General features: G+C 73.7%; 215 protein-coding genes, 8 pseudogenes and 1 riboswitch (2 of these 224 running past the window's edge). Of the genes and pseudogenes, 95 read left to right on the top strand and 128 right to left on the bottom strand.

The features are described from left to right. From efp to aroB, 3 genes are all read right to left on the bottom strand, one after another. A protein-coding gene (gene efp, locus FHX32_RS31980; protein ID WP_111245702.1) for an elongation factor P crosses the window boundary here: on the bottom strand, nt 1-494 show its 5' portion. It extends 64 nt beyond the left edge of the window; the window shows 494 of its 558 coding nt (coding positions 1-494); its start codon is at nt 492-494; the stop codon falls past the left edge of the window. A 188-nt stretch (nt 495-682) separates the two neighbouring features. Continuing rightward, complete coding sequence (gene aroQ, locus FHX32_RS31975; RefSeq protein WP_167191563.1) at nt 683-1,114, bottom strand: type II 3-dehydroquinate dehydratase; 432 nt, start codon at nt 1,112-1,114, stop codon at nt 683-685. After that, entirely contained in the window at nt 1,111-2,187 is a 1,077-nt protein-coding gene (gene aroB / locus FHX32_RS31970) for a 3-dehydroquinate synthase (protein WP_167191561.1), read from the bottom strand. Before aroB ends, aroQ begins: the two co-directional genes overlap by 4 nt. 131 nt (nt 2,188-2,318) lie before the next feature. Between aroB and FHX32_RS31965 the strand changes: the two genes are divergently transcribed. Together FHX32_RS31965 and FHX32_RS31960 are read left to right on the top strand one after the other, a co-directional pair. Continuing rightward, nucleotides 2,319-2,843, top strand: a complete 525-nt coding sequence (locus FHX32_RS31965) for a DUF2243 domain-containing protein (RefSeq protein WP_167191559.1) — start codon at nt 2,319-2,321, stop codon at nt 2,841-2,843. Continuing rightward, nucleotides 2,840-3,646 (top strand): cytochrome c oxidase assembly protein, encoded by an 807-nt coding sequence (locus tag FHX32_RS31960; protein WP_167191556.1) that lies wholly within the window; start codon nt 2,840-2,842, stop codon nt 3,644-3,646. Before FHX32_RS31965 ends, FHX32_RS31960 begins: the two co-directional genes overlap by 4 nt. Here FHX32_RS31960 and FHX32_RS31955 read toward each other — a convergent pair. Then, nucleotides 3,635-4,600 (bottom strand): helix-turn-helix transcriptional regulator, encoded by a 966-nt coding sequence (locus tag FHX32_RS31955; RefSeq protein WP_167191554.1) that lies wholly within the window; start codon nt 4,598-4,600, stop codon nt 3,635-3,637. The two genes, FHX32_RS31960 and FHX32_RS31955, sit on opposite strands and share 12 nt — an antisense overlap. Nucleotides 4,601-4,680: 80 nt before the next feature. Here FHX32_RS31955 and FHX32_RS31950 point away from each other — a divergent pair, with 80 nt between their 5' ends. Then, the gene (locus FHX32_RS31950) at nt 4,681-5,409 is read left to right on the top strand and encodes an alpha/beta fold hydrolase (protein ID WP_167191552.1); all 729 of its coding nucleotides are present in this window, start codon (nt 4,681-4,683) and stop codon (nt 5,407-5,409) included. Nucleotides 5,410-5,448: 39 nt separating this feature from the next. On the opposite strand, the gene FHX32_RS31945 is transcribed toward FHX32_RS31950, so the two are convergent. Together FHX32_RS31945 and aroC are read right to left on the bottom strand one after the other, a co-directional pair. Next, nucleotides 5,449-5,964 (bottom strand): shikimate kinase, encoded by a 516-nt coding sequence (locus tag FHX32_RS31945; protein WP_167191550.1) that lies wholly within the window; start codon nt 5,962-5,964, stop codon nt 5,449-5,451. Nucleotides 5,965-6,019: 55 nt separating this feature from the next. After that, the gene (gene aroC / locus FHX32_RS31940) at nt 6,020-7,198 is read right to left on the bottom strand and encodes a chorismate synthase (RefSeq protein ID WP_167191548.1); all 1,179 of its coding nucleotides are present in this window, start codon (nt 7,196-7,198) and stop codon (nt 6,020-6,022) included. Nucleotides 7,199-7,387: 189 nt separating this feature from the next. On the opposite strand from aroC, the gene FHX32_RS31935 reads away from it, so the two are divergent. Continuing rightward, a complete protein-coding gene (locus FHX32_RS31935) occupies nt 7,388-8,605 on the top strand; it encodes a cation:proton antiporter domain-containing protein (RefSeq protein WP_167191546.1) in 1,218 nt (405 codons plus the stop codon). 48 nt (nt 8,606-8,653) lie between these two features. On the opposite strand, the gene FHX32_RS31930 is transcribed toward FHX32_RS31935, so the two are convergent. The 11 genes from FHX32_RS31930 to FHX32_RS31880 form a co-directional block, all read right to left on the bottom strand. After that, nucleotides 8,654-9,574 carry a glycosyltransferase family 2 protein gene (locus FHX32_RS31930; RefSeq protein ID WP_167191544.1) on the bottom strand — a complete coding sequence of 307 codons (921 nt, stop codon included), beginning with the start codon at nt 9,572-9,574 and terminating at the stop codon, nt 8,654-8,656. Next, nucleotides 9,571-10,134, bottom strand: coding sequence for a glycosyltransferase (locus tag FHX32_RS31925; RefSeq protein WP_167192203.1), 564 nt, complete (start codon nt 10,132-10,134; stop codon nt 9,571-9,573). The genes FHX32_RS31930 and FHX32_RS31925 overlap by 4 nt, the downstream gene beginning before the upstream one ends. Before the next feature lie 122 nt (nt 10,135-10,256). Then, on the bottom strand, nt 10,257-10,739 hold the full coding sequence (locus FHX32_RS31920; protein ID WP_167191542.1) for a glycosyltransferase family protein: 483 nt from the start codon (nt 10,737-10,739) through the stop codon (nt 10,257-10,259). A gap of 205 nt (nt 10,740-10,944) precedes the next feature. Beyond that, a complete protein-coding gene (locus FHX32_RS31915; RefSeq protein WP_167191540.1) occupies nt 10,945-12,207 on the bottom strand; it encodes a hypothetical protein in 1,263 nt (420 codons plus the stop codon). Beyond that, on the bottom strand, nt 12,204-13,106 hold the full coding sequence (locus FHX32_RS31910; protein ID WP_167192201.1) for a sulfotransferase domain-containing protein: 903 nt from the start codon (nt 13,104-13,106) through the stop codon (nt 12,204-12,206). Before FHX32_RS31910 ends, FHX32_RS31915 begins: the two co-directional genes overlap by 4 nt. Nucleotides 13,107-13,114: 8 nt before the next feature. After that, nucleotides 13,115-14,698, bottom strand: coding sequence for a lipopolysaccharide biosynthesis protein (locus tag FHX32_RS31905; protein WP_167191538.1), 1,584 nt, complete (start codon nt 14,696-14,698; stop codon nt 13,115-13,117). After that, nucleotides 14,695-16,056: an O-antigen ligase family protein gene (locus FHX32_RS31900; RefSeq protein WP_167191536.1), complete on the bottom strand. Its 1,362-nt coding sequence runs from the start codon at nt 16,054-16,056 to the stop codon at nt 14,695-14,697. Before FHX32_RS31900 ends, FHX32_RS31905 begins: the two co-directional genes overlap by 4 nt. 2 nt (nt 16,057-16,058) lie before the next feature. Further along, on the bottom strand, nt 16,059-17,651 hold the full coding sequence (locus FHX32_RS31895; protein ID WP_167191534.1) for a CpsD/CapB family tyrosine-protein kinase: 1,593 nt from the start codon (nt 17,649-17,651) through the stop codon (nt 16,059-16,061). Beyond that, nucleotides 17,644-18,195, bottom strand: a complete 552-nt coding sequence (locus FHX32_RS31890; protein WP_167191532.1) for an acyltransferase — start codon at nt 18,193-18,195, stop codon at nt 17,644-17,646. Before FHX32_RS31890 ends, FHX32_RS31895 begins: the two co-directional genes overlap by 8 nt. 90 nt (nt 18,196-18,285) lie before the next feature. Further along, entirely contained in the window at nt 18,286-20,217 is a 1,932-nt protein-coding gene (locus FHX32_RS31885) for a hypothetical protein (protein WP_167192199.1), read from the bottom strand. A 222-nt stretch (nt 20,218-20,439) separates the two neighbouring features. After that, entirely contained in the window at nt 20,440-21,186 is a 747-nt protein-coding gene (locus FHX32_RS31880; RefSeq protein WP_486481441.1) for a glycoside hydrolase family 26 protein, read from the bottom strand. A 13-nt stretch (nt 21,187-21,199) separates the two neighbouring features. After that, nucleotides 21,200-21,276: riboswitch (ZMP/ZTP riboswitch) on the top strand. A gap of 24 nt (nt 21,277-21,300) precedes the next feature. Between FHX32_RS31880 and FHX32_RS31875 the strand changes: the two genes are divergently transcribed. Next, nucleotides 21,301-22,170, top strand: a complete 870-nt coding sequence (locus tag FHX32_RS31875) for a metallophosphoesterase (RefSeq protein WP_208419629.1) — start codon at nt 21,301-21,303, stop codon at nt 22,168-22,170. Between the two features lie 592 nt (nt 22,171-22,762). On the opposite strand, the gene FHX32_RS31870 is transcribed toward FHX32_RS31875, so the two are convergent. From FHX32_RS31870 to FHX32_RS31830, 9 genes are all read right to left on the bottom strand, one after another. Beyond that, nucleotides 22,763-23,593: a shikimate dehydrogenase gene (locus FHX32_RS31870; protein ID WP_208419628.1), complete on the bottom strand. Its 831-nt coding sequence runs from the start codon at nt 23,591-23,593 to the stop codon at nt 22,763-22,765. Beyond that, the gene (gene mltG, locus FHX32_RS31865; protein ID WP_167191530.1) at nt 23,593-24,789 is read right to left on the bottom strand and encodes an endolytic transglycosylase MltG; all 1,197 of its coding nucleotides are present in this window, start codon (nt 24,787-24,789) and stop codon (nt 23,593-23,595) included. Before mltG ends, FHX32_RS31870 begins: the two co-directional genes overlap by 1 nt. Then, entirely contained in the window at nt 24,789-25,247 is a 459-nt protein-coding gene (gene ruvX / locus FHX32_RS31860) for a Holliday junction resolvase RuvX (RefSeq protein WP_167191528.1), read from the bottom strand. Before ruvX ends, mltG begins: the two co-directional genes overlap by 1 nt. A gap of 76 nt (nt 25,248-25,323) precedes the next feature. Beyond that, a complete protein-coding gene (gene alaS / locus FHX32_RS31855; RefSeq protein ID WP_167191526.1) occupies nt 25,324-28,002 on the bottom strand; it encodes an alanine--tRNA ligase in 2,679 nt (892 codons plus the stop codon). Then, the gene (locus FHX32_RS31850; RefSeq protein WP_167191524.1) at nt 27,999-28,304 is read right to left on the bottom strand and encodes a hypothetical protein; all 306 of its coding nucleotides are present in this window, start codon (nt 28,302-28,304) and stop codon (nt 27,999-28,001) included. Before FHX32_RS31850 ends, alaS begins: the two co-directional genes overlap by 4 nt. Nucleotides 28,305-28,331: 27 nt before the next feature. Next, the gene (locus FHX32_RS31845; RefSeq protein WP_088994830.1) at nt 28,332-28,793 is read right to left on the bottom strand and encodes a DUF948 domain-containing protein; all 462 of its coding nucleotides are present in this window, start codon (nt 28,791-28,793) and stop codon (nt 28,332-28,334) included. 151 nt (nt 28,794-28,944) lie between these two features. After that, complete coding sequence (locus FHX32_RS31840; protein ID WP_167192193.1) at nt 28,945-29,631, bottom strand: hypothetical protein; 687 nt, start codon at nt 29,629-29,631, stop codon at nt 28,945-28,947. A 2,456-nt stretch (nt 29,632-32,087) separates the two neighbouring features. Beyond that, complete coding sequence (locus tag FHX32_RS31835; RefSeq protein ID WP_167191522.1) at nt 32,088-33,638, bottom strand: replication-associated recombination protein A; 1,551 nt, start codon at nt 33,636-33,638, stop codon at nt 32,088-32,090. 74 nt (nt 33,639-33,712) lie between these two features. Next, the gene (locus FHX32_RS31830; protein ID WP_167191520.1) at nt 33,713-33,925 is read right to left on the bottom strand and encodes a hypothetical protein; all 213 of its coding nucleotides are present in this window, start codon (nt 33,923-33,925) and stop codon (nt 33,713-33,715) included. 143 nt (nt 33,926-34,068) lie between these two features. On the opposite strand from FHX32_RS31830, the gene FHX32_RS31825 reads away from it, so the two are divergent. Then, nucleotides 34,069-34,809, top strand: a complete 741-nt coding sequence (locus FHX32_RS31825) for a GNAT family N-acetyltransferase (RefSeq protein WP_167191518.1) — start codon at nt 34,069-34,071, stop codon at nt 34,807-34,809. A gap of 69 nt (nt 34,810-34,878) precedes the next feature. Here FHX32_RS31825 and FHX32_RS31820 read toward each other — a convergent pair whose 3' ends face one another. From FHX32_RS31820 to FHX32_RS31800, 5 genes are all read right to left on the bottom strand, one after another. Then, nucleotides 34,879-36,228 (bottom strand): MFS transporter, encoded by a 1,350-nt coding sequence (locus FHX32_RS31820; protein WP_167191516.1) that lies wholly within the window; start codon nt 36,226-36,228, stop codon nt 34,879-34,881. A gap of 76 nt (nt 36,229-36,304) precedes the next feature. After that, on the bottom strand, nt 36,305-36,892 hold the full coding sequence (locus tag FHX32_RS31815; protein ID WP_167191514.1) for a winged helix-turn-helix domain-containing protein: 588 nt from the start codon (nt 36,890-36,892) through the stop codon (nt 36,305-36,307). 88 nt (nt 36,893-36,980) lie between these two features. Beyond that, nucleotides 36,981-37,793: a sugar nucleotide-binding protein gene (locus FHX32_RS31810; RefSeq protein WP_167191512.1), complete on the bottom strand. Its 813-nt coding sequence runs from the start codon at nt 37,791-37,793 to the stop codon at nt 36,981-36,983. Nucleotides 37,794-37,901: 108 nt separating this feature from the next. Further along, nucleotides 37,902-39,725: an aspartate--tRNA ligase gene (aspS, locus tag FHX32_RS31805; RefSeq protein ID WP_167191510.1), complete on the bottom strand. Its 1,824-nt coding sequence runs from the start codon at nt 39,723-39,725 to the stop codon at nt 37,902-37,904. Between the two features lie 158 nt (nt 39,726-39,883). Further along, complete coding sequence (locus FHX32_RS31800) at nt 39,884-40,933, bottom strand: alpha-lytic protease prodomain-containing protein (protein WP_167191508.1); 1,050 nt, start codon at nt 40,931-40,933, stop codon at nt 39,884-39,886. A 250-nt stretch (nt 40,934-41,183) separates the two neighbouring features. Here FHX32_RS31800 and FHX32_RS31795 point away from each other — a divergent pair, with 250 nt between their 5' ends. Beyond that, nucleotides 41,184-42,023, top strand: coding sequence for an SGNH/GDSL hydrolase family protein (locus tag FHX32_RS31795; protein WP_167191506.1), 840 nt, complete (start codon nt 41,184-41,186; stop codon nt 42,021-42,023). Between the two features lie 110 nt (nt 42,024-42,133). Here FHX32_RS31795 and FHX32_RS31790 read toward each other — a convergent pair whose 3' ends face one another. Then, a complete protein-coding gene (locus tag FHX32_RS31790) occupies nt 42,134-42,610 on the bottom strand; it encodes a winged helix-turn-helix transcriptional regulator (protein WP_167191504.1) in 477 nt (158 codons plus the stop codon). Nucleotides 42,611-42,666: 56 nt separating this feature from the next. Between FHX32_RS31790 and FHX32_RS31785 the strand changes: the two genes are divergently transcribed. Beyond that, nucleotides 42,667-43,179: a PaaI family thioesterase gene (locus FHX32_RS31785; RefSeq protein ID WP_167191502.1), complete on the top strand. Its 513-nt coding sequence runs from the start codon at nt 42,667-42,669 to the stop codon at nt 43,177-43,179. A gap of 223 nt (nt 43,180-43,402) precedes the next feature. Here the strand turns inward: FHX32_RS31785 and FHX32_RS31780 are convergent, their stop codons facing one another. From FHX32_RS31780 to FHX32_RS31770, 3 genes are all read right to left on the bottom strand, one after another. Then, nucleotides 43,403-44,338, bottom strand: coding sequence for an acyl-ACP desaturase (locus tag FHX32_RS31780; RefSeq protein ID WP_167191500.1), 936 nt, complete (start codon nt 44,336-44,338; stop codon nt 43,403-43,405). Between the two features lie 90 nt (nt 44,339-44,428). Beyond that, on the bottom strand, nt 44,429-45,751 hold the full coding sequence (gene hisS, locus FHX32_RS31775) for a histidine--tRNA ligase (RefSeq protein WP_167191498.1): 1,323 nt from the start codon (nt 45,749-45,751) through the stop codon (nt 44,429-44,431). 146 nt (nt 45,752-45,897) lie between these two features. Beyond that, on the bottom strand, nt 45,898-46,617 hold the full coding sequence (locus tag FHX32_RS31770) for an MBL fold metallo-hydrolase (RefSeq protein ID WP_167191496.1): 720 nt from the start codon (nt 46,615-46,617) through the stop codon (nt 45,898-45,900). A gap of 258 nt (nt 46,618-46,875) precedes the next feature. Between FHX32_RS31770 and FHX32_RS31765 the strand changes: the two genes are divergently transcribed. After that, entirely contained in the window at nt 46,876-47,772 is an 897-nt protein-coding gene (locus tag FHX32_RS31765) for a peptidylprolyl isomerase (protein ID WP_167191494.1), read from the top strand. Between the two features lie 60 nt (nt 47,773-47,832). Beyond that, the gene (locus FHX32_RS31760; RefSeq protein ID WP_167191492.1) at nt 47,833-48,669 is read left to right on the top strand and encodes a peptidylprolyl isomerase; all 837 of its coding nucleotides are present in this window, start codon (nt 47,833-47,835) and stop codon (nt 48,667-48,669) included. 167 nt (nt 48,670-48,836) lie between these two features. Here the strand turns inward: FHX32_RS31760 and FHX32_RS31755 are convergent, their stop codons facing one another. From FHX32_RS31755 to FHX32_RS31710, 12 genes and pseudogenes are all read right to left on the bottom strand, one after another. Continuing rightward, nucleotides 48,837-51,320, bottom strand: a complete 2,484-nt coding sequence (locus FHX32_RS31755) for a RelA/SpoT family protein (protein ID WP_486481472.1) — start codon at nt 51,318-51,320, stop codon at nt 48,837-48,839. Nucleotides 51,321-51,515: 195 nt separating this feature from the next. Beyond that, nucleotides 51,516-52,082 carry an adenine phosphoribosyltransferase gene (locus tag FHX32_RS31750; RefSeq protein ID WP_167191487.1) on the bottom strand — a complete coding sequence of 189 codons (567 nt, stop codon included), beginning with the start codon at nt 52,080-52,082 and terminating at the stop codon, nt 51,516-51,518. Between the two features lie 96 nt (nt 52,083-52,178). Then, complete coding sequence (gene secF, locus FHX32_RS31745; protein ID WP_167191485.1) at nt 52,179-53,369, bottom strand: protein translocase subunit SecF; 1,191 nt, start codon at nt 53,367-53,369, stop codon at nt 52,179-52,181. Nucleotide 53,370: 1 nt separating this feature from the next. Further along, a complete protein-coding gene (gene secD / locus FHX32_RS31740) occupies nt 53,371-55,266 on the bottom strand; it encodes a protein translocase subunit SecD (RefSeq protein WP_486481440.1) in 1,896 nt (631 codons plus the stop codon). A gap of 255 nt (nt 55,267-55,521) precedes the next feature. Beyond that, entirely contained in the window at nt 55,522-55,881 is a 360-nt protein-coding gene (yajC, locus tag FHX32_RS31735) for a preprotein translocase subunit YajC (protein ID WP_167191483.1), read from the bottom strand. A 120-nt stretch (nt 55,882-56,001) separates the two neighbouring features. Continuing rightward, nucleotides 56,002-56,952 carry a Holliday junction branch migration DNA helicase RuvB gene (gene ruvB, locus FHX32_RS35560; RefSeq protein WP_486481471.1) on the bottom strand — a complete coding sequence of 317 codons (951 nt, stop codon included), beginning with the start codon at nt 56,950-56,952 and terminating at the stop codon, nt 56,002-56,004. Between the two features lie 105 nt (nt 56,953-57,057). After that, a pseudogene (locus FHX32_RS35555) lies at nt 57,058-57,756 on the bottom strand (LAGLIDADG family homing endonuclease); the annotation flags it as partial. Then, nucleotides 57,736-58,080: pseudogene (locus FHX32_RS35550) on the bottom strand (Holliday junction branch migration DNA helicase RuvB); the annotation flags it as partial. The pseudogenes FHX32_RS35555 and FHX32_RS35550, both read right to left, overlap by 21 nt. After that, the gene (gene ruvA / locus FHX32_RS31725; protein WP_167191479.1) at nt 58,077-58,679 is read right to left on the bottom strand and encodes a Holliday junction branch migration protein RuvA; all 603 of its coding nucleotides are present in this window, start codon (nt 58,677-58,679) and stop codon (nt 58,077-58,079) included. The gene ruvA and the pseudogene FHX32_RS35550, both read right to left, overlap by 4 nt. 17 nt (nt 58,680-58,696) lie before the next feature. Then, nucleotides 58,697-59,368, bottom strand: a complete 672-nt coding sequence (locus FHX32_RS31720; protein WP_167191477.1) for a hypothetical protein — start codon at nt 59,366-59,368, stop codon at nt 58,697-58,699. A gap of 60 nt (nt 59,369-59,428) precedes the next feature. Then, on the bottom strand, nt 59,429-59,959 hold the full coding sequence (ruvC, locus tag FHX32_RS31715; RefSeq protein ID WP_109898415.1) for a crossover junction endodeoxyribonuclease RuvC: 531 nt from the start codon (nt 59,957-59,959) through the stop codon (nt 59,429-59,431). Nucleotides 59,960-60,123: 164 nt separating this feature from the next. Then, nucleotides 60,124-60,408 carry a DUF1905 domain-containing protein gene (locus FHX32_RS31710; RefSeq protein ID WP_167191475.1) on the bottom strand — a complete coding sequence of 95 codons (285 nt, stop codon included), beginning with the start codon at nt 60,406-60,408 and terminating at the stop codon, nt 60,124-60,126. A gap of 214 nt (nt 60,409-60,622) precedes the next feature. Between FHX32_RS31710 and FHX32_RS31705 the strand changes: the two genes are divergently transcribed. Both FHX32_RS31705 and FHX32_RS31700 read left to right on the top strand, forming a co-directional pair. Then, the gene (locus FHX32_RS31705) at nt 60,623-61,405 is read left to right on the top strand and encodes a 3-hydroxybutyrate dehydrogenase (protein ID WP_167191473.1); all 783 of its coding nucleotides are present in this window, start codon (nt 60,623-60,625) and stop codon (nt 61,403-61,405) included. Further along, on the top strand, nt 61,405-63,339 hold the full coding sequence (locus FHX32_RS31700) for a helix-turn-helix domain-containing protein (RefSeq protein WP_486481439.1): 1,935 nt from the start codon (nt 61,405-61,407) through the stop codon (nt 63,337-63,339). The genes FHX32_RS31705 and FHX32_RS31700 overlap by 1 nt, the downstream gene beginning before the upstream one ends. Before the next feature lie 15 nt (nt 63,340-63,354). On the opposite strand, the gene FHX32_RS31695 is transcribed toward FHX32_RS31700, so the two are convergent. Both FHX32_RS31695 and FHX32_RS31690 read right to left on the bottom strand, forming a co-directional pair. Continuing rightward, nucleotides 63,355-63,963 (bottom strand): TetR/AcrR family transcriptional regulator, encoded by a 609-nt coding sequence (locus tag FHX32_RS31695; protein WP_167191470.1) that lies wholly within the window; start codon nt 63,961-63,963, stop codon nt 63,355-63,357. 11 nt (nt 63,964-63,974) lie between these two features. Beyond that, nucleotides 63,975-65,540 (bottom strand): MFS transporter, encoded by a 1,566-nt coding sequence (locus FHX32_RS31690; protein ID WP_167191468.1) that lies wholly within the window; start codon nt 65,538-65,540, stop codon nt 63,975-63,977. 586 nt (nt 65,541-66,126) lie between these two features. Here FHX32_RS31690 and FHX32_RS31685 point away from each other — a divergent pair. After that, nucleotides 66,127-66,717, top strand: a complete 591-nt coding sequence (locus FHX32_RS31685; protein WP_167191466.1) for a hypothetical protein — start codon at nt 66,127-66,129, stop codon at nt 66,715-66,717. 73 nt (nt 66,718-66,790) lie between these two features. Here the strand turns inward: FHX32_RS31685 and FHX32_RS31680 are convergent, their stop codons facing one another. The 9 genes from FHX32_RS31680 to FHX32_RS31640 all read right to left on the bottom strand — a co-directional run bounded on the left by FHX32_RS31680 (nt 66,791) and on the right by FHX32_RS31640 (nt 78,813). After that, on the bottom strand, nt 66,791-67,807 hold the full coding sequence (locus tag FHX32_RS31680) for a branched-chain amino acid ABC transporter permease (protein ID WP_167191464.1): 1,017 nt from the start codon (nt 67,805-67,807) through the stop codon (nt 66,791-66,793). Further along, a complete protein-coding gene (locus tag FHX32_RS31675; protein ID WP_088994862.1) occupies nt 67,804-68,685 on the bottom strand; it encodes a branched-chain amino acid ABC transporter permease in 882 nt (293 codons plus the stop codon). Before FHX32_RS31675 ends, FHX32_RS31680 begins: the two co-directional genes overlap by 4 nt. A gap of 7 nt (nt 68,686-68,692) precedes the next feature. Next, nucleotides 68,693-69,946 (bottom strand): ABC transporter substrate-binding protein, encoded by a 1,254-nt coding sequence (locus tag FHX32_RS31670; RefSeq protein WP_167191462.1) that lies wholly within the window; start codon nt 69,944-69,946, stop codon nt 68,693-68,695. Between the two features lie 45 nt (nt 69,947-69,991). Further along, complete coding sequence (locus tag FHX32_RS31665) at nt 69,992-70,684, bottom strand: branched-chain amino acid ABC transporter ATP-binding protein (RefSeq protein ID WP_167191460.1); 693 nt, start codon at nt 70,682-70,684, stop codon at nt 69,992-69,994. Continuing rightward, nucleotides 70,671-71,432, bottom strand: a complete 762-nt coding sequence (locus FHX32_RS31660) for an ABC transporter ATP-binding protein (RefSeq protein WP_167191458.1) — start codon at nt 71,430-71,432, stop codon at nt 70,671-70,673. Before FHX32_RS31660 ends, FHX32_RS31665 begins: the two co-directional genes overlap by 14 nt. 260 nt (nt 71,433-71,692) lie before the next feature. After that, the gene (locus tag FHX32_RS31655; protein ID WP_167191456.1) at nt 71,693-72,730 is read right to left on the bottom strand and encodes an aminotransferase class V-fold PLP-dependent enzyme; all 1,038 of its coding nucleotides are present in this window, start codon (nt 72,728-72,730) and stop codon (nt 71,693-71,695) included. 153 nt (nt 72,731-72,883) lie between these two features. After that, nucleotides 72,884-73,627 (bottom strand): DUF2268 domain-containing putative Zn-dependent protease, encoded by a 744-nt coding sequence (locus tag FHX32_RS31650; RefSeq protein WP_486481438.1) that lies wholly within the window; start codon nt 73,625-73,627, stop codon nt 72,884-72,886. A 173-nt stretch (nt 73,628-73,800) separates the two neighbouring features. Further along, nucleotides 73,801-77,334 carry a DNA polymerase III subunit alpha gene (dnaE, locus tag FHX32_RS31645; protein WP_167191454.1) on the bottom strand — a complete coding sequence of 1,178 codons (3,534 nt, stop codon included), beginning with the start codon at nt 77,332-77,334 and terminating at the stop codon, nt 73,801-73,803. A gap of 294 nt (nt 77,335-77,628) precedes the next feature. Then, nucleotides 77,629-78,813: a S1 family serine peptidase gene (locus tag FHX32_RS31640; RefSeq protein WP_167191453.1), complete on the bottom strand. Its 1,185-nt coding sequence runs from the start codon at nt 78,811-78,813 to the stop codon at nt 77,629-77,631. Between the two features lie 399 nt (nt 78,814-79,212). On the opposite strand from FHX32_RS31640, the gene FHX32_RS31635 reads away from it, so the two are divergent. Together FHX32_RS31635 and FHX32_RS31630 are read left to right on the top strand one after the other, a co-directional pair. After that, nucleotides 79,213-79,554, top strand: coding sequence for a PadR family transcriptional regulator (locus FHX32_RS31635; RefSeq protein WP_109903540.1), 342 nt, complete (start codon nt 79,213-79,215; stop codon nt 79,552-79,554). Further along, nucleotides 79,551-80,501, top strand: a complete 951-nt coding sequence (locus FHX32_RS31630) for an HAAS signaling domain-containing protein (protein ID WP_167191451.1) — start codon at nt 79,551-79,553, stop codon at nt 80,499-80,501. The genes FHX32_RS31635 and FHX32_RS31630 overlap by 4 nt, the downstream gene beginning before the upstream one ends. Nucleotides 80,502-80,571: 70 nt before the next feature. Here FHX32_RS31630 and FHX32_RS31625 read toward each other — a convergent pair whose 3' ends face one another. After that, the gene (locus FHX32_RS31625) at nt 80,572-81,501 is read right to left on the bottom strand and encodes an RNA polymerase sigma-70 factor (protein ID WP_167191449.1); all 930 of its coding nucleotides are present in this window, start codon (nt 81,499-81,501) and stop codon (nt 80,572-80,574) included. A 200-nt stretch (nt 81,502-81,701) separates the two neighbouring features. Between FHX32_RS31625 and FHX32_RS31620 the strand changes: the two genes are divergently transcribed. Then, complete coding sequence (locus FHX32_RS31620; RefSeq protein WP_167191447.1) at nt 81,702-82,457, top strand: SDR family oxidoreductase; 756 nt, start codon at nt 81,702-81,704, stop codon at nt 82,455-82,457. 89 nt (nt 82,458-82,546) lie between these two features. Next, nucleotides 82,547-82,933: a DoxX family protein gene (locus FHX32_RS31615; RefSeq protein WP_167191445.1), complete on the top strand. Its 387-nt coding sequence runs from the start codon at nt 82,547-82,549 to the stop codon at nt 82,931-82,933. Nucleotides 82,934-82,987: 54 nt separating this feature from the next. Here the strand turns inward: FHX32_RS31615 and FHX32_RS31610 are convergent, their stop codons facing one another. Further along, entirely contained in the window at nt 82,988-83,185 is a 198-nt protein-coding gene (locus FHX32_RS31610) for a DUF397 domain-containing protein (RefSeq protein ID WP_167191443.1), read from the bottom strand. A 19-nt stretch (nt 83,186-83,204) separates the two neighbouring features. Beyond that, nucleotides 83,205-83,333: pseudogene (locus FHX32_RS35545) on the bottom strand (XRE family transcriptional regulator); the annotation flags it as partial. Between FHX32_RS35545 and FHX32_RS31605 the strand changes: the two are divergent. The 6 genes from FHX32_RS31605 to FHX32_RS31580 all read left to right on the top strand — a co-directional run bounded on the left by FHX32_RS31605 (nt 83,305) and on the right by FHX32_RS31580 (nt 87,705). Next, the gene (locus FHX32_RS31605; protein ID WP_167191441.1) at nt 83,305-83,472 is read left to right on the top strand and encodes a hypothetical protein; all 168 of its coding nucleotides are present in this window, start codon (nt 83,305-83,307) and stop codon (nt 83,470-83,472) included. The pseudogene FHX32_RS35545 and the gene FHX32_RS31605 sit on opposite strands and share 29 nt — an antisense overlap. Continuing rightward, nucleotides 83,473-83,658 (top strand): hypothetical protein, encoded by a 186-nt coding sequence (locus tag FHX32_RS31600; protein WP_167191439.1) that lies wholly within the window; start codon nt 83,473-83,475, stop codon nt 83,656-83,658. Nucleotides 83,659-83,693: 35 nt separating this feature from the next. After that, nucleotides 83,694-84,977 carry a sensor histidine kinase gene (locus tag FHX32_RS31595; RefSeq protein WP_167191437.1) on the top strand — a complete coding sequence of 428 codons (1,284 nt, stop codon included), beginning with the start codon at nt 83,694-83,696 and terminating at the stop codon, nt 84,975-84,977. Continuing rightward, nucleotides 84,974-85,672, top strand: coding sequence for a response regulator transcription factor (locus tag FHX32_RS31590; protein ID WP_167191435.1), 699 nt, complete (start codon nt 84,974-84,976; stop codon nt 85,670-85,672). The genes FHX32_RS31595 and FHX32_RS31590 overlap by 4 nt, the downstream gene beginning before the upstream one ends. An 81-nt stretch (nt 85,673-85,753) precedes the next feature. After that, on the top strand, nt 85,754-86,647 hold the full coding sequence (locus tag FHX32_RS31585; protein ID WP_167191433.1) for an ATP-binding cassette domain-containing protein: 894 nt from the start codon (nt 85,754-85,756) through the stop codon (nt 86,645-86,647). Beyond that, on the top strand, nt 86,644-87,705 hold the full coding sequence (locus tag FHX32_RS31580) for an ABC transporter permease (RefSeq protein ID WP_167191431.1): 1,062 nt from the start codon (nt 86,644-86,646) through the stop codon (nt 87,703-87,705). Before FHX32_RS31585 ends, FHX32_RS31580 begins: the two co-directional genes overlap by 4 nt. A gap of 13 nt (nt 87,706-87,718) precedes the next feature. On the opposite strand, the gene FHX32_RS31575 is transcribed toward FHX32_RS31580, so the two are convergent. Then, nucleotides 87,719-88,375 carry a ribonuclease FAU-1 family protein gene (locus FHX32_RS31575; protein ID WP_167191429.1) on the bottom strand — a complete coding sequence of 219 codons (657 nt, stop codon included), beginning with the start codon at nt 88,373-88,375 and terminating at the stop codon, nt 87,719-87,721. A gap of 232 nt (nt 88,376-88,607) precedes the next feature. On the opposite strand from FHX32_RS31575, the gene FHX32_RS31570 reads away from it, so the two are divergent. Genes FHX32_RS31570 through FHX32_RS31555 form a run of 4 tightly spaced genes read left to right on the top strand, consistent with a single transcriptional unit; the run spans nt 88,608 to nt 90,415 of the window. Further along, nucleotides 88,608-88,940, top strand: coding sequence for a WXG100 family type VII secretion target (locus tag FHX32_RS31570; protein WP_109903524.1), 333 nt, complete (start codon nt 88,608-88,610; stop codon nt 88,938-88,940). Between the two features lie 4 nt (nt 88,941-88,944). After that, nucleotides 88,945-89,439, top strand: a complete 495-nt coding sequence (locus FHX32_RS31565; RefSeq protein WP_167191427.1) for a WXG100-like domain-containing protein — start codon at nt 88,945-88,947, stop codon at nt 89,437-89,439. Further along, nucleotides 89,432-89,923: a hypothetical protein gene (locus FHX32_RS31560; protein ID WP_167191425.1), complete on the top strand. Its 492-nt coding sequence runs from the start codon at nt 89,432-89,434 to the stop codon at nt 89,921-89,923. The genes FHX32_RS31565 and FHX32_RS31560 overlap by 8 nt, the downstream gene beginning before the upstream one ends. A 9-nt stretch (nt 89,924-89,932) precedes the next feature. After that, nucleotides 89,933-90,415 (top strand): hypothetical protein, encoded by a 483-nt coding sequence (locus FHX32_RS31555; protein WP_167191423.1) that lies wholly within the window; start codon nt 89,933-89,935, stop codon nt 90,413-90,415. 164 nt (nt 90,416-90,579) lie between these two features. On the opposite strand, the gene FHX32_RS31550 is transcribed toward FHX32_RS31555, so the two are convergent. Then, a complete protein-coding gene (locus FHX32_RS31550) occupies nt 90,580-91,329 on the bottom strand; it encodes a YebC/PmpR family DNA-binding transcriptional regulator (RefSeq protein WP_109903520.1) in 750 nt (249 codons plus the stop codon). 319 nt (nt 91,330-91,648) lie between these two features. Further along, nucleotides 91,649-92,308, bottom strand: coding sequence for an NADPH-dependent FMN reductase (locus FHX32_RS31545; protein WP_167191421.1), 660 nt, complete (start codon nt 92,306-92,308; stop codon nt 91,649-91,651). 104 nt (nt 92,309-92,412) lie between these two features. Here FHX32_RS31545 and FHX32_RS31540 point away from each other — a divergent pair, with 104 nt between their 5' ends. Further along, entirely contained in the window at nt 92,413-93,264 is an 852-nt protein-coding gene (locus FHX32_RS31540) for a helix-turn-helix transcriptional regulator (RefSeq protein WP_486481437.1), read from the top strand. 104 nt (nt 93,265-93,368) lie between these two features. Here FHX32_RS31540 and pdxT read toward each other — a convergent pair whose 3' ends face one another. The 6 genes from pdxT to pgsA form a co-directional block, all read right to left on the bottom strand. Further along, nucleotides 93,369-93,974, bottom strand: a complete 606-nt coding sequence (pdxT, locus tag FHX32_RS31535; RefSeq protein WP_167191417.1) for a pyridoxal 5'-phosphate synthase glutaminase subunit PdxT — start codon at nt 93,972-93,974, stop codon at nt 93,369-93,371. A 2-nt stretch (nt 93,975-93,976) separates the two neighbouring features. Then, nucleotides 93,977-94,891: a pyridoxal 5'-phosphate synthase lyase subunit PdxS gene (gene pdxS / locus FHX32_RS31530; RefSeq protein ID WP_109903512.1), complete on the bottom strand. Its 915-nt coding sequence runs from the start codon at nt 94,889-94,891 to the stop codon at nt 93,977-93,979. A 169-nt stretch (nt 94,892-95,060) separates the two neighbouring features. Continuing rightward, nucleotides 95,061-95,564 (bottom strand): hypothetical protein, encoded by a 504-nt coding sequence (locus FHX32_RS31525; RefSeq protein ID WP_167191415.1) that lies wholly within the window; start codon nt 95,562-95,564, stop codon nt 95,061-95,063. Nucleotides 95,565-95,646: 82 nt separating this feature from the next. After that, entirely contained in the window at nt 95,647-96,807 is a 1,161-nt protein-coding gene (locus FHX32_RS31520) for a glycosyltransferase family 4 protein (RefSeq protein ID WP_167191412.1), read from the bottom strand. Nucleotides 96,808-97,055: 248 nt separating this feature from the next. Next, complete coding sequence (locus FHX32_RS31515; RefSeq protein WP_167191410.1) at nt 97,056-97,988, bottom strand: phosphatidylinositol mannoside acyltransferase; 933 nt, start codon at nt 97,986-97,988, stop codon at nt 97,056-97,058. After that, nucleotides 97,985-98,617 (bottom strand): phosphatidylinositol phosphate synthase, encoded by a 633-nt coding sequence (pgsA, locus tag FHX32_RS31510; protein WP_167191408.1) that lies wholly within the window; start codon nt 98,615-98,617, stop codon nt 97,985-97,987. Before pgsA ends, FHX32_RS31515 begins: the two co-directional genes overlap by 4 nt. Before the next feature lie 241 nt (nt 98,618-98,858). Here pgsA and FHX32_RS31505 point away from each other — a divergent pair, with 241 nt between their 5' ends. Then, nucleotides 98,859-101,021, top strand: a complete 2,163-nt coding sequence (locus tag FHX32_RS31505; protein ID WP_167191406.1) for an elongation factor G-like protein EF-G2 — start codon at nt 98,859-98,861, stop codon at nt 101,019-101,021. 217 nt (nt 101,022-101,238) lie between these two features. Here the strand turns inward: FHX32_RS31505 and FHX32_RS31500 are convergent, their stop codons facing one another. Both FHX32_RS31500 and FHX32_RS31495 read right to left on the bottom strand, forming a co-directional pair. Beyond that, nucleotides 101,239-102,297 carry an aldo/keto reductase gene (locus FHX32_RS31500; RefSeq protein WP_167191404.1) on the bottom strand — a complete coding sequence of 353 codons (1,059 nt, stop codon included), beginning with the start codon at nt 102,295-102,297 and terminating at the stop codon, nt 101,239-101,241. A gap of 49 nt (nt 102,298-102,346) precedes the next feature. Next, complete coding sequence (locus tag FHX32_RS31495) at nt 102,347-102,859, bottom strand: HIT family protein (protein WP_208419709.1); 513 nt, start codon at nt 102,857-102,859, stop codon at nt 102,347-102,349. Between the two features lie 173 nt (nt 102,860-103,032). Here FHX32_RS31495 and FHX32_RS31490 point away from each other — a divergent pair, with 173 nt between their 5' ends. After that, on the top strand, nt 103,033-103,767 hold the full coding sequence (locus FHX32_RS31490) for a D-Ala-D-Ala carboxypeptidase family metallohydrolase (protein WP_167191401.1): 735 nt from the start codon (nt 103,033-103,035) through the stop codon (nt 103,765-103,767). 58 nt (nt 103,768-103,825) lie between these two features. On the opposite strand, the gene thrS is transcribed toward FHX32_RS31490, so the two are convergent. Beyond that, the gene (thrS, locus tag FHX32_RS31485) at nt 103,826-105,835 is read right to left on the bottom strand and encodes a threonine--tRNA ligase (RefSeq protein ID WP_167191399.1); all 2,010 of its coding nucleotides are present in this window, start codon (nt 105,833-105,835) and stop codon (nt 103,826-103,828) included. Between the two features lie 218 nt (nt 105,836-106,053). On the opposite strand from thrS, the pseudogene FHX32_RS35540 reads away from it, so the two are divergent. After that, nucleotides 106,054-106,536, top strand: a pseudogene (locus FHX32_RS35540) (DUF1775 domain-containing protein); the annotation flags it as partial. 545 nt (nt 106,537-107,081) lie between these two features. Here FHX32_RS35540 and FHX32_RS31475 read toward each other — a convergent pair. Beyond that, nucleotides 107,082-108,002, bottom strand: a complete 921-nt coding sequence (locus FHX32_RS31475) for an ADP-ribosylglycohydrolase family protein (protein ID WP_167191397.1) — start codon at nt 108,000-108,002, stop codon at nt 107,082-107,084. Nucleotides 108,003-108,075: 73 nt separating this feature from the next. Between FHX32_RS31475 and FHX32_RS31470 the strand changes: the two genes are divergently transcribed. Together FHX32_RS31470 and FHX32_RS31465 are read left to right on the top strand one after the other, a co-directional pair. Beyond that, complete coding sequence (locus FHX32_RS31470) at nt 108,076-108,765, top strand: response regulator transcription factor (protein ID WP_088994906.1); 690 nt, start codon at nt 108,076-108,078, stop codon at nt 108,763-108,765. Between the two features lie 29 nt (nt 108,766-108,794). Next, nucleotides 108,795-110,192, top strand: coding sequence for a sensor histidine kinase (locus FHX32_RS31465; protein ID WP_208419624.1), 1,398 nt, complete (start codon nt 108,795-108,797; stop codon nt 110,190-110,192). A 509-nt stretch (nt 110,193-110,701) separates the two neighbouring features. On the opposite strand, the gene FHX32_RS31460 is transcribed toward FHX32_RS31465, so the two are convergent. Further along, the gene (locus FHX32_RS31460) at nt 110,702-111,727 is read right to left on the bottom strand and encodes an adenosine deaminase (RefSeq protein WP_167191395.1); all 1,026 of its coding nucleotides are present in this window, start codon (nt 111,725-111,727) and stop codon (nt 110,702-110,704) included. Beyond that, on the bottom strand, nt 111,724-112,518 hold the full coding sequence (locus FHX32_RS31455) for a trans-aconitate 2-methyltransferase (protein WP_167191393.1): 795 nt from the start codon (nt 112,516-112,518) through the stop codon (nt 111,724-111,726). Before FHX32_RS31455 ends, FHX32_RS31460 begins: the two co-directional genes overlap by 4 nt. An 84-nt stretch (nt 112,519-112,602) precedes the next feature. On the opposite strand from FHX32_RS31455, the gene FHX32_RS31450 reads away from it, so the two are divergent. Both FHX32_RS31450 and FHX32_RS31445 read left to right on the top strand, forming a co-directional pair. Beyond that, nucleotides 112,603-113,586, top strand: coding sequence for an aldo/keto reductase (locus tag FHX32_RS31450; protein WP_167191391.1), 984 nt, complete (start codon nt 112,603-112,605; stop codon nt 113,584-113,586). Nucleotides 113,587-113,632: 46 nt separating this feature from the next. After that, nucleotides 113,633-113,827 carry a hypothetical protein gene (locus FHX32_RS31445; RefSeq protein WP_167191389.1) on the top strand — a complete coding sequence of 65 codons (195 nt, stop codon included), beginning with the start codon at nt 113,633-113,635 and terminating at the stop codon, nt 113,825-113,827. Between the two features lie 193 nt (nt 113,828-114,020). Here the strand turns inward: FHX32_RS31445 and FHX32_RS31440 are convergent, their stop codons facing one another. The 7 genes from FHX32_RS31440 to FHX32_RS31410 all read right to left on the bottom strand — a co-directional run bounded on the left by FHX32_RS31440 (nt 114,021) and on the right by FHX32_RS31410 (nt 118,394). Beyond that, nucleotides 114,021-114,224 (bottom strand): cold-shock protein, encoded by a 204-nt coding sequence (locus FHX32_RS31440; RefSeq protein WP_007075740.1) that lies wholly within the window; start codon nt 114,222-114,224, stop codon nt 114,021-114,023. A 285-nt stretch (nt 114,225-114,509) separates the two neighbouring features. Further along, nucleotides 114,510-114,770: a DUF4235 domain-containing protein gene (locus tag FHX32_RS31435; RefSeq protein ID WP_486481470.1), complete on the bottom strand. Its 261-nt coding sequence runs from the start codon at nt 114,768-114,770 to the stop codon at nt 114,510-114,512. An 8-nt stretch (nt 114,771-114,778) separates the two neighbouring features. Then, nucleotides 114,779-115,123, bottom strand: coding sequence for a DUF3618 domain-containing protein (locus FHX32_RS31430; RefSeq protein ID WP_167191385.1), 345 nt, complete (start codon nt 115,121-115,123; stop codon nt 114,779-114,781). Next, nucleotides 115,120-115,554, bottom strand: a complete 435-nt coding sequence (locus FHX32_RS31425; RefSeq protein WP_167191383.1) for a phage holin family protein — start codon at nt 115,552-115,554, stop codon at nt 115,120-115,122. Before FHX32_RS31425 ends, FHX32_RS31430 begins: the two co-directional genes overlap by 4 nt. Nucleotides 115,555-115,869: 315 nt before the next feature. Next, nucleotides 115,870-117,066: a mechanosensitive ion channel domain-containing protein gene (locus FHX32_RS31420; RefSeq protein WP_167191381.1), complete on the bottom strand. Its 1,197-nt coding sequence runs from the start codon at nt 117,064-117,066 to the stop codon at nt 115,870-115,872. A gap of 79 nt (nt 117,067-117,145) precedes the next feature. Further along, on the bottom strand, nt 117,146-117,964 hold the full coding sequence (locus tag FHX32_RS31415) for a DUF1206 domain-containing protein (RefSeq protein ID WP_167191379.1): 819 nt from the start codon (nt 117,962-117,964) through the stop codon (nt 117,146-117,148). Between the two features lie 61 nt (nt 117,965-118,025). Then, a complete protein-coding gene (locus tag FHX32_RS31410) occupies nt 118,026-118,394 on the bottom strand; it encodes a hypothetical protein (RefSeq protein ID WP_167191377.1) in 369 nt (122 codons plus the stop codon). A gap of 120 nt (nt 118,395-118,514) precedes the next feature. Between FHX32_RS31410 and FHX32_RS31405 the strand changes: the two genes are divergently transcribed. Together FHX32_RS31405 and FHX32_RS31400 are read left to right on the top strand one after the other, a co-directional pair. After that, nucleotides 118,515-119,741: a cysteine desulfurase-like protein gene (locus FHX32_RS31405; protein WP_167191375.1), complete on the top strand. Its 1,227-nt coding sequence runs from the start codon at nt 118,515-118,517 to the stop codon at nt 119,739-119,741. Further along, nucleotides 119,738-120,025, top strand: a complete 288-nt coding sequence (locus FHX32_RS31400) for a GNAT family N-acetyltransferase (protein WP_167191373.1) — start codon at nt 119,738-119,740, stop codon at nt 120,023-120,025. The genes FHX32_RS31405 and FHX32_RS31400 overlap by 4 nt, the downstream gene beginning before the upstream one ends. A gap of 168 nt (nt 120,026-120,193) precedes the next feature. Here the strand turns inward: FHX32_RS31400 and FHX32_RS31395 are convergent, their stop codons facing one another. Next, nucleotides 120,194-121,690, bottom strand: a complete 1,497-nt coding sequence (locus FHX32_RS31395; protein WP_167191371.1) for a glycoside hydrolase family 3 N-terminal domain-containing protein — start codon at nt 121,688-121,690, stop codon at nt 120,194-120,196. 137 nt (nt 121,691-121,827) lie between these two features. On the opposite strand from FHX32_RS31395, the gene FHX32_RS35535 reads away from it, so the two are divergent. The 4 genes and pseudogenes from FHX32_RS35535 to FHX32_RS31380 all read left to right on the top strand — a co-directional run. Next, nucleotides 121,828-121,950 carry a hypothetical protein gene (locus FHX32_RS35535; protein ID WP_255562330.1) on the top strand — a complete coding sequence of 41 codons (123 nt, stop codon included), beginning with the start codon at nt 121,828-121,830 and terminating at the stop codon, nt 121,948-121,950. Between the two features lie 101 nt (nt 121,951-122,051). Next, complete coding sequence (locus FHX32_RS31390) at nt 122,052-123,002, top strand: TIGR03557 family F420-dependent LLM class oxidoreductase (protein ID WP_167191369.1); 951 nt, start codon at nt 122,052-122,054, stop codon at nt 123,000-123,002. Nucleotides 123,003-123,101: 99 nt separating this feature from the next. After that, nucleotides 123,102-123,475 (top strand): annotated as a pseudogene (locus FHX32_RS31385) (DEAD/DEAH box helicase); the annotation flags it as partial. A 13-nt stretch (nt 123,476-123,488) separates the two neighbouring features. After that, a pseudogene (locus FHX32_RS31380) lies at nt 123,489-123,611 on the top strand (hypothetical protein); the annotation flags it as partial. Nucleotides 123,612-123,627: 16 nt separating this feature from the next. On the opposite strand, the gene FHX32_RS31375 reads toward FHX32_RS31380, so the two are convergent. Beyond that, nucleotides 123,628-124,989 carry an IS4 family transposase gene (locus FHX32_RS31375; protein WP_486480860.1) on the bottom strand — a complete coding sequence of 454 codons (1,362 nt, stop codon included), beginning with the start codon at nt 124,987-124,989 and terminating at the stop codon, nt 123,628-123,630. A 232-nt stretch (nt 124,990-125,221) separates the two neighbouring features. Between FHX32_RS31375 and FHX32_RS31370 the strand changes: the two genes are divergently transcribed. Further along, nucleotides 125,222-125,725 carry a hypothetical protein gene (locus tag FHX32_RS31370; RefSeq protein ID WP_167191367.1) on the top strand — a complete coding sequence of 168 codons (504 nt, stop codon included), beginning with the start codon at nt 125,222-125,224 and terminating at the stop codon, nt 125,723-125,725. Nucleotides 125,726-125,785: 60 nt separating this feature from the next. Here FHX32_RS31370 and FHX32_RS31365 read toward each other — a convergent pair whose 3' ends face one another. Both FHX32_RS31365 and FHX32_RS31360 read right to left on the bottom strand, forming a co-directional pair. After that, nucleotides 125,786-126,550 carry an ABC transporter permease gene (locus FHX32_RS31365; RefSeq protein WP_208419622.1) on the bottom strand — a complete coding sequence of 255 codons (765 nt, stop codon included), beginning with the start codon at nt 126,548-126,550 and terminating at the stop codon, nt 125,786-125,788. Then, nucleotides 126,543-127,505, bottom strand: coding sequence for an ATP-binding cassette domain-containing protein (locus tag FHX32_RS31360; RefSeq protein ID WP_167191365.1), 963 nt, complete (start codon nt 127,503-127,505; stop codon nt 126,543-126,545). Before FHX32_RS31360 ends, FHX32_RS31365 begins: the two co-directional genes overlap by 8 nt. A gap of 97 nt (nt 127,506-127,602) precedes the next feature. Here FHX32_RS31360 and FHX32_RS31355 point away from each other — a divergent pair, with 97 nt between their 5' ends. The 3 genes from FHX32_RS31355 (at nt 127,603) to FHX32_RS31345 (ending at nt 130,578) form a co-directional block, all read left to right on the top strand. Further along, nucleotides 127,603-128,355, top strand: coding sequence for a TetR/AcrR family transcriptional regulator C-terminal domain-containing protein (locus tag FHX32_RS31355; RefSeq protein ID WP_167191363.1), 753 nt, complete (start codon nt 127,603-127,605; stop codon nt 128,353-128,355). A gap of 96 nt (nt 128,356-128,451) precedes the next feature. Beyond that, complete coding sequence (locus tag FHX32_RS31350; protein ID WP_167191361.1) at nt 128,452-129,453, top strand: AraC-like ligand-binding domain-containing protein; 1,002 nt, start codon at nt 128,452-128,454, stop codon at nt 129,451-129,453. Nucleotides 129,454-129,543: 90 nt separating this feature from the next. Continuing rightward, on the top strand, nt 129,544-130,578 hold the full coding sequence (locus tag FHX32_RS31345; RefSeq protein WP_167191359.1) for an AraC-like ligand-binding domain-containing protein: 1,035 nt from the start codon (nt 129,544-129,546) through the stop codon (nt 130,576-130,578). A 171-nt stretch (nt 130,579-130,749) separates the two neighbouring features. On the opposite strand, the gene FHX32_RS31340 is transcribed toward FHX32_RS31345, so the two are convergent. The 8 genes from FHX32_RS31340 to FHX32_RS31305 are packed head-to-tail and all read right to left on the bottom strand — an operon-like array spanning nt 130,750 to nt 139,648. Then, nucleotides 130,750-131,733 carry a DNA topoisomerase IB gene (locus tag FHX32_RS31340; protein ID WP_167191357.1) on the bottom strand — a complete coding sequence of 328 codons (984 nt, stop codon included), beginning with the start codon at nt 131,731-131,733 and terminating at the stop codon, nt 130,750-130,752. Next, nucleotides 131,717-132,670 (bottom strand): glycosyltransferase family 9 protein, encoded by a 954-nt coding sequence (locus tag FHX32_RS31335; protein WP_167191355.1) that lies wholly within the window; start codon nt 132,668-132,670, stop codon nt 131,717-131,719. The genes FHX32_RS31340 and FHX32_RS31335 overlap by 17 nt, the downstream gene beginning before the upstream one ends. Then, complete coding sequence (locus FHX32_RS31330; RefSeq protein ID WP_167191353.1) at nt 132,667-133,368, bottom strand: SDR family oxidoreductase; 702 nt, start codon at nt 133,366-133,368, stop codon at nt 132,667-132,669. The genes FHX32_RS31335 and FHX32_RS31330 overlap by 4 nt, the downstream gene beginning before the upstream one ends. Continuing rightward, nucleotides 133,365-134,963 carry a PfkB family carbohydrate kinase gene (locus tag FHX32_RS31325; protein WP_486481436.1) on the bottom strand — a complete coding sequence of 533 codons (1,599 nt, stop codon included), beginning with the start codon at nt 134,961-134,963 and terminating at the stop codon, nt 133,365-133,367. Before FHX32_RS31325 ends, FHX32_RS31330 begins: the two co-directional genes overlap by 4 nt. 11 nt (nt 134,964-134,974) lie before the next feature. Continuing rightward, nucleotides 134,975-135,658 (bottom strand): D-sedoheptulose-7-phosphate isomerase, encoded by a 684-nt coding sequence (locus FHX32_RS31320; RefSeq protein WP_486481435.1) that lies wholly within the window; start codon nt 135,656-135,658, stop codon nt 134,975-134,977. After that, nucleotides 135,658-136,875 (bottom strand): glycosyltransferase, encoded by a 1,218-nt coding sequence (locus FHX32_RS31315; RefSeq protein ID WP_167191351.1) that lies wholly within the window; start codon nt 136,873-136,875, stop codon nt 135,658-135,660. The genes FHX32_RS31320 and FHX32_RS31315 overlap by 1 nt, the downstream gene beginning before the upstream one ends. After that, nucleotides 136,860-137,837: a glycosyltransferase gene (locus tag FHX32_RS31310; RefSeq protein WP_167191349.1), complete on the bottom strand. Its 978-nt coding sequence runs from the start codon at nt 137,835-137,837 to the stop codon at nt 136,860-136,862. The genes FHX32_RS31315 and FHX32_RS31310 overlap by 16 nt, the downstream gene beginning before the upstream one ends. Then, nucleotides 137,834-139,648: an HAD-IIIA family hydrolase gene (locus FHX32_RS31305; RefSeq protein WP_167192178.1), complete on the bottom strand. Its 1,815-nt coding sequence runs from the start codon at nt 139,646-139,648 to the stop codon at nt 137,834-137,836. Before FHX32_RS31305 ends, FHX32_RS31310 begins: the two co-directional genes overlap by 4 nt. 153 nt (nt 139,649-139,801) lie before the next feature. Between FHX32_RS31305 and FHX32_RS31300 the strand changes: the two genes are divergently transcribed. The 3 genes from FHX32_RS31300 (at nt 139,802) to FHX32_RS31290 (ending at nt 142,128) form a co-directional block, all read left to right on the top strand. After that, a complete protein-coding gene (locus tag FHX32_RS31300; protein ID WP_342447661.1) occupies nt 139,802-140,230 on the top strand; it encodes an SRPBCC family protein in 429 nt (142 codons plus the stop codon). Beyond that, nucleotides 140,227-141,228, top strand: a complete 1,002-nt coding sequence (locus FHX32_RS31295) for an SDR family oxidoreductase (RefSeq protein ID WP_167191347.1) — start codon at nt 140,227-140,229, stop codon at nt 141,226-141,228. Before FHX32_RS31300 ends, FHX32_RS31295 begins: the two co-directional genes overlap by 4 nt. Before the next feature lie 132 nt (nt 141,229-141,360). Continuing rightward, complete coding sequence (locus tag FHX32_RS31290; protein WP_109905601.1) at nt 141,361-142,128, top strand: polyprenol monophosphomannose synthase; 768 nt, start codon at nt 141,361-141,363, stop codon at nt 142,126-142,128. Nucleotides 142,129-142,173: 45 nt separating this feature from the next. Here FHX32_RS31290 and FHX32_RS31285 read toward each other — a convergent pair whose 3' ends face one another. After that, entirely contained in the window at nt 142,174-143,778 is a 1,605-nt protein-coding gene (locus tag FHX32_RS31285) for a phytoene desaturase family protein (protein ID WP_109905603.1), read from the bottom strand. 72 nt (nt 143,779-143,850) lie between these two features. On the opposite strand from FHX32_RS31285, the gene FHX32_RS31280 reads away from it, so the two are divergent. Further along, complete coding sequence (locus FHX32_RS31280) at nt 143,851-145,284, top strand: aldehyde dehydrogenase family protein (protein WP_167191345.1); 1,434 nt, start codon at nt 143,851-143,853, stop codon at nt 145,282-145,284. Between the two features lie 57 nt (nt 145,285-145,341). Here the strand turns inward: FHX32_RS31280 and FHX32_RS31275 are convergent, their stop codons facing one another. Next, the gene (locus tag FHX32_RS31275) at nt 145,342-145,761 is read right to left on the bottom strand and encodes a ChaB family protein (RefSeq protein WP_167191344.1); all 420 of its coding nucleotides are present in this window, start codon (nt 145,759-145,761) and stop codon (nt 145,342-145,344) included. A 173-nt stretch (nt 145,762-145,934) separates the two neighbouring features. Between FHX32_RS31275 and FHX32_RS31270 the strand changes: the two genes are divergently transcribed. The 4 genes from FHX32_RS31270 (at nt 145,935) to FHX32_RS31255 (ending at nt 148,304) form a co-directional block, all read left to right on the top strand. Then, a complete protein-coding gene (locus tag FHX32_RS31270; RefSeq protein ID WP_167191342.1) occupies nt 145,935-146,915 on the top strand; it encodes a YihY/virulence factor BrkB family protein in 981 nt (326 codons plus the stop codon). 46 nt (nt 146,916-146,961) lie between these two features. Beyond that, on the top strand, nt 146,962-147,378 hold the full coding sequence (locus FHX32_RS31265; protein WP_167191340.1) for a DUF2795 domain-containing protein: 417 nt from the start codon (nt 146,962-146,964) through the stop codon (nt 147,376-147,378). Nucleotides 147,379-147,430: 52 nt separating this feature from the next. Further along, nucleotides 147,431-147,892 (top strand): SRPBCC family protein, encoded by a 462-nt coding sequence (locus tag FHX32_RS31260; RefSeq protein ID WP_167191338.1) that lies wholly within the window; start codon nt 147,431-147,433, stop codon nt 147,890-147,892. 151 nt (nt 147,893-148,043) lie between these two features. Continuing rightward, nucleotides 148,044-148,304: a hypothetical protein gene (locus FHX32_RS31255; protein WP_167191336.1), complete on the top strand. Its 261-nt coding sequence runs from the start codon at nt 148,044-148,046 to the stop codon at nt 148,302-148,304. A 103-nt stretch (nt 148,305-148,407) separates the two neighbouring features. Here the strand turns inward: FHX32_RS31255 and FHX32_RS31250 are convergent, their stop codons facing one another. Then, nucleotides 148,408-149,655 carry an MFS transporter gene (locus tag FHX32_RS31250; protein ID WP_167191334.1) on the bottom strand — a complete coding sequence of 416 codons (1,248 nt, stop codon included), beginning with the start codon at nt 149,653-149,655 and terminating at the stop codon, nt 148,408-148,410. A gap of 152 nt (nt 149,656-149,807) precedes the next feature. On the opposite strand from FHX32_RS31250, the gene FHX32_RS31245 reads away from it, so the two are divergent. Further along, nucleotides 149,808-150,020, top strand: a complete 213-nt coding sequence (locus FHX32_RS31245; RefSeq protein ID WP_167191332.1) for a hypothetical protein — start codon at nt 149,808-149,810, stop codon at nt 150,018-150,020. Here FHX32_RS31245 and FHX32_RS31240 read toward each other — a convergent pair. Next, a complete protein-coding gene (locus tag FHX32_RS31240; RefSeq protein WP_167191330.1) occupies nt 150,017-150,466 on the bottom strand; it encodes a hypothetical protein in 450 nt (149 codons plus the stop codon). The genes FHX32_RS31245 and FHX32_RS31240 overlap by 4 nt on opposite strands. Nucleotides 150,467-150,629: 163 nt before the next feature. Between FHX32_RS31240 and FHX32_RS31235 the strand changes: the two genes are divergently transcribed. Next, nucleotides 150,630-151,007, top strand: a complete 378-nt coding sequence (locus FHX32_RS31235) for a DUF6401 family natural product biosynthesis protein (protein ID WP_167191328.1) — start codon at nt 150,630-150,632, stop codon at nt 151,005-151,007. Between the two features lie 62 nt (nt 151,008-151,069). Here the strand turns inward: FHX32_RS31235 and FHX32_RS31230 are convergent, their stop codons facing one another. Next, nucleotides 151,070-151,912, bottom strand: a complete 843-nt coding sequence (locus tag FHX32_RS31230) for a mechanosensitive ion channel family protein (RefSeq protein WP_167191326.1) — start codon at nt 151,910-151,912, stop codon at nt 151,070-151,072. Nucleotides 151,913-152,101: 189 nt separating this feature from the next. On the opposite strand from FHX32_RS31230, the gene FHX32_RS31225 reads away from it, so the two are divergent. The 4 genes from FHX32_RS31225 to FHX32_RS34700 all read left to right on the top strand — a co-directional run bounded on the left by FHX32_RS31225 (nt 152,102) and on the right by FHX32_RS34700 (nt 156,405). Beyond that, the gene (locus FHX32_RS31225; RefSeq protein WP_167191324.1) at nt 152,102-154,231 is read left to right on the top strand and encodes a SpoIIE family protein phosphatase; all 2,130 of its coding nucleotides are present in this window, start codon (nt 152,102-152,104) and stop codon (nt 154,229-154,231) included. Between the two features lie 44 nt (nt 154,232-154,275). Continuing rightward, a complete protein-coding gene (locus tag FHX32_RS31220) occupies nt 154,276-154,953 on the top strand; it encodes an HAD family hydrolase (RefSeq protein ID WP_167191321.1) in 678 nt (225 codons plus the stop codon). A 106-nt stretch (nt 154,954-155,059) separates the two neighbouring features. Beyond that, nucleotides 155,060-156,343: a cation:proton antiporter gene (locus tag FHX32_RS31215; protein ID WP_486481434.1), complete on the top strand. Its 1,284-nt coding sequence runs from the start codon at nt 155,060-155,062 to the stop codon at nt 156,341-156,343. Beyond that, a complete protein-coding gene (locus tag FHX32_RS34700) occupies nt 156,328-156,405 on the top strand; it encodes a DUF3072 domain-containing protein (protein ID WP_486481469.1) in 78 nt (25 codons plus the stop codon). The genes FHX32_RS31215 and FHX32_RS34700 overlap by 16 nt, the downstream gene beginning before the upstream one ends. Before the next feature lie 4 nt (nt 156,406-156,409). On the opposite strand, the gene FHX32_RS31205 is transcribed toward FHX32_RS34700, so the two are convergent. Beyond that, a complete protein-coding gene (locus FHX32_RS31205) occupies nt 156,410-156,910 on the bottom strand; it encodes a metallophosphoesterase family protein (protein ID WP_167191317.1) in 501 nt (166 codons plus the stop codon). 143 nt (nt 156,911-157,053) lie between these two features. Here FHX32_RS31205 and FHX32_RS31200 point away from each other — a divergent pair, with 143 nt between their 5' ends. From FHX32_RS31200 to FHX32_RS31185, 4 genes and pseudogenes are all read left to right on the top strand, one after another. Further along, nucleotides 157,054-158,430 carry a glycoside hydrolase family 6 protein gene (locus FHX32_RS31200; RefSeq protein ID WP_167191315.1) on the top strand — a complete coding sequence of 459 codons (1,377 nt, stop codon included), beginning with the start codon at nt 157,054-157,056 and terminating at the stop codon, nt 158,428-158,430. Between the two features lie 326 nt (nt 158,431-158,756). Continuing rightward, entirely contained in the window at nt 158,757-159,335 is a 579-nt protein-coding gene (locus tag FHX32_RS31195) for a general stress protein (RefSeq protein ID WP_167191313.1), read from the top strand. A gap of 244 nt (nt 159,336-159,579) precedes the next feature. Continuing rightward, nucleotides 159,580-160,056: pseudogene (locus FHX32_RS31190) on the top strand (MarR family winged helix-turn-helix transcriptional regulator); the annotation flags it as partial. A gap of 22 nt (nt 160,057-160,078) precedes the next feature. Then, nucleotides 160,079-161,065 carry a pirin family protein gene (locus FHX32_RS31185; protein ID WP_167191311.1) on the top strand — a complete coding sequence of 329 codons (987 nt, stop codon included), beginning with the start codon at nt 160,079-160,081 and terminating at the stop codon, nt 161,063-161,065. Nucleotides 161,066-161,126: 61 nt separating this feature from the next. On the opposite strand, the gene FHX32_RS35530 is transcribed toward FHX32_RS31185, so the two are convergent. Beyond that, nucleotides 161,127-161,255: a hypothetical protein gene (locus tag FHX32_RS35530; RefSeq protein ID WP_486481433.1), complete on the bottom strand. Its 129-nt coding sequence runs from the start codon at nt 161,253-161,255 to the stop codon at nt 161,127-161,129. Nucleotides 161,256-161,392: 137 nt separating this feature from the next. On the opposite strand from FHX32_RS35530, the gene FHX32_RS31180 reads away from it, so the two are divergent. Then, on the top strand, nt 161,393-161,989 hold the full coding sequence (locus FHX32_RS31180) for a phospholipase D-like domain-containing protein (RefSeq protein WP_167191309.1): 597 nt from the start codon (nt 161,393-161,395) through the stop codon (nt 161,987-161,989). Here FHX32_RS31180 and FHX32_RS31175 read toward each other — a convergent pair. Beyond that, nucleotides 161,938-162,744 carry an acetoacetate decarboxylase family protein gene (locus FHX32_RS31175; RefSeq protein WP_167191306.1) on the bottom strand — a complete coding sequence of 269 codons (807 nt, stop codon included), beginning with the start codon at nt 162,742-162,744 and terminating at the stop codon, nt 161,938-161,940. The two genes, FHX32_RS31180 and FHX32_RS31175, sit on opposite strands and share 52 nt — an antisense overlap. 377 nt (nt 162,745-163,121) lie before the next feature. Here FHX32_RS31175 and FHX32_RS31170 point away from each other — a divergent pair, with 377 nt between their 5' ends. Next, entirely contained in the window at nt 163,122-163,943 is an 822-nt protein-coding gene (locus tag FHX32_RS31170) for a SigB/SigF/SigG family RNA polymerase sigma factor (RefSeq protein ID WP_167191304.1), read from the top strand. A 194-nt stretch (nt 163,944-164,137) separates the two neighbouring features. Here the strand turns inward: FHX32_RS31170 and FHX32_RS31165 are convergent, their stop codons facing one another. The 3 genes from FHX32_RS31165 to FHX32_RS31155 are packed head-to-tail and all read right to left on the bottom strand — an operon-like array spanning nt 164,138 to nt 166,933. Continuing rightward, entirely contained in the window at nt 164,138-164,734 is a 597-nt protein-coding gene (locus tag FHX32_RS31165; RefSeq protein ID WP_486481432.1) for a GNAT family N-acetyltransferase, read from the bottom strand. Continuing rightward, nucleotides 164,731-166,272, bottom strand: a complete 1,542-nt coding sequence (locus tag FHX32_RS31160) for an APC family permease (RefSeq protein ID WP_167191302.1) — start codon at nt 166,270-166,272, stop codon at nt 164,731-164,733. The genes FHX32_RS31165 and FHX32_RS31160 overlap by 4 nt, the downstream gene beginning before the upstream one ends. A 34-nt stretch (nt 166,273-166,306) precedes the next feature. Further along, complete coding sequence (locus FHX32_RS31155; protein WP_167191300.1) at nt 166,307-166,933, bottom strand: GOLPH3/VPS74 family protein; 627 nt, start codon at nt 166,931-166,933, stop codon at nt 166,307-166,309. Between the two features lie 141 nt (nt 166,934-167,074). Here FHX32_RS31155 and FHX32_RS31150 point away from each other — a divergent pair, with 141 nt between their 5' ends. The 3 genes from FHX32_RS31150 to hrpB are packed head-to-tail and all read left to right on the top strand — an operon-like array spanning nt 167,075 to nt 170,760. Beyond that, nucleotides 167,075-167,917, top strand: a complete 843-nt coding sequence (locus FHX32_RS31150; protein WP_167191298.1) for a Scr1 family TA system antitoxin-like transcriptional regulator — start codon at nt 167,075-167,077, stop codon at nt 167,915-167,917. Nucleotides 167,918-167,960: 43 nt separating this feature from the next. After that, the gene (locus FHX32_RS31145; RefSeq protein ID WP_167191296.1) at nt 167,961-168,161 is read left to right on the top strand and encodes a DUF397 domain-containing protein; all 201 of its coding nucleotides are present in this window, start codon (nt 167,961-167,963) and stop codon (nt 168,159-168,161) included. A 28-nt stretch (nt 168,162-168,189) separates the two neighbouring features. Further along, on the top strand, nt 168,190-170,760 hold the full coding sequence (hrpB, locus tag FHX32_RS31140; protein WP_167192174.1) for an ATP-dependent helicase HrpB: 2,571 nt from the start codon (nt 168,190-168,192) through the stop codon (nt 170,758-170,760). A 31-nt stretch (nt 170,761-170,791) separates the two neighbouring features. On the opposite strand, the gene FHX32_RS31135 is transcribed toward hrpB, so the two are convergent. Beyond that, on the bottom strand, nt 170,792-171,517 hold the full coding sequence (locus FHX32_RS31135; RefSeq protein WP_167191294.1) for a protein phosphatase 2C domain-containing protein: 726 nt from the start codon (nt 171,515-171,517) through the stop codon (nt 170,792-170,794). A 220-nt stretch (nt 171,518-171,737) separates the two neighbouring features. Between FHX32_RS31135 and FHX32_RS31130 the strand changes: the two genes are divergently transcribed. Together FHX32_RS31130 and FHX32_RS31125 are read left to right on the top strand one after the other, a co-directional pair. Further along, nucleotides 171,738-174,350, top strand: a complete 2,613-nt coding sequence (locus FHX32_RS31130; RefSeq protein WP_167191292.1) for a glycoside hydrolase family 9 protein — start codon at nt 171,738-171,740, stop codon at nt 174,348-174,350. A gap of 171 nt (nt 174,351-174,521) precedes the next feature. After that, on the top strand, nt 174,522-175,055 hold the full coding sequence (locus FHX32_RS31125) for a GNAT family N-acetyltransferase (RefSeq protein ID WP_167191290.1): 534 nt from the start codon (nt 174,522-174,524) through the stop codon (nt 175,053-175,055). 12 nt (nt 175,056-175,067) lie between these two features. Here the strand turns inward: FHX32_RS31125 and FHX32_RS31120 are convergent, their stop codons facing one another. From FHX32_RS31120 to FHX32_RS31100, 5 genes and pseudogenes are all read right to left on the bottom strand, one after another. Then, nucleotides 175,068-175,325, bottom strand: coding sequence for a UBP-type zinc finger domain-containing protein (locus FHX32_RS31120; protein WP_167191288.1), 258 nt, complete (start codon nt 175,323-175,325; stop codon nt 175,068-175,070). Next, the gene (locus FHX32_RS31115; RefSeq protein WP_167191286.1) at nt 175,325-176,896 is read right to left on the bottom strand and encodes a Na+/H+ antiporter; all 1,572 of its coding nucleotides are present in this window, start codon (nt 176,894-176,896) and stop codon (nt 175,325-175,327) included. The genes FHX32_RS31120 and FHX32_RS31115 overlap by 1 nt, the downstream gene beginning before the upstream one ends. Nucleotides 176,897-176,957: 61 nt before the next feature. Then, a pseudogene (locus FHX32_RS31110) lies at nt 176,958-177,152 on the bottom strand (LLM class F420-dependent oxidoreductase); the annotation flags it as partial. Nucleotides 177,153-177,261: 109 nt separating this feature from the next. After that, nucleotides 177,262-178,674, bottom strand: a complete 1,413-nt coding sequence (locus FHX32_RS31105) for an NADP-dependent succinic semialdehyde dehydrogenase (RefSeq protein WP_167191284.1) — start codon at nt 178,672-178,674, stop codon at nt 177,262-177,264. 12 nt (nt 178,675-178,686) lie between these two features. Continuing rightward, entirely contained in the window at nt 178,687-178,950 is a 264-nt protein-coding gene (locus FHX32_RS31100) for a DUF6343 family protein (protein WP_167191282.1), read from the bottom strand. A 215-nt stretch (nt 178,951-179,165) separates the two neighbouring features. On the opposite strand from FHX32_RS31100, the gene FHX32_RS31095 reads away from it, so the two are divergent. Both FHX32_RS31095 and FHX32_RS31090 read left to right on the top strand, forming a co-directional pair. Beyond that, the gene (locus FHX32_RS31095) at nt 179,166-179,774 is read left to right on the top strand and encodes an antibiotic biosynthesis monooxygenase family protein (RefSeq protein ID WP_167191280.1); all 609 of its coding nucleotides are present in this window, start codon (nt 179,166-179,168) and stop codon (nt 179,772-179,774) included. Between the two features lie 149 nt (nt 179,775-179,923). Further along, on the top strand, nt 179,924-180,763 hold the full coding sequence (locus FHX32_RS31090; protein ID WP_167191279.1) for a GDSL-type esterase/lipase family protein: 840 nt from the start codon (nt 179,924-179,926) through the stop codon (nt 180,761-180,763). A gap of 111 nt (nt 180,764-180,874) precedes the next feature. Here FHX32_RS31090 and FHX32_RS31085 read toward each other — a convergent pair whose 3' ends face one another. The 3 genes from FHX32_RS31085 to FHX32_RS31075 form a co-directional block, all read right to left on the bottom strand. Continuing rightward, nucleotides 180,875-181,618, bottom strand: coding sequence for an EcsC family protein (locus tag FHX32_RS31085; RefSeq protein ID WP_167191277.1), 744 nt, complete (start codon nt 181,616-181,618; stop codon nt 180,875-180,877). Nucleotides 181,619-181,658: 40 nt separating this feature from the next. Beyond that, nucleotides 181,659-181,802, bottom strand: coding sequence for a hypothetical protein (locus FHX32_RS31080; RefSeq protein ID WP_167191275.1), 144 nt, complete (start codon nt 181,800-181,802; stop codon nt 181,659-181,661). A 104-nt stretch (nt 181,803-181,906) separates the two neighbouring features. Continuing rightward, the gene (locus tag FHX32_RS31075; RefSeq protein WP_167191273.1) at nt 181,907-182,749 is read right to left on the bottom strand and encodes a peptidase M23; all 843 of its coding nucleotides are present in this window, start codon (nt 182,747-182,749) and stop codon (nt 181,907-181,909) included. A 420-nt stretch (nt 182,750-183,169) separates the two neighbouring features. On the opposite strand from FHX32_RS31075, the gene FHX32_RS31070 reads away from it, so the two are divergent. Then, complete coding sequence (locus FHX32_RS31070; protein WP_167191271.1) at nt 183,170-184,090, top strand: PAC2 family protein; 921 nt, start codon at nt 183,170-183,172, stop codon at nt 184,088-184,090. Nucleotides 184,091-184,158: 68 nt separating this feature from the next. Further along, the gene (locus FHX32_RS31065; RefSeq protein WP_167191269.1) at nt 184,159-184,956 is read left to right on the top strand and encodes an exodeoxyribonuclease III; all 798 of its coding nucleotides are present in this window, start codon (nt 184,159-184,161) and stop codon (nt 184,954-184,956) included. Between the two features lie 159 nt (nt 184,957-185,115). On the opposite strand, the gene FHX32_RS35525 is transcribed toward FHX32_RS31065, so the two are convergent. The 3 genes from FHX32_RS35525 to FHX32_RS31055 all read right to left on the bottom strand — a co-directional run bounded on the left by FHX32_RS35525 (nt 185,116) and on the right by FHX32_RS31055 (nt 186,811). Beyond that, nucleotides 185,116-185,331, bottom strand: coding sequence for a zinc finger domain-containing protein (locus tag FHX32_RS35525; RefSeq protein WP_486481468.1), 216 nt, complete (start codon nt 185,329-185,331; stop codon nt 185,116-185,118). Between the two features lie 261 nt (nt 185,332-185,592). Continuing rightward, nucleotides 185,593-186,258, bottom strand: coding sequence for a class F sortase (locus FHX32_RS31060; protein WP_167191267.1), 666 nt, complete (start codon nt 186,256-186,258; stop codon nt 185,593-185,595). Nucleotides 186,259-186,268: 10 nt separating this feature from the next. Further along, the gene (locus FHX32_RS31055) at nt 186,269-186,811 is read right to left on the bottom strand and encodes a hypothetical protein (RefSeq protein WP_167192172.1); all 543 of its coding nucleotides are present in this window, start codon (nt 186,809-186,811) and stop codon (nt 186,269-186,271) included. Between the two features lie 134 nt (nt 186,812-186,945). Here FHX32_RS31055 and trmB point away from each other — a divergent pair, with 134 nt between their 5' ends. The 4 genes from trmB to FHX32_RS31035 all read left to right on the top strand — a co-directional run bounded on the left by trmB (nt 186,946) and on the right by FHX32_RS31035 (nt 192,042). Next, complete coding sequence (trmB, locus tag FHX32_RS31050; protein WP_167191265.1) at nt 186,946-187,659, top strand: tRNA (guanosine(46)-N7)-methyltransferase TrmB; 714 nt, start codon at nt 186,946-186,948, stop codon at nt 187,657-187,659. Nucleotides 187,660-187,784: 125 nt separating this feature from the next. Beyond that, complete coding sequence (locus FHX32_RS31045) at nt 187,785-190,289, top strand: DEAD/DEAH box helicase (RefSeq protein WP_167191262.1); 2,505 nt, start codon at nt 187,785-187,787, stop codon at nt 190,287-190,289. 120 nt (nt 190,290-190,409) lie between these two features. Further along, entirely contained in the window at nt 190,410-191,054 is a 645-nt protein-coding gene (locus FHX32_RS31040) for a hypothetical protein (RefSeq protein ID WP_167191260.1), read from the top strand. Nucleotides 191,055-191,223: 169 nt separating this feature from the next. Beyond that, nucleotides 191,224-192,042 (top strand): PDDEXK family nuclease, encoded by an 819-nt coding sequence (locus FHX32_RS31035; protein ID WP_167191258.1) that lies wholly within the window; start codon nt 191,224-191,226, stop codon nt 192,040-192,042. 142 nt (nt 192,043-192,184) lie between these two features. On the opposite strand, the gene FHX32_RS31030 is transcribed toward FHX32_RS31035, so the two are convergent. The 4 genes from FHX32_RS31030 to FHX32_RS31015 all read right to left on the bottom strand — a co-directional run bounded on the left by FHX32_RS31030 (nt 192,185) and on the right by FHX32_RS31015 (nt 196,306). Continuing rightward, nucleotides 192,185-193,129 carry an iron-siderophore ABC transporter substrate-binding protein gene (locus FHX32_RS31030; RefSeq protein ID WP_167191256.1) on the bottom strand — a complete coding sequence of 315 codons (945 nt, stop codon included), beginning with the start codon at nt 193,127-193,129 and terminating at the stop codon, nt 192,185-192,187. Beyond that, nucleotides 193,129-194,106, bottom strand: coding sequence for an ATP-binding cassette domain-containing protein (locus tag FHX32_RS31025; RefSeq protein WP_167191254.1), 978 nt, complete (start codon nt 194,104-194,106; stop codon nt 193,129-193,131). Before FHX32_RS31025 ends, FHX32_RS31030 begins: the two co-directional genes overlap by 1 nt. A 62-nt stretch (nt 194,107-194,168) precedes the next feature. Continuing rightward, nucleotides 194,169-195,263 (bottom strand): FecCD family ABC transporter permease, encoded by a 1,095-nt coding sequence (locus FHX32_RS31020; protein WP_486481431.1) that lies wholly within the window; start codon nt 195,261-195,263, stop codon nt 194,169-194,171. After that, nucleotides 195,260-196,306 (bottom strand): iron ABC transporter permease, encoded by a 1,047-nt coding sequence (locus FHX32_RS31015; protein ID WP_167191252.1) that lies wholly within the window; start codon nt 196,304-196,306, stop codon nt 195,260-195,262. The genes FHX32_RS31020 and FHX32_RS31015 overlap by 4 nt, the downstream gene beginning before the upstream one ends. A 149-nt stretch (nt 196,307-196,455) precedes the next feature. On the opposite strand from FHX32_RS31015, the gene FHX32_RS31010 reads away from it, so the two are divergent. Beyond that, on the top strand, nt 196,456-196,815 hold the full coding sequence (locus FHX32_RS31010) for a YciI family protein (RefSeq protein WP_167191249.1): 360 nt from the start codon (nt 196,456-196,458) through the stop codon (nt 196,813-196,815). Nucleotides 196,816-196,926: 111 nt separating this feature from the next. On the opposite strand, the gene FHX32_RS31005 is transcribed toward FHX32_RS31010, so the two are convergent. Then, nucleotides 196,927-197,367, bottom strand: a complete 441-nt coding sequence (locus FHX32_RS31005; protein ID WP_167191247.1) for a cytidine/deoxycytidylate deaminase family protein — start codon at nt 197,365-197,367, stop codon at nt 196,927-196,929. A 277-nt stretch (nt 197,368-197,644) separates the two neighbouring features. On the opposite strand from FHX32_RS31005, the gene hrpA reads away from it, so the two are divergent. Beyond that, nucleotides 197,645-201,703, top strand: a complete 4,059-nt coding sequence (gene hrpA, locus FHX32_RS31000) for an ATP-dependent RNA helicase HrpA (RefSeq protein WP_167191245.1) — start codon at nt 197,645-197,647, stop codon at nt 201,701-201,703. A gap of 13 nt (nt 201,704-201,716) precedes the next feature. Here the strand turns inward: hrpA and FHX32_RS30995 are convergent, their stop codons facing one another. After that, nucleotides 201,717-202,643: a LysR family transcriptional regulator gene (locus FHX32_RS30995; protein ID WP_167191243.1), complete on the bottom strand. Its 927-nt coding sequence runs from the start codon at nt 202,641-202,643 to the stop codon at nt 201,717-201,719. A 35-nt stretch (nt 202,644-202,678) separates the two neighbouring features. On the opposite strand from FHX32_RS30995, the gene FHX32_RS30990 reads away from it, so the two are divergent. The 7 genes from FHX32_RS30990 (at nt 202,679) to FHX32_RS30960 (ending at nt 210,759) form a co-directional block, all read left to right on the top strand. Next, a complete protein-coding gene (locus FHX32_RS30990) occupies nt 202,679-203,410 on the top strand; it encodes a succinate dehydrogenase cytochrome b subunit (protein ID WP_167191241.1) in 732 nt (243 codons plus the stop codon). A gap of 1 nt (nt 203,411) precedes the next feature. Next, on the top strand, nt 203,412-205,349 hold the full coding sequence (locus FHX32_RS30985) for a fumarate reductase/succinate dehydrogenase flavoprotein subunit (RefSeq protein WP_167191239.1): 1,938 nt from the start codon (nt 203,412-203,414) through the stop codon (nt 205,347-205,349). Then, a complete protein-coding gene (locus FHX32_RS30980) occupies nt 205,346-206,107 on the top strand; it encodes a succinate dehydrogenase/fumarate reductase iron-sulfur subunit (RefSeq protein WP_167191237.1) in 762 nt (253 codons plus the stop codon). The genes FHX32_RS30985 and FHX32_RS30980 overlap by 4 nt, the downstream gene beginning before the upstream one ends. A gap of 182 nt (nt 206,108-206,289) precedes the next feature. After that, a complete protein-coding gene (locus tag FHX32_RS30975) occupies nt 206,290-207,474 on the top strand; it encodes a zinc-dependent alcohol dehydrogenase (RefSeq protein ID WP_167191235.1) in 1,185 nt (394 codons plus the stop codon). After that, a complete protein-coding gene (locus FHX32_RS30970; RefSeq protein ID WP_167191233.1) occupies nt 207,471-208,415 on the top strand; it encodes an SDR family NAD(P)-dependent oxidoreductase in 945 nt (314 codons plus the stop codon). The genes FHX32_RS30975 and FHX32_RS30970 overlap by 4 nt, the downstream gene beginning before the upstream one ends. Before the next feature lie 75 nt (nt 208,416-208,490). After that, nucleotides 208,491-209,519, top strand: coding sequence for a serine hydrolase (locus tag FHX32_RS30965; RefSeq protein WP_208419618.1), 1,029 nt, complete (start codon nt 208,491-208,493; stop codon nt 209,517-209,519). A 94-nt stretch (nt 209,520-209,613) separates the two neighbouring features. Next, the gene (locus tag FHX32_RS30960; RefSeq protein ID WP_167191231.1) at nt 209,614-210,759 is read left to right on the top strand and encodes an MBL fold metallo-hydrolase; all 1,146 of its coding nucleotides are present in this window, start codon (nt 209,614-209,616) and stop codon (nt 210,757-210,759) included. 76 nt (nt 210,760-210,835) lie between these two features. On the opposite strand, the gene FHX32_RS30955 is transcribed toward FHX32_RS30960, so the two are convergent. After that, the gene (locus FHX32_RS30955; RefSeq protein WP_167191229.1) at nt 210,836-212,347 is read right to left on the bottom strand and encodes a dGTP triphosphohydrolase; all 1,512 of its coding nucleotides are present in this window, start codon (nt 212,345-212,347) and stop codon (nt 210,836-210,838) included. Between the two features lie 60 nt (nt 212,348-212,407). On the opposite strand from FHX32_RS30955, the gene FHX32_RS30950 reads away from it, so the two are divergent. Next, nucleotides 212,408-213,514, top strand: a complete 1,107-nt coding sequence (locus FHX32_RS30950) for an IS630 family transposase (protein WP_109903726.1) — start codon at nt 212,408-212,410, stop codon at nt 213,512-213,514. A gap of 64 nt (nt 213,515-213,578) precedes the next feature. Beyond that, entirely contained in the window at nt 213,579-214,472 is an 894-nt protein-coding gene (locus FHX32_RS30945; protein WP_167191227.1) for an IS982 family transposase, read from the top strand. 80 nt (nt 214,473-214,552) lie between these two features. Here FHX32_RS30945 and FHX32_RS30940 read toward each other — a convergent pair whose 3' ends face one another. Continuing rightward, on the bottom strand, nt 214,553-215,779 hold the full coding sequence (locus tag FHX32_RS30940; RefSeq protein ID WP_208419617.1) for an acyltransferase family protein: 1,227 nt from the start codon (nt 215,777-215,779) through the stop codon (nt 214,553-214,555). 89 nt (nt 215,780-215,868) lie between these two features. Here FHX32_RS30940 and FHX32_RS30935 point away from each other — a divergent pair, with 89 nt between their 5' ends. Then, on the top strand, nt 215,869-218,328 hold the full coding sequence (locus tag FHX32_RS30935) for a Tex family protein (RefSeq protein ID WP_167191223.1): 2,460 nt from the start codon (nt 215,869-215,871) through the stop codon (nt 218,326-218,328). A gap of 290 nt (nt 218,329-218,618) precedes the next feature. Then, complete coding sequence (locus FHX32_RS30930; protein WP_167191221.1) at nt 218,619-219,053, top strand: hypothetical protein; 435 nt, start codon at nt 218,619-218,621, stop codon at nt 219,051-219,053. 6 nt (nt 219,054-219,059) lie between these two features. Here the strand turns inward: FHX32_RS30930 and FHX32_RS30925 are convergent, their stop codons facing one another. Continuing rightward, nucleotides 219,060-219,500 carry a DUF389 domain-containing protein gene (locus FHX32_RS30925; RefSeq protein ID WP_486481430.1) on the bottom strand — a complete coding sequence of 147 codons (441 nt, stop codon included), beginning with the start codon at nt 219,498-219,500 and terminating at the stop codon, nt 219,060-219,062. A gap of 215 nt (nt 219,501-219,715) precedes the next feature. On the opposite strand from FHX32_RS30925, the gene FHX32_RS30920 reads away from it, so the two are divergent. The 4 genes from FHX32_RS30920 (at nt 219,716) to FHX32_RS30905 (ending at nt 224,223) form a co-directional block, all read left to right on the top strand. Further along, complete coding sequence (locus FHX32_RS30920; RefSeq protein WP_486481429.1) at nt 219,716-220,396, top strand: sugar transferase; 681 nt, start codon at nt 219,716-219,718, stop codon at nt 220,394-220,396. Nucleotides 220,397-220,418: 22 nt separating this feature from the next. Continuing rightward, nucleotides 220,419-221,567 carry an aminotransferase class I/II-fold pyridoxal phosphate-dependent enzyme gene (locus tag FHX32_RS30915; protein ID WP_167191219.1) on the top strand — a complete coding sequence of 383 codons (1,149 nt, stop codon included), beginning with the start codon at nt 220,419-220,421 and terminating at the stop codon, nt 221,565-221,567. Next, nucleotides 221,564-222,205, top strand: a complete 642-nt coding sequence (locus tag FHX32_RS30910; protein ID WP_167191217.1) for an acetyltransferase — start codon at nt 221,564-221,566, stop codon at nt 222,203-222,205. Before FHX32_RS30915 ends, FHX32_RS30910 begins: the two co-directional genes overlap by 4 nt. 155 nt (nt 222,206-222,360) lie before the next feature. Continuing rightward, on the top strand, nt 222,361-224,223 hold the full coding sequence (locus FHX32_RS30905) for a nucleoside-diphosphate sugar epimerase/dehydratase (RefSeq protein ID WP_167191215.1): 1,863 nt from the start codon (nt 222,361-222,363) through the stop codon (nt 224,221-224,223). Between the two features lie 291 nt (nt 224,224-224,514). Here FHX32_RS30905 and wecB read toward each other — a convergent pair whose 3' ends face one another. After that, nucleotides 224,515-225,300 carry the 3' portion of a non-hydrolyzing UDP-N-acetylglucosamine 2-epimerase gene (gene wecB / locus FHX32_RS30900; RefSeq protein ID WP_167191213.1) on the bottom strand. Its footprint extends 339 nt past the window's final position, so only the last 786 of its 1,125 coding nucleotides appear in the window; the start codon falls outside the window, past its right edge; the stop codon is at nt 224,515-224,517.

Here is a 225,300-nt window from a genome sequence, read left to right as displayed (position 1 = left end):
AAGAGCGGCACCTGCACGGTCGCGCCGGTCTCGACGGTGGCCGGCTTGTTGCCGCCGGTGGAGCGGTCGCCCTGCAGGCCCGGCTCGGTGTAGGTGACCTCGAGCACGACGCTGGTGGGCAGCTCGATGTAGAGCGGGACGCTCTCGTGGGTGGCCACCGTCGCCTCGGCCTCGGGCAGCAGGTAGTTGGCCGCCTCGCCGACGGTGCCGCCGGGCACGGTGATCTGGTCGAAGGTCTCCAGATCCATGAAGACGTAGTCCTCGCCGTCGGCGTAGAGGTACTGCATGGTGCGCTTGTCGACGGTCGCGGTCTCGACCTTGGTGCCCGCGTTGAAGGTCTTGTCGACGACCTTGCCGGAGAGCACGTTCTTCAGCGTGGTACGCACGAACGCACCACCCTTACCGGGCTTGACGTGCTGGAACTCGACGACGGACCAGAGTTCCCCATCGAGGTTGAGTACCAGGCCGTTCTTCAGGTCGTTGGTGGTGGCCATTTCCTGCCTTGATCATCAATTGGCGGACAGACCTGGAAAGTCTACTAGCTGCGGCGACCACCGTCGCCGGCTGCCGCCCGCCGCCGGCCCGCAGCCCCGCCCGCCGCTGCCCGGCAGCGCCGCATGGCCAATCTCACCGACGGTGTCCGCCCACAACCCGCACCGACCCGCCGGGGCAGCCCGCTCCGTCAGCCGGGGCGGGCGGCCAGGTGGTGCAGGGCCAGGCGGTAGCCGTCGACGCCCAGGCCGCAGATCACCCCGGTGGCCACCGCGGAGACCACCGAGTGGTGCCGGAACTCCTCCCGGGCGTGGATGTTGGAGATGTGCACCTCGATCAGCGGCCCGCGCAGCATCGAGCAGGCGTCCCGGATTGCGTACGAGTAGTGCGACCAGGCGGCCGGGTTGAGCACCACGGCGGCCCCCTCGGTGGCGGCGGCGTGCAGCCAGCCGAGCAGCTCGTGCTCGGCGTCGGTCTGCCGGACCGCCACGTCCAGGCCCAGGTCCCGGCCGGTCGCCTCGCAGAGCGCCACCAGGTCGGCGTAGCTGGTGGCCCCGTAGACCTCCGGCTCCCGGGTGCCGAGCCGCCCCAGGTTCGCCCCGTTCAGCACGTACACCTTCATCGGGCGACCTCGCGGTAGGCGGAGTGCAGCAGCTCGTCGTCGGGGCCCTCGAGGATTGCCGGGCGGGCCAGCCCGTCCAGCACCACGAAGCGCAGCTTGTCGCCCCGGGCCTTCTTGTCCACCCGCATCGCGGCCAGCAGCTCCGGCCAGGCGTCGGCCCGGTAGCCGGTGGGCAGGCCGAGCGCCGCCACGGCGGTGCGGTGCCGCCGGGCAGTGGCCTCGTCGAGCCGGCCGGCGAGCCGGGCCAGCTCGCCGGCGTAGACCAGGCCGACGGCGACCGCGTGCCCGTGCCGCCAGCGATAGCCCTCCACCTTCTCGATCGCGTGGGCCAGGGTGTGGCCGTAGTTGAGCACCTCGCGCACCCCGGACTCGCGCAGGTCGCCGGAGACCACGTCGGCCTTGACCCGGACCGCCCGCTCGATCAGCTCGCGGGCCACCGGGCCGGTCGGGTCGACGGCTGCCGCCGGGTCCCGCTCCACCAGCTCCAAGATCACCGGGTCGGCGATGAACCCGCACTTGACCACCTCGGCCATCCCGGCGGCCAACTCGGCCGGCGGCAGGCTGTCCAGGGTGGCCAGGTCGCAGATCACCCCGGCCGGCGGGTGGAAGGCGCCGACCAGGTTCTTGCCGGCCGCGGTGTTGATCCCGGTCTTGCCACCCACCGCGGCGTCGACCATGCCGAGCAGCGAGGTGGCCACCGGCACCCAGCGCACCCCGCGCAGCCAGCAGGCCGCGACGAAGCCGGCGAGGTCGGTGACGGCGCCGCCGCCGATCCCGACCACCGCGTCGTCCCGGGTGAACCCGGCCTCGCCCAGCCGATCCCAGCAGGCGGCGGCCACGTCGATCCGCTTGGCCGCCTCGGCGTCCGGCACCTCGATCGGCAACGGCCGCACGCCGGCGGCGCGCAGCCGCTCGCCGAGCGCGTCGGCCAGGGCCTTGAGCGGGGGCGCGTGCAGCAGCGCCACCCGGGTCGCGCCGGGCAGCAGCCGCGGCGGCGGATCGAGCAGGTCGCGTCCCACCAGCACGTCGTACGGGCGCTCGCCGCCGACCGGGATCCGGGTCACCTCGTCCATCGCCGGCAGCCTAGTCGAGCGACCCGGCGGTCGGGCCGGGCTGTCCACCAGGTGGCCGCTGAGCCGTCGCGCGTTTAGTCCGGTTCGCGGCGGGCAACGAGTGCCCAGACCGAACCGCGCGGAGGTGTCCGATGGCGAGAACCACCCTGGACGGCGCCGACATCCGGCTGCCCGCCACCGTCCTCGGGGTCGGGCTGGGCGGTTTCGTCGACGGCATCCTGCTGCACCAGGTGCTGCAGTGGCACCACCTGCTCAGCAGCACCGACACGGACAACATCGGCATCCCCGACTACCCGGTGGACACCGTCCCGGGCCTGGAGATGAACACCCTCTGGGACGGCATCTTCCACGTGGTCACCTGGCTGGCCGTGCTCGCCGGGCTCGCCATGCTCTACTCCCGGGTCACCCGCTCCCGGGGTCGGCTGTGGCGCTCGCCGGTGCTCTGGGGCTGGGCACTGGTCGGCTGGGGCCTGTTCAACCTGGTCGAGGGGATAGTCGACCACCACCTGCTCGGCATCCACCACGTGCGCGGCGGCCCGCACCAGACCTGGTGGGACGTCGGTTTCCTGGCGCTCGGGGTGGTGCTGATCGTGCTCGGCTGGCTGGTGCAGCGGCGGGGCACGGTGGTGGACCTCTGCGCCGACGACCGGCGATGAGCCCGGAGCACGCCGGTCCCGGGCTCGCCATCGGGCCGCTGCTGCTCGTACCGCCGCTGCTCTTCTGGAGCTACCTGGCGGCGGCGCTGCGCGAGCGGGCCGCCGACCGCGCCGGGTGGAGCCACTGGCGGACGGCGAGCTTCGGTGCGGGCACGGCGGCGGCCGCCGTCGCGCTGGCGCTGCCCGGCCACGGCCTCGCCGCGCACATGTGGCAGCACCTGCTGCTGGGCATGCTCGCGCCGCTCGGGCTGGCGCTCGGCGCGCCGGCCACCCTGGCGCTGCGGGTCGCCGACCGGCGCGCCGGCCGCGCGGTCGTCCGCCTGCTGCACCGCCCGGCGGTGGGCGTGCTCACCCATCCGGTGACCGGCCTGCTGCTGACCGTGGGCGGGCTCCACCTGCTGTACCTGACGCCGCTGTACCGCGCGACCCTCGCCGACCCGGTCCTGCACCACCTGGTGCTGCTGCACTTCCTGCTCAGCGGCTACCTCTTCACCTGGTCGATCGCCGGCCCCGATCCGGGCCCGCACCGCCCGCGGGTGCCGGTCCGGCTGGTGGTGCTGGGCGTGGCGGTGGCCGGGCACGCCACCCTCGCCCAGCTCCTCTACGCCGGCCTGCTGGTCGACGTCACCGCCCCGGCGACCGAGCTGCGCGCCGCCGCGACGGTCATGTACTACGGCGGTGACCTGGCCGAGCTGCTGCTCGCGCTGGCGCTGCTGGTCACCTGGCGACCGGAGCCGCGGCGCGCGAGGCAGCCCGCTGAGCCGGCGCCCGGCAGCGCACCCCTGCCGGCCTCAGCCGGCTGACCGCCCGGCCCAGTCGGCCAGCCGGCGGGCGTGCTCGGTCACCGCGTCCCGCAGCTCGTCCGGCCGCCGCACCGTGAACGGCCAGCCCAGCCCGGCGAGCAGCTGGGCCATCCCGTCCAGCCGCTCCGCCCGGGTACGCAGCAGCACCCCGTCGGCGGTGGGGGTCAGCTCGCCCACGCTGGGCGGAATCCGGCGTCGGGCGGTGTCCGGATCGGTCTCCAGCAGCACCTCGACGTCGTGCGCGTACGGCACGCCGGCCAGCGAGCGGGTCACCTGGGCCACCGGGTCGAACCCGGCCGGCGCCTCGAAGGTCTCCGCCTCGGCCACCACCTCGCCGATCCGGTCCAGCCGGAAGGTGCGCACCTCCGCGCGGAGGTGGTCGTGGCCGGTGACGTACCAGCGGCCGGCGTGGAAGACCAGCCCGTACGGGTCCAGCCGGCGGCGCGACGCGGCACCCGCGAAGGAGCGGTAGGCCAGCCGCACCCGGCGCCGCTGCCGGGCCGCCGCGGCCAGGGTGAGCAGCGTCCCGGTGGCCGGGCGGACGGCCGGCTCGGCGCGGCGCAGGGTGAAGCCGAGGTGCTCCTGCACGGCCGCGAGCCGGTCGGCGAGCGCCGGTGGCAGCACCCGGCGGATCTTGGCAAGCGCGGTGGCGGTGGCCGGTTCCTCGGTGCCCAGTCCGAGCCGTTCGGCGGCGACCAGGCCGAGCAGCACGGCCACCGCCTCGTCGTCGGTGAGCATCAGCGGCGGGAGCTTGTAGCCCGGGCGCAACCGGTAGCCGCCGTACCGGCCCCGGTCGGCGGTCACCGGGATGCCGAGGTCGGCCAGGGTGGTGGCGTACCGGCGCACGGTCCGCTCGTCGACGCCGAGCCGGGCGGCCAGCTCGGCGCCGGTCAGCCGGTGGTGGCTCTGCAACAGTTCCAGCAGCCCGAGCACCCGGCCGGCCGGATGTGACACGAGACACTCCTTCAAACCGGGCGGAAGTCGTCCGGATTCGATCGTACGGTATCCGGGACCGACGAGAGAGGAAGATCCAGATGGCGACGTTCGTGCTGGTGCCGGGGTTCTGGTTGGGCGGCTGGGCCTGGCGGGAGGTGGCCGCGACGCTGCGCGGCCAGGGCCACGAGGTCCACCCGGTGACGCTGACCGGGGTGGCGGAACGGGCCCACCTGGCCGGGCCGGAGGTGGGCCTGGAGACGCACACCACCGACATCGTCCGGCTGATCCAGGTGGAGGACCTGCGCGACGTGCTGCTGGTCGGGCACTCCGGCGGCGGCCTGCCGGTGACCCAGGCCGCGGACCGGATCCCGGACCGGATCGCCCGGGTGGTCTACGTGGAGAGCGGGCCGATGCCCGACGGCACGTCCCAGTTCGACTTCAACCCGCCGGAGGAACAGGAACGGCTGCGCGCTCAGGTCGGCGACGGACACCTGCTGCCGCCGCCCGCCTGGGACCCGGCCGCCGACCCGGAGAACCTCGCCGGCCTGGACGACGCGGCGCTCGCGCTGCTGCGGACCCGGACCACCCCGCACCCGCTGCGGGCCGCCACCGACAAGGTCCGGCGCTCCGGCGGGCGGGCGGTGCCGACCGCGCTGGTCGCCAGCACGTTTCCGCTGCCGATGGTGGAGGAGATGATCGCGCAGGGGCACCCGTTCTTCGCCGGGCTGGCCGGTGGCCAGTTGCACGCCCTGCCCACCGGGCACTGGCCGATGCTCAGCGAACCGAAGGGCCTCGCCACGGTGCTGGACACGATCACTCGCGGCTGAGCCACGCTGTCGCCGGCCCGTCCGCCGGGCCGGCGACGCTCAGCGCTTGAGCAACGCGACGATCTCGGCGGCAATCTCCTCCGGGCTCCGCCCGTCGGTGACCACCGTCTCGGTGGCCACCTCGGCGTAGAGCGGGCGGCGCTGCTCCATCAGGTGCTTGAGGGTGGCCCGCGGGTTGAGCGCCAGCAACGGCCGGCCGGCGCCGAGCCCGACCCGCTTCACCGCGTCCGGCAGCTCGACCGAGAGGTGCACCACCGGGTGCCCGACCAGCGCGGCGCGGTTCTCCTCGGCGAGGACCGCGCCGCCGCCGAGGGCGAGCACCCCGGAGCAGGAGGCCAGCGCCGCCGCCACCGCCGCCCGTTCGAGGGTACGGAAGTGCGCCTCCCCCTCGTCGACGAAGATCTCCGAGATCGGCTTGCCGGCGAGCCGCTCGATGTCCGCGTCGGTGTCCCGGAACTCGACCCCGAGGGCGTCGGCGAGCGCCCGGCCGACAGTGGTCTTGCCGGAGCCCGGCGCCCCGACCAGCACGCAGACCGGCCGCGTCGTCGCGCTCACCGGAGCTCCCCTTCGTTCGCGACTGCGGGGCTCCGCTCCGCTGCATTCCTCGCGCTCACCGGATCACCAGGGAGTCGAGGTAGCCGGCCAGGTTGCGACGCATCTCGGCGACCGAGTCGCCGCCGAACTTCTCGACCGCCGCCTCGGCCAGCACCAGGGCGACCATCGCCTCGGCGACCACCGCGGCCGCGGGCACCGCGCAGACGTCCGAGCGCTGGTTGATGGCGGTGGCCGGCTCCCCCGTGGTGACGTCCACGGTGGACAGCGCCCGGTTCAGCGACGAGATCGGCTTCATCGCCGCCTTCACCCGCAGCGGCTCGCCGGTGGTGATGCCGCCCTCCAGCCCGCCGGCCCGGTCGGTGACCCGCCGCACGCCGGTGGCGGTGGGGATGATCTCGTCGTGCGCCGCCGAGCCGCGGGAGCGGGCCTGCTGCCAGCCGTCGCCGATCTCGACCCCCTTGATGGCCTGGATGGACATCAGCGCGGCGGCCAGCCGGGCGTCCAGCTTGCGGTCCCACTGCACGTGGCTGCCCAGCCCCGGCGGCACCCCGTACGCCAGCACCTCGACCACGCCCCCGAGCGTGTCGGCGGCCTTCTTCGCGGCGTCGACCTCGGCGACCATCCGGGCGCTGGCCTCCGGGTCGAGACAGCGCAGCGGGTCCGCGTCGATCCGGGCGGCGTCCTCGGGGCGGGGGCGCAGCCCCGGCTTCGCGGCGACCGGGCCCAGCTCGACCACGTGCGAGACGATCTCCACGCCGAGCGCCTGCCGGACCAGCGCCTTGGCGACGGTGCCGACGGCGACCCGGGCGGCGGTCTCCCGGGCGCTGGCCCGCTCCAGGATCGGCCGGGCGTCGGTGTGGCCGTACTTCTGCATGCCGGCCAGGTCGGCGTGGCCCGGCCGGGGCCGGGTCAGCGGCGCGTTGCGGGCCTGCCCGGCCAACTCCTCCGGGTCGACCGGATCGGCGGCCATCACCGTCTGCCACTTGGGCCACTCGGAGTTGCCCACCCGGACGGCCACCGGACTGCCCAGGGTGACCCCGTGCCGGAGCCCGCCGACGATCTCGACCTCGTCCTGCTCGAACGACATCCGGGCGCCCCGACCGTAGCCGAGCCGGCGCCGGGCCAGCTCGCCGGCGATCTCGCCGGTGGTCACCTCGACCCCCGCGGGCACGCCCTCGAGCAGCGCGACGAGGGCGGGACCGTGCGATTCACCTGCAGTCAACCAGCGCAACACAGCGCTCAGTCTGTCACGCCCGGTGGCCGCGCCGGTGCGGTGCCCACCGCGTCCCGCCCTGCGGACGGCCGCCGATCGGACCGCCCACCGGCGGGTGCCACATCTTGCGCCGAACCCGTACGATCATGGCGGCGCGCCGGGAAGTCTGGTCGGCAGATCCTTCGTCGACCCCATTTTCGGGAGATTTCGGTGCTGCTCTTCGCGTTCGCGGCGGTCCTGCTGCTCGCCGTCCTGCTCTCCAGCCTGGCGCACCGGAGCATCCTCTCCACCGCAGTGCTGTTCCTGGTCGCCGGTTTCGTGCTGGGCCCGGAGACCACCGGGGTGCTGGACATCACCGCCGACTCCCCGATCGTGTCGACGCTGGCCGAGCTGGCGCTGTTCACCGTGCTCTTCACCGACGGCATGCGGGTCGGCTGGGCCGACCTGCGGTCGGCCTGGCGGCTGCCCGGCCGGGCGCTGGGCTGGGGGCTGCCGCTCACCCTGCTGATCACCGCGCTGCTGGCCCATTACGTCGCGGGCCTGGACTGGCCGGAGGCCCTGCTGCTCGGGGCGATCCTCGCCCCCACCGACCCGGTCTTCGCCGCGGCGCTGGTCGGCAACGAGCGGGTGCCCGGCCGGCTGCGGCACCTGCTCAACGTCGAGTCCGGCATCAACGACGGCCTGGCGCTGCCCTTCGTCATCCTGTTCCTGGCCGTGGCGGCCGGCTCCGACGACCTGCACCTGGACGAGCTGGGCCTGGAGCTGCTGCTCGGCGTGGTGATCGGGGTGGCGGTGCCGTGGCTGGCGCTGCGGCTGGAACGGCTGCGGTTCTTCTCCGCCTCCACCCAGTACGAGCCGCTGAACGGGGTGGCGATCGGTCTGCTGGTGCTGGCGCTGGGCCAGGTCACCCACGCCAACCTGTTCCTCGCCGCGTTCGCCGCCGGCATCACGGTGGCCACCTTCGGCGCGCGGCAGCGGGAGAGCTTCGAGCACTTCGGCGAGCTGGTCGCGGAGCTGTTCAAGCTGGTCGCCCTGCTGGTCTTCGGCGCGCTGATCTCGTTCGAGTTCCTCGGCGAGATCGCCTGGTCGGGTTGGATCTTCGCAGTGCTCGCCATCGTGCTGGCCCGGCCGCTGGCGCTGGCCGTGTCGTTCCTCGGCGCGCACCTGAGCCGCACCGAGCAGTTCGCCGCGATGTGGTTCGGCCCGAAGGGCTTCGCCTCGGTGGTCTACGGCCTGCTGGTGCTGGAGGCCGGCATCCCGGCCGGGGACGAGGTCTTCCACCTGGTGGCGCTGACCATCGTGCTGTCCATCCTGGCGCACTCCTCGACCGACCTGGTGATCGCCCGGATCTTCGACCCGGCCACCACGCCGGCCTGGTACGAGCGGCTGCGCCAGGCTTCGGCGCAGCGGCGGGACCGGCAACGCTGAGCACGACCGGCCGGCGGCGCGGTGTCTGGGCGCCGTGGCCGAGGCGGCTCAGATCCCCCGGCCGCTTCGGTGCAGGGTGCGCAGCACCGCGTCGGCCCGCAGCACCCGCCCGGCCACGGCCAGGGCGAGATAGGCGCGTGGCTCGCGCGGGTTGCGGCGCAGGGTCCGGCGGGCCCAGCGCACCGCCGCGCCCCGGTCACCGGAGGCGGCCCGGGCGAAGGCGATCTGCCCGGCGAGCCGGGCCTCCCCGGCCGGCTGGGTGCCGAACTCGGGGTAGCGGGCCAGCAGCCACTGCAACGCCTCGGCGATGGTGTCCCAGCGCTGCGCGAAGTAGGACCGCCGGTGCCAGCGCACCAGCACGTACGGCGTGCGCACGTTGACCAGCGGGGCGCTGCGGGCGGCCCGGAGCAGGAACTCGTAGTCCTCCGCGTAGCTGCCCGGGATCTCCTCGTCGACCAGCCCGAACCCGTCGCGCAGCGCGGCCGCCCGGATCAGGAACGTCGACGGGTGCAGCTCGGTCATCCGGTCCCGGAGCAGGTCGGCCAGGGTGATCGAGTCACGGGGCAGCGACCGGTCGACGGTCCGCCCGTCGTAGCTGACCCGGATGCCGCAGCAGGCCAGCTCCGCGCCCGGCACCGCGGCCAGCGCCCCGACCTGGGCCCGCAGCTTGCCGGGCAGCCACTCGTCGTCGTCGTCGCAGAACGCGATCAGCTCCCCCACGGCGGCCAGCGTGCCCGTGTTGCGGGCGCCGGCCAGCCCCGGGGTGCGGCTGTTGCGGAGCACCCGGACCGGGCGGCCGGGGCGGCCCAGGTCGACCAGCGTGGGGTCTGCCTCGGACTGGTCGTGGACCACCACCACCTCGACCGGGCCGGGATGGTCCTGGTCGAGCACCGCCCGGACGGCGGCGCGCAGCAGCTCCGGACGGTCCCGGGTGGGCACCACCACGCTCACGCTCGGCGGCCCGGTCATCGCCGCGTTCCCGTGCGCCCCGGTCGCCACCACGCCCGGCGCCGCCGCCGCGCGGACGCGGCCACCAGGTCCTCCACGATCTGCCCCACCCGCCGTACCGCGGCCCGCTGGGCGTCGGCCGCGGCGTCGGCCGGGACGGTGAACCGGTCCGGATCGGCCAGGCCGCGGCCGAGCGCGCCGCGCAGCGCCTCCCGGGACTCGCAGAGCGCCACCATGCCGGCGGCGCCGAGCCGCCGGCAGAACAGCTGCTGGTGGTCGTCGACGTGCTCACCGTGGGTCGGGTCGCGGGGCACCACGATCGGCAGGTGGCCGTGCCGGCGGGCCTCCAGGATGGTCGCCGGGCCGCCGTGGCAGACCACCAGGTCGGATCCGGCCATCGCGGCCTGCAACGCGTCGTGGCCGAGGAAGGGCACCGCGTCGGGCCGGGCCGGCGCCCGGGTGTGTCCGTGCTGGACGGTGAGGTCGACCCGGTCGGCGACCTCGGCGTGCCACTCGCAGAGCCAGTCGACCAGCCGGTCGAACGGGTGCCGGTCGGTGCCGACGGCGACCAGCAGGTGGATCCGGGCGACCTCGGCCGGGTCGCGGGGGCGGGGCACCTGGTTCGCCGGCTCGACCCGGTCCGCCGGCCGCGCCGGCCGGCCCGGGGCCAACCGGCGCGCCGGCGCCGCGTCGGCGGCCCCGCTCACAGCAGCGTCCCCACGACGGTCGCCTCCGGGTACTGCCGGCGCTGCTCCTCCCACTGCACGAGCATCGCGGACAGGAACGGGCGGCAGAGCCGGGCGGTCAGCGTCGGGGTGTCGATCCGGTCGTACACCTCGATGTAGACGGTCGGGATGCGACGCAGCCAGGCCAGCACGACGAACGGCACGGCGACACCCGCGCCGGTGGTCACCACCGCGGCGACCCGCCGGCGGCGCAGCACCCGCCGGGCCAGGACCGCGTTGCGCAGCAGGTTGCGCACGTTGCGGGTGGTGGGGTGGTACGCCGGCACGAGTTCCTCACCGGCGAGCAGGGACACCGCCTCGGGCGTGTCGAAGGTGACCCAGCAACGCCGCCAGCGCTCGTACCAGGGGCGCAGGGCCAGCAGTTGGGCCAGGTGCCCGCCGCTGGACCCGACCAGCAACAGGACCGGAGGGGCCCCGCCGTCCTCGATGTTCTGCTCCACGCGAGTCCCCAGAAGTTCGCTTGGATGTACGGCCGGCGCCAGCCGACGCGATGACAGGCCCCCGGCCGGTGTACGGGACGGCTGGCTCCCGCTGGTGGCGGAGCAGGTACGCCGCCCGACCGTCACCCCCAGCGATGGTAACGGCCTGCGGCCTTCTCGTCACTGTCCGCCATTGTCTGATCGACGGTCGTCGGACACGTTCCGTTTAGCCGCTGAGTCGTCGCTCAACGGCGTCCAGCAGCGCCGGATGGAGAGTGCGGTTCCAGCCCGCCCCGGCGTCGGCCAGCCGCCAGGCGCGCAGCCACAGCTCCACCAGGTAGGCGTCGGCGACCAGCCGGCGGGCGGCCGGGTCGAGCCCGAGCGCGGCGCCGTACCGGGCCAGCCGGGCGTCCACCGCCCGCGCGGCCACCGCGACCGGTTCGCCGCGCAGCACCACGGCCCGCTGGAACGCGTCGTGTGCCAGGTCGAAGCCGAGCGGCACGTCCGGCCCGCTGTGCTCCCAGTCCCAGGCGACCAGCCGGCCGTCGTGCCGGCCCAGGTTCCACGGCACCCAGTCGCCGTGCCAGTGCCCGAACTCGACCGGGGTGTCGGCGTACCGGCGGGCCAGCGCGGCGACTGCGGCGACCGCCCGGGCACCGGCCGGATCGGCCGCGGCGGCGCGCCGGGCCGTGCCGGCCAGCCGGGCCAGGAAACCCGAACCGGCCAGTGGCCGGGGCGGCACCGGCGGGCGACCCCGGCGGGCCACCGCGAGCAGCGCCGGGATGGCCGGCGGCGCGCCGACCGGCAGCCCGCGTACCGCCGGGGGAAGCGGCTCCACCAGCGCGACCGCCTGCCCGGCCCACGACGTCTCGGCCAACAGCCGGGGCGCCGCCGGATGCCCGGGCACGCCGGCCAGCGCGGGCAACTCGCGCAGCGCGGCCGCCTCGGCGGTGACCAGCGCCCGGGTGGCGCCGTTCCAGCCGATCTTGGCGTAGCCGCGGGGCCGACCGTCGGCGGCGAAGAGTTGCAGGGTGGGCTTGTGGTTCGGGTCCGGCGGGCGCACCCCGCACGCCGCGTAGCCGGGCCCCCCGCCCAGCGCGGCGGCGAGCCACTGCGCCAGCAGCACATCGGCCGCGGCCAGCTCGGCGGGCAGCGACACGGTGAGGGTGGGAAACGGCATCCGGTCCACCGCGCCGACCCGGGCCAGCCCGCCGAGCACCGCCCGCGCCGCACGCACCCTCAGCGGGCGCAGCGCGTTGTACGCCAGCAGCGCGGTGGCCGTGACCCGGGGCGCGCCGAGCGGCAGCAGGAACCGGGCCCGGCGCACCGACGGGACGACCGCGTACCGGGCCACGGCGCGGTGCCCCGGTGGTGGCGGGCGGTCCACGGTCAGCCCGATCCGCTCGTCGCCGAACACCGCGCGGGTGACCCAACCGAGCCCGTCCGGCCGGGAGCGGGGGTCGGTCGGGGCGCCGGCCGGCGCGCTCACGCCGCCCGATCCGGCCAGTCGAGGTCCAACCCGAGCCGCTGTCGCAGCGCCGCGTTGTGGGGGCGGTAGTACTCGGTCAGCTCCGCCCGCAGCGCCGGCTCCAGCGGCGCCGACCGGCGGTCGTTGTAGACCTTGAAGTCGGCCAGGTCGTGCGGGGGCAGGCCGAGGAAGTCCAGGGCGCGGCGGTAGGTCGCGCGGGGGTCGGCGTAGAGCCGCTCGCTGGGCAGGAAGAGGATCCGCGACCGGTCGAAGCGGGTGAGCCACGGCTCCAGGTGTTCCAGGTACCGGCCGCGGGCGCGGTAGCTGTACCAGTCGTACGCCTGGCTGGCATACTCCGGCTCGGCGGTCAGCCGCTCCCGCTCCCCCGCCGTGCGCTCCGGCTCGGCGGCCAGCGCGGCGGCGAAGTCCAGCGGCTCGACGCCCTGCCCGCGGCGCTCCTTCCAGTGCGAGTACGCCCGCTCCACCGGGTCGCGGAGCAGCACGATCAGCCGCACCTCGGGCATCAGCGTGGCGACCCGCCGCGCGGCCAGCGGGTGGAACATGTACAGCGGGGCCGCCTCGCCGACCCGGACCGGCCCGCCGTGCCGGCGCTCCAGCGCCTCCCGCTGCCGCACCGTCGGGAAGTGCGACCGGTACCAGGCCTGGCCGCGCGCCCAGTTCTCCTCGAAGTAGTGCGCGCTCTTGGTGTTCCAGGCCGGGAAGAGCCGGGGCACCAGCGGATGCTGGAGGAGGTAGTTCCACAGCGAGGTGGTGCCGCCCCGCTTCGTGCCGATGATGAGGAAGTCCGGCAACGGCCGCCGGTCGCTGGTGCGCACCCCGTAGTCGACGAGGGTCTCCCGTACCCGGTTGGTCACCTGGGTCGGCACGATCTGCTTCACCCGGTCCCGGATGGACGACACGACGCCTGTCACCTGCCTCTCGTGGATGCCGGGGCGGGCCCGGCGGCCCGGGCCGCTCCCTGCCGCCCCCGGATCTGCCTGATGGTCACCCGGATGCCGGGTCGCACCCGGGGCAACGTCGACGAACCGGCGGCGCCGGCCGCCAGCAGCCCGACCGCCGCCACCAGCCCGGCAATGCCGCGCCCGGCGGCCAGCACCCCGGCGGCCGCGGCGACGCCCACGCCGGCGGCGGTGACCGCGGCGGCCCGCAGCATCGCCGCGTCCAGCAGCGGCTCGCCGACCACCGCCCGGGCGCAGCCGTACGCGGTGAGGTTCTCGGTGGCGATGCCGGCCGCCCAGGCCAGCGCGGCGCCGGTGGCGCCGTGACCGGGGATCAGCCACAGCCCGAGCGAGACGGTGACCAGCAGCCCGGCCAGCGTGGCGAGCAGGTGCAGCCCGCTGCGCCCGCCCATCAGCAGCAGGCTCTGCACGTTGCCGACCCCGGTGTTCACCAGCATCGCCAGGGCGAGCACGGTCATCGCCGCCGCGCCGGCCCGGAACTCCGCGCCGAACAGGCCGAGGAACGCCACCCCGAAGACCGCCAGCAGCAGGTAGACCGGCCAGGACAGCACCAACCCCCAGGTGGTCAACTGCCGGTGCACGGCGGCCGCCGCGGTCCGCTCCCCCCGGCCGAGCAGCCGGGACAGCTGCGGGGACACCGCCACCCGCAGCCCCTGCATGGCCAACTGTCCGGCCAGGACGTACCGGCCGACCGCGCCGAACACACCGGCGTCGGCCGGGCCGGCCAGCACCGAGGTGAGCAGCACCCCCACCCACATGCTGCCGGCGTCGATCGCGGCGGAGGCGGCGCGGGGCAACGCGAACCGCCAGAACACCCGCCAGTCGCCCGGGTCGGGCCGCAGCCGCGCGCCGCGCCCCACCCCGAGCGGACCGGCGACCAGCGCCAGGCAGACCAGCAGGGCCGCGGCGGCCGGCAGCAGCCAGCCGGACATGCCGGCGAGCAGGCCGGCGCCGGTCAGCGCCGCCGCGCCGACCAGCGCCGGGCGGGCCATCGGGAGCAGGAGGAACTGCACCCCGACGTACGCCCGGACGGGGCGTACGCAGCGCAGCGTGGCGAGCAGCAAGGTCATCGCCGCGACCACCGGCACGGCGGCGAAGGTGACCGCGAGCAGCGGCCCGGCGGCGGCGCCGGGGCCCAGCAGCCGGGGCGCCAGCGGACCCGACGCGAGCACCCCGGCCACCGCGACGGCGGTCGCCGCCAGCAGCGGCGGGACCAGGGCCACCGGGAGCAGCCGGGCCGCGTCACCCCCGGCGCCGGCGCGCCGCCGAGGCAGCGCCCACATCAGCCCGGTCTCCGCGCCGAGGGTGCAGACCGACGCCGCGACGGTGACCACGCCGATCGCGGCGAAGAAGGCTCCGGAGCCCGTGGTGCCGTAGCCGCGGGTGATCACCACGGCCAGGACGAAGCCGAACAGCCCGCTGGTGGCCGCGCCGGCCAGCCCGGCGGCCCCGCTGCGCGCGCTGCGCCGGGTCTCCGCCGTACGGTCGGCGCCGGCTGGCGGCGCCGGGCCGGGGCGGGTGGTGGCGGTCATCCCGGCACCGCCGTCGCGCGCCGGCCCGGCCACGCCCGGCGGACGGTACCGGCCGACCGTTCCCGCTCGGCGAGCGCCAGGGCGAACGAGATGGCAAAGAAGGCGACGGCGAGGTTCTGGTTGGCCATGCCGTAGAACGGGATCTGCACCAGGCAGACCACGGGCACCACGGCCAGCCACTGGCCGGCCGCCGAGGTGGCCCGGGCGCAGGTCACCGCGACGACCACGAACCAGGCCAGGAAGCACAGCAGCGCCGGGACGCCGTGGCTGAACAGCACCAGCCACAGTTGGCCCTGACTGCCCACCGGGGCGGCGGCGGTGACCGTGTCGGCGTTGACCGGCGCGCCGTAACCGAGCCACGGCGAGTCCTGGATCCGCCGGATCACCTCGGCGTAGAGCGCGAGCCGGTCGGTGTTCGTGTCGCTGGCCGCGACCCGCTTGTCGATCAGGTCGGCGATCGGGATGACCAGGGTGGCGAGCGCGCCGATCACCACCACCCCGGCGAGCGAGGCGACCACCCGCGGGTTGCCGCGCAGGCTGGCCCGCACGCCGAGCACCGCGAGCCCCACCCCGAGGCTGAGGAACATCGCCCGGTTGAGGGTGAGGAACGCCGGCGCCAGCGACACCGGCAGCGAGGCGACCAGCACCCACCGCAGCACGCCCCGGCGCCGCAGCATGGTGAAGGCCACCACGCAGGGCAACGTCATCGCGTACGCGCTGCCGTAGTTGTTGGTGTACGCGAACGGCGCCGCCGGCCGGTAGATCGGGTCCAGCGACCGGGCGCTGTACTCGGCCGTGGTCAGGTGGACCATGTCCTGGATGAACGGGTTGCCGGCGATCCCGGCGGGCAGCAGCACCTCGGTCGGGGTGGTCAGCGCGAACCGCGGCGCGAGCACGCTCAACCAGCCCAGCGCCACCAGCCCGAGCCAGAACGCGCAGAGCGGCACCAGCACGGCCGCCTGGTCGGGGCGCTCCCGCGCCACGGCGTACACGTAGCCGCCGACCACCAGCGCGGTGAGGTAGAAGGCCAGCCGCAGGCCGAAGGTGAGCAGCGCGGAGCCGGACGGCAACTGGGTCGCGCTCACCACGACGAATCCCAGGAAGAGCAGCCAGAGCCCGGTGGCCGGCGGCAGCGGGACCCGGCCCCGGGTCAGCAGCAGCGCGAACAGCAGCGCACCGAGCAGCGGCCAGCCCAGGTAGAAGGCGCCGGCCAGCCACCAGAGCGGCACCAGGCCGAACATCGCCGCCAGCGGCCAGCGGGGCAGCCGGGGCGGCGGCGGGACGGGCGGCGGCGCCGGTGCCGCGTCCGGGCCGTCGCCGGCCGGTTCGGTGGTCGCCGGGGCGCGGGTGAGCGGCACGCTCAGCCCCGGCCGTTGCGGGTCAGCACGAACCCCAGCGGGGTGACCCCGGCGGCGCGCAGCCGTTCCGCGAGCCGGCGCAGGTCGCTCTGGCGGGTGCGGTCCCGCTCGACCACCACCACGGCGGTGCCCTGCCGGGCCACCGCGACCCCCCGCTCGTCGGACTCGGCGGGTGGCGCGTTGTACAGCACCAGCCCGTGGCCGGCGCACTGCCGCCAGGTGCCGAACCGCACGCTGCCGGCGCCCACCGGCACCGCGTCGGCGTCCGGGGCCCGGCCGTTGCCGGTGCTGGCCGCCAACCGGGGCAGGGTCAGCGTGGCGTCGGTCTCGGTGGACGGGCGCGCGCCGGCCGGGTGTGGCGACGGCCGCCGCGCCGGGGCCGGCGGGTTGTCTCCGCCGCTCGCCGAGCCGCCGGGGCGGGGCCGGGGTACCACCGGGCGGGTCGGGTCGACGCCGACCGGCAGCCGTCCCCGGTCGGCCAGCACGGCGCCGCGCAACCGCTCGGCGCGGCCGTGATCGTCCGCCACGAAGACCTCCCGCCCCCCGGCGGCCAGTGCCACCGCCAGGCCGGCGGTGAGCGCAGTGGCGTCCTCCCGGGGTGTCAGCAGCGCGACCCGGGCGGGCTGGCGCACCCGCTCGGCGACGGCCATCGCCACGTACCGCACGTCAGCGTCGACCGCCCGCCCGGCGCGCGGGTGGCGGCGCCGGACGGTGCCGAGCAGCGGCAGTCCGGTGGCGTCCCGCACCTCGGCCACCGACCGGACCCGGCGGTCCGCCGACTCCCGGACGTACGTCAGCACCACCCCGGCGAGCAGGCCGCCGAGCAGCCCGGCGAGCAGGTGGAGGGGCCCGTGCCCGGTCGCCGAGACCAGCGTCCGGTCGGCGGTCCGGGTGACCCAGCCGGGGTTGACGTCCACCGCCGCGATCTCGGTACGCGCCGAGTTGAGCTGGGTGAGCTGGTTGTTGATCCCGGCCAGTTCGGCCACCGCGGCGTCGACCGCGCCGTCCCGGGCGCCGCCGATCCGCTTCTGCAGGGCGCTCTGCTGGGCGGCGACCCGGGCGATGCTGTCGTCGTACGAGCGCAGCATCTCCGCGCGCTGCTTCTCGTACATGGCGCGACGCACGTCGAGGTAGGTCCGGGCGGCGAGGTTGGCGCTCTCCACCGCCTGCCGGGGATCGGACGCGCGGTAGCCGAAGCGCAGGATCTGCCCGCCGGTGGGCACCTCCACCTCCAGCGCGTCGCGCACCTCGCGCGGGTCCCGGCCGCCGGCGTCGGCCAGCCGCTGAACCACCTCGGTGCCGGTGGCGATGCCGCTCTCCACGTTCATGTTGACCGCCCGGTCGGCGGCGGCACCGCTGGGGGTGAAGGCGTCGGTGACAACCGGCCGGACCGCCACCACCGCGTTGGCGGTCACCGCGGCCGGGACCAGGAGCAGGTACCCCGCGGTGGCCAGCAGGCCGACCGCGGCCACCACGGCCACCAGCCGGAACCGGTGCAGCGGCACGCGGAGCAGGTCGGTCAGGGTGACCGCGCGGGCGGGCGGCGGGCCGCCCGCGGCGTCGCCGGACCAGGGACCGCCGGAAGCGTCAGCCATCGAACTTCTTCACCATCTGTTGGGGGTTGCCGACCACCACCATCCGCGGCGGCACGTCCGCACGGACCACCGTCGCCGCGCCCACCACGCTGTCCCGGCCGATCCGTACGCCCTTGAGCACCAGCGCGCGCGAGCCGATCCAGACGTTCTCCTCGACCACGATCGGGGCGCGGGTGGCCGGGGTCGGCGGGTCGTGCCGCAGCTCCGGGGACAGGTTGTGGAAGTCGCTGTCCAGCAGTTCGCAGTTCGACAGCAGGCACCGGTCGCCGATGGTGACCGAACTCCAGGCGCCGATCCAGGTCGCGTTGAGCAGGCAGTCGACGCCGACCCGGACCTCGCCGGGGCCGGCGAACCGGACCAGTTTGTTCAGCCGGGTGCGGTCGCCGATGCTGACCCGCACCCCCCGGCGCAGCCGGATCCGGCCGCGGATCTCCACGCCCCGCCCGAGGGTCAGCCCCGGATAGCGCAGCCGGTACCAGCCGCGCTTGACCCCGAAGACCGTCCGCACCAGGAGCCCCCGGCGGATGCCGCTCGCGCCGACCACCGGCCCTCCTCCCCTCGCCGGGACCGGTCACAGTGGATCCACCGGCCCGACGCGCACAATCTACCGATTTTCCGTCACGAACCGTAGCCACTACTGCACGGAGAAGAACATCGACGGGGTCGACCAGGTCGGCCCCGGCGACGGCGTGGCGATCACGGTCGCCGCCGTACCGTCGACCACCGGCGCGGCCGCCGGGTCGAACGGGACGCCGCGCAGCGTCCCGTCGGTGGCGCCGTAGACGATCCGGCCGCCGACCCAGGCCATCCCCCGCACCGCCGACCAGGTCACCCCGGTGGTGGGCAGGTTGAACTCGGTGGCGCCCAGGTAGTTGCCGTCGATCTCGAAGTACCGGTAGTAGAGCGCGTCGGCGCCGGCCCGGGTGTAGTAGAGCCGGCCGTCGAGGAAGAACGCTCCGGTCATCGCCGCCGGGGTGAACCAGTCGTTGTAGCCGGACGCCTCCCACGGCACGCCGATGGCGCCACCGGTGAACATCGAGACGTCGATGCGGCTGCCGGTGGGGGTTCCGGCCACCGCGTGCGACCAGTAGATCCGGTCGGCCACCCGCCAGGTCGCGCCGGCGGCGGTGTAGTTCGGTTGGCGCACCGTGGCCGGGGCGCCGACCGAGGTGCCGTCGAACGGCACCCGGGCCAGCACGCCGGCGCCGGTGCCGAGGTAGAGGTTGCCGGTGGTCGCGGTCGGCGGGTTCTTCGGCGTGACGGCGCGCCCGCCGGCGAGCGGGAACATGCCCAGCCGGCCGTGGTACTCCTCGCCCATCGCGTCCGAGTTCTGCCCGAAGTAGAGCCCGTCGCTGCCCCGCCAGAGCACCGGGACCGCCGAGCCCCAGGTGCTGGTGCCGGGGGGCATCGACGCGCCGCCGCTGCGCCGCGGGTTCCAGTTCAGCGGCAGGCCGGTGGCCGGGCTGACCGCGGCGACGCCCAGCCGGTCGATCGCGCCGTCGCCGGCCCGGTCGCTGGCGTTCGGGTTGTTCAGCCAGCGGAAGTGCCCGCCCAGGTAGATCACGCCGTCCGCCACCTCCACCGAGGTGATGGTGTCGTTGCCGGTGAAGTCGACCCAGGTGGCCAGCTGGCCGCCGCCCCGGGCGGCGGTCTCGAAGCGGACCAGCGCGTCACAGTACGCGGCCGGCCAGCCGGCGCCGCCGTTCGTGCCGACCACGAACCAGCCGCCGTCGGCGCCGAACCGGACGTCCTGCACGTAGTGCACGAACGTGGCCGGCGCCGCGCACGGCGGTGCGAACTTGTCGGTGCTCCAGTCCAGCACGCTCGGGGTGCCGGCGAGGCCCACCAGGGCCAGTTGGTTGCGGGGCAGGCCGTCGACCAGGGTGAAGTTGCCGCCGACGGCGAGGGTCCCACCGTCCGGGGTGACGTCGATGGTCCACACGTACGACGCGGTGCCGTGCCGGCCGACGGTGGCGTCGACGGTGAAGGTCGGGTCGATCGCGCCGGTGGTGGCGTCGAGCCGGCCGAGCCCGGCGTGCGCGGTGCCGTTGAGCCAGTTGAACGCGCCCGCGACGTAGAGCCAGTTGCCGCGCAGCGCGAGGTCGCGCACCGTGCCGCCGTCGGAGCGCCCCTCCCAGCCGCCCACGATCGCCCCGGTGCTCGGGTTGAGCGCCACCAGGTTGCGGCGGCTCACGCCGTTGACCGTCTTGAAGGCGCCGCCGACGACCAGCGTGCCGCCCGGCCCGGCGACCAGCGCGTTGACCGCGCCGTCGAGCATGGGCAGGAAGCTGGTCGAGATCGCCCCGGTGCTCCGGTCGTACGCGAAGAGGTAGCGCTGGGTGGTCCACGCCGCGCCGGCGGTCCGCCGGATCTGGGTGAAGCTGCCGCCGACGTAGACCATCGAGCCGACCTGCGCGAAGGCGCGGGTCTCGCCGTCGCGGGCGTGGGGGGTGAGGTCGGCGGGATTGGTCGAGACCAGGGTCGCCGGCGCGGGCGCCGGCACCACGGTGGCGGACGCGGCGGCAGGCGCGGCCAGCACGGCGGCGACGACGGCCAGCGCGACCATCCCGGCCCGGGCGCGGACACCGACGGAACGCCGGCGGAGCGGGAGTGTGGGCACGCGACGCCTCCAAGGTGGATGACAACCCACGTAGCGTGACCCCACGAACACAGTGGGCGATATCCGCCGATTGGTTGGCCATCGTGTCGCCAAGGTGACGCAGCACGAGCGCGGCCGGAATGCGGAGAACCTCAGTGCCACCTTACGTCATCACCTCGACACCCAGGGTCAGCGAGCGCCTCCGGTCGCCTGCCGCAGGTAGGCGTCCTGCCCGGCCCGGGCGAACCCGGCCAGCGCCGCGGCGTCGTGGTTCATCGTCATGTCACAACTGCTCGACCGGGTCGTCATCCCCGCCGAGTTGAAGTAGACCGCCGCCTTGATCTTCGGGTGCGCCTTGAGCGCCGCCGGGAACTCCTCGAACCAGCGCCGCTTGGCCGCCGGGTCGGCGGTGTCGAAGTTGGTGCCGAACTCGGCGAGCATCCGCGGCTTGCCGGCGCCGATGCCGTGCTCGTCCAGCCAGCGGTAGAAGCTTCCGACCGTGGTGCTCGGGCTCTTCCACACCGTGCTGCCGTTGCAGACGTGGAAGTTGTACGGGTCGTAGGCCACCCAGTCGACGTAGCGGTCGCCTGGGTAGAGGCCGGCGTAGCGGTGACGGTGGCCGGACCAGCCCATCATCGTCCACACCCAGAACGCGTTGTCCGCGCCGGCCGCCGCGAACCGGTCGTGCACGTGCCGCCAGGCCCGGACGAAGTCCGCGTCGCTCCCCTTGGCCGGTTCGTCCTCCGGCTCGTGGTCGAAGCCGAGGAAGACCGGCACCCCGGTGGCCCGGATCCGGCCGGCGATCGCGTCGATCGTCGCGTCGTGCCGGCCACTGTAGACATCCCGCCAGGTCAGCACGGCGCCGGCGGAGAAGATCCGGGACTCCCAGGCGAGGAGGAGCAGCCGATCCAGGCAATGCGATTGTCGCGCGATCATCGTCGGGCGTAGGTTGTGCACACACGACTGGCGCGGGTGGGCGACCACCGGGGAGTGAAGGTCGGGGCGTCGACCGCCTGGGTGCCCTTGTCGATGAGACGAGGAGACGCGCCCGTGACCGTCCACCACCGGATCCTGCACCTGTCCGACACCCACCTGAACAGCCCTGACGTCGATGCCTCCGCAGCGCTGGCGCGCATCCTGTACGACGCGCGCTTCGTGCCGGAAGTGGATCTGGTCGTCGTGAGCGGCGACATCGCCGACGACGGCTCCGCCGAAGGCTGCGCGGGCGTGCGCGAGCAGGTGGGCCGGTTCTGCGCGGAGCGGGGCATCCCGCATGTCTACTGCACGGGCAACCACGACACCCGTGAGGCGTTCGCGGCCACTCTTGGCTCCGGGCACCTGGCCGCCGACGGCACCGACGTCGGCGCGACCATGGCGGGCGCGTCCGGCGAACGTGCCGCCCTCAGCAGCGTTGCTGGGCTGCGTGTGATCACACTGGACAGTCTCGTGCCCGGCCAGGTGCACGGGCATGTCGACCCGGCCCAGCTGGCCTGGCTGCGTGACGTGCTGGCCGAACCCGCTGCGGCGGGCACGGTGCTCGTGCTGCACCACCCGCCGATCGCCGTGCCCACCTCCCCGATCATGGACACCGTGGGCCTGCGAAACGCCGATGATCTGGCCGATGCGGTACAGGGCACCGACGTCCAGGCGATCCTGTGCGGTCACTTCCATTTGCAGATGTCTGGCCTGCTGCGGGGCATACCGGTGTGGGTGACGCCCGGCGTGGTCACCCGCATCGACTTCACCGCGCCGCCGCGGTGGGAGCGCGCGGTACTGGGCGCCGGAGCCACCGTGGTGGATTTCGGCGGCCCGACGTCCCCGCTCTTCCACGTGCTGCACGCCCGCGACCCGCGGGCCGGGGAGCAGGTGTATCTCGTCGACCCGGTGTCGGGCGAGGACGTCGTGGGCGAGGAGCCATGATGGGCGGGCCAGCTGGGCTCGCCGAGCCGGTGCAACCACCCGCAGGCGCCGGTCCAGCAGGTTGCGCCGGGCAGCAACAGCTCCGGCACAGCCAACTCGGCGTCGCTCGGATCTCGGCGAGCCATACCCGCTCAACGAAGCGGGACCCAAGATCCGCGAGACAGAATCTAGTTCCGCCAGGACGGCGTGGCCGCACCGGTCAGCCTGCGGCTCATCACTCTAAGCGCGACTTACCCGACAGCTAAGGGATGACCGCATATCGCAACAGCACCCTCAGTCCGTTGCCGAACGTCATTGACCCAACACAGAGGGATCAGTTAGGTCGATCGGCGCCAGCCTATGATCATCGAACGGGGCGGGGCTCGTACGCGGTCTGGAACTCCCGGAACGACGATGGCGCTCTCCTGCACTACACCAACGGGTCGCCCTACTGCCTACCCCCGGATCGCGGGAATGCCCACATCCGCGGCGAGGTGGTCGACAAGATTCGCATCATGAACTCCCCCAGCTGCGCGTACTGATCGGGCAAGACGGGCGGCGGCACGGTGGGAATCGCCACCGGGACGTCTTCGATGTCCTCGGTGGCGACCATCTATCCGGCACCCGCCGATGTTGCTGCTGCGAGCGCGGCGGCCATCGCGTCGCGGGGCGCCGGGACGCCGGTGAACTGCTCGAACTGGCCGATCGCCTGGGCCAGCAGCAGGTCGAGCCCGGAGACGATCCGGCAGCCGGCCGCGCCCGCCGCGGCGGCCAGCGGCGTCGGCCACGGGTCGTAGAGCGCGTCGAAGAGCACGGTGCCGGCCCGCCAGGCCACCGCGCCGGCGAGCGGGTCGGCAGCCCCCTTCGGCACGGTCGAGACCACCACGTCGGCGCGGCAGCGGTCGGCGGCGTCGGCCCAGGCCGCGCCGGTCAGCGGGACGCCCACCGCCTGGGCCACCGGGCGCAACTCCTCGACCGCCGCCGCCCGGCGGGCCACCACGGTCACCTCGCGGGCAGCCAGGCGGGCCGCCGCGGCGAGCGCCGCGCGGGCGGTGCCACCCGCGCCGAGCACCGTCACCGTGGCGCCCGCGCGCACACCGGCTCCGGCGAGCACCTCCACCATGCCGCCGACGTCGGTGTTGTCCGCGTACCACGAGCCGTCCGGGCGGCGGACCAGCGTGTTGGCCGCGCCCACGGCGGCGGCGACCGGCGAGGCGGCCACGGCCACCGCGAGCGCCGCCTCCTTGCCCGGCATGGTCACCGACAACCCGGCCCACTCCGGGCCCAGGCCGGCGACCAGGTCCGGCAGCTCCGCGGCGGCGCACTCGATCCGGTCGTACGACCACCCGGTCAGCCCGGCCGCCGCGTAGCCGGCGTTGTGGATCACCGGGGAGAGCGAGTGCGCGATCGGCTTGCCGAGCACCGCCGCCCGTCGCTGCGCCATCAGATGATCCCGGCCTCCCGGGCCTTGGCCATGTTGCGCTCGTGCTCCGCGTACGTCTCGGCGAAGGCGGAGTGGCCCTTGTCGTCGATCGCCACGAAGAAGAGCCACTTGCCCGCCGGCGGGTCCATCGCACCCTCCAGGGCCTGCTTGCCCGGGTTGTTGATCGGCGTCGGCACCAGACCCTTGAGCTTGCGGTTGTACGGGTTTTTCGGGTTGTCCAGGTCGGCGGCGGTCATCTCCTTGGACGTCTTGGTCTCCTGGCCGGTCAGCTCCAGGTAATAGTTGACCGTGACGTCCATCTCCAGGCAGTTGCAGTCGAACTCGCCGAACACCCGGTTGTAGGCCACCCTGGCAACCTTGCCCAGGTCGTCCTTGTTACCCGCCTCCGCCTGGGCCAGCGACGCGACGATCAGCGCCTCGTACGGGCTGATCCCGCCGCGCTCCTTCTGCACCCGGTCGGCGAACTCCATCTGCCCGGTGACGGTGAGGAAGTTCTCCACCATCAGCTTGAGGATGCTCTCCGCGGTGGCCTTCGGCGGGATCTCGTAGGTGTCCGGGAAGAGGAAGCCCTCGACCGACGGCTTGACCTTCTTGCCGTCGGTGCGCTTGAACCACCAGTCCGGCACGCCGAGCGCGATCGGGTCCTTCGCCGCCGTCTCGAACTCCTTCACCGGGATCTTGGTCTTCTCGGAGAGCAGCTTGTAGACGTTCTTGGCGGTGCGGCCCTCGGGAATGGTGAGCCCGTTGACGATCCGGTTCTTCAGGTCGAGCATGGCGGCGACCGCACTCTCCCCACTCATCTGCTTACGCAGCTTGTACAGCCCCGGCTGGATGTTCTTGCTGCGCGAGTTGTCCGCCGCCGCCTCGATGAACGCCTTGGGGCTCTTCACCACGCCGGCGGCGTGCAGCGCGTCGGCCATGTCGGCGATCAGCGCGCCCTGCTTGATCTCGACCGTCACCTCACCGGTGCCGGTGCCGTCGTAGTCGGGCGTGACGAAGTAGTTCTGGATCCGGTCGAAGCCGTAGACGGCGCCACCGCCGATGCCGCCGAGCAGCACCAGGGCGAGCAGCAGGGCCAGGACGGTCTTGCCCCGGCCGCCGGACCGCTTGTTCCGCTTCTTGACGAAACCGCGCCGGTGCCGGCCCTTCTCCCCCCGCTCCTGGTCGTCGAACCCGAGGTCCAGATCCTCAATCATTACGTCCGCCTCCGCTGCGCATCCAGCCAGCTCTGCAGAATCTCCACCGCGGCGGCCTGGTCGACCACCGCCCGTTGCCGTTTCCCCCGGACGCCACGCTCGGCAAGCCTACGAGATGCCACGACCGTGGACATCCTCTCGTCGGTGAGCGCTACCGGAACAGGCGCTATTACATCGGCCAAGCGGTCAGCGTACGCCTTCGCGTGGACGGCGGCCGGACCGTGCTTGCCGGCGAGGTTGACCGGAAGGCCGACCACCACCTCCACCGCCTCGTGCTCGCTGACCAGCGCGGCGAGCTCGGCGATGTCGCTCGGCACCGCGTCGGGCGCCGCGGTGAGGTCGCGGGCGAGGGTGACCAGCGGGGTGGCCAGCACGCCGTGCGGGTCGGAGCGGGCGACCCCGACCCGCACCTGCCCGACGTCCACACCGAGCCGGACACCACGCGACACGTCAGTCACCGACGGTCACCGTCCCCGGAAAGCGAACCAGGGCGGACCGGCACGGTCCGCCCTGGTCGGGCCTGCTCGCCCATCTTCACGCCTCGGCGATCGCCTTCTCGACCGTGAGCAGCAGGTTCGACGCCTCCGCCGCCGGCAGGCCACCACCCTGGGCGAGGTCGGGACTGCCCCCGCCGCGCCCGGACAGGGCCGCCTTGACCAGGTCGGCGGCGCCGATCCCCCGGCTCCGCGCGGCCGGGTTGACCGCCACCACCAGGGAGGCCTTGCCACCCGCGCGAGCGGCCACCGCGACCACCGCCGGCCGGGCCGGGTCGATCTTGCCGCGGATCTCCTGGGCCAGGGTCCGCACATCGTTGCCGGCCGCGCCCTCCGGCGCCTCGGTGCCGACGAACGCGATCCCGCGCACGTCCTTGGCCTGCGCGGCGAGCGCCGCCGCACCGCCGAGCACCAGCTGGGCGCGGAGCTTCTCCAGCTCCTTCTCGGCGTCGCGCAGCTGGGTGACGGTCTGCTCGACCCGGTCGGCGACCTGGTCGCTGGGCACCCGGTACAGCTCGGCGAGCCGGGCGACCAGCAGGTGCTCGCGGGCCAGGAAGTTGAACGCGTCCATGCCGACCAACGCCTCGACCCGGCGCACCCCGGAGCCGATCGACGACTCGGAGAGGATCTTCACCAGGCCGAGCTGGCCGGAGCGGGCCACGTGGGTGCCGCCGCACAGCTCGCGGGCGTAGTCGCCGACCTCGACGACCCGCACCTCCTCGCCGTACTTCTCGCCGAACAGCGCCATCGCCCCGATCCGGCGCGCCTCCTCCAGCGAGGTGATGAAGGCGTGCACCTCCAGGTCGGCCAGGAGCACCTCGTTGACCTGCTGCTCGACGTCGCGCAGCACGCTCGGCGCCACCCCGGTCGGGGTGTTGAAGTCGAACCGCAGCCGACCGGGCGCGTTCAGCGAACCGGCCTGGGTGGCGGACTCGCCGAGGAAGTTGCGCATGGTCTGGTGCACCAGGTGGGTGGCGGTGTGCGAGCGGGAGATGGCCCGCCGCCGGCTGGTGTCGATCTCGGCGAAGCCGGTCTGGCCGGGCCGCACCTCGCCCCGGACCACCCGGGCCCGGTGCACGATCAGCCCGGGCACCGGCTGCTGCACGTCGAGGACCTCGACCTGGCCGTCGCCCACCGTGATCATGCCGTGGTCGGGCTGCTGCCCACCGCCCTCGGCGTAGAACGGGGTGGCGTCGAGCACCAGCTCGATGGTGTCGCCCTCGACCGCCGCGCTGACCGGCCCGGCCGCGCCGAGCACCGCCCGGACGGTGGACTCCCGGGACACCTCGCTGTAGCCGGTGAACCGCACCGGACCGCCGGCGTCGAGCACCCCGCGGTACGCCGACACGTCGGCGTGCCCGGTCTTGCGCGCCTGCGCGTCGGCCTTCGCCCGGGCCCGCTGGTCGGCCATCAGCCGACGGAAGCCCTCGGCGTCGACCTGGAGCCCCTGCTCGGCCGCGATCTCCAGGGTCAGGTCGATCGGGAAGCCGTACGTGTCGTGCAGCTGGAACGCCTTCTCGCCGGAGAGGCTCTTCCCGCCCGCGGTCCGGGTCTCCGCGATCGCGGTGTCCAGGATCGTGGTGCCCGCGCGCAGGGTGGACAGGAACGCCTCCTCCTCCGCGTACGCGTAGTCGGCGATCCGGTCGAACTCGGTGGCCAGCTCGGGGTAGGACGGGGACATGCAGTCCCGGGCCACCGGCAGCAGCTCGGGCAGCGCCCGGTCCTGCCAGCCCAGCAGCCGCACCGCGCGGATCGCCCGGCGCATGATCCGGCGCAGCACGTAGCCACGCCCCTCGTTGCTCGGGGTCACCCCGTCGCCGATCAGCATCAGCGCGGTGCGCACGTGGTCGGCGACCACCCGCAGCCGCACGTCGTCCGGGTGCGACTCGCTGGCCACGTGGCCGGAGTGCGCGCCGTACCGCTTCCCGGTCAGCTCGGCGGCCTTGTCCAGGATCGGCCGGACCTCGTCGATCTCGTAGAGGTTGTCGACCCCCTGCAGGATCGACGCCATCCGCTCCAGGCCCATGCCGGTGTCGATGTTCTTCGCCGGCAGTTCGCCGAGGATCGGGTAGTCCTCCTTGCCGGTGCCCGGGCCCCGCTCGTACTGCATGAAGACGAGGTTCCAGAACTCCATGTAGCGGTCCTCGTCGACCGCCGGGCCACCCTCACGGCCGTACTCCGGGCCGCGGTCGTAGAACAGCTCCGAGCACGGGCCGCACGGGCCCGGGATACCCATCGACCAGAAGTTGTCCGCCTTGCCGCGGCGTACGATCCGCTCGGCCGGCACGCCGACCGAGCGCCAGATGTCGTACGCCTCGTCGTCGTCGAGGTAGACCGTCGGCCAGATCCGCTCCGGGTCGAGGCCGAAGCCGCCCTGCTCCTGCGACTTCGTGACCAGGTCCCAGGCGAACGGGATCGCCCCGTCCTTGAAGTAGTCACCGAAGGAGAAGTTGCCGTTCATCTGGAAGAACGTGCCGTGCCGGCTGGTCTTGCCGACCTCGTCGATGTCCGGGGTGCGGATGCACTTCTGGACGCTCACCGCCCGTCGGTAGGACGGGGTCTGCTGGCCCAGGAAATAGGGGACGAACTGCACCATGCCGGCGTTGACGAACAGCAGGTTCGGGTCGCTGATGGCGGGCAGCGGAGCGGACGGCACCACGGTGTGACCGTTCGCCTCGAAGTGGGCGAGGTACCGCCGCTTGATCTCCGCCGTCTTCATCGCTGGTGTTCCTCCGGAAAGATCTCTCGGTCGCCGATGCGCGGGTCCTCCCGCAGGTCGGCGAACTGGTCGTCGAAGGCCTCGCCGTGGGCGAACGCCTCGTGGATCTCCTGCTCGCGTTCGGCCATCCCGGTCCGGACGTCCTCCACGAAGCTACGCAGCGAATCGACCAGCCCGCCAGCCGATTGCGACAACGAGCCGGCGATCCCGGCCGGCGTGTACGCCTGGGCGGTGCGGGTCGCCTTGCGGACCACCACCACGCCGACGGCCAGGCCGATGCCCAGCCAGAACAACCGCCTCATGCTCTCAACCTCCTGGTCACCGCGCGGTCAGCGGTTACCGCGCTTGGCGGCCCGGCGCTGCTGCTTGATGGTGTCGCGCACCTCGCGCTCGGTCTCGGCGTGCCGGCGGGCGGCCGCGGCCTTGCGGACGCCGTAGCCGAAGGCCGCCACCTTGACCAACGGGTTGGCGGCGGCGGCGGAGACGACGGCGGCCAGGTTCGCCACGTTGGCGGTGATGTTCTGGGCGTGGCTGGTCATGGTGTCGACCTTGGCCAGTTGCAGGTTCACCCCGTCCAGCGAGGTCTGCACCTGCTCCAGCGCGGTGTTCACGTTCTTCACCGTGGCGTTGACGTCACCGAGCAGCGGCGCGGTGCGGTCGTTGAGGTCGTTGATCATCCGGGTGGTGGCGTCCACGGTGTGCCGCAGCCGCAGGATGGGCAGCGTCAGGATCAACACCAGCATCGCGAACGCGATCGCCGCGATCAGCGCCGCGACCTCTCCAAAGTCCACGCCTGTCCTCCTCAACCAGGGGGTTCCGCGGACCGGACGTCCGCGAACCGCACGACCCTTACCCATGCCGGCGCTCGGCGACCCAGGACGGGCCGGCGGGAGCTGGCGGGCCCGCCAGCCCCAGACCCTACCGTCCGTGATGGAAACCGGCTCAGGACGGTGAGGGTGTCACTTCGCCCAGCGGGTCCTCGGTGAGGGTCGGGAACGGATCCTCACCGGTGAGCGACGGGTCGGTGCTCGGCTGTGGTCGGGTCCGTTCGTCGTCGATCGCGTTGCGGACCTTCACCGACACCAACGATCCGGTGCACCCCTCTGCTGCGGCCGACGGGCTCGGCGACGGCACCACGGCCGGCTCGCCGTCGACCGGCGGCGGCGTGCAGGCCGGCTCGCGCACCCACAGGTCCAGGGTCAGCTCGTCCCGGCGCCAGCAGGTGTAGCTGCCCTTCGCCGGCTCCTCGGGGCAGCGGGCCACCTTCCACTGGCGCCAGCCGTCGGCGGCCAGCGCCGCTTCGTAGGCCCGGGCGGTGTCCTCCGGCGACCCCTCCGAGGTGACCGTGCGTTCGCGCAGCCGGCAGTCCAGCAGGCACCAGCGGCTGCCGCTGACGTCGTCGACCGTCTTCACCGCCGCCCAGCTCGGCACGTCCAACTGGTCGAGGGTGTCGAACACCGGGTCGCGGCTGAGCGTACGGATGCCGAAGAAGAGCGGGACGGCGCCGAGCAGCACCACGCTGACCAGGGCGAGCACGGCCATCCGGAGCCGGCGCCGCTCGCGCATCTGCCGGCGCAGTTCGGACCGGGCGCCGCGCAGCCCGCCGGCGGCCGGAGCGTCCTGCACCATCGGATCCGGGTCGGCGGCGCGGCGCAGCGGCGCCCCGCTGACCGGCTCGGGCTCCGGCCGGTGGGCGGGCGGCTCCGGCGGCGGCACAACCGCGGCGGCGCGGGCCACCGCCGGTTCGGGCGGCACCGGCGGGACACCGGAGGGCTCCGGCCGACCGGGCTCCCGGTGCGGCGGCACGGCCCGGCCGAGCGACCGGTCCTCCGGGCCGGGTCGGGGCCCCGGGCCGGTCGTGCCGGGCGGAACGGGCCGCGGCACGTCCGGGGATTCCGGCCGCCCCCGGCCGTCCCCGCCGGCCGGGCGGCCCGGGGCAGCGCCCGGACGGGCCACGCTGGGCGGCGTTACGCCGGCCCGGGCCACGCCGGGCTGCGGGCCGGACGGACGCGCCACCCCCGGCGGGGTGGGGCCGGGCTGCGGGCCGGGGCCGGACGGACGCGCCACCCCCGGCGCAGTGGGGCCGGGCTGCGGGCCGGGGCCGGACGGACGCGCCACCCCCGGCGCAGTAGGGCCGGGCTGAGGGCCGGGGCCGGACGGACGCGCCACCCCGGGCGCAGTGGGGCCGGGCTGAGGGCCGGGGCCGGACGGACGAGCGACGCCGGGCGGGGTGGCGCCCCGGCGGATGCCGCCGGGCGGGGTGGCCTCGGGGCGGCCCTGCTCGGGGCGCGCCCGGCCGCTCGGCGCCCGACCGGGTTCGTCGGGCGCGCCGTGCCGACCGCCGGCCGGCGCCGTGGGTGGCGTGGCGGCGGAGTGGGCGCCGGGCGGCAGGTCCGGGGCGGCGGCGTGACCGGCCCGCCGGCCGCCCGCGGGCGGTGGCCCGGCGGCGGCACCGGCCGCCCGGTCCCGGCGGGCCGGGTCGACGGTACGGCGTCCGCCGGCCGGCGGCCCGGAGGTCGGGTTCGCCGGGCGGTCGATGGTCGGCAGCGCCGGGTCGGTGTGATGGGCGCGGCCGGCCTGCCGGAGCCAGTCGGCCGGCCGTTCCGGGCGGCCGCCGCGGGCGGCGGGGCCGCCCGACGAGCCCGGACCACGCTGCGGGTGCGGTTCCACCTCCGGCGAGCTGGCGCTGCCCGCGGCCGGATCCTCCGGGGCGGACCGCCGGCCGCGGGCCGCGGGGCCGTCGGCCGTCCGCGGACCGGCCACCGGCGGCTCGGGCGCCGCGCGCCGCCCGCGCACCGGCGGACCGGCCTCCGTCAGCGCGTCCACGGCCGCGCGGCGATCGGCGGCCGGCGAGCCGGGCAGGGGCCGCCGGCCGCGCGAGCCGGCCTGGCTGGGAGGCGGCGTCGGCTCGGCACCGGGTACCGGCGGGGCGTTGCCGGTCAGCGGCACCGGTGGGGGGTTGCCCGTCGGCGGCACCGACGCGGTGCCTCCGGTGCGGGGTGCCGGCGGCTCGTCGGCGGCCCGGCGGCGACCGCCACCGGGCGCCGGGCGGGGGGCGGCACCGCGACCGCGGACGGGCGCCGGGTCGACGTCCGGGCCACCGGCGGCCGGGCCGTCCGGTGGCCGGCCGATCGGATCGGCGGGCAGGCCGGGCTCGGCCGGGCCGCGCCGGGACCGCCCGGCCCGCGGCTCGCGCTCGGCCGGACCGGGGCGCGGGCCGCCGGCCGCGGGCGACGGGCCGCCGCCGGGCACCGGCACTCCGGCGCGGCCGGCGGGCGCGCCGCCCGGACGGCCGGGTTCCGTCGGCTCCCCCACCTGCGGTGGCCCGGCCAGCCCGCCGCGACGCGGCGCGGCCACGCCGGGGTCCGGCGCACCCGGGGCGGGCCGGCGACCGACGTCCGGGCCACCGGCGGCCGGCGGACGGGCCGGATCGACCGGGACCTGGCCCCGACCGGCCGGCTGGCGCGGCGGCCCGACCGGCGCGCCGGAGACCGGCCCGGTCGGTCCACCGGAGACCGGCCCGGTCGGTCCACCGGAGACCGGCCCGGTCGGTCCACCGGAGACGGGTCGGGGGCGCCGCTCGGCGCCGGGTAGCGGCCAGCCGGCGGCCGGCAGTGGGCCCTGCCGGCCGGGCGGAACGGCGGCGCCGGGCGGAACGGCGGCGCCGGGCACCGCCGGGTTGCCGGGGTGCGGCCGGTCGGCGGGCCGACCCGCCGGCCGGGGCGGCTCGGCCGCGCCGGGCCAGGGACCGTCGACCGGACGGGAACGGGGCGGCTCCGCCTCACCGCGACGGTGCGGCGGCGTCGCGGGAGGACCGCCGACCGGACCGCGCGGGGCGTCCGGACCGGGTGGCACCGGGGCGCCGGGGCGCGCGGGCAGGGCCGGCTCCGGCGCTCCGCCGCCGGGACCCAGCTCGGTGCGCTGCTGCTTGGCCGTACGCAGGTCGTCGATCCAGCCGAACTCCTCGCCGCTGATCGGCTCCTCCGGCTCGGCCTCCGCCTTGCCCCGGCCCCAGCGGCGGCCCTTGGCGCGGGAATCGCGCCGCTCGTCCGGGCCGTCCTCCGGTCGCTCCGAACCACGCGATCTCACTGCTGACCCTCCCCGGCGGCGTTGCTGCCGCCAACCTGTGCCGCGCCGGCGCCCGGGCCCGTCGACCGACGGCCGTTGCCCGACGCGTCCCCCCCGACCGGCGCCACCGGTCGCGTGCTCTGCTCGGTCGCCGCGCCCTCCGGCCGGGCCTCCGCCGGGGCCGCCGGTGCCGGCAGGCCCCGGACGATCCGCCGCAGCAGGGGCAGCCGGGTGGCCACCGCCCGCTCGGCGCCGTGCTGGCTGGGCTGGTAGTAGTCGGTGCCGACGAGGTCGTCCGGCACGTACTGCTGGGTGACCACGCCGCGCTGGTCGTCGTGCGGGTAGCGGTAGCCGGTGCCGTGACCGAGCCCCTTGGCGCCGGCGTAGTGGGCGTCGCGCAGCCCGCGCGGCACCGGCCCGCCCCGACCGGCCCGCACGTCGGCGATCGCCGCCCCGATCGCGGTGGTGGCCGAGTTCGACTTCGGCGCGGTGGCCAGGTGGATCACCGCCTGGGCGAGGTTGAGCTGCGCCTCGGGCAGGCCGACGTACTCCACGGCGTGCGCCGCGGCGGTGGCCACGCCCAACGCGCCCGGGTCGGCCATGCCCACGTCCTCGCTGGCGAAGATGACCAGGCGACGGGCGATGAACCGGGCGTCCTCCCCGGCCACCAGCATCCGGGCCAGCCAGTGCAGCGCCGCGTCCACGTCCGAGCCGCGCATGCTCTTGATGAACGCACTGGTCACGTCGTAGTGGGCGTCGCCGGCCCGGTCGTAGCGGACCGCCGCCACGTCGACCGCCTGCTCGGCGGTCGCCAGGTCGATCCGGCCGGTGCCGAGCGCGGTGGCGGAGGCGGCGGCCGCCTCCAGCGCGGTGAGCGCCTTGCGGACGTCGCCGCCGGCGAGCCGGACCAGGTGGTCCTCGGCCTCGGCCGCCAGGGTCAGCGCCCCGGCCAGACCGCGCTGGTCGGCGACCGCGCGGCGCAGCAGACCACGCACCGCCGCGTCGTCCAGCGGCTGGAGGGTGAGCAGCACGCACCGGGACAGCAGCGGCGAGATGACCGAGAAGTACGGGTTCTCGGTGGTCGCGGCGAGCAGCGTGACGGTGCGGTCCTCGACCGCGGCGAGCAGCGAGTCCTGCTGGGTCTTGCTGAACCGGTGCACCTCGTCGATGAAGAGCACGGTCTGCGGCCCGCCCGACCGGCGCTGGCGGCGGGCCGTGTCGATCACCGCCCGGACGTCCTTGACGCCGGCGGAGAGCGCCGACATGGCGACGAACCGGCGGTCGGTGGCCCGGGCCACCAGGTGCGCGATCGTGGTCTTGCCACTGCCCGGCGGGCCCCACAGGATGACCGACATCGGCGCGCCGCCGGAGACCAGCTGCCGCAGCGGGGCCCCCGGGGCGAGCAGGTGGTCCTGCCCGACCAGCTCGTCCAGGCTCGCCGGACGCATCCGGACGGGCAGGGGCGAATCCGCCGCCACCGCGGTGAAGCCGTCCACACCGGCGGAACCCGCGGGGGCGCTGGGCGCTCCGGCGGGTTCACCGAGGGAGAAGAGGGCGTCGGACTCCATCACGAGAACAGTACCGGGCCGGATCCGCGACGCCGGAATCGCGCCGCGGGCCCGGCCCGGGTGATCGCTTCCGGTCAGCCCCGCCCCGGGCGCCGACCGCGGTACCAGCGGCCCCGGCCGCCGCCGCCCGGGCCGCTGCCCACCCCCGCCAGGTAGAGCGAGAGCAGCAGCAAACCGATGAGCACGAGGGTGTTCCAGTTGAACAGGTCCGGCGCGCCGAAGTTGGTGTTCAGCAGGTCCAGCAGCAGGGCGAAGCCGAAAACGATGGCCGCGAGAATGGCGAGCATGTCGTTCCTCCGGTAGGGGGTCCCAGTAGGTCGCGCGGGATGTACCCAATCGGTCCGCGCGCCAATCTCCACCGTGGACCGGCCTGGTCACCGGTGCGCCGGACCCGCCGCGGCGACCGCCGCCGGGGCTCTACGCTGACCACATGATCATCGCCGACCAGGTCCTGGAGGGGCGGGACGCCATCCTGGCGGCCGCCGGTCACCACCCGTACGCCCGGCACGCGCTCTGGCACGGCGGGCGGCCGCGCGGCTGGCAGCGCGACGGCGCCCTGATCTGGCTGCTCCCCGTCGAAAACGGGCCCGCCGGCGGCGCGCTCGGCGCCGCCGCGGCGGCGGTCGAGGTGGCCGCCGGGCTGGCCGCCGCCGGGGCGCTCGCACCGGGCCAGTGGCTGCACCTGCCCCGGCTCGCCCCCGCGGCGCTGGCCGGGCGGCTCTCCGTCGACCGGCACGACGAGTGGGACTTCCACTGGACCGCCACCCCGCCACCACCCCAGCCGGGCGAGGAGCGGGTGGTCCGGCTCACCGAGGCCGACCACCCGGCGCTCGCCGAACTGATCGACCGCGCCTTCCCCACCACCACCTCGCGCCCCGGCGACCCCCGGGTGGTCGACTGGTACGGCATCCGTGACGGCGACCGGCTGATCGCCTGCGGGGCGGACCGCAGCCGGGGCGACATCGGCTTCCTCGCCGGCCTGACCGTCGCGCCCGACCGGCGCGGCCGGGGCCTGGGCGCGGCGCTCACCGCCGGGATGACCCGGGCCCTGTTCGCCGGCCACGACACCGTGGCCCTCGGCGTCTACACGGCCAACGTCGGCGCCGTCCGCCTCTACCGTCGCCTCGGCTTCACCAGCACGCTCCCCCGCAGCTCGGTCCGCCTCACCTGATCCGCCCGGCTCGCCCCCGCAGGCCGCCGCCGGCGGGCTCATCGTTCGCCGGTCGAGCGGGTCGACCGGTCAGCCGGGGTGGGCCGGGGTGGACGCTGCTGTGGCCGCGGCCTCCGGTCGCCGGTCGGTCGGGGTGTCGTCCGCGCCGGGCTCCCCGCCCCGGTCGGAGACGTCCGGGGTGGCGACGGTGCGGCCGGCGCGCCAGGCGGGCAGGTAGAGCGGGGCGGCGACGGCCAGCACCACCGCGCCGACCAGCATGGCCGCGGTGACGCTCACCATGTCGGCCAGCGCGGTGAGCACGATCGCGCCGACCGCGAAACCGGGCTGACCCATCATCGAGTTCAGCGAGATCACGCTGGTCCGGTAGGGACCGTCGACCTGCCGGTGCAGCAGCCCCATGTGCAGCGGGTTGGACGCCCCGTGCACGGTGTAGCAGGCCAAGTAGGCGACCAGCACCCCGACCGGGCCGGCGAAGAGCCCCATCCCGACCACCGTGGCGCCCTGGACGATGCGCAGCAGTGCGGCGCTCGGAGCGGCGCCCAGCCAGCGCAGCAGCAGCGGGGTGACCGCGGCGCCGGCCGCGCCGGCCAGCCAGGCCGCCGAGTTGGCCGGCCCGAGCAGCGCCGCCGCCCGGTCCGGGTCGCCGACCACCTCGGCGAGGCGCACCGGCAGCAGCGACTCGAAGGTGACCATCCCGAAGCCCCAGAACAGCTCGACGGCCACCAGCGCGAGCAGTACCCGGGAGCGGCGCAGCAGGCCGACCGCCTGGCCCACCATCCGCGGCGCCTCGACGACCGACGCCCGCAGTGCCCCGGCGCCCTTGGCCGGGTGGACCTCCCGCAGCAGCACCAACAGGGCGATCAGGGCCACCGCCTGGAGCGCGATCGCGGCCAGCACCGGCACGGTGAGCGCGCTGACCGGCCCGAGCGGGCCGAGCGCGACCAGGCCGCCGCCGAGCAGCGCGCCGGCGCTGACGGCCACGCCGATGACAGTGCCGGCGTAGCCGAGGCCCGGCTCGTACGTCGCCTCCGGATCGGCGGCCAGCGTGGCGTCGACGTACCAGGACTCCAGCGGGCCGCTGTCCAGCGCCCGGAAGACCCCCTGCAACGCCCAGACCAGGAAGAAGAGCGCGAACGAGTCGGCCACCGCGAAGAGCGCGAGGGCGCCGAGGTTGATCAGCCAGGCGGTGACCAGGACCGGGCGGCGGCCGAGCGCGTCGGCGAGCCCGCCGGTGGGCAGCTCCAGGGCCAGCACGACCAGCCCCTGCGCGACCGACACCAGGCCGATCTGGGACAGCGTCAGGCCGCGCTCCTGCATCAGCAGGATCATCACCGGGATCATCAGGCCGGTGGGCAGCCAGCGCAGCCCGTGCAGCAGCAGGAAGCGGCGCCGGACCTGGCGTACGGACAGGGCGCTCACGCCGCCGCTCCGCTTTGCTCCGCGCCGCCGTGCGGCACCTTCGCACTGAGCCTGATGGTTCGCTCGCTGCGCTCGCTCATCGCATCTCCTCGATCATCGGATACGCGGCCATGAAGACCTGAACCTGTTCGGCATCGGGGGCGTCGGCGTCGCTCTCCTCGCGGTGGCGCTCCAGCAGCTCCCACACCTCGGTCTTGAGCTGCTCCAGCCGGGCCGGCGACATCCTCATGAAGATGTCGCCCATGCCGAGGGCGTCCCGCCAGGCGGGTGACCACTCGTGCTGGCTGGCGAACCAGCGCTCGGCGTGCTCCACCAGGTGCCGCACCTGGTCGCCCTGGATCCACTCGATGGCGGCCCGGGCGTCCGGGTCGTCGTCGAAGTCGGTGGGTTCCCAGTTGGTGACGTCGTGCGCGGCCCGCCACCAGCGCTGCCGCCCGCTGGCCAGGTCGGGGGCCTCGACGACGAGGCCGACCTGGGCGAGCTGGCGCAGGTGGTAGCTGGTCGCGCCGGTGTTGGTGTGCAGCAGTTCGGCGAGGGTGGTGGCGGTGGCGGGCCCCTTCACCCGCAGCGCGCCGACCAGCCGCATCCGCAGCGGGTGCGCCAGCACGCGCACCTGCTGATGGTTCAGCCGGACGGCGCGGGGCTCGGCTCTCTCGTCGCTCATGCATGCACAATATCTGTGCACACTTTCTATGCACAAGAGTTGTGCATAGAAAGTGTGCATGGGTGAACGGGGATCGCGGCGGGTCAGGTCAGCTTGCGAGGAGTTCCCGGACGCCGCGCACCCGGGCGCGCAGCAGTCCGGCGGCACGGGACGAGTCGAGGCGTACGTCGGTCGGGCGGAGCACGCCCGCGGCGGCGCCGGTGGTGGTCTTCATGCCGGCCGGGTCGATGCCGGCCCGCGCGGCGACCAGCAGGCCCAGCTCCGCGCGGCTGACCGCGTCCGGGCCGGCCACGTTGAGCGGGCCGGCGTAGTCGGTGCCGACCAGTTCCAGCACGGCGGCGGCCAGATCGGTGACGTCGATCGGGCAGCGGAGTTCGTCGGTGAACAGGCTCGCCCGGCCGGCGAGGGCGTCATGGCAGAGCTGGATCTGCTTGCTCCCCTCGCCCAGGATCAGCGAGGTACGCACCAGCGCCGCGCCCGGGTCGAGGACGCGGACCGCGGTCTCGGCCGCCGCCTTGGCCGCCCCGTACGGGAACACCGGGCTGGGCGGCTCGTCGTCGCCGTACGGCTCGGGGCGGCCGGCGTGCAGCGCGTCGCTGGAGATGTGCACCAGCCGGGCGTCCGCCTCGGCCGCGGCGTACCCGACGTTCGCCGCGCCGTCCGCGGTGACCGCCCAGTCGCCGTACCGGTAGGGGGTGCTCACGACCGCGTCCGGGCGCACCTCGGCGACCAGCGCACGGACCGCGGCCCGGTCGGTCACGTCCAGCCGCCGCGCCGCCACCCCCGGCACCCCGATCGCCCCCGAGTGGTACGTCCCCGTCACCGACCACCCGGCCCCCACGGCCCGCCGACAAACCTCCCCACCCAGAAACCCACTACCCCCCACCACGAGCAGCCTCATCCCCCGCCCTCCCCCACGAAACGATCAAGAGGTTCGCGTCATGTCGACTTGCCGATCATGACGCAAACCCCTTGATCACGGGGGCCGGCCGGGTCGGGGCCGGGTGGGTCAGGTGGGGTCGGCTACCGGGGCGGCGGGGCCGGCGGTGCCGGTGTGCGGGGCGACCTGCGGCTTGGGCTTGGCGTCGATGCCGGCCTCGGTGCGCTGCTGCGCGGTGATCGGGGTGGGCGCGCCGGTCAGCGGGTCGAAGCCGCCGCGGGTCTTCGGGAACGCGATCACCTCGCGGATCGAGTCCGCGCCGGCGAGCAGCATGCAGACCCGGTCCCAGCCGAAGGCGATGCCGCCGTGCGGCGGCGGGCCGTACTTGAACGCCTCCAGCAGGAAGCCGAACTTGTCCTGCGCCTCCTCGGGCGTGATGCCGAGCAGGTCGAAGACCCGCCGCTGCACGTCGCCCCGGTGGATACGGATCGAGCCGCCGCCGATCTCGTTGCCGTTGCAGACGATGTCGTACGCGTACGCCAGCGCCCGGTCCGGCGCCTCCTCGAACCGGTCCACCCACTCGGCGTTCGGCGAGGTGAACGGGTGGTGCACGGCCGTCCAGCCGCCCGCCGCGCCGTTCTCCTGGTCGGAGGCCGGCTCGAACATCGGCGCGTCGACCACCCAGCAGAACGCCCAAGCGCTCTCGTCGACCAGCCCGGCCCGCTTGGCGATCTCGATCCGGGCCGCGCCGAGCAGTTCCTGCGCCTCCCGGATGTTGGCGCTGGCGGCGAAGAAGATGGCGTCGCCCGGCTTGGCGCCGACCGCGTCGGCCAGCCCGGCCAGGTGCGCCTCGGAGAGGTTCTTGGCCACCGGGCCACGGGCCTCGCCGGTCTCCGCGTCGAGCACCACGTACGCCAGGCCGCGCGCGCCGCGCGCCTTGGCCCAGTCCTGCCAGCCGTCCAGCTCCTTGCGGCTCTGGCCGGCCCCACCGGGCATCACCACCGCGCCGACGTAGCCGCCCGCGTCGATCGCACCGGCGAACACCCGGAACTCGGTGCCGCGCAGGTAGTCGGTCAGCTCGGTCAGCTCGACGCCATAGCGCAGGTCCGGCTTGTCCGAGCCGTACCGGGCCATCGCGTCGTGCCAGGTGATCCGCGGGATCGGCCGGGAGATCTCGTGCCCGGCCAGGTCCTTCCAGAGCGCGGCGACGATCGCCTCGCCGAGGTCGATCACGTCGTCCTCGGTGACGAAGGACATCTCGATGTCGAGCTGGGTGAACTCCGGCTGCCGGTCGGCGCGGAAGTCCTCGTCCCGGTAGCAGCGGGCGATCTGGTAGTACCGCTCCATGCCGCCGACCATCAGCAGCTGCTTGAACAGCTGCGGCGACTGCGGCAGCGCGTACCAGCTGCCGGGCTGCAGGCGCACCGGCACCAGGAAGTCGCGGGCGCCCTCGGGCGTCGAGCGGGTCAGCGTCGGGGTCTCGATCTCCAGGAAGTCCCGCTCGTGCAGCACCGCGCGGGCCAGCTGGTTGGCCCGCGAGCGCAGCCGCATGGCCTTCGCCGGCCCGCTGCGGCGCAGGTCCAGGTAGCGGTAGCGGAGCCGGACGTCGTCGCCGGCCTCGACCTGGTCGTCCACCGGCAGCGGCAGCGGCGCCGCCTCGGAGAGCACCTCCAGCTCGGCGGCGGTCACCTCGACCTCGCCGGTGGGCAGGTCGGGGTTCTCGTTGCCCTCCGGGCGGCGGGTCACCTCACCGGTCACCCGGACGCAGAACTCGTTGCGCAGCGCGTGCGCGTCCTCCTCGCGGAACACCACCTGGACCACGCCGGAGCCGTCGCGCAGGTCGACGAAGATCACGCCGCCGTGGTCGCGCCGGCGGGCCACCCACCCGGCGAGCGTCACCGTGGTGCCGGCGTCCGTCGCGCGCAGGCTGCCGGCGTCATGGGTACGGATCACGACTTGCGTCTCCTCATCTGCGGTACACGTCTGCTCCCCGCATTCTGTCAGGGTCCACCGGCGCCGGCTGGCACCGGGCGCTCCTACCCCGCGTTACCCGGCCCGGACACGCGGGCGGGCCGCCGGATCGTTCCGGCGGCCCGCTGGCGTGCGTCCGGTCAGTAGATGCTGACGCCGTAGCGGCTCAGCGCCTCGGTGACCGGCTGGAAGTAGGTGGTGCCGCCGGTGGTGCAGTTGCCGCTGCCGCCGGAGGTCAGGCCCAGCGCGGTGCTGCCGGCGAAGAGCGGGCCGCCGCTGTCGCCCGGCTGGGCGCAGACGGTGGTGCGGATCAGGCCGTAGACGCTGCCCTCGGCGTAGTTGACCGTGGCGTTGAGGGCGGTCACCGAGCCGCTGCGCAGGCCGGTGGTGCTACCGGAGCGCTGCACGGACTGGCCGACGTAGGCGTTGCCGGCACCGGTGATGTCCCGGTAGCTGCCGTTGTAGAGGTAGACGTTGCCCGGCTTCGAGATGCTGCTGCTGTACCGGACGATGCCGTAGTCGTTGCCCGGGAAGCTGGTACCGGCGCGCGGACCGAGGTAGGTGGTCTGCGACGAGTTGGCGTACCAGCTCGACGAGATGTTGGTGCAGTGCCCGGCGGTCAGGAAGTAGTAGGTGCTGCCGCTGCGCACGTTGAAGCCGAGCGAGCAGCGCCCGCCGCCGCCGGCGTAGATGGCGTGGCCGCCGGAGATCCGGGTGCTCAGCACGCCGGGCTCGGCCTCGATCCGGACCGCGCCGTTGGCCCGCGCGGCGGCCGCCTTGACCCGCTCCAGCTTGGCGCCGGTGACCGTGCTGTCGACGGAGACCACCACCTGGTTGGTCGCCGGGTCGGTCCACCAGGCGGTGCCCGGGATCTTGGCGCTGCTCTCCAGCTCGCTGGTGGCCCGGGCCAGCTCGGCCGCGCCGCGGGTGACCAGCTTCGGGGTGGCGCCGGCCGCCCGGACCTGACGGGCCGCGGCCGCGTCGGTCACGGTGACGACCATTCTGCCGGTGGCGTCGGCGTACGTGCCGGCGGACCGCTCGCCGAGTCGCTCAGCCAGGCCGGCCGCGGCGTCGGGGGTGGCAGCCGCGGGTGCCGCCTGGGCGGGTGCGCCGAGCAGTGAGCCGGCGACCAGGGCTCCGGCCGCGGCCACGGTGGCGGCGCGGCGGAGAAGTGACCTCGTGGGTCGCATGGAACAACCTCCCGGGTGGGGGTGACGGGGCCGCGCCGGGGGTGACGGGCCCGAGGGCGATGCCGGCCGATCGGGGGCAACCGGCCGGACTGAGTGAAGTATTCACATGTTTAAGATCCTCGGCAAGACCCCGTTTGCCCGTATTGACCCGACACCCCGATGTAACACCGGCGCAACATTGTGGACAGAGAGCGTCATCTATACGATCTGGCCACCGCGCAGTTTCGGCACCCGTGATCCGGAGGCCACCATGTCCCTCGCCCGCCGCGCGCTGGCCGCCCTCGCCAGCGCCACCGCCACCGTCACCCTGCTCGCCGCCGCCCCCTCCCCCGCCCAGGCCGACCCCGGCCCGCCGCCGAGCTCGATGGCGAGCCTCGGCGACTCCATCACCCGCGGCTTCAACGCCTGCGGCTGGTACGTCGACTGCACCTCGCGCTCGTTCAGCACCGGCGACTACGCCACCGTCAACAGCCACTACCTGCGGATCCGCGCCGTCAACCCGGCGATCGGCGGCCGCAACCACAACGACGCCCGGTCCGGGGCGAAGTCGGCCGACATGTACGGGCAGGCCGGCACCGCGGTCAGCCAGGGCGTCGGCTACGTCACCATGCTGATCGGCGCGAACGACGCCTGCACCAGCTCGGAGTCGACCATGACCCCGGTGAGCACGTTCCGGGCGAACATCGACTCCGCACTGAACCGGCTCAAGGCCGGCCTGCCCACGGCCCGGGTGCTGGTGATCAGCATCCCCGACATCCACCGGCTCTGGTCCGTCGGCCGGACCAGCGGCAGCGCCCGCACCGCCTGGTCGCTCTTCGGCATCTGCCAGTCCATGTTGGCCAACCCGACCTCCACCGCGCAGGCCGACGTCGACCGGCGGGCCCGGGTCCGGCAGCGGGTGGTCGACTACAACACCCAGCTGGCCCAGGCCTGCGCCGCGTACGGCACCAACTGCCTGTTCGACGGCAACGCGGTGTTCGGCTACCCGTTCACCCTCAGCCAGCTCTCCGGCTGGGACTACTTCCACCCGAACACCAGCGGCCAGCAGGTGCTGGCGAGCGTGTCGTACGCCGCCGGCTTCCGCTGGTAGCGACGCCCCCGGCGCGCGGGCGGCCACCCCGTCCGCGCGCCCCCGTCCGTCTCACCGGCCGCCGGGCTCCGCTGGCCGCGCCCGGCGTACCGGAGCCGCTGCCGGACCGCTCAGTCGACCCGGCGGCGCGCCCCCGGGCCCGGCCGGGGCACCACGTCGCGCGCCGCGGTCACCGGGTGTCCCCGCTCGCAGCGCAGCTCGACGCGCACCTCGCCGCCGCAGTCTCGGTGCCCGACGCTCAACGGCGAGCCGTCCGGGTCGGCCAGGTAGCGGTCCCCCCAGCCGAGCACGGCGACCAGCACCGGCCAGAGGTCGAGCCCCTTGTCGGTCAACCGGTACTCGTGCCGTTCCCGGCTGCCCGGCTCCCGGTACGGCTGCCTGCGCAGCACCCCCTGCTCGACCAGGGCGGCCAGCCGGTTGGTGAGCACCTGGCGGGGGATCCCGGTGCGGATCCGCATGTCGTCGAAGCGGCGCACGCCGTTGAAGACCTCGCGGAGCACCACCAGGGTCCACTTCTCGCCGAGGACCGCCATCGCCCGGGCGATGGTGCAGTTCTCCACCGACCAGTCCAGCGCGGGGGGTCTCATGCCCTCCAGGCTAGGTCTGATTGACAGACTCAGCAACGGACTGCCAGGCTGAGTCCATGACGCAGACGCAGGCGCGCAGCCGTACCTTCTCCTGGTCCGACCCGGGCCTCAACGCCGCGCTCGTCGGCCGGCGCAGCGGGCTGGAGCTGCTCCGCGCGATGATCGCCGGCGAGCTGGCCGCGCCGCCGGTGATGCACCTGATCGACATGGCCCGGATGGAGGCCGACGAGGGCCGGGTCGCGGTCGAGCTGGTGCCGCAGGAGTTCCACTACAACCCGCTCGGCACCGTGCACGGCGGGGTCATCTCCACCCTGCTGGACACCGCGGCGGCCTGCGCCGTGCACACCACGCTGCCGGCCGGCGTCGGCTACACCTCGCTCGACCTGAACGTGAAGTTCCTACGTCCGGTCACCGTGGACTCCGGCGTCCTGCGCTGCGAGGGCACCGTCCTGCAGCGCGGCCGCCGCACCGCGCTGGCGGAGGCGAAGCTCGTCGACGCCCAGGCCCGCCTGGTCGCCCACGCCACCTCCACCTGCCTCCTCCTCCCCCTCACCTCCCCCACACCCTGACCCGCCCCACCCCCCACGCGATCTTGCAGTTTCCGCCCCTGATACGCGTGGAATGCGGCTTTGGCCGGGGCACCAAGTGCAAGACCGCCGGGAAGGCCGCTGCGGGCGCGGTCGGTGCGAGATCGCCGGAGAGCCGCTCCGGGCGCGGTCGTCGTCGTGAGAGCCAGCGACGATCGCGCCCGGAGCACCGGGAAGCGGGAGCGCCGGGGGTGACGCGAGTCGGTCAGCCGGCGGCGGCCAGTCGGGCCCGGCGGGCGTCCCGCTTGTCCTCGAACCGGGCGGCGGCGCGCTCCAGGTCGTCGAGCTGGCGGGCGAGCTGGTCGCGGGCGGCCTCGCCGTCGGCGTCCAGGCCGGTGACGTTCCAGACGTCCCACTGCCGCAGCACCGGCACCAGCACCTCGTCCCGGTGCTGGCGCAGGTCGTAGATGCCGGCGAGCGCGATCGCCACCGACTTGCGGGCGAAGCCCTCGATCCCGTTGCCGGGCATCTGGAAGTCGGCCACCACGTCCGCCACCGCCCGCATCGCCTGGCTGGGCGCCAGCTCGAAGGCGGCGGCCAGCAGGTTGCGGTAGAAGACCATGTGCAGGTTCTCGTCCGCGGCGACCCGGGTCAGCAGCGCCTCGCACACCGGGTCGCCGGTGGCCCGGCCGGTGTTGCGGTGCGAGATCCGGGTGGCCAGCTCCTGGAACGACACGTACGCCAGCGAGTGCAGCACCTCGTCGTCGTGCGCGTTGACGTAACCCGCCGACATGTGCGCCATCCGGGCCCGCTCCAGGGCGACCGGGTCGACCGCCCGGGTCACCGTCAGGTAGTCCCGGATCGCCGTGCCGTGCCGCCCCTCCTCCGCCGTCCACCGATGCACCCAGGTGCCCCAGGCGCCGTCCCGGCCGAACAGGGTGGCGATCTCGTGGTGGTACGAGGGCAGGTTGTCCTCGGTGAGCAGGTTGACCACCAGCGCGGTCCGGGCCACCTCGGGAATGGCCGAGTCGGCATCCGACCACGGCTGACCGTCCAGCGGGCCGTCGAAGGTGCGTCCCTCGCTCCACGGCACGTACTCGTGCGGGAACCACTCCTTCGCCAGCGAGAGGTGCCGGTCGAGGTTGTGTTCGACCACCGGCTCCAGCTCGATGAGAAGCGCGGTCTGGCTCAGTGCGGTCACAAGGTTCTCCCTACGGTGGCGTAACTTACGCCACCGTAGGTCCGATCGTCGGTCCGCGCCAGTCCCGTCCCAGCCGGGCGCCGGAGCGGCTCAGCCCACCAGCGGCTTCAGGTCCACCTCCGGGGGCATCCACACGCCGGCCGCCGCGGGCACCTGCGCACCCGAGCGGATGTCCTTCACCTCGTCCTGCGCGGCCCCGGGGAACCAGACGTACGGGATGCCGCGCCGCTCGGCGTAGCGGATCTGCTTGCCGAACTTCGCCGCGCTCGGCGACACCTCGGTGGGCACCCCCCGGGACCGCAGCGCCTCGGCCACCCGGTTGCTCACCCCGCGCTGCTCCTCGCTGGTCACCGCCACCAGCACGCAGGTCGGCACGTCCCGCGAGACGGTCAGCGCCCCGGCGCCGAAGAGCAGGCCGAGCAGCCGGGTCACCCCGATCGAGATGCCCACCCCGGGGAACCGGACGGTGCCGGCGCTGGCCAGGTTGTCGTACCGGCCGCCGGAGCAGATCGAGCCGAACCGCTCGTAGCCGACCAACTGCGTCTCGTAGACCGTGCCGGTGTAGTAGTCCAGACCGCGCGCGATCCGCAGGTCGGCCACGCAGAGCCCGGGGGCGTGCTCGGCGGCGGTCTCCACCACCCGGACGAGCTCTTCGATCCCCTCGTCGAGCAGCGGGTCGGTCACCCCGAGGGCGCGCACCGCGTCGGCGAAGGAGGCGTCCGACGCGGAGATCTCGGCCAGCGCCAGGGCGGCCTTCGCCTGCGCCTCGCTCGCCCCGGCGGTCTCGGCCAGCAGTTCGGCGACCTTCGCCGGGCCGATCTTGTCGAGCTTGTCGACCGCGCGCAGCGCCGCCTCCGGGTCGGCGATCCCCACCCCCCGGTAGAAGCCTTCGCAGATCTTGCGGTTGTTGACCTGGATACGCACCGGCGGGATCGGCAGCGAGCGCAGCGCGTCGCCGACCACCAGCGGCATCTCCGCCTCGTGGTGCGGCGCGAGGGTGTCCCGGTCGACGATGTCGATGTCGGCCTGGACGAACTCGCGGTAGCGCCCCTCCTGCGGCCGCTCCCCCCGCCACACCTTCTGGATCTGGTAACGCCGGAACGGGAACTGCAGCTTGCCGGCGTTCTCCAGCACGTACCGGGCGAACGGCACGGTCAGGTCGAAGTGCAGGCCGAGCGAGTCGTCGCCGGCCGGGCCCTCGGCGTCGGCCTGCAACCGGCGGATCACGTAGACCTCCTTGGAGGTCTCCCCCTTGCGCAGCAACTGCTCCAGCGGCTCCACCGCGCGGGTCTCCAGCGGGGCGAAGCCGTACAGCTCGAAGGTGCCGCGGATCCGGTCCAGCACGTACTGCTCGATCATCCGCTGCGGCGGCGTCCACTCGGGGAAGCCGGAGATGGGCGTGGGCTTACTCATCGCCGATCTCCGCTGCGCTCCGATCGGCGACGAGGCTCGCCGCGCTGTACCAGATTGTTCGCTCGCTTCGCTCACTCATGCGTACTCCTTGGCGATCCGCGCGGCGCGCGGTGAGGTCGTGGGCCCGCGCGCGGCGCGGGCGGGGGTCACCAGCCTCGGCTGGGAGCGGCCGGTCGCGCGCCGTCGGCGCCCGCCACCTCGATGAGGTACGGGTTGGTCGCGCGCTCGCGGCCGATGGTGGTCGCGGGGCCGTGGCCGGGCAGGACGACGGTGTCGTCGGCCAGCGGGAGGATCTTGCTCCGCAGGCTGGCGAGCATCGTCGGCAGGTCGCCACCCGGCAGGTCGGTGCGGCCGATGGAGCCGGCGAACAGCACGTCCCCGGAGAGGCAGACCTCCTCCGCCTCCCACGGCGAGCCGGCGCCGGGCAACCGGAACAGCACCGACCCGCCGGTATGGCCCGGTGCGTGGTCGACGGTGATCTTCAGCCCGGCGAGGTCGAGGGTGAGCCCGTCGGTCAGCTCGGCGACGTCCTCCGGCTCGGCGTAGGGCAGCCGCCCGCCGAACAGCGCGGTGAGGTCGGCGGAGAGCCCCTTGGCCGGGTCGGCCAGCATCTCCCGGTCGTCCGGGTGCACGTACGCGGTGATGCCGCGGGCACCGCACACCGGCGCGACCGAGAAGGTGTGGTCCAGGTGGCCGTGGGTGAGCAGCACGGCGGCCGGGTGCAGGCGGTGCTCGGCGAGCAGCGCGTCGAGCCGGTCGAGCACCCCGATCCCGGGGTCGACCACCACGCACTGTTCCCCGGGCGCGGCGGCGACCACGTAGCAGTTGGTGCCGAAGGCGTCCGCGGGAAAGCCGGCCACCAGCACGGGCGATCCCCTTCCGTCGAGCTGTGCGTCCCTGCGAGCAGCCTAACCGGCGGCGCGACCGGGTTCGGCGCATCCGTCCCGCCCGCCCCGTCCGGCACAGTGACGGGCTCCGATAAACGCAGCCCGGACCTCGTACACCACATTCCCAGCCGGTAGCCGTACACTCTGGCGGGCGTGTGGCGCGGCGCACGTGCCGCCCGACCGGACGCGGGCCGTCCGTCCGCCGGTGACGACCAGGGTAGAGGAAGGGGAGCGCGGGTGGCTTCCAGCAGGGACCGGCAGCGCAAACTGGCGCGGGCCAAGCTCGACCGGCAGTTGGCCCGCCGGGCCGCCCGGGCCCGGCGCCGCCGGCAGATCCAGGCCGGCGTCGGCGCCGCCGTCGTCCTGCTGCTGATCGTGGCCGGCTCGGCCTGGGCGCTGGGCGCCTTCGACGACGACGGGAAGCAGAACACCGCCGCCGAGGAGATCTGCCTCTGGACCCCGCAGGACGCCACGGCCAACACCAACCTCAAGGACGTGGGCACCCCGGCGACCACCGGCCTGCCCACCGACGGCGTCCGGGCGATGACGATCACCACCAACCAGGGCGCGCCGGTCACGGTCGAGCTCGACCTGGCCACCGCGCCGTGCGGCGCGGCCAGCATGGCGCACCTGGCCAGCCGGTCGTTCTACGACAACACCAAGTGCCACGAGATCACCGCCGAGGGCGCGCTGCGCTGCGGTGACCCCAGCGGCACCGGTCTGGGCGGGCCGACCTACTCCTTCTACAACGAGAACGTGCCCACCCCCGCGTCCGCGTCCCCGTCGGCCAGCCCCGCGCCGGACCAGCCCCCGGCGTACGCGAAGGGCACGGTGGCGATGATCGCCAACCCGCCGGGCGCCAACGGCAGCCAGTTCCTGATCTTCTTCAAGGACTACCAGACCACCGACCCGAAGTTCCCGATCATCGGCCGGGTCACCGGTGGGATCGACGTGGTGGAGAAGATCGGTGCCCTGGAGACCGTGGACAATGGGAGCGGAGCCAAGGTCAAGCCGAAGACCGACGTGGTGATCCAGAGCCTCACCGTGGGCGAGCCGGTGGCGCAGCCCACGGCGGCGCCGGCACCCACGTCCTCGGCGACCGGCGCTCCGTCGGCCAGCCCGAGCGCCGGCTGACCCGGCCCCATCCACTCAGCGGCACCGGCCGCCCCCGACATAGTCCAGGAGGATCCAGGCGTGACGTCCACCAGAGAGCGGCAGCGCGCGGCGGCCCGCGCCCGGCTCGAGAAGGAGATGGCCGAGCGCGCGGCGAAGGCCCGCAGGCGCCGGCAGACGCAGGCGATCGTGGGGGCCGCGGCGGCTCTGCTGCTCGTGGTCGCCGGGACGGTCTGGCTCGCCGCCAGCCTGGGTGACGACGACAAGACCGACACCGCGGCGCCGGAGGCCGGCTTCGTCCAGTGCGCCTTCACGGAGGTCCCCGCCGACCAGCGGACCAAGCAGATCAAGGACGTCGGGCTGCCGGGGGCGCAGCAGTCGAACACCGGCGTGCAGACCATGACGATCGACACCAACCTGGGCCCGATCACCGCCAAGGTCGACCGGGCCGCGGTGCCCTGCACGGCGGGCAGCTTCACCCACCTGGCCGAGAAGAACTTCTTCGACAACAGCAAGTGCCACCGGCTGGTGACCGAGGGCATCAAGGTGCTCCAGTGCGGTGACCCGAGCGCGACCGGCAAGGGCTGGCGGGAGACCGACGGCACCGGTGGCCCGAGCTACCGGCTCGCCGAGGAGAACCTGCCGACCGACAAGCGGCCGCCGTACCCGGAGGGCGTCATCGCCATGGCCAACTCCGGCCAGCCGGGCAGCACGGGCAGCCAGTTCTTCATCGTCTACGGCGACTCGCCGCTGGATCCGAACTACACCGTGCTCGGCACCATCACCGGTGGCATGGACATCGTCAAGCAGGTCGCGGCGGCCGGCGACGACAAGGCGTTCGCCCAGCAGGCCGGCGGTGGTCACCCGAAGAAGGAGATCACCATTAACAAGCTCACCATGAGCGCCCCCCAGGGCTGACCCGCCCACCCCGCACGACGAAGCGCCCGCCGGCCCCGCCGGCGGGCGCTCGTGCTCAGGGGCGGACGGGCGCCGGGATGATCGACTCGATGTGCGGTATGTCGGCGTATCCGACAGCCGCTGGCAGCCCGTTTCGCCGCACACCGCGCCGCACGGGGGTGAGTGCGTCAGGCGCCGGAGGTGACGCGGTAGGCGTCGAAGACGCCGTCGACCTTGCGGACCGCGGCCAGCAGGTGCCCGAGGTGCTTCGGGTCGGCCATCTCGAAGCTGAACCGGCTCACCGCCACCCGGTCCCGGGTGGTGGTGACGGTGGCGGAGAGGATGTTGACCCGCTCGTCGGAGAGCACCCGGGTGACGTCGGCGAGCAGCTTGTGCCGGTCCAGCGCCTCGACCTGGATGGCCACCAGGAACGTCGACGCGCTGGTGAGCTTCCAGCTCACCTCGACGACCCGCTCGCCCTGGGCCCGCAGGTCCTCGGCGTTGGCGCAGTCGTCGCGGTGCACGCTCACCCCGCCGGAGCGGGTGACGAACCCGAAGACCGCGTCCGGCGGGACCGGGGTGCAGCAGCGGGCCAGCTTGATCCACACGTCGCTGACGCCGCGTACCACGACTCCCGGGTCGCTGCTGCTCTGCCGGCTGCGCGGCGGCCGGGTGGCGACGGCGGTCTCGGCGATGTCCTCCGCCGCACCCTCCTCGCCGCCGTACGTGGCCATCAGCTTCTGCACCACCGACTGGGCGGAGACCTGGCTGTCGCCGACCGCGGCGTAGAGCGAGGCGACGTCGGGCAGGTGCAGGTCCCGGGCGATCGCCATCAGCGCGTCCGGGGTGAGCATCCGCTGCAACGGCATGCCCTGCTTGCGCATCGCCTTGACGATCGCGTCCTTGCCGGCCTCGATCGCCTCCTCGCGCCGCTCCTTGTTGAAGTACTGGCGGATCTTCGTACGGGCCCGCGGGCTCTTGACGAAGCCGAGCCAGTCCTGCGTCGGGCCCGCGGTGTCGGACTTCGAGGTGAAGATCTCGATCACGTCGCCGTTGGACAGCGTCGACTCCAGCGGCACCAGCTTGCCGTTGACCCGCGCCCCGATGCACTTGTGCCCCACCTCGGTGTGCACCGCGTACGCGAAGTCCACCGGCGTCGAGCCCGTCGGCAGCGGGATGACGTCACCCTTCGGGGTGAAGACGTACACCTCCTGGCTGGACAGGTCGAACCGGAGCGCGTCGAGGAACTCGCTCGGGTCGGCCGCCTCCCGCTGCCAGTCCAGCAGCTGGCGCAGCCAGGTCATCTCGTCGATGTGTGCCGGCGGGCCGACGACCTGGGTGCCCTTGTGCTCCTTGTACTTCCAGTGGGCGGCGATGCCGAACTCGGCGGTGCGGTGCATCGCGTAGGTGCGGATCTGCATCTCCACCGGCTTGCCGGTGGGCCCGATGACCGTCGTGTGCAACGACTGGTACATGTTGAACTTGGGCATCGCGATGTAGTCCTTGAACCGGCCCGGCACCGGCTGCCAGTTGGCGTGGATCACGCCCAGCGCCGCGTAGCAGTCCCGCACCGTGTCGACCAGGATGCGCACCCCGACCAGGTCGTAGATGTCGTTGAAGTCGCGACCCCGCACGATCATCTTCTGGTAGATCGAGTAGAGGTGCTTCGGCCGGCCGGTGGTCTCCGCCTTGATCTTCGCGGCCTTCAGGTCGGTCTGCACCTTCTGGGTGACCTGGCGCAGCAGCGCCTCGCGCTGCGGCTGGTGCTCCCCGATGAGGCGGTTGATCTCCTCGTACCGCTTCGGGAAGAGCGTGCCGAAGGCGAGATCCTCCAGCTCCCACTTGATGGTGTTCATACCCAGCCGGTGCGCCAGCGGGGCCAGGATCTCCAGCGTCTCCTTGGCCTTCTGCTCCTGCTTCGGGCGGGGCAGGAAGGTCAGGGTGCGCATGTTGTGCAGCCGGTCGGCCAGCTTGATCACCAGCACCCGCGGGTCCTTGGCCATCGCCACGACCATCTTGCGGATCGTCTCGGCCTTGGCCGCGTCGCCCAGCTTGACCTTGTCGAGCTTGGTGACGCCGTCGACCAGCAGCGCGACCTCGCCGCCGAAGTCGGCGCGCATCTGGTCGAGGGTGTACTCGGTGTCCTCGATGGTGTCGTGCAGCAGCGCGGCGACCAGCGTGGTGGTGTCCATCCCGAGGTTGGCCAGGATGGTCGCCACCGCGAGGGGATGGGTGATGTACGGGTCGCCCGACTTACGGTACTGCCCGGAGTGCCACCGGGCCGCCGTGTCGAAGGCGCGCTGGAGCAGCCGCGCGTCGGCCTTCGGGTGGTTCTCCCGATGGGTGGAGATCAGCGGCTCCAGCACCTCGCTGACCTGCGAGGTCTGCCAGGGCGCGTTGAACCGGGCCAGCCGGGCCCGCACCCGGCGGCCGGTGGGCGCGTTGGAGAGCGCGAACCCGGTGCTCGGCGCGGTCTCACCGGCGTCGCTCCGGAAGGGGACCACGACCGCGTCCGCCCCCGGCCGCGCGCCCTCCGTCCGGGCCGCGCTCGCGCGTACGCCCTCGGCCGGGCCGGAGCCGTTGCCAGAGCCCGTCACCCGGGCCGAAGCGTCACCGTTCCGGCCGGTCACCGAGCCGTCCGCGTCGCCTGTCGGGTGCACCGTGCCCTCCACCGGAGGGACGACATCGTGGGACACCGGCCTCCTCACCGCTCGCCGGAAGTACACCGACCGTGCGCCGGCCGGCCTGGTCTCGCGCCACCCGGACGGGTCACCGCCCGGTCAGCAAAGGGCAATGCTACCCGCACGCACGGTACCCCGCCGCTCCGCCGGACGGACCGCACCGGATCCGTCCGACGGCCGAGCAGCTCAAACGGTCAGCAGGGCATGGACCGGACGCGGGGCCAGCCGCTCCCGGCCGCCGAGGAAGCCCAACTCCAGCAGCACGGTGAAGCCGGCCACCGTGCCGCCGGCTCGCTCCACCAGCTCCAGGGTGGCCTGGGCGGTGCCGCCGGTGGCGAGTACGTCGTCGACCACCAGCACCCGGTGCCCAGCGGTGAAGGCGTCCTGGTGCACCTCCAGCGTGGCCTCGCCGTACTCCAGCTCGTACGACGCCGAGTGCACGGCACGGGGCAGCTTGCCGGCCTTGCGGACCGGCACCACGCCCACCCCCGTCGCGTACGCGATGGCGGCGGCGAGCACGAAGCCGCGCGCCTCCATGCCGACCACCGCGTCGAACGATTCCGGCCCGTGGTACGCGATGATCCGATCCACCACCTCGCGGAACGCCGCACCGTCGGCGAACAGCGGCATCAGGTCCTTGAACACGACACCGGGCTTGGGGAAATCGGGCACGTCGAGCACCCGGCTGGCCACCAGTTGCGCGGCGTCCAGCCCGCTGTCTCCGCGTAGCCCGGTGCTGTGGGTCTCCGTCACGGCAGTTCTGTGTCCCTTCCACGACGACGGCGTCCTTCGTGCTGCTCGCACAGCATGAAGGACGCCGTCGGGTCGTCTGCTACCGGGTGTCCCCGCTCAGCGCCGCTTTCCACCCGGCCGGTTGCCGCCGCCACCGGACGGCCGCCCGCCCCGGGCGGTGCCACCGGAGCGCTTGCCGGCCGGTCGGGCGCCCACCTTGGGCGCGGCGCCGGCCAGCGCGGCCGCCTCCGGGTCGACCGCCGCGGGGGCCTCCGCGCCCGTCCGCGGCGCGCCCTTCGGGGTGATCTCGCCCCGCTCGATGGCGCCCCGGCGGGCCAGGACGCGCTTGGTGTGCGCCTGGATCCGGGGGTCGTAGTTCTTCAGCAGCACCAGCAGCGGGGTGGCCAGCAGGATCGAGGTCAGGAAGGCCACCGCCATACCGACGAAGAGCACCAGGCCGAGGTCCTTCAGGGTGCCTGCGCCGAGCAGGCCGGCACCGATGAAGAGCAGACCACCGACCGGCAGCAGGGCGACCACCGAGGTGTTCAGCGACCGCATCAGGCTCTGGTTGATGGCCAGGTTGGCCGCCTCGCCGTACGTCTGGTTGTTGCTGGCGGTGATGCCCCGGGTGTTCTCCTGGACCTTGTCGAAGACCACCACCACGTCGTAGAGCGCGAAGCCCAGGATGGTGAGGAAGCCGATGATCGTCGACGGGGTGACCTCGAAGCCGACCAGCGAGTAGATGCCCGCGGTGAGGACCAGGTTCATCACCAGCGAGGCGACCGCGGAGACCGCCATCCGCCACTCGAAGCGCAGGATCAGGTAGACCATCACCAGCGCGACGAAGATGACCAGACCGAGCAACGCCCGCTCGGTGACCTGGCTGCCCCACGCCTCACTGACCTGGTTGCCGCTGATCTGCGTGGGGTCGATGCCGAACGCGCGGGCGATCTCGGCCTTGACGTCGTTGGCCTGCTCGGCGCTGAGCTGCGTGGTGCGCATCTCGTAGAAGTCGCCACCGGTGCCGCCGACCTTCTGCGCGGTGACCACCTCGGCGCCGTCGCCCGCCTCGGCGAGCGCCGCGTCGACCTGCTCCTCGGCCCGCTCCAGCGTGCCCACGCTGGCCGGGACCTGGAACGAGTTGCCGCCGGCGAACTCGATGCCGAGGCTGAAGCCGCGCAGCGAGACGCTGAGCACCGCGATCAGGATCAGCGCGCCGGCGACGGTGAACCACAGCTTCCGCCGGCCGATGATGTTCAGACCGGCCTCGCCCCGGTAGAGGCGACTCGCCAGACCACTTCCAGCCATCTCAGGCCTCCTTGGCACGCGGGTTGCGGGGCGTGGCCTGCTGGGTCCGGGCCGGCAGTGCCCGGCCCAGTCCGCTGACCCGCGGGGACAGGAACGCCTTTGTCCGGGCGAACATCGTCATGATCGGGTGGCGGAAGAGGAAGACCACGACCAGGTCCAGCACGGTGGCCAGACCCAGGGCGAACGCGAAGCCCTTCACCGTGCCGACCGAGACGATGTAGAGCACCACGGCCGACATCAGAGTGATGGCGTTCGCCGAGATGATCGTCCGCCGGGCCCGGATCCAGGCGCGCGGCACGGCGCTACGCGGGCTGCGCCCCTCCCGGATCTCGTCCTTGAGCCGCTCGAAGTAGATGACGAACGAGTCCGCCGCCACACCGAGCGAGACGATCATGCCGGCGATGCCGGCGAGGGTGAGGGTGAAGCCGATCTGCCGGCCGAGCACCACCAGCGCGCCGAAGACCAGCAGCGCCGAGAGGATCAGGCTCAGGAAGATCACCGAGCCGAGCAGGCGGTAGTAGAAGAACGAGTAGATGATGACCAGCGCCATGCCGATGCCCGCCGCGAGCAGGCCGGCCCGCAGGTGGCTGGCGCCCAGGGTGGCGGTGACGTTCTGCTGCTCCTGCGCCTCGAAGGTCACCGGCAGCGCGCCGTAGCGCAGCTGGCCGGCCAGCTCGCTGGCGTCCTTCTGGTTGAAGCTGCCGGTGATCTGCGAGTTGCCGGTCAGCACGCCCTGGATCTCCGGCGAGGAGACGATCTCGTTGTCCAGCACCACGGCGACCCGGCACTTGCCGTCCGGGCCCAGCGCGGTCGCGTCGCAGGCGCTGCCCTCGTTGGTGAACGACTCGCGGGTGAGGTTCGTCCACTTCTCCTGGCCGTCGCCGGTGAAGTCGAGGCTGACCACCCAGGCGTTGGTCTGGTCGAGCACCGCGTTGGCGTCGCTGACGTCGGTGCCGAGCACCTTCGCCACGTCGAGCAGGTACTTCGCGGCGCCGTCCTCACAGGCCACGACCTGCTGGTTCGGGTCCGAGATCGACGCCGGCGGCCGGTCGTCGAGCTGGGCGCAGCTGATCTGCGGCACGTTGAACTGCATGGTCGCCGGCAGCACCGCGACCTCGCGCGGGGTGAGCGAGGCGAACGGCTTGAGCTTCTCGGCCAGCGTCGGGTCGGCGCTCAGGTCGGCCGGGCCCTGCAGCCCGCTGGCGGCGGCCCAGGCGGCGGCGCCGACCTTCTGCTCGACCGCCTTGCGCTGCTCCTCGACGCTCTGCGGCACCGGGGCGGCGCTGGCGCTCGGCGACGGCGCGGCGGCGCTCGGCGAGGCCGAGGCGGACGGGGTGGCGCTCGGCGCCGGGGCGGAGCCACCCTGGCCACCGCTCGGCGAGCTGGTCGCGGCCGGCGCGCTGGCCGACGGGGTCGGCGCGGCGCTGCCGGACGGCGCCGGGCTGGCGCTGCCCGACGGCGTCGGGGTGGCCGCCGGCGCGGCGACCGCGCCGCTGCCGTCGGCAGCCTTCAGCAGCTTGCGGAAGCGCAGCTCGGCCGCGCTGCCGACCTCGGTCAGGTCCCGGTTCTCACCGGGCAGGGAGATCACGATGTTGCGGTTGCCCTCGGTGACCACCTCAGCCTCGGCCACGCCGAAGGCGTTGACCCGGCTCTCGATGATCTGGCGGGCCTCCTCCAGGTTCTCCGCCGTCGGGGCCCGGCCGTCGACGGTGTTGGTCGCCTCCAGCGTCAGCCGGGTGCCGCCGACCAGGTCCAGGCCGAGCCGGGGCTCGAGCCGGTCCTTCAAGCCGCCGCTGGCGCCGCCCGAGAAGAACACCAGTAGGTAGAGGACGACGAAGATGAGCCCGAGCACGGCCAACTGCCGTCCGGGGCGCATCTGTCCCTGAGGTGGTGCCACGGCTGTCCTGTCTCCCTGTAACGGTCGCGCCGCCGGGCTGCGGCGGCGGGGTCGGGCCGGGGTTTCCGGCCGACGGGCCTGAGGGGTCGGCACCGGGCCGGCACGCCGCCGCGGCGGCCGACAGGGTCGACCGGTCGCGGGTCCGTGCCGACGCCCGGAGTCGACCCGACTATCCAGTTTTCACGTCACGTCCGCCGCCTCACCCGGCGTGGCGCACCGGCGCGCGGCGGCCCCACCCCGGGCGGGGTGGACGGATCACTCCTTGACGGCGTCCGCGTCCTCGACGGCCTCCTCGGCCGGGCGCTCCGCCTGGGTGACCACCCGGGCGATCGCCGGGCGGGCGTACCGGGTCTGCACACCGGGTGCGACCTCCAGCAGGACGGTGTCGTCGTCCACGCCGGTGACCGTGCCGTAGAGCCCGCCGATGGTGACCACCTCGTCGCCCGGGGCGAGGGCACGCTGCATCGCCTCCGCCTCGCGGCGGCGCTTCTGCTGAGGGCGGATCATCATGAAGTACATGACGCCGAAGAGCAGGACGATCATCAGGATCGGCGTGAGACCGCCGGCACCTCCGCCGCCCTGTGCTGCATAAAGCACGGTTACAGACCTTCCCATTGGCCTCCGGCCGGCACGAGGGGCGCCGGAGCGGAGGCGGATTCTCACGTCCTGTACAGACCGCGGCGAGTCTAATCCCTGCACCTGGGAACGCCGAATGCGGCACAGATCACGTTCGCATCACGGCTGATCGGGCTGCACGGAGAACAGATCGGGCGCGGGAGGAACATCGGTGCCAAATGTACCATTCGGCGGGGTACGCCCCAGATGCCGCCAGGCAGCCTCGGTGGCCACCCGTCCGCGGGGCGTACGGGCCAGCAGGCCGGCCCGCACCAGGAACGGCTCGCAGACCTCCTCGACCGTGTCCGGCTGCTCCCCCACCGCCACGGCCAGGGTGGAAAGGCCGACCGGGCCGCCCCGGAACGAGTCGACCAGCGCGGTCAGCACCGCCCGGTCCAGCCGGTCCAGGCCGAGCGCGTCGACGTCGTACACGGTCAGCGCCGCCTGGGCGGTCTCCAGGGTGACCACGCCGTCGGCCCGCACCTCGGCGAAGTCGCGGACCCGGCGCAGCAGCCGGTTGGCGATCCGGGGGGTGCCCCGGGACCGGCCGGCGATCTCGGCGGCGCCGTCGTCGGTGATCGGCACGCCGAGGATCCGCGCCGAGCGGTGCAGCAGCGTCTCCAGCTCGGCCGGGGAGTAGAAGCCCAGGTGGGCGACGAAGCCGAAGCGGTCCCGCATCGGACCGGTCAGCAGGCCGGACCGGGTGGTCGCGCCGACCAGGGTGAACGGCTCGACGTCCAGCGGGATGGCGGTGGCGCCCGGACCCTTGCCGACCACCACGTCGACCCGGAAGTCCTCCATCGCGCTGTAGAGCAGCTCCTCGGCCGGCTTGGCGATCCGGTGGATCTCGTCGATGAAGAGCACGTCACCCTCGGCGAGGCTGGTCAGGATCGCCGCCAGGTCGCCGGAACGCTCGATCGCCGGGCCGCTGGTCACCCGGATGCCCGCGCCCAGCTCGGCGGCGACGATGTTGGCGAGCGTGGTGTTGTGGACGACGAAGTCGTTGACCGTGAAGGTGTGGTCCCCGTCGACCGTCAGACACCGGCACTCGTGCAGACCGGCGGGCTCCACAGCGGTCACCCGGTCGGCCGCCAACCGCTCCTCGAAGCGGTCACGGCGGGGACTCCATTCGGCGAGTCGCGCGCCGCGCTCGCCGATGACCGTCACTCGCTCGACGAACCGGGCCACATCGTCTTGACTCGTGATGCTCAACCGCCAGGACTCGTGCGGCCCGCCCTGGTAGCGGCCGCGCTTGAGCTTGAGCCGGGACTGGACGCCCAGCCGGAGCAGCAGGTGCTGAACGTCCTGGAGCAGCCCGCGGGACACGCTGTAGTACTCGACGACCACGTCGTAGCGGTCGCGCCCACGCCGGCTCACCGTGCCGTCGCAGGCGAAATACGCGGCGAGGAAGGCCCCGACCTGCCAGCGGTCGCCACGGTAGACGAATTGCGGTACGCGCTTCTGCCAGGCATTCTTGTCGATCAGTTCGTGCTCGGTCAGCCATGGCCGGAGTCCGGACACGCGAACCAGCTCACTACGGGCACTGTTCGGCCTGCTGGTGTGCGGGTGGCCGAGGCGGTCGCACACCGCCCGGAAGTCCGCCAGGACCGCCTCGTCGCCGCTGGTGAAGGTCACCTGGTTGGTCGTGCAACCGTCCCCGATGAGGTACCCCGCCAGCCGGAACTCATCGGCATCCTCGGTCCCGTCGGAGATCAACTCCGGACACAGGACGTTCGCGATGGAGTCGCGGTCCGTGAGGTCACCCGCCTTGACCCAACCGTCCGGCGTCCAGAAGGGGTGGTCCGGTGCGGCAACGACCTCCCGTCCGCTGGCCGTCCGGATCCGGACCGAATCCAGTTCGCCCTGCTCATGCACTGCGGTCACCGTTGCACCCTCGCCCGTACGGGTGATGACCCGGTCTCCCGTGACGATGTCGCCCAGCCGACGACGGGTACCGTCCTCAAGCAGTACCAGGGCGTCGACTGAGACCGGTTTACCAAGGCCAGGCGGCCCCGACAGCAGGATGTGGTCCGGCGGGCTGCCCCGACGCATCGCCCCCTTGAGCAGCAGGTCGAGCTGGTCGCGCACCCGGTGCTGGGCGATGAACTCGGCCAGCCGCTTCGGCCGGACGCTGGCCTCCGCGTCCCGTTCCGCGTCGTTGACGTACGCCGAGACCAGGCCGCCGTCGGGACCGGTCATCGGGTCCGCCCCAGCAGCCGGATGGCCTGCTTGAGCAGGACCGGCACGGGCGGGGTGTCCCCGTCCACGGTCTCCGCCACCGCGGCCACCGCCTGGTCGGCCTGGGCGGCCGTCCAGCCGAGCCCGACCAGCGCCTGGCGGACCTGCTCGGGCCAGGCCCCACCGGTGACCCCGGCCGCGCCGTCGGCGCCCACCGGCACCGGACCGATCCGGTCACGCAGCTCCAGCACCAGGCGCTCGGCGCCCTTCTTGCCGATGCCGGGCACCCGAGTCAGCGCGGCCGTGTCGGCGTTGGCGATGGCCTTGCGGACCGCGTCCGGGGTGTGCACGGCGAGCACCGCCTGGGCCAGCCGGGGGCCGACCCCGCTGGCCGTCTGCAACAGCTCGAACAGCTGCTTGGCGTCGTCGTCGGCGAAGCCGTAGAGGGTGAGCGAATCCTCCCGCACGACCAGGCTGGTGGCCAGCCGGGCCGGCTGGCCGACCCGCAGCTCGGCGATCGTGGCCGGGGCACAGTGCACCGCCAGCCCGACCCCGCCGACCTCGATCACCGCCTGATCCGGACCGGTCGCGGTCACTACGCCGCGCACGCTGGCGATCATCTCGCTCCTGCTTCCTACTAGTGGCTCGTTGCTGAGCGGTTCGGATGTTTCGCTCTCCGCCCGAGATTGGTCGGGCTGGCGTCCTGGACCGGCAGTCTGGTCCGGTGGCGATCGGTCCTGTCCTGCAGGATCTGCTTCACCCTGTGGTGCGGGGTGTGCAGGGCGATGTCGGGGTCGCCCGCGGCCAACAGCTTGCCGAGGCGGACGCCGTGCTGCTCGCCGTCGGAGTCGGTCAGGGCTTCGGTGTAACCCTTGTCGACACCGATCATCCCGTCGCCGCACGGCCGCCGCGACGACCGCAGCATCGAGGCGTCGATCTGGTAGTGCACCTCGACCCGCCCGCCGCGCACGATCAACCGCAAGGTGCCCGTCGGAGCGACCGTCGTCGACAGCGGAATCCTGACCATCCTTCGGCGTTCCAGACCAGGGACCGCCAGCCACAGCCGGCCGCCCCCATCAGCGACCGGGTGGTGCTGGTCGGCGCGCACCACGATCTGATCATGGGTGCGGTTCTTGCCCCGCCTCCAGTGCTTGCGCATCTGCCGAGCCAGGAACGGATCGCCCGCCCACCGGTCGCTCTTCAACGCGGTGAGCATCCGCTTGCGCCCGGCCGGATCGTCTGTGCGCCGCACGATCGCCCGCCGCACATCAACGTTGGCGGCCACCATGTTCGCCGTCATGTCAGCCATGGCGTCGCGGACAGTCTCCTTCCATGCATTCGCCAGCACACCGAACCGCTGATGCGTGCACTACCTGGCCCTCCCGCCTCGTCGTACCCGGTCGGCCGCGGCGGCCAGCTTGGAACGCGTGCCGCCGCGCCACACGTGGCAGATGGCCAGGGCGAGGGCGTCGGCGGCGTCGGCCGGCCGGGGCGGCTCGGGCAGCCGCAGCAGCCGGGTGACCATGGCGGTCATCTGCGCCTTGTCCGCCTGACCGGAACCGGTCACCGCGGCCTTCACCTCGCTCGGGGTGTACGTCTGCACCGGTAGCCCGGCGCGCGCTCCGGCCAGCACGGCGATCCCGCTGGCCTGGGCGGTGCCCATCACGGTGCGGACGTTGTGCTGGCTGAACACCCGCTCCACGGCGACGCTGTCCGGCCGGTGCTCGGCGACCAGGTCGGTCAGCGAGCGGTCCAGGTGCAGCAGGCGCACCGGCAGCTCGTCGGCCGGGTCGGTGTAGACGACGTAGTAGGCGACCAGGGTGCACTGGCGCCCCGGCAGCCCTTCGACCACGCCGACCCCGCACCGGGTCAGCCCCGGGTCGACGCCGAGCACCCGCACGCCGCCTCCTCCCCCAGCCGTCAGCAGTACGTGTGTTCGACACACTACTGGGGCCGCCGAAGGGCCGCCGGTCGGGACACGCCGAACCGGGCCGGAACCGCACACCATCGCCCTGGCGCGGGGACGGGGGCGCACCCGCCGGGCCGGCCGGTGGCGCCGCCGCCTCACTGCCGTGCCGGGTCGACCTCGATGGCGACGGTCACCACGTCGCCGTCGTCCTTGCCGGCGCGGATCCGGGCCGGCACCGCCAGCAGCCAGCCGGCCCTCCGGTCCCGCCAGACGCTGGTCGACCAGGTGCGGCCGTCCACGGTGGCGGTCACCGGCACCCGGCCGAACGGCCCGGCCGCATCCGGTGCGTGCTCCTCGGGCACCGTTGCGAACACCCACCCACCCGCGCCGGACCACCGGACCAGGGTCGCCTCGAAGGTCGGCGTCACCGTCACCCGCATCCCCATCTCCGTCCCCGAACGGCCGACCGTCAGGTGCCGCCGGCCGGACTGGCTCCACCGTCTGCGACTGTGCCACCGCCCCCCGACATTCCGCCCGCCTCCGCGGCCCAGCGATCCCGAGGCGGGGAGGCGGTGCGACCCACACAACCTGACCGCCGAGTATGTGCCGCCACCCCATGTGCGCCCGGCCACACAGCTCGTAACTTCTTGCGCCATGACGGCAGAACCCGTGGCGGTCCCCCACGTCGTGAACGTCGACCTCGCCGGTCGCAATGCCCTGGTGACCGGGGGCGGCAGTGGCATCGGACGGGCCTGCGCCCTGCGCCTGGCGGCGGCCGGCGCGGCGGTGCTGGTGGTGGACCGCAACGTCGAGGCGGCCAAGGCGGTGGCGGCCGAGGCCGGCGGCCGGGCCGAGGGCATCGACCTGGCCGACGTCGAGGCGGTGGACCGGCTCGACGCGGACGTGGACATCGTGGTGAACAACGCCGGGTTGCAGTACGTCGCCCCGGTGTCGGAATTCCCCCGGGACCGGTTCGCGTACCTGCACCGGGTGATGGTGGAGGCGCCGTTCCTGCTCATCCGCCGGGCGCTGCCGCACATGTACGCGCAGGGCTGGGGGCGGATCATCAACATCTCCTCGGTGCACGGGCTGCGCGCCTCGCCGTACAAGGCGGCGTACGTGTCGGCCAAGCACGCGCTTGAGGGCCTGTCGAAGGTGGTCGCGCTGGAGGGCGCGGCGCACGGCGTGACCGCCAACTGCGTCAACCCGGCGTACGTGCGCACTCCGCTGGTGGAGAGCCAGATCGCCGACCAGGCGGCCCGCCACGGCATCCCCGAGTCGGAGGTGGTCGAGAAGATCATGCTGGCCCGGGCAGCGATCAAGCGCCTGATCGAACCCGAGGAGGTGGCGGAGCTGATGGCGTACCTCTGCTCCCCGCCGGCGGCGTTCATCACCGGCGCGTCGATCGCGCTCGACGGGGGCTGGACGGCGAGCTAGTGGCGGGCCGCACAATGTCAGTCATGCCGTCGCCGGTGGAGTACCTGGAACTGCTCGCGCGGGAAGCGGCCGCGGTGGAGTTCGAGGGGCCGCTGGTCGCCGCCCGCGCCGCCGGCCTCTCCGCCGACCGGCTGGCCGAGCTGGAGCAGGCCAAGACGGTGGCGCTGCGGGTCCGTGCGCTGCTGGAGCGCCGGCGCCGCCGGGAGACCGAGCTGTCCGGGCTGTACGACACGGTCAGCGACCTGGCCGGGCTGCGCGACCTGGACGACGTGCTGCGGGCGATCGTGCACCGGGCGCGCAACCTGCTCGGAGCCGACGTCGCCTACATGACGCTCGACGACGAGGAGCGCGGCGACACCTACATGCGGGTGACCGACGGTTCGGTGTCGGCCCGGTTCCAGCGGCTGCGGCTACCGATGGGCGCCGGGCTCGGTGGTCTGGTGGCCCAGTCCGGTGCCCCGTACGTGACCGCCAACTATCCCGAGGACGACCGGTTCCACCACACCGGGGAGATCGACGCCGGGGTGGGCGAGGAGGGCCTGGTGGCCATCCTCGGGGTGCCGCTGCGGCTCGGCTCGACCTCGATCGGCGTGCTCTACGCCGCGAACCGCTCGGCCCGCCCGTTCGCCCGGGAGGAGGTCGCGCTGCTGGTCTCGCTGGCTGCCCACGCGGCGGTGGCGATCGACACCGCGCGGCTGCTCGCCGAGACCCGGTCGGCGCTGGAGGAGCTGTCGGCGGCCAACACCACCATCCGGGCGCACAGCAGCTCGGTGGAGCGGGCCGCCGCCGCGCATGACCGGATGACCGCGCTGGTGCTGCGCGGTGGCGGGGTGGAGGACGTCGCGGCGGCGGTGACCGAGGTGCTCGGCGGGGCGCTGCTGGCGCTGGACGCCGAGGGCCGGCTGCTGGCCCGGGTGGGCGAGATAGAGGAGCCGGACCGGGCGGACATGGTGGAGGCGATCGCCGCCTCGCGTACCGAGGGACGCAGCGTGCGCCGCGGTTCGCTCTGGTACGCCGCGGTGGTGGCCGGCGCGGAGAACCTGGGCGCGCTGGTGCTCCGCCCCGACGACGACCTGGTCGACGCCGACCAGCGGATCCTGGAGCGGGCCGCGCTGGTGACCGCGCTGCTGCTGCTGTTCCGGCGCACGGTTGCCGAGGCGGAGGGGCGGGTCCGCGGCGAGCTGCTGGACGACCTGATCGCCCGGCCGTCGCGGGACACCGACGCGCTGCGCAGCCGGGCTCGCCGGCTCGGGGTGGACCTGGACGCGCCGCACGTGCTGGTGGCGGTGGGCGACGACGCGATCGCGGCGACCGGTTCGGCCCGGCAGCGGGTGCTCTCCTGGGCCACCACGTACGCCTCGACCCGGGGCGGGCTGGCCGCGGCGCGGGACGGGCGGGTGGTGCTGATGCTGCCCGGCGCGGACGCCGGCGGCAGCGCCCGGGCGGTGGCCCGGGACCTGTCCCGGGTAACCGGCCGGCCGGTGACCGCCGGGGCGAGTGGTCCGTCCACCGGGCCGGCGTCGGTGGCCACCACCGTCCGGGAGGCGGACCGCTGCCTCACCGCGCTCGGCGCGCTGGGCCGGGCCGGGCAGGGCGCGAGCACCGCCGAGCTGGGCTTCGTCGGGCTGCTGCTCGGCGCGGTCGGCGGCGAGGGTGACCAGGACGTCACCCGGTTCCTGGAGACGACCGTCGGCCCGGTGGTCGACTACGACGCGCGGCGGGGCACCGCGCTGGTGAAGACGCTGGAGGCGTACTTCGGGGTGGGCGGCAGCCTGGCCCGGGCGGCCGAGCTGCTGCACGTGCACGTCAACACGGTCACCCAGCGGCTGGAGCGGGTCGGGCAGCTGCTCGGGGCGGACTGGCAGAAACCCGAGCGCGCCCTGGAGGTGCAGCTCGCGCTGCGCCTGCACCGCCTGCGTACGCCCACCGGCTGACCCCGGCCCGGGTGGTCAGCGGGCCCGGATGCCCTCCAGCACGCCGTCGACGACCCGCTCCGGCAGGCCGGCGTCGTCGAGGTCGGGGCTCCAGCGCAGCACCCGCTGGATCAGCATCGGGCCGGTGAGCATCGCCATGGTGACCTCGATGTCGAGGTCGGCGCGCAGCTCGCCGGTGCGGATCCCCCGGCGCAGCACCTCGCGCATCAGCGCCCGGCGCGGCTCGATGATGCTCTGGTAGAGCTGGTATTCGTCCGGGCTGCGGTTCACCCGCGGCACCAGGCAGGGCATGATCCGCGCCGCCCGCGGGTCGATGTGGTGCCCGACCGCGCTCACCAGCACCACCAGGTCGTCGCGGACCGACCGGCCGGCCGGCGCCGGCGGGTTGCCCTTGAGCCGGCGCAGCGCGTCGGTCAGCAGCGCGTCCTTGCCGGGCCAGCGGCGGTAGATGGTGGCCTTGCCGACGCCGGCCCGGGCCGCGATCGCCTCGATCGAGATCGTCTCCACCGAGTTTCCCTCGGCGAGCAGGTCCAGGGTCGCCTCGATGATCGCCTCGTCCGCGCGGACGCTCCGCGGTCGCCCGGGCGACCGCGGAGCATCGGCGGCGGAAGTCATGTCGGACATTGTCGCCGACCCTAGGCGGTCCCGGCCAACTCGGGTTCGCCGGCCGGCGCCGGCGCGGCCGGGGCCGCCGAGCGGCCGGGCATCCAGCGGGCCACTACCAGCAGGCCGGCGGCGGCCGCCACCGCGGCGAGCACCGCGGCCCAGTGCATCGCGGTCACGAAGGCGTCGTTGGCCACCGCGATCAGGTGCGGCGCCGCCGGGCCGAGCTGGCCCGCCGCGGCGTACGCCCCGGAGATCGACTCGCCGGCCGCCTGCTGCGCCCCGGCCGGCAGGTCCCGCAGGGCCGGCTCGACGTCGCCGCGGTAGACCGCGGAGAGCACCGAACCGAGCACCGCGACGCCGAGTGCGCCGGCCACCTGCCGGATGGTGTTGCTGACCGCCGAGCCGACCCCGGCCTTCTCCCGAGGCAGCGCCGACATGATCGACTCGGTGGCCGGCGGCATGATGTTGGCCATCCCGACGCCCTGGAGGAAGAAGAAGAACAGCACCACCCAGATCGGTGTGGTGGCGTCGATGAACGCGAACGCGCCGAGCGCCACCGCGGTGAGCGTCAGGCCGACCGCGGCGACCGCCTTGCCGCCGTACCGGTGCACCATCGCCGCGCTGCGCGGGGCGAAGAAGAGCTGGGCCGCGGCGAACGGCAGGAAGAGCAGGCCGGTCTCCAGCGGGCTGTAGCCGCGGACCAGTTGCAGGTAGAACGAGCTGAAGAACATCACGCCCATCGCGGCGAAGAAGACCAGCCCGACCAGGGCCACCGGCGCGGCGAAGCGCGGCACCCGGAACAGCCGGACGTCCAGCGACGGGTGGTCGCTGCGCCGCTCGTGCGCGACGAACCAGGCCAGCACCGCCAGACCGCCGACGATCGAGGCCCAGACCACCGGCCGGCCGAAGCCGTGCTCACCGCCGTCGATGATGCCGTACGACAGGGCGACCAGGCCGACCACGGAGAGCAGCACGCCGAGCACGTCCACCCGGCCCGGCTTCGGGTCCCGCGACTCGGGCACCAGCAGCCCGACCAGGACCACGCCGAGCGCCACCACCGGCACGTTGATCAGGAAGACCGAGCCCCACCAGTAGTGCTCCAGCAGCGCGCCGCCGAGCACCGGGCCGATCGCCACGGCCAGGCCGACCGCCCCGGCCCAGACGCCGATCGCCCGCCCGCGCTCCCGCGGGTCGAAGACGTTGGAGATGATCGAGAGCGTCACCGGCATGATCGCCGCGCCGCCCACGCCCATCAGCGCGCGGGCCGCGATCAGTTGGGCCGGGCTCTGGGCGTACGCGGACAGCAGCGACGACAGGCCGAACAACGCCAGCCCGACGAGGAGGAAGCGTTTGCGGCCCACCCGGTCGCCGAGCACCCCGAAGGTGAAGAGCAGGCCGGCGAAGACCAGCGTGTAGGAGTTGATCGCCCACTCCAGCTCGCCCTGGCTGGCGCCGAGGCCGTGCACCGGGTCGGCGAGGGTGCGGAGCGCGACGTTGAGGATCGTGTTGTCCAGGACGACGACGAGGAGGCTGATCACCAGCACCCCGAGGATCGCCCACCTCCTCGGGTGTCCGGTGTTCTCGTTCGGTGGCATCGGTGGTGTTCTCCCCCCGGTTCACCCGTGCCGAAATACGATACGGGACAGACTCGTAACTGGGGTCAGCGTAGGCGCTGCATTAACGATACGGAACCGATCCGTATTCAATGTGTCGGCCGTCACGTCTGGCGCGTCAGGCGTCCCCCGACCCGCGCGCTCACCTTGCGCGCGGTCGCCCGTCGGCCTGGTGGTTCGGTGCGAGGTCCGGGGTGATCGCCCGGTTCGGGGTGTGACCGGGTGCATCCGTGGCGCGGAATCGCGGCCGGGCGCGGGGCGTTACACCATGCGGACGATCGAGCAGGGGCACGGCCCCCGGTGCGAGGCGCGGCCACGGAATGGCGGCGGCCCGCCGGTCGTTACATCCCCGGACGATCGCAGGGGTCCCCGCCGGCCACGCCGGATGCGGGTCCCGGCCCGGAATGATGCCGGGCCGGCGGTCGTTACACATGGTCCCGGCGCCGCGAGGCATCCCCCGCCCACGGCAAGCGCCGGTCCTTTCCCCCGGTTCTGTGAGCGCCTGATGGTGCTTGCGCCCGGCCGATCCCCCTCGGTGCGGGCGTCAACCCCCGAATGGAGCTTCCTGATGAACACGATCATGCGTAAGAGCGTTCTCGGTATCGCTGGTCTCGCCGTCGCCGGTGGCCTCGCCGCGGGCCCGCTGAACCGCGCCGACACCACCCCCGCGACGACCGGCCCGGCCGCGGTCGCCATGGTCGAGGCGGGCAAGCCGGACATGGGCAAGCTGATCCCGCACGGCGTGCAGGGTGAGCAGTCGCGCATCGACCTCAACGACGAGCAGGTCGCGAATGTGAAGGCGATCATCGCGGCGACGAAGAAGTCCGACATGGACGAGCGCGCCGCCGTGGTGGCCATCGCCACCAGCCTGCAGGAGTCGAAGCTGGAGAACTTGGGTCACCTGGGCGAGCGCAACGACCACGACTCGCAGGGCCTGTTCCAGCAGCGTCCGAGCTCGGGTTGGGGCACCGTTGAGCAGATCACCGACCCCGAGTACTCGACCACGGCGTTCCTGAAGGGTCTCAAGCAGGTCGACGGGTGGCAGGACATGCCGCTGACCGAGGCCGCGCAGACCGTGCAAGTGTCGGCCTACCCGTTCCACTACGCGCAGTGGGAGCAGCAGGCCGCCGACCTGGTCGCCGAGCACTGGAACAGCTGACAACCGCACAGCAGAACCTGACCGCTGGCCGGCACCCGGAACGGGTGCCGGCCAGCGGCGTGTCCGCGGCCGGTCAGCGCCGGCGGGACGCCCACCAGCGGTTGGCCAGGGCGGCGACGCTGCCCCAGAGGCCGCGCCGGAACAGCAGCACGACGAGGACGAAGATGCCGCCGGTGACCAGGCCGATCGCCTCGAACCCGGAGAACGACAGCCAGTCCTCCAGGCGCACCACGACGGCCGCGCCCAGCACCCCACCCCAGAGCGTGCCGATCCCGCCGAGCACCACCACGATGACCGCCTTGCCGGAGGTGGTCCAGTGCAGCACCTCCAGCGAGACGAACCGGTGCCCCACCGCGAACAGCCCACCGCCGAGCCCGGCGATGAAGCCGGAGAGCACGAACGCGGTCAGCTTGTAGCGGTGCACCGGGTAGCCGAGCGCGCGGGCCCGGGCCGGGTTGTCGCGGATGCCGACCAGCACCCGGCCGAACGGCGAGTGCACGATCCGCCAGGCGGCGAGCAGGCCGAGCAGCACGATCGGCAGGATGGCGTAGTAGAAGTAGTAGTCGTCGCTCAGGTCGAGCCCGAACAGCTCGCGGGGCACGCCCTGCAGGCCGTTCTCGCCCTGGGTCACCGACCGCCACTCGTTGGCCACGTAGTAGACCATCTGCGCGAAGGCCAGCGTGACCATGGCGAAGTAGATGCCGGTCCGCTTCACCGCCAGGTAGCCGATCGGCACCGCGAGCAGCGCAGCGGTGAGGGCGCCGGCGAGCACCGCGGCCGGGAACGGCAGCCCGACGTGGATCGCCACCAGGCCGGTGACGTACGCGGAGGTGCCCCAGAACGCGGCGTGCCCGAAGGACATCAGCCCGGTGAAGCCGAGCAGCAGGTCCACCGCGACCGCGAACAGCGCCCAGCAGAGGATGTCCACCGCCACCGCCGGGTAGAGCCCGTTGGGCAGCCAGAACGCCACCAGCAGCCCGACGGCGAGCAGCGCGTACCGGAGCCAGCGGGGCGCGCGGGCGACGGTGAGCAGCCCGGACGGCGCGGCCGGGCGGGCCGCGTCGGCCGGGGTGTCCACGGTGCTCGTCATGCCGGTGCCTCCTCACGGCCGAACAGCCCGGCCGGGCGCCAGAGCAGTACGACGGCCATCACGATGAAGACGATCGTCTGCGACACGATCGGGAACTGCGACAGGTACGCCTCGCCCCACGCCTGCACCAGCCCGATGCCGAAGCCCGCGGCGACCGAGCCGAAGATCGAGCCCAGCCCGCCGATCACCACCACGGCGAAGACCACGATGATCAGGTCGGCGCCCATCAGCGGGTTCACCGCCCGCATCGGCGCGGCGAGCACGCCGGCCAGCCCGGCCAGGCCGATGCCGAAGCCGAAGACCGGGGTGACCCAGCGCCCGACGTTGATGCCGAACGCCCGGGTCAGCTCGGGCCGCTCGGTCGACGCCCGGACCACCATGCCGATCCGGGTGCGGGTGAGCACCCACCAGACGCCGACGCAGACGGCCACCGCGAAGCCGAGGATGAACACCCGGTAGGTGGGGAAGTCGAAGATCCCGAAGTCCACCGAGCCGCTCAGCGCCGACGGGGTGGCGTACGGGCTGGACTGCACCCCGTACCGCAGTTTGACCAGGTCCTGCAGGATCAGCGTCAACCCGAAGGTGAGCAGGAAGTTGTAGAGCGGGTCGAGCCGGGTGAGCCGGTGGATGAACGCCCGCTCCAGCGCCATGCCGAGCAGGCCGAGGCCCACCGGCATGATCACCAACGCCGCCCAGAACGGTACGCCCGCCTCGCTGAGCAGCACGTACGCGCCGAAGGCGCCGAGCATGTAGAACGCCCCGTGGGCGAAGTTGACCACTCGCAGCATGCCGAAGATGACCGCGAGCCCGAGGGCGAGCAGGGCGTAGAACGCCCCGCTCACCAACCCGTTGAACGTGTTCTGCAGGAAGCCGGTCATCGGCCCGTCACATCTTGCACGCCGACGACGGGGCGGCGAAGGCCTCGGCGGCGGGGATGGTCTTGAGTACCTTGACGTAGTCCCACGGCTCGGTGACCTCGGACTGCGGCTTCACCTGGGCCAGGTACGCGTCGTGGATGACCCGGTGGTCCTCGGCGCGGATCTTGCCGTTGCGCAGGAAGACGTCGTTGACCTCCTTGCCCTCCAGCCCCTTCACCACGGTGTCGGCGTCGTCGGTGCCGGCGGCCTGCACGGCCTCCAGGTACTGCATGGCGGCGGAGTAGTTGGCCGCGTGCGCGAAGGACGGCCGGGTGCCGGTCTCCTTCTGGAACCGGTCGGCGAACTCGCGGTTCTGCTGGTCGAAGTTCCAGTACCAGGCGTCGGTGTAGGTGGTGCCGGCGAGCGCGGCCGGGGTGAGCGAGTGGATGTCGGTGATGAACATCAGGCCGACCGCCAGGCCGACGCCCTTGTCCCGCAGCTTGAACTCGTTGTACTGCTTGACCACGTTGACCAGCTCCGCGCCGGCCTGCATGGTGCCGAGCACCTCGGGCTTCGGGTTCAGCGTCGGCGCCTTGAGCAGGAAGGTGGAGAAGTCGCCGCTGGTGTTCGGGAACGGCGCGCCGTCCTTGCCGACGACCTTCCCGCCGGCCGCGGTGATGGCCGCCGAGAAGCTCTTCTCCATGTCCTGGCCGAAGGCGTAGTTCGGGTAGAGGATGTACCAGTTCTTGCCCACCTGCTCGGTGGTGGTCTTGCCGGTGCCGTTGGCCAGCATGTACGTGTCGTACGCGTAGTGGAACGTGTACTTGTTGCAGCTCTTGCCGGTCAGGTCGGTGGTGGCCGCGCCGATGTTGAAGTAGAGCTTCTTCTTCGCCTTGGCCACGTCGGCCACCCGCAGCGCCGCCGAGGAGGTGGGCACATCGAGGATGATGTCCGCACCCTGGCGGTCGTACATCTCCTGGGCCTTGCTGTTGGCCACGTCCGGCTTGTTCTGGTGGTCGGCGGTCTCGACGATGATGTCCTTCGCGATCGCCTTGTCCCCGTGCTTGGCCTTGAAGTCGGCCACCGCCATCTCCACGGCGGTCACCGAGTTCTTGCCGGACAGCTCCGAATACGCGCCGGACTGGTCGTTGAGCACGCCCAGCACGATCTTGCCCCCGGTCAGCTTCTCGTCGCCGCCCGACTGGGGACCACCGCCGCCGCAGCCGGCGACCAGCATCACCGCCGCCGCCGAAGCGGCGGCCACACCCACCGTCCTACGCATGCCCGATCCTTTCGTCCGCGCCGGGCGCGGTGTCCGTTGTCGACATCAGATGCCGAGGTACGACAGCAGCTCACGCTCCCGCGACCGCACCTCGGAGTTGTCCATCGCCTCCGCGACGCGTCCCTCGGCCAGCAGGTAGTGCCGGTCGGCGACGCCGGTGGCGAAGTGCAGGTTCTGTTCCACCAGCAGCACGGTCACGCCGTGCCGCTTGGCCTCTCGCAGGAGGTCGCCGACCTGCTGCACGAGCAGCGGCGAGAGCCCCTCGGTCGGTTCGTCGCAGAGCAGCAGCCGGGCGCCCATCCGCAGCACCCGGGCCAGCGCGAGCATCTGCTGCTCGCCGCCGGAGAGCATGGTGGCGGCCGAGTCCCGCCGCTCGTAGAGCGCCGGGAACGCCTCGTACACCCGCTCCAGCGACCACGGGTCCGGGCCCACGGTCGGCGGCAGGGTGAGGTTCTCGGTCACGGTCAGCGTGGCGTAGCTGCCCCGGTCGTCGGGGACCCAGCCGAGCCCGAGCCGGGCCCGCCGGTGCGCCGGCAGCCGGCCGACGTCCTGGCCGTCCAGCTCCACCGTGCCGCGCTGGCCGGCGTGCAGCCCCATCACGCAGCGCAGCAGGGTGGACTTGCCGGCGCCGTTGCGGCCCACCAGGGTGACCACCTCGCCAGCCTTGACCTCCAGGCTGACCTCCCGCAACACCTGCGCCTCGCCGTACCAGGCGGACAGGTTCTCAATGCGCAGCATCAGCGGCTCCCAGGTAGGCGGTGATCACACGCTCGTCGGCGCGGACCTCTTCGTACGGGCCCTCGACGAGGACCTTGCCGGCCTGCAGGACGGTCACGGTGTCGGCGAGCCGCCCGACCACGCTCATGTTGTGCTCGACCATCACCACGGTCCGGCCCTGCCGGACCTGGGCGATCAGGTCCACGGTGCGGTCGACGTCCTCCAGGCCCATGCCCGCGGTCGGCTCGTCCAGCAGCAGCACCTTCGGGTCCAGGGCGAGCGCGATGGCCAGCTCCAGGGCCCGCTTGCGGCCGTACGCGAGCGCCTCGGCGGGCGCCTCGGCCAGCTCCGCCAGCCCCACCATGGCGAGCAGTTCGGTGGCCCGGTCGGTGTACCGCCGCATCAGCGCGGACGAGCGCCAGAACCGCCAGCCGAGCCCGCTCGGGCTCTGCAACGCCAGCTCGACGTGCTCCCGGGAGCTGAGCTGCGGGAAGAGGCTGGTGATCTGGAAGGAGCGGGCCACGCCGAGCCGGGCCACCCGCTCCGGCGGCAGCCCGGTCACGTCCCGCCCGGCCAGCTCGATCCGCCCGCCGCTCGGCTTGAGGAAGCCGGTGAGCAGGTTGAACAGGGTCGTCTTCCCGGCGCCGTTCGGGCCGACCAGCGCGTGCACGCTGTCCGGCGCCACGTCCAGGTCGACGCCGTCGACCGCCCGGAAGCCCCGGAAGTCGCGGGTCAGCCCGCGAGCTGAAAGGAGCGCTTGCCCGGCCATCGCCCATCCTCCGCAGGTCTGGCGCGACGGGCCCGGTCGGTGACCGTTGTCACATGGCCGTCGCGTTCAGGAAACCTACGGCGGGGTGTGCGAATCGAGCCATGTGGGTGACCCACATATTCCTCGGCCTGGGACCAGGTGTACCCACCATCCCCAACCGCCGCGGCCCGGCCTCGGGCCATCGAGAGCAATCAGTAGTTCGGTCGGTGACGCTGCGGCATGTGGCGCACCCACGGTGAGCGCCGCGGGAGCGTTCCCGGTCAGCCGGTCAGGGCGTCCAGCGCCAGGTCGACTTCGTCGTCGGTGGAGTAGAGGTGGAACGAGGCGCGCACCCGGCCGGCCCGTACGGCGGCCCGCACCCCGGCCCGCTCGAGCCGCTCCCGCGCGCCGGGCACCTCGACGGTGACGATTGCGCTGTCCTCCGGCGGGCGGCCGAGCCCGGCGAGGAACCGGTTGGCCAGCGCCACGTTGTGCGCGTGCACGGCCGGCACGCCGATCTCGGCGAGCAGGTCGAGGGCGGGTGCGGTGCCGACCCAGCTGAACCAGGCCGGGGAGATGTCGAACCGCCGGGCGTCGGCGGCCAGCCGCAGCGGCGGCCCGTAGTAGGAGGCGTGCGGGTCCTCGCCCGCGTACCAGCCGGCGGCGTCCGGGCGCAGCCGGTCGCGCAGGTCGGGGGCCAGGTAGGCGAAGGCGGTGCCGCGCGGCGCCATCAGCCACTTGTACGCGCCGACCACAACCACGTCGGCGCGGGCCGCGTCGAACGGCAGCCAGCCGCACGCCTGGGTGGCGTCCACCGCCACCAGCGCGCCATGCGCCCGGGCCGCGGTCACGATCTCGTCGTACGGGGCCACCGCGCCGTCGGCGGACTGCACCAGGCTGAACGCGACCAGGTCGGTGCCGGCGTCGATCGCGTCGACCAGCCTGCCCAGCGGCACCGTGCGCACCCGCACCCCCCGTTCGGCCTGCACCAGCCAGGGGAACAGGTTGGAGGTGAACTCCACCTCGGGCGCCACCACGGTCGCGCCCGGCGGCAGCGCGGCCGCGACCGGGGCCAGCAGCTGCGACACCACGCTGCCGATCGCGACGTCCGCGACCGGCACCCCGACCAGGTTGGCGAAGGCGGCCCGGGACCGCTCGGTCGCCGCGCCCCACCCCTCCCACGAGGTACGCCCCACCCGCCAGTCGGCCAGCGCCTCCTGCACCGCCGTCCAGGCCGGCTCGGGCGGCAGCCCGTAGCTGGCGGTGTTCAGCCATCCCGGCTGCGGCTGCCACAACTGCTGCGCCTGCTCGATCTCCACCCGGTCGACGCTATCCACCGCCGCTGGCCGGCGGCACTGCCAATTGCGCGCTCGCGGCCCACGTCGACCCGCCGGCGTGGCCGCCACCAGGAGCGCTCACCCGACGGCCCGCCGTGCCGGCGCCGTACCCCGGCGGGCCGGGGTGGGCGTCGATCAGGCGGCGGCGCGGAGGGCGCGCAGGCTCCGGCGTACCTCGTCGACCACCCGGTCCAGCGGCCAGCGGGCGAGGTCGGCCAGCGGATGCTCGCCGCGCAGCCGGCGGACCACCGCCAGCCCGACCAGGTAACCGCAGCGCTTCGGCAGGTCGCCGGCGAGCGGCGAGTCGCGCATCAGGAAGTACGGCGCGTGGTGCTCGGGGTCGGTGGCGTCCAGGTCGGCGCCGATCCGGTCGAGGATCTCCGGCCACCGGCGATGGCAGGTGTCCAGCCACGTCCGGTAGCCGGGGCGGCCGAACCAGAGGTACTCCTCGTCGCTGCGGCCGGGCGCGGTCTCGGCCGAGACCTGGGTGGCCAGCCCCTCGGTGAACAGCGCGTTCGCCACCCCGTGCGGCGGCCAGTCGCGGATCGCGGCGAGCCGGTCGTGCAGCACGTGCGCCGCCTCGTGCAGCACCAGCAGCCGGTCGTCGCCCGGCGGGCCGAGCTGCTCGACGGCGAGGAAGAGGGCGAACCGGCCGTCGAGCCGGTCCGCCCAGCCGTTGGCCCGGTGCAGCCCGACCAGCACCACGCAGTCGAGCGGGTCGCCGTCGGCCGACCAGTCCACCGCCTGCGCGACGGCCCGGATGCCGGCGGGCAGCAGCCCGATCCCCGCCGACCCCACGCGCAGGCCCGCCGGTGCCGGCCTGACGCCGCAGTCGCCCGACGCCGCACCCTCCCGGACCCGCCCCTCGCCCGCTCCCACCCGACGCCTGCCCGGATCCTGTCGAGCTGCCCCACCAACGGGGCGGCGACCGCGGACCGGCCAAGGTCGCGCTCGAACCAGGAAGTAGTGGCCTCCCCGCAACGGAGGCCACTACTTGCTGGATGTAGCGCGATCTTGGGTGGCGGACCGGGTGGGCGCGTCCGCGGGCCGGGTCAGCTCACGTTGGCGGGGCCGAGGACGCTCTTCAGGTCGGCCATCAGCGCGGTGGTGGCCGCCACCCGGAACGGGCCGAGCCGCAGCGTGGTGGTCCGGCTGCCGTTGAGCAGCTTGACGTGCACCTCGGCGTCGCCCGGGTGCAGCACCAGGGTCTCCTTGAGCCGCTCGACCAGCGGCGGGGTGCACCGGGTCACCGGGATGGTGAGGGTGACCGGCTTGTTGGCCGCGCTGCTGCTGACGTCCGGCATGGACATGTCCATCGCCATGATCCGCGGGGTGTCGTCGCGGCGGTCGACCCGCCCCTTCACCACCACGATGGCGTCCTCGGCGATGTACTGCCCGATCACCTCGTACGTGTTGGGGAAGAAGAGCGTCTCCACCCCGCCGGCCAGGTCCTCCAGGGTGGCCGAGGCCCAGGCCCGGCCCTGCTTGGTGACCCGCCGCTGCACGCCGGAGAGGATGCCGGCGAGGGTGACCACCGCGCCGTCCGGGACGGTGCCCTCCTCGGACAGCGCGGCGATGGTGCAGTCGGCGGCCGCGCCGAGCACGTGCTCCAGGCCGAACAGCGGGTGATCGGAGACGTAGAGGCCGAGCATCTCGCGTTCGAAGGCGAGCTTGTCGCGCTTGTCCCACTCCCCGTCGCCGATGGTCGGCATGACAGTGGTGCTGCCACCGGTGTCCGCCTCGCCGAATCCGGTGCCGAAGAGGTCGTACTGGCCGACGGCCTCCTTGCGCTTGACGTCGGCGTACGCGTCGATGGCGTCCGCGTGCACCGCGAGCAGGCCCTTGCGCGGGTGCCCGAGCGAGTCGAACGCCCCGGCCTTGATCAGCGATTCGATGGTCTTCTTGTTGCAGACCACCGCGTCCACCTTGGACAGGAAGTCGTAGAAGTCGGTGTAGGCGCCCTTCTCGTCCCGGCACCGCATGATCGCGGCGACCACGTTCGCGCCGACGTTGCGGATGGCGGCCAGGCCGAACCGGATGTCCTTGCCGACCGGGGTGAACGGCCCGGCCGAGGTGTTGACGTCGGGCGGCAGCACCTGGATGCCCATCCGCCGGCACTCCGACAGGTAGAGCGCCATCTTGTCCTTGTCGTCACCGACGGAGGTGAGCAGCGCCGCCATGTACTCGGCCGGGTAGTTGGCCTTGAGGTAGCCGGTCCAGTACGACACCAGCCCGTAGCCGGCGGTGTGCGCCTTGTTGAAGGCGTAGTCGGCGAACGGGACCAGGATGTCCCAGAGGGTCTGGATGGCCTCGTCGGAGTAGCCGTTGTTCCGCATGCCGTCGCGGAACGGGATGAACTCCTTGTCGAGGACCTCCTTCTTCTTCTTGCCCATCGCCCGGCGCAGCAGGTCGGCCTGGCCGAGGCTGTAGCCGGCGAGTTTCTGCGCGGCGCGCTGCACCTGCTCCTGGTAGACGATCAGGCCGTAGGTGGGGCCGAGGATCTCCTCCAGCGGTTCGGCCAGCTCCGGGTGGATCGGGGTGATCTCCTGGAGGCCGTTCTTGCGCAGCGCGTAGTTGGTGTGCGAGTTGGCGCCCATCGGGCCGGGCCGGTAGAGCGCCAGCACCGCCGAGATGTCCTCGAAGTTGTCCGGCTTCATCAGCCGCAGCAGCGAGCGCATCGGCCCGCCGTCGAGCTGGAAGACGCCGAGCGTGTCGCCACGCGCCAGCAGCTCGTACGTCGGCTTGTCGTCAAGCGGCAGCTTCAGCAGGTCGACGGCGGTGCCGTGGTTGGAGGCGATGTTCTTCAGCGCGTCGTCGATGATGGTGAGGTTGCGCAGGCCGAGGAAGTCCATCTTCAACAGCCCGAGCGACTCGCACGTCGGGTAGTCGAACTGGGTGATGATCGCCCCGTCGGCGTCCCGGCGCATCAGCGGGATGTGCTCGATGATCGGCTCGGCGGACATGATGACGCCGGCGGCGTGCACACCGGTCTGCCGGATCAGGCCCTCGATGCCGCGCGCGGTGTCGATCACCTTGCGCACGTCCGGGTCGGACTCGTAGAGGCCGCGGATCTCGCCGGCCTCCGCGTAGCGCGGGTGCTTCGGGTCGAAGATGCCGGACAGCGGGATGTCCTTGCCCATCACCGCCGGCGGCATCGCCTTGGTGATCCGGTCACCCACCGCGTACGGGTAGCCGAGCACCCGGGCCGAGTCCTTGATCGCGGCCTTCGCCTTGATCGTGCCGAAGGTGGCGATCTGGGCGACCTTGTCCTCGCCCCACTTCTCGGTGACGTACCGGATGACCTCGCCGCGCCGGCGCTCGTCGAAGTCGATGTCGACATCCGGCATGGAGACCCGCTCGGGGTTCAGGAACCGCTCGAAGATCAGGCCGTGCGGCAGCGGGTCCAGGTCGGTGATGCCCAGTGCGTAAGCCACCAGCGAGCCGGCCGCCGAGCCACGGCCCGGGCCCACCGCGATGCCCTGGCTCTTCGCCCACTGGATGAAGTCGGCGACCACGAGGAAGTACGACGGGAAGCCCATCTGGATGATGACGCCCAGCTCGTACTCGGCCTGCTTGACGTGGGTCTCCGGGACGCCGTCGGGGAACCGGCGGGCCAACCCGGCGAAGGTCTCCTTGCGGAACCAGGACTCCTCGGTTTCGCCGTCGGGCACCGGGAAGCGCGGCATCAGGTTGCGGAACTCGAACATCCCGGTCGGGTCGACCCGCTCGGCCACCAGCAGCGTGTTGCGGCAGCCCTCCAGCCAGACGTCGGAGCCGTCCACGCCGCGCATCTCGTCGGCGGACTTGATGTAGTAGCCGCTGCCGCCGAACTTGAACCGGTTCGGGTCGGCGATGTTGCTGCCGGTCTGCACGCAGAGCAGCACATCGTGCGACTCGGCCTGCGCCTCGTGGGTGTAGTGCGAGTCGTTGGTGACCACCGGTGGGATGCCGAGCTTGCGGCCGATCTCCAGCAACCCGTCGCGGACCCGCTTCTCGATGTCCAGGCCGTGGTCCATCAGCTCCAGGAAGTAGTTCTCCCTACCGAAGATCTCCTGGTACTTCGCCGCCGCCTCCAGCGCCTGCGCGTCCTGGCCCAGCCGCAGCCGGGTCTGCACCTCACCCGAGGGGCAGCCGGTGGTCGCCATCAGCCCGTCGGCGTACTCGGCGATCAGCTCGGCGTCCATCCGCGGCCACTTGACGAAGAAGCCCTCGGTGTATGCCCGGGAGGTCAGCGCAAACAGGTTGTGCAGGCCGGTCTTGTTCCGCGCCCAGATGGTCTTGTGCGTGTAACCGCCGCTGCCGGAGACGTCGTCGCTCTTCTGCTCCGGGCGGCCCCACCTGACCCGCTGCTTGTGGAAGCGCGACTCCGGCGCGACGTACGCCTCGATGCCCAGGATCGGGGTGACCCCGGCCGCCATCGCCTGCTTGTAGAAGTCGTGCGCGCCGTGCATGTTGCCGTGGTCGGTCATCGCGACCGCCGGCATCCCCTGCCGGCTGACCTCGGCGAACAGATCCTTGAGTCGGGCGGCGCCGTCGAGCATCGAGTACTCCGTGTGCACGTGCAGATGCGCGAACGAATCGCCCATGCGGAGCGCCCCCCGGGGTCGGATCATGGGATGGTCGAGGTCGGTCCGCTTACCCTATCCCCGCCGCGCCGGGGGTCTCCAGCAGCGCCGCACGGCACGCCGGCCCGGGTGGTGTGGATCTCTTCCGGCCCCGCCGGGCAGTCGGCTTCCGGCCGGGCGTCGGCTACTTCCAGGTCGGGCCGGCCTCGTACGTCGAGCGCAAATTCCGGCAGGGCACCGCCTGCTGAGCCAGGTCAGGGAACCCCGGCGGGGGCGGTGGCCGGTCGGCCACCGCCCCCGCCGGAAGGACCTGGGTCACAGCAGAGTGGCGTTCCAGTACGACAGCACGGGACCGATCATCTGGAAGCGGACCCAGGAGGAGCATGTCCGGGTACCGCCCTGGTTGTTGCGGGGGCAGACGAACTGCGGGCTCGCCGCGCCCACGATGGTGCCCGCGTAGGCCCACCGGGGGCTGACGATGTGCACCGGGCCGCCGCTGTCGCCGTGCCCGGCGGCCGCCACCCCGTCCCTGCCGGCGGTGGCCGTGCCGCAGGTCAGCCGGCCGGTGATGTCGGTGCAGTAGTTCGTCTTGATGACGGTCAGTCCGCCACACACCTCGCCGCTGTAGGCGCCGTTGAAGCAGACGCCCGAGCCCTCCGCCGACGTCCAGGGCGTGGCCGACATCGCCTGGAGGGTGGTGTCGGTGCGGAACATCGTCGCCGACCCCGTGCCGGTGACGATCGCCGTGTCCGTGCCCCGGTCGCGGGTGTCGATCCAGTTCTTCCGGCCGACGTACTCGGAGCCGTTGTAGAGGTAGGCGCCGTTGGCGAAGCAGTGCGCCGCGGTGAGGAAGTAGTTGACGCCGTTGCGCCGGATGCCCGGGCCGATGGTGCACGACGAGTAGCCGTCGTTCAGCTCGGCGCCCGCGCTCCAGGGTGAGAAGTCGTCCCAGCGGGAGAGGAAGAGGGCGTCCTTCTCCGGCGCCGGAACCTCCTCGATCTCGACGTCCGCACCGAACCTGTCCCGCAGGGTCCGCACCGTGGCCTCGGACGGATCGACCACCCCGAGGCGCAGCGTGTTGGTGGACTCGTGCGGTCCCCACTCGACCAGCCGGATGCCGGCCTGCCGCAGCGCCGCCACGTGGTCGCTCACCTTGTCCCGCCGGTCCACCAGCTCCCGGTAGGTGTACCGAGCGCCCTCGTGCACGACCACGTCGCCGGAGATCGACCGGACGGCGGCCGCACTTGCCGCCGTCGCGGCCCGCCCCTGGTAGGAGACGTGCACCCGGCCGTCCGGGTCCACCCAGTGGCCCGCGTACCGGCTGTCCTCGTGCGCCACCCGCCACGCGTCCTGGGCCAGCGCGGTGGCCTTCATCAACCGGTCCTCACTCGACGCCGGCGCGGCGCGACCCGGTGCGCCGCTGGCCGCTCCCGGCGCGACGCCGGCGGCGGCGACCAGGGCGAGCACCAGGAGCGCCCCGGGCAGTGTCCTTCTTCGCATCTACAGTTCCTCTCCACGGAAGCACGACCGCATGAGGACACCCGGGAGCGACGGGCGACCTGATCTGGTCGAGCCGTCGGAGGGCAGCGTTCCGCGCAGAGCGCTGGGTCACGAACTGACGGAACGCGGCGTGGAGCAGCCGGCTCCGCAGGGGCGGAGATCGGCTGGCCGGAAGTCGAGTCGTCAGTCGGAAGAGCTGGGTGCGCGCGATCGACAAGACATGGTCCCCCGTGATGATCCCCCGCCAAGAAATCGACGTGCGCCGAACTCTACGGACCCCGGAGAGCGATGTAAAGACCACGCAGCGAAACGCTCGCCCGGCCCGCCGGACATCATCGTGCCCAGACGTAACGATATGGAAGTGGACAACAGTGTGTGCCACACAGTATCGTGTGATGCATGGTGAGCGATGAGATCCTCCGGACCCACCTCCAGGAGCTGCGCCGGGGCACGGTCGTGGTGGCGAGCCTCGTCGCCCTGCGCCACCCCGACTACGGCTACGCGCTGCTGCAACGCCTCACAGACCACGGCTTCCCGGTCGACGCCAACACGCTCTACCCGCTGCTGCGGCGGCTGGAGGAGCAGGGGCTGCTGACCAGCGAGTGGAACACCGAGGAGAGCCGGCCGCGCAAGTTCTACCGGACCAGCGAGGAGGGCGAGTCGGTGCTGGGCCGACTCCTCGCCGACCTGGCCGCCGTACAGACCTCCCTGACCGGGCTGATCGAAGGAGCCGACCGATGACCACCCTGACCGACCGCTACCTCGCCGCGACCCTGCGCTCGGTGCCGGTCGCGCGCCGCGAGGAGATCGCCACCGAGCTGCGCGGCTCGATCGAGGACATGATCGACGGCCGCACGGCCGGCGGGCAGGACGTCTCCACGGCCGAGCGGGAGGTGCTCACCGAGCTGGGCGACCCGGCGCAGCTGGCCGCCCGCTACTCCGACCGCCGGTTGCAGCTCATCGGCCCGACCTACTACCTGGCCTGGGAGCGGCTGCTGAAGCTGCTGCTCAGCTTCGTGCCGGCCACGGTCGGCATCATCGTCGGGCTGCTGGCCGCAACCGACGGCGACAACCCCGGCGGCGCGATCGGCGAGGGCGTCGCCACCGCCCTCTCGGTGGCGCTGCACATCGCGTTCTGGGTCACCCTGGCCTTCGCCGTGCTGGAGCGCACCAGGACTCCGCTGGACCTGCCCGGGTGGAGCGTCGACCAGCTCCCGGAGGGCCCGGTCGACCGGCAGATCACCCTGACCGACACCGCCGCCTCGATCGGCTTCCTGGCGCTGTTCATCGCCTACCTTCCGGTGCAGCAGTTCCGGTCGTTCGTGCCCGCCGACGGTGACGAGAACCTGCCGATCCTCGACCCGGCGCTGTGGAGCTTCTGGCTGCCGTTCCTGATCGCGGTGCTGGTCGCCACCGTCGGGCTGGAGATCGCCAAGTACCGGGCCGGCCGGTGGACCTGGCCGCTGGTCGCGGTCAACGCGGTGCTCAACCTGGCGTTCGCGGCGCCGGTGATCTGGCTGATGTCGAGCGACCGGCTGCTCAACCCCGACTTCGTGAACCGCTTCGAGTGGCTCGGCGAGGGCGACAACCTGCACACCATCGCCACCGTGGTGGTCGCCGGCACGGCGCTGATCGCGCTCTGGGACACCGTCGACAGCGCGATCAAGGCGTACCGCGCCCGGCGCTGACCCATCCGAACGTCGCGGCCCGGCACCCACGGGGGGGGTGCCGGGCCGCGGCCGTCGGCGGCGCACGGCCTCAGCGGCTCACCGCGGTCTCCCGCCCGATCCGGGACAGCTTCTCCGGGTTCCGTACGGCGTAGAGCCCGCTGACCAGGCCGTCGTCGATGCGCACCGCGATGACGGTGTCGAGCTCGCCGTCGAGCCGGAGGATCAGCGCCGGATGGCCGTTGACCTGGGCCGGCTCCAGCGACGCCACGGCGGCGAACCGGTCCAGCCCGGCGGCGAGCAGCCGGGCCACCTTGTCGGCCCCGACGATGGGCCGCAGAACGGCCTGCTTGACCCCGCCGCCGTCAGCCAGCAGGACGACATCCGGCGCGAGGACGTCGAACAGCTGACGCAGGTCGCCGGTCTCGACCGCGCGCCGGAACGCCTCCAGCGCGTCCCGGGTCTGGGCGGCGGAGGCGACCCCGCGCGGCCGGCGGGCCGCGACGTGCGCCCTCGCCCGGTGGGCGATCTGGCGGACCGCGACCCGGCTCTTGTCGACCGCCGCCGCGATCTCGTCGTAGTCCAGGTCGAACACCTCGCGCAGCACGAACACCGCCCGCTCGGTCGGCGTGAGCGTCTCCAACACCAGCAGCATCGCCATCGAGACGCTGTCGGCCAACTCGACGTCCTCGGCCACGTCCGGTGTGGTCAGCAGCGGCTCGGGCAACCACGAACCGACGTAGGACTCCTTGCGGCGGCGCAGCGTCCGCAGCCGGGTCAGCGCCTGCCGGGTGGTGATCCGCACCAGGTACGCACGCCGGTCCCGCACCGTGTCGAGATCGACGCCCACCCACCGCAACCAGGTCTCCTGGAGGACGTCCTCGGCGTCGGCGGCCGAGCCGAGCATCTCGTAGGCGACGGTGAACAGCAGGTTGCGGTGGGCGAGGAACGCATCGGTGGCGGAGTCCACGCGGTCGCCGCCGCCGTGCGGCTCGGCGGTGTCCAGTGGTCGCTCGCTCATGGCCGGCTCCTGCCCTCGCTGTCGGTCGTGCCACCCACACGACACCGGTCCCCGCCCCCCTGTGACATCCGCGCTCGGTGGCGCGGGCCACATCGCCACCCTGTCACGGGGACGGGGGCGCCGGCATCTCCATGTGCGTCCGGACGCGGCGCGGACGATCCGCGCCGCACCCAACCCGCACGAGCAGGAGCTTGGAGCACATGACAGACCAGAGGATCGCGTTGGTCACCGGGGCGAACAAGGGGATCGGCCGGGCGACCGCCGAGCAGCTCGCCGCGCTGGGCATGACGGTGCTGATCGGCGCCCGGGACCCGCGGCGCGGCGAGGAAGCCGCCATGGCGGTGCGCGCGACCGGCGGCGACGCCCACCCGGTGACCCTGGATGTCACCGACGCGGGCACCGTCCGGGCGGCCGCGCGGTGGGTCGAGGAACGCTTCGGCCGCCTCGACGTACTGGTCAACAACGCGGGCGTCACCGGCTCCGGGCAGGTCTCGCCCGAGAACGCCCACGACCAGGTGCCCAGCGCGGTCGACCTGGACATGGTCCGGTCGGTGTTCGAGACCAACGTCTTCGGCGTGATCGCGGTGACCAACGCCGTGCTCCCGCTGCTGCGCCGGTCGCCGGCGCCGCGGATCGTCAACGTCAGCAGCCACGCCGCGTCGCTGACCCTCACCAGCGACCCGGACGGCCCGCTGGCCGGCCTGCTGCCGTCGGCGGCGTACTCGCCGTCCAAGACCGCGCTGAGCGCGCTGACCGTGCAGTACGCCAACGAGCTGCGCAAGGACGGCATCCTGGTCAACGCCGTCGCCCCCGGCTTCTGCGCCACGGACAGCAACAACCACACCGGCTTCCTCACCCCCGCGCAGGGGGCGGCGGTGGTGGTGCGCCTGGCCACCCTCGGCGCGGACGGACCGACCGCCGGGTTCTTCGGCGCGGACGGCCCGTTGCCCTGGTAGCGCTCCGGTTTGCGCGGGGCGGCCAGTTGACCCCGCTCAGCCGCACACCTGACCACCGGGAATCACCGACAACCCTGCAAGGAGACTTGATGAACCTCGCGCTGTGGATCGTTACCGGCCTGCTCGCCGCCATCCTCCTCGGCAGCACCTCCAAGATGTTCGTGCCCAGGGAGAAGTTGGCGGCCAAGGGGGGCCGCGCCGCGGAATGGCTCCTGGACTTCAGCCCCGGTGCCCTCCGGGTCATCGGAACCCTCGAGATCCTGGCCGCGGCGGGCCTGATCCTGCCCGCCGTACTCGACATCGCGCCGGTGCTGGTGCCGGTGACCGCCACCTGTGTGGCGTTGCTGTTCGCCGGCGCGGCGACCATGCGCCTCCGCCGGGGCGAGACCGTGACGATCCTGCCCGACCTGGTCTATCTCGCCCTGGCCGTCTTCGTGGCCTGGGGCCGCTTCGGCCCCGAGTCCTTCACCGGCTGACCCGCGCCGGGCCGCCCCTGCCCGGGGCGGCCCGGCGCCACAGCGTGACGGGGGTTACCGGGCGCCGCGCGGGCGCAGCGCCCCGCTGGTGGCCGCGGCCAGGAAACCCGTCCAGGCCGTCGGGCCGAACGCCAGCACCGGCCCGCCACGATCCTTGCTGTCGCGTACGCCGACCACGCCGGCCAGGTTCGTCGCCACCTCGACACAGGTCCGCCACGAGTTTCCGGGACGCCCGGCGCGGCAGCGCCTCACCCCGCAGGCTCTCCCACCTGCGGTGAAGGCTATCAACGTCGGCTGAGTGGTCGCTCACGTGCGCACGCAGCGGGGTGTCCACGTGCGCCACCTCGGCACCCTCGGGTGTCCGGGCCAGGATGAAGGCACCCGCCAACCCGGCGTGCATGCCCGCGTCGGCACGGACCAGCGCGAGCAGCCGCTCGAAGAAGCCGCCGGACTCCGGCGCCGCGTCGACCCGGCCGACGAAGTCCTGCGACGAAGTGCGGTGGCCGATCTCCAGCATGCCGACCACCGACGACGAGTAGTTGATCCCTGGGCCCCAGCCGCCGGATCCGGCCGAGCTGTTCGCCCGGTTCGTCGGCTGGACCCGGCCGGTCGGGGCGGCGGCCGAGCGCGGGCGGCTGGACGGGCTGCTCGACCGGGTCACCTCCGGGCCCGCCGGCGGCGTCCGCCGCCCGGCGCGGGCCGGGGCGTCCCGGCCGGGTACCTGACCGGCGCCGGCCCGCGGGGTGAGATCCTCAGCAGGGTGACCACCGAGACGGGCGAGGACTGGCGGCGACCCGGGCCCACCCCGGAGCAGCGCCGGTTCGACGTCTACGCCGGGCTGGCCGCCACGGTGCTGGCCCTGTTCAGCCTCACCCTGGCCCGCAGCACCGGGGCGTTCCTGCTCGGCCCGCCGCCGTCCGGCCCGGAACAGGTCTTCTGGACCGTCGCGGTGACCCTGCCGCTGGTCTGGCGGCGGCGCTTCCCCGCCACCGTCACGCTGGTGATCTCGGCGGCGTTCATCGCCGCCCAGGCGCGCGCCGCCCCGGAGACCCAGCTGTCCGGGTGGGCGCTGTTCGCCGCCATCTACACCCTCGGCGCGTGGGGGCGCGACCGCCGGCTGTCCAAGCGGCTGCGGATGGGCGTCATCGCCACCATGTTCGTCTGGCTCGGGGTGTACTACGCGACCACCATCGGCAGCATCCCGCCGGACGCCTTTGCCCGCGCGGTCGGGCCGGTGCCTCCGGTGCTCGCCGCGATCGTCAGCGGCGTGCTGGTCAACGGGCTGTACTTCGGGTTCGCGTACTTCTTCGGGGAGACCGCGTGGCTGGCCGCCCGCCGCCAGCAGGAGCTGGCCGAGCGGGCCGAGCAGCTGCGCCGGTCGCAGGCCGAGGTCCGCGAGCACGCGGTGGTCGGCGAGCGGGTCCGCATCGCCCGGGAGCTGCACGACGTGGTGGCCCACCACGTGTCGGTGATGGGGGTGCAGGCGTCCGCCGCCCGGCGGGTGCTCGACAAGGACCCGGTCAAGGCCCGCACGGCGTTGGGCGCGATCGAGGAGACCGCCCGCACGGCGGTCGACGAGCTGCGCCGGATGCTCGGCGTGCTGCGCGCCAGCGACGCCGCGGACGGCCCCGGGCCCGCCGGCCCGGCCGGCATCGACCAGGTCGCGGCCGTGGCGGAACGGGCCCGCGAGGCCGGGCTGCGGGCCACCCTGGGGGTGTACGGGGAACCGGTGCCGCTGCCCGAGTCGGTGTCCCAGGCCGCCTACCGGGTGGCCCAGGAGGCCGTCACGAACACGCTCAAGCACGCCACCGGCGCGACCGTGCTGGACGTACGGATCCGCTACCTGGCACACGAGGTGGAGGTCGACGTGACCGACGACGGACGGGCCACCCGCCCGGCGAACGCCGACGGGCTGGGCCTGATCGGCATGCGCGAACGGGTCGCCACGCACGGCGGCGGGCTGGAGGTCGGCCCCCGCGCCGGTGGCGGCTGGCGGGTCCGGGCGCGCTTCCCGCTGCCGGTGCCGGCGGAGCGTCCGGCATGAGCGAGGCGGCCACGGAGCGGCCGATCCGGGTGCTGCTCGCCGACGACCAGCACCTGGTCCGTACCGGCTTCCGGGTCATCCTCGAGGTGGAGGACGACATCGAGGTGGTCGGCGAGGCCGCGGACGGCGAGCGTGCGGTGGGCATGACCCGGGCGCTGCGCCCGGACGTGGTGCTGATGGACGTGGAGATGCCGGGCGTCGACGGGCTCGCGGCCACCCGGCGGATCACCGCCGAGCAGGAGGGGCCGGGCGGGTCGGCGGTGCTGATCCTCACCACCTTCGACCGCGACGACTACCTGTTCGCCGCGCTGCGCGCCGGGGCCAGCGGCTTCCTGCTGAAGAACGGCACGCCGGAGGCGCTGGTCGAGGCGATCCGGGTGCTGGCCCGCGGCGACGGGCTGCTCGCCCCGGAGCTGACCCGGCGGGTGATCGCCACCTTCGCCCGGCCGGGCGAGGCGGCCGGGGCGGCGGCCCCCGGCGAGGCGGCGCTGGACGAGCTCACCCCCCGCGAACGGGAGGTGCTGGTGCTGGTCGCCCGGGGCGCCAGCAACGCCGAGATCGCCGCCGAGCTGCACCTGGGCGAGGCGACGGTGAAGACCCACGTCAGCCGGGTGCTGGCCAAGCTCGGGCTGCGCGACCGGGTGCAGGCGGTGGTGTTCGCGTACGAGCACGGGGTGGTGCGGCCCGGCGGATGACCGCCTCCGCCCTGCGGCGGACCCGGCCGCTCCACCGGTGGACGGACGGCAGCCGGCCGCCGGCGACCTAACGTGACCATCGTGATGAACGTGCTCCGTCTGGACGGCGTCGACCGCAGTTTCGGCGACCGTCAGGTGCTCAGGAACGTGTCCTTCGAGGTGGCCGCCGGCCGGATGACCGGCTTCGTCGGCGGCAACGGCGCCGGCAAGACCACCTCCATGCGGATCATCCTCGGCGTGCTCGCCCCGGACGCCGGCCAGGTCACCTGGCAGGGGGTGCCGCTGACCCGGCAGGTGCGCCGGCGCTTCGGCTACATGCCGGAGGAACGCGGCCTCTATCCGAAGATGAGCGTCCGCGAGCAGGTGGCGTACCTGGGCCGGCTGCACGGGATGACCGCGGCGGCGGCCCGGCGCAACACCGACGCCCTGCTGGAGCGGGTCGGGCTCGCCGAACGCGGCGACGACCTGCTGGAGACGCTGTCGCTGGGCAACCAGCAGCGCGCCCAGATCGCCGCCGCGCTGGTGCACGACCCCGAGGTGCTGGTGCTCGACGAGCCGTTCTCCGGCCTCGACCCGCTGGCCGTGGACACCGTCGTGGCGGTGCTGCGGGAGCGGGCCGCCGCGGGCGTGCCGGTGCTGTTCTCCAGCCACCAGCTCGACGTCGTCGAGCGGCTCTGCGACGACCTGGTGATCATCGCGGACGGGATGATCCGCGCGGCCGGCAGCCGGGAGCAGTTGCGCCGGACGTACACCTCGCCCCGGTTCGAACTGGTGGTGGCGACCGACGCCGGCTGGCTGCGGGACGAGCCCGGGGTGACCCTGGTCGACCTGGACGGCGCCCGCGCCGTGTTCGACCTCGCCCCCGGCGCCGACGAGCAGCCGGTGCTGCACGCGGCGCTCGCCCGCGGCCCGGTCCGGACGTTCCGCCTGGTCGCCCCCTCCCTCACCGAGATCTTCCGAGAGGTCGCCCAGTGAACACCAGGCAGGCCACCCACCTGGTCGCCGCCCGCGAGATCCGGGTCAAGCTGCGCGACCGAACGTTCCTGTTCAGCACGCTGTTCTTCCTGCTCATCGCCGCGGCGGCGACGATCCTGCCGCCGCTGCTCTCCGGCGGCCCGTCGAGCGTGGCGGTGACCGAGGCGGCGGCCGGGCCGCTGCGCGCGACCGGGCTGGAGGTGCGCACGGTCGCCGACGACCGGGCCGCCGAGCAGGCCGTCCGCGACGGCGACGTGGACGCTGCGGTGGTGGCCGGGCCGGCGGTGCTGGCCATGGACGACGCGCCCGACGACGTGGTGACGGCGTTGAGCACCCGGCCCGACGTGCGGCTGCTCGACCCGGACGCGGTGGACCCGGTGGTGGCGTTCCTGGTGCCGTTCGCCTTCGCGTTCGTCTTCTTCATCACCTCGCAGACCTTCGGCGTGCAGATCTCGCAGAGTGTGGTGGAGGAGAAGCAGACCCGGGTGGTGGAGATCCTGGTGGCCGCCGTGCCGGTGCGGGCGCTGCTGGCCGGCAAGCTGGTCGCCGGCACGGTGCTGGCGCTCGGCCAGATCGCGCTGATCGCCCTGGTCACCGTGGTCGGGATGCGGTTCGCCGACGGCGGCGGGCTGCTCACCCTGCTCGGGCCGGCGATCGGCTGGTTCGTACCGTTCTTCCTGCTCGGCTTCGTGCTGATAGCGGCCATGTGGGCGGCGGCCGGCGCCCTGGTCAACCGCCAGGAGGACATCGCCGGCGTGTCCATGCCGGTGCAGCTCGCGGTGATGCTGCCGTTCTTCGCGGTGATCTTCCTGAACGACAACGCGACCGCCATGCGGGTGCTGTCCTACCTGCCGTTCTCCTCCCCCACGGCGATGCCGCTGCGGCTGTTCACCGGCGACGCGGCCGGCTGGGAGCCGCTGGTGTCGCTGGCCCTGCTGCTGGTCGCGGCCGCCGCGTTCCTGGTCGCCGGGGCGCGGGTGTACGAGGGCTCGCTGCTGCGTACCAACGGCCGCACCTCGATCCGCGCCGCCTGGCGCTCCCGGGAGACCCTCGGCTGAACCGGCCGGCGGGTCAGCCGGCGACGGTGTCCCAGCCGGCGGGCAGCCGGGGCACCGGCCACGCCGGGTCGGGCTTCCAGGACGCCCAGTTCTCGTCCCACCAGCGCTCCCCCGCGTCGAGCAGGGCGGCGATCCGGTCACCCTCCGCCCGGATGGCGTCGCCCATCCCCGGGTAGCGCCCCTCCGCCAGGCGCTGGGCGAACATCTCCACGTCCTTCCAGACGTACCGTTCCGCGTCCGCGGCCCACCACAGGTCCAGCTCGTGGTCCAGGGTGTCCACCCCGATCGGGGTACGCCGGACCGGGTCCTGCAGGTTGAAGTACCAGCCGGCGAAGGCGCGGTCCGGGCCGGTCCAGAAGACGTCCAGCGAGTGCGCCTCGCCGGGGCGGTGCAGCATCAGCTTGCCGTGCCCGCTCCAGGCCCGGTGGCCGGCGGCCTCCCACGGGTGCCGGCCGGCCGGGAAGACGCCGCGCCGCGGGAAGCCGAACTCGGCGCCCGGCGGCAGGTAGAGCGCGAGCAGATCGGGCGAGTCCTCGACGCAGATGGTCGGACAGCCGAACCACACCTCGCCGAGCAGAATCTCCCGCCGGATCACCACGTCACCCGGCGCGAACCGGTGCCCGCCGACCGTCTGACCAGCGCCGTCCCCCGCGCCACCGCCCAACTCCATCCGCCCAGCCTAGTCACGGCCGGCGGCCCTCGGGCGAGCTGCCGGGCAGCGTGCGAGCTCCGCGGCGGCCGGCGGGAGGCGCCGCTCGGCGCGTCGGGCGCCGGACCACCGACCTGGACGTGGGCAAGGCGTGGGTCGCGGATCGGACAGAAGTCGCGCACGGGGCGTCCCACAGTGGACGCGGACGGTTAGCATCGGCTCCGCAAGCCCGCCCACGAGTACGGAGGCGAGCATGTCCATGTCCGGCTTCCAGGTGGATCCCGAGGCGCTGCGGGCCAGCGCGGAATCGCTCGACCGGTCGGTCGACCGGATGGCCGAGGTCCTGGAGCAGTTCGAGAGCACCGTGCAGGGGCTCGGCGAGCCGTGGGGCGGCGACGACCTCGGCACCCTGATCGGCGAGCTGTACCTCGGCATCCACGATCTGGCCATGAGCTGCTTCGAGGGCAACGGCGAGGTGCTCGGGCAGTTCGCCGCCGGCCTGCACACCATGGCCGACGCGTTCGAGGAGGCCGATCAGCAGGTCGAGGCCGGTCTGCGCAAGATCGGCCAGGCGTTGGGCGGGTGACGCGATGGGGCTGCAACTTCCCGGTGAACTCGTCTCGCTGTTGGGCATGCTCGGCTACAGCTGGCCGGAGGCCGACGAGGAGAAGCTCTTCGAGCTGGGCCAGCACTGGCTGAGCCTGGCAGCGACGGTGCAGACGGTCGGCGCCGAGGCGCAGCGGGCCGGCGAGTCGGTCTGGGCCGCCAACACCGGTCAGGCGGTGGCGGCGTTCCAGCGGCGGTGGGGCGGCCAGGAGGCGCCGATGGCGAACCTCACCGACGGCGTCAGCGCCGCGCAGGGCGTCGCGGTGGGGCTGTTCCTCACCGCTGGGGTCGTGCTCGTTCTGAAGATCAACGTGATGGTGCAGCTCGTCCTGCTGGCGATCCAGATCGCGCAGGCGATCGCCACCGCCGCACCGACCTTCGGCGCCTCGCTGGCCGAGATCCCGATCTTCAAGATGATCACGTCGTTGGTCATCGACCAGCTGCTCAACCTCGCCATCGACGCGGTGCTCAATGGGTAAGGGAAAGCTGCGTCGACTCCGGCGACAGGGGCGCGGCGGCTTCGCCCGGGGCATCTTCGGGCCGGTCGGCGACCTGCTCCGCCCGGGCCAGGACCTGAAGAACCTCGGCCTGCCGCGGGACCGGCTGCGCCATCCCAACGCCACCCCGTTCCCGGTCCGGTCGCTGCGCGGCATCTCGATCCGGTCGCTGCGCGCGCAGCGCCCGCGCAACTGGACCGAGACGCCGACCCGCAACAACGAGGGCTTCATCTGGAAGGACGAGAACGGCGTCGAACGGCTGCGCTTCATGCGGCCCACCGGCGACAACCCCAGCGCCAGCCAGTGGAGCCGCCAGGCGAACGGCTACCTCCGCTGGCAGTCCGCCCAGTCCGGCAACAGCCCGGCCGATAACCTCTTCCTCGACCACGACGGCAACATCGTCGACAAGAACGATCCGCTGTTCGCCGAGAAGACGCACATCGTGTACGAAGGCCCGTACCCGTAAGGAGACATCGTGGAACCGATGCGCGACCCGCGCGGGGCGCTCAGCCAGATCATGGAGGCCCTCGTCTTCTCCTACGGGTACGACCCGCAGCGCGCCACCTTCACCCTGGTCACCGAGTACCCGCTGAAGTCGCCCGGGAGCATCCGCGAGTTCGCGGCGTTCGTCTTCGAACAGGTCGAGTTCGAACGCCTGGCCGGCGACCACCCGCCGTACCAGCACTTCCAGGAGACGTACCACGGCATCGGCCCGGGCGGCATGGTCGTGCAGGACATCCAGCAGCGCGACGTCGGGCCCGACCGGCACCGGGTGGAGCTGTGGTTCGGTGACAACTTCGGCGGCGTGGCGGTCAGCTACGCCGGGCTGCGCGGCTGGACCCGGGGCTCGACGGCGGAGCAGGTCGGCCCCCGGCAGTGGGTCTACCGCGACGCGCGCACCAACGAGAAGTTCGACCTCGACTTCCCGTTCCCGAGCCTGGTCGGCCCGCCCGCCTGACCGCGTTCCGGGTCACCGCCCCGGCCTGACGGCCAGGTGATCGGTCAGCCGGTGCGACGGGCCGTCCCGCCCCGGCCATCTCCACGCCCGACAGGAAAGGCGCGAACGGGATCGCAGGGATCCCGTTCGCGCCTTTCCGTCGGGCCGGTGTCAGGGCAGTGGACTCAGCCGACCGCGGCCATGATCTCGTCGCTGACGTCGAAGTTCGCATAGACGTTCTGCACGTCGTCGCAGTCCTCCAGCACGTCGATCAGCTTGAAGATCTTCCGGGCGCCCTCCTCGTCCAGCGGGACGTTGACGCTCGGGATCAGCGACGACTCGGCCGACTCGTACTCGATGCCGGCGTCCTGTAGGGCGGTGCGCACCGCGATCAGGTCACCCGGCTCGGAGACCACCTCGAACGCCTCGCCCAGGTCGTTGACCTCCTCGGCGCCGGCGTCCAGCACGGCCATCATCACGTCGTCCTCGGTGGTGCCGGCCTTCGGCACGATCACCACGCCCTTACGGGAGAACATGTACGACACCGAGCCGGCGTCGGCGAAGGAGCCGCCGTTGCGGGTCAGCGCGGTACGCACCTCGGTCGCGGCGCGGTTGCGGTTGTCGGTCAGGCACTCGATGAGCAGCGCGACGCCGTTCGGGCCGTACCCCTCGTACATGATCGTCTGGTAGTCGGCGCCGCCGGCCTCCAGGCCGGAGCCACGCTTGACCGCACGATCGATGTTGTCGTTCGGTACCGAGTTCTTCTTCGCCTTCTGGATGGCGTCGTAGAGCGTCGGGTTACCGGCCGGGTCGCCGCCGCCGGTCCGCGCGGCCACCTCGACGTTCTTGATCAGCTTGGCGAACATCTTGCCGCGCTTGGCGTCGATGACCGCCTTCTTGTGCTTGGTCGTCGCCCACTTTGAGTGGCCGGACATCTGTTACCTCCGTTGCTACCCGCCGTCTGCATCGACCGCACCGCACGCGCCCCGCCCCCGCCGGCGCACGCCGAGGTGCCGGTGATCTTTCTGCTGGGAGCCGCGGCGAGCTGATGGCCCTGCCGAATCTCGGCAATCCTACCGGCGGCCGGCGGGTCACTGTCACGCGCCGCACGACCCCGGCCCGTCCGATGCCGCCCGAACAGGGACAACGCGGACGGGCCGGCCGGTCATTCCCCGAAGCCGTACGACCCGACCACGGTGACGTCCGACAGGTGCTCGGGACGGACCCGGTGGCGGATCAGGATCGGCTCCACGCTCAGCCCACCAGCTCCGGGCTGCCCTCGACGGCCGGCGTGCCAACGCCGGCCCGCAGGGCGTCGGACCAGGTCACGATCTCGGTCAGCATGGTCGACAACGACTCCTCCCGCCCCTCGCCCGGGGCGAGCCTGCCGGGCGCGGTGGGATCGCCGGGATCCGACCCGGAGAAGTCGAAATCGGTGAAGACCGAGAGCGAGACCTGGGTGGGTACCACCGCCGCGCGCACCTCGGCCATGATCAGCCGCAGGTGGTCGGCCGCCCGGTTGCCGCCCTGCACGCCGTAGCTGAGCAGCCCGACCACCTTGTCGTTCCACTCGGCGTACAGGTAGTCGACGGCGTTCTTCAGCCCGGCGGGGATCGAATGGTTGTACTCCGGGGTGACGAAGACGAACGCGTCGCAGGCAGCCACGACCGCGCTCCACCGGCGGGTGTGCGGCTGTCGGTAGTCGCCGAACATCGCCGGCACGGGCTCGTCGAGCAGCGGCAGCGCCTGCTCCGCCAAGTCGATCACCTCGATCTCGGCGACGCCGGCGCGTACCGCCGGGTGGCGGGACGCCACCTGTCCGGCCCATTGGGCGACCGCGCCGCCGCGCCGGCCGGGGCGGGTGCTTCCCACGATCAGACCGATCCGGGTCGGTCGTGCTGTTTGGGTACTCATGCCGACGATCGTCGGTCCGACCACCGATGGTGGGGAGGCCGGCGCGAGGGTGGCCCTGCCCGGGCCACCCAACGGGCGTGGTGCGGTGCCAGACTGTGCGGGTGATGGACGGAGAGCTGGGCGCGTTCCTGCGCAGCCGGCGAGAGGCTGTCCAGCCGGCCGACGTGGGTCTCGCCCCGGGTCCGCGCCGCCGCACGCCCGGTCTGCGTCGGGCGGAGCTGGCGACGCTGGCCCAGGTGAGCGTCGAGTACCTGACCCGGCTGGAGCAGGGCCGCGACACCCGCCCGTCGCCGGAGATCCTCGCCGCGCTCGCCGACGCCCTGCTGCTCGACGACGCCGATCGGGACCACCTGCAGCAGCTCGCGACGGTCAGCCACAGCCGGCAACTGTGCCCGGGCGAGCGACCGTCGGCCGCCCGCACCGTCCGCCCGACGGTCCGGGCCGTGCTCGACGGGCTCCGCGACACCCCGGCGTACGTGCTGAACCAGCTCAGCGATGTATTGGCCTGGAACGACGCCTTCGACCGGCTGGCCCGCCCCCTGGGCCTGCTCGACGGGAACCGGCCGAACCTGCTGTGGTTCACGCTCGCCGACGAACGCGCCCGCGACCACTTCCCGAAGTGGGCGGAGCTGGCCGACCAGCAGGTGGCCGAGCTGCACCGGTTGCGCCGGGGCGACCCGGCCACCGACGCCTTCGCCGAGCGGCTGGCCCGCACCGTCGGCGCACCGTTCACCGAGCGGTGGGAGCGGCGTCCGGTGGCCGCCCCACGGACCGGCGTCCGGGAGCTGCGGCACCCGCAGGTCGGCCCGCTGCGGCTGGCCTACGAGATCCTGGAGCTCGCTGACGCCGCCCCCCAGCGGATCGTCGTCCAACTCCCGGCCGACGCCGCCTCCGCCGCCAACCTGGACCGGCTCCTCGGCCGCCGGCCCGGACAACTACGCTCCGTCGCCGGCTGACCGGCGCGGCCCCAAGCGAACGGCACCGGGCGCGAACGGTGCGGTGTACCGGCACTGGCGGGTCCCCGGTGCGGGAGACACCGCCCGGCCGGCCGCGAAGCCGCTCAGGAGGCGGCCCGGACGATGTCCACGAAGTAGCGGTGCAGCCGCAGGTCTCCGGTGAGTTCGGGGTGGAACGAGGTGGCCAGCAGATTGCCCTGCCGCACCGCCACGATCCGGCCGGTGGCCGGGCCCTCGGTCACCGTGCCGAGCACCTCGACGCCGTCACCGACCCGCTCCACCCACGGCGCCCGGATGAACACCGCGTGGAACGGCCCGCCCTCGACGCCGTCGACCGCCACCGGGGCCTCGAACGAGTCCACCTGTCGGCCGAACGCGTTGCGCCGCACGATCATCGCGATGCCGTCGAAGCCGCGCTGGTCGGGGCGGCCGTCGAGCACCTCCTGCGCCAGCATGATCATGCCGGCGCAGGAGCCGTAGACCGGCATCCCGCCGGCGATCCGCTTGTCGATCGGCTCGCGCATCTCGAAGATGTCGGCCAGCTTGCTGATCGTGGTGGACTCCCCGCCGGGGATGACCAGCCCGTGCACCGCGTCCAGTTCCTCGGGCCGGCGGACCGGGCGGGCGTCCGCGCCCGCCCCGGTCAGCGCCGCGACGTGCTCGCGCACGTCGCCCTGGAGGGCGAGCACACCGATGGTGGGCCCGCTCATGGTCACCAGCCCCGCTCGGCCAGCCGGTGCGGCTGCGGGATCTCGTCGACGTTGATGCCGACCATCGCCTCGCCGAGGCCGCGGGAGACCTTGGCCAGCACGTCCGGGTCGTCGTGGAAGGTGGTGGCCTTCACGATCGCGGCGGCGCGCTGGGCCGGGTTGCCGGACTTGAAGATGCCCGAGCCGACGAAGACGCCCTCGGCGCCGAGCTGCATCATCATGGCGGCGTCGGCCGGCGTGGCGATCCCACCGGCGGTGAACAGCACCACTGGCAGCTTGCCGGTCTGGGCCACCTCCTTGACCAGCTCGTACGGGGCCTGGAGCTCCTTGGCCGCGACGTACAGTTCGTCCTCCGGCAGCGACTGCAGCCGACGGATCTCCTTGCGGATCTTCCGCATGTGGGTGGTGGCGTTGGAGACGTCACCGGTGCCGGCCTCGCCCTTGGAGCGGATCATGGCCGCGCCCTCGGTGATCCGGCGCAGCGCCTCGCCCAGGTTGGTCGCGCCGCAGACGAACGGGACGGTGAACGCCCACTTGTCGATGTGGTTCTCGTAGTCGGCCGGGGTCAGCACCTCGGACTCGTCGATGTAGTCGACGCCGAGCGACTGGAGGATCCGGGCCTCCACGAAGTGGCCGATCCGGGCCTTGGCCATCACCGGGATCGAGACGGCGTTGATGATGCCGTCGATCATGTCCGGGTCGCTCATCCGGGACACCCCGCCCTGGGCGCGGATGTCGGCGGGCACCCGCTCGAGCGCCATCACCGCGACGGCGCCGGCGTCCTCGGCGATCCGGGCCTGCTCGGCGTTGACCACGTCCATGATCACGCCACCCTTGAGCATCTCGGCCATGCCGCGCTTGACGCGGGCGGTGCCGACGACGGGGGCGCTGGTGTGCTGAGAAGTGGAATCGGGCACGGGTTATCGCTCCTCAGGAGTGCTCGGGAGGGTGGCAGCGGAGATGCTACGCCCGGCGCAACGCCACTCCGACAGCCAATCAGACCCACGGTGGCCTGCGATGTGGCCGCCATCACCCGCCGGCGGCAGCGCCGCGCCCCGGCCCCGATGTCTGCCGGGTGGTCGCGGCTCAGCTGGCCGGGACGTCCGCCGGGAGGGTGAGGGTGGGGTCGTCGATGTCGAAGTAGCGCGGCCAGGGGTGCCGGCGCCCCATCCGCAACAACCGCACCAACGGTCGCCGGCGGGCGGCTCGCGCGTCCCGGACCAGGTCGGTGTGCACCTGCCGGGCCAGGGCCAGCCGGCGGCTGGCGGCGATCACCGCCTCGCAGTCCGGGTCGGCCGGGTCGAGCTGCACCGCACGCAGTTGCCGGGTGAGGTCGTTCTCGGCGGCCTCCCGCTCGTCCGGGTGGGCGTCCAGGGCGATCCGCGCCGCCGCGTACAGCTCGACGCCGTACCGCCGCTCGGCCAGCACCGCGGCAGCCGCGGCCCGGCGCAGCAGGTGGGCGTCGAGCGCGCGGGCCGCCAGCTCCGCGCGGGCCTGCAGCCGCTCGACCCGGCCGGCGGTCCAGATCAGGTACGCCGCGACCAGCGCGACGACCAGGGTCGTGCCCACCACCCACCACATGCCCGGCATCGTAGTGCTGCTCCGTTTCGGTCTCCTCCGGCCGTCGCCGGCTCCGATGCTCCGGTCACCCAAGCACCACGCGCCACCCGGGTCAGCCCAGCCCCACCCATTCCGTGTCGATGACCCGCCCGTCGGTGGCCTCGATCGCCGCTGCGTATACCTCCAGAACCCGGCGGGCAACCACGGGCCAGTCGAAATTCGCCACCACCTGGTCGCCGCAGGCGGTCAGCTCCGCCCGCTGCCGCGGGTCGTCGAGCAGCTCGGTTAGCGCGGCGCGCAGCGCCGCCGCGTCCCCGGTCGGGAAGAGCCGCCCCGCCCGACCGCCGTCGAGCACCCGGCGGAACGCGTCGAGGTCGCTGGCCACCACTGTGGTCCCGGCCGCCAGCGCCTCGGTGAGGATCATGCCGAACGACTCGCCGCCGGTGTTCGGCGCCACGTAGAGGTGCACGCTGCGCAGCATCCGCGCCTTGTCCGCCTCGGGGACCAGCCCGAGGAAGGTCACCCGGTCGCGCAGCCCGGCCGGGAACCGGTCGTACAGGTCGTCCGGGTCGCCCGGCCCGGCGACCAGCAGCCGCAGCCCGGGACGCTGGGCGGCCAGCTCGACGAAGGCGTCCCGGAGCACCGGGAAACCCTTGCGCGCCTCGGTGAACCGGCCCAGGAAGCCGATCGAGCCGCCCTCGCCCGGCGCGCACTCCCCCGGCCACCCGGGCAGCGGCTCGGCGTCGGTGAACTTCGCGACGGCCACCCCGTTCGGGATCTCCACCGCCCCGCCGTCCATGTGCTCGACCTGCACCTTGCGGGCCAGCGCGCTGACCGCGATCCGGGCGGTGATCCGCTCCAGCACGATCTGAAGCACGCCCTGCGCGGCGGCCAGCGCCCGGGACCGGGTCATCGCGGTGTGGAAGGTGGCCACCACCGGCCCGCGGGCGGAGAGCACGGCGAGCAGCGAGAGGCTGAGCGTGAGCGGCTCGTGCACGTGCAGCACGTCGAAGTCGCCGCGGGTGATCCAGCGCCGCACCCGGGCCGTGGAGACCGGCCCGAACGCGATCCGGGCCACCGAGCCGTTGTACGGCAGCGGCACCGCCCGCCCGGCCGGCACCACGTACGGCGGCAGCGGGGACTCCTCGTCGGCCGGGGCGAGCACGCTCACCTGGTGGCCGAGCCCGATCAGCGCCTCGGCCAGGTCCATGACGTGGTTCTGCACCCCACCGGGCACGTCGAACGAGTACGGACACACGATGCCGATCCGCACCTCAACGCCCTTTGTTCGCGACTGCCCGGATCCGCTCCGCCGTACTCCTCGCGCTCACGGTGCCACCTCAGTTCGCGACTGCGGGGCTCGCAGACCCGGCTCACTCCTCGCGCTCACCGCTGCCACCTCAGTTCGCGACTGCGGGCTCGCAAACCCGGCTCACTCCTCGCGCTCACGGTGCCACCTCAGTTCGCGACTGCGGGGCTCGCAGACCCGGCTCACTCCTCGCGCTCACCGCTGCCTCTCCCTCAGAGCTGTCCGGTGGCCGGCGAGGGCAGGGCCGCGCCGTCGACTGGGCCACGCTGGTCCAGCCACATCCGTTGCAACATGTGCCAGTCTTCCGGATGCCGGGCGATACCCGCCGCCAGACTGTCGGCGATCCGCTGGGTCAGCGACCGCACGCGCTCGTCGAGCGGGCCCTCCTCGGGGCCGGGTACCGGCAGCGGACCCGCCAGCGACGCCCGTGCGGCGTCCGGTTCGTACCACATCGAGGCGACGTAGAGAGGCGCCCCGGTGCGCAGCGCGAGCAGCGCCGGCCCGGCCGGCATCCGGGTGCGGCCGCCGAAGAAGTCGACCTCCACACCCCGGGCGGAGAGGTCCCGGTCGGCCAGCAGCGGCACCACCGCGCCGGCGCGCAGCCGGTCCACCAGCACGTCGAACGCCGGCCGGTCACCGCCGTGGGTGGGCAGGATCTCCATGCCGAGACTGCGGCGGAAGGCGAGGAACCGCTGGTAGACGCCCTCCGGCTTGAGCCGCTCGGCGACCGTGGTGATCGGCCAGCCGGTGGCCGCGACCCAGGCCCCGGCGGCGTCCCAGTTGCCGGCGTGCGGCAGCGCCACCACCGCGCCCCGACCGGCGGCCACGTCGGCGGCGAGCAGTTCCTCGCCGTCGAGCCGGAACCCGGCCAGGATCTCCCGGCGGCTCAGCGAGGGCAGCCGGAAGGCCTCCATCCAGTACCGGGCGTACGACCGCAGCCCCGCCCGGACCAGCTCGTCCAGCTCGGGCTCCGGCAGGCCCGGGCCGACCACCCGGCGCAGGTTCGCCCGCAGCCGGTCCGTACCGCCGCCACCCCGGCGGTGGGCGCGGTCCGCGCCCGCCCGGAACGCCGCGGCCACGACGGGCCGCGGCAGCGCGCGGATCACCCGCCAGCCGGCGACGTAGCCGAGCTCGGTGAGATTCACCGATTTCCGTCCGAGGTGTGGATGCGCTGCGCCTGCCGGTACACGTGCAGCATCCGCTGCCCCACCGTGAAGATCGACACGGCGGCGAGCAGCCAGAGCGCGATCTCCAGTGCCCGGTCGACGCCGAGGCCGGTGAGCAGCCCGCCGACACCGACGATGAGCAGCCGCTCGGTGCGCTCGGCGATGCCCACGTTGCAGGTCATCCCGAGGCCCTCGGCGCGCGCCTTGACGTACGAGACCAGCGCGCCGGCGGCCAGGCAGAGCAGCGCGGCGGCGACCCCGGAGTACTGGTGCTCGGTGGCCAGCCAGTACGCCACGGCGCCGAAGACCGCGCTGTCGGCGATCCGGTCCATGCTCGAGTCGAGGAACGCGCCGAACCTGGTGGAGCCCCCGCTCATCCGGGCCATCGTCCCGTCGAGCAGGTCGGTGAGCGCGAAGACGGTGACGATCAGGGCCCCGGCGACCAGATGACCACGGGCACCGAAACCGAGTGCGCCGACGAGCACCCCGAGGGTGCCCGCCACGGTGACCGCGTTGGGAGTAACGCCCGCTCGGAGCAGGCCGCGTGCGACCGGCTCGACGACACGGGCCATCCCCGCGCGGGCCGACACTTGGAAGATCTTCGCCATGGCGGTCCCACGATAACGGTCCGACCAGCACCGGCTCTACAGCCGGTCAGGCGAGCCGCCCTTGTGCCGGCCGGGCATCCGGTGTGAGATCGGATCGGGAGGTGAGCCAACTCACCCGCCCGCCCGTCACGTACCCGGAATCCAGCAGACAGCGGAGGATATCGCCGCGGGACCCGCCCCGGGCCGCTTCCCCGTCGCGCGCGGCGGTCGCCACCACCACCGGCTGAGGGAGGTGCGCCCCATGGCGCAGAAGAATCAGGAGAAGGGGATCACCGGCGGCGCGCCGGTGGTGACCGAACCCGACAGGGTCCGCAACGTGGTGCTCGTCGGGCACTCCGGAGCGGGCAAGACGACCCTGGTCGAGGCGCTGCTCGCGGCGAGCGGCACGATCACCCGGGCCGGCACGGTCACCGACGGCACCACGGTCTGCGACCACGACCCGGCGGCCGTACGCCAGCAGCGTTCGGTGAGCCTGGCCTGCGCGCCGCTGCTGCACGACGGCATCAAGGTCAACCTGCTGGACACCCCCGGCTACGCCGACTTCGTCGGTGAGCTGCGCGCCGGCCTGCGGGCCGCGGACGCCGCGCTCTTCGTGGTCTCCGCCGTGGACGGGATGGACGCCGCCACCGCCGCCCTGTGGGAGGAGTGCGCCGCGGTCGACATGCCCCGGGCGGTCGCCGTGTCCCGGCTCGACCACCCCCGGGCCGACTTCGACGAGGCGGTGGCGCTCTGCCAGCGGGTGTTCGGCGACAACGTGCTCCCGCTCTACCTGCCGATGCTCGGCGACGACGGCGTCTCCACCGTCGGCCTGCTGGGCCTGATCACCCGCCGGGTCTTCGACTACACCGCCGGCCACCCGCCGGTGGTCCGCGACCCGGACCCGGAGCACCTGCCGGCCATCGCCGAGTCCCGCAACGAGCTGATCGAGGGGATCATCGCCGAGAGCGAGGACGAGTCCCTGATGGACCGCTACCTCGGCGGCGAGGAGATCGGCACCGAGATCCTCATCGAAGACCTGGAGAAGGCGGTCACTCGCGGCCACTTCTACCCGGTGGTACCGGTCTGCGCGGAGACGGGGGTCGGGCTGGACGCGCTGCTGGAGGTGCTCACCGCCGGCTTCCCGTCGCCGCTGGAGCACGAGCTGCCGGCGGTCAGCGGGGTGGACGGCTCGCCCCGCCCGCCGCTGACCTGCGACCCGGACGGCCCGCTGGTGGCCGAGGTGGTCAAGACCACCATCGACCGGCACGTCGGCCGGGTCTCCCTGGTCCGGGTCTTCTCCGGCACGCTGCGTCCGGAGCAGACGGTGCACGTCTCCGGTCACGGCCTGGCCGAGCGCGGCCACCCCGACCACGACGCCGACGAGCGGGTCGGGCACATCTACACCCCGCTGGGCGCGAGCCTGCGCGAGGTGGCCAGCTGCGTTGCCGGCGACATCTGCGCGATCACCAAGTCGGGCAGCGCGGAGACCGGCGACACGATCTCGGCCAAGGACGAGCCGCTGCTGATCGCCCCCTGGGAGATGCCCGAACCGCTGCTGCCGGTGGCGATCGTGGCCAAGAGCCGGGCCGACGAGGACGCGCTGGCCCGCAACCTGGCCCGGCTGGTCGCCGGCGACCCGACGATGCGGCTGGACCGCAACCCGGAGACCCACCAGCTGGTGCTCTGGTGCATGGGCGAGGCGCACGCCGACGTGGTGCTGGAGCGGCTGCGCGCCGGCGGGGTCGAGCTGGACACCGAACCGGTCCGGGTGTCGCTGCGGGAGACGCTGACCGCCCCGGCCAAGGGGCACGGCCGGCACGTGAAGCAGTCCGGCGGGCACGGCCAGTACGCCGTCTGCGACATCGAGGTGGAGCCGCTGCCGCGCGGCGCCGGCTTCGAGTTCGTCGACCGGGTGGTCGGCGGGGCGGTGCCGCACAACTACATCCCCTCGGTGGAGAAGGGCGTACGGGCCCAGATGGAACGCGGCCTGGTGGCCGGTCACCCGGTGGTCGACCTGCGGGTGACGCTCTTCGACGGCAAGGCGCACAGCGTCGACTCGTCCGACGCGGCCTTCCAGACCGCCGGCGCGCTGGCCCTCAAGGACGCGGCCGAGAAGGCCCAGCCGGCACTGCTGGAGCCGGTCGACGAGGTGGTCATCCGGGTGCCCGACTCGGCGGTCGGCTCGGTGATGGGCGACCTGTCCGGCCGGCGCGGCCGGGTGCTCGGCACCGAACCGGACCCGGACGGCGAGGGGCGCACCCTGGTGCGCGCCGAGGTGCCCGCCACCGAGCTGCTCCGGTACGCCGTCGAGCTGCGCTCGATGACCTCGGGCACCGGCACCTTCCGCCGCCAGTTCGCCCGCTACGAGCCGATGCCCACCCACCTGGCCGACCAGATCCGCAAGGAACACGCCACCCGCGCCTGACCCCCTCCCCAGCCCCACCCCTGCCGGCCCATCCCAGCCCGCGCCTGCCCGAGGCCGCACTTTCCCCGAAAGTGCGGCCTCGCGCCCAACCGAGGGCCCTCTTTCCCTGAAAGTGTGGCCCCGCGCCCGGCCGAGGGCCCTCCTTCAGGGAAAGCTTGGGCGCCGCACACGGCGGCCGCCCTCGCCCCGGCGCTGAGGTACCCGGGGCGGGGGTGGGTTACGGGTGGGTGGCGGGGAGGGTGGGGCTGGGCCAGTAGGGGCGGTCGGCGGAGCGCAACGCCGCCGCCCGCAGGGCCGCCAGTTGGCGCTCCACCTCGGCGAACTGGTCGGGCGGCAGCGGCCCCCAGCCCAGTGCGCCGGCGTTCTCCTCGACCTGGGCGACGGTACGGCAGCCGGGGATCGGCACGCTGCGGCCGCTACGCGTCCAGATCCAGCCCAACGCGCCCTGGGCCAGGGTGCGCCCGTCGCCGGTCAGCGCCGCCCGCACCGCGGCGACCCGGCGCAGCCACTCCGGCGCCGGCCGGCCGCCGCGGAACCACTCCAGCCAGCCCGGCGCGACGCCCCGCACGTCGTCGCGGGGCAGCGTGGAGCCGGCGTTGTACTTGCCGGTGAGCAGCCCCATCCCGAGCGGCCCCCGGACGACGCTGGCCAGGTCGTACTTGTCGCAGACGGCGAGCAGCTCGGGGGCGTCGCGGAGCACCGAGAGGGCGTGCTGCACGGCGGTGGCGCGCGGGGCGCCGTGGCCGAACGCGGCGGCCCGGTCGGGGCGGTCGGTGCTCCAGCCGTACGCCCGGATCAGGCCGTCGGCGACCAGGTCCTCCAGGGTGCCGACCAGCGCCTCGGCCCGGGGCACCGGCAGGTCGGCCAGGTGCAGCTGGTAGAGGTCGATCCGGTCGGTGTCCAGCCGGCGCAGCGAGTCGTGCACCGCCAGCCGCAGGTACGCCGGGGAGGCGTCCTCGCCGGTCGCCTGCCGGGTCGCCTCGTCGAAGGTGTAGCCCCACTTGGTGGCGATCACCGCCTCGTCCCGCCGGCCGGCGAGCGCACGGCCGAGGACCCGCTCGCCGTGGCCCGCCCCGTACGTGTCGGCGGTGTCGAAGAGGGTGACGCCGAGGTCGAGCGCGCGCCGTACGGCGCGTACCGACTCCTCGTCGTCGACCGCGCCCCAGCCCAGCGGCTGACTGCCCTCGGCCCACGGGCCGCCGATCGCCCAGCACCCCATGCCGAGGGCACTGACCTCGATGCCGCTGCGACCCAACGTCCGCGTGCTGACTGCCATCGGCAGATCGTGCCACCCGGCGGGCCCGGACGGGTGGCGCGCGGCCGGTTCAGGACGGCCAGGCGCGGGCCAGCAGGTCCCGGGTGTCGCCGAGCAGTTGGGGCAGCACCTTGGTGCGGCCGATCACCGGCATGAAGTTGGCGTCGCCGCCCCAGCGCGGCACCACGTGCTGGTGCAGGTGCGCGGCGATCCCGGCGCCGGCCACGCCGCCCTGGTTCATGCCGAGGTTGAACCCGTGCGCGTTGCTGACCTTGCGGATCACCCGCATCGCGGTCTGCGTGCAGGTCGCCAGCTCGCCGGTCTCCGCCGCGTCCAGGTCGGTGTAGTCGGCGACGTGCCGGTAGGGGCAGACCAGCAGGTGGCCCGGGTTGTACGGGTAGAGGTTGAGCACCACGAAGACGTGCTCGCCGCGCGCCACCACCAGGCTCTCCTCCGGCGGCCGCCCCGGCGCCAGGCAGAACGGGCAGCCGGTGGGCTTCTCGTAGCCGCCCTCGGGCCGGTCCTCGCCCGAGATGTAGGTCATCCGGTGCGGCGTCCAGAGCCGCTCCAGGCCGTCGGCCATGCCGCTGTCCGTGTGCCGTTCCGCCCCTGTCACAAGCCGATCCTACGGACCCGGCCCGGCCGGCGGCGACGCCCGCCGGCGGGATGTCCGTTCCTGCAAGTTGTTGACGGATCGAAGCGCACATCTGAAAATTCTATGCATCCAGATACTTCTATTTACCGATGGAGGGCTCCATGATCCGACGGCTCGGCAGGTTCTTCGCGGCGCTCGCGCTGGCCGCCGCCACCACGGTGGTCGGCGTCACCCTCACCCCCGGGGCGGCACACGCCGACGGCTGCTACACCTGGGGACGCACCCTGTCCCAGGGGATGTCCGGCGAGGACGTCCGGCAACTCCAGATCCGCGTCTCCGGCTACCCCGGCTACGGCGCGGTGCTCGGCCTGGACGGCGCGTACGGCCCGGCCACCGCGGCGGCGGTGACCCGCTTCCAGCAGGCGTACGGCCTGAGCGCGGACGGCATCGCCGGCCCGCAGACCTTCAACAAGATCTACTCGTTGCAGGATGACGACTGCACCCCGGTCAACTTCAGCTACGCGGAATGGAACCGGTGCAACAGCACCTGGTCCGGCGGAGCGGTCTCGGCCAGCACCGCCAAGTTCAACGCGCGGGTGTCGATGTGGAAGCTCCAGGCCATGCGGCGCGCCCTCGGCAACGTGCCGATCTACATCAGCAGCGGCTTCCGCAGCTACGCCTGCAACAGCGCGGTCGGCGGAGCCTCCAACAGCCGGCACCTCTACGGCGACGGGGTCGACCTGACCGGGTCGCCCTCGTTCTGCCGGCTCGCGCAGCAGGCCCGCTACCACGGCTTCAGCAACATCCTCGGCCCCGGTTACCCGGGTCACAACGACCACACCCACCTGGGCAACAGCCCGAGCCGGTCCTGGTCTGCGCCGACCTGCGGCATCTGACGGCTGGTGATCCGGCGGCGAAGCCCCCCGCGCTGCGGGGGGCTTCGGTTCACCAGGGTCAGGCGGCCGACGGCCCGATGTTGCTCCGCGTGGTGACCACGTCCAGCACGTGGGCGACCGCCTCGGCGATCGGCACCCCGTTGCGCTGCGAGCCGTCCCGGTAGCGGAACGAGACGGTGCCGGCCGCCACGTCGTCGTCGCCGGCGATCACCATGAACGGGATCTTCTGCTGCTGGGCGGTGCGGATCTTCTTCTGCATCCGGTCGTCACCGGTGTCGACCTCGGCCCGGATCCCCTCGGCACGCAGCGCCGCGACGAACCCGTGCAGGTAGTCGGCGTGCTCGTCGCGGATCGGGATGCCGACCACCTGCACCGGGGACAGCCAGGCCGGGAAGGCGCCGGCGTAGTGCTCGGTGAGCACCCCGACGAACCGCTCGATCGAGCCGAACTTGGCGCAGTGGATCATCACCGGCTGCTGCCGGGTGCCGTCGGCCGCCTGGTACTCCAGCCCGAAGCCCTTGGGCTGGTTGAAGTCGTACTGGATGGTCGACATCTGCCAGGTGCGGCCGATCGCGTCCTTGGCCTGCACCGAGATCTTCGGGCCGTAGAAGGCCGCGCCGCCCGGATCGGGGACGAGCTCCAGCCCGGTCTCCCTCGCGCACTGCTCCAGCACCGCGGTGGCGGTCGCCCAGTCCTCCTCCGAGCCGACGAACTTGTCCGGCCGGGACTCGTCCCGGGTCGACAGCTCCAGGTAGAAGTCGGTGATGCCGAAGTCGCGGAGCAGGCCGAGCACGAACGCCAGCAGGTGCTTGACCTCGGCCGGCGCCTGCTCCTTCGTGCAGTACGAGTGCGAGTCGTCCTGGGTGAAGCCGCGCACCCGGGTGAGCCCGTGGATGACGCCCGACTTCTCGTACCGGTAGACCGACCCGAACTCGAACAGCCGCATCGGCAGCTCACGGTAGGACCGCCCGCGCGACCTGTAGATCAGGTTGTGCATCGGGCAGTTCATCGCCTTGAGGTAGTAGTCGCTGCCCTCCATCTGCATGGGAGGGAACATGGTGTCCTTGTAGTAGGGCAGGTGGCCCGAGGTGTGGAAGAGACCTTCCTTCGAGATGTGCGGGGTCCCGACGTACTGGAAGCCCTCCTCGATGTGCCGGGCCCGGACGTAGTCCTCCATCTCCCGCTTGAGCACACCGCCCTTGGGGTGGAAGACCGCCAGCCCGGAGCCGATCTCGTCGGGGAAGCTGAACAGGTCGAGGTCCGCACCGAGCTTGCGGTGGTCGCGCCGGGCGGCCTCCTCCAGCAGCTTCAGGTACGCCTTGAGCTCGTCCCGGGTCGGCCAGGCGGTGCCGTACACTCGCTGCAGCTGGGGGTTCTTCTCCGACCCCCGCCAGTACGCGGCCGCCGAGCGCATCAGCTTGAACGCCCCGATCAGCCGGGTGTTCGGCAGGTGCGGGCCGCGGCACAGGTCCGACCAGCAGACCTTCTCCTCGTTCGCGGCCAGGTTGTCGTAGATGGTCAGCTCGCCGCCGCCGACCTCCATCACCTCGGAGGAGTCCAGGCCCTCGCCCTTGACGTCGATCAGCTCCAGCTTGAACGGCTCGGCGGCCAGCTCGGCCTTCGCCTCGTCCAGGCTGCGGAAGCGCCGCCGGCGGAACCGCTGGCCGGACTTGATGATCTCCTGCATCCGCTTCTCGAGCCGGGTCAGGTCGTCCGGCTGGAACGGCTTGTCGACCGCGAAGTCGTAGTAGAAGCCGTTCTCGATCGGCGGGCCGATGCCGAGCTTGGCCTCCGGGAAGATGTCCTGCACGGCCTGGGCGAGCACGTGCGCGGTGGAGTGGCGCAGCACGTTCAGCCCGTCCGGGGAGTCCAGGCTGACCGGCTCGACCTCGGTGTCGACGGCCGGCATCCAGTCCAGGTCGTGCAGCACGCCCTGCGGGTCGCGGACCACGACGATCGCCTTCGGGCCGGCGGCGGGCAGCCCGGCCGCGGCCACCGCGTCGGCCGCCGTGGTCCCGGCGGCGACGACGACGGGGTCGGCCACGGCGGGGGTACGGGGTGCGGACACGGTGACTCCTCCAGCAGACGGAACGGATGTACGCCGACACGCGGCTCCTGCCGATGCTATCGGTCGTGCTCGCCGGCACGGTCGGCGACGCCCACCGCCCGGCGGTCGACGGTCCACGGCCGGCACCGGACGGTTGAACCATTTCGGCGCGCGATCCGAACTACCGGGTGTGGCCGGAAACCGGTGCCGGCCGCGCGGAGACGGATGGGGACCCGAAGATGGCGATGACACGCGGCCTGGGCCGCCGGGCCGGGGCGGTGGCCGCCCTGGCCGCGGCCGCCGTGCTGGCCTGGCCCGCCACGGCGGACGCGGCGGATGTGACCACCAACCCGACGCAGGCCCGGCAGGGCGACGCGGTGAAGCTGGAGTTCGTGGTGCCCGAGGAACGGCCCGGCACCCGGACCGACCGGATCGAGGTCCGGCTGCCGGCCGACGCGCCGATCGCCGAGGTGTACCCGATGTCGGTCGACGGCTGGGCGCCCCGGATCACCACCCGCCGGCTGGACCAGCCGGTGACCGGCCTGCACGGCGTCCGGCTCGACACGGTCACCAGCGCGGTGACCTGGACCCGGATGCCCGGATCGGGCGCCGCCCCGGCCCGGCTCACCCTCTCCATGGGTCCCCTGCCGCAGGTCGACCGGTTCACCTTCCAGGTGATCCAGACGTACGCCGACGGCACGGTGGTGCGCTGGGCCGATCCGGCCGGTGCGCACCGGGCGCCGGTGCTGGTCCTGTCCCCCGCGCCCCCCGGAGCGGTCGCCGGGCACGGCGGGCACGGCGCCCCGCCGGTGGCCGGCGCGGACACCGGGGGCGCGGCGCGCGGGCCGGCCGCAGGTGAGGCGGCAGCCGGGGCGGACGACGGCCGAAACGCCGACGCGCTGCTCGCCGCCGGGCTGCTCGCCGGGCTGGGCGGCGGGGCGGCGATCGGTTGGCTGGCGAGCCGCTGGCGCCGCCGGGAGCCGGCCGCCCCGATCGACCGATCCGTCCTCGACGTGGAGCCGCCCGCGGCGGCCGACAGCCGGGCGGTGGCGCCGCTGGGCGCCGACCCGACCACCGAGATCCCGGCCACCGACAGCCCGGCCCCGGCCCACGGCAGTCCGCCGGCCGGCGACGACGGTCCGGCATCCCGACCGGAGGAGCTGCCGCAGGACCGGACGGGAGCGGGATCGCGGCCACCGGCCCGGCGGGGCGGCACCGACCCGGCGGAGCGGCACCGGCCCGGCGGGGCGGCGCTGGTGGGGCCGGGTCAGTCCAGCCAGTCCGGCAGCGGCTCGCGGGCGGCCAGCCACTCCGACGGCACGCCGCCCGGGGTGCCCACGCCGGTGTGCGCGGCCACCACCGCGCCGGCGATCGCCGCCGTGGTGTCGACGTCGCCGCCCGCCTCGACGCAGGCGCGGATCGCCGCCGGATAGTCGTCCAGGTGCACCGCGGCCACCCAGAGAGTGAAGGCGACGGTGTCCTGGGCGGTCACCCGGGAGCCGTTGCCGAGCGCGTCGACCACCGCCGGCAGCGGCCGGCCGAGCAGGTCCACCGCGCGCCGTACCCCCCGGTGCACCTCACTGGCGGGATCGAGCAGCGCGGCCACCGCGGCGAGCAACCGGTCCGGTGCCGGGCGGTACCCGTCCAACCGGGCGCGGGTGGCCAGCGCGGCGGCCACCGCCACCGCGACCGCCCCGGCGATCCCCTCCGGGTGGGCGTGGGTCACCTCCGCCGACGCCCGGGCCTGCGCCGCCGCCCGGGTCGTCGAGTCGGCGAACCACGCGCCCAGCGGGCCGACCCGCATCGCCGCGCCGTTGCCGCACGAGCCCTGCCCGTCGAAGGCGGACGCGGCGGCCACCGGCCACGGCGTGCCGGTGCGGATCAGCCGCAGGATCGTCACCGCGCCCGGCCCGTACCCCCGATAGGGCTCGCAGCGCTCGGCGAAGGCCGCGGCGAGCGCGTCCCGGTCGATCCGGCCGGCGTCGGCCAGGGCGGCCACCACCGAGCAGGCCATCTCGGTGTCGTCGGTCCACTCCCAGGGCGGCGGGGGCAGCTTCCCGGCGGCCAAGTCGGCCGGGTGCCGGCCGGGGACGAAGAACTGCGAGCCGAGCGCGTCGCCGACCGAAAGACCGGCGAGGCTGTCCCGGGCGAGGGCCAGGCGGGTGTCGGAGAAGAGGGTGAAGGACATCGTTGTACCAGCTTGCCGGGTTGGCAGGAGCGCCGCAACGCGATCAACTTGCCACGGGAAGTACCGTCTTGGGGTGGCCACCGTGCTCCTGGTCGAAGATGATCACGTCGTACGCGGCGCGATGCTGCGGTCCCTCGCCGACCGGGGGCACGCCGTGCACGCCGTCGGCACGGCCTTGGACGCGCTGCGCCGGGTCGCCGCCGAGACACCCGATCTCGTCGTGCTCGACCTCGGCCTGCCCGACCTGGACGGCTCGGACGCGCTGCGGATGCTGCGCGGCATCACCGACGTGCCGATCATCATCGCCACCGCCCGGGACGACGAGCAGTCGGTGGTACGCCTGCTGCGTGCCGGGGCCGACGACTACATGGTCAAGCCGTTCACCGGCGCGCACCTGGACGCCCGGATCACCACCGTGCTGCGCCGGGCGGGCCGGGCCAGCCGGAGCGTCCAGCCGGCCGTGCACGTCGTCGGTGGGCTCCGGGTGGACGTCGGCGAGCGCAGCGCGCACCTCGACGGTGAGCCCCTGGCGCTGACCCGCAAGGAATTCGACCTGTTGGCGTATCTCGCCGCACGTCCGGGCCGGGTAGTGTCCCGCCGGGAGCTCTTGGAGGAGGTATGGCGGCAGCCATCGGTCGGCGAGGATCAGACCATCGACGTTCACCTGTACTGGCTGCGCCGCAAGATGGGCGAGTCCGCGGCGAAGCCGCGCTACCTGCGCACCGTGCGGGGGGTCGGCTTCCGGCTGGTGGCGCCGGACTGAGGATCACGCTGGCCCTGCTCACGGCCGGCATGTGCGCCCTGGCCGCGCTCGCCTTCCTGATCCCCCTCGGCGCGGTCCTCGGCGACCATACCCAGGACGAGGCGGTCGCGGACGCCGCCCGGCGGGGTGCGCTGGTGACCGGGGCGCTCGCGGTCAGCACCGACCCGGCGGTGGTGCTGCGGGCCGTCGAGGCCAGTGGCGACGACCCGGCGACCCGGCCGGTGGTGCATGGGCTGGGCCTGGACGAGTCGGCCGCCCGGGCCCGCCCGGCCGATCTGGACCGGGCCCGGTCGGAGCGCCGCTCGCTGATCGTCGACGTGGCCGGCGGCGTGGTTCGGCTCGACCCGGTGGTGCTCGGCGACCGGACGGCCGTGGTCGAGGTGTTCGTGCCGGAGCCGGGCGGCGGCCTCGGCGGGCGCTGGCTGCTGCTGCTCGGGGTGGCCGCCGCGCTGACCGGCGCGGCGGTGCTGGTGGTGGACCGGGTCGCCGCGCGGGCCGTCGAGTCGGCCCAGGGCCTGGCCCGGGCGGCGCTAGCGGTGGGCGACGGCGACCTCGCCGTACGCGTCGAGCCGAGCGGGCCGCGCGAGCTGGCCGAGGCCGGTCACGCCTTCAACCGGATGGCCGACCGGCTGGTGGTCTCCCGCACCGACGAGCGGGAGCTGGTGGCGGACCTGTCGCACCGGCTGCGCACCCCGCTGACCGTGCTCCGTCTGGACGCCGAGGCGCTGGAGTCCGACGACACCAGCGTGGGCACGTTCAGCGAGGCGGAACTGGACCGCCGGCGCACCATCCGCCGGATCCGGCAGGCGATCGTCACCCTCGAGGGCGAGATCGACGTACTGATCAAGACCACCCGCAAGGCGGTCACCCACGAGACCGGGCCAGCCATGTGCGACGTCAGCGAGGTGGTCCGGGACCGGATGGTGTTCTGGGCGGCGCTCGCCGGCGACCAGAACCGCCCGCACCGGGTGATCGGCGCCCAGCTGCGCATCCCCGCGCCGGTGCCGCGGGCCGAGCTGGCCGCCGCGCTGGACGCGGTGATCGGCAACGTGTTCCGGTACACCCCCCAGGGCACCGCGTTCGAGGTGGCCGTCTCCCGGCGGGACGGCTACGTGGCGATCCGGATCGACGACGCCGGGCCCGGGATCGCCAACCCCGACCGGGCGTTGCGCCGGGGCGCCAGCGACCAAGGCTCGACCGGCCTCGGGCTGGACATCGCCAAGCGGGTGGCGTTGCAGGCCAACGGTTCGGTGAGCATCGACCGGGCGCGGCTGGGCGGAGCCAGCGTGGTGATGCTGCTCGTGGACCCGGAGGCGGCGCCGCGCCAGGTCAACCGGTTCGGGCTGGTCGGCCGGATGGCCCGGGAGGCACGGGAGCAGAAGAGCACCGGCCGCCGCTGGCCCCGCCAGCGCCCCTCCGTCGGCTGAACGTCCCGGTCCGCGGCACGAACGCGGTCGCCGAACGCGCCTGCGTCACGACCGGGCCGTGCCGGGCACCGGGCCGGGCGACGCCGGTGAAGAGTCGCCGGCCGGGGCGCTGTCGGCTGGGCGGCGGCCGATGGGAGCGGCCGGCTGTGGGCCGGCGCAAGTCTTCCTTAGGCCTCGGTTAACGACGCCGCCGCACCGGCTCGGGACTGCCACGATTCAGGTACGAACCCATCAGTTCCACCGGATGTTGCCCCGTGCACCCACCGCCGGTGGAGCCGTGCGCGCGGCGGGAGAAACGGTCCCCCCACACCTGCTCCCGCCGCGCGCCCACCTCTTCCCCGCCGTCCCACCCGGCCGTTCCGCGCCATCCGGTGAAGGTCACGCTCGAACGTGGATGTAGTGGCCTCCCGGCGGCGGAAGGCCACTACATCGCGGTTCTAGCGCGATCTTGGACCGACGGGCGGCTCGGACGCCGTCGCCGCAGGTGGCGGCGGGTGCGGCCGGGCCGGTCAGCTGCGGTGGGTGGCCAGGTAGGCGTCGATCTCGGCGGTGATCCGCTGCTTTCCGGCCGGGTCGAGGAACGAGGCGGTCACCGCGTTACGGGCCAGCGCGGCCAGCCCCTCCGGGCCGACGTCCAGCAGCCGGGCCGCGACCGCGTACTCGTCGTTGAGGGTGGTGCCGAACATCGGCGGGTCGTCGGAGTTGATGGTGACCAGCAGCCCGGCCTCGACCAGCTGCCGCAGCGGGTGCTCGTCGAGGTTGGCCACCGCCCGGGTGCGGACGTTGGAGGTCGGGCAGACCTCCAGGGCGATCTGCCGCTCGGCCAGGTGGATGAGCAGCTCCGGGTCCTGCGCGGCGGAGATGCCGTGCCCGATCCGCTCGGCGCCGAGGTCGCGCAGCGCGTCCCAGACGGTCTGCGGGCCGGTGGTCTCACCGGCGTGCGGCACGGACCGCAGCCCGGCGGCCCGGGCCTGGTCGAAGTACGGCTTGAACTGCGGCCGGGGCACGCCGATCTCCGGGCCGCCCAGGCCGAAGCTGATCAACCCGTCCGGCTTCTCCGCGAGGCTGATCCGCAGGGTCTCCTCGGCCGCCGGCAGACCGGCCTCGCCGGGGATGTCGAAGCACCAGCGCAGCTCGATACCGAAGTCCGCGGCGGCCCGCTTGCGGGCGTCCTCGATCGCCTCGCAGAACGCCGGCGCCGGGATCCCCCGATGCACGTGCGAGTAGGGCGTGACGGTCAGCTCGGCGTAGCGGACCTGCTGGCGGGCCAGTTCCCGGGCCACCTCGTGGGTGAGTAGCCAGACGTCGTCCTGGTCCCGGATCAGGTCCACGACGGTGAGGTAGACCTCGATGAAGTGGGCGAAGTCGCGGAACGCGAAGTAGTCGGCCAGCGCCGCCGGGTCGGCCGGCACCGGGCTGCGCCCCTCGTGGCGGGCGGCCAGCTCGGCGACGATCCGGGGCGAGGCGGAGCCGACGTGGTGTACGTGCAGCTCCACCTTGGGCAGTCCGGCGATGAACGTGGGCAGGTCGGTCACAGGTTCTCCTCGGCACGGGCGCCGGTACGGGCCACGACGAAGACGCGGCGGAACGGGAAGTACACCTGACCCTGCCGCACCGGGTACGCCTGCGCGAGCCGTACCCCCAGCTCGGCCCGGAAGTCCGCCCACCCGGCGGCGTCCAGGGCGGCCCGGACGGGCCGCAGCGCGGTCCCCTCCATCCAGGCCAGCACGGGGTGGTCCGCGTCGGCGCGGGCCGGCAGCAGGTGCACGTAGGTAGTCTCCCAGGCGTCCACCGCGCAGCCGGCACCGGTCAGCAGCCGGGCGTAGTCGACCGGGTCGTCCACGGGTGCCTCGCGCAGCAGCGGGGCCAGCTCGGCGCGCCAGGCCGGGCGGCCGGCGACCTCGCGCAGCGCCCGGTGCGAGGGGGCGGCGAAGTTCCCCGGTACCTGCACCGCGAGCCAGGCCGCGGCGGGCAGCTCCCGGGCCCAGCGGGTGAGCAGTTCCCGGTGCTCGGGCACCCACTGGAGCACCGCGTTGGCGACCACCACGTCCACGTCCGGGTCGGGGTGCCAGTCCCGGACGTCGGCGACGGCGAAGCCGACCGGGGTGGCCAGCGCGGTGGCCCGTTCGATCATCTCGGGCGACGAGTCCAGCCCGACCACCCGGCTGGCCGGCCAGCGGGCGGCCAGGGTGGCGGTCAGCTGGCCGGGCCCGCAGCCGAGGTCGACCACCGCGCGCGGCCGGTCGCCCGCCACCCGGGCCAGCAGGTCGTGGAACGGCCGGGAGCGCTCGTCGCCGTAGCGCAGGTACGTCGTCGGATCCCACATGCCAGCCTCCCAAACCGTACGTCCGTCTTGTTGACCGTACGGCCGGTTGGGCGGGCCGGCAAGGGCCTCACTAGGCTCTCCGGCATGGAGCAGCGCACCTTCCACCGGCTCGGCCGGGACGTCGGCGTGATCGGCCTCGGCGCCTGGCAACTCGGCGCGGACTGGGGCACGGTCAGCGAGGACGACGCGATGGGCGTGCTCACCGCCGCCGTCGAGGCCGGCGTGACCTTCCTGGACACCGCCGACGTCTACGGCGACGGGCGCAGCGAGCAGCTGATCGGCCGGTTCCTGCGCGACCGCCCGGACGCCGGGCTGACCGTCGCCACCAAGATGGGCCGCCGGGTGCCGCAGACACCCGAGGCGTACACCCTGGCGAACTTCCGCGCGTGGACCGACCGGTCCCGGGCCAACCTCGGTACGGACACCCTCGACCTGGTCCAGCTGCACTGCCCGCCGACCGCCGTCTTCGCCGACGACCGGGTCTTCGACGCGCTGGACACCCTGGTCGCCGAGAAGCGGATCGCCGGCTACGGGGTCAGCGTGGAGACCTGCGACCAGGCACTCACCGCGATCGCCCGGCCCGGCGTGGCGAGCGTGCAGATCATCCTCAACGCGCTGCGGCGCAAGCCGCTGGAGCGGGTGCTGCCGGCCGCCGCGGCCGCCGGGGTGGGCATCATCGCCCGGGTACCGCTGGCCAGCGGGCTGCTCTCCGGCCGCTACGACGAGCACACCACCTTCGCCCCCGACGACCACCGCAGCTACAACCGGCACGGCGAGGCGTTCGACGTCGGCGAGACGTTCTCCGGGGTCGACTTCGAACTGGGGCTGGCGGCCGTACGCCGGCTGGTGCCGCTGGTCGGCGCGGACCGCACGATGGCGCAGTTCGCGCTGCGCTGGGTGGTCGACCAGCCCGGGGTCACCGTGGTCATCCCCGGCGCCCGGGACGCCGGGCAGGCCGGGCGCAACGCCGCGGTGGCGGGCCTGGCGCCGCTGTCGGCGGCCGAGCAGGCGGCCGTGCGTGAGGTCTACGACGAGCTGATCCGGCCACGGGTGCACGACCGGTGGTGAGCACGGCGGGCACCGACGGGATGCGCGTCCAGGCAGGGGTACGGCGGTGAGGGGCTGGTTCCGGCTCACCCTCGGCCTGCTCGCCGTGGTGGTCGGCGCGGTCTGGACCGTGCAGGGCCTGGGGTACGTCGACGAAAGCGTCATGACCGACCGGCGGGTCTGGGCGGTGGCCGGCCCGGTGCTCGTCCTGGTTGGACTGGTCGTGCTCTGGTTCGGCCTGCGCGCCCGCCGCCGGCGCTGACCCGGCACGCGCCCCGCCAGCCACCGGGCAACCCGCCCGACCGCAGCGAAACCGCCCCGGCCACCGCGCCAACCGAGCGATCGCGGGCTGTGGCCGGAGACGCGGAAAGCCCCGCATCCCTGGGGATACGGGGCTTCGCGTCGATCCGAGGGGCCGGATCACCCACTGGCCGACGGGGGCCGGCCGGCGCTGCTCAGATCGGGCGGACCTGCTCAGCCTGCGGGCCCTTCTGGCCCTGGGCGATCTCGAACTCCACCCGCTGGTTCTCCTCCAGCGTGCGGTAGCCGCTGGTCTGGATGGCCGAGAAGTGGACGAACACGTCAGCACCCCCGCCGTCGACGGTGATGAAGCCGAAGCCCTTGTCAGCGTTGAACCACTTCACGGTTCCCTGCGCCATGTGTATCTCCTTCTAAAACTGGCGGCCGAGCACGCCGTGCGGCCGGTTGGCCGTTTTCGAGCAGCGGCGCCTGAGGCGGCCCCCACGAAGGAGACTTCTCTCAACCCACGCCATCTCTCAACAGCGTGGAACAGCAAACCACGTACGCAAAAACTCTGCACAGCCTACCCGACGAAATTCTCCGACATGTGACCTGACGGATGCCGGAGATCCGCTGGGTGGGCGCTTACCGCCATGCGAAAGGCCCCCTTACCGACCGGCTCGGGGGCCCCACGCGAACTCGTCTCAGTCCGGCCAGTGACCGGTGAGCCGGCGTACGCCCACCGCGCCGCCACGGTCCACTGCGGCCCGGACGAGCGCGAAGATGGCGCCCTGCAACGCCGCCGCGGCCAGCACCTCGCCCCAGCCACGGTCCTCGTCGCTGGCGCTGGGCGCCTCGCCGTCGCCCGCGGTCAGCTTCCAGACCTGCCGGAAGATGGCGCCGGCGACGGTACCGGCGGCGAGGCCCAGCAGGACCCCGACCGGCTTGTACGCGGCCCTGTTGATACTCCTGCTCACCTGCGCCTCCCGCGAATGATCAACAATACGATCGCGGCGGCCACCGCGCCGGCCGCCAGCGCGGCGAGCGGCGCCGGGTTGCGCCGTACCGTCTGGCTCCGCTCCTGCGCCTGCATCCGGGCGACCTGCGCCTTCTGGGCGGCCTGCCCGCGCACCCGGGCCATGGTCTGTGCCGCCTGTTCCCGCATCCGCTCCTTCGCCTGGTCGGCCGAGGACCGCAGGCGGGCCTTGACGTCGGCCTTCGCGGCCAGCGCCTCCATCGTCTCGCCCAGCTCGACCCGGGTCCGCCGGATCTCCTCGCGGAGCGCCTCGGTGTCCGGGCCCCTGCCGTTGCCGGTCATCCCCGTCCCCTGTCCTTCACCGCGGCGGTGACCGTGTCCACGTCCGCCCGGACGCTGCGCACAGTGGCCGCGGGCACCGGCGGGACCGCACGGCTGACCTGCTTCTTGCCGATCAGGGCGAGGACACCGGCCACCACGAACAGCGCCACCGCCACGATCAGGGCGGCGAGCCAGGCGGGCATGGCCAGGTCCAGCAGCAGGATCGCGGTGGCGACCAGGGCACCGAGACCGTAGAGCGCCAGTGCCCCGCCACCGCCGAAGAGGCCGATGCCGATGCCGGCGTGCTTGCCCTTCTGGGCCAGCTCCGCCCGGGCCAGCGCCAGCTCGTCGCGGACCAGCCGGGAGATCTGCTCCGTGGCCCGCTGCACCAGCTCGGCGGTGGACGGCTCGCTCCCGTTGCGGGATGTGCGGGCGTTCGCCACGTCAGCCATGCTGTCCTCCTTTCATCATCACCGCGCTGTATGCCCGGAGTCGCCGCCCGTCAATCCTGGGTGCGACCGCCGGAGGGCCCGGACGCCGCGTCCCGCGTACCGGCCCGTGCCGGCGCGGGATCAGCGGCGTCGCGCAGCGTCCCCACCTATCGCCCGGTCAAACTTCCCGAGCCGGCGGGACGGACGCGCTCCGCGCAGGCGGCACCATCCATGCCCACCCCTCCCAACGCCCCCCACCCCGTCAGGTCACGACGGGCCGCACGACCGAGCCCCCGGCCGCAGCGGCCGGGGCTCGTGGGGAGGGATCGGTGGCGGTCAGCGGCGGACGTCGGCCGGTTCCTCCGGGCCGACGAACGCCTCGCTGCGCGCGTCGCCGTCGTCGCTGCCGCCGAACACGCGGGCGTCGTCGGGCGGGTCACCCTCCACCCGGCGGCGGACCGGCCGGCGCGGCTGCGCCCACTGCCACGGCAGGCTGCCGCCCGCGTCGCCGACCTCGGCGCGCAACCGGGGCAGGGCGGTCGGGCGCTGGTCCCGCACCCAGGCCACCAGGTGCTCGCGCACCAGGCAGCGCAGGTCCCACAGGCTGCCCGCGTCGGCGGCGCTGACCAGCGCGCGGACGGTGATCGTGCCGCCGGTGGCGTCGGTCACCTGGAGGACGCAGACCCGGCCGTCCCACAGGTCGCTGCTCTCCACAAGCCGGCGCAGCTCCTCCCGCATCGCCTGCACGGGGATCGCCCAGTCCACGTCGAACTCGGCGGTGCCCAGCACCGCCGCCTCGGTGCGGGTCCAGTTCTGGAACGGGGTGCTGGTGAAGTACGAGGTGGGCAGGATGAGCCGCCGGTCGTCCCAGATCTGGACCACCACGTAGGTCAGCGTCAGCTCCTCGACCCGGCCCCACTCCCCCTCGACGACGACGACGTCGTCGAGGCGTACCGCGTCGCTGACGGCGAGCTGGAGGCCGGCGAAGACGTTGCCCAGCAGGCTCTGCGCGGCCAGCGCGGCGACCACACCGGCGACACCGGCCGAGGTCAGCACGCCGGCGCCGATGCCGCGCACGCTGGGGAAGGTCATCAGCATCACGCCGACGGTCAGGATGACGATCACCGCGATGGTCAGCCGGCGCAGCATCACCACCTGGGTCCGCACCCGGCGGGCGTGCCGGTTGTCCGGCACGTCCACCCGGAACCGGGCGAGCGCGGTGTCCTCGAACACCACCAGCAGCGCGGCCACCAGCCAGGCCGCGCTGGCGATGACCGCGAGCACCAGCAGGTGCAGCAGCGCCTGCCGCCAGTCGGTGCCGATCGCGTACCCGGTGCTGAACCGGACGGCGAACTGGACCGCGAGCACCGTGGCGGCCACCTGGAACGGGCGGTGCGCGTGCTCGGTGAGCTCGGTCATCAGCAGCGAGCGCCGGCCGAGCCGGCGGATCACCCGGTGCACCACCTCGACCAGGGTGAGCGCAATCGCCGCCGCGACGAGCGCGGCGACGACGGTACCGAGGTAACTCTGCACAGGTACTAATCCCTCCAACCGGGCGGTGGCGCTACGGGCAAAGGCCCAATGGTGCCCGGCTGACCCGAAATCGACCAGTTCAGACCTTCCGGTAGCGGGACTGGAGGAAGCAGAAGATGCCGAAGGCGGCGATGCCGAGGGCGACCAGGGTGAGCAGCAGCTGGCCGTAGGACTGCTCACGCAGCGTACGCAGCGCGGCGTCCAGGCCGCGGGCCTTCTCCGGGTCGTAGTTCACCGCGGCCACGATCACCAGCAGGCCCGCGATGCCGTACGCGATGCCCTTGGCGACGTAGCCGGCGATGCCGAGCCGGCGGGCCAACTGCCGGGTGCGGGGCCGCATCTCGCCGACCTTGAGGTGCTTCTCGAAGCGCTTGACGAGCCCGTAGATCACCAGACCGACGCCGATCGCGGCGAGAACCAGCCCGGCCAGGCCGACCAGCCAGCGGCCGCCGCTGGACTCCATCGCCCGTCCGGTGAGCGCCTCCTGCTGGTCGGCGCTGTTGGAGCCGGCGTCGGAGCACACCTTGTAGGCGGTCCAGGCGAAGTAGAGGTAGACGAGGGTCCGGCCGAGCGACGCCAGCCGCTCCCAGACCCGTTCCTCGCCCCGCTCGGCGCGGTGCCCGACGGCCGCCTCCAGCGCCTGCCAGATGGCCATCGCGAGCAGGCCGACGGCGATCGCGCCGACCAGGAACGTGCCCAGCGGCTGGGCGGCGAGGGTACGCAGCGCACCGGACTGGTCGCCGTCGTCGGCGGAGTTGCCGAACGCGATCTGCAGCGCCAACCAGGCGAACAGCAGGTGCACGATCCCGTAGCCGATGAAACCGACCCGGGCCAGTAGTTCGAGCCACCGGTTGTTCGCCGTGGCGGCGGTGGCTTCCGCGTTCCAGGTGAGTGACATGGCGCCACAATCTCCGAACGCGAAGATTTCCAAACGTCGGGCCACCGCCGCCCGCGGCGGGTCAGCCGCCGGAACCCTGCGTAACGCGGATCTTGACCTCCTGGTCGGTGACGCTGTCCAGGGTGACCGACAAGCCGGCCACCTCGGCGGCCTGCTGGCCGGTGAGCAGGGTGACCTGCTCACCGGCGACCTCGATGGTCACCTGGTCGTCCTGGGCGCCGACCAGCTTGGCCTCCACCCCGAGGATGCTGGCACTCGCGTCGACGCCGCGGTCGAACGTGACAGTGCAGGAGCCGGCGATGCTGCAGTCGGTGGAGGCGCCCTCGGAACTGCAGCCGGCGAGCACGGCGACGCCGAGCGCCAGGCCGGCCAGCAGGCCGGCGGCCCGGCGGGTGGGGGTCAGCGGGAAGTCAACGCGTCGGTTCGTCACCCGGCCAAGGGTACGAGACACCGGCGACCCCGGCCGCGCGTGGTGATCAAGGCGCCCGCCCACCCGGCCACGCTCCTGCCGGCGTGGCCGCTGCTCGCGGGTCGGGTTAGGGTCCCGGGCATGCCGTTCGACATCGCCCGGACCCGGGCCGCCTACCCCGCCCTGGCCGAGGGCTTCGTCCACCTCGACGGGGCCGGAGGCACCCAGACCGCCGGCCCGGTGATCGACGCGGTGAGCGCGGCGATGCGGACGGCGACCGGCAACCGCAGCGCCGCGTTCACCCCCGGCCGGCGGTCGCTGGAGCAGGTGGCGGCGGCCCGTGCCGCGGTGGCCGACCTGCTCGGCGCGGAACCCGACGGGGTGGTGCTCGGCCCGAGCGCGACCGCGCTCACCTACACCCTGGCCCGTACGCTCGGCGCCGGCTGGCGTCCGGGCGACGAGGTGGTGGTCTCCCGGCTCGACCACGACGCGAACGTGCGCCCGTGGGTGCAGGCCGCCGAGGCGGCGGGCGCCACCGTGCGCTGGGCGGAGTTCGACCGGGACACCGGCGACCTGCCCGCCGGCCAGTACGCCGACCTGGTCGGCGAGCGGACCCGGCTGGTCGCGGTGACCGCCGGCAGCAACGCCGCCGGCACCGTCCCGGACGTGGCCGCGATCGCCAAGACCGCGCACGCGGTGGGCGCCCTGGTCTGCGTCGACGGGGTGCACGCGGTGCCGCACGGCCCCACCGACCTCGCCTCGCTGGGCGCCGACTTCCTGGTCACCAGCGCCTACAAATGGTCCGGGCCGCACCTGGCGGCGATGGCCGCCGACCCGGCCCGCTGGGAGCGGCTGCACCCGGCGAAGCTGCTGCCCTCCTCGGACGCCGTGCCGGACCGCTTCGAGTTCGGCACCCCCAGCTTCCCGCTGCTGGCCGGGGTCGCCGCCGCGGTGGACCACCTGGCCGGGCTGGACCCGACCGCCACCGGCACCCGCCGGGAGCGGCTGCGGGCCAGCCTCGCCGCCGCGCAGGCCTACGAGGAGTCGCTGCTGGACCGGTTGCTGGCCGGCCTGGCCGCGCTGCCCGGGGTGCGGGTACTCGCCGCGCCGGCCCGCCGCTGCCCGACGGTCTCGTTCCGCGTCGACGGGCTCTCCCCCGCGCAGACCCAGGCCGCCCTCGGCCAGGCGGGCTGCTGCCTCTCCGCCGGCGACTACTACGCCTACGAGTACTTCGAGGCGCTCGGGCTGCGCGACAGCGGCGGAGCGGTGCGGGCCAGCATCTACCACTACAACACCGCCGACGAGGTGGACCGGTTGCTCACGGAACTGGGCCGGCTGGCCGACGCCGGGGGCAGAATGGCCGGGTGAGCACCCTGGTCGAGGACAATCCCGCCAAGCACCGCTTCGAGATCCTGGTCGACGACGCGTTGGCCGGGTTCACCGCCTACCTACCGCGCGGCGAGGTGCTGGTCTTCACCCACACCGAGGTGGAACCGAGGTTCCAGGACATGGGCGTGGGCGCGGCGCTGATCCGGGCCACCCTGGACCAGGTGCGCGAGCGCGGCGGCCGGGTGGTGCCCCGGTGCCCGTTCGTGGCCGCCTTCATCGACCGCCACCCCGAGTACGCCGACCTGGTCACCGAGGTCCCCTGACCGGCTCTGCTCCGCCCCGGCGGCGCGACGGGGCGGGTCGTCACCTCCCGACAGCGTGATACCTCAGCGTCATCGTGATGACTCTGAGGTATCACGTGCGTTCCCGGTACGGCCCCGCCACCCCGGCACATCGACCCGGTCGGCGCGGCCATCCGGCCCGGCGGCTGGTCAGCGGCCGGCGAGCAGGTCGGCGGCGGCGCGGGCGCCGGCCCGGGTGGCGCCGTGCGTGGCGACGTGCACCGCCCCGGTGACCAGCGCGGGCACCCCCAGCTCCACCACCACCGCGTCCGGCCGGGCGGCCAGCGCCCGGTCCACCGCGGCCCGCATCCAGCCGTGCCGGTGCAGGTCGCGCACCACGAGCACGACCGGCCGGTCGCCGGCGGCGGCGGTCGGGTCGGCGGGCACCGCCGCCTCGGCGTAGCGGACCGTGGTGGTGCCGGGCAGCAGATCGGCCAGCGGGGCGCCGATGCCCCACGGGGTCTCCGCACCGATGGCGATGTTTCGGGGCGGTTCGAACTCCACCACGTACGCGGCTGCGGCCAGCGGCAGCGCGCCGCGACCGGCGGGGGCGGTGGTGACCCGCAGCGCCCGGCGGGCGGCGGCCAGCCCGACGGCCGAGCCGTCGACGCCGGTGGCGGGTCGGGGCGGTCGGTCGGCACGCGCGGCCACGGTCCAGGCGGCGAGCTGACCGACCCGCTTGGCCGCCTCGGCGAGGCGCTCCTCGGGCAGCTCACCGGAGACCACCGCGGCGACGATGGCGTCCCGCAGGTCCCGGGCGGCGGCCTCGTCGGCCCGCTCACCGCCGATGCAGATCGCGTCGGCGCCGGCGGCGAGCGCGCGTACCGCCGCGCCAGCGAAGCCGTACCGGTCGGCGACCGCGCGCATCTCGACCGCGTCGGTGACCACCACGCCGCTGAAGCCCAGCTCGTCGCGGAGCAGGCCGCTCAGGATCCGGTCGCTGAGGGTGGCCGGCAGCTCCGGGTCCAGCGCGGGGACCAGCAGGTGACCGGTCATCACCGCCTGCACCCCGGCGGCGACCGCGGCCCGGAACGGGGCCAGCTCCACGGCGTCCAGCCGGGCCCGGTCGCCGGCGATCAGGGGCAGGTCGTGGTGCGAGTCGACCCGCGTGTCGCCGTGCCCGGGGAAGTGCTTGGCGCAGGCGGCCACCCCGCCGGACTGCAGGCCGCGCACCCAGGCGGCGGTGTGCCGGGCGACCAGCGCCGGATCGGCGCCGAACGACCGGACGCCGATCACCGGGTTCGCCGGGTTGGAGTTGACGTCGGCGTCCGGGGCGTAGTCCAGGGTGATCCCGAGCCCGGCGAGCTCGCCGCCCAGGTCGCGGGCGACCTCCTCGGTCAGCGCCGGGTCGTCGACCGCGCCCAGGGCGTGGTTGCCCGGGCGGGAGCTGCCGAGCCCGGACTCGATCCGGGTGACGTCGCCGGCCTCCTCGTCGATCGCGACGATGACGTCCGGCCGCTCGGCGCGCAGCGTGGCGGTGAGCGCGGCGACCTGCGCCGGGTCGACCACGTTGCGGGCGAAGAGGACCACCGAGCCGAGGCCCTCGCCGAGCCAGCGGCAGATCCAGGGGGGCGGGGCGGTGCCGACGAATCCGGGCTGCAGGACGGCGGACGCCAGTGCCGCCAGGTTGCCCGTTCGCTCGATCATGCAGCCCCCCGTACCCCCGTCCGCACCGCCCGTGGCGGCCCCGCCACCCGGCGGTGCTGCCATGGTCACATCGGTGGATCAAATAGTCAATAAACCTTACAGTTGCCCCCGCGGCGGGAGCTGGGGAGAGTGCGGGGATGGATCCCGCACTGCTGGCCGACGCGACGAGCCCGGCCGACGTCCCCGGCGTACGCCTGCTCGGCGTGGTGGTGGGCGGCCTGCTGCTGCTGGCCGCGATCCGGGCCATGTTCCGGCGCTGACCGCCGGGGCGGTGCCGCCGGGTGTGGCCGGCGACCGCCGGGGTACCGGTTCCCTCGTTGACCAGGTGCGTGGCGCGACCGCGACGCGGCGGAGGGAAACCATGAAGATCGGATACTTCCTGTCCTGTGAGGAGTTCACGCCGGCCGAGCTGCTGGAGCAGGCGCGCGGCGCCGAGCGGGCCGGCTTCGAGGCACTGTGGATCTCCGACCACTACCACCCGTGGGTGGACGCGCAGGGGCAGAGCCCCTTCGTCTGGTCGATGATCGGCGCGCTCAGCCAGGTCTGCCGACTGCCGGTGACCACCGCGGTCACCTGCCCGACCGTGCGGATCCACCCGGCGGTGCTCGCCCAGGCGGCGGCGACCAGCGCGGTGCTGCACTCCGGCCGGTTCGTGCTCGGCGTGGGCTCCGGCGAGGCGCTCAACGAGCACATCCTCGGCGACGCCTGGCCGCAGGCCGACGTGCGGCTGGAGATGCTGGAGGAGGCGGTCGCGGTGATCCGCGAGCTGTGGCGGGGCGGCTTCGTCAACCACCACGGCCGGCACTACACGGTCGAGCACGCCCGGATCTACACGCTGCCGGGCAGCCCGCCGAAGGTCTACGTCTCCGGCTTCGGCCCGAAGGCGGTCGACCTGGCGGCCCGGATCGGCGACGGCTACGTCAGCACCATCCCCGACGCCGAGCTGGTCCGCCGGTTCCGCGACGGCGGCGGGGGCGACAAGCCGTGCCAGGCCGGCTTCAAGGCCGCGTACGCGGACAGCGAGGAGGAGGGCATGGGCATCGCGTACGAGCGGTGGCCGAACTCCGGGGTGCCCGGCGAGCTGTCCCAGGTGCTCCCCTCGCCGCGGCACTTCGAGCAGGCCGCCCAGCTGGTCAAGCCGGAGATGATGAAGGAGTCCTTCGTCTGCGGCAACAGTGCCGAGGCGCACCTGGAGATGATCGACCAGTACGCCACGGCCGGCTTCGACGAGGTCTACGTGGCCAACACCGGCCCGAACTCGGCCGGCCTGTTCGACCTCTACCAGCGCGAGGTGCTCCCCCGGCTGCGCTGACCCGCGGCCACCCCGGTCCCGGGTCCCGGCGACGGGCCCGGGACCGGGCGCGACCGGGCGCCGGGACCGCCCGCGACCGGGCGCCGGGACCGCAGGTCGCCGGGGGTGGTGATCTCCCCGCTGCTCGCCCTGCAACAGGACCAGATCGCGGCGCTCAACGAACGCCAGCGGCCGGAGCTGCGTGCGGTACGGACCAGCTCGGACGAGTCGTCCGCCCAGCAGGCGGAGGCGATCGCCGGGATCCGCGCCGGCCGGGCGGAGTTCCTCTTCATCACCCCGGAACAGCTCGCCAACCCGGACCGGATGGCCGAGGTCCGGTCGCTGCGCCCCGGACTGGTGGCGATCGACGAGGCGCACTGCATCTCCGCCTGGGGCCACGACTTCCGCCCGACTACCTGGCGCTCGGCCACCTCGTCAAGGGCATCGGCCGGCCGCCGGTGGTCGCGCTGACCGCCACCGCCTCCCCGCCGGTACCGCCACCCGGAGTGGGGGCCCGGGCTGGTGCTCAGCTACGACGACGACCGGATGACGGTTCTCTTCGACGAGGTGGGGTACAAGACCCTGTCCGTCAGCGTGGTGTCCGAACAGGGCCTGTTGACACTGGACTAGCCTCAATGCCGGGTAGTTAAGGGTCTGGGCTGGTCGTCAAGGCAGGTCCGGCGAGGATGTTGAGGCTGAGGGTGGCTTGGTAGGTGCGTCGGTCGATGTTCGGGCCGCGGGCGTTGTATTTGGAGATCGCTCGTTTGACGGTGCGGGCGTTGACGCGTAGCCGCCGCTCAGGCAGCAGGTTGTCCAGGACGAGACGGCCGATCTTGCCGACCAGGTCGATGACGGTGCCGGCGATGACGCCGGCGGCGTGGACGACCTGATCACGGGCGGCGTTGAGGGCGATGGTGAAGCTGGCCCGGTCGGGGTCGGTGCCGGTCTGGCCGTTGGTGGCGTCGGTCATCGCGGTGCGCAAGATCTGGTAGGTGACCAGCAGAGCGTGGATTTCCTGGTCGACGCCGGCCGGGGTCCGGGCCCGTAACACCCGGCCGCCGAGGATGCTGGACTTGATCTCCAAGTAGGCGGTCTCGATCTCCCACCGCTCGTGATACAGCCGCAGCATCGCGGTGGCCGGGTAGGCGTCCGGGTCCAGCAGCGTGGTGATCAGGCGGTAGATGCCGGTGACCGTGCCAGTCTTGGTGGCGATGCTGATCTCGGCGTCGATGACCCGGACCGGCTGGCCACCGAACACCGATCGGTAGGAGCCGTCCCGCCAGCGGTGCAGGACCGGCATCTTCGGGCCGCCGCGGCCGGTCTTGGCCCGCACCAGCAGGTGCGCCTGGCGGCCGGTCACGAGCTTGAGTAGGTGCCCGGCGGCGAAGTTACGGTCGGCCAGCAGCAGCACCCCGGCGGGCAGCCGGGCGAGCAGATCCTTGGCGTAGGTGCTCTCCCCGGCGGTGATCGGCCCGAACACCGCGTCCATCACCGACCGGGTACCGCACGCCATGACCGTGACCAGCCGCAGCATCGGATAGCTGGACCCGCCCGTGCGGCCCCCGCGCTGCTTGCTGAACCGGGCCAGGTTCGCCGCGCTGTCCGCGACGCTCAGCGTGGTGCCGTCGATCGCGCAGACCAGCAGGCCGCGCCAGCGTACCGGCCCGGCCAGACTGGCCGCCGGCCCGCGCAGCAGATCGAACAACGCCCGCAACGGCGCCGGACCGACCCGGCGGCGGGCCTTGGTCAACGCGGCCTCGCTCGGGTCCGCGACCGGCAGCCCATCGAGACCGGCGACCAGCCGCTGCCACACCTGCCGATACCCCAACTCGGTGAACAAACAGCCCGCCAACAGCAGATACACCACCACCCGCGAAGGCAGATCCCGCACCCGCCGCTGGGTACAGCGGACCTGCGCGAGAACCGCATCGATCATCTCGAACGGCACCTGCTGGGTCAGCTCACCCAAATGACCCGGCGCGAACGGACCTGCCCCGACCCGGACCACACGCGTAATGACAGACTGAACAGACAGCGGGACTCCCGGCGGTAAGGCATGTCTTGGCGGACGTACCTCTCTACCGGAGTCCCGCTGCCGGTACCTGCACCAACACGCCCTCTTGACCAGCCACCGCCGCGCTTAACTACCCGGCATTGGGACTAGCCTGGGCCGGGCGCCGTCGCCGGGGCCGGGCCCACGGACGTGAACGACGAGCAGGACAGGCGGAAGGGGCGTTGCCGTGATCGAGCAGCCGGCGTACACCGGGTTCGGTTTCTCCGACGAGGAGTGGGGGCTGCTGGTCGGCCTGCCGCAGTCGGTGCTGACCGCGGCGAGCGCCGCCGAGTCGGACGGCACCCGGCGCACCCGGGCCGAGAACGCGGCCGGGCTGGAGACCGTGTCGGCCGGCCGCGAGTCGGCCAGCCCGCTGGTCGCGGCGGTGGCCGGCGAGATCGTCACCCGGGTCGGCGACCCGGAGGCCGGCGAGGAACTGCCGGTCATCGAGCCGGCGAACCCGCAGGCGATGATCGACGACGTGCTGGCCCGGGCGAAGGAGGCCGCCGCGCTGCTGGCCCAGCGGGTGGACGAGGGGCAGGCCGGGGCGTACAAGCACTGGCTGGTGGAGATCGCCGACCAGGTGGTGGGCGCGGCGTCCACCGGCGGCATCCTGGGCCTCGGCGGGGACGTGGTCAGCCCCTCCGAGCGGCGGTTCCGGGACCGGCTCTCGCAGGTCCTCAACGACTGACCGGACACGGACGCAGGCGGCGCCGGACCAGGGTCCGGCGCCGCCGTCGTGTGTGCCGGCTCAGCCGACCCGCCGCCGGAACAGCACCGCGGCGAGCGCCATCGCCACCAGCAGGATGCCGAGGCACCAGGCCACCGCCCGGGCCGGCGCGGAGCCGGCCGGGGTGTCCAGCAGCAACGCCCGCAGCGTCTCGATGACCGGGGTGACCGGCTGGTGGTCGGCGAACCCGCGCAGCCAGCCCGGCATGGTCTCCACGGGGACGAACGCGCTGCTCGGGTAGGGCAGGAACATCACCAGGAAGGTGAACCCGCTGGCGGCCTCGGGCGTGCGGGCCAGCAACCCGAACGCCGCCGACAGCCAGGAGACGGCGAGCAGGAACAGCACCAGCACGCCGAGGGCGGCCAGCCAGTGCAGCGGGTCGCGGGTCGGCCGGAAGCCGATGGCGACCGCCACCGCGAGCACCAGCACGGTGGAGACCAGGTTGCGCGCCACGCTGGCCACCACGTGGCCGGCGAGGATCGCGGTGGCGCTGACGTCCATGGTGCGGAACCGCTCCACCACCCCGTTGGTGAGGTCGGTTGTCACGCTCACCGCCGTGCCGGCCGCGCCGAAGCCCGCACAGAGCAGCAGCACGCCGGGGACCACGTAGGTGACGTACGCACTGCCGGTGTCGATCGCGCCGCCGAAGAGGTAGACGAAGAGCACCATCAGGATCACCGGCAGCAGCAGCGACGTGAGCAGCGCGTCGACGTTGCGGCGGGACAGCCGTACGCAGCGGCCGATCATCACGGTGGCGCCGGCCCGGCGCGCGGTCAGCTCAGACATGGGCGACCTCCCGGTCGGCGTTCACCGGTCGCCCGGTGAGGGTGAGGAAGACATCGTCGAGGGTGGCGCTGCGCACGGTGAACGCGGCCACCGCCCGCCGGTCCGGGTCCACCTCGTCGAGCAGGTCGCGGATGCCCGGCGCGCCGCCGTCGGTGGCCACCTCGAGTTCCCGCCGGGCCGGGTCCCGATGGGTCACCCGGTCGCCGAGTCCCCGGTCGACCGCGGCGAAGCCGGCCGCGTCTCGCATGGTCAGGTGCAGGCGCTGCGCGCCGTACCGTCGCTTCAGCTCGGCGGCGGTGCCCTCGGCGGCGAGCCGGCCGCCGTGCAGCACCGCGACCCGGTCGGCGAGCCGGTCGGCCTCCTCCAGGTACTGGGTGGTGAGCAGCACGCTCACGCCGGTCGCGGCCAGTTCGCCGACCACGTCCCAGAGCGCCTGCCGGCTGCGCGGGTCCAGGCCGGTGGTCGGCTCGTCGAGGAAGATCACCGAGGGTTCGCCGACCAGGCTGGCGGCCAGGTCGAGCCGGCGGCGCATCCCGCCGGAGTAGGTGACCACCCGGCGCCCGGCCGCGTCGACCAGGTCGAACCGCTCCAGCAGTTCGTCCGCCCGCCGGCGGGCCCCCGCCCGGCTCAGCCCGGCGAGCCGGGCCATCATCTCCAGGTTCTCCCGGCCGGTCTGGCCGTCGTCGACCGCCGCGTGCTGGCCGGCGAGGCTGATCACCCGCCGTACCCGTCGCTGGTCGCGGACCACGTCGTGCCCGTCCACCCGGGCGGTGCCGCCGTCCGGCGCGGTCAGCGTGGCCAGGATCCGCACCGTCGTGGTCTTGCCCGCCCCGTTCGGGCCGAGCAGCGCGTGGACGGTACCCCGGGCGACCCGCATGGTCAGCCGGTCGAGTACGGCGACGCCGCCGTACGACTTGCACAGGTCGACGGTCTCCACCGCCGGAGGCGCTGTCATGTCTCACCCTCCGTGTTCTGCGTATAGCATACGCTTTACTGCGTAAACCATACGCAGAAGCTAGGATGGCGGTCAAGCCCCGGACCGAGAGGTGAGGATGAGCGACTCCGACGTCGACCTGCCCGAGAGCATCGAGCTCGCCTGGGGCCTACGCGAACGCCCCGGCAAGGGGCCGAAGCGGAGCCTCACCCTGGAGCAGGTGCTCGCCGCCGGCATCCGGGTCGCCGAGGCAGACGGTCTCGCCGCGGTGTCGATGAGCCGGGTGGCGAGCGAACTGGGCGTGGCCACCATGTCGCTCTACCGCTACGTGCCGGCCAAGCACGACCTGCTCGAACTGATGGCGGACGCCGCGTACGGGCCGCCGCCGGAAACCCGCCGGCCGGACGAGGGTTGGCGGCCGGCGCTGGCCCGGTGGGCCGCGGGCAACATCGAGGCCATCCACCGCCACCCGTGGATCCGGCACGTGCCGGTCGGCGGCCCGCCGATGGGCCCGAACGGAGTGCGCTGGCTGGAACACGGGCTGGCCGCGCTGCGCGGCACCGGCCTGCGCGGCGACGAGCGGGTCTCCACCGTCATGCTGGTCAGCGGGTACGCCCGCAACTGGGCGAGCCTCACCGCCGACATCACCGAGGCGGCGGCCCGAGCCGGGCAGAGCGCCGAGGAGCTGGGCGTGCGCTACTGGCAGCAGTTGGAGCGGCTCACCCGGGGCGGCTCCTACCCGGAGATCCGGCAACTGCTCACCGAGGAGATCGTCGAGAACAGCGAGGAGTTCGACGCCGAGTGGCGGTTCGGCCTCGACCGGCTGCTCGACGGCATCGAGGCCCTCGTCCGGGCCCGGTCCGCCGCCTGAGCCCCGGCTCCGCCCGGCGCGCCCGACCCGGCCGCCCGCCTGGCCCGTCTCGACGGGTTGGACGAGAATGTCCCGGGACCGGGCGAGGAGATCCAGATGGCGGCACTTCAGGTCGAGTTGGTGGACACCACAGTGGTGTCACCGGCCGACCGCTTCCCGCTGTTCGTCGAGATCGCCGGCCGGGCGTCCGCGCCGGTCGCCCTCACCAGCGACCACGCCGACGACTTCCGCGGCCGGGCCCGCACGGTCGCCCTGGGCGGCGTCGCGCTCACCCGGTTCCGGTACCAGTCGCTGGTCGGCCGGCGGACCCCGCGGCTCATCCGCCAGGCGGACCCGGAGGTCTTCCAGGTCGCCCTGACCATGAGTGGGCGGTCGTCGATCAGCGCCAACCGGCACGGGACCGCGATACCGGTGGGCGACTTCACCCTGATCGACTGGGGCCGCCCACACACGCTGGAGCACGCCGGAGCGGCCGGCGGAACCGACCCGGCCGCCGCGGTCACCGCCGTCGTCCCGCGTACGCTGCTGCCGCTCGACCCGGACCGGGTGGCCCACCTCACCGCGGCCCGGATGTCCGGCTCGGACGGTCCCGGCCTGCTCCTGGCCCGGCACCTGCACCACGTCACCGGGCATCCCGAGCAGTTCCGGCCGACCGACGCGCCGTACCTGGCCGAGGTCACCGTGAGCCTGGTCGCCGCCCTGCTGGCCCGCCACCTCGACGTCGAGGACCGGCTGCCGGTGGACGTCCGCCAGCGGGCGCTGCTGAGCCAGGTCCGCGACTTCATCGAGCGGCACCTGGACGACCCGGCGCTGAGCCCGCAACTGGTCGCCGACGCCCACCACGTCTCGCTCCGTACGCTGCACCGGCTCTTCCAGGCCGAGGACGAGACGGTGGCCGGCCTGATCCGGGCCCGCCGGCTGCACCGGTGCCGGCGCGAGCTGGCCGATCCGCTGCAGCGGCGGCAGCCGGTGCACCTCATCGCCCGGCGCTGGGGGTTCACCGACAAGGCACACTTCAGCCGGATCTTCCGGGCCGAGTACGGGCTGAGCCCGCGGGCTTACCGGGAGTCGCACCGAGGTGGGCCGCCGCCGAGCTGACCCGCGGACGGCACGGATGGTCAACCGGAGCGGGCCGGGTGCGGGCGGCCCCGGCGTGGACAATGGGGTGCCGCACGACAGGAGGAGCGGATGCTGCACCAGAGCACCGTCGACACCACACACGTGGCGCCGGCCGACCGGTTCGGCATGTGGCTCGACCTGGTCGCGCGCTCCACCGCGCCGCTGCGGATCCGCACCGAGCACACGCACGACTTCCCGGCCCGGGCCGAGTTCATCGACCTGGGGCCGATCCAGCTGGCCACCTACCGGTACCCCTCGCTGGACGCCACCCGCACCCGCAAGCTGGTCCGCCAGTCGGACCCGGAGTGCTACCTGCTGGCGCTGACCGTGGACGGCGAGAGCGCGGCCAGCCAGGCCGGCCGGCGCAGCGCCCTGCGGCCGGGCGAGTTCACCTTCTACGACGGCTCCCGCCCGCACGACGTCAGTCACCAGGGCGCGGACCACGGGCGGCGGTTGGCGAACTCGCTCGTGGCGATCATCCCGCACAACGCGCTGCCGCTGCCCCCGCAGCGGCTGAGCCCGCTGCTCGGCGGCCGGATGTCCGGCACCGACGGGGTCGGCGCGCTGCTGGCCCAGTACCTGCTCCAGGTGACCACCCATCCCGAGCAGTACCACGCCAGCGACACCGCCCGGCTCGGCACCATCGGGCTCGACCTGGCGTCCACCATGCTCGGCCGGCACCTGGTGGCCGAGGACGCCGTGCCGGCCGAGGTGCGCCGCCGGGCCCTGCTCACCCAGATCCAGGCGTACGTCCAGCGACACCTCGGCGACGCGACGCTGAACCCCCAGCTGATCGCGGACGCCCACCACATCTCTTTGCGGACGCTGCACCGGCTCTTCGAGGCCGAGGAGTCCACGGTCGCCGGATACGTGCGCGACCTGCGGCTGGCCCGCTGCCGCCACGACCTGCTCGACCCGGCCCTGCGCCAGCAGCCGATCCAGGCCATCGCGGCACGCTGGGGATTCCGCGACAAGGCTCACTTCAGCCGGGTGTTCCGGGCCGCCCACGGGATGGCGCCGCAGACCTGGCGCAGCGCGCGGGCCGAGCCGGCACGGATCATCAACAGCTCGGCGTCCGCGGTCAACTCGGACCCGGCAGACTGAGCCGCGACGCGGTCGATCCGCCGGCGCTGCCGCCCGGCGCGGTCGCCCGCGAACGGGGGCCGTGGCGAGGCGCCCGCCGTCCGTGGCGGCGGGCGGTCGCCCGGTGTCCGTCCGAAAGGACCTCCTGACCCCGGCTCCGCCACGCCTCCCCAGGGCCGTCGGCGGAGCCGGTCAGGCCTCCTCCAACAGCTCCAGCACCACCCGCTCGGCCTCCTCGCGCGGCGCGTCGCGCTCCACCCGAACCAGGACGCCGTCGTGGTAGAGGTCGACCACCCGCGGGTCGACGTACGAGGTGCGGGCCACCGTCGGGGTGTTGCCGAGCAACTCGGCGACCTCCCGCATCACCGCGGCGACCGCCCGCTTGCGGGCGGTGGCGGAACGCTGCGCCCCGGCCGTGCCGAGCTGGGTCGCCGCCAGCACGGTGGCGTGCCAGGTACGGAAGTCCTTCGCGGTCATCTCCCCGCCGCTGGCGTCGCGCAGGTAGTCGTTCACCTCGTCGCTGCGCACGTCCCGCCAGTCCCGGCCGTCCCAGTAGCCGAAGAGCCGGTCCGCCCGGCGCCGCCGGCGACGCAGGTTGGTCAGCACCCGGCACAGCTCCGGGTCCTCGATCCGGCGGACCTGCTCGATGCCACCCTTGGCCGGGAACTCGAAGACCACGCAGCCGCCCCGGGACCGGGCGTGCTCCGGGCGTAGGGTGGCCACCCCGAAGGTGGGGTCGTCGCCGGCCGCGTACTGGTCGCTGCCGACCCGGAACATGCCCATGTCCAGCAGCCGGGTGACCGTGGCCAGCACCCGGTCCCGGCACAGGCCCCGGCAGCTCAGGTCCGCCGTCACCCGCTTGCGCAGCACCGGCAGCCGGCGGGCCACCTCCAGCACGTGGTCGAACTTCGCCTCGTCCCGCTTCCGCCGCCAGAACGGGTGGTAGAGGTACTGCTTGCGCCCGGCCGCGTCGATGCCGGTCGCCTGGATGTGCCCGTTGGGGTACGGCGAGATCCAGACGTCCTGCCAGGCCGGCGGGATGACCAGCTCACCCAGCCGAGCCAGCTCGTCGGGGTCACGGACCGGCTCACCGGCCGGGTCGACGAAGAGCCAGCCCTGGCCGCGCCGGCGACGCCCGTACCCCGGCCTGCCCGGATCACTACGCCGCAAGCGCACCGGAGACCCGCACCGCCCGTTCCGCCTCGTCCACGGCGGCCAGCACCTCATCGACGCCGACGGCCGCCAACCTCGGGTGGCTTCCTACCCCGTCCCACGCCGGGTCATCCCTGCTCGCGGCCCAGATCACCCGGTGCCAGGGCCGGTCCGGCGGTGGCCCCCACCGGGCCGGGGGCACCGGACCGAAGAGCACCACCGACGCGGTGCGGTAGCCGGTGGCGAGGTGCGCCACGCCGGTGTCGCCGCTGACCACCAGCCGGGCGTACGCGACCAGGGCGGCCAGGTCGCCGAGGTCGGTCGCGCCGGCGAGCACCGCGTCGTCGGGCAGCCCGGCGAGCCGCGCGACCCGCTCGGCGACGCGCCGCTCGTCGGCGCTGCCGGTCACCACCACCCGGTGCCCGCGCTGGGTCAGCTCGCGGCCCAGCGCGGCGAATCGCTCGGGTGGCCACCGCTTCGCCACGATCTTGGAGCCCGGGTGCAGGACGGTGGCCCCGGTCGGGATCCCGTCCGGGGTGGGGTGGCGCAGTTGCAGGTCGGTGCGGTCGGTGGGGATGTCGTACCAGGTCAGCAGGCGGCACCAGCGGTCGATTTCGTGGTCGTGCTCGTGCCACAGCGGGCCGTCGTGGTGTCCGGCGTGGGGGTTGGCGTGGGCGAGCAGCCGGCGCGGTCGGGTGGCGAGCAGGAGTCGGTGCGACTGGGGTCCGCGGCCGTGCAGGTTGACGGCGAGGTCGGGGGGTGGGCCGGTCCAGGTGAGGGGGCCGAGGTCGGGGGCGTGGACGAGGTGGTCGACGCCGCCGATGAGGTCGACCAGCGGCGTGAGCCAGCGGGGGGCGATGAGGGTCAGTTCCTGGTCGGGGTGGTGAGTACGGAGGGCGCGGAGGGCGGGTACGGCGGTGGCGAGGTCGCCGACGCCGAGGGCACGGAGGATGAGGATCACGGGTAGCTGGTTTCCTGGTCGGCGCAGACGGTCATTTCGCGGATGGCGCAGCCGGCGGGTTGGGAGAGGGCGAACATGATGGCGTTGGCGGTGTCGGCGGGGTCGTTGAGGTGGGCGTCGGGGCCGGGTTGGTAAGTGGGGTCGCGGTCGTCGAAGAAGGCGGTGCGCATGCCGCCGGGGATGAGCAGGGTGACGCCGATGGTGCCGGCGAGTTCGGCGGCGAGGGCGCGGGTGAAGCCGACGACGCCGAATTTGGCGGCGCAGTAGGCGGTGGCGTCGCTGACGGCCTTGACGCCGAGGGTGGAGGCGACGGTGACGATGGTGCCGCGGGAGGCCTCCAGGAAGGGCAGCGCGGCGCGGATCACCGCGGCGGTGGCGAGCAGGTCGACGGTGACGATCCGCTCCCAGGTCTCGCCGGGCAGGTCGGCGAGTTTGCCGGGCACGTCCACGCCGGCGGCGGTGACCACCGCGTCCAGGCCACCGGAGCGTTCGGCCAACTGCCGGGTGGCGGCCTCGGCGGCCCGGGTGTCGGCCAGGTCGCACTCCACCCACGGCACCCCGTCCGCCGGCGCCCGCCGGTCCAGCACCAGCGGCCGGCCACCGGCCCGCGCCACCGCGGTGACCACCGCCGCGCCCAGCCCGCTCGACCCGCCCGTGATCAGGACGGTCGACCCGGCACCGGGCGGCCCGCCGCTCACCGGATCCCGTCCGACGGGGTCGGCCGGCGGGTGGACACCCCGGCCGGCGGCACGGTGTCGGCGAGCCGCCGGTCCGGGTCGCCCGGTGGCGTACCGGCCGCTCCCGGCGGCGGAACGGCCTCCGGCCCGTGCTCGGCGGCCGGATGCCCGGCCGAGGCGGCGCAGCAGGCGTCGCCGGACCGGCCGCCGGTGGACCGGGCGGCGGCGATCATCGCCGTGGTGGAGCGGCCGTCCAGGTACGGGACCACGACGGTGTGCCCGCCCCAACGGCGCAGGATCTCCGCCTCCGGCAGCGCGGAGGTGTCCCCGGCTCCGGTGGCGTAGTCCCCGCCCTTGACCCAGATGTCCGGGCGCAGCCAGGACAGCGCCGCGTGCGGGGTCGCCTCGTCGAAGATCATCACCGCGTCGACGCAGCTCAGTGCCGCCAGCAGCCGGGCGCGGTCGCCCTGCGGGATGACCGGTCGGTCCGGCCCCTTCAGGCCGCGCACGCTGGCGTCGGAGTTGAGGCAGACCACCAGGCAGTCGCCGAGCTGGCGGGCGGCCTGCAACGTGGCCACGTGACCGGCGTGCAGCAGGTCGAAACAGCCGCCGGTGGCCACCACGGTGCCGCCCGCCGCGCGGACCCGGGCCACCACGGTCGCTGCCGAGGCCACCCCGACCCCGTCCCCCGCGCTGATCACCGACACCGGCGCCGGGCCGGCCGGCGGCGGCAGGGCGGTCGCCACTCCCCCGTTCGCCACGTACGCCGACGCCTCGCCGACCGCCTCCTGCACCGCCTCGGAGACCAGCGCGCCCCGGGCCAGCGCCAGGCTCGCGGTGGCCGCGAACCGGTCCCCGGCCCCACAGGTGTCCCCCTCGGCGGCGGCCGGCGACGGCACCACCAGCGGCGTCGACCCGGCGTGGCAGAGCAGCGCTCCGTCCCCGCCCAGGGTCACCGCCACCGCGCCGGCCCGCCAGCGCCGCCGCAGCCCCTGCGCGCCCCGGGACGCGGTGGCCAGCCGGGACGCCCCCGGCGAAATCGGCACCAATTCCCGCACCTCCGCCTCGTTCGGCGTGGCCAGGTGCACCCCGGGCACCGCGGCCGGGCCCCGCGGGTGCGGGTCCCACACCACCGGCGCGCGGGTGCCGGCCAGCGCCGCGCGCAGTGCCGGCTGCCGGGTCACCCCCCGGCCGTAGTCGCTGACCAGGACGGCGGAGGCGGTGGCGAGCACCCGGAGCACCTCCTCCGACGGCTCGCCCGGCTCACCGGGCTGGCCGCCCCGGTCGTGGCGCAGCAGCACCCGGCCGCGGGCCCGCAGCCGGATCTTCTCGGGGGTGGCGCCGGCCAGCCGCAGCGGGTACACCTGCACGCCGGCGGCGGTGAGCAGCGAACTCAACCGGGCGCCACCGGCGTCGTCGGCCAACGCGGTGACCAGCACCACCTCCGCGCCCTGGGCGGCGGCGAAGACCGCGGCCAGGCCGGCGCCACCGGGTCGGTCGACGTACCCGGTCTCGTCCAGCACCGGCACCGGAGAGTCCGGACAGAGCCGGTTCACCACCCCCTCGACGTCCCGGTCGAGCAGGGTGTCACCGACCACCACCACGGGTCCCGCCACGCTTGCCCTCCTCACGCCTCGACCTGTCCGCCGTCGAGCACCACCTCGACCCCGGTCCTCACCGGCCGCCCCGAGCGGGTGTGCCCGGTGGGCGCCCGGCGCCGGCTCGCCGGCGCGGCGAGCACCGCCGGCAGCGCCTGCTCGACGTATTCGCAGAGCAGATGGGTGGAGACGAGGTGGAGTTCCTGGACGACCTGGCTGTCGGGTGAGGGGATGGCGAGGACGTCGTCGCAGGTGTCGGCGAGGGGGTTGGGGGTGGGGCCGGTGAAGGCCCAGCAGCGGAGGCCGGTGTCGTGGGCGGCGTGGGCGGCGGTGAGGAGGTTGGTGCTGGTGCCGCTGGTGGACATGAGCAGGAGGATGTCGTCGGGTCGGCCGTGGGCGCGGACCTGGCGGGCGAAGATTTCGTCGTAGCCGTAGTCGTTGCCGATGGCGGTGAGGGCGCTGGTTTCGGCGTGCAGGGCGATGGCGGACAGGGGTTGGCGGTCGTCGTGGAGTTTGCCGACGAGTTCGGCGGTGAGGTGTTGGGCTTCGGCGGCGCTGCCGCCGTTGCCGGCCACCAGCAGCCGGCCACCCTCCACCAGCCGGCGGGCCAGCGTCTCACCCCACCTGGCCAGCAACTGTTCGCACTGCCGGTACGGCAGCAGCGCCGCGGCCAGGTTCGCCAGGTGGGCGTCGAGCAGGGTGCCCGCCGTCATCAGGCCACCACCCCGGTGGGCCGCCGCACCGCGGCCACCTCGGCGTAGACCTCGGCGAGCCGTTCCGCGGTCGCCGCCCAGGAGTAGCGCCGCCGGGCCCGTTCCAGCGCCGCGGTGGCGTACGCGAACCGGCGGATCCGGTCGTCGAGCAGGCGTTGCAGCGCGGTGCCGAGCGCCCGCGGGTCCCGGGCCGGCACCAGGTCCCCGGTGACCCCGTCGACCACGGTGTCCTTGATGCCGCCCACGGCGGTGCCCACCACCGGCACCCCGCAGGCCATCGCCTCCAGCGGGGTGAGTCCGAACGGCTCGTACCAGGGAGCGGCCACCAGCACGTCGGCCGACCGGTACCAGCGGCCCATCTCCTCCCGAGGCACCGCGCCGACCAGGCGGACCCGGTCGGCCACCCCGCAGGTGCCGGCGAGCGCCCGCAGCCGACGGGCGTACGGGTCGGTCTCCAGCAGGCCGGCCGGCGGGCCGCCCACCACCACGCACTCGGCGTCCGGCACCAGCGCCATCGCCCGGATCACGGTCTGGAAGCCCTTGCGCTCCACCAGCCGGCCGACCGTGAGGATCCGGGGCCGGCCCGGCTCACGGTCGGCGACCGGGCCGAGCGGGGCGAAGGTGCCCAGGTTGACCCCCGACGGAATGACCGTCATCCGGGACCGCGGCACCCCCATCCGGACCAGTTCGCCGACCTCGTCCTGGCACTGGGCGACGACCCGGTCGACGGAGCGGCCCAACTCCCGCTCGTACGCCACCCGCCGGGCCGGGCTGGTGTCCTGCACGCCCTGGTAGCGCCGCTTCACCGTGCCGAGCGCGTGGTAGGTCTGCACCACCGGCACGCCGGTCTGGTGGCTGGCGGCCAGCGCGGCGAGGCCGCTCATCCAGAAGTGCGCGTGGACCACCTCGGGCGCCCAGTCGTCCCCCCGCCAGCGCTGCACCAGCCAGCGGCTGAAGTCCTTCATGTGCGGCAGCAGCGCGTCCTTGGCCACCGGTTCGGCCGGCCCGGCCGGCACGTGCACCACGTCGTAGCCGTCCGGGCTGCGTACCGTCACTGGCAGGTCGACCGCGTCGCGGCGGGTGTAGACCCGCACGTCGTGCCCGGCGGCGGCGAGCGCCGCGGAGAGTTCGGCGACGTGCGTGTTCTGGCCACCGGCGTCCTCGCCGCCGAGGATGGCGAGCGGGCTGGCGTGCTCCGAGATCATCGCGATGCGCATACTTCCTCCTCCAGCAGCCGGTCCCAGTCGGCGAGGAAACGGTCGAGGCCGTAGCGGTCCCGCGCGGCCAGCCGGGCCTCGGCGCCGGCCCGGCGCGCCTCCGCCGGTTCCGCCATGAACCGGCGGGCGGCGTCCAGCAGGACGTCGACCCGGGTGGACAGCGCACCGGCGGCCGGTGGCACGGCCATCGCCGCCTCGGTGGTGGCCAGCGCGACGACCGGCATGCCGATCGCCATCGCCTCGATCAGGCTCAGCCCTAGCGAGGTCCACCGGCACAGGTGCAGGTACGCGCGCCGCCGGGCCAGCTCGGTGTGCATCCGGGCCTGCGGCACGTCGTCGTGGACGGTGACCCGGTCGGGCGGCAGGCCCAGCCTCTCGGGCAGCCCGGCGACCCCCATGCCGAAGACGTCCAGCGGCGCGATCTCGGCGAACCGGGGCAGCAGGTCGGTGCCGGTGACCCGCCAGCGGCGCACCGGTTCGTTGATCACCACGGCGAGCCGGTCCAACTCGCCGGTGTACTCCACCGTCGGGGGCACGATGCCGTGGTCCACCACGGTGGTCCGGGTCGTGCCGGTGTCCCAGAACAGCTCGTTGAACCCGGTCACGTGGGCGATGAGCAGGTCGTCGCGGTCGGCCATCGGGTGCCGACTGTTGGGCACCTGGCCGTCCTTGGGGGTGTTGTGTTCGACGTAGATGGCGGGCAGGTCGCGGCCGGGTCGGCGGCCGAGCCATTCGGTGGCCAGGTCGAGTTCCTCGGGGCGTTGCAGGATGACCAGATCGACGTCGGTGGTGGCGAGGTGGTCGGGGGTTACCTCGACGGCGGTGTCGGGCCAGGGGTAGGTGCGGGCGCGGCCGAGGCCGTAGGGGCCGCGGTCGGGGGTGACCGGGACCAGGTAGTGGTGCTTGCCGTGCACGAAGGAGGTGGTCCAGGAGCCGTGCACGTGCCAGAGCAGGACGTTCATCGGCCGCTCCCGCCGGCGGCGCCGACCGGGGCCGTGCCGGCCCGCGCGGGTGGCGGCCGACCGTCCGTTCCGGCCCGCGCGTCCGGCCGCCACGCCGGGCGTACGCCGAGCAGCCGCAGCGCGTCGAGGACCTGCTCCGGCCGGACCCCGCTGAGGCAGGGGTGCCCGGGGACGGGGCAGCGGGCGGCGCGGGTGTCCCGGCAGGCGGCGGTGGCGTCGCCGAGCCGGACCGTGGGCACCCGCCAGGGCCCCCACTGTCCGAACGGGACGGTCGGCGCGAAGAGGCTGACCACCGGCGTGCCGAACGCGGCCGCCAGGTGTGCCGGCCCGGTGTTGCCCACCACCAGAGCCCCGGCACGGGCCACGACGGCGGCGAGTTCGGCCAGCTCCGTCCGCCCGCCGAGGTCGACAGCGCCGGCGGCGGCGACCCGGGCGGTCAGGTCGGTCTCGTCCGGGCCGCCGGTGACCACCACCCGGTGACCCGCGGCGACCAGCGTCCGGGCGATCCGCTCGGCCAGTTCCGGCGGGCAGCCCCGGGCCTGCGCGGCCGAGCCGGGGTGCAGCAGCACGTAGCCCGGCTCGCCGAGCCCCGGCGGGGGTGGTGGCAGCGCGTCCGGGCGGAGGCGGAGGGTGGGTTCGTCGTCGGGGGCGAGGGCGTAGCCGGCGGCGGCGGCGAGGGACAGCGCGCGTTCCGGTTCCGGTACCCCGACCGGGACCCGGTGCCGCACGTCGAGCAGGCTGCCCGGGTAGTCGTCGCTGATCGCGGCGATACGCGGCACGCCGGCCAGGCGCAGCAGCAGCGCCAGCGGCAGGGGGGACTGGTGGAAACTGGTGAAGATCACCGCCTCGTCCGCGCCGACCGCCGCCAGCCGGCCGATCAGGGTGTGCATGGCGGCGGGGTCGACCGGGTCGGGATTGGCCTCGATCCACGGCAGCGGATGCTCGACGATCTCGTCCACCCCGGGCAGCAACTGGGCCGCCCCCCGGCCGCGGGGCCCGCACAACAGCACCACCCGGTCCGCGCCGGCCGCGACCGCCCGGATCCCCGGCCCGGTGACCAGCACATCCCCGGCGGAGTCCGACCGCACCACCAGCACCGTCCGCGACCGCGCCGACCGACCCGCCCCACCCACATCGACCGCAGGCGCCGACGACTCCCGGTAGCTGGCCGGATCCACCGCCGCCTGCCGGGACAGGATCAACTCCACCGCCGCCGGCAGATCCACCGCCACCTGCGGCGCCGCCGCGACCTCCTCCGGCCGGGTCACCGGCGTCGGCACCAACACCCCCGACGCCCCCGCCGCCAACGCCGCCGCCACATCCCGCCCGATGTCCCCGACCATCACACACCGCGCCGGCGTCGTCCCCAACTCCCGCGCCGCCGCCCACACCAGACCCGGCAACGGCTTACGACACCCACACCCGTCACCGTCATCATGCGGACACACCAACCACGCGTCGAACGACCCCAACAGCTGCTCAACCCGCGCGTGCACCGCCCCCAACTCAGCCTCGGAGAACAACCCCCGCGCCAACCCCGACTGATTCGTCACCACCGCCAACCGCAACCCCGCCGCCCGCAACCGGTCCAACGCCACCCGCGCCCCCGCCACCGGCCGCACCTTCCCCGGATCACCGTTGAACGGCACGTCTTCCACCAACGTGCCGTCCCGATCCAGCAACACCGCGTCGAACAGGACGGGTCCGGACCGGTCAGCACCGGCGTATACCCCGGCTGACCTGCGCTGATCCGCCTCCACCTGGTCCTGTCGCACGGCGGGCGGGTTCCCTGCGCCCCGGGGAGTAAACATCATCTTCGACGCGGTGCCGCACCGCGTACGCCCCGGGCGCCCGCACATCCGCCCGCGCTGGCCTTACCCGTCGCCCCGGAGAAGCTAACCCGGCCCGATCGTTAGCGGAGCCGGTGACGCGGGTATGGGAGCGCAGTGGCGATTGTGGAGAAAGTGATCGACGCACCACCGGAGCAGGTGTGGGCGGTGCTGGCCGACGGCTGGACGTACAGCGACTGGGTGGTCGGGACGGTGCACGTCCGCAACGTCGACGACGACTGGCCGCGGGTGGGCAGCGAACTGCACCACCGGGCCGGGCCCTGGCCGTTCTCGCTGGAGGACTCCTCGACGGCGCTGGGCTGCGATCCGCCACACCGGCTCACCGTCAGGGCGGGGCTGTGGCCGGCCGGTGAGGCGATCGTGTCCTTCACCCTGGAACCGGTCGGCGACGGCGCGACCCGGGTCCGCATCGGTGAGGACTTCGCTGCCGGGCCGCTGCGGTGGGTGCGCAACAAGCTCAACGACCTGGTGCTGCACCAACGCAACAAGGAGACGCTCAACCGGTTGGCCGACATCGCCACCCGGCAGAAGGCGGACGAATGACGCAGACCGTGGTGGTGACCGGGGCGAGCGCGGGCGTGGGCCGGGCGGTGGCCCGGGCGTACGCCGTGCGGGGCGCGCGGTTGGCGCTGCTGGCCCGGGGCGCGGCCGGGTTGGCGGCCGCGGAGCGGGACTGCCGGGCGCTGGGGGCCGCCGACGTCCGCACCTACCGGGTCGACGTGGCCGACGCCGGCGCGGTGCAGCGGGCCGCCGACGACGTGGTGCACCGGTACGACGGCATCGACGTGTGGGTCAACAACGCGATGGTCTCGGTCCTCGCGCCGGCGTGGGAGATCACCGCCGCCGAGTTCCGGCGGGTCACCGAGGTGAACTACCTCGGCACGGTGCACGGCACGCTGGCCGCGCTGCGGCACATGCGCGCGCACGGCCGGGGCACGATCGTGCAGGTCGGCTCCGCGCTCGCCTACCGGGGGATCCCGCTGCAGTCGGCGTACTGCGCGGCGAAGCACGCCGTGCAGGGCTTCAACGACTCGCTCCGGGCCGAGTTGCTGCACGACTGCCCCGGGGTCACGCTGTCGATGGTGCAGTTGCCGGCGATCAACACTCCGCAGTTCTCCTGGGTACGCACCCGGCTCCCCCGCCACCCGCAGCCGGTGCCACCGATCTTCGCCCCGGAGGTGGCCGCCCGGGCCATCCTGTGGGCGGCCGACCACCGCCCGCGCGAGCTGAACGTGGGCGGCCCGACCTGGCGGGCGCGGCTCGGGGACGCCCTGGTGCCCGGCCTGCTCGACCGCAAGCTGGCCCGCGACGGCTACGACAGCCAGCAGACCGGCGCCCTGGTCGACCCGGCCACCTGGCGGGACAACCTCGACCACCCCGGCGACGACGACCGGGACCGGGGCGCGGCCGGCGTCTTCGCCGACCGGGCGCGCGGCAGGTCCGCCGCGCTCTGGGCCAGTACGCACAAACCCACCGTCTCCGGCCTGGTCCTCGCCGGTGTCGGGCTCGCTCTCACCGGGCTGGCTCGCCGCCGTCGCTGACCGGCCGTCGGCACGCTCGCCGGCCGTCGTTCGGCCCGGTCCCGACCGCCCGGACGGGGAGCCTTTTCCACCCGGATGTGGCAAGTGGCTACCCTCTCAGGGAGCCCTGTCCGCAAACCGAGGATGTCCGACATGATCGAACCCGTGCAGTTGCCCTCGCCCTGGCGGGACGCACGCCTGACCGTCGTGGTCCCCACCTACAACGAGGCGGGCAACCTTCCGGTGCTGGTCGAGCGGCTCCTCGCCCTGCCGCTGCCGGGTCTGAAGATCCTGGTGGCGGACGACAACTCGCCCGACGGCACCGGCGAGGTGGCCGACAAGCTGGCGATCGAGCACCCGGAGCGGATCGAGGTCGTGCACCGGGCCGGCAAGGAGGGCCTGGGCCGGGCGTACGTGGACGGCATCGGGCGCGCGCTCGACGGCGGGGCCGAGTACGTGGCGCAGATGGACGCCGACCTGTCGCACCCGCCGGAGGCGCTGCCCGGCATGCTCGGCGCGCTGCTCTCCACCCAGGCCGGCGTGGTGATCGGCTCCCGGTACGTGCCGGGCGGCGAGCTGGACGAGAACTGGCCGCTGTACCGGCGGGCGCTCAGCGGCTGGGCGAACCTCTACGTGCACACCCTGCTGCGGGTGCGGATCCGCGACCTCACCGCCGGCTTCAAGATCTGGCGGGCGGACGCGCTGCGGGACATCGGGCTGGAGCGGGTGCAGTCCAACGGCTACAGCTTCCAGGTGGAGATGCACTACCTCGCCACCAAGCTGGGGCACACCATCCTGGAGGTGCCGATCCGCTTCGAGGAGCGGCGCGACGGCGCGTCCAAGATGACCACCGCAACCAAGATCGAAAGCGCGCTGATGCCGTTCAAGCTGCGCAGCAAGCACCGCCACATCGAGCGCTGACCCGGTGGCGGGCCTGGTGGTGGCCCAGCCGGGGCGGCCGCCGGGTCAGCGGTAGACGGCACGGTGGGCGGCGTCGACGACGGCCGCGTACAGCCGGCCGGTGCCGGCCCGGTCGCGGGCCAGCGCGGCGCGCGCGGCGTTCGCGCCCGGCGCGCCGTGCACCCCGCCACCCGGGTGCGCCGACGCGCTGGCCAGGAACAACCGGTCCACCGGCGTGTCCGCGCGCCCCAGGCCGGGGATCGGGCGCAGGAACAGTTGCTGGTACGCGGCCGACGTGCCGCCGCCCAGCGCGCCGCCGACCAGGTTCGCATCGCCCGCCTCCAGGTCGGCCGGGCCGGCCACGTGCCGGCCGACGACCAGGCCGCGGAAACCGGGGGCGGCCGCTTCCAGCACGTCCTCCATCCGCTCCACCTGCGCCGCGATCTCCTCCGCCCGCCAGTGCCGCCGGAACGGCAGGTGGGTGTACGCCCAGAGCGACTCGGTGCCCGGCGGCGAGTGGCTCGGTTCGGCCACCGACATCTGCCCGACCAGCAGGAACGGGTCGCGCGGCAGCTCGGAGCGGGCCAGCGCGGCGGCGTAGCCGGTCAGCCCGTCCAGGTCGGCGCGGAGATGGACGGTGCCGGCGGTGGCCACCGCCGGATTGCGCCACGGCACCGGGGCCGACAGCGCCCAGTCCACCTTGAGCGTCGAGCCGTCCCAGCGGAAGTGCGCCAGGTCCTCCACCAGCCGGGGCGGCAGCGCCGCCGCGCCGACCAGGTCGAGGTAGAGCGCCGGGGCCGGCACGTCGGCGAGCACCGCGCGGCGGGCCCGCCACAGCGTCCCACCGGTCGTACGCACCCCCATCGCCCGGCCGCGGGCGGTCAGCACCCGGTCGACCCGGGCGCCGTAGAGGATCCGCCCACCCCGCTCGGTCAGCCGGTCCACCAGCGCGTCGGTGATCCGCTGCGCGCCGCCGGCCGGCACCGGCCAGCCGACCTGCTGGCCGAGCATCGCCAGCAGCCAGCCGTACACGCCGGAGCCGGCCTCCTCGGGGGACAGGTCGGTGTGCAGGGCGCAGCCGGCCAGCAACGCCGGACCGCCGGCACCGTCGAAGAGTTCGTCACCGAGCTTGCGCACCGGCACCACCAGCCGCCGGGCCAGCCGGAGCGCGCCGGAGACCCGCAGCCGGCGCAGCAGCGTGAGGCCGCCGCGCACCGGCGGGATTGGCGTGGTGACGGTGTCCATCATCGGCTCGGCGACCTCGAGCCAGTCGGTGTACGCGTTCAGCCAGCGGTGGCCGTCGCCGGGCGCGAACGCCTCCAGTGAGGCCGCGGTGACCTGCGGGTCCCGGTTGAGCACCGCCGCCCGATCGTCGGGGAAGAGGTGGGCCAGCACGTCCGGGGCGTGCCGCCAGCTCAGGCCGTACCGGTGCAGCTCCAGCCGGCGCAGCACCGGCGAGGCGTAGCCGAGCGGGTAGAACGAGCTGTAGAGGTCGCTCAGGTAGCCGGGGGCGGTCACCTCGGCGGAGCGGACCGCGCCGCCGGGCGCGGCGGTGGCCTCCAGCACCAGGACGTCCCAACCCGCGTCGGCCAGCATGTTGGCGGCCACCAGGCCGTTGTGGCCGGCGCCGACGACGACCGCGTCCGCGCACCCCGCACCGGTGGAACTCATCCGATCCGCCTACCCGACGCGGAACCGGGCGAAACGGGTTTGCCTCGCCGGGGCCGGGGCATCCACTGCCGCATGTACACGGTTGCGCAGCTGATAGGTGGCGTGTGGGGCGCGGGCGGCGAAGGGGGCGAGCTGGTCGTACACGACCCGGCCGACGGCACCCCGGTGACCACCGTGCCGCTGGCGACGGCGGACGAGGTCGGCAAGGCGGTGGAGGCGGCGCGCGGCGTCGCGACGGACTGGGCGACGAGCGACCCGGCCGAGCGCGCCGCGGCGCTGCACCGGGCGGCGGACGCGGTGGCGGCGGTCGCCGACCAGCTGGCCGAGGCGACCACTGCCGAGATGGGCAAACCGCTGGCGGACGCCCGCGGCGGCGTCGAGGCGGGGATCGGCACGCTGCGACAGTACGCCGAACTCGCCCCGGTGCGGGGCGGGCGCACCCTGCACGGCGGCCACCACGCGCTCGACTTCATGGTGCCGCAGCCGCGCGGCGTGGTCGCCGCGATCACCCCGTGGAACGACCCGGTGGCGGTCTCCTGCGGGCTGCTCGGCGCGGCCCTGGTGACCGGGAACGTGGTGCTCTACAAGCCGAGCGAGCGCACCCCGGCCACCGGCTGGCTACTGGCGAGGGCGCTGGACACCGCGCTGCCCGCCGGGGTGCTGTCGCTGCTGACCGGCGGGCCCGAGGTCGGCGCGGCGCTGGCCGCCCAGGAGGTGGACGTGGTGGCCCACGTCGGCTCCACCGCCACCGGCCGGGCGATCGCGGCCGCCGCCGCCCGGACCGGCGCCAAGGTGCTGCTGGAGAACGGCGGCAGCGACCCGCTGGTCGTCGACGCCGACGTCGACCCGGTCTGGGCGGCCGAGCAGGCGGCGACCGGGGGCTTCGCCAACGCCGGGCAGATCTGCGTCGCGGTGGAGCGGGTCTACGCGCACCGGGACGTGGCCGAGGACTTCGTCGAGGCGCTGGTGGACCGCGCCCGGGCACTGCGTACCGGCCCGGGTCGCGACCCGGCGACCGAGCTGGGGCCGCTGGTCGACCGGCGGCACCGCGACCACGTGCACGGCCAGGTGACCGCCGCGGTGGCCGAGGGCGCCCGGATCCGCACCGGCGGCACCCTGCCGGAGGGGCCCGGTGCGTTCTACCCGGCGACCGTGCTGGCCGACTGCCGGCACGACATGGCGGTGGTGCGCGAGGAGACGTTCGGGCCGGTCGTCCCGGTGGTGGTGGTCGACTCGTTCAGCGAGGCGCTGCGCTGCGCCGCGGACTCGCCGTACGGACTGGCCGCGACGGTGCTGACCGGGTCGATGAGCCACGCCCAGCGGGCCTGGCGCGAGCTGCCGGTGGGCACCGTGAAGGTCAACGCGGTCTTCGGCGGCGCGCCGGGCGGTGCCGCGCATCCGCGCCGCGGCAGCGGCCACGGCTTCGGGTACGGCCCGGAACTGCTGGACGAGTTCACCGCGACCAAGGCGGTGCACATCGAGGCACCGGGCGGCGGCCACTGGTGACACCAGGGGCGGCTGTCCGGATCGGACAGCCACCCCTGGGTCGTACGTCGGAAGCTGTCATCGGCTCCGCGACCGGCCGCTCTCCCGGGCCTTGGCGGTCTGCCGGGTGTTGGCCTTCTCGATCGCCTTGACCAGCTCGGGCTTGGTCATGCTGGACCGGCCGGGGACGTCGAGCTTGCGGGCCACCTTCATGAGGTGGTCCTTGGTGGCGTTGGCGTCCACCCCACCGGCGGTGGGCGCCCGGCGCTCCGGGCCGCCGCCGGCCGCCTGGCGGTCGCTCGGGCCCTTGCGGCCCTTGGGCTCCCAGTGGTCGCCCACCTTCTCGAACTCGTGCTTCACCGCGGCGAAGGCGGTCCGGTGCGCCCGCTCCCCCTCGCCGTAGGTCTCCACCGCCGAGTCGTGCGTCTTCTCCCACGTGCGCTGGGCCTTCGCCGGGGAGCGCCGCAGCGTGCTGGGCAGTACCTCGCGCCCGGGCATCTCGTCCTCCTCCGTTTCGACGGTTCCGTGTGACCTGTATGAGTTCCCGCCCGTCCGGGGCACAAACCGCCCCTCGGCGGCGGCCGTTTGCGGTCTTCCGAGCCTGGGTACCGGCGGGCCAGGCGACGCCGGATGGAGCGGTCATCCGGTGGCCGGGGCACAGGGAGCGGGCCATGACGACGACGGAGCCCGGCGCGGCATTCGGCGCCCAGCGCGGCCTGCGGATGCCCCGCCGGGTACGCCAACTGAGCTGGCGGACCTGGCGCGGGGTGCTGGTGCGCAGCGCCCGCAACTTCGTCGCCGACAACTGCGCGGACTGGGCCGCGGCGCTGACCTACTACGGCGTGCTGGCGCTGTTCCCGTCCGCCATCGTGGTGGTCTCCCTGGTCGGGCTGGTCTCCGACGGCGAGCGGACCGTCGACACCGTCCTCGACCTGGCCCGAGAGATCGGCGCCGGGTCGGTGGTGGCCGACGAGAGTTTCGTCCGGGTGGTCCGCGACGTGGTCGACAAGGAGAGTTCAGCCGGAGTGCTGCTGAGCTTCGGCCTGCTCGGCGCCCTCTGGTCGGCCTCCGGGTTCATCGGGGCGTTCGCCCGCGCCTCGAACGCCATCTACGGGGTGACCGAGGGGCGGCCGGCGTGGAAGCTGCGCCCGCTGCAGATCGGCCTGGCCGGGGTGTCGCTGGCGCTGCTGGCCGTGGTGGCCACCGGGCTGATCGTCAGCGGCCCGGTCACCGACGCGGTGGGCGACCTGGTCAACGCCGGGGGCCTGGCCCGTACGGTGTGGAGCGTCAGCAAGTGGCCGCTGCTCGCCGCGATCATGATGCTGCTGCTCTCCCTGCTGTTCTGGATCGCCCCCAACGTGCGCCAGCCCCGCTTCCGCTGGCTCACCCCCGGCGGCGCGGTGGCGCTGCTCTCCTGGGCGCTGGCCAGCTTCGGCTTCGGCCTGTACGTAGCCAACTTCGGCTCCTACGACGCCACCTACGGCAGTCTCGGCGCGGTGATCGCGTTCCTGGTCTGGCTCTACCTGTCCAACTCGGCGCTGATGCTGGGCGTGCAGATCAACGCCGAGTTGCAGCGTGGCCGGGCGCTGCAGGCCGGCGATCCGGACCCTGAGGAGCCGGTGCTGCCGCCGAAGCAGCCGGCCGGTACGTGACCGCTTGCCGGGTTTATCGCCGGTCCCCCCGGGTAGCGCAACAGGCATGGAGCGTGGCAACAGCAAGCACGGACCGAGGCTCGACGAACAGCTGAGCCAGGAGGTCAGCGGCCTCGTGCAGGGGCCGGGGACCGGTGGTTCCCGGGTCGACGAGGCCCGGGTGCCGGAACCGGCCGGCGAGGACCAACCGGAGGCGACCACCGCTCCGGCGGGCGAGCTGCGCAGCGGCGCCCCGCAGGGGATGAGCTCGCAGGACGTCGAGCGGCGCAGCCGGCTCGGGCGGTTCATCACCATGTCGGCCCTGCCCGGTGACCGCGCGGCGCTGATCGCGAACGCGCGGGACAACGACGCGCCGGACGACATCGTCGCCGAGCTGGAGCGCCTGCCCGACGGGACCCGGTACGAGACGGTCTCGGAGGTGTGGGCGGCGCTCGGCCACAAGAACGAGACGACCCGCTGGTGACCGGATCGCCCCACGATCCGGACCGGACCGGCGGAGAAGAGGAGAATGCCTGATGAGTGGCGTTACCGAACACGTGGACGTTTCCGTCCCGGTGCGCACCGCGTACGACCAGTGGACCCAGTTCGAGGAGTTCCCCCACTTCATGGAGGGGGTGCAGGAGGTTCGGCAGCTCTCCGACACGATGACCCACTGGACGATCGAGATCGCCGGGGTGAAGCGTGAGTTCGACGCCGAGATCACCGAGCAGCTTCCGGACGAGCGGGTGGCCTGGCGGTCCACCGGCGGCACCAAGCAGGCCGGAGTGGTGACCTTCCACCGGCTGGACCCGGAGCACACCCGGGTCACCCTGCAACTGGAGTTCGAGCCGCACGGCGTGGTCGAGCAGGCCGGCGACAAGCTCGGCATCGTCGACCGGCGCGCGAAGGGCAACCTGGAGCGGTTCAAGCAGTTCATCGAGCGGCGCGGTCAGGAGACCGGCGCCTGGCGCGGCAAGGTCGACCGGCCGCAGCCCTGACCACCAACCCCTCGGATCCGAACTCGGCTGGCCGCCGGCACGCCCGGCGGCCATCGCCGTGTCCGGACCCGCCGTCCGGTTCCCCGGTGACCGGACACCAGGGCGACCCGGCGTGTCGTTTGCGCCAACCGGGCCGGGGTACCGCAAAGGCATGACCGACGACAACAAGGTGTGGCGGAACGAGGAACGGATTCCGCTGGAGGAACTGGACCGGGCGGTCGCGCGGTCGACCCTGGACGGCCAGTCCGACGACGTGACCGCCAACGACGCCGGCGAGGAGGCCGCGTTCGGCCACGGGCCGGAGGCGGTGGACCGGGGCGGCGAACCGGCCGGCGCGGGCCGCGAGCCGACCGACCGGGACCGTGCCTACCGCCCGTCCACCACCGGCCGTACCGGCCCCGACACCCTGTAGCGGTCTCCGGACCCCGGCCCGACGCGGCCGTCGGATCGCCTCGGCGGCCGGCGGCGGCACCGGGCGGGCAGCGGGGCGGGCGGGTGAGCCGGGCCCGGGCGGGTCAGCGGCGGCGGGTGCTGGCGGTGTGCAGGGCGAGCAGGGCGAGCGACAGCAGGAGCAACGCCGGGCCGAGCAGTTCCACCGAGGTGTTGCCGAGCAGCACCCCGATCCCGGCCGGGATCAGCGCACCACCCAGTCCGGCCGTGCCGATCTGCAGCCCGATGGCCCGGTCCGCGTGCGCCGCGCCGACCCGGTCCGCCGTGGTGAGGGTGAGCAGCGGGAAGACCGGGGCGGCGGCGAAGCCGACGACGGCCAGGCCGGTCACGGCGAGCCAGGCCGGGCCGGGCAGCGCGATCAGCGCCGCGCCGGCCGCCATCCCGAGCAGACTCGCCCGCAGCACCGTCGACGAACCCAGCCGCTCGGCCACCACGCCCTGCACCACCCGGCCCACGAACAGGCTGCCCCAGTAGCCGGACACGCAGAGCCCGGCGACCGCCGCCCCCAGGCCCCTACCCTCGGTGAGCAGCAGGAACGCCCAGAGCCCGGCGGCCACCTCGATCGCCACGTAGACGGCGTACGCCAGCGCGCCGAACCAGACCGCCGGCAGGCGCAGCGTCTCGCGTACGCGTACCGGCGCGACCGCCACCGCGGCCGGCGCCCCGTCCGCGCCGGCGACCGGCACCCGCACCTCCGCCGGCAGGCCGCCCTCCCCCGGCGCGGCCGGTGCGGCGCCAAACACCGGCGCCCGGTCCCGCCACGCCCGCACGGTCAGCGCGAATGCCCCGGCCAGTACGAGCTGGGCTCCGGCCACCACCCCGTACCCCCACCGCCAGGACAGCCCGGCGGTGAGCACCCCCGTCATGATCAGTGGCCCGATCGCCACGCCGAGACCGAAGAAGGCGTGCATCCAGTTCATGTGCCGGGGGCCGAAGGCGCCCGCCGCGTACGCGTTGAGCCCGGAGTCGATCGCGCCCGAACCGAGACCGAGCAGCAGCGCGCAGCCGACCATCAGCGCGAGCGCGGGTGTGGTGGCGTACCCGGTGAGCGCCAGGCTGGCCAGCAGGGTGCTGCCGGCGAGCAGCCGGCCGACCCCGAGCCGGGCCAGCGTGAAGCCGGCGGCCACACTGGAGCTGAGGTATCCGACGGTGCCCGCGGTGAGCACCAGGCCGACCGCCTCGGTGGGCACGTCGAAGTCCACCCGGATCGACGGCCAGCCGACCCCGATCAGGCCGTCGGGCAGGCCGAGGCTGACGAAGGCGAGGTAGGCGAGCAGGAGCAGGGCGGCGCGGGGCCGCGGCGTGGTCGGCACGGAGGACAATCCTGCCCCAGTCGCCGCCGCTCACCCGGGCCTCCCCCGCCGAGCCGGGAAATCCGGTCCGGACGGTCGGGAAAACGGACAGCTCATCCAGAATCGGCCGTTCGGCTGACGGCAAGCCCGGGCCACCGCGTAAGACTTTCGGGATGCAACAGGGCTCCGGCTTCCTCTCCACGCGCCAGCGCCGCCTCGCCTGGCTGGGATTCCTCCTCGCCGCGATCCAGGCGCCCGTCTCCGCCAGGCTGGTCGCGGACAGCTCCTGGCTGTTCAGCCTCTGCGTGGCGTTGATGGTGGCGACCGTGATCATCGCCGACGACGCCGCCCGGCGCCGGCCGGCCGACGCCCGCCCCGGCGGCTAGCCGGCCGATCCCGGGCGCGCCTCGTGGCCGGGTCGGCCCCGGCTCCGGCGGCGTTCCTTCATCTCCGCCTCGTACAGGTGCCGCCGGCCGCCGACCAACTGGTCGCGGGCCTGGCGGTCCAGGTCGCGGAAGAGCGCGTAGTACCCGTCGTCGAAGTCCTCGACGATCTGGAAGGTCCACCGCCCGGCGATCACGTTCCGGCCGAGCAGGTCGGTGGCGATCCGCTCGGCGATGTCGTAATGCCCGGCGGAGCGGAACATCTCCACCGCGTCGTCGAGCATCAGGTCGGCGTGCCCGACCAACTGGTGCAGCGAGTACAGGTGGCCACGGACCCGCTCCACGCACTCCAGCGCCTCGCTCAGCTTGCCGAGGGCGGCCACCGTCTCGTCGCTGATCCCGGCTGGTCGGCGGTGGGCCTGGTCGGGGCCGTCCGCGTACTGTCCCATCCGTCCCTCCCTGGTCTCGGTCGGCCCGCTCCGGGCGGTTCCCCTGGTGCCCAGCGGGCGCCCGGTTAAGCCCCTCGGCCGGCACCGGCCGACCGGTGGAGGAACCGACACCGCCCGAGCGGCCGAGGTCACCGGGGCGATCGGTTGGCTAGCCTCGTTCCCCATGCGTGTGCCGTCGAACCGGGTCGCCGCCCGTACCGTCGTCGACTCGGCGCGGTCCACCCTCGCCGCCCTGACCGTCGCCATCGGCACCGAAGGGCTGGCCGCCGCGGCCGCCCGACCGGGCCTGCTCGCCCTGGTCGACCAGCACGCCGCCGCGGTGCGGGACAGCCTGGCCGGCGACCGCCGGCCGCTGAGCGCCGCCGCGCTCGCCGGCTACGCCGAAGGGGTGCGCTCGGCCGCTCTGGAGCACGGCTGGCAGCCGCCGACCGGGCCGGTGGACTGGTCCGAACCCGACTGGCCGGTCACCCGGCTGCTGGCGGTCTGCGCGCTGTCCCGCACGCTGGGCACGCCGGCCCCGGGTCCGCTGCCGGCGCTCTGACCGACGCCGGGAGGGCGCCCGCCACCGGCGGACACCCTCCTCGGTGCGGTACGGACGCCGGATCAGCGGCGGAACTGCTGTGTCTCGTCGCTCGCCGCGCCGGACTGGTAGGTGCCCCCACCGGCCATCGTCTGCTCGCGCGTGGGCTGCGGCGCCCGGTCGGCCATCTGCCGCTCCATGTCGCCGCGGCCGGCCGCCTGGGCCTGCCGGTGCGCCTGCACCGCCCGCGACTCCTCGGCCATCCGGTCCAGCCAGCGGTCCCAGCGGTTCTGCATCGGCCGCACCAGGCCACCGCCGACCCCGACGATCAGGATGCCGGCCACGGTGGCGAGCACCGCGATCAGCACCGGCGTGGTCACCGTCGTGGCGATGCCCACCTGGTTGAGCGCCGCGATCACGCCGAGCGCGATCACGAAGATGGCCGCCAGGTCGGCCAGGACCCGGCCGTACGACAGCCCGCCGAGCGCGCCGGAGATCAGGTCCCGGACGGCGTTGGCGATCGCGGCCGCCACCACCACGATGACGATCGCCACGAAGGCCCGCGGCAGCCAGGCGACCACGCCCGAGATCAGGTCACTGATCGCGTTCGGGCCCCAGACGCCGAAGGCGAACTGCAGGGTGAACAGCAGCACGGCGTAGTACGCCAACTTCGCCAGGATGTCGCTGGCGTCGTACTTGGTGCGTTCCAGTGCGCGCTTGATGCCGCCGCGCTCGACGGCCCGGTCGAAGTTCAATCGTTCCAGTACCGTGTCCACGATCTTCAGGACGGCTCTGGCGATGAGCCATCCGACCACGAGGATCGCGATGAACGCGATGGCCCTCGGTATGAACAACAGCACCGACCTCCACATGTCGGCCACGGCATCGCCGATGTCGACCTGCCTGACCGCCAGGGTTTCCGGCATGATGTCCCTCCTGTCGCATGGTCTGCGCCGCGCGCTTACCCCGTCGCTCACCGGGCACGCCGCGCCGGTCACCACGTTTTTCCCGACATGTCGCGGCACACCGTCACTGAGCTGCATTAACAGGCATCCGACGCGACGCGCGGCGCATGATCCGGAATGGTGTACCGGTGCTCGGGCTAGGCTGCGGTCATGCCAGGAACGGTCGGGCGGGTCCCCACGCCACCAGCGCCGGTCTCGGGGGCGCCGGCCGCCCCGGGTGCCGCGACCGCCGTCCTCGGCCACCACTGGGCGGGCACCTCGCTGGGCGCGCCGGAGGGCTGGGACCCGACCCTGCGCGCGGTGGTCGACGTGGTGCTGGCTTCCCCGGTTCCGATGGCTCTCACCCTGGGCGACGACTTCCTGCTGCTCTACAACGACGGGTACGCCGAGCTGATCGGCGACAAGCATCCGGAGGCGGTCGGCCGGCCGGCCCCGGAGGTGTTCGCCGAGATCTGGCGGGCCCCCGGCTTCGGTGACGCGGTCGAGCACACCTACCGCACCGGCGAGCCGTTCCTGGAGAAGGAGACCACCCTGCCGCTGCACCGCCGCGGATCCGGGGTGGTCGAGCACGTCGTCTTCACCCGTGGCTACTCGGCGGTGCGGGACGGCTCCGGCCGGATCGTCGGGGTGCTCGCGGTGGCGGCGGAGACGACCCAGGTCACCCAGCAGTTGCAGAGCCTCAGCGACTTCTCCGCCGCGCTCGCCGGCACCCTCACCCTGGACGACGTGGCCCGGGTCGCGCTGCGTCACGCGATCACCTCGTTCGACGCCGACCTGGTCACCTTCGCCGTCGACGAGGGCGGGGGCGGCTGGCGGCTGGTCCGGCGGATCCGCGGCGAGCTGCTGGACGAGGCCGACGAGCGGCTGCCGCCGCTGTGGCGACGTACGCCGGCAGACTGGCCGGCCCCGGTGGTGGTCGTGGCGCGCAGCGGGGTGCCGCACTTCGCGGCGGACGGGCAGCCGCTGCGGGAGACCGCGGTGGACCGGCACGACCAGAAGATCAGGGCGCTGGCCACCGTACCGCTGCGCGCCTCGGTGGTCCGCGGCGGGCTGGCGGTCGGCTACCAGGCGGCGCACAGCTGGTCGGCCGCCGAGCGCGCGCTGCTGGCCGCCGCCGCCGAGCTGGCCGGCCAGGCGGCCGAGCGGGCCCGCCGGTTCGAGACCCAGCACGGCACCGCCCAGCTGCTGCAACGCAGCATGCTGCCGGAGCACCTGCCGGACCTGCCCCGGCTGCGGATCGCCGCCCGGTACGACCCCGGGGTGGACGGCAACGCCGCGGGCGGGGACTTCTACGACGCCTTCCTGCTGCCCGGCGGCGAGTTGGGCGTGGTGCTCGGTGACGTGGCCGGGCACGATGTGCAGGCCGCCGCCCGGATGGGGCAGGTACGCGCCGCGCTGCGCGCGCTGGCGCTCAGCGACCCCCGTCCGGACGCCGTCCTGGCCGGGCTCGACCGGCTGGTCACCAGCCTGGGCGCCGAGGCCGGCACGCACGAGCTCTTCGTGACCGTGGTGCTCGGCGTGGTCGACGCCGAGCGGCAGCGGCTCACCCTGGCCAGCGCCGGCCACCCGGCCCCGCTGATCCGGCGGTGCGACCCGACCGGCGAGCCGCTCGCCGAATACGTGGAGGTGCCCACCGGCGCCCCGCTCGGGCTGGGCTCCCGGCCGGCCACCACCACCGTCCGCTTCGCGCCCGGCGACACGCTCCTGCTGTTCAGTGACGGCGTGGTGGAACGCCGGCGGCAGGGCCTGGCCACCGGCCTGGGCTCGCTGGCCGAGGCGGTCGCCGGCGCGGGCAGCGGCGACCCCCGGGCGCTCTGCGCGGTGGCCTCCGCGGCGGTGCCCGGCGCCACCGAGGACGACGTCGCGGTGCTCGCGGTGGAGCACGCGCTGCGGCCGAGCCGGTCGGCGAGCATGGAGGTGCCGGCCGAGCCGACCGCGCCGAGCCGGGTGCGGCACTGGATGAGCGGGCAGCTCACCGAGTGGGGGGTGGCCGACTCGGTGGTCGGGGCGGCGATCCTGTGCACCAGCGAGCTGACCACGAACGCGCTGCTGCACGCCGGCACCGCCGCCCGGGTGGAGATCGACCTCAGCCCGGAGCGACTGCTGGTGTCGGTCGCCGACTCGGGCACCCGGGGCACCGTCACCCGGGCGCAGACCGACACGTTGAGCAGCCGGGGGCGCGGGCTCGGGTTGATCGAGGAGCTGAGCGACGCCTGGGGGACGGACCCGACCGTACGCGGGTCGACCGTCTGGTTCGAGATCCTGCTGCCGTCCGACTGACGCCGCTGGCGTCGGCCGGGCCCGGAGAGGGTGGGAGGCGCCACATGCCTACCGACAACCCCGCCGGTGTGCTCTTCGACGTCGACGGCACCCTGGTCGACAGCACGTACCTGCACACCGTGAGCTGGTGGGAGGCGCTGCGCCAGGACGACCGGCCGGTCCCGATGGCGACCATCCACCGCGCCGTCGGCATGGGCTCGGACAAGCTGCTCGACCACCTGCTCGGCCCGGAACGCGACCGGGCCGCCGACGACCGGCTGCGCGACGCCCACGACACCCTCTACGGCGAGTACTGGGAGCGGCTCCAGCCGCTGCCGCGCGCCGCCGACCTGCTGCGCGCGTGCGCCGAGCACGGGCTGCGGGTGGTGCTCGCCACCTCAGCCGCCGAGCACGAGGTGGCCGCGCTGCGCCGGGCGCTGGCCGCGGACGACGTGATCGACACCGTCACCTCGTCGGCGGACGCCCGGCAGAGCAAACCGGCGCCGGACATCCTGGTCGCCGCGCTGGAGCAGTCCGGGCTGGACGCCGCCCGGGTGGTCTTCGTCGGCGACTCGGTCTGGGACGTCGCCGCCGCCGGCACGCTGGACATCCCGTGCGTGGGCCTGACCTGCGGCGGCACCAGCCGCGGCGAACTGGCCGGCGCCGGCGCGGTGGCCGTCTACGAAGACCCGGCGGCACTGCTGGCGGCGCTGCCCGACTCGCCCGTCCTCGCCCGGCGGTGATCCGCGCGCCGCTTCGGCTCGGCGGGGAGGAATACGGACACCCTCGGCGGGGCAGGGACTGTCACCACCTGCCCGCGTCCCGCGGGCGTGGCGAAGGGTGGTGGTCGTGGAGCCGGTGGACGTCGCGTTCGCGGTGGTCGGTGTCGGTGCGCTGCTGGCGGGAGTCCTGCCCCGGGCGCTGGAACGCCGGCCGCTCTCCATGCCGATCGCCTTCCTGGCGCTCGGCATGCTCGTCTTCCTGCTCCCCACCGGCCTGCCCGACCCCGACCCGCTGGTGCACAAGGAGATCGCCACCCACCTCACCGAGATCGGCGTGATCGTCGCCCTGATGGGCGCCGGACTGAAGATCGACCGGCCGCTGAGCTGGCGACGGTGGTCGTTCACCTGGCGGCTGCTGGCGATCGCGATGCCGCTGTGCATCGCGGCGGTGGCCCTGCTCGGCCGGTGGTGGACCGGCCTGGTGCCGGCCGCCGCGCTGCTGCTGGGCGCGGCCCTCGCCCCCACCGACCCGGTGCTCGCCTCCGACGTGCAGGTCGGCGAGCCGACCGACGTCGAGGACAACGAGGACGAGGTGCGCTTCGCGCTCACCTCCGAGGCGGGGCTCAACGACGGGCTGGCCTTCCCGTTCGTCTACGCGGCCATCGCCATCGCCGCCGCCGGCCTCGCCCCGGCCGACTGGGTGGGCCGGTGGCTCGCCGTCGACGTGCTCTACAAGGTCGCGGTCGGGGTGCTCGGCGGCTGGCTGGTCGGCTGGCTGCTGGGCAAGCTCTTCTTCCGGGCGCCCAACCCGTTGCGGCTGGCCCGGCACGCCGAGGGCTTCCTCGCGCTGGCCGCGACCTTCCTGGCGTACGGGCTGGTGGAGGTGGCCGGCGGGTACGGCTTCCTGGCGGTGTTCGTGGCCGCCCGGGCGATCCGGGCCGCCGAGCGCACCCACGAGTACCACACCGTGCTGCACGACTTCGCCGAGCAGGTCGAGCGGCTGCTGACCGTCCTGCTGCTGCTGCTCTTCGGCGGCGCCGTGGTGGGCGGCCTGCTGGTCCCGCTGACCTGGCCGGCCGCCGCGGTCGGGCTGGCCCTGATCTTCCTGGTCCGGCCGCTGGTGGGGTGGTTGTCGCTGCGCGGCGCCCCCGGCCGCCCGGCCGAGCACTGGGTGATCGCGCTGTTCGGTGGCGGCCGAGCCGGTGGCCGGCGCGGCCTGGGCCTGACCCGCCCACCTGCGCCACGCCGACCCTCCGTCCGCCCCGGGGGCCGGACGCCGTGCCGGCGGGCCGCCCTCCGCCCGGTGGGCGGCCCGGCGCCGGCGGTCAGCGCAGCCGCTCGACCAGGGCCCGGCCCAGGTCGCGGCCCGACCGCCAGGCGCTCTGCGACGCGGACGTGCCGGACGGGTTGACCAAGGCGGGGGCCTCGAAGCGGATCGACGAACTCCAGGCGGAGACCGGCCGCGGCCGCTGACCCGTCAGCGCGGTGGCAGGCGGTGCAGCTCGACCTGGTCGAGCCGCCCCGCAGCCACCCGGGCGGTCAGGTAGGTGGCGTACGGCTGGGCCCGGCGGTCGGTCGGCGATCCCGGGTTGAGCAGCCGCAGCCCGCCGGGGGCCACGGTGTCCCAGGGGATGTGCGAGTGGCCGAAGACCAGCAGGTCGCAGCCGGGGAAGCGGGCGGCGCAGCGCTCCTCACGCCGGGCGCGCGGGCCGGTCTCGTGCACCACGGCCACCCGCAGCCCGGCCAGCTCCACCCGGGCGATCTCGGGCAGCCGGGCGCGCAGCGCCGGGCCGTCGTTGTTGCCGTGGACCCCGACCAGCCGGTGGGACCGGGCCAGCATCGCGTCCAGCAGCGCCTCGTCCACCCAGTCCCCGGCGTGCAGCACCACGTCGGCGGCCTCGACGGCCGCCCACAGCGGCGCCGGCAGGTCCCTGGCCCGTTTCGGCACGTGGGTGTCGGCGGTGATGACCAGGCGCACTCCCGCATTCTCCCGGCTCGCCGCGGATCCCGCCGGGGACGCGCGGCAACCGGGTCTTCACACGGCGGCGATCAGGCCGTAGGTTGACGACCATGCATGGGAGCGCTTCCAGCGGCGCTCATCGATCTACCCCGGGAGAGAGCATGAGAAGCAGACCGGCGCTCGCCGCGGCCGCCGCCGCGCTCACCGTCGCCGCCGCCACCGTCGGCATCCTCCGCGCCCCGGCCGCGTCCGCGGCCGACTCGGCGTTCTACGTCGACCCGGCCACCGCCGCGGCGGCCTGGGTCGCGGCCAACCCGGGCGACCCGCGCGCGGCGGTGATCCGGGACCGGATCGCGAACGTGCCGCAGGGTCGCTGGTTCACCCGGACCAACACCTCGACCGTACGCGGCGAGGTGGACGCCCTGGTCGGCGCGGCGGCCGCCGCCGGCAAGGTGCCGATCCTGGTGGTCTACAACATCCCCAACCGGGACTGCAGCGGGGCGAGCGGCGGTGGCGCCCCGGACCACGCCAGCTACCGGCAGTGGGTCGACCAGGTGGCGGCCGGACTGGCCGGCCGCCCGGCCACCATCGTGCTGGAGCCGGACGTGCTGCCGCTGATGACCAACTGCCAGACCGCCGCCCAGCAGGCCGAGACGATGGCCTCGATGGCGTACGCCGGCAAGCGGCTCAAGGCCGCCTCGGCCGCCGCGAAGGTCTACTTCGACACCGGCCACTCGGCCTGGCTCTCCCCCAGCGAGGCGGCCGCCCGGCTCACCGGCGCGGACATCGCCAACAGCGCGGACGGCATCTCGCTCAACGTCTCCAACTACCGTCGCACCGCCGACGAGGTCGGGTACGCCAAGGCGGTGATCGCGGCGACCGGGGTATCCCGGCTCAAGGCGGTCATCGACACCAGCCGCAACGGCAACGGTCCGGCCGGCTCGGAGTGGTGCGACCCCGAGGGCCGGGCGATCGGCACGCCGAGCACCACCGCCACCGGCGACCCGGCGATCGACGCGTTCCTCTGGGTGAAGCTGCCCGGCGAGGCCGACGGGTGCATCGCCCCGGCCGGCCAGTTCGTGCCGCAGCGGGCGTACGAGCTGGCCATCGCGGCCGGGCCCACCACCACACCGCCCACCACCACGCCCCCCACCACCACCCCGCCGACCACCACCCCGCCGACCACCACTCCCCCGACCACGACCCCGCCGACCACCCCGCCCGCCGGTGGCTGTGCGGTGACCTACACGCCGAACTCCTGGCCGGGCGGGTTCACCGCCGAGCTGCGGCTGAGCAACCACGGCGCCGCGCGCACCGGCTGGACGCTCACCTTCACCGCCGGTACCGGGGTGCGGCTGAGCAACGGCTGGAACGGCGAGTGGAGCCAGTCCGGCGACCGGATCACCGTCCGCAACGCCGCCTGGAACGCCGACCTGCCCGCCGGCGGCACGGTCACCCTCGGCTTCCAGGGCACGTACTCCGGCGGCACGCTGCCCGCGCCGGGCGGCTTCGCGCTCGACGGCACCGCCTGCTCCTGACCCGTACCCGCCAGCGGCACGCCGGCCGGGCCGGCCACCGGGCCCGGTCGGCGCACCCGGCCGACGGGGACCACGCGACGGCGCGGACCGAACCGCGCCGTCACCCGACGGCGCGCAACTTCGCGCGACCCTGTCCGCAACCGGCCGGACCCTGACCGCCGGCCCGCACGTTCGGGTGCGTCTGTTGTCGCCGGAACGACAACAGACGCACCCAGTCTTTCCACCAGGCATGGTCTCCGGCGGGGCGCCCGCCGCACTCCGTGACCGGGCCGGCGTTACCGGCGCAGGCTGTGGGGAACACAACAGGCTGACAAAGGAGGACGCTCATGACCAATCCGACCTCGGCCTGGCGTCCCGGGATGCCGGGCGGTGACACCCTTCCCACCGGCCCGGCGGGACGGCTGGCGGCGCCCGGCGGCGACGGCCACGGGCCGGAGACGGGCCCGCCAACCGTGACGATCGGCTCGTATCCGGACTATCCGTCCGCCCAGCGGGTGGTGGACTACCTGGCGGACAACCGGTTCCCGGTGGAGCACACCGCCATCGTGGGCACCAACCTCACCCTGGTCGAGACGGTGCTCGGCCGGATGACCACCGGTCGGGCCGCGCTGGTCGGGGCCGGCACCGGGGCCTGGTTCGGCCTGTTCATCGGGCTGCTCTTCGGCATCTTCACGGTGGGCAACTGGCTCGCCGTGATCCTGGTCGGCCTGGTGATCGGCGCCATCTGGGGCGCGGTCTTCGGCGCTGTGGCGCACGCGATGACCGGCGGCCAGCGCGACTTCACCTCGGCCAGTTCGCTGCGCGCCGGCCAGTACGCGGTCATCGTCGACGTCCAGTTCGCCGAGCAGGCCCGTCAGCTGCTGGGCCGGATGCACCTGACCGAGGGGCGTCAGCAGCCGGCCTGAGCGCCAAGGTACGACCACCCGACGGCCCCGGGACACCCGGGGCCGTCGTCGCGTGCCGCCGCCGACGAGCGCCCGCACGCCCGGGCTGGCACCGACAGCTGACACCTCCGTGCGGCCACCGCGCCCGGTTTGCTGACCCCCGTCTTTCAAAGCTGCATCACCTGTCGCTAGGAGGGCTCGCAATAGCCCGTGCCACGCAGGGAAAGGTGCTAGTCAAAATTTGAAAGAGTGCTACTCTTGCGGCGTGACCGAGAGCCTGGACCGCACCCGCCTCGCCGCCTGGCGCGCGTACATCGAGGCCAGCCAGCGGCTGTTCACCCAGCTGGAGGACGACCTGCGCGCCGACAGCGAGTTGAGCTTCGCCGACTACCACGTGCTGGTGCTGCTCTCCGAGGCGCCCGGGCAGCGGCTGCGGATGGGTGACCTGGCCAGCCGATTGGTCTTCTCGCCGAGCCGGCTGACGTACCAGATCTCCTCCATGCAGAAGCGCGGCCTGGTGGCCCGGCAGCCCTGTCCGGACGACCGGCGCGGCAGCGAGGCGGTGCTCACCGCCGCCGGGCTGCTCACCCTGCGGGAGGCCGCCCCGCACCACCTGAAGTCCGTCCGCACCCACCTGATGGACGACCTCGACGACGCCGAGGTCGCCTGCCTCACCCGGGTCTTCGAGCGGCTCGGCCGGCGCCTGCGCGCCGGGCGCGACGCGTCGACCACCCTCGGCGACAGCGACAGTTATCGGAGCCCCGATGCCCGCCATCACCGTCGACAACGTGCTCGTCCTGCCCCGCCTGCCCCGGCTCGACGAGTCCACCACCTTCCGGCCGGTCCGCCGGCTGACCACCGCGCCGAGCGGCTACGAGGGCGAGGGCTTCCCGGTCCGCCGGGCCTTCGCCGGGGTGCCGCTGAGCGAGCTGGACCCGTTCATCCACCTCGACCAGATGGGCGAGGTCGACTACGCCCCGGGCGAGCCGAAGGGCACGCCGTGGCACCCGCACCGCGGCTTCGAGACGGTGACGTACATCATCGACGGCGTCTTCGACCACCAGGACTCGCACGGTGGCGGCGGCACCATCACCGACGGCGACACCCAGTGGATGACCGCCGGCAGCGGGCTGCTGCACATCGAGGCTCCGCCGGAGCACCTGGTGGTCAGCGGCGGGCTGTTCCACGGCACCCAGCTCTGGGTCAATCTGCCCCGGGTGGCCAAGATGATCCCGCCGAAGTACCAGGACATCCGCGGCCGGGAGGCCGCCCTGCTCACCACGCCGGACGGCGGCGCGCTTATCCGGGTGATCGCCGGCGAGATCGCCGGGCACCAGGGGCCGGGCGCCACGCACACCCCGATCGCTGTCACGCACGTGACGGTCCAGCCGGGGGCGCAGGTCGACCTGCCCTGGCGGCCGGATTTCAACGCCCTGGTCTACGTGCTGGCCGGGCGCGGCACGGTCGGCACGGACGCCCGCCCGGTGCACACCGGCCAGCTCGCCGTGCACGGGCCGGGCAACGCGCTCCGGTTCGCCGCCGACGCCCGACAGGACAGCCACACCCCGGCGCTGGAGCTGTACATCATGGGCGGCGAGCCGATCCGGGAACCGGTGGCGCACTACGGCCCGTTCGTGATGAACAGCCGGGACGAGCTGATCCAGGCGGTCGAGGACTTCCAGGCCGGGCGGCTCGGCGTCATCCCGGCGCAGCGGCTGCCGCACACCGGGGGTCAGGGCACCCGGCCCTGACCGTCGCCGTCGCGGAGCGCCCCGGCTATGCCGGGGCGCTCACCGCCGTCGCGGCGGCAGATCAGGACACGGCGAATATGCCGGCGACGCCGAGGATCACCATCACCAACACGGCCACCAGCGCCCCCCGCTCGCCCTCCACCGCCTGCTCGCGGTACTCGGTCACGGAGTTCGTCGTCTCGCCGCGCATGGTGTGGCCTCCTTGGTGGTTCGCGTCGTTCGGGGCGGGTGTGCCGGGGGCGGCCACCGGTCGGCGCGTGCCTGCCGGCGTGCGGACCTCCGGCGGGGTCCTACCGTGAGGTTGTCGACCTCGGGAGGGCTGGAGCGGTGGCGCTGCGGGACTGGTTCCTCACCGCACCGGAACGCGCCAACCCGGTATCTGAGTTACCCGGCTGGGCCAGCGGAAACCTTGCCGAGCCGTTAATTCACGGTGCCGCCTACTTCGACCGGCTGGTCGACGAGGTGGACGCCCTCGAAGCCGGTGACCACCTCTTCTTCGCCGACTGGCGGGGCGACCCCGACCAGCGGCTGCGCCCGGACGGCCCGACGGTGGCCCAGCTGTTCGCCCGGGCCGCGCGGCGCGGGGTCGTCGTCAAGGGGCTGATCTGGCGGTCCCACCTCGACGCGCTGGCGTACAGCGAGGAGGAGAACCGCAACCTCAGCGAGGCGGTCTCGGCGGCCGGCGGCGAGGACGCCGACCTGCTCGACCCGGCCGACGCGGTCGCCGCGATCACGGCCGCCGCCGAGGCGCTCCAGCGGTGGTACGACGGCGGCCGGGTGGGCCGGCGTCCGCCGGGCCGGCTGCGCCCGCACCGCCCGGAACGGCTGCGCTGGTACACCCGCGCCTGGGCACTGCCGGCGTACCGGCTGGTCTACGACCCGGACGGCAGGCCGCTGCGGGCACGGCGGTCCGGCACCTGGTGAGTCGTCGCCGGCCACTCGCCGCCGCGCTGCGCCTTCACCCGCTCCGCCGGTACGCCGACCGGCGCGGCGTGCGCGCCGTGGCCGCCGGGATGGACGGTGAAGCCGCCGGGATAGGCGAACGAGGCGCGCGGCGCGTAGAACCCGAAGCCGATGGTGAGCGGGTTGGCCGGCCGGAGCGCGTAGGTGGAGTGCCGGGGCTCGAGGAACTCCACCGAGTCGATCACGAACGAGGTGACCGGCTCGGCGACGTACGGGTACACCGAGCTGAGCAGTTGATCGTCGCGGGCGGTGAAGTACCGGTGGTGCCCGCTGCTGATCACGCTGCCGGTCTCCCCCACCTGGCACCGGGCCCGGATCAACGGCACCCCGTCGATCTCCGTCTCGGCGACCAGCGTGCCGCCGCGCACCTCGATGGTGGTCCGGCCGAGCGAGGTCGGGGCGCCCCGGGCGACGGCGTACTCGCGGACCCGCCGGCTGGAGGTGACGTAGTGCGTCCACCAGCCGCCGGCGTTCTCGCCGCCGGGCGCGTCCACCCCGCTCAGCGACACCCCGACGTAGGTCAGCGAGTACGCCCCGAAGCCGGACGTCTGGCTGTCGTCCTCGACCACGTACTGGTTCATGAAGACCTGCCGGTCCGGCTGCGCGCGCAGTCCGGGCGGCACCAGCGCGGCGACCGCGTCCGGGTCGGCCGGCAGCCAACTGAAGTAGAGCGTGCGGCTGTTCACCACGAGCTGGGGAGCGGCTGGATCGAGCACGACGCCTCCGAACCGGACGATGTACAGGCGACGCTAGGCCGGTCCCGTCGATGGGACAACGACGGAAAGTCGACACTCCTGCCGACTTGTCGGGTTCCCGGCTGCCCGGTCGGCGGGACCCGGGTGACCGAGCGGTGACCGGCGGCGGATGTCCGGCCGGCACGGAGTCGGTCGTCCGAACCGGTAATCACCCTCACAATCACCCTGCGTTCTGTCCGGTTCACGCCCTTAATGATGAAGAGTAACTTAAGTACATCGTACTTTCGGCTGGCTTTGGCCAAGCCGATCAGGCTAAGGTGAGTCCCGAACGGCCCATCTGAAGCTAAACCAAAGCGTCACGTCTCATATCCGCGGACGAGGTGCAGGGAGGACCACCCATGACCGCGCCAACGATCAGCGAGCAGGCGACGAGCGCACCCACCACGGAGAAGCTCGACCCGCGAGCGCTCACCGACAGCGCCGCCGACCTGCTGAACGCGATGGCCGCACTGCCCGCCAACCACCCGTCGCGAGCCGCGCTGCGCGACCGGGCGATCGAGGCCTGGCTGCCGCTGGCCAACCACCTCGCCCACCGCTACAGCGGGCGCGGCGAGCCCACCGACGACCTGGCGCAGACCGCCGCCGTCGGGCTCATCAAGGCCATCGACAAGTTCGACCCGTCCCGTGGCGTCGACTTCGCCGGCTACGCGATCCCCACCATCATCGGCGAGCTCAAGCGGCACTTCCGGGACCGCACCTGGGACATCCGGGTGCCCCGCCGCCTGCAGGAGCTGCGGCTGGCCATCTCCGACGCGAACAGCACGCTGCTGCAGACCCTCGGCCGCTCGCCGACGGTCGCCGACATCGCCGCCCACCTCAAGATCACCGAGGAAGAGGTGCTGGAGGGTCTGGAGGGCGCCCGCGCCTACAACGCGGTGTCGCTGTCCACCCCGACCGGCGACGGCGACCGCGCCACCGAGCTGGGCGACATGCTCGGCGGCGAGGACGGCGAGTTCGAACTGGCCGAGCTGCGGGTGGCCCTCGGCCCGGCGCTCGCCACCCTCGACGAGCGCGAGCAGAAGATCCTCACCCTGCGCTTCTACGGCAACCTCACCCAGTCGCAGATCGCCGAGCAGATCGGCGTCTCGCAGATGCACGTTTCCCGGCTGCTGGCTGGGGCGCTGACCAAGCTGCGCGGGCAGCTCGACGGCACCTACTGACGCCGGTGGTGGACGGTGGCCGGGTCGGCGGGCCCGGCCACCGTCGTGTCCGGCCACCGGGCCGCCGGATCACCCGACCCGACGGCCCGTGCGGTACATCCCGCCCGGCCGGGCAAGTGGGCCCGGCGACGCCGGGACCGGTAGCCCCGTTCGCCGGGCCCGGGGCCGACAGCACCCCCGTGAGCCGCTCCCGGTCAGCGGGGCTCGCGCCACATCGGCCAGAACGGTGTCCCGTCGGGCAGCCGGAACGGCTCCGCCACCCGGTAGCCGTGCCGGGCGTACAGGTCACGGCCGAGTTCGCTGCTCGCCTCCAGGTAGCCCGGCACGCCGTTGGCGTCCAGCCAGGCGTGGTGGTGCCGCAGCAACGCCGTGCCGAGCCCCTGCCCCTGCCGCGCCGGACGCACCGCGAGGAACGCCAGGTGGTGGTGGTCCGGATGCGGGTGGTTGGCGGCGAAGAGCTCGTCGAGGTGGGCGAAGCGCTCGGTCCACTCGCCGCAGGCCGCGGCGAGCCGGGCGTCGTAGTCCTCCGGTGGCGGCACCGGCTCGCCGACCGAGGGGAACCAGACCGCCACCGCGTCCCGGTCCTCGGTGCCGTACACCAGGCCGTGCCGCATCGCGTGGTCGACCAGGATCTCGAAGTTGCGCGCCAGCACGGCCTGGCGCCGGGCGGCGTCGGGCACCAGCCACCGGGTCGCGTCCAGCACCAGGAACGCCTCCGCGATCCGCCCGGCCACCAGCGCCGTCTCCGCCGGCGCCAGCCGCCGCACCGCCACCTCGGCCGCCCGGGTCACCGCCGCACCGCCGTTCCGGCGTCGGGCACGCCCGCCCCGCCCGCGCCGCCGGTGCCCGGCCCGGCCGCCACGGCCGCCGCCGCGCTCTCCGCGCCCAGCCCGATCCGGGCGTACGTCTCCGGCCGGCGCCGCCGCAGCAGCAGTGCCTGGAGGACGCCGAGCAGCGCGGCGGTCAGATAGCTGACCGGGACCGCCCAGCGCAGCGGCGACTCCGGGGACACCCCGAGCAGGTCGGCGAAGTTGTCCACCGCCAGCGCCACGACGACCAGCAGGGCCAGGGTGGCCAGCCCGGGTGCGACCGCCCGGCGCCAGAGCGTCTCCGCCGCGCCGGAGCGGGCGAAGAAGGCGATCACCGCCACCGAGGTGGTGGCGACCAGCAGCAGCACCCCGAAGCCGCCGCTGGTGCCGCACCAGTAGAACAACTGCACCACCGGGTCCCAGCCGTTGGCCGCGTACAGCACGATCACCACCAGGCCGAGCGCGCTCTGCGCCAGCGACGCCGCCCGGGGCGCCCCGGTGCGCGCCGAGGTCTGCCCGAACACCCGGGGCAGCACCCGCTCCCGGCCGAGCGCGAAGGCGTACCGGGCAGTGGTGTTGTGGAACGAGATCATCGCGGCCAGCACCGAGGTCAGGAAGAGCGCCTGACCGATGGTCACGGCGGTGTCGCCGAGGTGCGTGCCGGCCAGGTTGAAGATCAGCCCGACGCTCTGCTCGCCCGCCTCGGCGACGATCCGGTCCGGGCCCACCGCGACCGTCATGCTCCAGGCGGAGAGCGCGTAGAGCGCGGCGATGATGGCCACCGAGAGGTACGTGGCCACCGGCACCGTCCGGCGCGGGTCCCTGCTCTCCTCGCTGAACACCACCGCCGACTCGAAGCCGACGAAACCGAGGATGGCCAGCACCAGCACCGCGCCGACGCCGGGCACCGCCAGGTTGTCCGGGGAGAGGGCGGCGAGGCTGACCGAGCCGCCGGCCGGGTTGGTCAGCTGCCCGAGGTCGAAGACCAGGATCACCAGGATCTCGGCGACCAGCAGCGCGGCCAGCACCCGGCCGTTGACGTCGACCCGGAGCACGCCGAGCACACCGACCGCCGCCCACGCGGCCAGGGCCACCACCCACCAGTCCGGGTGCGCGCCGAAGAGCCGGTCCAGCACCGGCTCCGCCGCGGCGCCGATGGTGCCGTAGAGCCCCACCTGCAACGCGTTGTAGGCGAGCAGGGCCACCCAGGCCGCGCCCACGCCGGCCGGGCGGCCCAGCCCCCGGGAGACGTACGCGTAGAAGGCGCCGGCGTTGGCGACCCGGCGGGCCATCGCCACGTAGCCGACGGAGAAGAGCCCGAGCACCGCGGCGACCACCAGGAACGCCAACGGGATGCCGGTCACCCCGATGACCCCGTAGCCGGTGGTGACCACGCCGGCGACCACGGTCAGCGGGGCCGCGGCGGAGAGGACGAAGAAGATCACCGAGGGGATGCCGAGCCGGCCGCGGGCCAGTGCCGCGGAGACGTTGCTCGGACGTTCGATCGTTGCTGTCGGCATGGCGCTGCTCCGATTCGAGGGGAGGGGAAGGGGATCAGTGGACGCCGCGCAGCACCGCGGCGCCGACCGCCGCCTCGGTGTGCGCGACCAGTTCCTTCAGGGGCGCGGGGAGCGCGGGCACGAGCAGGTTGAGCCGGTGGTGGGCGCGGGGTCCGGCGCTCCAGAGCACCTCGCGGGTGAGACCGGCGGCGGAGATCAGGCCGAGCAGCAGCGCGTCCGGCACGTTCGGCGGTTCGGGGCGGTCCAGCAGGGCGCGCAGCCGGGTGGCCGGCCAGGCGGCCGCGTTCAGGTCGACCGGCTGGTAGCTGACCGTGGTACGCAGCAGCCGCCGGCTCTCCTGGCGGCGCAGCATCCCGGCCCGGGCCAGCCGCTCCCCCACCGCGCCCGCCGCGGTCTGCGCCAGGAAGCTCAACCACGTCCGCACCGCCCGGTGCTGGGGCTCCCCCACCAGCTGGTCGAGCACGGTGTGCGCCAACGCGTCCGCCGGTGGCCGCCGGTCGAGCACCGTCAGCTGCCCGGCCGCCACCGTGACGTGTCCATCCAGGACCAGCTCGCCCAGCAGGGCGCCGGCGAGACCGAGGCCGGTCGCCGTCGGGTTGAGCCGCGCCTTGCCGCGAGAGTCGTTGTGGGCGACCAGGAAGAACTCGTCGGCGGTGAGCAACGGCCCTCCCGGGGTGTCCGTCCACAGTGCTCGCGATCCGGGAAAGGATGCACCCGTCGCCACCGCAATGCAACTCCCGGATCCGGCCGTTGCACTCCGTGCTGGCGCGACCTGCGGATCTTGTCGTGACAGACTCGGAGGGTGACCGCGAGCCCCACCGTCCGCCGCCGCCGTATCGCCCGGGAACTGCGCCAGTTGCGCGAGCGCGCGGGCATGACCCTGGACGTCGCCGCCCGGCAGTTGGACATGTCCAAGAGCAACCTGTCCCGGATCGAGACCGCCCAGATCGGCATCAAGCCGCGCGACGTGCGGGCCGCGCTGGCGCTCTACCGGGTCACCGGCGCGGACGCCGAGGCGCTCATCGAGATCGCCCGCGGCGCTCAGCAGCGCGGCTGGTGGCAGAAGTACAGCGACGTGCTGCCGGACTGGTTCGAGTTCTACGTCGGACTGGAGGCGGAGGCGGCGACGCTGCGGACGTACGAGGCCGAGGCGGTGCCCGGGCTGCTGCAGACCGAGGCGTACGCCCGGGAGGTCTACCGGCTGACCGCCGGCGAGGAGGGCATCGAGCGCAAGGTCGCCGCCCGGATGCACCGGCAGAACGTGCTGCACCGGGAGAACCCGGTCGAGCTGTCGGTGGTGCTGAACGAGGCGGTGCTGTGCCGACCGGTCGGCGGGAACGCCGTGATGGCCGCCCAGATGGCCCACCTCGGCCGGATGGCTCAACTACCGAACGTAACCCTACAGGTACTTCCGTTCACCGCCGGCGGGCACCCCGCGATGAACTCGCCGTACGTCGTGCTGACCTTTCCGGACACTGCCGACGCCGCCGTGGTCTACCTGGAAAACCTCAGCACAGGGCTGGCTCTGGAGGAGGCCGCCCAGGTCCGCGGGTATAGCCTGGTGCACGAGGAGCTGTGCCGGATGGCACTGCCTCCGGCGGCGTCGTTGGCCCGCCTGGAGGAGGCTTCTCGTCACTTTGCGTGACCGCATCGGCTGCGGCACGCCGGCACAGACGAGGGGTACCGCGATGACCGCGCTCGACCTGACCCGGGCCCAGTGGCGCACCAGCACGCGCAGCGTGGGCAACGGCAACTGCGTCGAGGTCGCCGCCGCCGACGGTCGGGTCGCCGTGCGGGACAGCAAGGACCGGGGCGGGCCGGTGCTGGCCTTCGGGCGGGCGGCCTGGCACGCCTTCCTCGCCGGCCTGCCCGGGGTACGCGCCGACTGACGCCCGCGGCGCGGTGCGAGACTGGGCCGTGCTCCGCGACGTCTCCCTCGACCTGCCGGTCCGGCCGGCGCTGCCGGATCTGGTCGCGGCGCTGCGGGCGACCGGGGCCGGGGTGCTGGTGGCGCCGCCGGGCACCGGCAAGACCACGCTCGCCCCGCTGGCCGTGGCCGACGAGGTGCCTGGCCGGGTGCTGATCGCCCAGCCGCGCCGGGTGGCCGCGCGGGCGGCGGCGCACCGGATGGCCGCGCTGCTCGGCGAGCGGGTCGGCGACCGGATCGGGTACGCGGTCCGCGGTGAGCGCCGGGTCGGCCCGCGCACCCGGGTCGAGGTGGTGACGACCGGGCTGCTGGTACGCCGGCTGCACCACGACCCGGAGCTGGCCGGCACCGGCGCGGTGCTGCTCGACGAGTGCCACGAACGCCACCTCGACGCCGATCTGGCGCTCGCCTTCACGGTCGAGGCCCGCGCCGCGCTCCGCCCGGACCTGTGGCTGCTGGCGATGTCCGCCACCCCGGAGGCGGACCGGTTCGCCGTGCTGCTCGGCGGCGAGGCCGGCCCGGCGCCGGTGGTCCGGGCCCCGGCGGCCCTGCACCCGGTGACCCGGATCTGGGCCCCGCCGCCCCGGCCGGTGGCCGCGCCCGGCGCCGGACCGGTCGACCGGGCACTGCTCGACCACGTCGCGGCCACCGTCCGGCGGGCGCTGCGCGAACGCGACGGGGACCTGCTGGTCTTCCTGCCCGGCGCGGGCGAGATCGCCGCCGTCACCGCCCGGCTGGCCGACCTGCGCGACGAGGTGGCCGTCCTGGCGCTGCACGGTCGGCAGCGCGGCGCCGAGCAGGACGCCGCGCTGCGCCCGGCCGACCGGCGGCGGGTGGTGCTGGCGACCGCGGTGGCGGAGAGCAGCCTGACCGTGCCCGGGGTGCGCGTGGTGGTGGACGCCGGGCTGGCCCGGGTGGCCCGCACGGACCTGGCCCGCGGGCTCGGCGCGCTGGTCACCGTGCCGGTGTCTCGGGCGGCGGCCACCCAGCGGGCCGGCCGGGCCGGCCGGGAGGCGCCCGGGTACGTCTACCGCTGCTGGTCGGTGGCCAGCCACGAACGGCTGGCCGCCCAGCCGGCCCCGGAGATCGCCACCGCCGACCTGACCGGGTTCGCGCTGCAGCTGGCGGCCTGGGGGCGACCGGACGGCGCCGGGCTCGCCCTGCCCGACCCGCCGCCGGCGGCGGCGCTCGCGGTGGCCCGGGACACCCTGGCCGCCCTCGGCGCGGTCGACCGGGACGGCCGGATCACCGACCGGGGCAGGGCGATCGCCGCGGTCGGCACCCATCCCCGGCTGGCCCGGGCGCTGCTGGACGGCGCCGACCGGGTCGGCCCGGACCGGGCGGCCGAGGTGGTCGCGCTGCTCGCCGAGGACACCGTCGCCGGGCCGGGCGACGACCTGGCCGCCGCCTGGCGCCGGCTGCGCGCGAGCGCCGATCCCGGTGCCACCGCCCGCTGGCGGGCCGAGGTACGCCGACTGCGCGCCGTCCTGCCCACCGAGGCGGAGCCGGCCACCGGGCCGGGCCGCCCGGCGGGCCGCCGACGCACACCGGCCGCTGCCCCGGCGGACCGGGACCGGCTGCCGGACGAACTGGCCGCCGGGCTGCTGGTCGGGCTGGCCCACCCGGAACGGCTGGCCCGGGCACGGCGGCCGGGCGGCTCGGCGTACCTGATGACCGGCGGCACCGCGGCGGAGCTGGCGCCCGGGTCGGGGCTGGCCGGGTCCGGCTGGCTGGCAGTCGCCGTCGCGGACCGCTCCCCCGGTGCCCCGACCGCCCGGGTGCGGCTGGCCACCCCGCTGGACGAGGCCACCGCCCGGGAGGCGGCCGGCCCGCTGCTGCACACCGAACGGGAGGTCGCCTGGTCCGGGACCGACGTGGTGGCCCGCGAGGTGGTCCGGCTCGGCGCGGTCGAGCTGGTCGAGCGGCCGCTGACCCGGCCCGACCCGGAGGCGGTCACGGCGGCCCTGCTCACCGGGCTGCGCCGCACCAACCTCGGCCTGCTGGACTGGACGCCGGCGGCACGGGCGCTGCGCGAGCGGCTGGCGTTCCTGCGTCGGGCGCTCGGCGCGGACTGGCCGGAGGTCACCGACGAGGCGCTGCTGGCCGCCGTGCCCGACTGGCTCGGGCCGGAACTGGCCGCCGCGCGGCGGCGGGCCGACCTCGCCCGGGTGGACGTCGCGACGGCGCTGCGCCGGCTGCTGCCGTGGGCACAGGCGGCCCGGCTGGACGAGCTGGCCCCGGAACGGATCACCGTACCGAGCGGCTCGCGGATCCGGGTCGACTACGCCGACCCGGCCGCCCCGGTGCTGGCGGTCAAGCTCCAGGAGACGTTCGGCTGGCCGGACGCGCCGCGGGTGGCCGGCGGCCGGGTGCCGGTGCTGCTACACCTGCTCTCGCCGGCCGGGCGGCCGGTGGCGGTCACCGCCGACCTGGCGTCCTTCTGGCGGTCGGGGTACCCCCAGGTGCGCGCGGAGCTGCGCGGCCGCTACCCGCGCCACCCCTGGCCGGAGGACCCGACCACGGCCGAGCCCACCCGGCGCACCACCCCGCGCCGCCGCTGAGCGCTGGCTCGGCTGGCTGGTCCGCTCGCGCTCACTCCTCCACGACGTCGGCGATGACCACGGTGACGTTGTCCGGGCCGCCGGCGCGCAGCGCCAGATCGATCAGCTTCCGGGCGCACTCGTCCCGGCCCGGCTGCTCGGCGAGCACCTCGGCGATGGTGTCCGGCCGGACCACGTTGGAGAGCCCGTCGCTGCACAGCAGCCACCGGTCGCCGGCCCAGGGCACCATCGTGGCGTACGTCGGGGAGACCTCGTCGCCCTGCAACGCCTGGGTGACCACGGCCCGGCGGGGGTGGCTGCTGGCCTGGTCGGGGGTGATCAGGCCCTGGTCGACGAGCATCTGCACGTAGGTGTCGTCCCGGGTGATCTGCTTGAGCACCCCTTCCCGGAACAGGTAGGCCCGGGAGTCGCCGATGTGGGCCAGCGCCAGGCAGCTGCCCGTCCGGGCGAAGAGCAGGGCGGTCAGCGTGGTGCCCATGCCCTGTCGCTCCGGGTCCTCGCTGACCGCCTGGCGGATCCGCGCGGTGGCCAGCTCGATGCCGCTCTGCAACGCGGCCACCAGGGCGTCCTCCGGCGTCTCCACGTCCAGCGGAGCGACCGCGGCGATGGCGATCGCGCTGGCCAGGTCGCCGGCCGCCATCCCGCCCATGCCGTCGGCGACGGCGACCAGCCAGGGCCCGGCGTGCAGGGCGTCCTGGTTCCCGCTGCGGATCAGCCCACGGTCGCTCGTTCCGACGGAACGCAGCTTCAGGGTCATGGGAGGCAGCCTGCCAGGCGAAGGGCGCAGTTGTCTCTAGGAGATCAGGACGACCGGGCGTGGCGCGGTGAATCTCACTGCCGGCGGGGGCCGCTTCGCCATCCAGGCGGATCGATTGACACGAAGGCCGACGGCTGGAACCATCGAGCCCGACCACTGGGAGCGCTCCCAGGTCACGCCACCGCCGCACGTCCGCCCCCGCCGTCCGGAAGGACATCCCGTGACGCCATCCCGACGCCGCCTCGCGTTGCTCGCCGCGGCCAGCACCCTGGCGCTGGCCGGCGGCACCGCCGCCCCGGCCCAGGCCGACCCCCCGCCCGACGCCCCCGAGCAGATCGACAACGGCGACTTCAGCGCCGGTGTCTCCCCCTGGTTCTCCTACGGCACCGGCCCGCTCGCGGTGACCGACGGCCGGCTCTGCGCCACCGTCGCCGGCGGGCTGGCCAACCCGTGGGACGCCGGCATCGGCCAGGACGGGGTGCCGCTGCTCGCCGGCGCCGAGTACACCCTCGGCTTCGACGTCTCCGCCACCCCCGGCACCCCGGTCACCGCCGTGCTGCAACTGGGCAGCGCCCCCTACACCACCTACGCCAGCCTGACCGCCACCGCCACCGGCACCGGCCAGCGGTTCGAGAAGACCTTCACCGCGCCGGCCGACAACCCGACCGCCCAGCTCATCTTCCAGGTCGGCGGCAGCGCCGAGGAGCAGACCGTCTGTCTGGACGACGTGTCGCTGCGCGGCGGCGAGCCGCCCGAGCCGTACGAGCCGGACACCGGCCCACGGGTCCGGGTCAACCAGGTCGGCTACCTGCCCGGCGGGCCGAAGCACGCCACCGTGGTGACCGAGGCCACCGAACCGCTGCCGTGGGAGCTGCGCTCCGCCGCCGGCGCCGTGCTGGCCACCGGCAGCAGCACCCCGCGCGGGGTGGACGCCGCCTCCGGGCAGCACGTGCAGACGGTGGACTTCTCCGCGTACCGCACGCCGGGGGCCGGGCTGACGCTGACCGTCGACGGCGAAACCAGCCACCCGTTCGACATCTCCGGCACCCTCTACGACGGGCTGCGCGCCGACTCGCTCCAGTTCTTCTACGCCCAGCGCAGCGGCATCGCCATCGACGGCGACCTGATCGGCCCGGCGTACGCCCGCCCGGCCGGGCATCTGGGCGTGGCGCCCAACCAGGGCGACACCGACGTGCCCTGCCAGCCGGGCGTCTGCGACCACCGGCTGGACGTGCGCGGCGGCTGGTACGACGCCGGCGACCACGGCAAGTACGTGGTCAACGGCGGCATCGCCACCTACCAGCTGCTGAACACCTTCGAGCGGACCAAGACCGCCCGCACCGCGGCCGGCGGCGCCGGGCTCGCCGACGGCACCCTGCGGGTGCCCGAGCGCGGCAACGGCGTGCCGGACATCCTCGACGAGGCCCGCTGGGAACTGGAGTTCCTGCTGCGCATGCAGGTGCCGGCCGGCGAGCCGCTGGCCGGGATGGCCCACCACAAGGTGCACGACCGGAACTGGACCGGGCTGCCGCTGCTGCCGCACGACGACCCGCAGCCCCGCGAGCTGCACCCGCCGTCCACCGCGGCCACCCTCAACCTGGCCGCCACCGCCGCCCAGTGCGCCCGGCTCTACGCCCCGTACGACGCGGCCTTCGCCGGCCGGTGCGCCACCGCGGCGCGGACCGCGTACGCCGCCGCCGAGGCCAACCCGACCCGGTACGCCGACCCGCAGGACGGCAACGGGGGTGGCGCCTACAGCGACGGCGACGTCAGCGACGAGTTCTACTGGGCCGCGGTGGAGCTGTACCTGACCACGGGCGAGCAGCCGTACCTGGCCGACCTGACCGCGTCCCCGCACCACACCGGCGAGGTGTTCGGCGCCCAGGGCTTCGGCTGGGCGAGCACCGCCGCGCTCGGCCGGCTCGACCTGGCCACTGTGCCGAACGGGCTGCCCGCCGCCGACCTGACCCGGGTACGCGCCTCGGTGACCGCCGCCGCGGACTCCTACCTGGCCACCCTGAACGGCCAGGCCTACGGGCTGCCCATGCCGGACGACCGGGGCAGCTACTTCTGGGGCGCGAACAGCAACATCATCAACAACGCGGTGGTGCTGGCCACCGCGTACGACCTGACCGGGGACGCGCGGTACCGCGACGGCGCGGTGCAGACGATGGACTACCTCCTCGGCCGCAACGCGCTGAACATCTCGTACGTGACCGGCTGGGGCGACCGGGCGGCCCGCAACCAGCACAGCCGGATCTTCGCCAACCAGCTGGACCCGGCGCTGCCCAACCCGCCGGCCGGCTCCATCGCCGGTGGCGCGAACGCCAACCTGGAGGACCCGTTCGCCGCGCAACTGCTCGCCGGCTGCGCGCCGATGTTCTGCTACGTCGACGACATCAACTCGTACGCGACCAACGAGGTGGCGATCAACTGGAACTCGGCGCTCGCCTGGATCGCCTCGTTCCTGGCCGACCAGGGCGACGCGGGGGCGGTGCCGGCCGCCACCTGCACGGCGACGTACACCAACTACGGCACCTGGCACGGCGGCACCGGCTTCACCGCCCAGGTGACCATCCGCAACACCGGCCCGACGCCGGTGCAGGGCTGGACCGCCCGGTTCGCGTTCACCGGTGACCAGAAGGTGCGCGAGGCGTGGCTGGCCAGGGTGACCCAGTCCGGTGCCACGGTGACCGCCCGGAACGAGCCGTACAACGCCCGGATCAACCCGGGCGGCACGGTGACGTTCGGGTTCAACGCGGTGACCGGCGGCGGCGCCAACCCGGCGCCCGGCCTGATCACCGTCAACGGCACCCCCTGCACGACCGGCTGACCCCGCACCCCACCTCCGCGCCCGCCCCCGCGCCCGCGCCCCACTTAAGATCCGCGCACGAACAGTGAAGGAGTGGCCTTCCGGCACGCCGAGGCCACTCCTTCACTGAACGTGCGGAAAGGAGGCCGCGGGGTGGGGATCGACGGAGGTGGGTGTAGGAGCATGGCGGGCGTGAGCGGGCGGCAGAGCGTGACGGTGCGGCGGGGTGGGGCGGGGGACGCGGGAGCGGTGCTGCGGCTGCTCGACGACGCGACCGCGTGGCTGGTGGCCCGGGGCCGCACCGGCCAGTGGGGCACCGAGCCGGCCTCGACCGACCCCCGGCGCATCGCCCAGGCCGACGCCTGGGCCACCGGTGGCGGGCTGTGGCTGGCCGTCCTCGACGAACGGCCGGTCGGCGCGCTGGTGGTGGGCGCGGCCACCGAGTACGTGCCGCCGGCCACCGAACCCGAGCTGTACGTCAACCTGCTGGTGACCGACCGGACGCACGCCGGGTCGGGCATCGGCGGCCGGCTGCTGGCGCACGCCGCCGACCTGGCCCGGGAACGCGGCGTGGGCCTGCTCCGGGTGGACTGCTACGCGGGCGACGACCGTGCGCTGGTCGGCTGGTACACCCGGCAGGGCTTCACCCCCACCGACCCGTTCACCGTCGAACGCCCGGGCCGTCCGCCGTGGCCCGGGCAGGTCCTCGCCCGCCGGCTCGACTGACTGCGGCGACGCTCAGCCGATCTCCTCGTCCACGAAGCACCAGCGCCAGGACTCCCCGGGCTGCACCGAGCGCATCACCGGATGCCCGCTCTGCTCGAAGTGCTTCGTCGCGTGCTGGTACGGCGAGGAGTCGCAGCAGCCGACGTGCCCGCAGGTCAGGCAGGCGCGCAGGTGCACCCAGTCCGGGTTGCCGATGGCGACGCAGTCCGGGCAGACCTCGGTGGTGGACGGCTCGGCGATGCCCGCCTCGGTCAGGTGCGCGCAGCTCATCAGTCGACCTCCCGGCGCAGCAACGACTCCTCCAGGTCCAGGTCTCGATAGGCCCGCACCAGCACCTCCTCGGGGATCCGGCCGGCGTCCCGGGCAGCCCGGAACACCTCCCGCTCGGCGTCGATCATCTCCTGCCGCAGCCGACCGTACGCCTGCGAGGGCGTCTCCCGCGCGGTACCGCCCAACTGTTCCCAGGCCATGTTGGTGCGCTCGTCGAGCAGCCGGCGCAACCGCTCCACCACCGCGGTGGGCGCGGTGTCGGCGAGCGCGTCGAGGCGTTCCCGGGCGGCCCGGCTGGCCTGCTGCTGCGCCCCGGCGGCGGAGAGCGCGTCGTGCACCGGGTCGTCCGGCGGCAGTTTCAGCCGGCGGGCCACCGCCGGCAGGGTGGCGCCCTGGCCGACCAGGGTCGCCACGATCACCGCGAACGCCAGCCAGATGAACAGCGCCCGCGGGTAGGGCTGGTCGTCGGCCACGGTGAGCGGCAGGGCGAGCGCGCCGGCCAGGGTGACCACGCCGCGCATCCCGGCCCAGCCGATCACCAGCGGGTAGCGCACCTCCTTCGCGGCGCCGCGCTGCCGTACCCGGGGCACGAGCCGGGTCAGGTAGGTGGCCGGGAAGAGCCAGGCGAACCGGGCCAGGAAGGTGGTGGCCAGCACCGCCACGGTGATCACGGCCAGTGAGCCGACCGGCTCGTCCAGGTCGCGCAGCACCTCCGGCAGCTGCAGCCCGACCAGCAGGAAGACCAGCCCCTCCAGCAGGAACCGGACCAGCCGCCAGACCGCGCCGAGCTGGAGCCGGGACGCCGCCGACATCAGCCGGGGCAGTTGGTGGCCGAGCGCCAGCCCGGTCACCACCACGGCCATCACGCCGGAGGCGTGGATCGCCTCGGCGGCGAAGACCACCGCGAACGGGATGATCAGCGACAGCGCGTTGTCCAGCAGCGGGTCGCTGATCCGCTTGTGCAGGAAGCCGAAGAGCAGCGCGCCGAGCGCGCCGATCAGCACTCCGCCGACGGCGGACCGGAGCACCTCCAGCCCCACCTCGCCGACCCCGACCGCCGACCCGACGGCGGCCAGCGAGGCCACCCGCAGCAGCACCAGCGCGGTGGCGTCGTTGAGCAGGCTCTCCCCCTCCAGGAGGGTCACCACCCGGCGGGGCAGTCCGATCCGCCGAGCCACCGCGGTGGCGGCGACCGCGTCCGGCGGGGCGATCACCGCGCCCAGGGCCAGGCAGACGGCGAACGGCGCCGCCGGCACCAGCAGGTGTACGACGAGGCCGACCGCGAACGCCGTGAAGATCACCAGCCCGACGGCGAGCAGCAGGATGGGCCGCAGAGCGACCCGGAACGCCGGCACCGAGGTTTCCAGGGCCGCGACGTAGAGCAGCGGCGGCAGGATGCCGACCAGCACCAGTTCCGGCTCCAGCCGCACGTGCGGCAGACCCGGCACGTAGGAGAGCGCGAGGCCGACCACCACCAGCACGATCGGCGCGAGCAGGCCCAGCTTGCGGGCCAGCGCCGCGCCGAGCGTCGCGATCGCGAGGAAGACGACGACCTCGAACAGTGGCTCCATGAAGTACGAGCCTAGGCGGCCCCGCCCCGGCGGACGATCATCGGGCGCGCAGCTTCGGCGGCAGGGTGGTGGCCTGCAGCGCCGCGCCGAGCCAGGACCACGCGAAGCCGGACTGGCCCTGCCGGGCGCTCCATGGCGAGAAGTGGTCCGAGCACATGCCGGCGTCGAAGCCGACCCGCTCCGCGTGGATCACCGCGTCCAGCAGGCCGCGGGGGTGGATCTGCTCGTGGGACGCGTGGAAGCCGAACACCGTCATGGCGGCGTTCCGTACCCACTACGGCGTCCGGTTACGCCGCGAACCTGGTCGCCGTACCCGGCGGGGCGAACCCCGGTCGCCCCTGATCGGCGTGGCGAACCCGGTCGTCCTACTCGGCGTGCGCGCCGGCGCCGGCCGAGGCCGCTCCCTCGCCCACCCAGACCGTCTTGGTGTTGCAGAACTCGCGCATCCCCAGCGCGGACAACTCCCGGCCGTAGCCGGAGTTCTTCACCCCGCCGAAGGGCAGCTCGGGGAAGGAGGTGGTCATCCCGTTGACGAAGACGTTGCCGGCGTCCAGGTCGGTGGCGAACCGCTCCTGCTCGTCCGGGTCCCGGGTCCAGGCGTTCGAGCCGAGCCCGAAGTTGGTCCCGTTGGCCACCTCGATCGCCTCGTCGTACGAGGACACCCGGTAGAGCCCGGCGACCGGCCCGAACACCTCCTCGCCCCACATCCGCATCTCCGGGGTGAGGTCGGTGACCACGGTCGGCGGGTAGTACCAGCCCGGCCCGGCCGGTGGCTCGCCGCCGCAGAGCACCGTCGCGCCCCGGTCGACGGCGTCGCGTACCTGGGCGTGGATCTCGTTCCGGCCACCCTCGCTGGCCAGCGGTCCGACGTCGGTGTCGTCGTCCATCGGGTCACCGACCCGCAATGCGGACATGTTCGCGGCGAACCGCTCGGCGAACGCGTCGAAGACGTCGGTGTGCACGATGAAGCGTTTCGCGGCGATGCAGGACTGCCCGTTGTTCTGGCAGCGGGCGGTGGTGGCCACCTCGGCGGCCCGGTCCAGGTCGGCCGAGGGCATCACCACGAACGGGTCGCTGCCGCCGAGCTCCAGCACGGTCTTCTTCAGCTCCCGGCCGGCGATCTGGGCGATGGAGCGGCCGGCGCGTTCGCTGCCGGTGAGCGTCGCGGCCCGGACCCGCGGGTCGCTGAGGATCCGGTCGACGGCGTCCGAGCCGACCAGCAGGGTGGTGAACGCGCCCTCGGGGAAACCGGCGCGGCGGAACAGGTCCTCCAGCAGCAGCGCGGTCTGCGGCACGTTCGAGGCGTGCTTGAGCAGGCCGGTGTTGCCGGCCATCAGCGCCGGGGCGGCGAACCGCATCACCTGCCAGAGCGGGAAGTTCCACGGCATCACCGCCAGCACCGGCCCGATCGGCTGGTAGCGGACGAACGCCCGGGTCGCCTTGACCGCCGGCGCGTCGGCCGGCTCGTCGGCCAGGAAGGCGGCGGCGTTGGCGGCGTAGAACCGGCAGGCGGTGGCGCACTTGGTCACCTCGGCCTTCGCCGCCGCGTACGTCTTGCCCATCTCGGTGGTCATCAGCCGGGCGGTGGCGTCGCGCTCCGCCTCCAACAGGTCGGCCGCCGCGGTCAGCCACCGTCCCCGCTGGTCGATCGTGGTGCCGCGCAACTGCCGGTAGGCCAGGTCGGTCCGCTCGATGGCGGCGTCGATCTCCTCGGCCGGCATGGCGTCGTACGTCTTGAGCACCTGTCCGGTGGCCGGGTTGGTGGTGGCGATGGGCATCTCGTACTCCTGTCACTCGAAGAGTGAGTGCCGCACGCCCGGCTCCTCCCGGCGGCGGGCGGCGCGGCGACGCTGGATGATGACCAGGTCCACGACGGCGATCACCGCGAAGACCACGCAGAGGACACCCAGCCAGACCAGGTCGGCCCGGAACGCCAGCACGGCGAAGACGGCCATGGTCACCAGGCCGAAGCCGGCGAGCACGAGCCGGAGGTTCAACGCACTGTAGGCGTGACCGACCGTGCCACGGGCGCGTCGGGGCTGCGCTCTCGTCATTCCCTCGACCTACCCCGGCAGCGGCGCGGCTAACCGGCGTTCCGACCGGCCCGGTGGCGTCGACGGGCCGATGCGGACCCGCGCGGTGTTCCGGCCACCGGAGCGGGTAACCAGCGGCGGTGCCGCCGCCGGTCCCGTGCGAGGGAGCGGTGGGGTGCGTTACAGCGGTGTGCCGCGACCGGGGCAGCGCCGACCGGGCCGGGGAGGATGGGGGCATGACCACGACCCACGCGGCGCCGGTGACGGTCGCCATGACCCGGCGCGTCGACCCCGCCCGCGGCAGCGAGATGGTGGCGTGGATGCGGGCCGGCACCGCGCTGGCCGAGGTGTTCCCGGGTTTCCTCGGCGCCGGTTGGGTGCAGACCGCGCCCGGGTCCCCGGAGTGGCACATGCTGTACCGCTTCGCCGACGCCGAGACGCTGCGCCGGTGGGAGGAGTCTCCGCAGCGACGGTGGTGGCTGACCTCGGCGCAGGGCATCGTCGAGCACACCCGGGCCGAGCGGCGCACCGGGATCGAGGGCTGGTTCGACCCCCCGCGGGAGCGCCGCGTCGAGGAACTGGCCGCCGCCGTCGAGGCGCCCGTGCCGCCGTCGCCGCCGCGCTGGAAGCAGGCGGTGACCATCTGGCTGGCGTTCTTCCCGCTCAGCCTCGGCGCCACGCTGCTCACCGGCCGGATCATCGCCGACGTGCCGGTGGCCGCGCGGGTGCTGCTGATGACGCTCTGCCTGACCCCGTTGATGACCTACCTGGTGCTGCCCCGGATCACCCGGGCGCTGCACTGGTGGCTGCACGGTCAGCCGATGCCCTGGCGCACCCGCCGCTGACCGCGGCGGGAGGACGGCGGCGGCTTTACCACGGACGGCCCGGGGCGCGGCAGCCGTCTGCCGCATAGCCGACACGAGCCCACCTTTCCCCGGCAACGCACGCATAGGGTTACCACGCTGTCGCTCTCCGCTGCCGGACTGGGGAAGCCATGTCTCGACGCTGGGTCGCCGCCGTCGCCTGCCTGCTGGCACTGGTCGCGCTCGCCTGCGAGGGTGGCCGGGCCGAGCCCGGGCCGACCGGAGCCCCGTCGGGGGCCGGCGGCATCGCCGCGCTCGGCGACTCGATCAGCACCGGCTTCGGCTCCTGCCTGGTGCTCACCTCGTGCCAGCGCAACTCCTGGTCGACCGGGGACGGGCTGCGGGTGCGCAGCCACTACCGGCGGCTGCTCGACCGCGACCCGGGCATTCGGGGCCGGGCCTTCAACCATGCCCGGCCGGGGGCCCGCGCGGCGGCGCTGGCCGGCCAGGCCGAGGCGGCGGTACGCGACCGCCCGGACCGGATCACCGTGCTGATCGGGGCGAACGACGTCTGCCGGGGCGGGGTCGAGGCGATGACCCCGGTTGCCGAGTTCCGGGCGGCGGTCGACCGGGGGCTGCGGGTGCTGCGCACCGGCCGGCCGAAGGCGCGGGTGCTGGTGGTGAGCGTGCCGGACCTGTACCGGCTCTGGCAGGTCGGGCACACCGACGCGCGGGCGGTCCGGGCCTGGGACCGGGGCGTCTGCCCGGCGCTGCTGGCCGCCCCCGCCTCGCAGGCCCCGGCCGACCGGGCCCGCCGGGCCGCCGTCCGGGAGCGGATCGTCGCCTACAACGCCCAACTCGCCGCGGCCTGCCGGGCGTACGGGTCGCGCTGCCGTTACGACGGCGGCGCGGTGCATCGGGTGCGGTTCGGCCTGGACCTGGTCAACCCGCTGGACTGGTTCCACCCGAACGCGGCCGGGCAGGGCCGACTCGCCGAGGTCGGCTGGCGCGCCTGGGGTCGCACCGACTGACCGCCGCGACGGGCACCGCCCCACCCGTCCGGCCGCCGCAGGATGCGCTCATCGGCGGGCCCCGGCGATGCCGTGGCCGGCGCCGGCCGCGGCATCGCCGGGGCGGCCGGGTCAGGGCCGGCGGGGTTCCGGGACGCCGGTGCCGTGCTGGCGGTAGAGGGCCCGGGACCGCTCGGCGAGGTCCTTGGTGGCCGACGAGTTGGCCCAGGTGCCGAGGATGATCGCCGCGCCGGGCACCACCTTGGCGAAGACCCGCTTCGCCGCACGCACCCCGGCCATCTGGGCCAGCCGCACGCCCAGCCGCAGCATCACCTTGCCGAGCGCCTGCTGACCGCCGGAGCCGAAGAGGGCGCCGGCCCGCTCCCGGCCGGCGGCCACGCCCAGGGCCAGCCGGGCGCTCTCGGCGACCTTGTGCACCCGTTGCAGGACGAGCAGGTCGGTGGCGCGGTCGGGATGCACCGGGTCGACCCCGTACGCGGCGGCGATGTGCAACACCATCCGGGCCTGGGTCCAGGCCAGCACCCCGACGTCGATCACCGCGCCGGGCAGGCCGGCCGCCCCGCTCACCGCGCCGGAGAGCCGGGCCCGGTTGACGAACCGGCGGACCGCCTGGTCGGCGAGCGCCTCGGCGGGCACCCCGGGCTGCTCGTGCCGGACCCGGGCGGCCCACTGCGCGGCCTCCGGGCCGAGCCGGCGGACGGCCTCCAGGGCCAGGTGCTCCGGGGCGTACTGCGGGTCCTCCCGCATCCGGTCCCAGAGCTTCGCCGGCGGCCCCTCCGGGGCGTCCTGCGGTGGCGCGGGCACCGCCGCGGGCGGGGTGACGGGCTGGCCGTCGGCGGGCGCGGAGTCGGTCACGTCATCTCCTGAGGGGTCGGTGCGGGCGGAGACGGCGGGGTCAGCGGCGCTTCTGCAGCTTGGCCGCGAGGCCCCGGAGCTTCTGCTGGGTGGCCGGCTTGGCCAGCTCCCGGCGGCCCCGCTCGACCAGTTGCTGCCCCTTCGGGGAGCGCAGGAACGCGCTGATCCGTTGCATCAGAGCCATGACGTCCTCCTGTCGGTGGTGCCTCACTCATGTGTACCCCGCGCCGACAAGACGCGAACCCCGGAACCCCGGATCCGCCACCGTCCACTGTGGTCGACAGGAGACTACTTCCCGGCCGGGACGATGGCCTCGACGACCTTGGTGGCCCGCCACTCGTGCTTGGCGTAGTGCTCCGGGTAGGCGGAGATCTGCACGGCCTGGGCGGCGTCGGTCAGCCGCATCCGCTGCCAGCCGGGCACCTGCTCCAGCGCGGAGAGGAACTGCCGGGTGGCGAACTCCGGGTCCATCAGGCGACCCACCGGGCCCCAGCCGCTGCTCGGCCGCTGCTGGAACAGGCCGACGGAGTCGTGGTCCCAGCCGATGGCCTGGTGCGGGTAGTTCTGCGACTCGGGCAGCACGCCGCTGGCGTAGTTGTAGAGGTTGCTCTCCTGCATGGCGGTGGCCACCGCGATGACCAGCGCGCGACGCGGCACGCCCATCTCCCGGCCCGTCCGCACGATGGCCTCGGCGTTCTCCATCTGCGCCTCGGTGAGCCCGGCGACCGGGGCCGGGTCGACCGGCCGCGGCTTGCGGATGGGCGGGGAGTCGGTGTCCGGGTCGGCGGCCGACGTCGCCGAGGTGGCCGACGTCGCCTCCCGGTCCGCGTCCCGGCTGGGCCGGTCCTGCTCGGCGCGCTGGGCGGCCTCGACGCGAGCGGTGAGCCCGTCGCCCCGGGCCGCCGCGTCGGCGCTCTCCCCCTGGGTCTGGGCGACGGCGGCCAGGCCGAGGCAGCAGAGCACGCCGGTGGCGAGCGCCACCCGGGCCCGGGCCGGTCCGTGCAGCAGGTTCCGGGCGTACGCGGCGGAGGCACGGAACCCAGTCCGCCGATCGGTCGAGTGGGTATCGTCTGAACGGTCAGTCAGGTCACCGGGGGTGGTCTGGGTCTCGAGGGTGCGGTCGTCACGCATCAGCCGAGGCTAGGCAGGCCAAAACCCCGATCACCCACGGTGATCACGTGGTGCTCGTTACAGTATCGGCGACCGCGCCCGGACGGCCGGGACGACCCGGGCAGCCCCGGGCACGCACCTCGCGGAACCGGCAGACCTCCGGATCGCCGCAACCTCCGGACCACAGGCGGAAACCTCGCGACCCTCCGGCGACCACCCCATGATCGGCCAGATCCCCCGTACGGTCGATGGCCAACTCAGTCGAACAGTCAGCACTGACCGACTGCCCGCCAAGATCGGGCGATACCCGCCCATCCTCACCCACCCGCCGGCCGCCCGATCGAGGCGGGAAGGAATGCATCAGGATGGCGGGTACGTTCCCCGAACCGGGTGCCGTCCCGCAGCGGCGACCCGTACGCGCCTTCAGGGAGGTCCGCACCGGTGCTCGACCCACACGAGCTGTACGAACTCACCGACGATCTGCCCGACCTCGGTCAGCCGGTCCTGATCCAGGCGCTGACCGGATTCGTCGACGCCGGCAACGCCACCCGGTTGGCCCGCGAGCAACTGCTCAGCTCGCTGGAATCCCGCCCGATCGCCCGGTTCGACGTCGACCAGGTCTTCGACTACCGCTCCCGCCGGCCGGTGATGACCTTCGCCGAGGACCACTGGGAGTCGTACGACGCGCCGAAGCTGGAGCTGCACCTGCTCCACGACGACGACGAGACCCCCTTCCTGCTGCTCACCGGCCCCGAGCCGGACCTGCAGTGGGAGCGGTTCGTGGCGGCCGTCGCCGGGCTGTCCGCCCGGCTGGACGTCCGGCTCACCGTGGGGCTGAACTCGATCCCGATGGCGGTGCCGCACACCCGGCCCACCGGGGTGACCGCGCACGCCACCCGCCGCGACCTGATCGCCGGCTACGAGCCGTGGTTGCAGCGGGTGCAGGTGCCGGGCAGCGTCGGCCACCTGCTGGAGTACCGCCTCGGCGAGCAGGGCCGCGACGCGCTCGGCTTCGCCGCGCACGTGCCGCACTACGTGGCGCAGAGCGAGTACCCGGCCGCCGCCGAGGTGCTACTCGCCTCGGTCTCCCGCAGCACCGGGCTGCTGCTGCCGCGCGACGGGCTGCGCGCGTCCGCCGAGGTGGTCCGGGTCGAGATCGACCGGCAGGTTGCCCAGACCGAGGACGCCGCCGCACTGGTCCAGGCGCTCGAGGAGCAGTACGACGCGTTCGCCCGCGGTCGCGGCGAGAAGAACCTGCTCGCCGCCGAGACCGGCCCGCTGCCGACCGCCGACGAACTCGGCGCCGAGCTGGAACGCTTCCTGGCCGAGCAGACCCGCCCGGGTGACAGCCCGCCGAGCTGACCGGTCGGGCCGCGACACCCCGGGCGGCTGACCCGGCGGCGCGGCGGCGGATACGGCAGGCTGGTGCCATGCGCCTGGCGACCTGGAACGTGAACTCGGTGAAGGCCCGCCTGCCCCGGCTGCTGGACTGGCTGGCCGGCACCGGGCCCGACGTGGTCTGCCTGCAGGAGACCAAGTGCCCGGACGGGGCCTTCCCGGTGGCCGAGGTGGGCGAGCTGGGCTACACCGTGGCCAGCCACAGTGACGGCCGGTGGAACGGGGTCGCCATCCTGTCCCGGGTCGGGCTGTCCGACGTGACCGTCGGGTTCACCGGCGAGCCCGGGTTCCCCGAGCCGGAGGCCCGGGCCATCTCGGCCACCTGCGACGGGTTGCGGGTCTGGTCGGTGTACGTGCCGAACGGCCGGTCGCCGGAGGACCCGCACTACGCGTACAAGCTGGCCTGGTTCGCCGCGCTGCGGGACGCGCTGGAGACCGAGCTGACCGGCGCGCTGCCGGTGGCGGTCTGCGGCGACTTCAACGTCGCCCCGACCGACGCCGACGTGTGGGACGCGGCGCTGTTCCGGCACTCCACCCACGTCACCCCGGCCGAGCGGGCCGCTCTCGCGGCGCTGCGCGACCTCGGCCTGGTCGACGTGGTGCCCACCCCGATGAAGGGCCCGCACCCCTACACGTACTGGGACTACCGGGCCGGGATGTTCCACCAGAACAAGGGCATGCGGATCGACCTGGTGTACGCCTCGGCGCCGTTCGCGCGGGCGGTCCGCTCGGCGTACGTGGACCGGGAGGCGCGCAAGGGCAAGGGCCCCTCCGACCACGCCCCGATCGTGGTCGACGTCGACCTGGTGCCGGCGGTCGAGTCGTTCTGAGCCCGTTCGCCGACGGCCCGGACTTGGCGTGAGAGCGGTCGACCGCGCGCATCGGTTCAGGCAGCTTCCAGCCGTAGAAGGAAGCGACGGCGACCGTCCCATCAAGACCTGGAAACTCCTGGCCAAGCTGCACTGCTGCCCCGCCGGTCGTACCGGGGGTCAGGGCCGGTGTCCCCTGATCTCTGCGACCAACTCACGGCACCGTTCGGCCCGCTCACGGTGTTCCCCGTTTCCCAGCGGACGACCCGGCATACCGATACACGCCTGGCCGGGCAAGGCCTGGCAGACGGGGCACGTCACGAACTCTCCGGTGCCCGGCGGCGGGACCCCCAGGGAGATCCCGGCCTCGCCGACCTGGCGGATGGCTCGATACATCTCATCGTCGTGTGCCAGCAGGGCACCTCTGGCCACGCATCTCAGCCCCTCCCAGAAGACGCTGGCTACCTGCTCCTCGCTCATCTTCCGGTATTCCATTCTGGCAACTCCCCGTCCTCGGCGAGGGCAAACCTTGGTACGGCAGCCGGTTTCCCAGGAATCCGAGGAGGCGTACCAGACGCGGGCCGCCGTCCCCTCCCGGGCCGCGCACGCCGCCGCCCCCGGCGAGCCGAAGCGCCCCGGGCGCCGCCAACCTCATGGTCAACCCTGGTCCGCCCCGGGGGTGGTGAGGGAGGCGAAGGCGATGACGTTGTCGGTGTAGCCGGTGCGGCCGCCGACGAACTCGCCGCCGCAGGTGATCAGGCGCAGGCCGGGCGGACCGTCGTGACCGTAGACCCGGTCGGCGGGCAACCGGTCCTTCGGGAACCGCTCCACCGAGTCGACCCGGAACACCACCACCGAGTTGTCGGCGCGGGTCACCTCGATCGTGTCGCCCGGGCGCAGCTCGCCCAGGTCGTGGAAGACCGACGGGCCGTCCTTGGTGTCCACGTGCCCCACGATGACCGCCCAGCCCGGCTCGCCCGGGGTCGGCCCGCGGTCGTACCAGCCGGTCTCGTGGTGCCGGCTCAGCGGCGGTACGGCGATCGACCCGTCCCGGGCCTGGCCGACCGGTTCCACCGGCGCGGCGACCTTGATCGCCGGCACCGAGAGGCGCACCGGCCGGCTGGCCTTCAGCCCGCCGGACTCGCCGCGGGCCGGCCGGTCCCCACCGGCGGCGACCCAGTCGAGCGGCCCCACCGAGCGGCCCAGGCCCGCCCCGGTGGCGAAGACGCCGACCAGCACCAGCACCACGGCCAGCGGGATCGACCACGGGCTGCGACCGCCGGGCCGGCGGCGACCCGGCTGCGCGCTGCGGGCGGTGGTCATGGCGGCGGCCTCAGCGTCGGGCGGCGCCACGGACGGTACGGGGCCGGCGCAGCGCCAGCACCCAGACGACCAGCCCGACCACGGTGAGCGCCAGCCCACCGGGGATCAGCAGCCCGCCGGTCATCCCGCCGGCGCCGCCGCCGAACCCGGTCGCGGGGCCGCGGCTGGGCTGCACCGCCTTGACCACCTGGAGCATCGTCGAGGCGGTCTCCCCGTCCGGGCACTCCAGCTTGACCCGGTAGTTGCCCGGCCGGGTGCGCTCCCGGACCATCGGCGCCGCGGTCAGCAGCCCGCGCTGCGGCTGCACCTGCACCCGGCCGAAGGCGTCCGAGACGACGATCGCCGGGACCGAATTGTCCTTGCAACTGGCCTTGACGCCGACCAGGAAACCGGGCTCGACGGTGCTCGGGCTCACCTCGACGAAGACGGTCGGGCCGGGGATGGGCTGGGGGGCGGCCAGCGGCGCGGCCTGGGCCGGGGCGGCGGCCAGCAACGGGCCGGCGAGCAGGGCCGCGGTCGAGAGCGCCAGACCACCGCGGGTCACTGACACGATGCCCCCTCCCGGCGCGCGCTGGAGCAGTGCCGGACAGCCGAGGCGCCCGGGCCTGCCGTACGGGATGGATCCTCTCATCCCCGGTCGTACATCACATCCGATCCGGCGCGGCCGTCGCGTACGCTCGGGTCGCTGTGACCACCACCGACTCCGAACCCGCCACCGTCGCGCCGCCCGCGGCCCGGTCGATCCGCACCTTCCACCCGCGCCGCGGCCGGATGACCGACCGCCAGCGCGCGGCGCTGGAGCAGCTCTGGCCGGCGTACGGCCTGGCGGTCCCGGACGACGGCCGGACGGCCGTCGACCCGGCTGAGCTGTTCGGGCGCCGGGCCCCGCTGGTGCTCGAGATCGGGTCCGGCATGGGTGACGCCACCGCCGCGATGGCCGCTGCCGACCCGAATCGAGACTATCTGGCGGTCGAGGTGCACACGCCCGGAATCGCCAACCTGCTGGACCTGGTCCGACGGCACGGCCTGGGCAACGTGCGGGTCGCCCAGGGCGACGCACTCGACCTGGTCCGGGCCCTGCCGGCCGGCTCGCTGGACGCGGTGCACGTCTTCTTCCCCGACCCGTGGCCGAAGGCCCGGCACCACAAGCGGCGGCTGATCCAGCCGGGGCACGTCGCGCTGCTGCGTTCCCGGCTGGCGCCGGGCGGCACGCTGCACTGCGCCACCGACTGGGCCGAGTACGCCGCGGCGATGCGGGAGACGCTGGACGCCGACCCCGGGCTGGTGAACGCCCACGACGGCTACGCGCCGCGCCCGGCGCACCGGCCGGTGACCAAGTTCGAGCGGCGCGCCCTCACCGCCGGGCGGGAGATCTTCGACCTGGTCCACCGCCGCCGCTGACCCGGGACGGTCGGCCCGGCCCGGCCGGCGCCGGTCGGCCTGAGCGGGCCGGCCCGCCCGGCTTGGGCGGCTCTGCCCGGCCCGGTTGGCGCGCGAGGCCATGATCCAGGCACCATGGACGCGCTATGACGCTCACCGCCGCGCTGCCGACAAGCGCCGACCCCGACACCCTCTACGACGCGTTCGCCGGCTGGGCGAAGGAGCGCGGTCTCGACCTCTACCCCCACCAGGAGGAGGCGGTCATCGAGATCGTCTCCGGCGCCAACGTGATCATGAACACCCCGACCGGCTCCGGCAAGAGCCTGGTCGCGATCGCGGCGCACTTCGCGGCCCTGGCCGACGACCGGACCACCTTCTACACCGCGCCGATCAAGGCGCTGGTGTCGGAGAAGTTCTTCGCCCTGTGCGAGGTGTTCGGCGCCGACAACGTCGGCATGCTGACCGGCGACGCCAGCGTCAACGCCGACGCCCCGATCATCTGCTGCACCGCCGAGATCCTGGCCAACCTCGCCCTGCGCGAGGGCGAGCGGGCCGACGTCGGCCAGGTGATCATGGACGAGTTCCACTTCTACGCCGAGCCGGACCGGGGCTGGGCCTGGCAGGTCCCGCTGATCGAGCTGCCGCAGGCCCAGTTCATCCTGATGTCCGCGACGCTCGGCGACACCACCCGGTTCGTCGACGACCTGACCCGGCGCACCGGACGGGCGACCGCCGTCGTCCGCTCGGCCGAGCGGCCGGTCCCGCTGCTCTTCTCGTACGCGATGACGCCGCTGCACGAGACCCTCGAAGAACTGCTGGAGACGAAGCAGGCCCCGGTCTACGTCGTGCACTTCACCCAGGCAGCCGCGCTGGAACGCGCCCAGGCGCTGATGAGCGTGAACGTCTGCACCCGGGCCGAGAAGGACATGATCGCCCAGGCGATCGGCACCTTCCGGTTCACCTCCGGCTTCGGCAAGACGCTGTCGCGGCTGGTCCGGCACGGCATCGGCGTGCACCACGCGGGCATGCTGCCCAAGTACCGCCGGCTCGTGGAGACCCTCGCCCAGGCCGGCCTGCTCAAGGTCATCTGCGGCACCGACACCCTCGGCGTCGGCATCAACGTGCCGATCCGCACCGTGCTCTTCACCGGCCTGAGCAAGTACGACGGGACGCGGACCCGGCTGCTCAAGGTCCGCGAGTTCCACCAGATCGCCGGTCGGGCCGGGCGGGCCGGCTTCGACACCGTCGGCCGGGTGGTGGTGCAGGCCCCCGAGCACGTGATCGAGAACGAGAAGGCGCTGGCCAAGGCGGGCGACGACCCGAAGAAGCGGCGCAAGGTGGTGCGCAAGAAGCCCCCGGAGGGCTCGATCGGCTGGGGTCAGCCCACCTTCGAGCGCCTGGTCGAGGCGGAGCCGGAGCCGCTCACCTCCAGCTTCCAGGTCAGCCACTCGATGCTGCTCAACGTCATCGGCCGCCCCGGGGACGCGTTCGCCGCCATGCGGCATCTGCTCACCGACAACCACGAGGACCGGGCCGCCCAGCGCCGGCACATCCGGCGGGCCATCGCCATCTACCGCGCGCTACGCGCCGGCGGGGTGGTCGAGGAGCTGCCCGAGCCGGACGAGACCGGCCGCCGGGTCCGCCTCACCGTCGACCTGCAGCTCGACTTCGCGCTCAACCAGCCGCTGTCGCCGCTCGCGCTGGCCGCCATCGAACTGCTCGACCGGGAGTCCCCGTCGTACGCCCTGGACGTGCTCTCGGTGATCGAGTCGATCCTCGACGATCCGCGCCAGGTGCTCTCCGCGCAGCAGTTCAAGGCCCGCGGCGAGGCGGTCGCCGCGATGAAGGCCGAGGGCATCGAGTACGAGGCCCGGCTGGAACTGCTCGACGAGGTGACCTGGCCCAAGCCGCTCGCCGAGCTGCTGGAGTCGGCGTACGAGATGTACCGGCAGGGACACCCGTGGGTGGCCGACCACCAGCTCTCCCCCAAGTCGGTCGTCCGCGACATGTACGAGCGGGCGATGACCTTCACCGAGTACGTGCAGTTCTACGGGCTGTCCCGCTCCGAGGGCCTGGTGCTGCGCTACCTCGCGGACGCGTACAAGACGCTGCGACAGACGGTGCCCGAGGACGCCAAGACCGAGGAGCTGGTCGACCTCATCGAGTGGCTCGGCGAGCTGGTCCGCCAGGTCGACTCCAGCCTGATCGACGAGTGGGAGCGGCTGCGCAACCCGTCCGACGTCGAGGAGGTCGCCTCGTCCCTGGACGACCGGCCGCCCGCGGTCACCCGCAACGCCCGCGCCTTCCGGGTTCTGGTGCGCAACGCGCTGTTCCGCCGGGTGGAGCTGGCCGCCCTGCGCCGCTGGGACCTCCTCGGTGAGTTGGACGCCGCCGACGGCTGGGACGCGGACGCCTGGGCGGAGGCGCTGGAGCCGTACTTCGACTCCTACGGCACGATCGGGACCGGACCGGACGCCCGCGGCCCGGCGCTGCTCATGATCGAACAGGGCCGGGAGCGCTGGACGGTCCGGCAGATCCTGGATGATCCCGAGGGCGACCACGACTGGGGCATCAGCGCCGAGGTCGACCTCGCCGCGTCGGACGAGGTGGGCGCGGCGGTCGTCCGGATCACGTCCGTCGGCCAACTCTGAAATTCTGCCGCCGAGGGCCGTCCGGGATATCCCGGGCGGTCCTTTTCGTTCCCTGGGCGATGTCAGGCCCGTCGATTAGAATGTATGTACTAATCGACGTCCTGACCTGGGAGGACGACCGTGACCGCGCCCGCCTCCACCCCGCTCACGCCCTACGCCACGCTGCTCGGCTTCACCCGCTACGTCGACCGCACCGGCCCCACCAAGGCCACCTTCGTCGGCGGGCTGCGCAAGCAGCGGGCCAGCCGCTCCGGCTTCAACCCGCACGGCCAGTTCGTCAAGGCGCTCAAGGCCGACATCGCCTTCCACACCGGCGGCACCCACCTCGACCAGGTGGTCGACGTGGTCAAGCCGCGTTGGCGCCCGCTCTACCAGGCGCTGGTGCCGGGCGCGACCACCTGGCTGCGCTCGCTGGGCGAGCCGACCGCCGTCGACCTGGCCCAGACCCGCGACGCGCTCGCCATGCTCGGCGACCTGCCCGTCAAGATCAACCCCCACTTCGGCGTACGCCACGCCGACGGCCGGGCCGAAGCCGTCCGGCTGCACTTCGACGAGGCCCCGCCGAGCGAGGAGGCGGTGCTCGCCACCCTGCACCTGATGGCCCGGCACATGGACCACATCCTCCCGCACGCCGAGCCGGTCCTGGTCGACGTACGGCGCGGCCAGGCACACCGGATGCCTGACGGGGTCAAGTTCGACCAGATCGAGCACTGGTTGGCCGGCGAAGCCGCCGCCTTCCGCGCCATCTGGTCCACCGCCGCCTGACCACCCACCCTCGCCGGGAACCCCAACCCCACCCCGGGCGTGGTTATCCACAGGGGTGGCGTGGGGTGGAGGGGTGGGGCAGGGTGCGGGGGTGAGTCGTGAACCTCGTCGGCCAGCAGAACTCGTCGGGCGGGTCTTCTACTCGCGCGAAGTTGTTCAGCGTGGTCTGTTGACGAAGAACGATCTTCGCACGAGCGCATGGCGCCGGCTCTTCCACAACGTCTACGCCGACGCGCGACTGGAGATCTCGCACCGCACCCGGTGTCAGGCCGCCGCGTCGTGCCTCTTCCCGCCGGGCTGTGCGATTGCAGGCAGGTCCGCGGTGGCGCTCCATGGTGGCGCCGCCTGCGGCCCCGACGACGAGGTCGAGGTGGTCGTCGAGCCAGCGGCTCGATTCGGTCCGCTGGCCGGTCTCCTGATCCACGTCGCCCCGTGGCGGGAGGGCGATGTGAGGCGGATCGACGGCATGCCCGTCACCACCGTCGAACGTACGTGTTGGGACCTCGCGTGTTGGCTGGACGTGGTCGACGCCGTCGCCCTCATCGACTCGCTCGGTCACGTCGGCGCCGTCGGACGCGCTGAGTTGGATCGCTATCTCGTGGCGCGCCGCGGCGAGCGCGGCGCCCGCAGGTTCGCTGAAGCGATCAGTCTGATCGATCCGGGCGCGGAGTCGCTGCCTGAGTCGCGGCTGCGGGTGCGCCTCATCAAGGCCGGGCTCCCACGCCCCGTGACCCAGCACGTCATTACGCGAGCCGGAAGGTTCGTCGCCCGAGTCGATCTCGCCTGGCCCGAACTCAAGGTCGCCATCGAATACGACGGACTCTGGCACCACGATCCCGCACAGTTCCACCGCGACCGGCAACGCCTCAACAGGATCCTCGGCGACGACTGGATCGTGCTGCACGCGACCAGTAAGCGGATGCGCGATGACTTCGACGGCTTCCTCACGGAAGTTCGAGCGGCCCTAACCCACCGCACCAGCCCCTGACCCCGAAGCAGATACCCGCCGCCACACAGAGGAACACGCCGCCATTCAGAGAAAGAGTGGTTATTCCTCGCGGAATAGCCACTCTTTCTCTGAATGTGCACGCCCATTGGGGGCGGCGGGGGAGGCGGCGGAGTGTCTCGGGTCAGGCGGTGAGGTACTTCTGGAGGTCGTCGAGAATCTTGTTGGCAGCGCCGACGCCGATGCCGGTCATCCAGATCTCGTCGGAGACCACGTACGTCTTGCCGGACTTGACCGCCGACAGGCCCTTCCAGAGGCTGCCCGCGGTGACCTTGGCCTGCTCGCCGGCGGCCTTCTCGCCGTACGCCGTCACGAAGATGACGTCACCGTCGACCTCGTTGACCCGCTCGGGGCTGACCAGATCGAAGCGCTTGTCCTCCTTGTTCGCCAACTGCTGCCGCTCGGGGCGGCCCAGCCCGGTGTCGCCGATGACGATGCCGGAGAAGGAGTCCGGGCCGTAGACCCGGATGTTGCCCGGGACGAAGCGGACGATGGAGATCTTGCGGTTGGCCGCGTCGCCGAGCTTGGTGCCGAACTCCTTGGCCCGCGTCTCGTACGTGGTCAGCAGGTCCTTGGCCTGCTGCTCCTTGCCGAGCGCTTGGCCGTCGAGGAGGAAGTTCTCCTTCCAGGTGATGCCCACCTTCTCGGTGAAGACGGTCGGCGCGATGGCGGCCAGCTCGTCGTAGAACTTCTCCTGGCGGAACTTGCTGCCCAGGATCAGGTCCGGCTTCAGGGCGTTGATCGCCTCCAGGTCGGGCTCGGTGAGCACCCCGACCTCCTTGATGCCGGCGAGCTTCTCCTCGCCGAAGTAGGTCGGCCAGCTCCGGGCCTCGCCGGCGGTGGCGGCGCCGACCGGCGTGATGCCGAGGGAGAGCGCGGTGTCGATCTTGTCGGTGTCGAGCACGACGACACGCTTCGGCTCGGCCGGCACCTTGGTGGTGCCCATGGCGTGGGTGATCTCCCGGGTCTCCCCGGTGGCGGTGCCGGCGACCGGGTCGCTCTCACCGCAGGCGGTGAGGCCGACGCCGAGGGCGAGCGCCGCGGTGAGGGCGGCGGCGAGACGACGCATCAGATTCCTTCCGAGGGGTACGAGCCGGCGAGAGCGTTCCCGCCGACGGCTGGGGTGGCGCCGGACGACGCGGCACCGGAGCGGGTGCCGCCGGCCGGGACGGTAGCCGGAGCGGCGGCACCGGACCCGACGGACGCGCCCGCGCCGGACGCGGCCGACCGGTCGGCCGAGGTGGACTGTGCCGGCGGGGCGGCCAGGGTCGGGCTGGTGAGCGCGGGCACCACCAGCGGCGCCCCGGTCACCGGGCAGGGCACGACCACGCAGTCCAGGCCGAAGACCTCCCGGACCAGGTCGGCGGTGAGGATCTCGCGGGGTGGCCCGGCGGCCACCACGGCACCGGCCCGCATCGCGATCAGGTGGTCGGCGTACCGGGCGGCCTGGTTGAGGTCGTGCAGCACGGCCACCACGGTGCGGCCACGCTCGGCGCGCAGCCGGTGCAGCAGGTCCAGCACCTCGACCTGGTGTGCGAGATCGAGGAAGGTGGTCGGCTCGTCGAGCAGCAGCGCCTCGGTGTCCTGGGCGAGGGTCATGGCGATCCACACCCGCTGCCGCTGGCCGCCGGAGAGGGTGTCCACCGGCCGGTCGGCCAGCCCGGCCACGTCGGCGAGCGCCATCGCCCGGTCGACCGCGGCGCTGTCCTGCTCCGACCACTGCCGCCACCAGCGCTGGTACGGCTGCCGGCCACGCCCGACCAGGTCGGCGACGGTGACGCCCTCGGGCACCAGCGGGCTCTGCGGCAGCACGGCGAGCCGGCGGGCGACCTCCCGGGTCGGCAGTTCCCGGATGGCCGTGCCGTCGAGCAGCACCGTGCCGCGGCGGGGGGTGAGCAGCCGGGCCAGGGTGCGCAGCAGGGTGGACTTGCCGCAGGCGTTCGGGCCGACGATGACCGTGAACGCGTCGGCGGGCAGTTCCAGATCCAGCCCGTCCAGCACGGTCCGCTCGTCGTAGCCGGCGACCAGGTCGCGGGTGGAGAGCATCGCGCCTCCTTCGGAGGGTCGGCGGTCGGGGGCCGGGCCGCGACGGCCGGGCTCGGCGGGCGTCACGACGACCGCCGGCGGCCGCGGAGCAGCAGGAACATCAGGTAGGGGCCGCCGATGGCGGCGGTGAGCACGCCGGCGGGCAGTTGGGTGGGGGCGAACAGCCGCCGGCCGGCCAGGTCGGCCAGCACCAGCAGCAGCGCGCCGAGCAGCGCGGCGCAGACCAGCGGCGGGCGCTCCGCGCGGACCAGCCGCCGGGCCAGTTGCGGGGCGACCAGGGCGACGAAGTCGACCGCGCCGACCTGGGCGGTGACCGTCGCGGCGGCGAGCACCCCGGTCACCGCGAGCCCGATCCGGCGGGCCACCGGACGCAGCCCGATCCCCCGGGCGGTGTCGTCGTCCAGGGCCGAGCTGTTCAGCGCCCAACCGGCCCAGAGCAGCACCGGCAGCAGCGCCAGCAGGGTGAGCGCGATCCAGGCGGTCTCGGTCCAGCCCTTGCCGGCGAGCGTGCCGATCAGCCAGATCTGCGCCCGCAGCCCGTCGATCGGGTCGGCGGTGAGCATGACCACCTCGGTGAGCGCCCGCAGCGCGAAGGCGACCGCCACGCCGGCGAGCACGAACCGCTGCGCGGCCAGCCCGTGCCGGGCGCCGAGGACGAGCAGCAGCAGCGCGGCGGCCAGCCCGCCGGCCAGCGCGGCGGGCGCCACCACCACCGCCGCCGCTCCGGTGGTCAGCGCCACCGTGGCGGCCAGACCGGCGCCCTGGGTGATGCCGATGACGTCCGGGCTGGCCAACGGGTTGCGGGCCACGCTCTGGATCAGGGTGCCGGCCACCCCGAACGCCGCGCCGGCCACTGCGGCCAGCACCAGCCGGGGCAGCCGCAGGTCGAGAACCACCAGGTCGTACGGGGTACCGGCGCCGGAGAGGGCGCGCAGCACGTCGGCCGGCGCCACGTACGGGGTGCCGAGAGAGAGGCTGAGCACCCCGGCGGCCAGCAGGAGCACGACCAGCGTGGCGGCGACCAGCACCGAGCGGCGGCGCACCTGCACGCTGACCGGGCCGACCCGCAGCAGCGAGCGGCCGGGCAGCGCGGCGACGCCGCGGGTCGCCGGTCCGGCGGCCGGGCCGGGCGGGACGGGACGGGCGGGGGCGGTCACGCGGTCACCACCTTGGCGCGGCGGACCAGGAAGGCCAGCAGCGGGGCGCCGATCAGCGCGGTGACGATGCCGGCCGGCACCTCCCCCGGCGGGGCGACGAGGCGGCCGATCACGTCGGCGGCGAGCAGCAGCGCCGGCCCGAGCAGCGCGGAGACCGCGAGGGTCCAGCGGTGGTCGGCGCCGACCAGGGCCCGGGCCAGGTGCGGTACGGCGAGCCCGACGAACGCGATCGGCCCGGCGGCGGCGACCGCCGCCCCGGTGAGCAGCACGGCGGCGGCGCCACCGCCGAGGCGGACCAGCCCGATCCGGTGCCCCAGGCCGCGGGCGACGTCGTCGCCGAGGGCGAGCGCGTCCAGGCCGCGGGCGACCAGGGCGGCCAGCGCGAGCCCGGCGAGCACGAACGGCAGCACCTGGGCGGCCACCGTGAGGTCCCGCCCGGTGAGCCCGCCGACCACCCAGAACCGGTACTCCTCGAAGGTGCGGGCGTCGATGCTGAGCAGCGCGTACACCACGGAGGCGAGACTGGCGTCGAGGGCCGCGCCGACCAGCGCGAGGGTGACCGGGCTGGCGCCCTCGCGGGCGCGGCTGGCGACGGCGAAGACCAGCAGCCCGGCCAGCAGCGCGCCACCGATGCCGAACCAGACGTAGCCGGCGAGGGTGCCGACGCCGAAGACCGAGATGGCCAGCACCACGCCGGTCGACGCGCCGGCGCTGATGCCGAGGATCCGGGGCTCGGCGAGGGGGTTGCGGGTGAGCGCCTGGAACAGCACCCCGGCGACCGCCAGCGCCAGCCCGACGGCGAGCCCCAGGGCGGTACGCGGCATGCGCAGTTCCCGGACGATGGTGCTGGCCTCGCCGCCGTCCGGAGCGACGAGCGCCTGCCAGACCTGGTCGACGGGGAGCGGCCGGCTGCCCAGCGCGAAGCTGGCCAGTACGGCGAGGAGCAGGGCGAGCGCGGCGACGAGGGTGACCGCCACCCGGCGGCCGCCACGGCCGCCGGTCCGGCCGCCGGCGGGCGCCGGTCGGGTGGCGAGGGTGGTCACGGATCTCCTGCACGTTCGCGCTTAGGTACGCCTTACCTTAGCCCACCGACTTAGCCCAGCCTAACTCGCCGGCGTCGATCCGCCGTCCGAGCAGGGCGGACAGCGCCGGTTCGGGGCGCGGCGGGCCGGCCCCGCCCTAGGGTGTGGGCATGCGATTCGACCAGCACACGGTCGTGCTCCTGGTCCGCCCGCCGGACGCCCCGGACCTGCCGCTCGACGCGCTCGACCGGTTGCAGGACGCGCACCTGGCCCACCAGGCGGGGCTGGTGGAGCAGGGACTCGTCCTCGCCGCCGGCCCGTTCGTGGACGCCGACGACGAACGGCTGCGCGGTTTCGTCGTCCTGTCGGTCAGCCCGGAGGAGGCCCGCGAGCTGTACCACAACGACCCGGCGGTGCGGGCCGGCCGGCTGGCCGTCCAGGTGATGAGCTGGCTGGTGCCGGAGGGCAACCTGCGGTTCGAGAGCGTGCCGCTGCCGCGGTCGATGCTGGAGGCCGCCGCCGGCGACTGACCGGCACCGGACGCCGGGCGACGAACACCGCACGACTGACGACGGCTGCCGGCCGAGAAGCGCCGGGTGCCGGGCGCCGGGCCTCGGCAGACGAACGCCGAGCGGCGGCGGTCAGTCTCCGGTGCGCGGCGCGGGCGCCCGGTCGGCCGGCCCGTCGAGCTGGTGGTCGGCCCAGACGTACGTCTCGGGCAGCAGGTCGCCGACCGGAACCACGCGCAGCGCGTCCGGCGGGCCGACGATCACCCGCAGGTCGGGGAAGTAGTCCCGCAACACCTGCCGGCAGCGGCCGCAGGGCGGGATCACCCCGCGCCCCCGGTCGCCCACCGCGACGATCGTCTCCAACTCGGTCACGCCCTGGGTGGCGGCCGCGCCGATCGCCACCACCTCGGCGCACGGGCCGCCGGTGAAGTGGTAGACGTTCACGCCGCTGAAGACCCGGCCGTCGGCGCTGCGGACGGCCGCGGCCACGGTGTGGTTCTCGCTGCGGCAGCGCAACTTGGCGACCGCCGTGGCGGCCTGCACCAGCGCCCGGTCGGTCTCCCGCATCGTCATCCCGCTCCCCCACGCGTCGGTCGGCGGTCAACTCTAGACCGGGCGGCGGACCGCCCGACCGGCCGGCGACCCGGCGCCACCCGTCGGCGTCCCGGGCCGCCGACCGGCGACCGGGGCGGCGCGGAAACACCACGGCACCGGCGACCGGCACCTGTACGGCGACCGGCAGCCGGGCCACCCCGGCAGGCCCGCGGTGGGACACCTCGCCCGGCGGCCGGTGCGGGGCCGGATAACCCGGGGGCGGTCCCGGGCCGGGCTGCCTATCCTTGGCCACGACATGCAGAATCCAGCCGCACCCGCCGCGACCGACGTCCGCGACCTGCACCGCCGCCTGACTCCCCTGATGTTCCGCGACCAGCGCCGGCTCCAGCGGCGGCTGGACGGGGTACGCAAGCTGCGGGACCCGCAGCGCCGGGAGGCGGCGCTCGCCGAGATCGCCGCCGACGTGACGGCGGCGGAGCTGCGGCTGGAGGGTCGGCGGGCCGCCGTGCCGGTGATCACCTACCCGGCCGGGTTGCCGGTCAGCGAGCGCTCCGACGAGATCGCGGCAGCGATCCGCGACCACCAGGTGGTGATCGTGGCCGGCGAGACCGGCTCCGGCAAGACCACCCAGTTGCCGAAGATCTGCCTGGAGCTGGGCCGCGGGGTGCACGGCCTGATCGGGCACACCCAGCCGCGCCGGCTCGCCGCCCGCACGGTGGCCGACCGGATCGCCGAGGAGCTGGGCACCGAGCTGGGTGACGTGGTCGGTTACAAGGTGCGTTTCACCGACCACGTCAGCGACCGCAGCCTGGTCAAGCTGATGACCGACGGCATCCTGCTGGCGGAGCTGCAGACCGACCGGATGCTGCGCCAGTACGACACGCTGATCATCGACGAGGCGCACGAGCGCAGCCTGAACATCGACTTCATCCTCGGCTACCTGAAGCAGCTGCTGCCCCGCCGACCCGACCTCAAGGTGATCATCACCTCGGCGACCATCGAGACCGAGCGCTTCGCCCGGCACTTCGCCGGCCCCGCCACCGACGAGCACCCGGAGGGCCGGCCGGCGCCGGTGGTCGAGGTCTCCGGGCGGACCTACCCGGTGGAGGTGCGCTACCGCCCGCTGGTCGAGGTCACCGAGGCCGAGGAGGAGGACGCCGACGACGAGGAGAACGTCCGGGACCAGATCCAGGCGATCGGCGACGCGGTCGAGGAGCTGGCCGCCGAGGGGCCCGGCGACATCCTGGTCTTCCTCAGCGGGGAGCGGGAGATCCGGGACACCGCCGAGGCGCTGGGCAAGCTGGTGCAGTCCAAGCGCGCGCTGCTCGGCACCGAGATCCTGCCGCTGTACGCCCGGCTCTCCACCGCCGAGCAGCACCGGGTCTTCGCCCCGCACTCCGGCCGCCGGGTGGTGCTGGCCACCAACGTGGCGGAGACCTCGCTGACCGTCCCCGGCATCAAGTACGTGGTGGACCCCGGCACCGCCCGGATCTCCCGCTACAGCAACCGGCTCAAGGTGCAGCGGCTGCCGATCGAACCGATCTCCCAGGCGTCGGCCGACCAGCGTAAGGGGCGCTGCGGCCGTACCTCGGACGGCATCTGCATCCGGCTCTACGACGAGCAGGACTTCCTCTCCCGCCCGGAGTTCACCGATCCGGAGATCCTGCGCACCAACCTGGCCTCGGTCATCCTCCAGATGACAGCGATCGGGCTCGGCGACATCGCCGCCTTCCCGTTCATCGACCCGCCGGACCGGCGCAACATCACCGACGGCGTCAACCTGCTGCACGAGCTGGGCGGGCTGGACGTCACCGAGACCGACCCGGCGAAGCGGCTCACCCCGCTGGGCCGGCGGCTGGCCCAGCTCCCCGTCGACCCGCGGCTGGCCCGGATGGTCGTCGAGGGCGAGCGCAACGGCTGCGCCACCGAGGTGATCGTGATCGCCGCCGCGCTGTCGATCCAGGACCCGCGGGAGCGGCCGGCCGACAAGCAGGCCCAGGCCGACCAGGCGCACGCCCGGTTCACCGACCGGGAGTCGGACTTCGTCACGCTGCTCAACCTCTGGCGGTACCTGCGCGAGCAGCAACGGGCGCTCTCCTCCAGCGCGTTCCGCCGGATGTGCAAGGCCGAATACCTGAACTACCTGCGGGTTCGCGAGTGGCAGGACATCGTCAGCCAGCTGCGCCAGGTGCTGCGTACCCCCGAGGGGGACGGGCGGGGACGCGGCCGGCGCGGCGCCGGGGAGGCCGCGGCCGACGGTGGCCGGCGCACCGCCGCCGGCGCGGACCTGCCGGAGGAGATCGACACCCCGAAGGTGCACCAGTCGCTGCTGGCCGGCCTGCTCTCCCACGTCGGGCTGAAGGACGCGCAGAAGAACGAGTACCTGGGCGCCCGGGGGGCGAAGTTCGCGCTCTTCCCCGGCTCGGCGCTGTTCCGCAAGCCGCCGCGCTGGGTGATGGCCGCCGAGCTGGTGGAGACCTCCCGGCTCTGGGGCCGGGTGGCCGGCCGGATCGAGCCGGAGTGGGTCGAACCGCTCGCCCAGCACCTGGTGAAGCGCAGCTACAGCGAGCCGCACTGGGAGAAGAAGCAGGCGGCGGTGATGGCGTACGAGAAGGTCACCCTCTACGGCGTCCCGCTGGTCAGCTCCCGCAAGGTCAACTTCGGCCGGATCGACCCGTCGCTGAGCCGCGAGCTGTTCATCCGGCACGCGCTGGTCGAGGGCGACTGGTTTACCCACCACCAGTTCTGGCGGGACAACCAGCGGCTGCTGGCCGAGATCGAGGAGCTGGAACACCGGGCCCGGCGACGGGACATCCTGGTCGACGACGAAACGATCTTCCACTTCTACGACGAGCGGGTCCCGGCCGACGTGGTCTCCGGGCGGCACTTCGACGCCTGGTGGAAGAAGACCCGGCGGGAGCGGCCGGAGCTGCTCACCTTCACCCGCGAGCTGCTGGTCAACGCCGGCCGGGGCGGGGTGGACGAGGCCGACTACCCCGACGAGTGGTCCGCCGACGGGGTGAGCCTGCCGCTGACCTACCGGTTCGAGCCGGGCACCCCGACCGACGGGGTGACCGTGGACATCCCGCTGCCGCTGCTCAACCAGGTGCCGGCGGAGAGCTTCGACTGGCAGGTACCGGGGCTGCGCGAGGAGCTGGTGGTCGCGCTGATCCGCTCGCTGCCCAAGGCGGTGCGCCGCAACTTCGTCCCGGTGCCCGACTACGCCCGGGCGGCGCTGGCTGCCATGCCGGCCGGCGAGGAGCCGCTGCTCGACGCGCTGACCCGGCAGCTGCGCCGGATGACCGGGGTGACCGTGCCCCGGGACGCGTGGGACCTGGACAAGCTGCCGGCGCACCTGCGGGTCCGCTTCCGGGTGCTCGACGAGGAGAACAAGCCGGTCGCCGAGGGCAAGGACCTGCCGGCCCTGCAGCGCCAGCTCAAGGCGGAGGTACGCCAGGTGGTGGCGGCCGCCGCGCCGGACGTGGCCCGCACCGGGCTGCGTGAGTGGAGCATCGGCACCCTGCCGCGCAGCATCGAGCAGGTCCGCGCCGGCTACGCGGTGTCCGCGTACCCGGCGCTCGTGGACGAGGGCGTCACGGTCGGGGTGAAGGTGTTCGACTCGCCGGCCGAGCAGGAGGCCGCACACTGGGCCGGCACCCGACGACTGCTGCGGCTGACCGTGCCCTCGCCGGCGAAGTTCCTCCAGGGGCGGCTGTCGAACGAGGCGAAGCTGGCGCTGAGCCGCAACCCGCACGGCGGGGTGCAGGCGCTCATCGAGGACGCCGCCGGGGCGGCGATCGACAAGCTGGTCGGCGAGGCGGGCGGGCCGGCCTGGGACGCCGACGGGTTCGCCGCGCTGCGCGACAAGGTGCGCGCCGACCTGGTGGACACCGTCGTCGAGGTGATGGACCGGGTGCGCCGGGTGCTCGCCGCCGCGTACGCGGTGGAGCAGCGGCTCGGCCGGACCCAGAACCTGGCAGTGGTGGCCGCCCTGGCCGACATCCGGGCCCAGCTCAGCGGCCTGGTGCATGCCGGCTTCGTCACCGAGACCGGGTACGCCCGGCTACCCGACCTGCTGCGCTACCTGACAGCTATCGAGCGGCGGCTGGACCGGCTGCCGGGCAACCCGCAGCGGGACAAGCAGCAGCAGGACCGGATCGCGGTGGTGTGGCGGGAGTACCAGGACATGCTCGCCGCCCTGCCGCCGACGAGGCGGACCTCGGCGTCGGTCCGGCAGATCCGCTGGATGATCGAGGAGCTGCGGGTGAACGTCTTCGCCCAGGCGCTGGGCACCCCGTACCCGGTCTCCGAGCAGCGCATCTACCGGGCCATGGACGAGGCCGAGGGCCGCTGACCCGCCCCGGCCGTTACGACAGGGGCTCGACGCCGGCCGGGAGCTGGCCCTCGGCGGTCGCGTCGCGGACGTAGTCGAGCAGGATCCGGCGCAGCTCCCGCCCGGCGTGGGTGGGCACCACGTCCCGGCGGCGGGCCACCGCGATGGTCCGGGTCACCCCGGGCGGCGCCAGCCGGGTGAACCGTACGCCCGGGCGGCGGGCGATGCCCGGCACCAGCGCGACGCCCAGCCCGGCCTCGACGAAGCTGAGCACCGCGTCCATCTCACCGCCGTCGACCGCGACGGTCGGCTCGAAGCCCGCCGCCCGGCACGCCTGGAGGGTGGCGTCGCGCAGGTCGTACCCCTCGCGGAACATCACCATCGGCTGGTCGCGCAGGTCGGTGATGAGCAGCCGGCCGGTCGGCATCGCGGCGGGCAGTTCCTCCACCGACGCCACCACCAGGCTCTCCCGCAGGATCGGATCGGCACGCAGGCCCGGGTCGATGCCCTGCGCGGGCATGATGATCAGGGCCAGGTCGAGGTCGCCACGGAGCAGGTCACGCACCAGGTCCTGCGAACCGCCCTCCTCGACCCGCAGGTCGATGGTGGGGTGCGCGTCGCGGAACCGGCGCAGCACCGGCGGGGCGAGCGAGGTGGCCAGGCTCGGGGTGGCGCCGAGGCGGACCCGGCCCCGCCGCAGCCCGACCAGCTCCTGCACCTCGCGGGTGGCGGTGTCGACGTCGGCGAGGATCCGCTTGGCCAACGGCAGCAGCACCTCGCCCGCCGCGGTGAGGCTGATGTTGCCCCTTACCCGCTCGAAGAGCGGGGCCCCGAGGTCGGTCTCCAGGGCGTGAATTTGCTTACTCAACGAAGGCTGGGTTATCCCGACGATGTCGGCCGCCTGGGTGAAATGTCGTACTTCTGCGACGGCAACGAAGTACCGGAGCTGATGGAGCTGCATCTACATAGCTTATGGCTATCAAGACTACGAGGTCGATGCATTGGACGACTGATCAAACTGCTCCTAGCGTCGGTCGCGTGGTAGTCACGAGAACACGGTCGCCCATCCGCTCCAATGTCGGCCTCAAGGCCGTCATGGCGGTGACGGGCATCATCCTGGTGCTGTTCCTGATCCTGCACATGCTCGGCAATCTGAAGGTGTTCACGGGGGAAACCTCGTTCGACCACTACGCGCACTGGCTGCGCGACATCGGCAAGCCGCTGCTGCCGGGCGTCTGGTTCCTCTGGATCCAGCGCGGCGTGCTGACGATCGCCGTGGTGGCGCACATCGCCGCCGCCACCGCGCTGGCCCGGCGCTCCCGCGCCGCCCGCCCCGTCCGGTACGCGCACCGCCCAAAGGTGCAGGGCAGCTACGCGGCCCGCACGATGCGCTGGGGCGGGGTGATCATCCTGCTCTTCGTGATCTACCACCTGCTGGACCTGACCACCGGCCACCTGAACCCGGTCGGCGACCCGAGCAAGCCGTACGCCAACCTCGTCGCCGACTTCGCGCCGGAGCGCTGGTACGTCACGCTCTTCTACACCCTGGCGATCGTCGCGCTCGGCTTCCACCTGCGGCACGGGGCGTTCAGCGCGTTCCGCAGCCTCGGGCAGCAGACCCCGAAGGGCGAGCGCCGGGCGCGCACCGCCGCCCTGGTCTTCGCCGTCACGCTCAGCGCCGGCTTCCTGGTGGTCCCGTTCGCCGTACTCACCGGATTGGTGTCCTGACATGGATCTCTACACCGAGGGCGACCCGATCGCCGACACCAAGGCTCCCGACGGCCCGATCGAGACCCGCTGGGAACGCCGCCGCTTCGACGCCAAGCTGGTCAACCCGGCCAACCGGCGGAAGATGACGGTGATCGTGGTCGGCACCGGCCTGGCCGGCGGCTCGGCCGCCGCCACGCTCGCCGAGCAGGGCTACCGGGTCAAGTCCTACTGCTACCAGGACAGCCCGCGCCGGGCGCACTCGATCGCCGCCCAGGGCGGCATCAACGCCGCCAAGAACTACCGCAACGACGGCGACTCGGTGCACCGCCTCTTCTACGACACGGTCAAGGGCGGCGACTTCCGCTCCCGCGAGTCGAACGTGCACCGGCTGGCCGAGGTGTCGGTCAACATCATCGACCAGTGCGTGGCCCAGGGCGTCCCGTTCGCCCGCGAGTACGGCGGCCTGCTGGACACCCGCTCGTTCGGCGGCGCCCAGGTGCAGCGCACCTTCTACGCCCGGGGCCAGACGGGCCAGCAGCTGCTGCTCGGCGCGTACCAGGCGCTGGAGCGGCAGATCGGCCTGGGCAACGTGGAGATGAACGCCCGGCACGAGATGCTGGAGCTGATCGTCGTCGACGGCAAGGCCCGGGGCATCGTGGTCCGGGACCTGGTCACCGGCGAGATCACATGCGAGTTCGCGGACGCGGTGGTGCTCGCCTCCGGCGGCTACGGCAACGTCTTCTACCTCTCCACCAACGCCAAGGGCTGCAACGTCACCGCCACCTGGCGGGCGCACCGCAAGGGCGCGTACTTCGCCAACCCCTGCTACACCCAGATCCACCCGACCTGCATCCCGGTCTCCGGCGACCACCAGTCGAAGCTGACCCTGATGAGCGAGTCGCTGCGCAACGACGGCCGGGTGTGGGTGCCGAAGGCCAAGGGCGACACCCGCGGCCCGAAGGACATCCCCGAGGACGAGCGGGACTACTACCTGGAGCGGATCTACCCCTCCTTCGGCAACCTGGTGCCCCGGGACATCGCTTCCCGGGCCGCCAAGAACGTCTGCGACGAGGGGCGCGGCGTCGGCCCGACCGGGCTCGGCGTCTACCTCGACTTCGCCGACGCGATCCAGCGGCTCGGCCGCAAGGCCATCGAGGCCAAGTACGGCAACCTCTTCGAGATGTACGAGCGGATCACCGGCGAGGACCCGTACGAGGTGCCGATGCGGATCTACCCCGCCGTGCACTACACGATGGGCGGCCTCTGGGTCGACTACGACCTGCAGTCCACCATCCCCGGCCTGTTCGTGATCGGTGAGGCGAACTTCTCCGACCACGGCGCCAACCGGCTCGGCGCCTCGGCGCTGATGCAGGGCCTGGCCGACGGCTACTTCGTGCTGCCGAACACCATCGCCAACTACCTGGCCGCCGGCCCGTTCGAGAAGGTCGACGGCAGCCACCCGGCGGCGGTCGAGGCGCGGCGCGACGTCGAGGACCGGATCCAGCGGCTGCTGGCGGTCAACGGCGACCGGACCGTCGACTCGTTCCACCGCGAGCTGGGCCAGATCATGTGGGAGCACTGCGGCATGGAGCGCAGCGAGGCCGGGCTGCGCAAGGCGATCGACGAGATCCGGGCCCTGCGGGAGCAGTTCTGGCAGCGGGTCCGGGTGCTCGGCGACGGTGACGGGCTCAACCAGTCGCTGGAGAAGGCCGGCCGGGTGGCCGACTTCTTCGAGCTGGCCGAGCTGATGTGCATCGACGCCCTGCACCGCGAGGAGTCCTGCGGCGGCCACTTCCGGGCCGAGCACCAGACCCCGGACGGGGAGGCGCAGCGCGACGACGAGCGGTTCGCGTACGTCGCGGCGTGGGAGTTCACCGCCACCGGCGAGCCCTCGGTGCTGCACAAGGAAGACCTGAAGTTCGAATACGTCCACCCCACGCAGCGGAGCTACAAGTGAACCTGACCCTGCGCATCTGGCGCCAGTCCGGCCCCGAGGACAAGGGTCGGATGGTGACCTACCAGGTCGACGACGTCTCCCCGGACATGTCGTTCCTGGAGATGCTCGACGTGCTCAACGAACGGTTGATCCTCAACGGCGAGGAGCCGGTGGCGTTCGACCACGACTGCCGCGAGGGCATCTGCGGCATGTGCGGCCTCATGATCAACGGCAACGCGCACGGGCCGCAGCGCGGCACCACCGCCTGCCAGCTGCACATGCGGCAGTTCAAGGACGGGGACACGATCGACATCGAGCCGTGGCGGGCCCGGGCCTTCCCGGTGATCAAGGATCTGGTGGTCAATCGCGGCGCGTTCGACAAGATCATCGCGGCCGGCGGCTACATCACCGCGCCGACCGGCAGCGCCCCCGAGGCGCACTCGGTGCCGGTGGCCAAGGCCAACGCGGACGCCGCCTTCGAGTCGGCGGCCTGCATCGGCTGCGGCGCCTGCGTGGCGGCCTGCCCGAACGGCTCGGGCATGCTCTTCACCGCGGCCAAGGTCACCCAGCTCTCGCTGCTGCCGCAGGGCCAGCCCGAGCGGTACACCCGGGTGATCGGCATGGTCGACGCGCACGACGAGGCCGGCTTCGGCGGCTGCACCAACGCCGGCGAGTGCACGGTGGTCTGCCCGAAGGGCATCCCGCTGAACACCATCGGCCGGCTGAACCGGGACTACCTGAAGGCCACCGCCAAGCGGGGCGACACCCCCGGCTCCTGAGCCTGGCGGCTCGTCGGACGGGCCGCCGCACTCCCCGATCGGGAGCGCGGCGGCCCGTCCCCCTTTCCCAGCTCTCCCGGCCGAGCCACGGCTCGGCCGGGACCACCCGCCCGACGGCCGGTTCAACCCGGTCTGCCGGGGTAGCACCCACGGGGGGACGCGTACGGCGAAGGGAATCGGGCATGAAGGCACTGACCTGGCAGGGCAAGCGGGACGTACGGGTGGAGGAGGTGCCCGACCCGCGGATCGAAGAGCCGACCGACGCGATCATCCGGGTAACCTCCACCGCGGTCTGCGGCTCCGACCTGCACCTGTACGAGGTGCTCGGGCCCTACCTGAAGCCCGGCGACGTACTCGGCCACGAGCCGATGGGCATCGTCGAGGAGGTCGGTCCCGGCGTGACCCGACTCAAGCCCGGTGACCGGGTGGTGGTGCCGTTCAACATCTCCTGCGGCTCCTGCTGGATGTGCGACCGCCAGCTGTACGCGCAGTGCGAAACCACCCAGGTCACCGCGCAGGGCAAGGGCGCCGCCCTGTTCGGCTACACCTCGCTCTACGGGTCGGTGCCCGGCGGGCAGGCCGAGTACCTGCGGGTGCCGCACGCCGGGTTCGGCCCGATCACGGTGCCGGAGACCGGCGCCGACGAGCGCTGGCTGTACCTCTCCGACATCCTCCCCACCGCCTGGCAGGCGGTGCGCTACGCCGACACCCCGCCGGGCGGAACCCTGGCCGTCTTCGGGCTGGGCCCGGTGGGCCAGTTCTGCGCCCGGATCGGGCGGCACCTCGGCGCGGGCCGGGTGATCGGGCTGGACCTGGTGCCGGAACGGCTGGCGATGGCCCGCCGGCACGGCATCGAGGTGCTCGACGTCAGCGAGCTGGACAACGTGCCGGGCACGCTGATCGACCTGGTCGACGGGCGCGGCCCGGACGCGGTGATCGACGCGGTCGGCATGGAGGCGCACGGCGCGCCGCTGGGCAAGCTCGCCCAGACCGCCGCGGGGCTGCTGCCGGACGCGCTCGCCCGGACGATGACCGACAAGATCGGCGTCGACCGGCTCGTCGTGCTCAAGGCCGCGCTCAAGGCGGTCCGCCGCGGCGGCACCGTCTCCGTCTCCGGGGTGTACGGCGGCGAGGTCGACCCGATGCCCCTGATGGAGATGTTCGACCGGGGCGTGCAGCTGCGGATGGGGCAGTGCCACGTACGCCGCTGGGTCGACGAGATCATGCCGCTGCTCGCCGACGACACCGACCCGCTGGGCGTGGCGGACCTGCGTACCCACCGGCTTCCGCTGGAGCGGGCGCCGCAGGCGTACGAGATGTTCCAGAAGAAGGAGGACGGCTGCGTCAAGGTCGTGCTCGAACCGTGAGCCGGGTCGTGGTGGTCACCGGCGCCACCAGCGGGATCGGCCGGGCGGCGGCCCGGGCCTTCGCCGGGCGCGGGGACCGCCTGGTGCTCGCCGCCCGCTCCCCCGCCACCCTCGCCGAGGTACGCGCCGAGTGCACGGCCGCCGGCGCCCAGGCGCTGGACGTACCGACCGACATCACGGCCGACGGCGCGGTGGACGCGCTCGCGGACGCGGCGGTGGACCGGTTCGGCGGCGTCGACGTGTGGTTGCACACCGCGGCGGTGATGGCGTACGGCCGGTTCGAGGAGACCCCGGCGCGGGTCTTCGAGCAGGTGGTCCGCACCGACCTGCTGGCCGCCGCGGCGGTGGCCCGGGTGGCGCTGGGCCAGTTCCGGACGGCCGGCGGCGGCACCCTGATCCTCGTCGGCTCGGTGCTCGGGCACATCACCGCCCCCTATCTGAGCGGTTACGTGGCCAGCAAGTGGGGCCTGCACGGGTTGGCCCGGGTGTTGCAGCAGGAGGCCCGGGACACCCCTGGCGTCGAGGTCTGCGTGATCAGTCCGGGCAGTGTGGACACCCCGGTCTACCAGCGCGCCGCCAACCACCTGGGCCTGCTCGGCCGCCCGCCGCTGCCGGTCACCACCCCGGAGCGGGTCGCCCGGGCCATCCTGGACTGCGCCGACCGGCCCCGCCGGGAGATCTCCGTCGGCCGGGCCAACGCGGTGATGCGGGTCGGCTTCACCGCGCTGCCCGGCGTCTACGACGTCCTGGTCGGACCGCTGATGCGGCTGCTCGCGCTGACCGACCGGCGAACGCCGCCGCGCGACGGGGTGGTGTTCGCCCCCGACCCGTCCAGCGAGGTGGTCCGCGGCGGCTGGCTGCCCGACCTCGGGCAGCTGGCCCGCGCCGTCGGCGCCCTGCCCGGCGCGGTCGGATCGGCGCTGCGGCGACGGCCGTCGTGAGCACGGGATCACCCACTTCGATCTCTTCCCCTATGGTGGCCGGAGGACACGATCCGCGCCGGACGGGAGAGACGATTGGCCATCAGAGTGAACCGCAGGACCGCACTGGGCATCGGCACGGTGGCCACCGCCGGCACGGTGCTGGGTGGCGCCGTGCCCGCCGCCGCTGACCCGGGATCGTCGGCCGTGGCCGGCCGGTCCACCCGGGTCGCCGCCCGACCGGAACTGGTCGCGCCGCTGATCCAGGCGGCCTACCTGCGGGAGACGACGGTGGCCGGCGGGAACTGGCAGGCGTACCTCAGCCTGGCCACCGCAGACGGGCCGCTGGAGGTCGTGGCCGACTCGCCCGACCAGGTGCTCGAGGCGTACAGCGTGAACAAGATCGCGGTCGCGGTGGCGGTGCTGGACAAGGTCGACCGGGGGCTGCTCACGCTGGACCAGCGGGTCGACGTGACCGCCTCGATCGTGGTGCCCGGCGGCGACGGCATCTTCAGCCTGGACAACGCCTACCCCAGCTCGGTCACCCTCGGCCACGCGTTGGCCGCCCTGCTGACCGTCTCGGACGACACGGCGGTACGGCTCTGCGGCCTGGTCTGCCCGGCCGCCGAGCTGAACAGCATCCTGGTGGCCAAGGGCTTCCCGAAGACGCAGGTGCAGCCGGTGGCCAACCCGAACCGGTTCTTCCTCGGCACCAGCACGCCCCGAGAGACGCACGACCTGCTCCGGGCGCTGGTCGCCGGCACCCTGCTCACGCCCGCCTCCACCGCGTTCCTGCTCAAGCTGCTGCGTTCCCCCATCGCGTTCAACGAGGGGATCCGGCGCACCACGTCGTCGGCCGAGCGGGCCCGGATCGCCACCAAGGCCGGCTGGTTCGCCGACGCCCGGCACGAGGCCGGCGTGATCTTCGACGCCGCCGGAGCGCCGCTGGTGACATACGTGCTCTTCGCCGACGGGCAGGCCGACCCGGACAACTACGGCGCCACCCACCCCGCCGTGGCGGCCCGGGCCCGGCTGGGCCGGCGGATGCTGGACGTGACGGCCAACCTCAGCGGCGCCGGGGTGACCCACCGGCTGGCCGCCCAACGGCCGAGCAACGGCGGCTGAGCGCCCGCGGGCCGCCGTGGCCGCCGGATTCGCCCGGCCACGGCGGCACCGCGCTGGCTACCGTGTAGGGCGGGAGACGGCGGAGGGGACGGCGATGCGGCGACCAGTGGGGCGATCGGAACTCGACCAGGAGTGGGGGCGCCGCCTGCGCGGCGGCGTCGGGCTGGCCGCGCTGGCCGGGCTGGCCTGGGTCGCCCGGGACGTACCGGCGGCGCTCGGCGGCCGGCTGACCGGTGCCCGGGCCGAGCGGGCCGCCCGCTCGCCGCAGTTCCGCGACGGCACCTTCCACAACAAGGCGAGCACCCGGACGATGGTCGCCGACCCCGGCCGCAACCTGCTCTGGGAACTGGTCTTCGGCAAGCAGCAGCGCCGGCCCCGCTCGGCGGTGCCGCTGCTGCGCCCGGCCGAGCCGCCGGCCACCGACACCGACCGGCAGCTGAACGTCGTCTGGTACGGCCACGCCTCGGCGCTGATCGAGATCGAGGGCCGGCGGGTGCTGCTCGATCCGGTGTGGAGCGAACGCTGCTCGCCGTCGGCCCTGGTCGGCCCCCGCCGGTTGCACGAGCCCCCGGTACGCCTCGACGAGCTGCCGCCGGTGGACGCGATCCTGATCTCGCACGACCACTACGACCACCTCGACATGGCCACCGTGCAGGCGCTGCTGGCCAGCCAGTCCGCGCCGTTCCTGGTGCCGCTCGGGGTCGGCGCGCACCTGGACCGCTGGGGCGTACCGGCGGACCGGATCGTCGAGCTGGACTGGTCGGAGTGCCACCGGGTGGCCGGGCTGGAGATCACCGCCACCGCGGCCCAGCACTTCTCCGGGCGGGGGCTGCGCCGCGACAGCACGCTGTGGAGCTCGTGGGTGATCGCCGGGGCGCGGCGCAAGGTCTTCTACACCGGTGACTCCGGTTACTTCGACGGGTACGCCGAGATCGGCGCGGAGCACGGCCCGTTCGACGTGACCCTGATGCAGATCGGCGCGTACGACCGGGCCTGGCCGAGCATCCACATGTTCCCCGAGGAGGCGGTCAGCGCCCACCTGGACCTGCGCGGCGGGCTGCTGATCCCGGTGCACTGGGCCACCTTCAACCTGGCCCTGCACGACTGGTCCGAGCCGGTGGACCGGCTCTGGGCCGAGGCCAAGGCGCGCGACGTGCGGCTGGCCGTACCGCGGCCCGGCGAGCGGGTGGTGGTGGACGACCCGCCCGCGGTGGACGGCTGGTGGCAGTCGGTCGCTTGAGCGGTCCCCGGGCGTGCCGCGCGGCGGCTTCCCGGACGCGGGGCACGGCCGGAGCGCCGGACGCCCCGGCCGGCGGTCAGAGCACGAAGGCGTCGGTCCAGAGCGCGCCGGAACGGCCGGAGAGCGCGTCCAGCATGGCGACCGCCTGGTTGTCGGTGAGCTGAGCGACGAAGTCGACGATGGCCCGGCCCCGGGCCTTGCCGATCCGGTCCGGGGTCCGCGGATGCAGCTCCGCCTCGGCCAGCTCCACCAGGTCGTGCAGCCGGCGCGGCAGCCGGGACTCCTCCTCGGGGTCGAGCAGCCAGTCCAGCAGCGCCTCCACCAGCGTGCCCAGCAGCCGGGCCTGACCGCGCTGGTGCAGGGCCAGGTCGGGGCGGGCCAGCACGAACCGGTGGTGGACGAACTTGAGCACCTGCACCTCGTGCCACTGCGCCGGGGCCAGCAACACGTGCCCGGAACGCACCGAGGGGTGCTCCACCACGGTGATCGCGTCGACGAACCGGGTGGTCCACCGGGCGGAGAAGCGGGCCACGTACTGCTCCGCCTCGATCGAGCCGTCGAACGGCACCGCGAGCAGCCCCTCGACCAGTTCCTCGCGGACGTGCTCGACGGCGGCGGCGAACGCCTCGTCGTCGGCGACCCAGGCGTCCTTGCGGTGCAACTGCCGGCGCAGCCGCTCGATCGCCGCGCCGGGACGGCGGGCCGCGCTGCCCAGGGCGGCGTCGGTGATGGCCCGGAAGTGCCCGCTCTCGCGCTGCCAGGCCATCAGCTCGGCAGCCACCGCGCCCTGCTGGAGCACCCCGACCCGGTAGAAGTCCTCCACGTCGTGGATGGCGTAAGCGATGTCGTCGGCGGTGTCCATCACGGACGCCTCGACGGTCTGCTGCCAGTCCGCGATCCGGCCGACGAACGGCTCCCGGGCCTGGCGCAGGTCGTCCATCTCGGTCCGGTAGGCGCCGAACTTCGCCGAGCCGCTGGCCGGGTCGTCCGGCGGCGGGGTGGCGCCGCGCGGTGGCGGCTCCATCAGCCGGGGGTGCGGGTCGGGGTGGTCGAGCCGGGTCCACGGGTACTTCAGCAGCGCCGCCCGGACGGCCGCGGTCAGGTCCAGGCCGGTGGTCGCCGCGCCCCGGATCTCGGTGCTGGTGACGATCCGGTACGACTGCGCGTTGCCCTCGAAGCCGTCGGCGAGCCCCAGCCGGTGCCGGGCCAGCCGGTCCAGCACCCGCTCCCCCAGGTGCCCGAACGGCGGGTGGCCCAGGTCGTGCGCGAGCGCGGCCGCCTCCACCACGTCCGGATCGCAGCCACCGAGCTTCGCCAGCAGGTCGCGGTACTCGCCGTCGGCGGTGAGCCGTTCGGCGATCGCCCGCGCCACCTGGGCGACCTTCAGGCTGTGCGTGAGCCGGTTGTGCACCAGCAGGCCGGCGCCGACCGGGCTGATCACCTGGGTGACCCCGCCGAGGCGGGCGAAGAACGGCGAGCCGACGATCCGGTCGCGGTCCGACCGGAACGGACTGGTCGCCAGGTCGCCGAGGGCCCGGGCGCTGCCGCCGAAGAGCCGCCGGGCGCGGGGGTCCGAGGGTGTTTCCATGATCGCAACGCTAGTGTCCCGAGTCGTTGATCCGTTACCAAAGTTGGTTAGGCTGTGGGTATGCCGCGAACGGGTCGCCCGAAAGCCGAGCTTGTGTTGTCCGATGTGGAACGTGAGACGTTGCTGTCGTGGTCGCGTAGGGCGAAAACGGCGCAGGCGTTGGCGTTGCGGGCGCGGATTGTGTTGGCGTGTGCGGAGGGTACGACGAACAAGGACGTCGCCGCGGCGTTGGGGGTGTGGCCGCAGACGGTGAACAAGTGGCGGGCCAGGTTTGTTCGTGACCGGCTGGAGGGCCTGTCGGACGAGTCGCGCCCGGGCGCGACTCGGAAGATCACCGATGAGCAGGTCGAGGCGGTGATCGTGAAGACACTCGAAGAGGCGCCGACCAACAACGACACGCACTGGTCGACACGGTCGATGGCCAAGGCCGTCGGGTTGAACCAGACCGCGGTCTCTCGGATCTGGCGGGCGTTCGGCCTCAAGCCGCATCTGGTGGACACGTGGAAACTGTCCAAGGACCCGCAGTTCATCGAGAAGGTCCGCGACGTGGTCGGGTTGTATCTCGACCCGCCCGACAAGGCCATGGTCCTCGCGGTCGACGAGAAATCCCAGATGCAGGCGTTGGACCGCAGCGCGCCGACGCTGCCGATGATGCCGGGTGTGCCTGGGCGGCAGACCCACGACTACATCCGGTACGGCACCACCAGCCTGTTCGCGGCGCTGGACGTGGCCACCGGCAAGGTGATCGGCCAGCACCAGCGCCGCCACCGGCATCAGGAGTTCCTGCGGTTCCTCAAGACCATCGACGCGAACACTCCGCCCGAGTTGGATCTCCATCTGATCTGCGACAACTACGCCACCCACAAGACCCCGGCGATCAGGACCTGGCTGGCCGCGCATCCCCGCTTCCACCTGCATTTCACCCCGACCTCGGGCAGCTGGCTCAACCTGGTCGAGCGCTGGTTCGCCGAACTGACCCGCCGCAAACTACGCCGCAGCAGCCACCGCAGCGTCAAGGACCTCGAAACTGACGTCAACGCCTGGATCGCCGCATGGAACGAAGACCCCAAGCCCTTCGTATGGGTCAAGACCGCCGACGAGATCCTGGACAACCTCGCCAACTACTGCACCAGAATTAATCAACTCTCCAACGACTCAGGACACTAGACGAGTAGTTCCGAAGTCAGGGGTCGATGTCTGGGCATGAAGAGAGGGCATCCAAGATCATGTTGTGACGCAAGACCTGGACACCCTCTTGACCGCACTGTACGTGAAGATCGACGACAGCATCCGCACGCCCCGGTGGCGGGGCCGGCCGCCGCTGTTGACCGACTCCGAACTGGTCTGCCTGGCCGTGGCGCAGGTTCTGCTCGGCGCCCGTTCGGAGGCCCACTGGATCCGCTACGCCCGTGTCCACCTGGCCGGCATGTTCCCGTACCTGCCCCAGCGCCCCGGGTACAACAAGCGCCTCCGCGCGGCGCTGCCGCTGGTCAAACAGGTGATCCGGGATCTGGCCCGTGACAGTGACTTCTGGTTCGACAACCACTGGATCGTCGACTCCACCCCGGTCCCGTGTGGCATGTCCCGCCCGACGGTGCAACGCTCGGACCTTGCCGGCTGGGCCGGATACGGCTACTGCGCCTCCCACTCCCGGTTCTTCTGGGGCCTGCGGCTGTACCTGGTCTGCACCCCGACCGGAATGCCGATCCTGTGGGCCCTGGCCAACCCGAAGATCGGCGAGCGAGAGGTCCTCGCCGCGATGCTGGAGGTCGAGGCCGGTGTGGTCGCCGAACACCCGGGCATCCTGCTGATCTCGGACAAGGGCTTCGCGTCCAAGGCATTCGAGCGGGACCTGGCCGAGCAGGGCATCGAACTGCTGCGGCCCTCCCGCAAGCGGGAGAAGGCCCGTTACGGCGAGGCGATGCTCAAGAAGGTCCGCCAGCTCATCGAGTCGGTCAACGACACCCTCAAGGGCCAGCTTGACCTGGAGGAACACGGCGGGCGTACCTTCGCCGGCGTTGCCGTGCGGGTGGCTCAGCGTCTCCTGGCCATGGCCGCCGCGATCTGGCACAACAACAAGACCGGCGCACCCGTCACCAGGTCACTGATCGCCTACGACCACTGACCGAACTTCGGAACAACTCGTCTAGCGGGTTGTCAACGGAAATGGCGGGGGTGCGGGAGCCCTGCGATCGACGACGAGGGCTAGCCAGCCTGCGGCGCCGGCTGGTCACGGTTCGTGTTTCCGCCGGCTCGGGAGCTGTACCGCTTGAGGCGCAGCGCCGGCCTTTCCACCAGGTGCCAGGAGGCGAACGCGAGCAAGCCGGTGAGCCCGATGACCGCGGTGACCAGCACGGTGTCGCGGAAGTGCCGGGCGGTACCCGACCAGATCAACAGGTTTATCACGGGCATGTGCCAGATGTAGACGCCGAAGCTCAGGTCACCCACCCGCTCGGTCATTCGGCGCAGCGCGGCGGGGCCGTAATGGCCGAGCCAGAACAGCAGGTACGCCAGTGGCAGCGCGACGGCGATGCCCACGACCATCGACCACGCCGCATCGGTGAGATGGCGTAGCGCGGTGCACGCCGCGTAGAGCAGGACGCTGCCCGCGGCCAGCGTCCAGTGGTGCGGCAGCCTCGTCCAGATTCGGCCGATCGCGATGCCGATGACGAAGAAGGCCAGCCAGGGCCAGAACGTCACGCCGAGCAACTTCCCGGCGAGCAGTTCGGTCGTCGGGCCGCCGAGGGCGGCCTGCAGCACGGTCCCGGCGACGCCAACGGCGAACGCCGTCGTGATCATGGCGCGGAAGCCGATCCGCTGGGCCAGCCACACCAGTCCGGGCAGTATCAGGTAGAAGCTGACCTCCACGGGGATGGTCCACAAGCTGCCGTTCAGCACACCGACGCCGAACCCGTCGAGCAGCGCCGGGTGGTACACGGGAATCAATGCCAGGTTGCTGACCGCCCAGGCCAGGAACGGCGTGCTGCCGACCGCGCCGATCGGCACGACCCGCAGGACCAGCAACACGGCGACGATGACCGCGAAGTAGACGTAGATTGCCGGGACGATCCGGAGGAATCTGTTCCGCAGGTACTCCCGCACGGGCCGGCCATCTCGACGGCACCGTTCCGCCGATGCGTAGACCATGCCGCCGCTGAGAATGAAGAACGCCATCACCCCGTCGAAGAACCACAGGCCGTTGTCCTGGCGGTACCACAGAAACCCGGCACCGAGGTGGGTGCTCGCATGCCCGACAACGACGGACACGGCGGCCAGCAGCCGAAGAGCGTCGAAGCAGTTCTGTCGCCGCTCGGTACGGGGCGTGGCGATTGGACTGGCGGTCAGGGTCACGTCGATGCTCCCGTTGCCTTGCTGCGCTGTCATTGAGAGGCGACCATGCCGGCCCGGTACGCGGCGTCGCCCGGTGACCAACGATCCCGACCCGGGCCCGTAACGGACCTTGGGCGGCAGCCGACCTTGAGGGAACCGCGCCGGAACCTTTCCGGCGAGGGGCCGGCAGAATGCAGGGCGGAACCCAGACCCGAAGGCGGATCGAGATCGTGACCCTCTCTGTTCATCAGCGGATCGCCGAGGAGCTCGGCGTCGCCGAGCGTCAGGTGCGGGCGGCCGTGGAGCTGCTCGACGGCGGCGCCACCGTGCCGTTCATCGCCCGGTACCGCAAGGAGGCCACCGGCCTGCTCGACGACACCCAGCTGCGCACCCTGGAGGAGCGGCTGCGCTACCTGCGCGAGCTGGACGAGCGGCGGGCCGCCGTGCTGGAGTCGATCCGCGGCCAGGGCAAGCTGGACGAGGCGCTGGAAGCGCAGATCATGGCCGCCGACTCCAAGTCCCGGCTGGAGGACATCTACCTGCCCTACAAGCCGAAGCGGCGGACCCGGGCGCAGATCGCCCGCGAGGCGGGGCTGGAGCCGCTGGCCGACACGCTGCTGGCCGACCCGTCCCGGGAGCCCCGGGAGGTGGCCGCCGGCTTCGTCGACGCCGACAAGGGGGTGGCCGACGCGGCCGCCGCGCTGGACGGCGCCCGGGCCATCCTGATCGAGCGGTTCGCCGAGGACGCGGATCTGATCGGGTCGCTGCGCGAGCAGATGTGGTCGCGGGGCCGGCTGGTCTCCCGGGTACGCGACGGGCAGGAGCAGGCCGGCGCCAAGTTCGCCGACTACTTCGACTTCGCCGAGCCGTACCCGAAGCTGCCGTCGCACCGGATCCTGGCGATGTTCCGGGGCGAGAAGGAGGGCGTGCTCGACCTGACGATGGACCCGGAGCCGGAGGGTGATTCCGACGCGCCGGCCACCGGCCCGACCCGGTACGAAGCGGCCATCGCCGGCCGCTTCGGCATCACCGACCAGGGGCGCCCGGCCGACCGGTGGCTGGTCGACACGGTGCGCTGGGCCTGGCGCACCCGGATCCTCATCCACCTCGGCGCGGACCTGCGGATGCGGCTGTGGCAGGCGGCCGAGGAGGAGGCGGTCCGGGTCTTCGCCACCAACCTGCGCGACCTGCTGCTCGCCGCCCCGGCCGGCACCCGGGCGACCATGGGCCTCGATCCGGGCCTGCGTACCGGGGTGAAGGTCGCCGTGGTGGACGCCACCGGCAAGGTGGTCGCCACCGACACGATCTACCCGCACGAGCCGCGCCGGCAGTGGGACGCCTCGATCGAGACGCTGGCCCGGCTCGCCGCCGCGCACCGGGTGGAGCTGGTCGCTATCGGCAACGGCACCGCCTCGCGGGAGACCGACAAGCTGGCCGGTGAGCTGATCAAGCGGCACCCGCAGCTCAACCTCACCAAGGTGGTGGTCTCCGAGGCCGGCGCGTCGGTCTACTCGGCGTCGGCGTACGCCGCCCAGGAGCTGCCCGGGCTGGACGTCTCGCTGCGCGGAGCGGTCTCCATCGCCCGGCGCCTGCAGGACCCGCTCGCCGAGCTGGTCAAGATCGACCCCCGGTCGATCGGGGTCGGCCAATACCAGCACGACCTGTCGGAGGTGAAGCTCTCCCGCTCGCTGGACGCGGTGGTGGAGGACTGCGTGAACGCGGTCGGGGTGGACGTCAACACCGCGTCCGCGCCGCTGCTGACCCGGGTCTCCGGCATCGGCGCCGGGCTGGCGGAGAACATCGTGCTGCACCGGGACGCCAACGGACCGTTCCGCTCCCGCGCCGAGCTGAAGAAGGTGCCGCGGCTCGGCCCGAAGGCGTTCGAGCAGTGCGCCGGCTTCCTGCGCATTCCCGACGGCGACGACCCGCTGGACTCCTCCAGCGTGCACCCGGAGGCGTACCCGGTGGTACGCCGGATCCTGGCGCACACCGGGCAGGACCTGCGGTCGCTGATCGGAAAGAACGCCATCCTGCGCGGGCTGCGGGCCACCGACTTCGTCGACGAGACGTTCGGCCTGCCCACCGTCACCGACATCCTCGCCGAGCTGGAAAAGCCGGGCCGCGACCCGCGGCCGGAGTTCCGCACCGCCACCTTCGTCGAGGGGGTGGAGAAGATCAGCGACCTGACGCCCGGCATGGTGCTGGAGGGCGTGGTCACCAACGTGGCGGCGTTCGGCGCGTTCGTGGACGTCGGGGTGCACCAGGACGGCCTGGTGCACGTCTCGGCGATGTCCCGGACGTTCGTCAAGGACCCCCGCGAGGTGGTCAAGTCCGGTGACGTGGTCCGGGTCAAGGTGCTCGACGTTGACGTGCCGCGCAAGCGGATCTCGCTGACCCTGCGACTGGAGGACGACGCGGAGCCCGGCGGCCGCCGGGAGCGCGGCGGCGGTCGCGGGGAGTCGGGCGGCCCGCGCGCCGACCGCGCCGACCGCGGTGCCCAGGGCGGGCGCGGCGGGCGGGACGGCCAGGGCGGACGCGGCGGCGGCCAGGGCGGACGCGGCGGTTCGCAGCGGCAGGGCCGGGGCGGTACGGCTCCGGCGCCGGCCAACGGCGCGATGGCCGACGCGCTGCGCCGAGCCGGCCTGGCCTGACGAGCCGCACGTCCTGGCGCGCGGCGACGCGATGCCGCGCCGGGCCGACCAGCCCGGCGCGGCGAGCCAGGTCGGTCCACGGTCGTCACGCCCTGTCGAGCTGCCCGCACAGACGGGGCAGGCCCCGAGGGCGCGGCGCGGAGCCCGGCCAGGCGACCACCGCGGGCGGGCAGGCGGGCGGCGACGAACGAGTGTGGGCACGGTGAACGGCGGCGCGGAGCCCGGCCGAGCGACAAGCGCGGCGGGTAGGCGGGCGGTGGCGGACGGGCGGGTGGGCGTACCGTCGCCTCGTGAGTGAGGTGGACGGCCTGGACTGGCGGGAGCGGCAGCGCCGCGCGGTGCGCGCGCACGCGGCGGCCGACGAGCAGCGCCGGGCGGCGGAGCGGGCCGAGGCCGCCGAACTGGTGGCCGGGTTCGTCGCCGAGGCGACCCGGCGCGGGCTGGCCACCACCCGGCTGGCCGCCCGCGACTACGCCGGGAGCGGCCGCTACCGGACCCGGCTCACCGGCTGGTACGTCGACCGGGCCCGGACCCGGGCGGTGGACGTCGACGGGCGGTTCCACCTGCTGACCGTGCCCGGCGGTCTGCGGGCGCGGCTGTTCGGCGCCGAGCCGCAGCCCAGCCCGCCGCCGCTGATCGTCGGGGAGGGCGGCCGGGACGGCGAGTCCGTCCCGCTCCGGGCGCTGCTCGCCCGCCGGCTCGATGCCGGCGACGGCTGGCCGTGAGCTGACTCAGCGCCCGCGCCGCGCGGGCCGCCCGGCCTCCCGTCGGGCCAGCCGCCACCAGCCCAACTGCTGTACGGCGAGGGTGAGCAGCCCGGCGAGCACGATCGCACACAGGTTGATCAACAGCTGGAGCGCCGAGCCGGCCGCCTCGTTCCAGACCCGGTAGACGGCGGCCACGGCGACGTTCGCCGCGACCGGGACCGTGGTGACCGAGATCAGCACGCCGACCAGGCTGCCGGACTCCTTCGAGGTGAGCGAGAGCATGCCGGCCACCCCGGCGAGCAGACCGACCACCCAGGAGAGCGCGTCGGGCCGCCAGATGAAGTCGGTCAGCGGCCGTTCGGCCAGCAGCATGTCCCGGGTGACCAAACCGGCCAGGTCCAGCGCCCAGGTGCTCAGCACGGTGGCCACCATGGCGGCCAGGAAGCCGACCACCAGCGCCCGCACCGACCGGAGGATGACCCGGCCGCGCCGCCGGAGCAACGCCCACCCCAACCCGATGGTCCTGCGGGATCCAGCTGGTCAGGGCCGTGTCCTCGGCAGGAGTTCCGGGGTTGATCCGACTGGTTACCGCCCGAGTGTCGTAATTCGGCCCCACTGCGAGCTAACCGCCTGTTACAAACCGTTTGTTGTCAGATGACTTATTGCGGGAGGTCGAAACGGTGCCTGGTCTCGCGATTGCGCCCGAACGCCGGCCGCGGCGGCAGGGCCGGCCCGAGCGGGGCAAGCGGATCCTCGACGTGACCGTGGCCGCCGTGCTGTTGCTGCTCGCGACGCCGGCGCTGGTGGTGGTGGCGCTCCTGGTCGCGCTGGGACTCGGCCGCCCGGTGCTGTTCCGCCAGCGTCGCGCCGGGCTGCACGGCCGGCTCTTCGACGTGGTCAAGTTCCGCACCATGCGGGCGCCCGATCCGAGCCGCGGGCTGGTCACCGACGGCGACCGGCTCACCCCGCTGGGCCGCTGGCTGCGCGCCACCAGCCTGGACGAGCTGCCCACGCTCTGGAACGTGCTGCGCGGCGACATGAGCCTCGTCGGGCCGCGCCCGCTGCTGCCGGAGTACCTGCCCCGCTACTCCCCCACCCAGGCCCGCCGGCATGAGGTGCGGCCCGGAGTCACCGGACTGGCCCAGGTACACGGCCGCAACGGCCTGGGCTGGGAGGAGAAGTTCCACCTCGACGTGGAGTACGTCGACAACCGCTGCCTCCGGCTGGACCTGTCGATCCTCGTGGCGACCGTCCGCACGGTGCTGCGCCGCGAGGGCATCGCCGCGGCCGGTTCCCCCACCGCCCCCGAGTTCCTGGGCACACCGAACCGGCCGGCGTCCCTCGATCGCACCCCGGCATGACCACCTGCCCCGGAGGCGCCTGATGAGCCCGACCATCCACCTGTCACCGCCCGACGTCGGGCCCCTGGAGGAGTCGTACCTGCTCGCCGCCCTGCGCTCGGGATGGGTCGCGCCGGTCGGCCCCGACCTCGACGCGTTCGAGCGCGACGTGGCCGAGCGGGTGGGCGCCCGCGGTGCGGTCGCGGTGAGCTCCGGCACCGCCGCCCTGCACCTGGCCCTGCTGGGCGTCGGGGTCGGACCCGACGACGTGGTCGTCGTGCCGACGCTGACCTTCGTGGCCACCGCGAACGCGGTCCGGTACACCGGTGCCCGGCCGGTCTTCGTCGACTGCGACCGGCGCACCGGCAACGTCGACGTGCCGCTGCTGGCCGAACTGCTGCGCCGGCTGGCCGCCAGTGGCGAGCGGGTCGGCGCCGTGGTGCCGGTGGACATGTTCGGCAGCTGCGCCGACTACACGGCCCTGCTGCCGCTCTGCGCGGAGGCCGGCGTACCGGTGGTGGAGGACGCGGCCGAGGCACTCGGCGCCCGGCACGGCGGGCGGGCGGCCGGCACCTTCGGCCGGATCGGCGCCCTCTCCTTCAACGGCAACAAGATCATCACCACCTCCGGGGGCGGCATGCTGGTCTCCGACGACCTGGCGCTGCTGGCCCGGGCCCGGCACCTGGCCACCCAGGCACGCGAGCCGCTACCGCACTACGAGCACCGCGAGACCGGTTACAACTACCGGTTGAGCAACCTGCTGGCCGCGTTGGGCCGGGCCCAGCTGGTCCGGCTGGACGGCATGATCGCCCGCCGCCGGCAGTTGCGCGACCGGTACGCCAAGCTCTTCGCGCCGGTGCCCGGGGTCGAGCTGATCGGCGCGGAGGACGCCGAGTCGAACTGTTGGCTCACCTGCATCCGGGTGGACCCCGAACGGGCCGGTTGGCGGACCGCCGACCTCGCGACCCACCTGGCCGGGCGGGAGATCGAGACGCGGCCGGTGTGGCAGCCGATGCACCGGCAACCGGCCTACGCCGGGGCCGAGAGCCTGCTCACCGGGGCGGCCGACGCGCTCTTCGCCGAAGGGCTCACCCTGCCCAGCGGCAGCGCGCTCACCGAGCCGCAGATCGGATACGTGCTCGGCGCGATCGAGGAGTTCCTGTCCCTGCGGACCGGAGCGGCGACGGCGTGACGATCCCACTGGTGGTGGTCGGCTGCGGCGGCCACGGCCGGGAGGTGCTGACCATCGCCCGGGCCGTCAACGCCGCCGGCCGGCCGCGCTGGCGGCTGCTCGGTTTCCTCGACGACCGGCCCGCCGAGGAGAACCTGAAGCGGGTGCAGCGGCTGGACGTGCCGTACCTGGGCGGGCTCGCCTGGTTGCGCGACGCGCCGCCGGACACCCACCACGTCATCGGCATCGGGGATCCCCGCGTCCGGCGGGCGGTCGGGCAACGCGTCGACCGGTACGGCACGCCGGCGGCCAGCCTGGTCCACCCGGCGGCCACGATCGGCCCGGACACCGAGCACGGGCCGGGGTTCGTCGCGTTCGCCGGCGCCCGGGTCACCACCAACGTGACCATCGGCCGGCACGTACACCTCAACCAGAACGCCACCGTCGGGCACGACAGCACCCTCGCCGACTACGTCTCGGTGAACCCGCTCGCCGCCGTCTCGGGTGACTGCCAGCTGGCCGAAGGGGTGCTGATCGGCACCACCGCGGCGGTGTTGCAGGGGCTGCGCGTCGGACGGGACAGCACGGTCGGCGCGGGCGCCTGCGTGGTCCGGGACGTGCCGGAGGGCGTGGTGGTGAAGGGCGTGCCCGCCCGGTGATCGGGATCGTCCGCGCGGCGCCCGCCGCAGGTATGTTCGGCCGTCAATCGCAAAAACGCCCAAAGAGCGAGTTTCGGCATGTAACTACTTAAACGAGCACAAACCTTTCCCACCAGCACCTGGTGGAAGTGGCCGGAGACCGGACAGGAGCACACATGCCGCGGGACACACAGAGCACCCGTACGGAACCGACATCGCGGACCAGGGCACGCCGCCGGGCCACCGGCTTCCTCGCCACGGACACCACGGCGTGGATCGGTGGCTTCCTCGCGGCCGTCTGGACCCGGTACGAGTTCCAGCTGCCCCCGGGCATGCTCGGCCGCGCCGCCGGCGTGGGCGCGGTCGCCGCCGTCGTACACGTCGCGGTGGCAGCACTGCGCCGGCTCTACTCCGGCCGGCATCCGCTGGGCAGCCTGCAAGAGGTGCAGGGCGTGGCCGGTACCACGATCACCACCGCCGGCATCGTGCTGCTGGGACTGCTGCCGTCGGTCGACCGGCCGGTGCCGGCGAGCACTCCGCTGGTCGGGGGCGCCCTCGCCCTGCTCTTCATGCTCGCCGCCCGGTTCGCCTACCGGCACCGCCGGGATCTGGCCATGCGGCCGGACATCCGCTCCTCCACGCCCGTCCTGCTGTTCGGCATGGGCGACGCCGGGCAGGGCCTGCTACGGGCGATGCTCAGTGACCCGCGCGGCCGGTACCTGCCGGTGGGCGCGCTCGACGACGACCCGGACAAGCGCGACCTGCGCATCGGCGGGGTGCGGGTGCTCGGCGGCCGGCACGACGTCGGTGCCGCCGTCCGCCGCACCGGGGCCAGCACCGTCATCTTCTCGGTCGCCAACGCCGACGCCGCGCTGATCCGGCAGATCCGGGAGGCCACCCTGCAGACCGGCGCCGCGTTCAAGGTGCTGCCTCCGGTCCGCGACCTGGTTGACCACCGGATCACCGTCACCGACGTACGCGACGTGCGGATCAGCGACCTGCTGGGCCGCCGCCAGGTCGTCGCCGACCTGCCCCTGACCAGCAACAGCATCGCCGGCCGCCGCGTCCTGGTCACCGGAGCCGGCGGCTCGATCGGCTCCGAGCTGTGCCGCCAGCTGATGAAGGCCGACCCGGGCGAGCTGATGATGCTCGACCGGGACGAGTCGGCCCTGCACAGCCTGCAGATGTCGCTGGCCGGGCGGGCCCTGCTTGACGGCCCCGAGCTGATCCTCGCCGACCTGCGCGACGACGAGGGCGTCCGCCGGATCATCCAGGAACGCCGGCCGGACGTCATCTTCCACGCGGCCGCGCTGAAGCACCTCACGCTGCTGCAACGGCACCCCGGCGAGGCGGTGAAGACGAACGTCTGGGGCACCCTGTCGGTGCTGGACGCCTGCCGCGACGTGGCCAGGTTCGTGAACATCTCCACCGACAAGGCGGCCGACCCGATCAGCGTGCTCGGCTACTCCAAGCGGATCACCGAACGGCTGACCGCGCACGCCACCTCCCGGTTCCCGGGCACCTTCCTCAGCGTCCGGTTCGGCAACGTGCTGAGCAGCCGGGGGTCCGTGGTGACCGCGTTCCAGCGGCAGATCGAGACGGGCCGCCCGCTGACCGTCACCCATCCCGAGGTGACCCGCTATCTCATGACGGTGCAGGAAGCGGTGCACCTGGTGTTGCAGGCTGCGGAGATCGGCCGGGACGGCGAGGCGTTGGTGCTCGACATGGGCGAGCCGGTGCGCATCGCCGACCTGGCCCGGCAGCTGGCCGAGCAGGCGGACAGCTCGGTACCGATCGTCTACACCGGCCTGCGGCCCGGCGAGAAGCTGCACGAGGACCTGCTGGGCACCGGCGAGACCGATAACCGGCCGCTGCACCCGCTGATCTCGCACGTGAGTGTCCCGGCGCTGGACCCGCTCGAGGTCAGCGGGCTCGACCCGTACGACGAACCGGAGCGGGTCATCGCGCAGCTCGCGCTCCTCTGTGCCCAGTCGTCCGGGCTCCGCGACGGCTCGGTGCAGGTGCCACTCTCACGCTGACCACACGTGTCGACCTGCCGCCCGCGATCACCGGGGCGGCGGGTCGTTCCGTGTCCTCCCCCGTCGCGGGAACCCCAGAGTTCCGGCCCACCCAGGGCGGCGGTTCGCGCGATGGATCGCACGCGGGTCGCCCGACCGTGACCGGATCGAGGGGTCGGCTCGGAGATCCGGCGAGCCACGACCCGGCAACTCGCGCAGCGACAAGCGGCGCCAGCGGGGGTGCGACCGATTCTGCGGAAGCGATGCGGGCCGGTGACCGGAATGCCGGTCACCGGGCCCCTGGGAACAGCGTCAGCGGCGGATGCCGGCCCAGTCGTGGTGGCGGCGGACGGTGGACAGGATGAAGTCGACCACCCGGCGCGAGGTGTCCGGCACCCGGTAGTCGGCCGGGCAGGGCACGCCGTGCGCGGCCACCTGTTCGACGGTGACCTCGACCGCCTCCACCACACCCTGGGGGTCAAGACCGGTCATGATGATGCCCCCGGCGTCCAACGCCTCCGGGCGTTCGATCGACTCGCGCAGGGTGACCGCCGGGAACCCGAGGATGGCCGACTCCTCGCTGATCGTTCCGCTGTCCGACAGCGTGCAGTAGGCCCTGGTCTGCAGGTGCACGTAGTCGAGCAGGCCGAACGGCTCGTGGAACGCGATCCCGTCAAGGGCGGTGACGTCCGGCGCCAGCGCCTCCAGGCGCTTGCGGGTACGCGGGTGGGTGGAGACCAGCACCGGGTAGCCCCAGCGGTCACGGACCGCGCGCAGACAGTCCAGCAGCATCGCAAGCCGGTCCGGGCGATCGACGTTCTCCTCCCGGTGCGCGCTGACCAGGAAGTACCGCCCGGACGTGAGCTCCAACTGGCGCAGGATCGTCGATGCGGCGATGTCCACCCGGTAGTGCTCCAGCACCTCGCGCATCGGCGATCCGGTGTGCAGGATCCGCCGCGGGTGCAATCCCTCGGCCAGCAGGTTGCGCCGGGCATGCTCGGTGTAGACCAGATTGAAGTCGGCGACGTGGTCGACGAGCCGTCGGTTGGTCTCCTCCGGCACGTTCAGGTCGAAGCAGCGGTTGCCGGCCTCCATGTG

It is taken from the genome of Micromonospora sp. CNZ280 (genome assembly GCF_011759515.1).
The sequence above is the reverse complement of the archived record's forward strand: the minus strand, read 5'-3'. Positions and strand labels throughout refer to the sequence as shown.

Excerpts from the sequence above, each read along its gene's own strand:
- FHX32_RS31965 (WP_167191559.1), top strand. The coding sequence starts at position 2,319 with ATGGCGAGAACCACCCTGGACGGCGCCGACATCCGGCTGCCCGCCACC.
- aroQ (WP_167191563.1), bottom strand. The coding sequence starts at position 1,114 with ATGAAGGTGTACGTGCTGAACGGGGCGAACCTGGGGCGGCTCGGCACC.
- FHX32_RS31440 (WP_007075740.1), bottom strand. The coding sequence starts at position 114,224 with ATGGCGCAGGGAACCGTGAAGTGGTTCAACGCTGACAAGGGCTTCGGC.
- FHX32_RS31625 (WP_167191449.1), bottom strand. The coding sequence starts at position 81,501 with ATGAGCGAGCGACCACTGGACACCGCCGAGCCGCACGGCGGCGGCGAC.
- FHX32_RS31230 (WP_167191326.1), bottom strand. The coding sequence starts at position 151,912 with ATGCCGGAAACCCTGGCGGTCAGGCAGGTCGACATCGGCGATGCCGTG.
- FHX32_RS31810 (WP_167191512.1), bottom strand. The coding sequence starts at position 37,793 with ATGAGGCTGCTCGTGGTGGGGGGTAGTGGGTTTCTGGGTGGGGAGGTT.
- FHX32_RS31295 (WP_167191347.1), top strand. The coding sequence starts at position 140,227 with ATGACGCAGACCGTGGTGGTGACCGGGGCGAGCGCGGGCGTGGGCCGG.
- FHX32_RS31605 (WP_167191441.1), top strand. The coding sequence starts at position 83,305 with ATGAAGGCACCCGCCAACCCGGCGTGCATGCCCGCGTCGGCACGGACC.
- FHX32_RS31660 (WP_167191458.1), bottom strand. The coding sequence starts at position 71,432 with ATGGCCGGGCAAGCGCTCCTTTCAGCTCGCGGGCTGACCCGCGACTTC.
- FHX32_RS31640 (WP_167191453.1), bottom strand. The coding sequence starts at position 78,813 with ATGCGAAGAAGGACACTGCCCGGGGCGCTCCTGGTGCTCGCCCTGGTC.
- FHX32_RS31320 (WP_486481435.1), bottom strand. The coding sequence starts at position 135,658 with ATGACGGCGGGCACCCTGCTCGACGCCCACCTGGCGAACCTGGCCGCG.
- pgsA (WP_167191408.1), bottom strand. The coding sequence starts at position 98,617 with ATGGCGAAGATCTTCCAAGTGTCGGCCCGCGCGGGGATGGCCCGTGTC.
- FHX32_RS30985 (WP_167191239.1), top strand. The coding sequence starts at position 203,412 with ATGGATCTCTACACCGAGGGCGACCCGATCGCCGACACCAAGGCTCCC.
- FHX32_RS31540 (WP_486481437.1), top strand. The coding sequence starts at position 92,413 with ATGGACGGAGAGCTGGGCGCGTTCCTGCGCAGCCGGCGAGAGGCTGTC.
- FHX32_RS31885 (WP_167192199.1), bottom strand. The coding sequence starts at position 20,217 with ATGGTCGCGCTGGCCGTCGTCGCCGCCGTGCTGGCCGCGCCTGCCGCC.
- FHX32_RS31785 (WP_167191502.1), top strand. The coding sequence starts at position 42,667 with ATGACGCAGACGCAGGCGCGCAGCCGTACCTTCTCCTGGTCCGACCCG.
- FHX32_RS31590 (WP_167191435.1), top strand. The coding sequence starts at position 84,974 with ATGAGCGAGGCGGCCACGGAGCGGCCGATCCGGGTGCTGCTCGCCGAC.
- FHX32_RS30935 (WP_167191223.1), top strand. The coding sequence starts at position 215,869 with ATGCAGGGCGGAACCCAGACCCGAAGGCGGATCGAGATCGTGACCCTC.
- FHX32_RS31060 (WP_167191267.1), bottom strand. The coding sequence starts at position 186,258 with ATGACCACCGCCCGCAGCGCGCAGCCGGGTCGCCGCCGGCCCGGCGGT.
- FHX32_RS30960 (WP_167191231.1), top strand. The coding sequence starts at position 209,614 with ATGCGGCGACCAGTGGGGCGATCGGAACTCGACCAGGAGTGGGGGCGC.
- FHX32_RS31260 (WP_167191338.1), top strand. The coding sequence starts at position 147,431 with ATGAGTGGCGTTACCGAACACGTGGACGTTTCCGTCCCGGTGCGCACC.
- FHX32_RS31815 (WP_167191514.1), bottom strand. The coding sequence starts at position 36,892 with ATGAGCGACGAGAGAGCCGAGCCCCGCGCCGTCCGGCTGAACCATCAG.
- FHX32_RS31560 (WP_167191425.1), top strand. The coding sequence starts at position 89,432 with ATGGGTAAGGGAAAGCTGCGTCGACTCCGGCGACAGGGGCGCGGCGGC.
- FHX32_RS31575 (WP_167191429.1), bottom strand. The coding sequence starts at position 88,375 with ATGGAGTTGGGCGGTGGCGCGGGGGACGGCGCTGGTCAGACGGTCGGC.
- FHX32_RS31800 (WP_167191508.1), bottom strand. The coding sequence starts at position 40,933 with ATGCGACCCACGAGGTCACTTCTCCGCCGCGCCGCCACCGTGGCCGCG.
- FHX32_RS31405 (WP_167191375.1), top strand. The coding sequence starts at position 118,515 with ATGCCGTTCGACATCGCCCGGACCCGGGCCGCCTACCCCGCCCTGGCC.
- FHX32_RS31065 (WP_167191269.1), top strand. The coding sequence starts at position 184,159 with ATGCGCCTGGCGACCTGGAACGTGAACTCGGTGAAGGCCCGCCTGCCC.
- FHX32_RS31425 (WP_167191383.1), bottom strand. The coding sequence starts at position 115,554 with ATGGCTGACGTGGCGAACGCCCGCACATCCCGCAACGGGAGCGAGCCG.
- FHX32_RS31675 (WP_088994862.1), bottom strand. The coding sequence starts at position 68,685 with ATGACCGGCTTCCTGCAGAACACGTTCAACGGGTTGGTGAGCGGGGCG.
- FHX32_RS31360 (WP_167191365.1), bottom strand. The coding sequence starts at position 127,505 with ATGACAGCGCCTCCGGCGGTGGAGACCGTCGACCTGTGCAAGTCGTAC.
- FHX32_RS30975 (WP_167191235.1), top strand. The coding sequence starts at position 206,290 with ATGAAGGCACTGACCTGGCAGGGCAAGCGGGACGTACGGGTGGAGGAG.
- FHX32_RS31120 (WP_167191288.1), bottom strand. The coding sequence starts at position 175,325 with ATGAGCTGCGCGCACCTGACCGAGGCGGGCATCGCCGAGCCGTCCACC.
- FHX32_RS31010 (WP_167191249.1), top strand. The coding sequence starts at position 196,456 with ATGCGATTCGACCAGCACACGGTCGTGCTCCTGGTCCGCCCGCCGGAC.
- FHX32_RS31850 (WP_167191524.1), bottom strand. The coding sequence starts at position 28,304 with ATGAGGCGGTTGTTCTGGCTGGGCATCGGCCTGGCCGTCGGCGTGGTG.
- FHX32_RS31195 (WP_167191313.1), top strand. The coding sequence starts at position 158,757 with ATGACCAATCCGACCTCGGCCTGGCGTCCCGGGATGCCGGGCGGTGAC.
- FHX32_RS31880 (WP_486481441.1), bottom strand. The coding sequence starts at position 21,186 with ATGATCGCGCGACAATCGCATTGCCTGGATCGGCTGCTCCTCCTCGCC.
- FHX32_RS31345 (WP_167191359.1), top strand. The coding sequence starts at position 129,544 with ATGCTGCACCAGAGCACCGTCGACACCACACACGTGGCGCCGGCCGAC.
- FHX32_RS31685 (WP_167191466.1), top strand. The coding sequence starts at position 66,127 with ATGAACACGATCATGCGTAAGAGCGTTCTCGGTATCGCTGGTCTCGCC.
- FHX32_RS31450 (WP_167191391.1), top strand. The coding sequence starts at position 112,603 with ATGGAGCAGCGCACCTTCCACCGGCTCGGCCGGGACGTCGGCGTGATC.
- FHX32_RS31545 (WP_167191421.1), bottom strand. The coding sequence starts at position 92,308 with ATGAGTACCCAAACAGCACGACCGACCCGGATCGGTCTGATCGTGGGA.
- FHX32_RS31635 (WP_109903540.1), top strand. The coding sequence starts at position 79,213 with ATGGTGAGCGATGAGATCCTCCGGACCCACCTCCAGGAGCTGCGCCGG.
- FHX32_RS31670 (WP_167191462.1), bottom strand. The coding sequence starts at position 69,946 with ATGCGTAGGACGGTGGGTGTGGCCGCCGCTTCGGCGGCGGCGGTGATG.
- FHX32_RS31225 (WP_167191324.1), top strand. The coding sequence starts at position 152,102 with ATGCCAGGAACGGTCGGGCGGGTCCCCACGCCACCAGCGCCGGTCTCG.
- FHX32_RS31095 (WP_167191280.1), top strand. The coding sequence starts at position 179,166 with ATGACCACGACCCACGCGGCGCCGGTGACGGTCGCCATGACCCGGCGC.
- FHX32_RS31795 (WP_167191506.1), top strand. The coding sequence starts at position 41,184 with ATGTCCCTCGCCCGCCGCGCGCTGGCCGCCCTCGCCAGCGCCACCGCC.
- FHX32_RS31235 (WP_167191328.1), top strand. The coding sequence starts at position 150,630 with ATGCGTGTGCCGTCGAACCGGGTCGCCGCCCGTACCGTCGTCGACTCG.
- FHX32_RS31045 (WP_167191262.1), top strand. The coding sequence starts at position 187,785 with ATGACGCTCACCGCCGCGCTGCCGACAAGCGCCGACCCCGACACCCTC.
- FHX32_RS31630 (WP_167191451.1), top strand. The coding sequence starts at position 79,551 with ATGACCACCCTGACCGACCGCTACCTCGCCGCGACCCTGCGCTCGGTG.
- FHX32_RS30990 (WP_167191241.1), top strand. The coding sequence starts at position 202,679 with ATGCATTGGACGACTGATCAAACTGCTCCTAGCGTCGGTCGCGTGGTA.
- FHX32_RS31570 (WP_109903524.1), top strand. The coding sequence starts at position 88,608 with ATGTCCATGTCCGGCTTCCAGGTGGATCCCGAGGCGCTGCGGGCCAGC.
- FHX32_RS31825 (WP_167191518.1), top strand. The coding sequence starts at position 34,069 with ATGATCATCGCCGACCAGGTCCTGGAGGGGCGGGACGCCATCCTGGCG.
- FHX32_RS31280 (WP_167191345.1), top strand. The coding sequence starts at position 143,851 with ATGTACACGGTTGCGCAGCTGATAGGTGGCGTGTGGGGCGCGGGCGGC.
- FHX32_RS31500 (WP_167191404.1), bottom strand. The coding sequence starts at position 102,297 with ATGGCAGTCAGCACGCGGACGTTGGGTCGCAGCGGCATCGAGGTCAGT.
- FHX32_RS31145 (WP_167191296.1), top strand. The coding sequence starts at position 167,961 with ATGACCGCGCTCGACCTGACCCGGGCCCAGTGGCGCACCAGCACGCGC.
- FHX32_RS31395 (WP_167191371.1), bottom strand. The coding sequence starts at position 121,690 with ATGATCGAGCGAACGGGCAACCTGGCGGCACTGGCGTCCGCCGTCCTG.
- FHX32_RS30995 (WP_167191243.1), bottom strand. The coding sequence starts at position 202,643 with ATGCAGCTCCATCAGCTCCGGTACTTCGTTGCCGTCGCAGAAGTACGA.
- FHX32_RS31200 (WP_167191315.1), top strand. The coding sequence starts at position 157,054 with ATGAGAAGCAGACCGGCGCTCGCCGCGGCCGCCGCCGCGCTCACCGTC.
- FHX32_RS31840 (WP_167192193.1), bottom strand. The coding sequence starts at position 29,631 with ATGGTGCAGGACGCTCCGGCCGCCGGCGGGCTGCGCGGCGCCCGGTCC.
- FHX32_RS31905 (WP_167191538.1), bottom strand. The coding sequence starts at position 14,698 with ATGACCGCCACCACCCGCCCCGGCCCGGCGCCGCCAGCCGGCGCCGAC.
- FHX32_RS31185 (WP_167191311.1), top strand. The coding sequence starts at position 160,079 with ATGCCCGCCATCACCGTCGACAACGTGCTCGTCCTGCCCCGCCTGCCC.
- aroB (WP_167191561.1), bottom strand. The coding sequence starts at position 2,187 with ATGGACGAGGTGACCCGGATCCCGGTCGGCGGCGAGCGCCCGTACGAC.
- FHX32_RS31105 (WP_167191284.1), bottom strand. The coding sequence starts at position 178,674 with ATGCCCATCGCCACCACCAACCCGGCCACCGGACAGGTGCTCAAGACG.
- FHX32_RS31870 (WP_208419628.1), bottom strand. The coding sequence starts at position 23,593 with ATGGCGCAGCGACGGGCGGCGGTGCTCGGCAAGCCGATCGCGCACTCG.
- FHX32_RS31835 (WP_167191522.1), bottom strand. The coding sequence starts at position 33,638 with ATGGAGTCCGACGCCCTCTTCTCCCTCGGTGAACCCGCCGGAGCGCCC.
- FHX32_RS31465 (WP_208419624.1), top strand. The coding sequence starts at position 108,795 with ATGTGCGCCCTGGCCGCGCTCGCCTTCCTGATCCCCCTCGGCGCGGTC.
- FHX32_RS31720 (WP_167191477.1), bottom strand. The coding sequence starts at position 59,368 with ATGGCTGACATGACGGCGAACATGGTGGCCGCCAACGTTGATGTGCGG.
- FHX32_RS31455 (WP_167191393.1), bottom strand. The coding sequence starts at position 112,518 with ATGTGGGATCCGACGACGTACCTGCGCTACGGCGACGAGCGCTCCCGG.
- FHX32_RS31090 (WP_167191279.1), top strand. The coding sequence starts at position 179,924 with ATGTCTCGACGCTGGGTCGCCGCCGTCGCCTGCCTGCTGGCACTGGTC.
- FHX32_RS31355 (WP_167191363.1), top strand. The coding sequence starts at position 127,603 with ATGAGCGACTCCGACGTCGACCTGCCCGAGAGCATCGAGCTCGCCTGG.
- FHX32_RS31615 (WP_167191445.1), top strand. The coding sequence starts at position 82,547 with ATGAACCTCGCGCTGTGGATCGTTACCGGCCTGCTCGCCGCCATCCTC.
- alaS (WP_167191526.1), bottom strand. The coding sequence starts at position 28,002 with ATGAAGACGGCGGAGATCAAGCGGCGGTACCTCGCCCACTTCGAGGCG.
- FHX32_RS31475 (WP_167191397.1), bottom strand. The coding sequence starts at position 108,002 with ATGTCCTTCACCCTCTTCTCCGACACCCGCCTGGCCCTCGCCCGGGAC.
- FHX32_RS31790 (WP_167191504.1), bottom strand. The coding sequence starts at position 42,610 with ATGAGACCCCCCGCGCTGGACTGGTCGGTGGAGAACTGCACCATCGCC.
- FHX32_RS30905 (WP_167191215.1), top strand. The coding sequence starts at position 222,361 with ATGCCGCGGGACACACAGAGCACCCGTACGGAACCGACATCGCGGACC.
- FHX32_RS31030 (WP_167191256.1), bottom strand. The coding sequence starts at position 193,129 with ATGCGTCGTCTCGCCGCCGCCCTCACCGCGGCGCTCGCCCTCGGCGTC.
- FHX32_RS35530 (WP_486481433.1), bottom strand. The coding sequence starts at position 161,255 with ATGCGCGGCGAGACGACGAACTCCGTGACCGAGTACCGCGAGCAGGCG.
- FHX32_RS31415 (WP_167191379.1), bottom strand. The coding sequence starts at position 117,964 with ATGTCACTCACCTGGAACGCGGAAGCCACCGCCGCCACGGCGAACAAC.
- FHX32_RS30915 (WP_167191219.1), top strand. The coding sequence starts at position 220,419 with ATGAGCCCGACCATCCACCTGTCACCGCCCGACGTCGGGCCCCTGGAG.
- hisS (WP_167191498.1), bottom strand. The coding sequence starts at position 45,751 with ATGAGTAAGCCCACGCCCATCTCCGGCTTCCCCGAGTGGACGCCGCCG.
- FHX32_RS35535 (WP_255562330.1), top strand. The coding sequence starts at position 121,828 with ATGGATCCCGCACTGCTGGCCGACGCGACGAGCCCGGCCGACGTCCCC.
- FHX32_RS31830 (WP_167191520.1), bottom strand. The coding sequence starts at position 33,925 with ATGCTCGCCATTCTCGCGGCCATCGTTTTCGGCTTCGCCCTGCTGCTG.
- FHX32_RS31115 (WP_167191286.1), bottom strand. The coding sequence starts at position 176,896 with ATGGAGCCACTGTTCGAGGTCGTCGTCTTCCTCGCGATCGCGACGCTC.
- FHX32_RS31240 (WP_167191330.1), bottom strand. The coding sequence starts at position 150,466 with ATGGGACAGTACGCGGACGGCCCCGACCAGGCCCACCGCCGACCAGCC.
- FHX32_RS31430 (WP_167191385.1), bottom strand. The coding sequence starts at position 115,123 with ATGACCGGCAACGGCAGGGGCCCGGACACCGAGGCGCTCCGCGAGGAG.
- FHX32_RS31265 (WP_167191340.1), top strand. The coding sequence starts at position 146,962 with ATGGAGCGTGGCAACAGCAAGCACGGACCGAGGCTCGACGAACAGCTG.
- FHX32_RS31690 (WP_167191468.1), bottom strand. The coding sequence starts at position 65,540 with ATGCCACCGAACGAGAACACCGGACACCCGAGGAGGTGGGCGATCCTC.
- FHX32_RS31390 (WP_167191369.1), top strand. The coding sequence starts at position 122,052 with ATGAAGATCGGATACTTCCTGTCCTGTGAGGAGTTCACGCCGGCCGAG.
- FHX32_RS31160 (WP_167191302.1), bottom strand. The coding sequence starts at position 166,272 with ATGCCGACAGCAACGATCGAACGTCCGAGCAACGTCTCCGCGGCACTG.
- FHX32_RS31170 (WP_167191304.1), top strand. The coding sequence starts at position 163,122 with ATGACCGCGCCAACGATCAGCGAGCAGGCGACGAGCGCACCCACCACG.
- FHX32_RS31960 (WP_167191556.1), top strand. The coding sequence starts at position 2,840 with ATGAGCCCGGAGCACGCCGGTCCCGGGCTCGCCATCGGGCCGCTGCTG.
- FHX32_RS31680 (WP_167191464.1), bottom strand. The coding sequence starts at position 67,807 with ATGACGAGCACCGTGGACACCCCGGCCGACGCGGCCCGCCCGGCCGCG.
- FHX32_RS31665 (WP_167191460.1), bottom strand. The coding sequence starts at position 70,684 with ATGCTGCGCATTGAGAACCTGTCCGCCTGGTACGGCGAGGCGCAGGTG.
- FHX32_RS31350 (WP_167191361.1), top strand. The coding sequence starts at position 128,452 with ATGGCGGCACTTCAGGTCGAGTTGGTGGACACCACAGTGGTGTCACCG.
- FHX32_RS31695 (WP_167191470.1), bottom strand. The coding sequence starts at position 63,963 with ATGTCCGACATGACTTCCGCCGCCGATGCTCCGCGGTCGCCCGGGCGA.
- FHX32_RS31245 (WP_167191332.1), top strand. The coding sequence starts at position 149,808 with ATGCAACAGGGCTCCGGCTTCCTCTCCACGCGCCAGCGCCGCCTCGCC.
- FHX32_RS31495 (WP_208419709.1), bottom strand. The coding sequence starts at position 102,859 with ATGGCCGACGGCCTGGAGCGGCTCTGGACGCCGCACCGGATGACCTAC.
- hrpA (WP_167191245.1), top strand. The coding sequence starts at position 197,645 with ATGCAGAATCCAGCCGCACCCGCCGCGACCGACGTCCGCGACCTGCAC.
- FHX32_RS31305 (WP_167192178.1), bottom strand. The coding sequence starts at position 139,648 with ATGTTTACTCCCCGGGGCGCAGGGAACCCGCCCGCCGTGCGACAGGAC.
- FHX32_RS31565 (WP_167191427.1), top strand. The coding sequence starts at position 88,945 with ATGGGGCTGCAACTTCCCGGTGAACTCGTCTCGCTGTTGGGCATGCTC.
- FHX32_RS31290 (WP_109905601.1), top strand. The coding sequence starts at position 141,361 with ATGATCGAACCCGTGCAGTTGCCCTCGCCCTGGCGGGACGCACGCCTG.
- FHX32_RS30950 (WP_109903726.1), top strand. The coding sequence starts at position 212,408 with ATGCCGCGAACGGGTCGCCCGAAAGCCGAGCTTGTGTTGTCCGATGTG.
- FHX32_RS31285 (WP_109905603.1), bottom strand. The coding sequence starts at position 143,778 with ATGAGTTCCACCGGTGCGGGGTGCGCGGACGCGGTCGTCGTCGGCGCC.
- FHX32_RS31490 (WP_167191401.1), top strand. The coding sequence starts at position 103,033 with ATGATCCGACGGCTCGGCAGGTTCTTCGCGGCGCTCGCGCTGGCCGCC.
- FHX32_RS31705 (WP_167191473.1), top strand. The coding sequence starts at position 60,623 with ATGACGGCAGAACCCGTGGCGGTCCCCCACGTCGTGAACGTCGACCTC.
- FHX32_RS30955 (WP_167191229.1), bottom strand. The coding sequence starts at position 212,347 with ATGGAAACACCCTCGGACCCCCGCGCCCGGCGGCTCTTCGGCGGCAGC.
- FHX32_RS31100 (WP_167191282.1), bottom strand. The coding sequence starts at position 178,950 with ATGACGAGAGCGCAGCCCCGACGCGCCCGTGGCACGGTCGGTCACGCC.
- FHX32_RS31505 (WP_167191406.1), top strand. The coding sequence starts at position 98,859 with ATGGCGCAGAAGAATCAGGAGAAGGGGATCACCGGCGGCGCGCCGGTG.
- FHX32_RS31075 (WP_167191273.1), bottom strand. The coding sequence starts at position 182,749 with ATGCGTGACGACCGCACCCTCGAGACCCAGACCACCCCCGGTGACCTG.
- FHX32_RS31310 (WP_167191349.1), bottom strand. The coding sequence starts at position 137,837 with ATGAACGTCCTGCTCTGGCACGTGCACGGCTCCTGGACCACCTCCTTC.
- FHX32_RS35525 (WP_486481468.1), bottom strand. The coding sequence starts at position 185,331 with ATGTATCGAGCCATCCGCCAGGTCGGCGAGGCCGGGATCTCCCTGGGG.
- FHX32_RS31550 (WP_109903520.1), bottom strand. The coding sequence starts at position 91,329 with ATGTCCGGCCACTCAAAGTGGGCGACGACCAAGCACAAGAAGGCGGTC.
- FHX32_RS31895 (WP_167191534.1), bottom strand. The coding sequence starts at position 17,651 with ATGGCTGACGCTTCCGGCGGTCCCTGGTCCGGCGACGCCGCGGGCGGC.
- FHX32_RS31930 (WP_167191544.1), bottom strand. The coding sequence starts at position 9,574 with ATGACCGGGCCGCCGAGCGTGAGCGTGGTGGTGCCCACCCGGGACCGT.
- FHX32_RS31135 (WP_167191294.1), bottom strand. The coding sequence starts at position 171,517 with ATGACCCTGAAGCTGCGTTCCGTCGGAACGAGCGACCGTGGGCTGATC.
- dnaE (WP_167191454.1), bottom strand. The coding sequence starts at position 77,334 with ATGGGCGATTCGTTCGCGCATCTGCACGTGCACACGGAGTACTCGATG.
- FHX32_RS31620 (WP_167191447.1), top strand. The coding sequence starts at position 81,702 with ATGACAGACCAGAGGATCGCGTTGGTCACCGGGGCGAACAAGGGGATC.
- FHX32_RS31365 (WP_208419622.1), bottom strand. The coding sequence starts at position 126,550 with ATGTCTGAGCTGACCGCGCGCCGGGCCGGCGCCACCGTGATGATCGGC.
- ruvA (WP_167191479.1), bottom strand. The coding sequence starts at position 58,679 with ATGATCGCCAGCGTGCGCGGCGTAGTGACCGCGACCGGTCCGGATCAG.
- FHX32_RS31080 (WP_167191275.1), bottom strand. The coding sequence starts at position 181,802 with ATGGCTCTGATGCAACGGATCAGCGCGTTCCTGCGCTCCCCGAAGGGG.
- FHX32_RS31025 (WP_167191254.1), bottom strand. The coding sequence starts at position 194,106 with ATGCTCTCCACCCGCGACCTGGTCGCCGGCTACGACGAGCGGACCGTG.
- FHX32_RS31220 (WP_167191321.1), top strand. The coding sequence starts at position 154,276 with ATGCCTACCGACAACCCCGCCGGTGTGCTCTTCGACGTCGACGGCACC.
- FHX32_RS31315 (WP_167191351.1), bottom strand. The coding sequence starts at position 136,875 with ATGCGCATCGCGATGATCTCGGAGCACGCCAGCCCGCTCGCCATCCTC.
- yajC (WP_167191483.1), bottom strand. The coding sequence starts at position 55,881 with ATGGGAAGGTCTGTAACCGTGCTTTATGCAGCACAGGGCGGCGGAGGT.
- FHX32_RS31950 (WP_167191552.1), top strand. The coding sequence starts at position 4,681 with ATGGCGACGTTCGTGCTGGTGCCGGGGTTCTGGTTGGGCGGCTGGGCC.
- FHX32_RS31525 (WP_167191415.1), bottom strand. The coding sequence starts at position 95,564 with ATGCCGGGCATGTGGTGGGTGGTGGGCACGACCCTGGTCGTCGCGCTG.
- FHX32_RS31710 (WP_167191475.1), bottom strand. The coding sequence starts at position 60,408 with ATGCGGGTGACGGTGACGCCGACCTTCGAGGCGACCCTGGTCCGGTGG.
- secF (WP_167191485.1), bottom strand. The coding sequence starts at position 53,369 with ATGGCTGGAAGTGGTCTGGCGAGTCGCCTCTACCGGGGCGAGGCCGGT.
- FHX32_RS31005 (WP_167191247.1), bottom strand. The coding sequence starts at position 197,367 with ATGACGATGCGGGAGACCGACCGGGCGCTGGTGCAGGCCGCCACGGCG.
- FHX32_RS31270 (WP_167191342.1), top strand. The coding sequence starts at position 145,935 with ATGACGACGACGGAGCCCGGCGCGGCATTCGGCGCCCAGCGCGGCCTG.
- pdxT (WP_167191417.1), bottom strand. The coding sequence starts at position 93,974 with ATGAGCGGGCCCACCATCGGTGTGCTCGCCCTCCAGGGCGACGTGCGC.
- mltG (WP_167191530.1), bottom strand. The coding sequence starts at position 24,789 with ATGATTGAGGATCTGGACCTCGGGTTCGACGACCAGGAGCGGGGGGAG.
- FHX32_RS31255 (WP_167191336.1), top strand. The coding sequence starts at position 148,044 with ATGACCGACGACAACAAGGTGTGGCGGAACGAGGAACGGATTCCGCTG.
- FHX32_RS31275 (WP_167191344.1), bottom strand. The coding sequence starts at position 145,761 with ATGCCCGGGCGCGAGGTACTGCCCAGCACGCTGCGGCGCTCCCCGGCG.